Below are 230,686 nucleotides of genomic sequence, written 5' to 3'. Positions count from 1 at the left end.
ACTTTTCCTTCTGGACACGCATGAGGCCATTTTTTATGTGTCCACGTACACGCAGTAATATTGTAATCATTGTTACGTGACACAACAAAACCAGTGCCATTTATGTCATTCTTAATCGCATGTTCCGGAAATGCTAGTGCTACATTTGCTACAGACGTTGACGGTACTTTGCGAAATGGTTCAAAAACAGAAACATTTTTAAACATCTCAGGAACTAAACGATGCGGAACAGCTGCAATAATTGAATCTGCCTCTATTGTTGTATTATTAGTTAATGTAATCTCATACTTATCGTTCAGTTTATCAATATTAACAACTTGTACACCCTTTAATACTTCTTCTGAATCTAATTCTTCTTCTATTCGATCAACGATTGTTTGTAAACCTGAACTAACAGTTTGGAAAATCCCTTTTCTAGGACCTTTTGATTTTTTAACTGGCATTTCTTTCTTCATGCCTAAAACAATACTTTGATGTTTTTGTTCAATTTGGTAAAACTGTGGAAAAGTGGCCATTAAACTCATTTTATCAATATCACCTGAATAAATACCCGATAATAATGGTTCTATTAAGTTTTCTACTACTTCATTTCCTAACCGTCTTCTAAAAAATGCACCTAAAGACATATCACCTTCAACGTTTGTTTTCGGTAAGACAAAGTCTAGACCAGCTCGAAGTTTTCCAATTGGAGAAAAAAGCCCTGAAAAAATAAAAGGTTTTATTTGGGTAGGTATCCCCATATTTGAGCCTTCTGGCATTCCATGTAATTTATTATTCGCTAATACATAGGCCTTACCGGCTGTATTATATACTATTTCTTCTTGTATCCCTAAATTTTCAATCAATCGATATGCGCTTGTTTTCCTTGCTAAAAACGAATCCGGTCCACGTTCAATGACAAAACCATTTTTTCGAACCGTTTGGATTTTCCCCCCAAGCTTTGATGATGCTTCAATTAATTGAATATCAATCGGAAGGTTTTTATTATTTCGTTCTTGTTTTAAATAGTAGGCGGCTGTCAATCCAGTAATTCCGCCACCAATAATGACAACCTTCTTTTTCATCTTTAAACCTCCTATTTATAAAACAGATTTATTGCTCATTCAACCTTCTTAATACAACAGTACTTAGACCACTAATGAATAGCGGATCTGTATTAGGCATTGCTGGACGAACATATTTTTTTTGAATTTCATCAGTTACTATTTTACACTCAATATCATTATCATAAAGAACTTCTAAATGCTCACTAACAAATCCTAATGGTAAATACACATACGTATCGAAGTCAAACTTATCATTTAGTTCACGAGTTAAATCTTGAACATCAGGTCCAAGCCAAGGTTCAGGAGTATTTCCTGCACTTTGCCAACCTAATGAATAATGACGAATATCTGATTGTTCAACTACTAATTCAGCTGTTTGCTTAAGTTGTTCGGGATACGGATCGCCATAAGTGAGAATTTTTTCAGGCAAACTATGTGCTGAAAATATAAAGACAGTTTTTTCACGTTGCTTTTCATTCATGGGCTCAAGAATTTGTTCAACCTCGCGAACCCAATATTGAATAAATCTTTCTTCTTTATACCAATCATCTACATGAATAATCGCTGGACCATCAATTTTTGATGAATGGTTCGTAGCTCTTTCGTTATAAGATTTCACGCTAAAAGTAGAATAATGCGGAGCAAGTACGATACTAACTGCCTTTGTTATTCCATCCTTTTTCATTTGATCAACAGCATCTTCAATAAATGGCTCAATATGTTTAAGACCAAGATACATTTTAAATTCTACTTTATCTTGAATCTCATTTAAGTCATTTTCTAATGCCATTCCTTGTTCTAATGTAATTTTAGCTAATGGAGAAATTCCTCCGATCGCGCGATAACGTTCAGTAAGCTCCTCCAACATTTCAGACGAAGGTTTTCTACCTCTACGAATATCTGTATAATAACGTTCAATATCTGATTCTTTGTATGGCGTGCCGTATGCCATAACTAATAGACCAATTTTTTCTTTCATGTCATCACCATAGTCCTTCTAAATTAAACTTTCACCCTTGATGAGTACTCATGTACAAAGCTTGTTAAACGCTTTAGAGTATCAGGATTTACTTCTGGGAATACTCCATGACCTAAGTTGAAAATGTGACCTGGATTTGCCATACCTTCATCTAAAATTTCTTTTGCACGAGCTTCAATTACTTCCCACGGAGCTAATAAAAACGCAGGATCTAAATTACCTTGTAATGTTTTTGTAATCCCTAAAGAACGTGCTTCAGTTATCGTTGTTCTCCAGTCTAAACCAATTACATTCAATGGAAGGTCTTTCCATTCATGAATTAAATGACTTGCTCCAACACCATACATAGTTGTCGGGATATTGAAAGTTTTTAGTGCACTAAAAATTTTCTCCATACATGGTTTGATATATATTCTATAATCAGTTGCATTTAATGCTCCTACCCATGAATCAAACAATTGAATTGCACTTGCCCCTGCATCAACTTGAGCTTTAACATATTTAATTGTCATTTCTGCTAAATGATCCATTAATGCAAACCATGCTTCAGGCTGTGCATACATAAATGATTTTGTTTTATTATAGTTTTTCGATGGTCTTCCTTCGATCATATAGCTTGCAACTGTAAATGGTGCGCCTGCAAATCCAATTAATGGTACAGACAGTATTTCAGTTGTTAACAATTTAATCGTTTCAAAAATATATGGTAGTTGCTCTTCAGGATGAATATCAGTTAACTTTTTAACATCTTCTAAAGAACGAATTGGATTACTAATAACCGGTCCTATCCCTGACTGAATCTCTACATCTACTCCAATTGCTGGTAATGGAGACATAATATCTTTATATAAAATTGCTGCATCAACATTGTATTGATCAACTGGAAGCGCTGTTACATATGCGCATAATTCAGGTTGATGAGTAATTTCAAATAATGAATATTTCTCTTTAATTTTGCGATATTCTGGTTGAGAACGACCTGCTTGTCTCATATACCAAACTGGTGTATGTGTAACTGATTCTCCTTTTGCCGCTCGTAAAAATGTATCGTTAAAATCTTTTTTCATCCTCAAAAGTCTCCCTTTCGCTTTCCAAACTCTACTATTAAATATACTGATTGATTCATAAATTGTATAGAAAACTCGATTAATGACACATAATGTTCACTTAATTTACATTTTTTATCAATTAATAGTTCTATTTTACTACTATACTTTTCCCATAAAAAATTATATCAAAATATAACTAAAATATCGAATGAATAATATTAATAATTTTTATTAGTTGATAATTATTATAAAGGATGTTGTTTCCGTAAAGTTTGTTGCTATTTAAGAGTGACCTTAGTTGATTTCCACTTCAGGTTGCTTGCTTTCCGTGGGGCGGGCGCTGAGCCTCCTCGGCTAAACCGCCTGTGGGGTCTCTGCTGTCCCGCTACTCCCACAGGAGTCAAGCACCTTCCTTTCCATTCAACTTATTGTTCAATTGTTTCGGTAAAAAACAATCTTATATTACGTAGTCTTGATTTAAGATGTATCCTTAAACTTTGTTACTTTTAAGAATGCCCTAGTTGATTTCCACTCCAGGTTACTTGCTTTCCAAGCAACATTTTTAAAGAGAATCTAGCTATAACACACTATAAACTAATAGAAAACTATATAAACGAAAAAAGCTCTCCTTCAAATCAATTGATAAGAAGGAGAGCCTTAAAATGTCTATTCTTTATTTCTTATGTTCGGTTTGACAAGTTTAGACCTCTCACCCTCTTCATTTGTTTGAGGATTGTAAGGAACTACATAATAAGAAGGAACATTAAATACATTTACGAATGAATCTCGATATTCATTTTGTCCAGTAACTGTATCAACTAATTTTTCTTTACCATCTTTTACACGATAAATACGATATTGTTGTCGCTTATCGGTCGGTTTGTCCCAATTAATTACAACTGAAAATAAACCAAACGGTGAGAATTTCACTTTCGAACGAACATTTGAAACTGGTTTGATTTGAATTGGAGAATCTAAATCATCTATATTTTTTGGTTTCTCAAAATGAGACGAAGGTTCCCGCCCAGCTTCACTTAGAATCTTTTTAAATAAGATTGTTGGATATGTACTACCATTTCGTAAAAAATGCTTTGAATCAGTTTTATCATACCCCATCCAAATCGTACCTACTACCTCTGGGGTATAGCCAACGAACCAGGCATCTTTATTTCCATTTGTTTGACCCGGAATATTTGTTGAACCCGTTTTCCCCGCCAAATCACCATTAAATTTACCTCTATTTGCTGTACCTTCTTTTACAACACCACTTAACATTTTCGTCATATACCATGATGTTTGAGATGAAAATACCTTATATTGTTTAATTTTCACTTCCGCGACTAACTCATTATTTCGATCATAAATTGCATTAATGACAAAAGGCTCTAATGCATCTCCATTATGATCAAATGAACTATATGCTTTTACTAGTTGCAATGGCGTAAGTCCTTCTTTAAGACCTCCTAAAGCCATACTCAATCCTTTATCTGGAATCTTTAAGTCCATCTTTTCTAAATAGCTTTTAGCTACGTCCATTCCAATATCATTTAATAACCAAACTGCAGGAACATTTGCGGATTCTATTATTGCATTAAACATTGAAATATTCTTAGAATACTGTTCATTGTAATTTTTTGGTTTGTAATCTCCTAATGCACTTTGTTCATTTGGAATTAAAGAATATGGATTGTAATTTCCTGTTTCAAGTGCAGGTGAATACACAAGTAATGGTTTTATTGTTGAACCTGGTTGTCTTTTAACATTAATACGGTTTAATCCTTGGAAGTAATAATTTCTACCACCAATTGCTGCTTCAACTCCACCTGTTTCAGCATTTATTAAAATAAAAGCTCCTTCAGCGTTCGAATCAGTTCCAGGAAAATAGTTTCCATTTTTAAAATATTTATAGGCTGTTAATTGTGTTTTTTTGTGTATAGGCACGACAACTTTATATCCGCCATTTAACAATTCATCATACGAAATATCGTATTTCTCTTTTGCTTCTTTAATGACCATATCGATATATGTAGCGTATCCATTTTCGAATTTCTGTTCAGTAATATGTAAATTGGTTGGTTTTTGTTTGTATTTCCGATATTCAACATCAGTTAAATAATGATTATCCAACATTTTAAATAATACTAAATTTCTTCTTTCCAAACTTCTTGCTGGTTGATTAACTGGATCATAATGTGACGGGGCCTTTAAAAGAGCTGCAAGAGAAGCACTTTCATCTACTGTTAAATTTTGAATATCTTTTCCAAAATAATATTTGGCTGCGCCACCGATTCCGTACACCCCATGTCCAAAATAAACTTGATTCAAATACATTTCCAATATTTGATCTTTTGTATACTTTCTTTCAAGATTTATTGCAATTATTACCTCTTTTGTTTTTCTCATAAATGTCTTATCATTCGTCAAAAAAACATTCTTTGCAAGTTGCTGAGTAAGAGTACTTGCTCCTTGAACTTTGCTAAACGCCTTTAAATCATGGACAATCGCACGAAATATTGATTGCATATCTATTCCGTGATGTTTATAAAATCGTTCGTCCTCTATTGAAACAATCGCATGTTTTGTAAAATCAGGAACATCATTTATTGAAATAATTTGATGATTTTCATTATAGAGTTTTGAAATATAATTCCCTTCCAAATCTACCATTTCTGAAGAAGAATGAACGACAAGTTTCTCCTCATCTATTACATAATTTCCTAGAAAGACGATTAATAGGAATCCAAAGAAACTAACTAATAGGACACTTAAAAGTCCCATCGCTACATATCCCCATTTTTTCAAACCATTCACCTTCATTTCTCTAACCATTTCCGTCTTAGTATATCCATTTATTCCCATGAATAAGTCATTATAATATTATTTTCGCTACTTATTTCCTTGGAAATACAAATTTCAACAAGATTTTATCTAACTTTTTTTGAAGGATATCCGCTATATTTCTTGAATAGGATATACAGATATATAGTTGGAGGAGTGAAAACATGTCTGATTTATTTTCAATGTTAGATTCGTATTATCCAGAAATGGTTACTACTCGTAGGTACTTACACGAAAACCCCGAACTTTCTTTTAAAGAATATGAAACTGCAAAATTCATTCAAAACTTTTATAAACAATTAGGGGTTCCTTATCAGGCAAATGTTGGAGGAAATGGAATCGTAGCAACTATAACTGGTAGAAACCCTGGCAAAACAATCGCAATTCGAGCTGATTTTGATGCTTTACCAATTCAGGATGAAAAAAATGTATCATATTCATCTAAAGTACCTGGTGTAATGCACGCCTGTGGTCATGACGGGCACACTGCAACATTACTTTATTTAGCGAAGGCTTTCTTTGATTTAAAAGATACATGGGATGGAAAGGTTGTCTTTCTTCATCAACATGCTGAAGAATATGCGCCAGGTGGTGCAATTTCAATGATTGCAGATGGTTGTCTAAATGGTGTAGATGAAGTTTATGGTACACACCTTTGGGCTGTAGAAGATTTAGGTACAATCGGTTATCGAAGTGGTCCAATTATGGCTGCGGCTGATCGTTTTACAATTACAATTCAAGGACAAGGCGGACACGGTGCAGAACCTCATCGTACGAAAGATAGCATTGTAGTTGCCAGTCAATTAGTTATTGCATTACAGCAAATTGTAAGTCGTGAAACAAATCCAATTGATACAGTTGTAATTTCTATTGGGAGCTTTGAAGCTAAGAACGCTTTTAATGTCATCGCAGACAAAGCGACTCTCATAGGAACAGTAAGAACATTTAAAAAAGAAATTCAAGCACAAGTTAAAGAGCAAATGGAACGAGTCATTAAAGGAATTTGTCTTGCGAATGATGTTACATATGAGTTTAAATATGATGATGGTTATCCTCCAGTTGTTAATCATGAAAAAGAAACAGATTTACTAGTCCAAGTTGCTGCTTCGATTGATGAAGTTTCACACTTAAAAGAAATGGACCCAAAAATGGGTGGAGAAGATTTCGCATACTATTTGCAAAAAGTGCCTGGTACATTCTTTTTTACAGGAGCAAAATCTCCTGCAATCTCTGAACCTTACCCTCATCATCATCCTAAATTCGATTTTGACGAGAAAGCTATGTTAATAGCTGCCAAAACATTAGGTTCTGTTACATTAGCTTCATTAAAACATTCGAATAAATTAGTTGGGCAAAAATAAAAGAAAAAGGAGAACTTTATTTCACAAGTTCTCCTTTTTCTTTTAAATATCTTAATCGATATGAATTTTTTGCTGTTTCACCTAGCTGTTCTAGTAACTGATAATTAACATACGCTCCAACAGGGGCACCGATTAATGGGACCAATTGTAGCAATTTTGCTAAATCAATATGATCTCGATATTCTTGTTGAAGTTTATCCCAATTAACTTGAGGATTTCCATCCAATTTCTCTTCCCAGTTTTCAATAATTTGCAAGGTCTTCTTCCTATGCTCATCACTTGAAAAAGCAAGTTGAAATATATATAACATAAATTGCCGCTCTATTTCTACTTTAGGAGAATAACCATATATCCTTGCAGCTTCCACCAAAAACCTAATTTTAATTCCCATTAATAATGGAAAATCTGCTAGTCCTAGTAGAATACCACCAGCACCTGTCCCAGCACCTTCAACTGCAGATATCTTTTTATATTCGTTCAATTTCTTATCAAGAATTGCATCTCTTTCTCTTAGCGACAATGCTTCATACTCTTCACTTCCGCCACTAAATACAGTTGAACCTCCCATAAATAAAGTCATCATATTTTTAACTGTTTGGGTAAGTAATTCCTGAATTTGTTCAGGCAATAAAGATTGTATCTTTAATTGGACTTTCTTTGCTGAAGATTGAAAAAAGTTTGAATCAGCCATTATTTTTTGCTTCCATCTAGAAATTTCATATTGAATACGAAGTTCGTAAGAGTCCATTTAGATCACCCTTTACAATTGTTGTGGTTGGTTCAACCTTTTTCGGACATAAAATTTGATAAACCACACTGAGAATAAAGTGTACACGATAACAATCAATGCAAAACTTACTATAGATTTCAACATTATTAAAGCAATAATACTAAAAACTAGAGTACATATTATCAGTAGTATATACAAAAGTGTTGAAATGGATTTTCGATTCCCCACATTTGTATAAGGATATATTTTCCATAACAAGTGATAATTATATTGTTTCAAAATTGTCATATTTTGAATCCCTATCAAGTAAAGGAAAATGAAACCTATAATTAGCTTCCCTACAAAAGTTGGCACTAAATAAATAACAAATGCTCCGACCAGCAATTGCCTAATAAACATACTTAAATAATTACCATTTCGAATAAAAGTTCTAATTAACAAATAATTTGCTGCATTGTTTGTTTTAATTTTATTAATTAATGGATCTGCCCATCTACGGCGCTTTACTTGTTGTTGAATAGAAGGTACATCCGTAAACATGTTAGCAAAACGATAAAAATTTGATAATCTCGTTGTATCAAGTTTGACATTTCTTTCCCATTGAACACGCTTATTAAGACTGATTGTTTGGATTAGGATTGCATACGTCGCTAAAAGTAGTATTGGAAGTAAAATAATCAGACTATACCACTTATTTAATAAGCTAAATAGAAAGAAAAAAGTACTTAAAAATCGTACACAATAATCAAAACCCCAATTAAGAATCCCCTTATTTGATGTATGAACAAAAGAAATAAATAGATGATATCCTTTCAACAAGAATATAATGAGAATAAATATGATGAAACTTGTTGTTTCTCCTAATAAAAATTTCTTGTAAATCGGATAGGCGATTCCTAAAAATATCAACAATAAATAAATTTGAGCCATGTAAGAAGTAATGTATGACCGAATAAAATATACCTTCATTCTTTTTTCTAGAGGTAATAAGTACAACAAGTCTGGACCTTTGAAAAATGTCATGACTTGACCTGTAGATACAAGCAAACTAAATAGAATAGAAATAACTAATTCAGCTGGAAAATTTGGCGACATCGTTTTAAGAAATTGTTGGTAGTAATATGCCCCTCCACCAAAAGCAAATACAAGAACAAATTTGATATGATCATTTAGAATATATCGACTATACTTTGATAACTCCTTTATGTAATCACGAAAACGTTTAAGCCATAACTCGTTAACATTCTTCATATTTTTTTATCCTTAGTAGCATAAATATAAATTTCGTCTAATGAAGCATTTGGCATATCATATTGTTTTTGAAGTTCTTTTAAGGAGCCTTTTGCAATAATAATTCCTTCATGAATAATAATGAAAGAATCACAATAAATTTGTGCAGTTGATAAAATGTGTGTAGACATTAAAATACCTGCTCCATTTTCTTTTTCTTTCTTTAAAATCTCAAGTAAATCATTTATTGCAATTGGATCTAGCCCCAAGAAAGGTTCGTCAATTATGTATAGCTGTGGTTGAACGATTAAAGAACAAATGATCATTACCTTTTGTTTCATACCTTTTGAAAACGTAGAAGGAAAATACTTTCTTTTTTCATAAAGTCGAAATGTTTTCAGTAATTCTTCACTGCGTTTTTTAAACTCTGATTCAGGTATGTTGTATGCTAGGGCAGTAAGTTCCAAGTGCTCTTGTAGTGTTAGTTCATCATAAATCATTGGAGTCTCTGGTACATAAGATAAACTTGCACGGTACTCTGTAGGGTCCTTATCAAAATTTTTACCATTAACTAATATTTCACCTTTTAATGGTTTCAAAAGCCCCAAAATATGTTTGATTGTTGTACTCTTCCCTGCGCCATTTAATCCAATTAGACCAACCAATTCATGTTTATTAATTGTGAATGAAACATCTTTAATAACAGGTTGTCTAGTATAGCCACCTGATACATCTTGTACTTCTAATAAAGTCATTTTCTACAAATCCTTTCATAGTACTTTACTTTATTTATTGTAACAAATATTAACTGTAACTTCCTTAATATCATATTTATGTGAACCTAAAAAAAAATCCTTCTTTTTTTTGAATACTATTTTGTCTAAAGGGTATTCTATTCTTGAAGGGAAAGAAACACACTCTTTCCAGTTCAACCATTTGAAATGAGGTGTGTGTTAAAGGTATATTATTTGCGTTCAAACCTAAGTCAGATAAATGTTTTAAGTGAAATGAGGTATCTCCTAAGATAAAGCATCGTTGTCATAAACAGCAGTGATAATATCAAGGGAGATGGTGCGCTTGAACAATATCTATAGTTACAAAGGTCTTTAGTATACCAACTTTGTAAATGAGGTGTCTCGAGCAGAGCATATAATTTATTTATAGGTGTACCAATTAATTGAACTAAAAAAGCAAATGAGGTGTCTGTTAAAGACAATTAACTTAAAAACCAATATCTTTCTCCTTCGGCAAGAAGCAACTACTAGTTGCTTCTTGTTTCATTTTAAGGATCTAATCCCTTCATTAAAAGCGCTAAAAAATTTAAATCTTATAAAGCAGATCCTAAAAAAATAAAAACTTTGCTCTTAATACGAATACTGTTTTGCATTTAGGGTATTCTATTCTTGAAGGGAAAGTGCACACTCTTTCTTTTCAAACAATTGAAATGAGTTGTGTGTTAAATAAGTTATTATTTGCGTTCAAACCTAAATCAGATCATTGTTTTTAGTGAACAAGTATCTCCTCGATAAACCATCGTTGTCAAACTTCAACGAAAATATCTAAGGAGATGGTACGCTTGAACAATATCTATTATTACAAAGGTCTTTAGTATACCAAAATCGTAAATGAGGTGTCTCGACCAGAGCATATAATTTATTATAAAAGGTGTACAAATTAATTGAACATTAAAGCAAATGAGGTGTCTATCAAAGACCATTCAAAAAACTAACAACTTTCCCCTTCAGCAAGAAGCAACTATTAGAAGTTGCTTCTTGTTTTTGTTTTCAATTATTAAATCGGACAGTAGGAAACTGTTAATTTTTATTGTTGATATTAAACAAAACTCATTGCTCTGAAAGATTTAATAGGAAGAGTATATAAAGATGTTTGATTTGGGTTGAAGATGCGAGACTCCTGTGGGAGTAGCGAGTAAGGGTGAGACCCCTCAGTCCTAACCGAGGAGGCTCAGTTCACACCCCACGGAAAGGGAGCATCCTGCATCGTAATTCAACTTTATTTTTTTATCCGAGACTAAAAAAAGTCTTTCAGAAATCAAAAATACTGCTTTTTTATTCACAACAAATTTATGGTAAAATAGGGAAAAAATAGAAAAGAGTGTTGATTAAAATGGTACATGATGCGAATTGTATTTTTTGTAAAATTGTAGAAGGTCAAATCCCAGCATCTAAAGTGTATGAAGATGACAATGTATTAGCTTTTTTAGATTTAAGTCAAGTTACAGAGGGACACACATTAGTTATTCCAAAGAATCATGTTGAAAATATATTTTCTATGACTGAAGAAACAGCAAGTGTCTATTTCAAAAAGATGCCAATAATTGCAAATGCAATCAAAAAAGCATTTAATGTTGAAGGTGTAAATATTATTAATAATAGTGGTGCAGTTTCAGGGCAAACTGTATTTCATTATCATATGCATATTTTACCACGATATGGAAAAAATGATGGCTTTGATGTCAAATGGGAGACAAATACCGAAAATTACACAAATGAACATCTACAAAAAATTGCAAAATGTATCGAAAATAACATTATTAAACAATAATAATTGAATACTTCATATAAATAAAAACAGGAGATCAATGATCTCCTGTTTTTTATTTAGTTTCCAAATTTAAACTATTATTTATACTGTATTTTTAATGATTTATATTATATATTTACTATATACCTAATAATATTATTTAAGCCAAAATTCTATTTTCTCACAAATAATTATTATATAAGCATACTGTTTTTTATCCTTAACCCATAATTATAATATAAAATTGTAGAATTTTATCAACTACTTTGTGAAAATTTTTAAAAATTCTAACTAAAAGTTCTTTATTTATTCACATATTATTGGCATAATAATAAATAGATAGTTAAATAGTTAAATAGAAAAGAAGGTGAATTGATGAAAACTGAACAAAAAATGTACACAATGAAAGAAGCTTTGATTTTTAGTCAAAGAATTGCACAAATTTCAAAAGCATTATGGAAATCAGTTGAAAAAGACTGGCAACAATGGATTAAACCCTATGATTTAAATATCAATGAACATCATATTTTAATGATCGCCTTCCACTTAAAGGGTGCTTCAATTTCTGAAATTGCTAAATTTGGTGTAATGCATGTATCTACTGCTTTTAATTTCTCTAAAAAATTAGAGGAACGTGGTTTATTAGTATTTTCTAAAAAAGTAGAAGACAAGCGAAATACTTATATTGAGTTAACTGAAAAAGGTAAAAATATTTTATTAGATATATTAGAAGAATTTGATCCTGAGACTAATTCGGTTTTCCAAGGTACTTTACCTTTAAAAGAATTTTATGGTAAATTCCCAGAAAACATGGAAATCATGGCTATTTTACGCAATATTTACGGTAAAGATTTTATCGATATATTTGAAACTACTTTAGATAATATAGATAAAGAATTTATTGAAGAAGATAACCGTTTAATTAAAAAGCCTTAATATTATTTTGGATTTATTTTCTTAAATATAAATTTCATTATGAACAATTCGCATACATACAAGCTTATTTGATTTACATGCTTGTACCATTCTTAATTGTTGCCTAATGGAATCATTAGAAGCGGGCCAAAATTTAAAATTCAATCCGCTTTTTGTTTTGAACCTAATTGTTCAACGATTCACATAAATTAATATTCTTTGTAACCCCTTAAATTCCATTTCCTTTTTAAACACTGATATCCCCTCCCTTCCCAATTTTTTTAATTCTTCTCAACGAAACCAAATCTGCTTATTTCTTTAATATGTATACTACTTTTATAATTTTCATTTAAAATATGTTCCAATTAAACACTCAACCGGAGGCAATATGCCTCCGGTCGAATAATTGTCTTATTTACGAATTAAATACAAGCTGCTCCAACGATTATTAATAAGATGAACAGAACGACGATTAAAGCAAATCCACCATGATGAAATCCTGCGCTCATCATATACACCTCCTTTAGCTACATATCTTATCTTATGCGTATAGTAAAAAAATGGTCTGGGCAATTGTCTAAATATCTTTCTATTTTAAAGGCCTCTATTATGTTTAAAGAAATGAACACCCAATAATTATTAATAAGATAAATAGGATTACGATTAAAACAAACTCATTTGATGTACCTGATCCCATTTTTCCAACCTCCTAAGTGTAATTCTTTATAATATATAAACTAATGTCACATGTGACTGTGCTAATGTCACGATTGACAAGCTAAACATTGTTAAATCGCCTATTTTTAATAAAAAAAATTTTTTTACCAATCAGACCATAAATTATATTTTCATTAAAATGCATGCCAAAATCTTCTTTTTTTGGATAAACTTTGTCAGATTGAAGAAAAATATGATATATTAAGTGAAGTTATTTCCAGTAATTAGAAAGATTCAAAAAGCTGGATATTGTTATGTTTAAGATACATACTTAACAACGTAAATTTTTCTTTTATAAAGGAAATATATTTCAAATTTTTATTAGGAGATGTTTAAATGAAAAAGTTAATCGTATCTGCAGTTTTAGCAACATCGGTATTCGGATTAGCAGCATGTGGATCGGCTGGTATTAAAAATGATGTAGTTGCAAAAACAAGTGCCGGAGATATTACTTCCGAAGACCTGTATAATAAAATGAAAGATACAGCTGGATTAGCAATGCTTAAACAAATGGCAATTGAAGACTACTTAACTAAAAATTACAAAGTTAGTGATAAAGATGTTGATAAGAAATTCAATGATTATAAAACACAAAATGGTGATCAGTTTAAAGCATTTTTAACTCAATATGGCTTTAAAGATGAAGCTGCATTTAAAGAACGAGTTAAAATTGACTTATTAACTGAAAAGGCTGCTGAAGCAAGCGTTACGAAAGCAGAAATAGCTAAATATAAACCCGAAATTAAGGCAAGCCATATTTTAGTAAAAGATGAAGCTACAGCTATAAAAGTAAAAAAAGAACTAGATGCTGGTGGGGATTTTGCGGCATTAGCTAAAAAATATTCAACTGATCCAGGTTCAAAAGAAAAAGGCGGAGATTTAGGTTATTTTGGTGAAGGTGCTATGGTTCCAGAGTTTGAAGCAGCTGCCTATAAACTAAAAGTTGGTGAAATTAGTGAGCCAGTTAAATCACAATTTGGCTATCACATAATTAAAGTAGTTGATAAAAAAGCAGTAAATGAGAAAGATGCTCGTGCAAAAATCGCTGCTTCAAAGCTAAGTCAAGAAAATTTCTCTGCATTCTCTGATGAGTTACTTAAAAAAGCAAAATTCAAAGTTGAAGATAAAGATTTAGCAAAACAAGCAAAATAATAACTAAAAAACACCTGCCTTTCAAAAGGCAGGTGTTTTTTAGTTTGAAGAAACTTCAGAGTTAAGTAATAACTGTTCTCTTCTTTCTCTTTCTTCTTTAATTCTTTGTAAGTAGATTTCTCCTTCTTTTTCAATGAAGGCTTCATCAGCATCTTTTTCTTGCTTAGAAGTATACAAAACCATAAATCCACTAACAAAAATACCTAAAATAACAATATACATCCAAAATGGTAACAATAACATATTTCTTCCTCCTTAGTAGACAAGCATTTGCTTCATTATATGGCTACTCTGAAGAAAGTATGATTATTTTAAAATTTTGGTTTATAGAAACTTCGATTTTCAAGTGGGAAAATGCGTTCTGTATACTCCCCAGGCTCTACACGTTCTAATGCTCGATCTAACATATTCATTTTCGCATCAATATTATCAATATAGTGCAAGATTTCCGCCTCTTTAATTAGTGGAAGTTTTGGACTACCCCACTCATATTTCCCATGGTGACTTAATATAAGATGCTGAAGTACTGTAATCTCTTCCCCTTCGATGCCGAGTTCAATTGAAGCATTACCAACTTCGATTGCCATTAAAGAGATATGCCCTAGTAAATTACCTTCAACAGTATATTTTGTAGATACTGGACCAGACAACTCTTTCACTTTTCCTAAATCATGTAAGATTATACCTGCATATAGTAAATCCTTATTAATTGAAGGATACAAGTTTGAAATTGATTCTCCTAATTTCAACATGCAATAAACATGGTACGCTAATCCAGAAACGAATTCATGATGATTTTTTGTTGCAGCAGGAAAATCTAAAAAGTCGTCCTGATTTTTTAAAACAAGATGTTCAGTAATTTTCTTAAGTTTTTCATTTGTCATATTATTTATAAAAGACATAATTTTTTCATATAGCTCATCTTTAGCAATCGGTGCTCTTGCAAAAAAGTCTTCAGCATTCACTTCGTCAGATTCTTTTGTAGGTCGAATTTGTCTTAGTTTTAATTGTAGTTTCCCTCGATAATCATGAAGCTCACCTTCAACTTTAACAATCGTACCTTCTACATACGATTCTGCTTGTTCTGAAGTAATATCCCATAGTTTTGCTTCAATATCACCACTTTGATCTTGTAACGTTAAAGATAAAAATGATTTTTGATTACTAGCTACTCCTTTTGTAACTGCTTTTAAAAATAAGTACGTTACAAAACGTTCACCAACTTCATATTCATATACTTTTTTATCCATATTGTACCTCCAATAAGTCTATGTTTCCTCCGCATTTACAGGCTAAATACCCTACCTTTGACATTCAAAAGTCTAGGTTTGCGATCAGTCCTTTTAGATAACAAACTAAATTTATCAACTAATAGAAAAGGGAAAGTTTAATTATGTAATTGTTGTTTTACTTAACCTATTATACGTTAAATCGCGAACTTATCCCAACTAAGATAGTACAAAAAATAAGACATAATATAACAATTCTTCTTTTTCTACACAAATAAATTCATTTCGATAAACCTGAATTTTTATATAATTCAAATTATTACTTTACACTTCTTTTTATTTTATGACAAAATAAGATTAATCGGATTATATAGGGAGGATACTAATTTGGCAACTTATCGAATCACTGCATTTGAGAAAACTGGAGAATCTATTGTAGATGAACAATTCGAGGCTACTACAGATCAAGAAGCAAAGAAAATCGGTGAAGAAAAACTGACAATACTTGATGCTCTTCATAAAACTCATCGCTGTATTAATCCAACTGGTAAATTATTATTATTTCATCCATAAAAAAAGCTGCGAAATTACTTCGCAGCTTTTTTTATACTTTTATCTTGCACTAGTCTTACGCTTGTCGCAGCTGAGCGAACGCCTTCCACTTTTCTTATTGTCCAGTTACAGGCGTTAGCTGCTCGAGGTCATAAGCCAATTTCCATCAAAGGTTAAAAACCAACCTTTGTTGGAAATTGTCTTATGCTTGTCGCAGCTGAGCGAACGCCTTCCACTTTTCTAATTGTCTAGTTCCAAAAGCTAGCTCTTTGGTAATATTCCATAAACCATTGAAGTGGAAAGTTCGTCACTTCTTCTGGTTCATGGAGATATTCCCTTCAGAGCTGAACAAGCTTTTTCCACTTTTCTTATTGTCTAGTTCCAAAAGCTAGCTCTTTGGTAATATTCCATAAACCATTGAAGTGGTAAGTTCGCCACTTCTTCTGTTTCATGGAGATATTCCCTTCAGAGCTGAACAAGCTTTTTCCACTTTTCTTATTGTCTAGTTCCAAAAGCTAGCTCTTTGGTAATATTCCATAAACCATTGAAGTGGTAAGTTCGCCACTTCTTCTGTTTCATGGAGATATTCCCTTCAGAGCTGAACAAGCTTTTTCCACTTTTCTATTTCCCAGTAAATTCTGGTTGTCTTTTTTGTAGGAATGCTTGTATGCCTTCATTGTGGTCTTTTGTTTTTCTCATTAAGCCTTGGCCATTTTTTTCACTTGCTAAAGTATTTTTTAAGTTTTCTAGATTGTTTTCACAGTAAATTTGTTTTGTTTGAATCATTGCTTGAACTGGTTTTTGGAGAATAGTTTTTACTCGTTCTTTTATTTCAGATTCGAAGTCTCCGCTAATTACTTCATCTATTAAACCTAATTCTAACGCTTGATTTGCGTTTAGTTTCTTACCTTCCCAAATAAGTTGTTTTGCTTTTGACTCTCCAATCCTTTTTTCAAGGAAGTAATGAGCACCACCATCTGGTATTAAACCGATTCCAATAAAATTCATTGCTAGTACACCTGATTCGTGTGCTAGTACATAATCACTTGCTAGTGCAAGACTTAATCCAATGCCAGCAGCTGGTCCATGAATTGCGCTAATGACAATTTTAGGTAATGTATACAATTTAATTACTAATTCTGAGATTAAATCCATTACTGGACCAAATGCACTTTCATCTGTATTACTTAACATAGATTTTAAATCTCCACCAGAAGAAAAACCTTTTCCATTTCCACATAATATAACTACATCAACATCAGATGTTGTAATTTCATCTAAAGCATCTCTAAATTGTCTGAATGTATCTTCATTCATTGCATTTAAAACTTCAGGTCGGTTAAATACAATCGTTGCAACGCGTCCTTCTTTACTTACTAAAATATGGTTAGCCGTGTTAGAAATTGTCATAAAAAATTCCCCCTTAAGTTCATGTCTATTTCTAACATTAAACATAGTAGGGGGAATTTCCTTTTTTTTTATTTAAATTGACTAATTTCTTTTTGAAAACAATTCATCTAATATTTTAATCTTAGCGTTAGTGTAATGCTCGTATCCATCATTATATGACTTTGGATCTTTTGCATTCGCAAAACGCGTAATTTGACGAGTGCCAGGATGAACAAATTTACTTGAAGCTCCACAACCAAGACCAATTATCGTTTGTTCTTCTTCCATAATTAATATATTGTATAAACTTTCTTGTCCATCAACTGCATAGCCAATATTCTCAAGATTACCTAATATATTCTTTTGACGATATAAATAATATGGATGATAGTTATGATTTTCTGTCCACACAGTTGCTTCATTCATCATTTGTTGAACTTCTTCGCGAGCAGCTACTTTATACTTTTGTTTATTTTGCGTCATTTCTGAAGCTCTCTTAAATGATAGGGTATGGACTGTTAAAGATTCAGGCATAAGCTTTTCAGTTTCATTTAACGTATGCTGAAATTCGGATAGCCCTTCGCCAGGTAATCCAATAATTAAATCCATATTTATATTATTCATTCCCATTTCACGAGCTAAATGGAATTTAGTGATTGTTTCATCAACAGTGTGATGTCTTCCAATAGCTTTTAATGTTTCTTGAATATACGACTGTGGATTTATACTAATTCGGTCAATATTCCATTTATTTAAGACATCTAATTTTTCAGGTGTGATTGTATCCGGTCTACCTGCTTCAACAGTTATTTCACGTACTTGCTTCATATTTGGAAATGATTCATGCATTTTAGCATAAAGTAAATCCATTTCTTCAGCTGTGATACTAGTTGGCGTTCCTCCACCATAATAGATGGTCGTAATATTGATTCCACGTTCTTTTAGGAATTCGCCAACCTTTTCCATTTCGTAATGTAATCCATATAAAAATGAATCGACTGCACCCTGCTTACCTTGAATTGCATAAGCTGGGAATGTACAATAAGCGCACTTCGTTGGACAATATGGGATACCAATATAAATACTTACTTCATTTTCCAGGTTGTATAAATCCGGAATCACTTTTAACTGTCGATCAACAATCGATTGCATTAATTGTATTTTCTCTTCGTGAATTAAATAATCATTACGTAGTTCTTCATGAGCCAATTCCTTTGACATACCGTTTTTCAACTTCGTATGAAGAAGCTTTGTCGGTCTAATTCCTGTTAGAATTCCCCATTTTTGTTGAATTCCTGTATATTCTTGCAGTAGTGACAAAAAGACAAAATTAACAGCCTTCTTAATAAATTTAAACGATTCTTTTTCATCTTTTCCGTCTACATAGCTAGTCGTTTTTTGAAACTCAGCACCTAACTTACCTAAAACTCTCTTATTCTGTTCATCTAATTCAAACAATACTTCTATATCTGCTTCTATTTTATTTAACGAAACATCACAGTCCTCGAAGAACAATTGAGATAAAAGCTCTAATGGTCTTTGAAAACGGCTATCGTCTAAACCTTTAATATATATTTTCATGATTTATCACCTTCATAATTTATCACTTAAGTATAAAATTAATGACTACTGAGGTCAATTAATAAAAATCACAGATAAAAACCTGGTTTTCAAAGACATATTCTCTGAAAACCAGGCTAATATTATTTTTCTATTTTTAAATGCGATTTTAAAAAAGGAAGTGGAAATTGTTTCCGGAAATGCTCTTTGATCATATATGGAACACCATTTTGATCATTTGAACGAGTAATCCAATCAGCTACCTTTTTTATTTCGACTGGCGCATTTGACATTGCTACCCCTAATCCGGCATGTTCGATCAGAGGTAAGTCACTATAATTATCACCTATCACAACCATCTCATGATATGAGACACCTAAATGTTCACCTAATCGTTTTAATCCTGAGTATTTTGAAATCCCTTTTCGTACAATTTCTATCTTTTTCTCTTCCTCACATAAACAATCTAAATGAGAATATTTTTGGTTAAGTTCTTTTCTTACTTTATTTTTTTCTACTTCATCAGAAAAATAACATTCTATTTTTAATGGTGAGATTGAATTTTCAAGAATACTATCAGATAGCGATTCAACAAATTGAATAGGATAAAATACAGGGTCGGCATTCGATAATACTGCCTTAGCCACTAAATTAGACTGCAATTTTTTACGATTACCGATTGAGAAATGTTCATGCGAAAGACGAATATTACAATCATATTTTTCTAATTTTTTTACGATGTCATATGCTTCTTCTTCTTCAATTCGCTTTTCAAAAAATGGCTCGTCAAGTTTCGATGATATAAAAGCACCAGAGTGAGAGACTAGTAAGGAAGGGATTTTTAATGCTTTTGCAATTTTTTTAGTAGCTTGGAAATTTCTACTTGTAAATAAAGTTACATAAATACCTTTATCTTGCACGTACTCTATAGCATCTTTTGTTTCCTTTGAGAGTTTCCCGTTTGATTGTAACAATGTACCATCTATATTAATTGCAAGTAACTTATAAATCACTTAATCTCCCCCATTTCACGAAGAATACCTTACTCAAACATATGACATGCTTACATTAAATAGAACAGGATAGGTTGTTATTATAACCATTTATATGTAAAAAAAGACTTAAACAGTGTTTTAGTGTGAAACATTGATAATTTTAAAAAAATGGCAACTAATTACCATGTTAATTAGTTGCCATTTCGTATGATATTAAACTGTTTTCTCCCCGCGAAAAGAACCCGTAAATATAATAGAAGTCTTCTTAAGTTTACTGATTAAGTGCGGTATATAGTTCCTCTAATGGTTTCATGATAATTTTATTTAAATCTTGAATGACTAGGTTCATTCTTTGCTCTGCCTGCATTAGATTTGCAATTAAAGGATTTTGTGACACTTTCGCTACAATTGCCTGCGCTTGTGCACTTTCTTCAGGAGTAATTTGCGCCCCTTGCATCATTTTTTGCTGCATCACCATTTGGAAGTTTTGGAATTCCATAAATAATGGTTTTGCACTTTGGTCAGCAAGGACTTGTGAATAAAGAGCTTGTAAATGTTTAAAATCTGGTTGCTCCTTTAAGGCATTTTGTAAAGAATAAGCGAAGTCATAAATGTTCACTGTCATGTTTCTACCTCCTAATAACATTTGTATCTTTCACTATAGCAAACATTCTATTATATGTCAGTTATCCTAAAACAAAAACAATTTATTACTTTTAACATTCAGTTCTTTTCGTAAATTTTGTTGCTATTAAAAGTAAGTCGTCAATTTCCACTCCAGGATGCTCGCTTTCCGTTCCAATCATTTTCTTTATTTACAGTTCGTTTTAAAAACCTTTTTAAAAACAACAATCTTTTAGAAAAGATCCTAAAATTTTTAAGATTCATTCACCATCTAGGCGAATATCACATATGATACAACGATAATAATTTGGAAAGGAGGAGAATCATTGCAATCTATTCCTAAACACTCCGACCCACAATCTTTTGTCATTGTAACAGATACAATTAACGAACACTCTTTAAATCCACTAGGTTCAATAACAACGCTATGCGAGGAATTAGCAGAAGTGTGCCAAGATAACCAAATAGACTTCTATGTGACTACGTTTCAAAAACTATTTTCAAATGATTCAAGTGGTTATAAACGAACCGATAACGGTTGGATTTTAATGAATGTCCCTCCACCAACTGTTATTCATAATCGTATTCATTCTAGAAAACTTGAACGTTCAAATGATTTTAAACGATTAAGCACAACATTCTTTGATCAACATATTCCTTTTTTTAATGCTCGTTTTTTAAATAAGCTTGAAGTTTTTAAGGCATTTATTGAATCTAATTATTTAAAACCTTATGTCCCTTACACTGAGGAATTCCTTGCTCAAGAACAATTAGAGAACTTTTTACAAAATTATTCTACTGTTTTTATTAAACCAATTCACGGGAGTCAAGGTCGAAACATAATAAAAATTACAAAAGAACAAGATTATTTCCTTTTACAAAACAGTCAAAATACAGAAACAGTGTTACAATTCCCAACTGTTCATCAATTATTTAAAACAATAAAGCCACACTTAAAAACAAGAACCTTTATTATTCAGGAGGGCTTATCACTCATTTTAAAGGAGAACCGTTTGGTTGATTTTAGATTCTTGTGTCATAAAAATAAATCAAGTAAATGGGAAGTTACTTCAACTATTGCAAGACTAGGTCATCCAACACAGTTTGTGAGTAACTTAGCACGTGGTGGCGATATGCAAAAACTTGACGACTTTCTAAGTCATTACTTACCGAAGAAGGAGCGAATTCATTTTAAGAAATTACTTAATGAATTGGCCTTAGAATGTTGTAGGTGCATTGATACCTCCTTTGAAGGTTTATTTGCAGAGTTTGGTGTAGACCTTGCTATTGATGAACACTTTAATCCATGGGTTATTGAATTAAATTCGAAACCATCAAAGGATTTACAGTTTACAGATCCACTTCAAAAAATTAGACCTTCAACAAAGGCTATTTTTTCTCTTGTTCAATCATATTTATAAGTACAAGGAGTGAAGAAGATGAGAATAGGATATTTATCTCTTAAAGAAAGACAGGAAGGTGAATACGTACAACATATGGCTAAAGAAGCTAGTAAACTTGGTTATGAGTTTGTTCAATTTACACCTTTTAGTATTCAACCTTCGACTGAGGAAATTATTGGATGGAAATATATTCCTGATACAGAGCAATGGGAGAAAACATCTTTTGAAATTCCAAATTATATTTATGATCGCTGTTTTTACTCTCCAAGTATTAAAAGTAAGCAAGCAAAACCAATTGTAGATTGGTTAAAAAAACGAAAAGATATTACTTTTTTAGGTTATGGACTACCTGGAAAATGGGAAACTTATCAAGCTATTTCGACTGAAGAAAGTCTGAATCCATATATTCCTAAAACTAAAAAATTATTGCATTTGGCTGTATTTTTTGAAGAACTGAGAAAAACTAGAAAATTAGTGATCAAACCAATTCACGGTTCGCGAGGTATTAATATTTACTTTATTACACTAAATGCGTACTCGATTAGCGTTTCAACTCAAAAAAATAAAGAAGTAGTTGAAACAATTTTTGAAACAAGAGACGAATTTTTTGAATGGCTTCAACCAATTGTTGAATCGAAAGGTTACCTTTATCAAAGTTATTTAGACCTTAAGACAAAATCACATGAAGCTTTTGACTTAAGGGTGCTATTACAAAAAAATGAAAAAGGTGAATGGTACACAGTTGGTAAGGGTATTCGAATTGGGCAACCAAATTCGATTATTTCTAATCTAAGTGCAGGAAGTAATGTTCAGTTATTCGATGAATGGATTACTCAATTTAGTCAAAGAACTGCCTTAATTATTCAAGATGAAATTGATACGATTTGCAAAAAGTTACCTTTAGTTTTAGAGAAAAGTTTCTTGCCTCTTTTTGAAATTGGTCTAGATATCGGAATTGATTCAAATCAAGCTGTTTGGATTTTAGATATTAATTCTAAGCCTGGTAGAAAAGTTCTTTTACAGACTAACCCATCTATCCAAAATAAACTTTATTCCGCTCCAATTCAATATTGTCTTCACCTACAATCTAAATCTAAAAGCGAAAGAAGTGAAATCAAATAATGAGGGAAGCTGTTAAAATCGTTACACATCGACAGAGTAAAGATTTAGTCTGTATACCAGAAGAATTAGCTTCAACGAGACTGATTGAGTATATTGCTTTTGGCCAAAAAAAATACCCATGTCAATTCGTTACGATGAATACACTTCATAACGTCATCTCCATTTCAGAAAAGCTAAGTGAAATGTTAAATATTCCTTTCGAAGGAAATATAGAACCACTCATTATTGGCGATACCCTTCACTTAGGACCTTTAGTTGGAATTTTTACTGCAGGTTTTACCGAATCACTATTAAGACCTATTGGGGATCGTAGCTTTATGTTTGCTAACTTAATGGCTGAAAACAGTCATCAAAATAGTTTTATTTATTTGTTTGGCGTACATGGTATTGATTGGGAAAATGAAACAATTCAAGGTTACTTCTTCACAAATAAAAGGTGGATTAAAGAAGTTGTTCCCTTTCCTTCAGTTATATATAATCGATTACCAAACCGAAAAATTGAACAACATAAATCGATAAAACGTGTTCGTGATCGTTTAGAAGAAGAATATAAAATCCCTTGGTTTAACCCTGGATTTTTCAATAAATGGGATTTGTATCTCAAACTAAAAAACGAAAAAACAATTGCACATTATCTTCCTAAAACGAAGAAGTTTATCAATTTTGATACAATTGAAGAATTGCTTTCAGCCTATCAATTTGTTTATGTTAAGCCTGAAAACGGCAGTCTTGGTTCAAAAGTAATTTTGATTCGTTATCATCGCGAAGAAGAAATGTACTATTGTAGATATCGTGAAGATGATATAAATAAGCTACAAAAATTTTCTTCAATCCACACGTTAATAAATCATGTTTTTCGCAGAATGAAATTGCAAGATTTTATTGTCCAACAAGGAATTCCTTTAATCCGCTTTGAACATCAGCCTGTAGACTTCCGGGTGCATACAAATAAAGATTCTTCAGGGAAGTGGCAGGTTACAGTTATTGCCGCTAAAGTTGCTGGAAAAGGAAGTACAACTACTCATATTAACAATGGTGGTCGTGTTAAAACAATTGAAGAAGTATTTGATCAAGATAAGGCGAAACGAATTAATGATAAGTTATCTGTAGCCGCATTAAAAATCAGTGATGTCTTAGATAAGCAGTTAGATGGATATATAGGTGAGATTGGATTTGATTTTGGCGTTGATAAAAATGAAGACGTCTGGTTATTCGAAGCGAATTCCAAACCAGGTCGTTCTATCTTTTCAAATCCTAACTTCCGAGAAAACGATAAGCATATAAAAAAACTTTTTCTTGAATACGCTACTCACCTAACTAAAGAAACAACAAAAGCTGAGGTTTCAATGAAATGACCTCAGTTTTTTACCATCTAGATTCAAATTCATGGTCACATGACAATCATTCTATAATTGCCACACTTGGCCATAATCGCCTATCAATTCATCCAATATCGAAAGAGCAAGAAATGAACTTTATTTCATTCAATGTCAAAAATAATCATACTCATTTAGGTCCAATTGTTGGTCTATTAACTAATGAAGATCGCTCACCATTTAGTGGAAATATTAAAACATTTAAACGAATATGTAAAAAAGTATTACAAAATGGTGGAATTCCAGTCATTCTAACACCGTCAAGATTCTCAGGCAACTCGATTAAATGCTATACATTCTGTTTTAAGGCAAAGAAATGGATCGAACTATATTCTCCATTACCTGATGTCATTTATAACAGGATCCCTACAGTTGAATTTGAATCAAATGAGATCTATAAAAATTTTCGAAAAATGATTTCACAGCTGAAAATTCCATTTTTTAATGAATCCTATCTTTCAAAAATTCAAACCACATCCATACTTTCATCAAACGAATTTCTTTTGAAATATATCCCAGAAACTATCACTTTAACGTCTGCTGAAGACCTAGCTCATTATTTAAGAAAATGGAAAAGTCTATATATAAAGAAGCATAATTCATCAAGAGGCTTTGGTGTTTTCAGACTTAAATTATTAAAACAGAATCTGGTGTTAATTCGAAATGCATTTCATGTTGAAGTGACAAAAGAGATTAATGATTGCTGGAAATTTATAAATTCATTAAATGAGGCGTATATTTGTCAGAGGGCTATTCGTAGTGAATTACCTGATGGAAGAAAATTTGATTTACGTATTCTCGCTCATAAAAGTGAGAATCAATATATTTTATCTGGTGTAGGTGTTAGAGTTGGATCATTAAATGGGATCACAACACATGTCCCTCGAGGTGGAAGTATTATTCCATTAGAAGAACTTCCTGTAGAGTTAGATTATCAATTATTAAAAGAAATCGTACAAAATACTGGAGAAGCTTTAAATAAAAACGAAGCTAATTTTTATGAGTTCTCGATGGATATTGGTCTTCAAAATAATCACTATTATATTTTTGAAATCAACTCTAAACCGATGGTATTTGATGAAACTGCTATAAAGGAACAAGGACTAGAAAATTTAATTCGACTTTTTTATGAACTTTCAAATTTTAAACCGTAGTTGGAACTACGGTTTCTTTTTAATTATGAATAAAAATGATAAAATAAATGTAAGAATGTCGTGAAAGGTTTAAGGATATGATCGATAAAATTGCAATTTTATTTGGTAAAGATTCTATTTCAATCTCCCCTCAAAAAAATACATATATGGATTACACTTGGTTTCTTAGTGAATCTCAAGAGGTTTTTGGGATTAAAAACAGCAGAATGTCAAATGAACAAAAGAGCTTATTATCAGGTATTTTCACGAAACTAGAATTAGATACTTTACTCTTTCCAACCGCCCATAATAACTGGAATGAATACTTATTTAATCAAAATGGAAAAAATCCGTTCGATCTTGAAGATGAAAGTAAACTTCCAGTATCTGTGCGTTTTATTCATTTTTATAGTAATCAACTTTTTACGAATAAGGCTGAATATGAAGAAGCCTTACATGCGTTTTTCCATAAAGAAGTGCTGATTATTTGGTCCTCATCTAAAGAAGGTGTCATTATTGAAAAAATAGATGATCAGCCGCTACATCATTCTTTCTTGGAACATATGCAAGAAATTATTGCAGCAGATTTGTACCATGATGTTAGTTTTTTTGTTGGTAAGCATTATAACCCATTGTCCGATTTGCATTTGTACTATGACATTGAACATCAATGTTTTCTAAAAGCGATTAAATTAAAAAAACAAAATAAAGTTCTATGGTTTTCAAAAGAAATGATTAATTACATACTTTCTTTTTTACCTATTGAATTACAGAATGAATTACCTAAGTTATTTTTAAATAATATGAAATTAGAAGATACCATCCTTTCTACTGTTAAAATTTACTTACAAAATAATATGAATGTGACTGCTACCTCGAAACAAGCTTTTTTACACCGAAATACAGTTCAATATAGACTAGATAAATTTACTGAACAAACTGGTATCGATTTAAAGCATTTTGAAGATGGTCTTGTTGTATATTTAGCCGTTCGCCTATTAGAAATTATAGAATAATAATCAATTTAAGCTCCCTTTGTGCAAATTGTACAAGAGGGGTGCTTTTTTTTGTAAACGTTTACTATTGTTCGGCTTCATCATTATGGGTACAATCTATGTAATGAAACCGATTTCACTATTTAGGAGGAATTTAAAATGGCAGAATTAAAATTAGACCATATTTTTAAAATTTATGATAATAATGTTACAGCAGTTGAAGATTTCAATCTTCATATTCAAGATAAAGAATTTATCGTTTTCGTAGGTCCATCAGGATGTGGTAAATCAACTACACTTCGTATGATTGCTGGATTAGAAGATATTTCAAAAGGTGATTTCTATATTGATGGCAAACGTGTCAATGATGTTCAACCAAAAGATCGTGATATCGCAATGGTATTCCAAAACTATGCATTATATCCTCATATGACAGTTTATGATAATATGGCATTCGGCTTAAAATTACGTAAATTTGAAAAAGCTGAAATCGATCGTCGTGTAAAAGATGCTGCTCGTATTTTAGGTCTTGAACAATATTTAGATCGTAAGCCAAAAGCTTTATCAGGTGGTCAGCGCCAACGTGTTGCATTAGGACGTGCTATTGTGCGTGATGCAAAAGTATTCTTAATGGATGAGCCATTATCTAACTTAGATGCAAAATTACGTGTAGCAATGAGATCTGAGATTTCAAAATTACACCAACGTCTTCAAACGACAACAATCTATGTTACACATGATCAAACAGAAGCAATGACAATGGCAACACGATTAGTTGTAATGAGGGATGGAATCATCCAACAAGTAGGAACGCCTAAAGAAGTTTATGACAGACCAGAAAATGTATTCGTAGGTGGATTTATCGGATCTCCTGCAATGAACTTTGTGACTGGTAAACTTGAAGATGGATTCTTTAGCTTAGGAAACAAAAAAATTGTAGTTCCAGAAGGAAAAATGAAAACATTAAGAGATAACGGATATGTAGGAAAAGAAGTTATTATCGGAATTCGTCCTGAGGACTTACATGACGAGCCTGTATTCTTAGAAGCTTCTCAAGGTACAATTCTTGATTTAGAGATTGAAGTTGCTGAGCTTTTAGGTGCAGAATCAATGTTATATACTAACTTTGATGGACATCAATTAGTTGCTCGTTTAGATGCACGTTCAACATTCACTCATGGCCAAATTATAAAGTTAGCATTAGATATGAACAAAGTACATTTCTTCGATAAAGAAACTGAGTCACGTATTCGATAATTAAATTTTTTATAAAATTGGCTCTGTTAGTGGAAATCAACAATCTTTTTTAACAGAACCATAAAATTAAACGCAGTACCATTCAATTGGTACTGCGTTTAATTTATTTTATTTATTATTTTTAATAGTCCTTCATTACAATCTGGACAATTAAACATATGTGTACAGTATTGATTTGAGTTTTCAGTTGTTAATCCATCCGACTTTGCAGAAATATCGTAGTCTAAATAAGGGCTATATTTATCCTCATAGTCGATTGCTCTTCCTTTATCCTCACATACATTTTCGCAAACAGGACAAATTACTTTATATTGTTCAATGCCATTACAAAGCGGACAAATACCTTCCATTTCACTTACTCACTTTCACTATGTACTATTTATTTCATTAAGAAGGGATGGAGAAAGATCTCCATCCCAATATCCATATTATTATTTTGAATATCCACCTAAACTTTGTTCAGCCATTTGAACTAAGCGTTTAGTGATTTCTCCACCTACAGAACCATTAGCGCGAGCTGTAGAATCTGGACCTAATGTTACTCCAAACTCAGAAGCAATTTCATACTTCATTGAATCTAAAGCTTGTTGTGCACCTGCTACTACTAAGCTGTTGTTAGTGTTGTTTGCCATGTGTCTCACCTCCTTAAGTAGTGTAATGATAGTATGACTCCAAACCATTAACATATGTATGTTAAGACAATGTAAATTTTGGAAATAAAAATTTAATCACTTTATGGACAATAAAAAAAGTACTAGATGGTTATCTAGTACTTAAACTTACTGTATTAACTGTAAAAACTGTTTTGTACGGGCTTGTTTTGGATTTACTAACACTTCACTTGGATGACCTTGTTCAACAATATAACCGCCATCCATGAATATCACTTCATCTGCTACATCACGTGCAAATTTCATCTCGTGGGTAACTACAATCATTGTCATTCCTTCTTCAGCTAATTCCTTCATAACTTTTAATACTTCCTGAACAAGCTCAGGATCTAAAGCAGAAGTTGGCTCATCGAATAATATGACTGTTGGTTCTAAAGCTAATGCTCTAGCAATACCTACACGTTGTTGTTGACCACCAGATAACTGATGAGGTAATAAATTTATTTTATCTTCTAGCCCTACTTTAATTAGTAATTCAGTTGCTTTCTTTTTAGCTACGTCTTTTTTAATCTTTTGGACAGTCACTAATCCTTCCATTACATTCTCAAGTGCTGTTAAATGTGGAAATAAGTGATGCTGTTGAAATACCATACCTGTTTTACTTCTTAATGAAATAATTTCTTTTTTAGACACTTTATTAGCAAAATCAATTGTTTGATCGTTTATCGTAATTTTCCCATCAGATGGTTGCTCTAAAACATTAATGCATCTTAAAAATGTAGTTTTCCCTGATCCCGAAGGTCCAATTATTGCAGTTACAGTACCTTTGTTCACATTTAAACTAACATCTTTTAGTACTTCTAATTCTCCAAAGCTTTTCTTAATATTTTCTAATTTAATCATTTATTTCTTCCCCCACTATTTTGCAACATATCGTTCTACTCGAGCTTCTAGTCGCCCTTGAATTACTGATAGGAAGAAGCAGATTATCCAGTAGATTAACGCGGCTTCTGAATACACAACTAAAAATTTATAATTCATTGCAGCAATTTCTTGAGCAGTTCTAAACATTTCAGTTACTAAAATTAATGAGGCTAATGAAGTATCTTTTACTAAACTAATAAATGTATTAGATAATGGTGGTAAAGAAACTCTAGCAGCTTGAGGAATTATGATTCGTTTTAATGTTTGATTATATGACATGCCAATTGAATAAGCAGCTTCCCACTGCCCTTTATCAATTGATTGAATTGACCCTCTAATGATTTCTGAAGCATACGCTCCTACACTTAATGAAAAACCAATAATTGCAGAAATATATGGTGAAATTGTTAATCCAATTGTAGGTAATCCGTAGAAAATGATAAATAACTGAACTAATAATGGCGTACCTCGTACGATTGAAACATAAACTCTAGCTAATCCATTTAAGAATTTATTACCTGACAGACGGAATAATGCGGTAATAAAAGCCAACACAAGTCCAAGAATGAACGTAATGATGGTTAAAGGAATAGTTCCTGTTAAAGCAGTTTTAACCATTGGAAGGAATGAATCCTTCACAATGGTTAATGTGTTACTCCAATCTGCATTTAAAATATTACTTAAGACCATCTTTACCAAACCATTTTTCAACTATTTGATCATAAGTTCCGTCTTTTTTCATTTCATCTAAAGCTTTATCCACCGCTTTTACTAATGAATCATCGTCTTTACGGAACATTAAACCACTATCAGATGCATCGTTTTCTAAAGCAGCTATTTTAACTTTTGTATCGCCTGTTTCATTTAAATAGTTTTGAATTGATAATTTATCATTGACCGTTACATCTGCACGCCCTGTTTCAATTAATTGAATTGCTTGACTGAATCCTTCAACACCAAGTAATTTGGCACCATATTTTTTAGCTATGTCACCATAATTACTTGTTAAAGATTGTGCCGCTGTTAATCCTTTAATATCTTCAAAGCCTTTTACTTTTTTATCATCGCTTTTAATGACTAAAGCAGCTGAAGATGTGATATATGGTTGTGAGAAATAGTATTTCTTTTCTCTATCCGGTTTAATGCCTACCTCATTTGCGATCATATCAAAACGTTTTGAATCTAATCCAGCAAAAATTGCATCCCATTGCGTTTCAAAGTATTTCGGTTTTACACCTAAACGTTTTGCAACTTCATTTGCTATATCAACATCAAATCCTGTTAATTTCCCACTCTTATCATGAAATGTGAATGGTGCATAAGTACCTTCAGTACCGATTTTTAATTCACCACTATCTTTAACCTGAGTTAATAAATTTTTCCCTTTTGTATTATCTTCTTTTTTATTTGCATTGCAGCCTGCCATAAAACCTGCTGCAAGTACTAGTGATCCTAAAGCTAAACCAATTTTCTTAATTTTCATTTTTTAATCTCCCTTAACCTTATCGGAATTGTTTGTATTAAATATATTTCATGTGTTACAAAATTACAATAAAAAAATCTTATATTTTATTATTTTTATTTTTGAGTGTTTTAATTCTTAGTTTACAAAATGAATAAACCCGATTCCTAAGAACCGAGTTTACTTTGGAAATTCCGGTTATTTATTTTTACGATTACACTCTGTATTCTTCTATTTTGTACTTCATTAATTATGAAAGTTAAATTGTTATATTGAACTGATTCCCCAGTGTTTGGGACATGTTTAAAACATTCAAATAACCATCCGCCTAATGTTAAATATCGGCTGTTAGGATTTTTCATTTTAAACTTATGAAAAAAACTCGATAAAGAAATTGCAGCTTGAAAATGGAACTCATTCTCGTTGATTTGAATAAAATCTTTTTCTAAATCATCAAACTCATCCCGGATGTCACCAACGAGTTCTTCTAAAATATCTTCAAGTGTAACAATCCCTGAAGTCCCGCCAAACTCATCTACTACAACTGCTAAATGTGCATTTTCTTTTTGAAGTATTGCTAAAACTGTTGATATTTTCATCGTCTCAATCACAAAAATCGGTTTTCGTAAGATTTCTTTAATATTAACTGTTTGATAATGCAGTAAATGATTTAAAAACTCTTTCTCTGAAATGACACCTACAATATGATCGATATCTTGTTCATATACGGGAATTCTGGAATAACGCTCTTCTAAAAAAATTTTACGGATTTGATCGACTTTTTCATTTAATTCGATTGCGATAACTTTTGTACGGGGTGTAAGAATATCATTAATGATTTTTTCTTTAAACGAGATTGATCTTAAAAAAAACTCATCCTCACATTTTTCTGTATCAGCTTGAACAATGTAGTTTTGAATTGTTTGATTAATTTCATTTTCTTGTCTATTAAATAGTCGTTTAAAAAAATGAAAAAAATATAATAAAACATTACCCGAGGGATCTTCTGACAAGCAATTCACACCCCTATTTTTAATTTTTGAAGCTCAAAATGTCGACAATCCTTTACAAATATTTAATTAATATGTATTCATTACAGGAAAATTTATGCAAAAAAAATCCTCTTACTTTTGATTATAGAAGAGGAAAAATTGAGGTATACCACGAAACAATTAAAATAAAAAAGATTGAATTAGTCGCATGCTAATTAGGAATTTGAAAGCTATCTTCTAAATTCACACTAGAATTAGACAAAAAAGTTAGTCTGCTTAAATCAATCTTATAATTCTATAATATACCAATTTTAATGTAACTAATTAATTGAATGTTAACGTTTTGTGAAATAGTTCACGAATGGTAATTTCAAAATTCATATCAATTTTCTTGGTAATTAATAGACATGCTTTCTATTTTATTCGACTCTATAATTTGTGTACCATGCAAGTCACTAGTCGCACAAATTATCATTGTCTTAGCAACATTTATCGCATTAATTGGTCGATACTTTATAAATGGTCCTGAGAATAAGAATGGCATTACACTTGATAGTTTTTCAGCAAATTTTTCACCGAATCTAAATTGCTGACGATCTCCAAGCAATAAAGAAGGTCGGAAAATGAATAAACCTTTAAACTTTATTTTCAAAACATCTCTTTCAACTTCGCCTTTTACTTTATTGTAAAAAATATTTGACTGACTATTGGCCCCCAATGAACTTATCATTAAGAAATTCTGTACAGATACTTCACTAGCAATTTGTGCCGCTTTTAACGTGTAGTCATAATCAACTTCTCTGAATTTTTCTTTTGTTTTTGCTATTTTTATTGTTGTACCTAAGCAACTAAAAACATCATTTACATAAAAAAAACTCTTATATTCCTCTAAATTTTGAAAATTTATTACAACTTCTTCCAGCTTTTCATGATAAATACCGATGCTTTTTCGGACAAGGATCGTAACTTTTTCATACTCATTATTTTGCAGTAGAAGTTTTACAACATACCTCCCGATTAGACCTGTTGCTCCAATCACTAATGCTTTTCTCTTCATCCTTCTCACCTTCACTATTCAGTTTATTTGTTAGACCTATACCTTACTATTAGCTCATTATTTCCTGCTTCATTTCAAATCCTGTGAAAGTAGCGGGAAGATAGAGACCCCGCAGGCATCAAAAAGGTAGGCATGCTAATACCACGACGTCCTGTCATAACGCATGCATGACCCACGTCGTGTGGGCCGAGGAGGCTCAAGCTAACGCACCACATAAAAGGAGCATCCCGAAGTGGAAATCAACTAACATACTCTCAAATAGCAATAATGAGTAAGAAAAGAGCCTTTAAAAAATGGTCCAATTAAAAATTTATAAAATATGTAAGAACTAACTAAAAAAGGACTAAAGACTTATGCCTTTAATCCTCTTGATTGTTTTTATGAACTTACGCTCTGTACTAAATCATTAATTTTTTTGATTTCTACTAATTTTACTTGATGTGAATCTAATTCAACAACTTTAAACTCATAATCCTCAAATAAAATTGATTGACCTTGTTGTATATCATGATTTTGAGTTAACATCCATCCACCGATTGTATCAACATCATCTTCTTCAACATAAAGTCCAAATAAATCATTGATTTCAGTGATCAAGACTTTACCGTCAACGATTTTATGTGATTCGGTAATATGTTGAACTGCTGGCTTCTCATCATCATCATATTCATCACGTATTTCACCAACGATTTCTTCAAGAATATCTTCCATCGTTAATAAGCCCGCTGTTCCACCATACTCATCATAAAGAATAGCAAGTGGAATACGTTTCTTTTGCATTAAAAGCAATAAATCATGGATAGCAATCGTTTCAATTACTTGAATAACCGGTCTTGTATAACTTGTTAATTCGTATGAGCTATCAACTTTTCCATCTAAGTAACGAATAAAAAAGTCTTTAACATTTACCATACCAATAATTTCATCTTTATCTTCACCAAATACTGGATAACGTGTATATTTCTCACTTTTTATTGTTTCAATTTGATCCTCGATTGGATCTTCGGCATATAATCCAATAATTTCAGTACGTGGGACCATAATTTCTTTAGCAAGTCGGTTATCGAACTCAAAAATATTATTTAAATATTTATATTCAGCCTGATTAATTTCTCCACTTTCAAAGCTTTCTGATAAAATAATTCGCAATTCTTCTTCAGTATGAACTTCATCCGACTCAGATGCCGGCTTAATTCCAAATAATCCTGTAAAAAATCTTGCAGAACTATTTAAAGCCCAAATAAATGGGTATGCTATTTTATAGAAAACGATTAACGGAGCAGAAAGCATTAATGTTATTGTTTCAGCTTTTTGAATGGCAACCGTTTTTGGGGCTAACTCACCTATAACAACGTGAATAAATGTTACTAGAGCAAATGACAGAATAAACGAAATTGATGTTCCAACTGTCCCGCTCAATCCTAGATAATCCACAACTGGATGGATAATATGCTCAAAAGTAGGTTCCCCTAAAACCCCTAAACCTAATGCAGTAACAGTAATACCTAATTGACAAGCTGATAGATATTCATCCAAACTCGCCGTAACCTTTTTAGCAGCAATCGCACCTCTTTTTTTCTCTGATACTAGTTGATCAATTCTACTTGATCGAATCTTCACTATTGCAAACTCTGCTGCAACGAAAAATGCTGTAAGTGCGATTAAAACTGCAATCAAAAACAAGTTAACTATGTCCAATGACGAACCCGAGTATATTACTCGAGTATTCACCTCCTGAGAATTTCAATCTTCAAAAATAGAAAATTATTATTTACTTAAAACTATTAATAGATTACCATATTTTAGTAAAAAATTCATTTTTCCAAACTTACAAAATTAAAGAATGGATCGACGAAGTATTCTAAGTTTAGCATTTTAGAGTACTTATTTTACAAAATATTTTAGTGTCTGATAAAGCGGAGAAGTATGATGTGATAAAGTATGAACTAACGCATCTTTTTCACATTCACTCATATCTGCAATGACAGGAACTAATTGAGCTAATTTAGCTTCTAACTCAACAATTTGATTCGAAATAACTTGTATCTGTTCAAAAACACAACTTTTTTGATTATAATTATTTTGTAATAAATTTTTTATCTCATCTAAGGATATTCTCATTTTCTTACATTGTTCAATGAACCGTAGGGTTGCAATTGCCTCTGAGGAATAATATCGATAGTTTGACTCCGAACGTTTCGCTTCCAATAACCCTAATTTTGTATAATAATCAATTGTTCTTTTTGAAACTTGTGCTATTTCAGCTAACTCGCCAATTCGATACTCGATCCCAAGTGACAACCCCCTCTCAAAATATAATACTACTATTATATAATTTAGAAACTATACAGTCAAACGTTCCACTTTTGTCACAAAATGGGCATTTTCCCTATTTCATTTTCGTTATGAATTTTTGTATTACTTAAAAAGTATGTATCATCAGATGACTATATTCCAAACAGGAGGACTCCAGATGAGATTAAATGAACAAGTGATTCAAAAAATCCCTTTACTTAATTCAGCTAATTCTTTCACACAAATCAAAAAAGGATTTTCGTTTGAAGAAAAATGGAAAGTTAAAATTAATACTGATGAGGAATTTTTTCTGAAAATTTATGATTCTAATCGTATTGATCATGCCAAATTAGTTTTTACATATCTTGAACATTTTTATCAAATAGGCTCTATTGTCCCTAAACCAATCCAACTAATTGAGTTACCCGAAGAAAAAATTGCAATACAAATTGTTGAATCTGTTAATGGCGTAGATGGTGAGGAATACTTACATACTATTCCTAAAGAACAACAGTACACATTAGGCTACCAAGCAGGAAAAGAATTATGGAAGCTACATACTTTATCTAATCCAAATGAGGAACAAACATGGGAAGAATATCGACTTACAAAATACAATAAATACTTAGATTTATTAAATGAATCTTCTATTTCATTTAAAGAAATTGACTATATTACCCAATTTGTAGATGAGTATAAATATCTTTTAAAAGGACGACCAATCAGACTCCTCCATGATGATTTTCATCCTTCAAATTTAATGTTTAACGAATGTAAACTAACTGCTGTTATCGATTTTGACCGGTTTGAATGGGGAGATCCTTATCATGATTTTCACAAAACGGCTCTATTTACTAAGGAAATTAGTATTCCCTTTGCGATCGGACAAATAGATGGTTATTTCAAAAATGAACCACCTGAGGAATTTTGGATCTATTATGCATTATATGCTGCGATGATCATACCATCTGATATTATTTGGTCATATAAAACGACACCACATTTAATTGATTCAATGTGGCATCGAGTAAAAAGCATTTTAGTAGACCATGATAATTTTAAGCAAATCAAACCAAAGTGGTATAAAAAAGAAGAGTAGCTTGTAAAAATACAAGCTACTCTCTCAATTTTTTACTGAATAAATAATTTTCTTTGTTTTTTCATCTTTCACAATCCGTTTGCTATTTAATTTTGCAAATTTAATTGCTTCTTTAGTAGAAGTGAAAATATCTAATTTATCTTTTCCAAAATAAACACTGTATCTGAAGGAAGTATTTGTTTTAAAATAGACATTCTTATTTGTTTTCAAGTCGATTACCCTTCTACCAGCCTGACCATTTGCATAAGCATCAGAACTCTTTCGGTCAAAGAATGAATAGAGAAATTTTTGATGAAAATAAACCGCATATTTACTTTCCCAAATAACTTTAGCTTGCTTACTATTATCTTTTATGGCTGTTTTAACGTTCTTACTTGCCAATTCTTTAGCGCTATTAAAATTGTAAAACGAATTTAGTAGTTTATTATTTTGGTAAACTGAATAAGTTTTTTTAATGAATGAATAAAATCGAATAAGCCTATGTTTTTCAGTACTATCATAATTCCCATTAATACTAAGAGGTGAGGAACCTAAATTTGTAATAGAATAAATCTTATCATATTGATCAACTATTTCCCCATCGATAAAGAAGTTTTCATTGCCACTTATAAAAGATTCGTAGTTTGATTTTTTTGCATTCGTTACGACTCCTAACGAATTAAAGGTTACAACCTCCTTACTTTGTAAATTAAGGGCAATTTTTACATGTTGAGCTAAATGTCCACCTAGTGAATGTCCTGTTAAAACGACATTACTATTATCTTTGTTTTTATCTAAATAACTTTTTGTAAATGTTACTGCTTCTTCATCTTGTGGATGATACACTAATCCTGTTAATTGAGTTTGGTCAGTACCAATTTTACTTAAAGCTTCTTGATTGTCTACCCAATCTTTATCTGTCATAGAACCGCCTGAACCTTTATAAGCAATGATTACTTCGTTTTTCAATTGACTCGTATTTTTTAGAATAATTGCTTCGAAGCCTACATTTACAGAGCCACCATTTTTAGAAACTTCTACAATGGCCCAATCGCCTATTGCATCTTTTATTTGTGTGCTCACTCCTGATATGTCTTTAACTTTTTTACCTTTACTTTTATAAACATTATCTACATAAGCTAAATCAGATGCATATAATTCTTTATATTTCTCATTTAACAATTGATCATTTGTAATCTCACTTGCTTCTGCAAGTGGAATTACTTGAAACACTAATATAAAACTAAATACGATACCAATTATTTTTTTCAAAACTTCCTCCTGTATATCTCATTTTATTTGATCTTAACTTAATCATATTTCTGCATTTCCTAAATGTTTCCTGCTTTCATTATTTAAAAAAATTTCACTTTACGCCTCTGTTAAATATCAACATTAAAATTTAGCAGTACGAATTTTATATCAATTTTAGGTTTTTTACTAAAAAAATTGTTGTTTTTAAAGCGAGCAACCTGGAGTGGAAATTCACGAATTACTTTTTTAATAGGAACAAAGATTACGAAAACAACTTAATTTTATTTGAATTTAACTCTTCTTTTATTGACCAAAGATTAGTCGTAGTTTAAAGTAAGAATATTAAAAAAATTATAGAAAAGGATGATAAGTATGGAGCGAGTATTTAATTTCTCTGCTGGCCCTTCTGTCTTACCAGTTCCAGTATTAGAGAAGGTTCAAAAGGAACTGATTTCTTATGGAAATGCAGGAATGTCAGTAATGGAAATGAGTCATCGTTCAAAAGAATTTGAAACAATTATTGGCAAATGTGAGGGTTTACTTCGCGAACTTTTAGAAATCCCTTCAAACTATAAGGTTTTGTTTTTACAAGGTGGAGCCTCTACTCAATTTTCAATGGTACCTTTAAATTTATTAAATCGTTTTAAAAAAGCCGCATTTATTAATACTGGAAGTTGGTCTAAGAAAGCTATTTCAGAGGCTAAAAAATATGGTGAAGTGCAAATAATCGCTTCCTCCGAAGATAAAAATTTCTCCTATATTCCTAATTTCGAAGAGTTAGAGATTGATCAACAAATTGATTTTCTACATATCACAACAAATAACACAATCGAAGGTACAAAATTTTCTTCGTTCCCAACAACAAATGCTCCATTAGTCGCTGATTTTTCTTCAAATATTCTTTCCGAACCAATTGATATCTCACAATTTGGCGTCATTTATGCGGGTGCCCAAAAAAATATTGGTCCAGCTGGTTTAACCATTGTTATTATACGAGAAGACCTAGTTGGTTTAGCTAATTCCAGTTGTCCGACGATGCTAGATTATAAAACACATACAGATTCTTCTTCACTGTATAATACACCTCCTACATTCAGTATTTATGTTTCAATGCTAGTACTAGAATGGATTAAAGAACAAGGTGGATTATCGAATATCTACAAAAATAACCTTTTAAAAGCACAATTATTATATGACTTTATCGACCGCTCAGAAATGTTTTCTTCTCCAGTCGAAAAAGATAGTAGATCTATCATGAATATTCCATTTACTGCGACTTCTGATGCCCTAAATAAACTGTTTCTGGCAGAAGCAAATGAGAATGGTTTTGTAAACTTGGAAGGACATCGATCTGTCGGTGGAATGAGAGCAAGCATTTATAATGCCATGCCGATTGAGGGCGTGAGGAAACTAGTTCAATTTATGAATCAATTTGAGACGAAAAATTTAAAGGAGTTCGTAAAATGATTAAAATTCAAACTTTAAATAATATCGCTAAAAATGGAATTAATGAGTTTTCTGATAAAAAATATTCAATTCAAACTAACATTAATGACCCGGATGGAATTTTATTAAGAAGTTATAGTATGCATAAAATGGTCATCCCAGCTAGTGTAAAAGCAATTGCAAGAGCAGGTTCTGGCGTAAATAACATACCAATTGATGAATGCACTTCAAGAGGAATTGTTGTCTTTAATACGCCGGGTGCTAATGCGAATGCTGTTAAAGAGCTGGTTTTAACTAGTTTACTATTATCTTCACGTCGTATTATTGAGGGAGTAGAATGGACCCGCTCTTTATTTGGAGAAAAAAACATTTCAAATATTGTGGAATCAGGTAAAAAAGAATTTGCAGGTGTAGAGATCGCTGGAAAAAAATTAGGTATTATTGGTTTGGGCGCTATAGGTGCACTTGTAGCAAATGATGCTTTGGCACTTGATATGGAAGTATATGGTTATGACCCTTATATTTCAGTTGATACAGCTTGGCGTTTATCTAGGAATGTACAGCGAATTGATAATTTAGAACAAATATTTTCTACATGCGATTATATTACGATTCATGTACCACTAACGAAAGACACAAATAAGTTTGTAAACGAAAAGTTATTATCTTTAATGAAAAAAGGCTCAAGATTATTTAACTTCTCTCGTGGAGAATTAGTTGATGAATTTGCGCTTGAACACGCACTTAATAATGGTACAGTTGGAGTATATGTGACTGATTTTCCAAACGAAAATGTAATTGGTCTGAAAAATGTCATCCCTATTCCTCACTTAGGGGCTTCTACTATTGAATCAGAAGAAAACTGTGCAAGAATGGCCGCAAAGCAATTAAAAAATTACTTAGAAACAGGTAACATAAAAAACTCTGTTAACTTCCCTAATGTAGAATTACCATTTACGGGTAAAAAGCGTATTACGATTTCACATAAAAATATCCCAAACATGGTTGGACAGATTACAGGCTTACTAGCAAAATACGCAGTCAATATTGCTGACATGTTAAACCGTAGTAAAGGTTCTTATGCATATACGATGATCGACTTGGATGAAACGATTAATGAACAAGTAGAACAGTTACTTACCGAAATTGATGGGGTCATCTCTGTAAGAGTAATTTAATAAATATAAATCAACAATCTTTTTTATCAGAGCCTAAATAAAAAAAGCGGTAGTTCCTTTTAAATGAACTACCGCTTTTAATTATTTATATAATAATGTTCCGTTCGTTGTGAACTTTGTATTATATGATATTTTGCTTAGTTTTTTGATTATTGTTTGATTGTAATTAGCATTAACTGTACGTGGAATGCCGTTATTAATTTTTAAAGGTATAATAGAACTTTTTACTTTATTGTTTTGTAGAGTCAATCTAACAATCATACTTTCCTGTCCTTTTGGATCATTTGAGCCATCAAATATAAAGTTACCTAAACTATAATAGATCGGTGCTCCTTTATAAATTTCTGTTCCCATTAAAGTATGACTATGTCCCCCTACTACTGCATCAACACCTGCATCAATAAACTGTTTCCCTAGTTTTCTAGCATAATCCTCTGGATAATCTTTTCTTTCTTTATTCCAATGTATCATAATAATCGTGTAATCCGATTTTTTAACAGCATATTTCACATATTGCATCATCGGATTAGTCGTATATGCTGATGCAATCCCTGCTTTATTCGAACCTGCAAACCATGATGATTCTGGTAAAACATGGCTCAAACCAAGTATAGCAATCTTCTTTCCATTTATCGTACGATATTGCGCTGTAAAAGCTTCTTTACTGTTTTTACCAGCACCTACTGTACCTATTTGTTCTTTTTTCGCATAATTCAACGTATCCATAAGAGCATCTTTTCCATAATCAAGAGAATGATTGTTTGCTAAAGAGACAATATCAATACCTGAATTCTTGATCCCCTTGACGACTGATGGATTTGCTCTAAATCTAAATTGCTTATCTTCAGCTTTTCCTCGATTTGAAATACTTGTTTCCAAATTAACAACGGTTAAATCTGATTTTTTAAAGTATGGACTAACATATTTGAATGGATAATCAACACCATATTTTTTTATTTGATAGTTAATTTTCCCTTCAAACATCATATCACCCGCGAGCGTTACCGTGATTGGCTTATTAGTGTTTTGCGCAGCATTTACTTTATTATTAATCTTTAAATTTCCTAAACTTATATTATTTAACATCATCATAGAAGATGTTAATAGTATAGTAGTTAAACTACTAATCAAAAGTTTTGTTATTTTTTTATTCCCCAATGAGATTCTCCTCTCTCCTCTAGAATAACTTGTACACTAATCATATCATTATAAAAAAAAATTACCGCAATTTTCACAGTAATTTTTCATTTTTTTACTTTATTCTTTTTCTTCTGATTATCTTTTGGGTCTAGTAACGTAATTATGCTTGGAACGAAAATACTCATAAGTAAATACGATAGAAACATTTCACTCATTACGATCCATTTTAAATCCGCCCCAACAATATTTACCTCATCTATACCAATCCTAAATATAACGACACTACTAAAATAAAGAAAATTCGTTATTCCAAATACTCTTTCCGAATTTTTAAAGATTCCGTGTTCATGGTGAAGATCTTTCACCAAATAAAAATTATTATAATCTTGATATATATTTCCATAAATTAAAATAGATGTGACTACGATAATAGAAATAAAAAATAGTCCTAAAATAATGGACTTTATGTAAGTTGTATAATTGGGAAGTTTATTAATAATATAAAGATTTGTGATCGTCCAAATCGAATTTAAAATGATTACCATAAACATCATAATACTAGCAAGCAACTTAAATTGGATGCCTGTGTGATTTAAAATTGGAAATACTGAGCTTGCAGCTTTTTGGGAACATAAACATGTTAAGGATAAAATTAATAAATAACAGATTGTAATTTTCATTACATGTTTTAATTTGGTTTTGCTAGCTTGGAAAAAATATATTAGTTGTTTGTATAAGAACATAAAAGTGAATATACCAACAATCGAATACATAAAAATAAAAATTACATTTGAATACACAATTGCACAACCTTTACTTCCTTTTAATATTAGTATGCTCAAAAGATTTGAAAGTAATGAAAAAAGAGCCCAAATAGGCTCTTTCATTGTGTAGACAACGTCCCAAAATAGGCACTTTTATTATTGTTATTCAAAACAATTTTCAATAATTGTAGCAACTCCTTGACCACCACCGATACAAAGTGTTGCAAGTCCATATTGAGTTTCTCGTTTCTTCATTTCATGAATTAGTGAAACCAAAATTCTCGTTCCGCTCGCACCGATCGGGTGACCTAGTGCAATTGCTCCACCATTTACATTCACGATATTTTCATCAAAACCACATTCCTTCATAACAGAAAGCGATTGAGCAGAAAATGCTTCATTTGCTTCAATTAATCCAATATCATTTAGTTCAATATTTGATTTTTCAATTGCTTTTTTAGCCGCAAATGCTGCTCCAATCCCCATAATACTTGGATCCACTCCTGCACTACTATTTGCATTAATTTTAACTAATGGTACAATTCCTAATTCCCTAGCCTTTCTTTCGCTCATTATCACTACCGCTGCGGCACCATCATTTATTCCAGATGCATTAGCTGCTGTAACGGATCCATTTTTATCAAATGCAGGTCTAAGCGTTGAAATCTTCTCAATTGATGCCCCAAATTTTGGATACTCATCATCTTTAAAAATAATTGGATCTTTTTTACGTTGAGGAATTTCGATCGATACTATTTCATCCTCAAATTTTCCATTTTTTATCGCTACCTCAGCCTTATGTTGACTTTGAACTGCAAATAAATCTTGCATTTCTCTCGTAATTTCATATTTTTCAGCTAGGTTTTCTGCAGTTATTCCCATATGATAATCATTAAAAGCACACCATAGACCGTCAGCAATCATGCTATCGACTACTTTTTTATCTCCCATTCTAAATCCATCTCTAGCTTCTTTTAACAAATACGGAGCTTGACTCATATTTTCCATTCCGCCTGCTACAATAATTTCAGCATCTCCAGCTAAAATTGCTTGCGTTGCTAAATGCACAGTCTTTAATCCTGATCCACATACTTTATTAATTGTCATAGCAGAAACCGAATGCGGTATACCTGCCTTTACAGCAGCCTGTCTTGCAGGATTTTGCCCCAATCCAGCTTGCAATACATTGCCCATTATTACTTCATCAACTTGATTGCCTTCAATCCCAGCTCTACTTAATGCCTCTTGTATTACTTTAGCTCCTAATTCAACTGCTGATATATCTTTTAAAGCTCCATTAAAATTACCGATTGCTGTTCTGACAGCGCTTACAATTACAACTTTCTCTCCCATATCTTTTACCCCCTAGTTTATATTTAATTTACATCCTATTCCAATTTACGAATATTATATAGTTTGCATTTTTCATAGAATGTTGATTTGCTAATGTTTAACAATTTTGATGCTGCTATTTTATCTCCATTAGATTCGATTAGTGCTTTAATTATTGCATTTCTCTCAGCATCTTCAATTACTTCTTTTAACGGTTTAATTGGTTTTACTCCATTTAGCAAACTCATTGAAAGATCAAATTGAGGTGTACTTCTTTGATTCATTGGTGTTTCATATAAATATAAAGGCAGTTGCTCTGGTGTAATGACATTACCAATTAATACATTTACACAGCGCTCAAGAACATTTTCAAGCTCTCGAACATTTCCCGGCCAATGATGAGCTTTTAAAATTTGAATGACTTCATTGGAAATCGTAATACCATGTCGATGGAATTTTCTCTCTAGTTTTTCTAATAAAGAATTTGCGATCAAAGGAATATCTTTAACTCGTTCTCGTAATGGAGGAATATCAATTTTAATAACATTTAATCGGTAATATAAATCCTGTCGGAATTCTCTTAGAACAACCATATTTTCCAAGTTGCGATGTGTTGCCGCGATTACACGTACATCAATCGAAATCGGTGAACTGCCTCCAACACGTTCAATCTCTTTTTCTTGAAGTACTCTAAGTAGCTTACTTTGCATATGAAGAGACATGTCTCCTATTTCATCAAGAAAGATTGTTCCTCTATTTGCCAACTCAAACTTTCCCTTTTTCCCACCTCGTTTTGCCCCTGTAAACGCTCCTTCTTCATAACCGAATAGCTCTGATTCTAGTAAATGTTCCGGAATTGAAGCACAATTTACACGAACAAATGGAAAATTTCTTCTTGGACTAGCGTCATGAATAGCATGGGCAAACAATTCCTTCCCTGTTCCTGATTCTCCAAAAAGCAAAATAGCAGATGTACTTACTGAAACTTTTTCAGCTAAGTGCTTTGCAGCATTAAATGAGGACGTATTTCCAATTAATTGTTTAAAGCTATATTTACTACTTAATTCATTTTCAAATTTCTTTTTATAGTAGTTTAATTCCTCAATTAACGGTTCTACTTTCTTTGAATACACAATCCATTCTTGTGGATTACGGAACATAACAGTTCCAACTGCACCAACTAATTCATTTTCGATATATAAAGGATATCGATTAGCTACCATTTCAGTATTTTTTATTGGATGGATTTCAGCAACTTCAGCTTGACCTGTTTTGGCTACTATATGCATTCTTGAATTTTCAATAACGTCTTGTACATCCATCCCAATCACTTCATCTGACGTTCGACCTACAAACTCACAGTATGATTCATTCATATATAAAACTTTTCCTTCTCTATTAACGACAACTATCCATTCCGTAGCTAGATTAATAATTTCTTGAATCCAATTAAATGGTAGGTTTTGGAGCATCTTATTCATCATTTCCCCCACTCTTCAATCAAAAAGACAAAGTTTACTCATATTATAACTTAAATATTAATAATTATCAGATTATTTTATCATAATAAATCTATTGGATAGGAGCAGATAGGGGGATTTTAAGGTTATAAAGAAAGGTTGTTTTCGTATCTTTTGTTGCTATTCAAGAATGTGCAAGTTGATTTTAACTTTAGGTTACTCCCTTTCTGTAAGGCGTGAACTGAGCCTTCTGGACGTTGTTAGTCATGCATGCCATACGACAGGAAGTACTGATATTAGCATGCCTACCTTTTTGACCACTAAGGGGTCTCTGCCTTCCACATCTTTCACATGATTCTCGCATATCCGTTCCAATCAACAACTGTCTATATGACCAAACCTAAAGACAACAATCTTTTGGAAAAGAACCTAAAGAAAAAACAGGATCAAGGATGAAGAACATAAATCTATCGATCATGTTCCTCATCCTTATCCTACCTTTAATAATTTACTGTACTGTATAACCCGCATCAATTACATTTGCCTGGCCAGTAATTCCACTAGTATATTCACTAGCAAGAAACACTGCATAATTTGCAATTTCTTTCACTGATAGCAATCGTTTTTGAGGCACTAGTGGATAAATTACTTCTTCTAAAACATTTTCTAACGGTACATTTCTTGTCTTAGCTAAGTCAGCTAATTGATTTTGAACTAACGGTGTATCCACATAACCTGGACAAATTGCATTCACAGTAATCCCATATTGTGATCCTTCTAATGCAGCAACCTTCGTTAAACCGATGACACCATGCTTTGCAGAATTATAAGCTGCTTTTCCGGCAAAACCAATTAATCCATTTATTGAAGCCATATTAATAATTCGGCCATAATTTTGTTTTTTCATAAATGGAAATACATGTTTAATACTAATAAATGGAGCAGTTAACATGACCTTTATTAAAAGTTCAAACTTTTCAGTTGGAAAATCTTCAATTGGTGAAACATATTGTAAACCTGCATTATTGATTACAATATGCAGTTCTCCAAATTGATCAATGACTTGTTGAAAAACTTCCTTTACTTGAATTTCATTCGTCACATCACACGCGTAACCAATTGCTTCAAATCCTTGTTCCCTTAATAGAGCAGCTGACTGTTGAACATTCTCTTCATTTAAATCAGTTAAAACAACCGATGCACCTTGCTCAGCGAAAGTTTTAGCGATTTCATAGCCTATTCCACTACCAGCTCCAGTAATTAATGCTACTTTGTGTGAAAGCATTTGTTGCATTTTTTATTTCTCCTTCCACTTTTAGTTCACATTATTTAACAATCCAGGACTAATAATGAATGCAGCTTCTGTTTTCTCTTGTATTTCTTGAATCGTAGCATCTCCTACGCATTCTACTAATACCATTCCTTTGTCTGTAAAATTGAAAACTGCTAATTCCGTAATCAATCGATGAACGACACTTTTACCTGTTAATGGTAAAGTACATGATTTTTTAACTTTGCTTTCACCGTATTTATTAACATGTTCCATTACGACAACTATTTTCTTAGCACCATTTACTAAGTCCATAGCTCCGCCCATCCCCTTAACCATTTTGCCAGGAATCATCCAGTTTGCTAAATCACCAGTTTCAGAGACTTCCATACCGCCCAAAATTGCCAGATCAATATGGCCACCTCTTATCATTGCAAATGATTCAGCACTATCAAAATAAGATGCACCTTTTGTAGCAGTGACTGTTTCTTTACCTGCATTGATTAAATCAGCATCAATCTCAGACTCGGTAGGATAAGGTCCAATTCCTAATAATCCATTTTCAGATTGAAGCATTACATCAATTCCAGCTGGAATATAATTTGCTAATAAAGTAGGAAGTCCAATCCCAAGGTTCACATACATGCCATCTTGAATTTCTTTAACAGCAGTTTGAATAATTAATTGACGAATATCTCTCATTTTTACTAGCCCCCTATACTCCCGTTGTCATTCTGCGTTCAATTCGTTTTTCGTAATTTTGTCCCTGGAAAACATGTTGCACATAAATACTTGGCGTATGAATCTCATCAGAATCAAGTTCTCCAACTTCAACTAATTCTTCAACTTCAGCAATTGTTACTTTACCAGCCATCGCTGCAAGTGGATTAAAATTACGAGCAGTTTTTCTGAAAACAAGGTTACCTTGTTTATCACCTTTCCATGCTTTAACAAATGCAAAATCACCTGTTATGCCTTCCTCTAATAAATATGTTTTGCCATTAAACTGTTTGTGTTCCTTACCTTCTGCAATAGGTGTACCCACACCGGTTGCCGTATAAAAACCTGGGATCCCAGCTCCACCTGCACGAATTCTTTCAGCAAGTGTCCCCTGTGGAACAAGTTCAACTTCAAGTTCACCACTTAAAAACTGTTTTTCAAAAATTTTATTTTCACCAACATATGAAGAAACCATTTTTTTAATCTGTTTGTTAGCAAGTAATAGACCAAGACCCCAATCATCAACACCGCAATTATTACTTACAATTGTTAAGTCTTTCGTTCCTTTATCTCTTAACGCTAAAATCATTTTTTCAGGAATTCCACAAAGCCCAAATCCCCCAACAATAATTGTAGCTCCATCTTGAATAGTTGCTACAACCTCTTCTACCGATGTAATAACCTTGTTCTTGCTCATATTACTGCTCCCTTCAAAAGTAAGATTAGTAGATTAACATGTTTAAACTAGTCCTGTTAGTTTGAATACTGCGATGACAAAGAAAACTGCAACTGTTTTTATTAATGTAATAGCAAAAATATCTTTATATGACTGGCGATGTGTTAAACCAGTTACAGCTAATAATGTTATAACTGCACCGTTATGAGGTAATGTATCCATACCTCCAGATGCCATTGAAATAACTCGATGCATTACTTCTGGTGGAATATCGTATTTATTAATCGCTTCAATGTATTTATCTGACATTGCACTTAATGCGATTCCCATACCACCTGAAGCAGATCCTGTAATACCTGCTAAAGTTGTTGTTGTCACTGCACCATTTACTAATGGATCCGAAAATGTTGTGGAAATCCCTTTAGAAACTAACCCAAAACCTGGTAAAGCAGAAATTACGCCACCAAATCCATATTCAGCTCCTGTGTTCATAGCAGCCAATAATGCACCGCCTATACTTACATTAATACCAGATTGAAGATTATGTCTCATTTGTTTGAAGCCATAAATCATTGCAGACAGTATCCCTATTATTAATGCACACTCTACTGACCAAATCCCAACAACTGCAGGTAATTGAATTACTCCGAATGCTTCTAATCCAATTGATTTAAAATCAAATCCATTTGGATACCACTCTGGAAAGTAGCTAACAAAAAACTTATTAGAAACGCCAACTAAAACTAAAGGCACAAATGCTAATACTTGTCTTAAAACTGTATTTGTATTCGTAGTTAAAGAAGTGACTTCAGTAGTTGTAACTGTTGTTTCTTCTGAAGCAGCAATTTCTCCATTAAACCCTAAATATCCTTCTCCGGCTTTTTCAGCTTTTTTACGTCTTGATTCTAAATACCAAAGCCCTATTAAGAAAACGAAAATCGCTGCTAGAATTCCTAAAAACGGCGCAGCATAAATGTCTGTTTTAAAGAATGTAGTAGGTATTACGTTTTGAATCTGTGGTGTACCTGGTAAAGCATCCATTGTAAAAGTGAATGCACCTAAAGCAATCGTTCCAGGAATTAATCGTTTTGGTATATTACCTTCACGGAATAAGTTAGCAGCAAATGGATAAATGGCAAAAACAACTACAAATAAACTAACTCCGCTATATGTTAAAATTGCACCCATTAATACGATGGCTAAAATCGCACGTTTTGCTCCAACTAATTGAATAATTGTTTTTGCGATTGATTCAGCAATCCCTGACATTTCAACAATTTTACCGAAAATAGCACCAAGTAAAAATACTGGAAAATACAGTTTAATAAAGCCGACCATCTTTTCCATAAATATATTACTAAAAAACGGAAATACCCAACTAGGCTCGGTCAAAAGTACAGCAAATAACGCACAAATTGGAGCGAATAAAATAACTGAAAAACCACGATAAGCAACAAACATTAAAAGTCCTAATGATAATAAAATGATTAATATCTCCATAATAACCTCCTTGTTAAATTTACATTTTGGCACTCGTCTGATAACGCTTTCATTTTTGGTGTAAAAACAAACTATTATTCTATTTCTAGTATTTATTTACTCCCCTCTACGAATTGAGATCCTTCTTAAATACATACTAGCAAATAGTGTGCCAAGTTATTAATAGGTGATTATCTATTGATAAACCAACGAATATTTAATTTATTTATAATTTTCAAACTTTTAACTTTAAATTTATTCCGTATTTCTGGAAAAACTTCTATTATTATTTCCGAGATTTCGGAATTTCCAGAATCTCGGAATTCTATTGAACAGGAACTATTGAATTTTTTGTGAATTTTTTTACTGTCTCTGGTCTAAACTAAAATGAAAAATTAGCTCTTTCATCCAATCATGTGCATCTGAAAATTGGAAGCCCTCTTTTTTAGCTTTTTCATTACTCAACGTTCGATCGCTATATGCATCAAAAGGTGAATGACTAGCCTTCGGACCTTCTATACTAATTTTTGCTTTTTCTCCAGTTGCCTCTTCACAAAGTTCTACTATTTCATTAAACGTAATGACTCCATTTGAACAAGCATTAATAGGACCTACGCTATCTATTTTACTCACACCTAACCAATATAGGAATTCAGCTGTTTCATCTGAATCGATGAATGTCATCTCTCTACCCATGTCTGAAATAACAATTTCTTCTTTATTAGCAACTTTTTCAACATGAAAAAGAAGTCTCTTCGTGTAATCGTCATCCCCCAATACAACCGGGAATCTTGGAGCAATTACCGGGAAACTAGCCGTTTGAAATAGGACAGCCTCTGAAAGACGTTTTCCTTCCCCATAAGTATATTCATTTAATTCATCATACTTAATTGGATATGCATAAGGATTGAAATCCTCTTCAATATGGTTTAATCCTTCATCGTAAACCGCTAACGTTGAAGTAAAAATAAATTTCTCTACATGATGAGTCAAAACTTCGATGATTTCTCTCGCTTCATTTGGCGTATAGCAAATATTATCATAAACAATATCCCAATGCTGATTACTTAATTGTTTTAAGGATTCAGGATTTTTTCGATCGATAATTAAACGATTTAACTTATCTCCAAAACTATCCTGCGTAATACCTCTAGTTGCAATTGAAACATCAAACCCTCGATCGATTAATTTCTGAACGAGTCTTTTTCCAAAAAATCTTGTGCCACCAAGTACTAGAACTTTTTTCATATTAACTCCTCCATCGAAAATCACACGTAATTTATAATTCTCCATAAAACTACAAATTACCTCTTTTTTGTTGAAGGTTTAACTTATGTAATAAAAGTTTCCAAAATAATTAAGTCGACTGTATAATTCTTTCGAACATAACGACAATTGTAAGAAATGTTGATAAACGAACTATTATTGTTAAAGTCAGGATACTTCTTACTTTTCCTTTCCATGTAGGAGCACCTGCTAAACCTAATAAACCTGGTATAAGCGCTAAAATACAAATAGCTAAAATGATGGTTAAAGGGTGGAAACCGAATATTTCCCTTAAGAAATTCAAGCTATATCCGGCTGACATATAAATAGAAAATAATATTAAGCTCACCATTGAAAGGATAAAAGATGCTATATTCATTATTTTAGCCATACTAAATCCACCTCTTATTTTTTGTAAAATATTCCATATAAATATCACTAATTCCTTCCATCTCAATACTTTCTAATCTCAAAAACACAAAAAGAACTGCTGAAGCAGTCCTTCTTATTTATCACTAATTTTCTTTATTACCTTTTCAACTCGTTTTCTTTTCGACTCTTTCTCAATCTCATCAAGTCGCGAAGTAAGAATCTCAACGAAAAGTTGTTTATTTTCTTCTTTAATTATAGGCATTGCCCTCTCGGCGTACATTGGCAATTGATTTGTTGGACTTTTAATTAGTTGTTCGATTAACAAGTTATACGCATTTTCTTCATATTCCTCAATTGAACAAAGCTTAATTAGTATATTAACCACCTGATCTTTTGTTATGACAGAGCCTTTATCACCTGCTGATATAATTTTGGGCAAAGCAGAATTAATTAATGCTGGAATCGAAAGAGTTACGCTGTTAAGTGCTGTCATCACTCCCCATTGAAGTCTATTGTTTTTACTATCTAGTAGTGTAAGAAATTCATCCAAATAATCTATAAGTAATGAAGAATCACGATCTCCAATTTCATAAAGAACTTTTATACAGTCATTTTGAATCCCTTTGTTCTTGTTAAATAAATTGTCTACTAGTACTTTAACAGAATCTTTATTGTGTTCATTTACAATTTGTATGGCAAGCTTAACATTAGGCTCCTCATCATTACGATTTAGTGCACTTGCTATTTTATTTATGACTGACATTTATTTGTTCCACCTTCCGATGCATTCAAATGATATATACTAAACTCACTTTCACATTTAATCGAGTTTTTCTCTAGACTCTTTATCAATGAAGTATGTACATATTTTTTTATTAATACACTTATCGGCTTTTATCCACTATTAATTAGTCCACTTTATATAACAATCGATAAATGAAGAAAGAAAATTTTAAAAATTATATAATCAAAGTATTGAATTTCAATTCTAATTAGATTACTATCTAATTAGATAAACATAAAAGTAGGTGGTTTTAAAATGCAACTAAATAAGATTGTTGATTTTCATAAAGCATTAGGTGATCTTACACGAGTTCGTATTATCGCTTTGCTTCAACAAGGACAACTGAGTGGATTAGAGCTTGCTGAAAAATTAGGACTTAAGCCACCAACAGTCACACATCACATTGGAAAACTTCGAGAAGTAGGTCTTATAAAAGAACGTCGAGATAAAAATACGATCTTTTTTTCGCTCAACACAAAAATTCTAGAAATGAATGCAAAAGCCATTTTTACAGTAGGAACAGGAGGTGGTTCGAACGTGGAAATGTCGGTTACAGATGAGGAACGTACTGCAATTATTAATAACTTTTTTACGAAAGATGGAAAACTGAAAATTTATCCTGCACAGCGAAAGAAAAAGCTTGTTGTACTTGCGCATATGATTAAAGGTTTAGAGTTTGGGAGAGTTTATCCTGAGAAAGAAATCAATGAATATTTAAAGCAATTCCATGAAGATTATGCAACATTAAGACGTGAACTGATTATGTGCCAGTATATGTACCGTGAAAATAATCAATATGAATTAAATCCGGTAGAATTATGGTGGTTAAGTTAAGGGTGTTCATACGACACCCATATTTTTTTATAAAACTAATTAGATAGTTATAAAATTAGATAGTTATAAAACTAGAGAAATCGGGGTAACTACGGTGTCTATTTCTTTTATAAAGTCTGAAAAACAATATCGTAAGTTATTTCTTGCTGGAATAGTGAATGGAATTGGAGATCGTTTTAGTTCTGTAGCTGTATTAGCGATGCTACTTCAATTAACTGGATCAGGCTTGGCCATAGGTATCACTTTAGCAATTCGTGTTATTCCTTCCTTATTCTTTGGACCTATTGGCGGATGGTTAGCAGATCGATTTCCAAGAAAAATAATCTTAATCTCTACTGATCTTATAAGGATTGCATTTGCTTTGTCTTTTCTATTTGTAAAAAGTGAGCAGGACATTTGGATTATTTATTTAAGTTCATTTATGTTAGCAGCTGGTGAAGCTATTTATGCTCCAACGAGAAAATCGGCAATACCAAGACTAGTTGACAGAGATTATTTAGTAAAAGTGAATAGCTTTGAACAAGTTATGCTTGGCATTGTTTTAATTATTGGAGCACTATCAGGAGGAGTCGTTTCATTTATTTTTGGACCATATGTAACATATTGGTTAAATGCAGCTTCATTCTTAGGATCCGCTGCCATCATTTTTACAATTGTTTTTCCTGAGAACATAGAAGTTAAAGTAAACAATGCTACTAAAAAGAAAAATCTATTTTCCGTCTTTAAAAAAGTAATTTTGATATCTGTTCCGGTACAAATTCTTCTATTCTGTGAAATATTAATTGCTTCGATTAATGGATTAGATAATGTTCTTATAAGTATTTATGCCATTCGAGTGTACCATCTTGGAGATGTAGGAGTAGGGCTTTTTTATGGGGCGTTAGGGATTGGTTTGATGTTAAGCTTTTCTGTCGCAAATCAACTACGAAGAAATCTTCTTATTTCAGGTTTAATTTGTCTATTACTCGAAGGGATATTTCATGTAATTTTAAGTAGAACCCATTTAGTAATCTTCGCTTTTCTAATGTTCTGTGGAGCTGCATTTATGTCAGGAATTTGTAACGCTTGCTTTGATACGATCCTTATGAAGGAAATCGATCAACAACATCAAGGAACTATGTTTGGACTACTGGCTACTATATCAAATACGATTCTAGGTATATCAATGTTCATTGCAGGATTTGCTCTAAAATACTTAGATCCACGTACTTTAGGGTTAATTGGTGGTATCGCTTATATGATAATTGCCATATTAATACTTTCAACTATTTCTATGAAATTTTACCGAAAAAGAGGTACCATCTAATGGTACCTTCCTTACATTAAGTATTATCCATCCCAAAATATTGACTCGCTAACTCTTTAAATCTCACATTATCAATTTCTTCTTTTGTAACGATTCCATCAACCCATTTTGTAAATGAGGAATTTGTTAACGTTAAATTTCCCCGATCTGTTAAACGAGTAATTAATGGGTTTTTATTAAATGGAGATTCTTCATGTTCAGCGATGATTGTTTGGATGTTATTTAGTTTTGATACATCGGATGTTGTGTCTTTCGTATCAAATGCATATCCTACTTTCCAATCTGTATCCTTATGCTTTAATTTCATTTCAAGAACATAATCTCCAAAACTAGTATCCTCTTTTTTGATTCGATATTCGCCATTTGTAGAGATAACTGTCCCACCTGTTAACGGAACTGGTTTCAATGGAATGTTAGCCCCAAAGCCAGTATCGACTAAATAAATTTGTTCCTCATGGGTTAAAAGAATAGTCGCATGCGTTCTGCCAATTGCTTGATACCCCTTTTTAGCATGATCATAAACAACTCCACTTGCAAGTGTTGCGTTAAATCCATTTTCAATTAGAAAGAAATATAAAATAGAATTTAACTCATAACAAAGTCCACCTTCTTGGTTTACTAACATTTTAGTCACTAAATTCTCTTTTGTAATACTCCTTGTCTTATTACTGATTATGCATAAATTTTCAAACGGGAAGGTCATAGCTGTATTTACAAGAATGTTACTTAATAAGTCAAATGTAATTTTTTCATTTTCTGGAATGCCAATACGTTTACGAAATAATAAATTTAGATCACTCATTCATTAGCCTCCGATTCCAATAGGTTTTAGTTCGTAGAAAAGAGTTGCTATAGCAACCCTATTCATTAGATTAAGTTAGTTAAATGAATCTAAACTTATTTAATCTCTTTAATAATCCTGGCTGGATTCCCTCCGACCACTACATTATCAGGTACATCTTTCGTAACAACTGCTCCCGACGCAACGACTACATTATGTCCGATTTTGACTCCTGGATTAATGATTGCACGACCACCTATCCAAACATTATCTCCAATTGTTACAGGCTTTCCGAATTCAATACCACTTGCTCGCTCGATTGGGTCTAACGGATGTGTTGCGGTGTAAATATGCACACCTGGTGCCATAAAACAGTTTTCACCGATGTGTACAGTACAAACATCAAGAATAACACAATCAAAATTCGCATAAAAATTTTGACCAACATGGATATTGTATCCATAATCACAACGAAATGTAGGTTCAATATAAAGACTTTCTCCAGTCGTACCAAACAATTGCTTTAACAAATTTTCTCTATTACTAAATTCAATTTCAGTAGTTAGATTAAATTCACGAGTTAAGCGTCTAGCATTTTCGCGATCTTTAACAAGTACACTATCACTAGCAAGATATAAATCACCATTAATCATTTTTTCTTTTTCAGTCATCTCTTTCTCATCCCCCGCTACAAATTTATTTCATATGTAATTCGACTTTATTTTATAACTTTTCAAACTTGTATAACAACTAAGAGCATTGAAAAGAATTTACTTTTCTATTTTCTTCATCTCCGCCTTTTCACTTTCAACTACGATTTATATTGAATGAACTTATATGTTAAAGTAGAATAAAAAAAATCTATCTACATTTTAGAGGAGGTCTTTATTTGGATTTAACAACTTATCTCTCATTTATTGGCGTTTCATTATTACTGATCGTTGCTCCTGGACCAGATAACATATTTGTAATGGCTCAAAGTATTTCATATGGTAAAAAGGAAGGTATTGCAACAGCTTTTGGACTTTGTTCTGGTGTTACAATTCATACTCTAGCTGCTTCAATCGGATTATCGGCAGTGTTATATCAATCTAATATTGCTTTCTCTATTTTAAAATACTTAGGGGCCTTTTATTTACTTTACTTAGCATTTCAAGCTTTTCGTTCAAGTAATGAAGTTGGTTCGTTTACAAAACCCAAAAAGCAAACATTACCAGCACTTTATCGTCGGGGATTTTTAATGAATGTTCTTAATCCAAAAGTTTCATTATTCTTCTTAGCTTTCTTACCTCAATTCATTACTAAAAATCACGGGATGGCAGTCCCCTTTCAAATGATTATTTTAGGCTTAACATTTATGGTACTTACATTAGTTGTCTTCTCAATTGTTGCAGTTTTTGCAGGGAGTTTAGGAGAAAAACTTTTACAAAATGAAAAATCATCTCGATTTATTAATCTAGCTCAAGGTACTATTTTCACAGGAATTGGACTAAAATTATTCTTCATGGATAAATGACTTGATATAAAATAACAAAAGAGTATCTCATCGAACTAATCCCAATAAGTTAGAATCACCTAACAATTGTGCAGTCCAATAAGATACTTTTTTTTTGCTAATAGACTATATTTTTAGTTCTCCAGCTGAGATCAAACCAATTTTTTTCAGTAAGATATATACTATATATGAAACAATTCCTGGTACTAAAATATATGTCACAATCATCGGAATGACAATTGAACTTCCATATGTAGATAATAAATTCATTGGTGCAACAAGTGCACATAATCCTAATCCGGCAATTTCTTTTGGCGCCTCAATATGAAATAAGAATGCAGAAACTGGTCCACTGACGGCGCTTGCTATAGTAGTTGGAATTAAAATAGTTAGATTCTTAGTTACATTCGGGAGCTGTAATTTTGGTGTTGTTATTAATAAAGCTAAAATACTTCCAGGTTCATTTTCTCTTGCTGAAATGACTGCTAATCCTACAAATTGCGCTGCACACCCTGCTAATGCCGCACCTCCAGCAATTCCATCTAAATTTAAAGCAATTGCTAATGCTGCAGAAGATGCAGGTGAAACAATTAATATCCCCCAAACAACCGCTAATACAATTGAAGAAATGATTGGAGAACCTTCTGTTGATCCTTTAATGAAATTTCCTACTGATATTAAAATAGGAGAAATCCATTTCGATAAAGACAATCCAACTAAACCTGCAATTAACACTGATAATAGTGGGACAATCATTAAATCTAATTTCGTTTTACCTTGTACACTTTTCCCAATAAAAATTGCAATTAATGCTGCCATCAAGGCACCTACTGGTTCACCCATTTTAATCGTCATTGTCGTATCAACCATTTGCAACGCGCCTGAACCAATAATGGATGCTGCCATCGCCGAGAAAATAATTAATGTGTTTGCTCCTAAAAGAACTGCTATTCCTACTCCAATGGCTGGTGCCATCAAAAGTTTCGCTGATAATCCTATCGTTAGTAGAGAATCAAAATGAAAAATCCTTCCAATACTCTCTATTAAAGATCCTATACCGATCATGACAAAAACTGCATGAGCAATACCTTCTGATGCTTTAAAAACACTACCTTTTACTTGGCCATTCATATTATACCTACCTTTTATTAGAAACTTTTTTATAGTATTTACTTACACTAACTGAATTTATGAATTTTAAATCAAAATTCAGTCTTTTAACTATAAAAATTCAAAAATAAAAACGTCCCTTATTAAATTGGACGTTTTTAGTAGGAAATTATTATATCATAAAATTAATTCATGCTTACACATTCTTCCGCTTTATAAATTTGGTTCCATACTGCATTCGAAGAAGTTCCACCTTCACTAACCCTTGCTTCCATGACTGTTTTAGGATGTATCGTAAAATATATTTCCTCATCAAAAACATTGCTAATCTGCTTATATTCTTGTAGCGTTATTTCTCCAAGAAATTTATTTTGCTCGATTGCATAAAGCACTGTTTTCCCAACAATTTCATGCGCTTGTCTAAATGGAATATTTTTTCGCACTAAATAATCCGCAAGATCTGTAGCGTTGGAATAATCTTTTTGAACTGCTTCATACATTTGTTTGTCATTTACTTTCATCGTTTGAATAATACCAGAGAGCAATTGAAGTGAACTTTGTACTGTATATACTGTATCAAACATTCCCTCTTTATCCTCCTGCATATCTTTGTTGTACGCTAAAGGTAATCCCTTCAATACCGTTAACAAACCAAACAAACTTCCATATACTCTACCTGTTTTACCACGAAGTAATTCAGGGACATCTGGATTTTTCTTTTGTGGCATAATACTAGATCCCGTGCAAAAAGCATCATCTAGCTCGATAAATTGAAACTCTTGACTAGACCAAATAACAAGTTCTTCAGATAATCTAGATATGTGAGTCATTAACAATGATGAATGAGAAAGAAACTCTACAATAAAATCTCGATCACTAACAGCATCTAAGCTATTTTGATAGATATCGTCAAAACCCAATAATTCAGCAGAAAATTTGCGATTAATAGGAAATGTTGTACCAGCCAAAGCTCCTGCACCTAATGGTGATATATTTACTCGCTTCAAACTATCTTTGAAACGACCTTTGTCACGTTCTAACATCCAAAAGTACGCTAATAAATGATGGGCAAATGAGACTGGTTGAGCGCGTTGCAAATGAGTGTATCCAGGCATGATCGTAAATACATGATTCTTTGCTCGCTGAATAATTACGTTTTGCACCTCTTCAATTAAAGAAATAATTGAAGAGGTTTTATTTTTTAAATAAAGATGCATATCTGTAGCTACTTGGTCATTTCGACTTCGTCCAGTATGTAATTTCCCTCCAATTGGTCCAATTTCTTCAATTAACATACTCTCAATATTCATATGAATATCTTCATTTTCAATATTAAATTGGACTTCATTATTTTCTATTTTCTCCAAGATTTGATTTAAGCCTTTTATGATCAATTCGATTTCATTTTTTTCAATGATTCCGCACTCACCAAGCATCGTTGCATGTGCTATACTGCCAGCAATATCTTCTTTTGCCATTAATTGATCAAATTGAATTGAAGCTGTGAATTCTTCAACCAATTTGTTCGTCTCCTTCGTAAAACGTCCACCCCATAGCTTTGACATAAGCTCCTCCTTTTCTACTAATTAGTTCCTTTATTTACTAAATACCGTCTTTTTATTTGTCACTTCACTATAAACTTTTGTTGGTAAACCCCATAGCTTGATGAAGCCAACTGCTGCATTATGGTCAAATAAGTCTCCTTTTGAATACGTAGCAAGCTCCTCGTTATATAAACTGTAATTTGATTTTCGTCCAACTACTGTTTGGCTGCCTTTAAATAATTTCACACGAATAATTCCTGATACAGTTTCTTGAGTTGTGTTAATAAAGGCATCTAATGCTTTCATTAATGGTGAATACCATAAGCCATCATAAAGTGATTTTGAAAATTGCTGTTCAATTGTAACCTTGAAGTTTGTTACTTCACGGGGTAAAGTAAGAAACTCTAATTCTTTATGTGCATTAATTAATATTAGTGCTGCAGGATTCTCATATACTTCACGTGATTTAATTCCTACTAATCTATTTTCAATATGATCAATTCTTCCAATACCGTGTTTTCCACCTAAAGTATTTAGTTCTTCTATTAACTGAACTAGGTTTATTGAATGACCATTTAGAGCTACTGGAACTCCTTCACTAAATTCAATTTCGATATATTCTGGTTTGTCAGGAGTTTGCTCGATCGAATTCGTCCATGCAAATGCCTCTTCAGGTGCTTCGTTCCAAGGATTTTCAAGGACACCTGCTTCACACGCTCTTCCCCAAATATTTGCATCAATAGAGAACGGATTATCTAAGTCAACTGGAATTGGTACACCGTTTTCATTTGCATAGTTTATTTCCTCATCACGAGTCATTCCCCATTCACGAACCGGAGCAACTACTTTAAGTGTAGGATTTAGGGCCATAACTGAGACTTCAAAACGAACTTGGTCATTCCCTTTACCTGTACAACCATGAGCAACAGCTATAGCTCCCTCTTGCTCAGCAACATCGACTAATAACTTCGCAATTAAAGGTCTTGATAACGCTGAGGACAGTGGATACTTTCCTTCATATAATGCATTTGCTTTTAAAGCAGGAATAATATAATCCGCTGCAAAAAGTTCCTTCGCATCGATCATATATGACTTTATTGCACCCAAATCTAATGCTTTTTGGCGAACTGTTTCAACATCTTTCCCTTCACCTAAGTCAAGACAGAGCGCGATAACATCATAATCATACTTTTCTTGTAACCATTTAATACAAACCGAAGTATCTAAACCACCTGAATATGCTAAAACAATTTTTTCTTTTGTCATTTTTTTTCCCCCTAAATTTAAATTATGAATTTATAAGTCTCCCATTAAGGCTACTAAAATCGCTTTCTGAGCATGTAATCGATTCTCTGCTTCATCAAAAACAACTGAGTGTTTTCCATCAATTACTGAAGCAGTTACTTCCTCTCCACGATGGGCAGGTAAACAATGTAAAAACAAATAATCTTCTTTTGCATTTTCCAATAGGTGATCATTTACTTGAAATGAGCTAAAGTGTTTGAATCGAATTTCTGTTTCTTTTTCTTGGCCCATACTGGTCCAAACATCTGTTACAACAACATCGGCATCGCTTACTCCAGCTTTGGGATCATTCACAACTTCAATGATACTTCCAGTTGTTTTTGCCACATGTTTCATAGATTGCAGGACAACTTTATTCGGCTCATATCCAATTGGACAAGAAATGGTTAAGTGAATTCCTAACTTAGCCGATCCTTCGATAAACGAATGGCATACATTATTATTCCCATCACCAATATAGTTAATCTTCAAACCTTTTAATCTACCTTTGTGTTCTAGAATTGTTAGAAAATCTGCCATAATTTGAGCCGGATGATGTAAATCTGTTAATCCATTAATAATTGGAACTGTTGAATGTTCTGCGAACTCTGTAACCATGTCATGCGAATTTGCACGGATCATCACTCCATCTACATAGCGAGAAAAAACTTTTGAAGTGTCATGAACACTTTCTCCTCTACCAATCTGTAAATCTTTACTATTCATAAATATTGCATGACCACCTAACTGCATCATGCCTATTTCAAACGACAATCTAGTTCTAGTTGAATTTTTTTCAAAAATCATTCCCAATACCTTATCTTTTAAGTAAGGGTGTGACTGTCCGGCTTTTTGCATGTTTTTAAACTCAAGCGCTTTTTCAAGTAAAAACAATAATTCACTCGAAGAAAAATGACTAATTGATAAAAAATTCTTCCCCTTAAAATCCGACCATTTTACAGGATTAAAATTGTTTTTTGCAACACTCCATTTTGTTTTTTGTGTATAGCCATTCTTTTTAAGACTGCTTTCTGAAAGAACCTTGTTCATTTACCCATCCCCTTTTTCAAAATCCAATACTTTATATAATGAATAATTATACTTAATTGTAAATAATTATACAATTTATTTTATATAAATTTATATTTTTTTCTGGAATTCTCTAACAATTATTTCAACGCTTATGAAAAACCTGTGAATTTAAAGGGAAAACTATTATGTTTCTCGTTTCCCAAAATAAAAAAATGGATTAGCTGATCACAACATGTGAATCAACTAACCCATTAAAATTAATAATTATTCATTTACCAAGAAAAGATTTCAACATCCAAAGCATCTTTTCTATTTCTGCTATTTTCCCTAAAAATAAATCCGCAGTTTCTTGATCATTACTTTCTTCTGCTACTGAAATAACATCTCTTGATTCTTGTACGATTTTTTCATAATCCTTAATTAAATCAGATACCATTTCTTCTGCGCTAAACGTATGGTTTCCTTCTTTAATTGTAGCTGTTTCTAAATATTCACGAAGGGTAGCGATTGGTTTAGCCCCAATTGTTAAAATACGTTCACCCAACTCATCTACCATTACTTTTGCGTCGTCATAATAAACTTCAAATTTTTCATGAAGTGTAAAAAAATTCTGTCCTTTTACATACCAATGATAATTATGTAATTTCACATAAAGTACATTCCAATTAGCCAGCTGTTGATTTAATAAACTTTCTAAATTCGCCACGTTCGTTCACACTCCAATGCAATTTGGGAAACATTTTGTAGAAATACAAATGAAATTTTTCCCAAAAACCGCTTGGAATATTCCTTGTTACTCCCAAGTTTCGTTTATTGTCTTTCTAAATAAAGCGTTTAATGCCTCAATGTCCATCTCATTTGATTCATTGATGTTCTTTACATATTCTTCAAAAAATTGTATTTTTTCTTCTATAAAATCATTTAGAATTTTTTTCCTTGGCTCTAAATCAAACTCATCACCTTGTTTTTTTCGTATGAGCAAACTATTTACTTCAGCTAAAAACTGTTCATCTAGTCCATCCATTTCAAGAAGTGCATCAAACAATACGGGTGGGATTTCTTGAAATTTTTCAATCCACATACAAGCTAAAATAGGTCGTAACACATAGAAATATTTCTTTATCTTTACCTCTTGGCTCTGCAGATAATCCTTATAATTCCCTTTAGCCATATGTAAATAATGATAAATACATGCTTTTTTGGAGAGTATTTCATTACCTGTTTTCCTAAGTTCTTCTGAAACAGTTAATTCATCTGCATAAACGATCGGTGACCTTAGCCATTCTAATAAAGCTGGATTTGATTTAGCAAAAAGATTTAATGCCTTTTTTACATCCCACCCACTAAAATCAAGCATATCGTTGATAGGATACTCAATCACATCACGTTTTTGATCAATACTTAAATACCAGTCAATACGATTTACATAAACAAACCGTACATCATAGTCACTATCCTTAGAAGGGAATCCCCAAGCTCTACTTCCAGATTCGACTGCAAATAAAATTTTCACATCGTGCTCTTCTTCAAGCTGTTTAAGTTTCGCTACTATTAATTCTTTAATGGATTCCGCCTCCGAAACATCACATATTCTATACTTGACGTGCTATATTATTATTAACATTATACGATTGGATGAGTGATACATGGAAAACTTTATTTATGTAATAAAACCCGTTCGTTCAACTTTTTTAAACGATTCAACTGAAGAAGAAAGAGCTATTGTTTCAGAGCACTTTCACTATCTTCAAAACTTAAATAATGAAAAAACAGTATTTTTAGCTGGGAGAACTGAAGCTGCTGAATTTGGCATCGTCATTCTAAATACAGAAACGCGTCAAAAAGCTGAAGAAATAATGAATAATGATCCTGCCGTGATGAAAAATGTTATGACCGCTGAGTTATATCCTTTTTTAATAGCTCTTTCATAAAGGCTCTGTTAAAAGATAATGTTGATTTACGTTACAGGTTGCACCCTTTTTCGTGTGGCGTGAGCTGAGCCCCCTATGCAAGCATGAGGGGGCTCATCCTTCTCGCTACTCCCACAGGAGTCTCGCATATCTGCTCTAATCAAATCTTTTTTAGCATTCTTTATTTCTAACCCTAAATCTTTTTCGAACAATTCGTTTTGTTTAATATCAACAATAAACATTAACAGAGCGTTCATAAAAAAGTACGTAGAAATGACAAGTTATTTTGCCATTTTCTACGTACTTTTTATTTTTTTACCTATTTAACATTAAAGAATATATCTTCGAGCTCCTTAAAGCTTTTTGCTTCCTTCGCCGCTTCCAATTTCTCTTGATAATAGCTTATATTACTGAAACGATGGAGTAATAAATAGGTCATTAATTCTTTTTGAAATAATTCATTTAAATCTTCCTTCTTAAAGCCATAACTTTCTAAAAATATTCGATTTAAATCTTTAGTTGGAAAGAACATAAAAGCTATTGGACCTAGTAAGTCATATTTTGGGTTTCCTACAAAACAATCTGCAAAATCAATTAAACCAGAAATTTTCCATAACCCATTCTCTTTATTCATAATTAAATTAAATGGGGTATATTCACCTGTTAATAATACAAGTTTATCAGTCTGTTGAATCGATTTTGCATCTACATAATCAGTTAATTGTTCATACAGTTCATCTCTAATACCAGCATTTTTATGATGTTCTTTCAATTTCTCAAATTGTTCAGCTAAGAAATGATTCCATGACTTTAGGTCTTCTTTATTTATCGATTCTGTTGATCTGTGAACTTCTTTAATTAAATTACCGAGGTCAGCTGCAATTTGTTCTTTTTCAATTTTAGTTAATGAATCGAATAGATCAATTAAAAGATTACCTTTAAGTTCACTCATAATTATGTAATTCCATCCCTCAAATTGACCCGTCGCTATAAGCTTTGGAATATCAACTGATAATTTTCGTCCGTTTAAATGCTCCAGTACCTTTTTCTCTTGAATAAATTCATCATTAACGTAAGATGGAAATAGTTTAACGACAAGCTTCCCATCAATGCTATAAACGATATTTCCTCCAAAAGCAAATCGAGTTAGCTTTTCGAACTTTATGTTTTCTAAAGTTGCTATTTTACTAATTTTCCCTTCCCAGAAACAATTTTTTTGACGCATAACTCGATATTTTTCTTTCGTTATTTTATATAAGTACGTCATGATTTTACCTCGAAAATGATTTAATTTTTAAGCAGAAAGATTTTGATCTAATACTGTTCTTCTTTTAATATTAAGGACAAATAATGTCGCTACTAAACAGAAAATTCCTGCAGCGATGAAAATTGATTGATACGCATTTAACCATGAATAAATTAATCCACCGCCATATGCAGCAGCTCCGGCTCCAAGTTGGTGTGCTGAGTAAATCCATCCATATATTACGCCAACTTTTTCTTTTCCGAAATGATCAGTCGCTAATTTTATTGTAGGTGGAACTGTTGCGATCCAATCCATACCATAAAAAATGGCAAACGCTGCCAAATAAACTAAAGAATTAGTTGATAACGCAAATGGTAAAATTAACAGAGATAACCCTCTTAAACCGTAGTACCAAAATAAAAGCCAACGATTATCATAACGATCTGAAATATATCCGGATAAAGTTGTTCCAATAATATTAAAGATTCCCATAAATGCTAATATGCTTGCTGCTGTTACTTCCCTATATCCATAATCTATACAAAGTGAAATAAAATGAGTTCCTATTAATCCACTAGTTGAAAAGCCACAAATGAAAAAACTACCTGCTAAAAGCCAAAATACTTTTGATTTTACTCCAAGCTTTAATCCTTCAAAAGCTGCGTTCACAGGATTAACATTGTTCGTTTGTTTTTGGTTACTTTTATCTGCCCCAAGTGGATAAACTCCCACATCTGATGGATCATTCTTCATAAAAATCCAAATTAATAAATAGATGAGCATACCAAAACTGAAAATAATCAAAACTGCATTTCTCCATGAATACTGTTCAACTACATATGCCAATAAAGGTAAGAAAATAAGCTGCCCTGCAGCTGAACTTGAAGTTAAAAGACCGAGCGCTAATCCACGCTTTTTCTCAAACCATGTAGTAGCAATATAAGCATTTAATACTGTTAAAAATGCACCGGCACTTAATCCAATAATAACTCCCCAAATGATATAAAGCTGCCATAATTGTGTCATTATTGTTGTCAATAGTATTGCTGTTAATAAAGTCCCCATTCCTACCAATAAAACTTTTCTGACGTTAAACTTTTGGTAAAGTCCTGCTATAAACGGTCCTGAAAATCCCACAAGTGTAATACAAACAGCAAACGCACCAGAAATTGATGCCCTACTCCATCCGAATTCATCTTCAAACGGTATCATCATCACACCTGACATTGTATTTGTTACTGCTGCAATAATTACGGATAAGAAAGTTACAATCAGAATGATCCATGCATAATGTACTTTACTAGTCTTCATAGTTCCTCCCAATCACTCTATCTATTAACCTTATTATCTTGTAAAAGCATGTTTAAATGACTCACACTTTTTGCAATATAATCGGCCCCTGCATTTACTAATTCTTCTTTACTACCGTATCCATACTCCACTCCAATAGAATGCACATTCATCTTTTTTGCACCTATTATATCGTGAGAGCGATCTCCTATCATAACTGCATTCTGTTTAGGGAAAAACGCATATTTTTGAAAGATGTACTCAATGATATCCTTCTTGTCAATTCTCGTACCATCTAATTCACTCCCAACAACTTCAATAAAATAATTTTCTAGTTGAAAATAGTTTACAATCTGAACTGCAAATACTGTTGGTTTAGAAGTTGCAACGAGTAATTTCTTACCCTCTTTATGTAATGCATTTAAAAGTTCTCTTATGCCATCATATAACTTATTTTCCATCATACCATTTTTTGAAAAGTACTCACGATAATAATGAACTGCTTGTTGTACCTCTTCTTCATTCATGTGACATATATTCGCAAATGAATGTTGTATTGGTGGACCTATGAATTTTAAAAGATCTAATTCTATTAATCCAGGCTTTTTCATTTTATGAAGAGCATATTTAATTGAGTTGACAATTCCCACTTTAGGATCAGTTAATGTACCATCTAGATCGAAAAGAATAATCTCATAGTTTTTCATAAATCCCTCCTAATTACCTAGCATTCATCTATAAAAACCATAAAGAAACGTTAGCAAGATAAGCTAACGTACTTCTCTACTCTTTATTTATTTCTCTGTTTCCAGTCTTGTTTCAGCATGCTATAGATTGCTAAATCGACTGAACTACCTCTTATTTGTTGCGCTGCTCTAAGTATACCTTCTTCTTTAAATTCAAGTCGTTCTGGAATCGCTCTGCTCTTTCTATTTTCAACTGCAGCTCTTATTACAACTCGATTAAGCTCAAGTTCCTTAAAGCAATATGTAGTCAACCCTTCAACAACACGTGTCATAATTCCTTTTCCTTGCCAACGATTGCTTAACCAATAGCCTATTTCTGTCGCTTGATTGGTCCAATCGATATAATGTAACCCTGCCATTCCAATAAGTTCATCTTTATAAAAAATGGCTGTTTCAAAACCATTATTATCAGCAAACTTTTGAAGCCACATTGGAATAATTGTTTTTTTATACTCTTCAACACTAGGTATAGTTTCAGCCCAGATTAACCATTCTTTCAAGCATTCTTGATTTTCAATTAGTGCTTCAACAAGGATACCAGCATATTTTGGGGTTAATAAGTTAATAGAAAGCTCAGAATCTAATTGAATTTTAAACATAAGTTTCCCTCCTATAATTCCAAAACAGTTTATCTAATTGCTCGGTACATTCCGACAGATTTGGGTGCAGTATAATCAAATCCAAATTTTTCATATAATCCATCTGCAGGTAAATCAGCTATTAAACTAATATAGGCCCCTTTTGGTAACTTGTTCTCGATAAAATTCGTTAATTCACTCATGATATGATTTCCAATCCCTTTACCTTGATATTCAGGATCAACAGCTATATCAACGATTTGAAAAAAACAACCACCGTCACCAATAATTCTACCCATTCCAATCAGCTTAGACTGATCTCTAAATGTTACAACATGAACTGAATTGCTTAATCCGATTGAAGAAGCTTCAATTTCTTTAGGACTTAAACCTGCTGCAACTCTTAAATCAACATACTCTTTTGCACTTGGCGCTTCAAAGATTGCTTCAAAATTTGATGACATATTAATCCCTACCTTATCTTTTCACTAGTTCAACTTTATTTCTTTATTAATTGTAATAAATCCTTTGGTTTTTCAAAAATATATTCTGCATCGATAAAATTTTCTGCAGATTTAGCTCCCCATAAGGCTAGACCAAAATGAACCCCAGCTGCTTTTGCACACTGCATATCATAAATAGAATCACCAATGTAAATTGCTTCACTCGGTTGAACCGACGCTTTTTCCAAAAAAGTTTGCAGAGGTTGTGGATGTGGCTTATGGTGCACTGTATCATCCGCACAAATTTCAAGTGGAAGATGAGTATTTAACTCAAAGGAATCATATTCATTTCTCATTTCTTGTCTGGTTTTAGAAGTAACAACGCCTGTCATTTTATTTAAGGCAATTGTTTCGATGATTTTTTTCAGTCCATTAAATACACTTACTTCATGTGAAAACAGTAAGACATTCTTACACCATTCTTTATGAACTTCATCTACATTTTCAATATTAAGTCTTTTTAATGATTCTTTCCCTGGAATCCCTAAGCAAAATATTAAATTCGAAAGTTTATGTTCTACACCTGTATGGTCTAATAATGTTTTTTGAAATGATTTTAAAATTGCAGACTCAGTATCTAAAATCGTACCATCTACATCGAATATAATTGCTTTATACAATTTAGATCACCCCTAGTTTAAATTGAGCTGGTTAATAACTACCATTATACTAACTAGCATACTAACTACTAATATTAATTTCTTCATCATAAAACCACATAAAACTTGCATTCATGTCTATTTGCATAGTATATTTTGCACAATGTTGAATATGTAGTTTCATTTAACTCTTATATACTAAATAACTTAAAATAGAGGTACGGTCATGCAAAATTGGATAATTGAAACAATGAATTCATTCGGTTATTTTGGGATTTTTTTATTAATAGCACTCGAAAATATTTTCCCTCCAATCCCATCTGAGGTGATTTTAACTTTCGGAGGGTTCATGACAACCCAATCTTCCCTAACAAAAATCGGCGTGATATTCTACTCAACTTTAGGATCAATTGTTGGTGCAATCATCTTGTATGGAATCGGTACATTACTTGATGTGAAAAAGCTTGAAAGAATTGTAGCAAAATGGGGACATTTCCTTCGTCTTACAAAAAAAGATATACATAAAGCAAATGACTGGTTTTCCAAATATGGTGTTTGGACAGTGTTTTTCTGCCGATTAATACCTTTAATACGAAGTTTAATCTCAATCCCTGCTGGAATGTCTCGAATGAACTTTTGGACTTTTTTATTATTTACTCTCCTTGGTTCACTAATTTGGAATACAATTCTTGTTTATGTGGGTGCATCAGTTGGAGCATCATGGAAAAAAATTGTTGAGTATATGGATATTTATTCGTCGATTATCTATGGTGTGCTAGCCATAATTCTAGGTGTCTTCCTTTTCTATTTTATCAAAAAAAGACGCCATTCAAGTTAAAAAACCTAACAAAATTGTTAGGTTTTTTATCGTTTCATTCTTAAAATCCTCATCGAATTCAATACTGCTAACACGGTTACACCTACATCTGAAATGACAGCTTCCCACATAGTTGCAATTCCGATAACTCCGAGTAATAAGAAAAAGGTTTTTACTGCTAATGCGAAGAAGATGTTTTGCCAAACAATTTGTCTAGTCCGTTTTGCAATTCGTATTGCATCAACAATTTTCGAAGGTTCATCAGACATTAGTACAACGTCCGCTGCTTCAATTGCTGCATCGGATCCAATTCCACCCATTGCAATTCCTACATCTGCACGTGCTAATACCGGCGCATCATTAATGCCGTCTCCAACAAATGCAATTTTTTCTTTTTTAAGCTTCATCTTTTCGATAAGTTCTAGTTTTTCAACCTTTTGATGTGGAAGTAGCTCTGAATAAATCTCATCTATTCCTATCTTGCTACCAATCTCTTGGGCAACTATATTTAAATCCCCTGTTAGCATAATTGTTTTTTTGATTCCAACCCGTTTAAGATTTGAAATTGCTTTGGTTGCATCTTCTTTTAACTGATCTGAAATGAGAATCGATCCAACATACTCATTATTCTTTGCCAGATACACAATTGTACCAGTTTCATGTAATTCATCAAATAGAATATGATGAGTATTCATTAGTCGCGCGTTTCCCGCTAAAACCTCATCTTTTTCAACTAACACACTAATTCCATGTCCAGCAATTTCTTTATAATTTGAAAGTTTGTCTCCTATTATTTCTTTTCCAAATTTATGACGTATCGAAAGAGCTATAGGATGTGTTGAGAAATATTCCGCATAAGCAGCTAATTCCAATAGTTCTTCTTCTGAAAAACCATTTCTTGGATTAATTGAACTTACTTCAAATTGACCTTTTGTTAACGTACCCGTTTTATCAAAAACAATATATTTCACATCATTTAAAGCTTCTAAATAATTACTACCCTTAACTAAAACGCCAGATTTTGATGCAGCACCAATTCCTCCAAAGAACCCCAGTGGAATTGAAACTACTAGTGCACACGGACATGATATAACTAAAAAGATTAATGCTCGATACACCCAATCATATAAAGTTTCACCAGACATAACAATTGGAGGAATGACAGCTATGATTGCTGCTGTAATAACTACAATAGGCGTATAAACTTTTGCGAATTTAGTTATAAAATTCTCCGTAGGCGCTTTTTTATTTGTTGCATTTTGAACCAATTCTAAAATCTTTGAAACTGTCGATTCATTAAATTCCTTTGTTACTTTAATTTCAAGTACACCTTGTAAATTAATGAAACCACTTAACACTTCCTCACCCTCAAATACTTCACGCGGCAATGATTCCCCTGTTAAAGCTGAAGTATCAACGCTTGTTGAACCATAAGTAATTAGTCCGTCTAGAGGGATTCTTTCACCAGGTTTAACAACAATAATGTCACCTATTTTTATTTCCTCTGCATGCATTCTCTTCGTTTTGTTCTCAGTCTTTACATTCGCAAAATCAGGTCTAATATCCATTAATTTTGAAATTGAATGACGAGAACGATTAACAGCTATGCTTTGGAACAACTCACCTAATTGATAAAACAACATTACAGCAACTGCTTCAGGATATTCACCAATAATAAATGCTCCAATCGTGGCAACACCCATTAAAAAGTTTTCATCAAATATTTGCCCATTAAATATATTTTTAATCGCCTTCATGACTACATCTGCTCCAGCAATTAAATAAGCAGTTAGATATAAAATCAATAAAAAGACATTTGGTACTTTTAAAAAAATGGCTAATAGAAGAATTACACCACCAAGACTAAGCTTAATTAGTAGTTTTTTCGTATCATTATTTAGTCCGGGCTTTTCTTGCTTTGATTCAACTTCTTCTTTTAATAAAGGGTTAATATGTGGCTCAAGATTTTTAATTTTATCTTTCGCCTCTTTTATTACCTTCTCTTGTTTCTCTTCGCTAGTTGTTATGGTCATCGTCACTGTTGCAAAATTGACTGAACATGAATCAACATCTTTAATTGAAGAAACACCTTTTTCTATTTTCATTGCACAATTCGCACAATCTAATCCTTCTAATTTTAATTCCTTACGAACTTGCCTTTGTCCCGCACCCAAAACACTCAACTCCTCCCCAAAACACCAATACTTTAGTCCTCTAAAATATGCTCGAGTGCCTGATTGAAAATTTGTGTTACATGATCATCCGCCAAAGAATAATAAACTACTTTACCTTCTTTACGATTTTTTACTAAATGAGCTTGTTTTAATACACGTAGCTGATGTGAAATTGAAGATTGTGTCATTTCTAATAAATGTGCTAGATCACAAACACACATTTCAGATTGGCTAAGCGCATGTAATATTCTTGTTCTCGTTTTATCACCTAACACCTTGAATAAATCAGCTACACCTGTAAGTGTTTCAATATTCAACATACTTTCTTTAACTGTACGTATTGTATCCTCATGCATAATGGTTTGCTGACAAGACTCTTCACAAACATCATCAACCTTCTTCTTTTCCTCAATCATATTAAGTCCTCCTATGAATACATGAGCAATCATTCATATGTTTTATTAATACTATTATATGAGCGTTCGTTCATATGTGTCAAAAATTATTTGTAAATTTTAAAGGAATATTTCATAAGATAAAGAAAAGAGTAGTAATACTCGTGCAAGGAGAAGCTTAAATGACCATAATCGGATATCTATTCTGGGGAATTTGTTTCGTAGCCGTAATATTTGCCTTTTTTATGGAAAAGAAATTCGGAACCACTGCTCCTCACAAAACTGAACATCAAGTGTTGCATGAAGAATTAACGAGAATTTCGCACAATAACGATCGACCAAGATTATAAATAAAAAAGTGATTCTTATGCATTTTTGCGTAAGAATCACTTTTTATTGTGCGCTACAGACTTTTGAATGTAGGATCTGAACAAGGCGCCTCCACTTTTTAGGTTGTCTAGTTCCTGCGCCTAGACCCTCGAGGTCATAAGCCAAAGCCCATTGAAAGTATAAACCAACTTTCATTGTTCTTCGTCTTATGCTTGTCGGGTCTGAACAAGGCGCCTCCACTTTTCATGCTGTCTAGTTCCAAAAGCTAGCTCTTCGGTAAAATTCCAACAACTTTTGAAATGGAAATGTCACCACTTCTTCAAGTAGTCGGAGATTTTCCTCTCAGAGCTGAAAAAGCTTTTTCCACTTTTCAGGTTGTCTAGTTCCAAAAGCTAGCTCTTCGGTAAAATTCCAACAACTTTTGAAATGGAAATGTCACCACTTCTTCAAGTAGTCGGAGATTTTCCTCTCAGAGCTGAACAAGCTTTTTCCACTTTTCAGGTTGTCTAGTTCCAAAAGCTAGCTCTTCGGTAAAATTCCAACAACTTTTGAAGTGGAAATGTCACCACTTCTTCAAGTAGTCGGAGATTTTCCTCTCAGAGCTGAAAAAGCTTTTTCCACTTTTCAGGTTGGCATTGGTGTGTTTGTTGGTTTTGCATATCCATCTTTATATTTGTTATCTATATAATTTCTAATTTCTAAATTTGTTTTTCCCTTTTGTTTTAAAGTAGCTGATTCTAGAGCGATTTCCATGCAATTTACACATGTTGTGGCATGACTATCCCATACGATTGATCCATCTTGTTTTTGTTCATTAATAAAACAATCTAAATTACTTTTATGTCCAACGCTTTCACCACATCCACAGTAGCATGGTATATTTTTCAATAGTTCCGCATTTTGTGCAGCAACTAAATATATTTGTTGGATTTGTGGTTCTTTTACAGCCAAGAACGTTGGTAAAGTTTCTTTGTTTTTTGTTTGTTCACGAATATCACTCGTATTGTTATGTTCATCATGATTTTCATGATTTTTATGCCCACTAGTAAGATTCACTTCTTTTTTATCACTACTGCAACCTGCTAATAAAATCGAAATGGATAATGCAGATAAAACGTTAATGATTAATTTACTGTTCATTTCTTTCCTCCATTAACTTTAACCTAATCTGATTGTATTCATTATTTGGATGAAAGACAAATTATTGACAATAGTTATTTATTTGATTAATAATTACGATTTTCTACTTGGTGATCGTCTTCTTCAATAACATTGTCAAAGAGATCATCTTCAAAGGTATAACCAATCCCATTAATAGAATTTTCGGGAAAGATCTCTTTTCCTACTTTGTCGTATGTTGTCATTGATAGACTTATTGAAGTTGGGTAAGCATCGTCATCTAATATTGATTTATTACTTGATTCTATCTTCTGTTCCAACTTTTGAATTTCAACCCAATTTTGAGGATATTTAAAATAACCGTATGTTTTATTTTTGAGACTAACTCTTTTTTCCATTTGAATTTTAGGTGTGTAATAATTAATGTTATCTGAAACTTGAAATCCTCGAGAGCGTAAAAATCTAATCTTTATCTCATACACATGATCGTCCGGACTATAATTCCAAAACATAGCATATGAGGCAGGATCATGAGGGTTTATTTTCCAAAGAGTTGGCATTCCACCTTTATTAGATATACTTACGACTTTCCATTTATGGTGTTCCCATTTCCAAAAGCTAACACCATATTCATTTCGTTTTGATATTATTGGTACGTAAACATGCTTTTGATCAATATAGATGATATCTTGAATTTCCTTTGCAAAAGCCATCTCAGTGGATTCATTAATGATATGTTTTAAAGTTCTTTCCGAATAAAACGGTTTTGGCTTTGCAAGATAAAACCAATAGATTAAACTAAGCGCTAATAATATTGTAAATAGTAAACTAATGATTATTTTTTTATTAGTTAACATGACTATTTCCTCCTTTAACCGGTGAAATAATCTTTGCTTCACTTCTGAAGTAGTAATGCCTTCCGTTAGTTGTAATAAAAATCCCTTTTCCATCTTTTTCTATATAAATCATAGAATCTAAACCACTACCAAACTTTGGTTTCGTACCTAGTAATAAATATGGAAAACGTTCAGGCGGTGTAGGTTTTTTCTCCTCATAATGTGATGATTCGTAATACCATGCTTCACTGTTTATATTATTAGCTTTAAATAAGTTCTTTGATGTGAGCATTTTATTACTTATTAATGACACATCGCTAAATTTTATATTTGTCGTAAGAACGCTTGGCTCATGAATGTCAGCGATAAATGTTTGGATCTCATCTTTCGGATACATTAATGAATTGATCGGTTGAATTAGGAAGTTAGTAATTATAAAAACAAATCTAAGTAAAAACCCTTTCCACGCAAAACCACGGTAGATCGTCCATCTTTCAGATTTCCTCCTTCTACTAAACCAATAAATGATCCAAACACCTATCGGTAAAATCGGAAATTGAATAATATTTTGATAGAAATTGAAATTAAATGTAAAGGCAAAGGCACCAATATACATAACACCTAATGCCTTCCAAAGTTTTGGTTTAATTTCCTTTTCTTTATACACCCGATAAAAAACGAAGCCTATGAGCATAAAGTTTAAGATTGAGACAATTATAGAAGGTATGTGTTTTAGTGAATCTAAACCATGAATTGTCATTATTTTCTCCTTTTATATACGCTCTGTTAATGTTTTTGTTGATATTAAACAAAACGCATTGTTCTGAAAGATTTAATATGATTTGAAGCAAAGAATGTATATAGAGATTTGATTGGAGTGTATGGTGCGAGACTCCTGTGGGAGTAGCGAGAAGGGTGAGACCCCGCAGGCTTGCCGAGGAGACTCAGCTCACGCCCCACGGAAAGGGAGCATCCTGTAACGGAATTCAACATTATTTTTTAAGAGAGCTTTTATATAAGATACTAAACATCATAATGTCTTTGATTATCTAATCGATAATATCTTTCTGATGCGATGGTTCCTTCATCTTCTAATTCATTAATACATTGAAAACCGAATTGCTCCAAAATTTTAATTGAGTTAACATTGCCTGATTCTACACAAGCAACTAAATAGTCTAAATTTCGTTCATCAAAACAATATGAAATGATTAATTTAATCAATTCTGAACCGTAACCCTTCCCCCAATGTTCTTCTATTAATCTATAACCGATCTCGTATTCTTTCTTTTCATTTTTAATGACTGCACATGTTCCGATAAATTCATCATTTTCAATTTTACATACTGCCAATACTAAAAAGTTTATATTTTTCACTTCATAATTATGAAGTATATTTTCTAATTCTTTTTTCGTTTCATCACTTGTTTTTGGTCGTCCTGTAATATACTTCATAACATTCGGATTAGATTGCAGCTTATGTAAACCACTTAAATCATTTATAGTAAGTTCTCTAATAAAAAGTCTATCTGATTCTAAAACCATCTCCACTATATCTCCTTCTAATAAAAAACCACCTACTTAACATAGGTGATTTCTTCATGCTAACAAATACAAGTTTTCTTCTTTACTCCAATTTTCCCTTTTGATTCAACTTTTTCAATATAATCAGTTGCTAAAGGTACTTTACAGGCTGTATTTCCAACATCTACACTTACTTTACCTATCTTTTTGGCAACGATCATTGCATCAACAGTAAGACTAGGCACAAAACTACCGACGGCTATCACAAAACTATTCATCACATAACGAACTCTATTTTTAGACGTATGAATATTCTTTTCTACATAGTTTAGGAGTTCAATCACTTCATTCTTATCAATTACTTCATCGGCAGTGATTGATAAATAATGTGTGTAAACACTCCAACCACATACTTCAATTAACTCCTCATCCGACTTTAACCATTCTCGAGCTAATTCTATAGCAAAAGGACTTTCTGCAGCCACTGCTCCAACAATACTTTCTGAAATCATATACCAGTGTACTTTACTTACCCAGTTTTGAAGTTTCTCTTTTGTCATTAACTTCGGGTTAATTGATAAACCTGCCAAATACATTGCGTCTGAATTTCCTGAATCAAATAGAGCCAATGCTAAGTCTTGATCTTTTTTCACATATTTTACAAGCTTTTTCATATCACCAATTTTAACACCAAAAAATGGCTCTTTTGCACCGTGACGTAGAAATGTTTTTTTTGTTTGCTCTGTTCCCATTTCTTCTAAAGCTTTCATAGTTTCTTCAAAATTCATAATTAACCCTCCTTTAAACTGAGTGCTTTTATAGGTTTGTACCGTAACATCGTTGTCTAAAATGTATCGTATCATACCTATATTAAAAGAGGTGTACTTAATTGAAAAAATTTTTTAGTCTTGTAAGCGTATTGCTCTTTCTATTAACAGGGTGTTCAAACATCCGAAATGAGCACGTTATTCAATTAACGGAACCGTCGGTTAAATCTAACAATGAAGTTGATTGGTCTTATACTGGTAAAACCGGTCCTAATTATTGGAGTTCAATCAAAAATGAATACGCGCTTTGCTCAAAAGGTAGTTACCAATCGCCAATAAATATTGAACAAACAAACAAATCCTCTCTCCCGTTAGGTATAAATTATCATAGTGGTGAGTTTAAGATTGAAAAAGAACAATTTACAACTAAATTGATTCCACTTAAACATTCAAACTCAATAAATTTAAGGGGTAAAAATTATGAGTTAATACAATTTCATTTTCATACTCCGAGTGAACATTTACTATACGGGAAACAATCAGCATTAGAAATCCATTTCGTACATAAAGATGCAAATGGTTCAATTGCAGTAATTGGTATTCTTGTTAATATCGGTGAGTTTAATAAAGAGTTTCAAAAAGTAATCACTTCAAACATATTATCTGGAGAAAGACAAAACGGAAATATTGTCACACTAAATTTACATTCTTTTATTCCAAATACTAGTAAAAAAATAGTATATAAAGGTTCAATAACAACGCCACCATGTACTGAGGGAGTGACCTGGATTGTTTATAAAAAACCAATTCAGTTTTCAGATAAACAAATCATGTTTTATCAAAATCTTTATTATCCTACTAACCGATCGACTCAACCAATAAACGATCGTGTTTTATTGGAATCATGGTAAGAGAAATAACAAAAGAAAAAGAGTTACTTTCTAGAATTGTTATCTAGAACAGTAACTCTTTTTGATTAAGAATTATTCCGTTGTTTTCTCATCTCTATGAACTACTTCTAATTTACCTGTATGTGGGTCAATTACTAATCCATGCACTTCAATGTCCTTTGGTATTAAAGGATGGTTTTTAATAATTGATACACTGTGTTCTACACTTTCATATACATCTGTAAATCCAGATAACCACTTATCCAAATTAATACCTGAAGAACCTAGGATTTCTAAACTATCTTCTTTAATCCCAGCTTCAATCATTCTCTTCTTGATTCGTGTTGGATCAGTATTCCCCATCCCACACTCATGGTGCCCAATAACTAACACTTCTTTTGCACCCAGTTCATAAATCGATACTAATATACTTCTCATAACTGATCCAAAAGGATGAGAAATTACAGCTCCAGCCGTTTTAATCATTTTCACATCACCATTACGTAAATCGAGTGCTTTTGGTAATAACTCAACTAAACGAGTATCCATACATGTTACAACTACTACTTCTTTATCGGGAAACTTAGAAGCTAAGTATGGCTCATATCCTTTACTTTCAACAAAATGTTTATTGAATTCTAGAATTTTATTTAACATTCATTTCCCTCCAAGCAAAAATTAAGTAAATTTTTCCTATACCTATATTGAAGGAAAAATGAAAAATTTACAACTTATCCGCTCTTTTTTATTATATTATTTAATTTCTTCAATAAAAAACTGTATTATACACATCTTATTTTTTTAAATTTTTAGAAATATATTGTACACTAGATTTAGTCTTTTATAAGGAGGGAATTAAATTGAAATTTGAACATTCGATAGAGCTACATAATGGTGTAAAAATGCCTCAATTAGGTTTAGGTGTTTGGCGTGTATCACCTGAAGATGGTGTAGATGCAGTTCGCACAGCCATTGAGGTTGGTTACCGTCATATTGACACAGCTGCAGTTTATAAAAATGAAGAACAGGTTGGTGAAGCGATTCGTCAATCAGGCGTTGCACGTAATGAACTTTTTGTTACGACAAAAGTATGGAATGCTGATCAAGGGTATGATACAACTTTAAGAGCACATGAGGAAAGCCTTAAAAAATTAGGTTTAGACTATGTTGATCTTTACTTAGTTCACTGGCCAGTTAAAGAAAAATACTTAGATACATATAAAGCACTCGAAACACTTTATGATGAAAAACAAGTACCGGCTATTGGTGTTTCGAATTTTCATATCCATCATTTAGAAGACATTGCAGCACATCGTAATATTAAACCAATGGTTGATCAAGTGGAATTACATCCAATGTTCCCACAAAACCAATTGCATGAATATTGTCAAAAGAATGGTATTGCACTAGAAGCTTGGAGTCCATTAATGCAAGGTGGCGAAGCGTTAACAAATTCGATTATTACAGATCTTGCACAAAAATATGGAAAAACATCTGCTCAAATCATTCTTCGTTGGCACTTACAACGAAATGTTATAGCAATTCCTAAATCCATTACTCCATCACGTATTAAAGAAAACTTTGAAGTATTTGACTTCAAACTTTCGGCGGATGATATGAACGAAATTGCAACACTTGATTCAAACAAACGAGTTGGTCCAGACCCTGACAATTTTGATTTTTAATGTAAAAGTAAAAGCTACCTATCTCCGTAAACAGGTAGCTTTTTTTGGTTAATTTAGTTGAAATCCTTTGTAATTCCCTCTTTTAATGGATTCTTTTTAAAAATTCCAAGTATCAAAATGATAAGACCTATAAGGAACGTGAGAGGAAGTAAAATCATCATTAGAGCAACCCCTGCAAAACCATCCTTTGCATTAAGCCCATATATTATAGAGACAAACATTGAGATAATTGGAGAAATAATAAGCATTATTGTTATTCCCCAAGTTATATATTTTCTCTTAGCAGATTTACCTCTACTAGTTTGAAAAGCTATGTATAAACCTACGACTAATAGAATAATGGCAATTTCCAATTAATCTCCTCCCATCCTTCTTGATACCATTAATATAGTTACACTCATCCTTCTTGATACCATTAATATAGTTACACTCATCCATTTTATGCTAAATAAATTTCAATCCGCTCTTTCCCTCCACCAATATTAACGCGTTTAAGTTTAATATTACCTATTTCACCTGTTGTTTTAATATGTGTTCCTCCACAAGGTACTTTTGCAAATCCATGAATCTCCCAACATCTTCGTTGTGTTTCTTCATCACTAAAATGACTGTGAATGCTCAGATTTGCTTCAATTAACTCTTTAGCTTTTAATTCTATCACTGGAAAAGTTTCAGTGATATTTCCATTCCAATAAAAATCAATTCTTGCTTTTTCACTTGTAATATTTGCTCCTATTTTTTCAGGTCGATTAAAGTTTTGGTACATTAATTCAAGTATTATTTCTGCTGCAAAATGTAGCTTCATAATTCGATATCTTTTCTCCCAATCGATTAAAACGCCAACTTCTTGTCCTTTTTGAAGAGTATGATTTTCTGGGAGTGTATAAATGATCTCTAAATTTTCTTTTTTAGCCTCTATTATTTCAAAATCTCCAATGCTACCAGAATCAGATTGTTGGCCACCTGAAAAGGCATATATGATAGTTTGATTTAATGTTATATTTTGCCCTGTCACATTTGTGATCGTTGCACTAATACTCTTTAAATATGGGTCCTCCCAAAAAAGTTTTTTTACGGCCATTTTGATTCTCCTTTTTAATCATCACTTATTTCTTACATTTTGAATTCCACTTATCAATCTTTTTTCCCTTTATCGAAATTAGAAAAACATCATATACTCAAAACGTTAATTATATAATTTAATTTTTAAAATGGTTTTAAAAGCGAACGCTCAATAATGAAAAAAATTGGAACGGAAGGTGCGTGACTCCTGCGGGAGATGCGGGACAGGTGAGACCCCGAAATGATCAAAAAGGTAGGCATGCTAATACCACGACGTCCTGTCGTAACGCATGCATGACCCACATCGTGTGGGCCCATGTGGCTTTGCTCCCGCCCCACGGAAAGCGAGCAACCTGGAGTAGAAATGTACGAAACTCCATATTTAAAAGCAACGAACTTTACGAAAACATCCTATAAAAAAAACTCCTCACCAAGTCATAACTTGATAAAGAGTTTTCTTTTTATAAAGTCGCAAATTCTGTACCTTTTACTAGTTCAATACGAATTTTTGATAAATTGTCTTTTTCGTCAACATATGTACTAAGTTTCCAGTTTATCGCAAGAGTATCCTTTAAATTGTTTGCAGCTTCTTCAGATAAAAGGATTCCCTCAATTGCTGTACCTTTATCCTCATAATCCTTTTCCACTTCAATTCCAAATTTAAATCGTAATAAGGTCATTAAAGATCCTTTTGTCAAAAATGTAATTTGGTAGCCTTCATAAATAATTTTATTAAACTCTTCTTCATTTCGTTTATATAGTTTTAGTAAAGTCTCCCAATCTGGGAATCCCTTGCCAAATTGATTGAGAAATTCGTAATCTTCTTGTTTGAGAACTTCGACTAATTGACCATTTTCCACACCAGCACTACGTAATTCTTCAATCATAATTGCATAGTTAATCGAAATACTTACTCGGCTCATATTGTTCCCCCTACTAATTAAAAGAATTTTCATTTTATTCAACTTTACCACAAACATACTTATCGAACTAATAATATCGTATTCGATTCGATCAATTTTATTTCTGATGATAAGTTAAGTTTCCGAAAAAAAGTAGACTTGTTCAGAAAACAAGTCTACTCCACAAATTACTCAGCTATTTTTAAAATAATAATGGCAGTTGTACCTTCCCCATACTCACTTGTAATCTGCAAGTCTCCACCATAGTTTTCTATTAAATTTTTTGCAATGGATAATCCTAAGCCATTCCCACCATTTGCTCTGCTTCTTGCCTTATCCGCTCGATAAAAACGATCAAAAATATGGTTTATATCCTCAGCTTTAATTCCCATTCCATTATCTTTAACTTTTATATATAGGCTATCATGAGATTGAGTAACGTTAATATTTATTTTCGTTTCACTTTTATTACTATATTTAACAGCATTATCAAATAAGATAATGAGAATTTGCATCAGATGTTCACGTGCTATATTTGCTTCATTGATCACTTCAGCATTTACATTAAATTGAATGATTAAATCCTCATGTAATAACTGATAATTATTTATAATCTCATTTATTACTTCAATAATATTCGAAGGCGCATATTGACCAATCTGTTCATTCGATTTTTCTAATTTAGATAACTGTAAAAGTTCGTTAGTTAAGATGATCATACGATTTGTTTCATTAATACACGTATTCAATGAGTTCTCCAAAACCTTCTCATCTTTTTTTCCCCACCTATTAACTAACGATAAGTGACCATGAATAATAGCTAAAGGAGTTCTTAATTCATGTGATGCATCTTCCACAAAACGTTTTTGTCTTGTAATGGATGTTTCTAATTCATCCATCATCCTATTAAAAATCAAACCTAAATCAGATAGTTCATCATTTGTTTCTCCGACAACTACACGTTCTTTTAGTTGATTATTTTTGATTTTCGTCATTGTTTGACTCAGATCTTTAATTGGTTTTAAGAGATTTTTCGAAAAAAAGTAACCACTAAAAATACTAAATAAAAGTGAAATACTTGTACCAAAAAGTAATATAAAAAACGCTTCTTTAACAAACTTAGAGAAAATTTCTATATTCATTGCCACTTCTAGTACACCATGAAATTTTCCGTAGCGAAGAGCTTTACTTTTAATGAGAATTTCTTGATTATGCTTTCGATATTCTTGAAATTCTCCAACACTATTTTTATTAAAGTGGATTTCAGGCATCTTCCTGGAAACAGTAAAAATTACATTTCCGTTGTCATCTAATAAACGAATCATTTCATTATTTTGAATGATTTTTTCGAAATAAGATTTATTTTCTATTAAAGAAGTTTTGTCCGGTTCCTTATGCTTATATTCTTCATCTAAATAGGCCACCGTTTCATTTAATCTCTTTTCAATTCTGTGTTGCTGTTGATTAATAATAGAAATTTGAATTAAAGAAAGCTGAATAATATTACATAAAGTAAAGATGAAAAACATAAGACCTACAATCATGATTGTTATTTTCCATCTTATCGATAGTTTATTAATTACTTTCAAAATCCACCTACATTCTCATTACATACCCTGTACCTCGAACAGTGTGTATATAAGTATTATTTTTATCATCTAGCTTTGTTCTCAAATAACTAATGTAAACATCTACTACATTCGTTTCAATTGTTGAGCCATAGCCCCATACAGTTTCTAATAAGATTTCTCTTGTTAAAACACGATTGATATTGCTCATTAATAAATATAATAAATCGAATTCTTTTTTAGTTAAATCAATAACCGTTTCTTCTTTTTTAACAACCCTCGCAGCAGAATCAAGTGATAAATCCTTAAATTTTAAGCAGTGAATTTTTGTTGATCGATCGATACGTCTAAAAATTGCTCGCATATGTGCTAATAACTCTTCGATTACAAATGGCTTAGAAATATAGTCATCTGCACCACTATCTAGACCTGAAATACGATCAAAGACACTATCTCTGGCAGTTATCATAATAATTGGTGTATCTTTATGTGCTCTAATTCTTCTACACACTTCAATGCCACTTAAGTTCGGTAGCATAAGATCAAGTAAAATTAAATCATAGTCATTATCAATCGCTTGGTTCAGTCCATCTCGTCCATCATTTGAAATATGAACTTCATTTCCTTCATATTCAAGTTCTAACCTAATAAAATTTGCTAATTCTTTTTCGTCTTCTATAATTAATATTTTTTTCATTTATTTTATCCCTCATTTTCCTTATAATAACACTTATGAAATATTTAATTGTATTAGATAAGCATATATGTAAAAAATGAAAACGAACTTATATATTTTTTAAAATTTAATTAATAAAACATTAGAAATTTTTAATAATCTACGCAAATACTGCAATAGATACTATTTATTTTGCTCAATTATTAATTTTCATTAATATAAACATTAAATTAATTTAAGAAATTCTACAAATTAATAATAAAAAAGACTTTAGAGTTTTCTAAAGTCTTTTTTATTATTAATAATTTGGAAATTGTACTGGTATATTCAACTCATGTTCAGGAGACCCGTCTTTGGCGCTAGCAACGTATATAGTTAAAACGCCATTTGGGCTGGATGCTTGCTTATGGTTAATCTTGAATTTAAAGTTTCCCCACTCTGGTGCGCCTTGATCCGCCATGACACTTCCTTCAGCTAATACGTTATGCCCATCTTCTAAACGGTATAAAAACATTGCTTCAAATACACTCGCTTTTCCTTCTACTTGAAAAACATTATTAACTGTCTCTTCTCGAACGACTGAAATATCTTTAAAAACATCATTTCCATAAAGAGTAAGTTCATTTTTAGGTTCATTATCTTTATTTTCAACTGGTGTTTTATCCTTATCCTCAATCGTCGTCTTTCCATCCTTATTCCCATAGTCTTTCGTTTGGCAACTTGCTAAACACAATACACTTATGATAGCCAAACTAATAAACATTATCTTTTTCATTCAAAAATCCCCCCTAAATAGTCTATTACTAAAATTAGATATTGTTCTATGTATTATTATCTATTTTTAATAACTTTCAACTACAAGTTTTACTTTTGTCCACCTTTTATTCCAATTCTTTTTCGAAACTCTCTCATCAAAAATTGGAATCAGTTCTTTAGTTTGAAGAAAAGTAGGGGTTGGCTTTATGACACAATTTAATATATCCTCAACACCACATGGTGCTGCTAAAACTACTTCGCTCATTTCATTTATGCTCAAGCCAAGTGCAGTAGCTGTTTCAGGAAACTTCGACATCGCATCAATAGAAGAGTGATAAGGTGGTAAATTATTAATTAAATGCATTCTCGCTTCATTCTTTACTGACCAAGGAAGATTTGGAAGTTTACTTTTTAACATCTCTTCATATTCCTTTTCTACCATCTCATCTACATTGAATGGATCAAAGTAAATGACATCAATATCGTCTATGATGGTCCTTTCATCAAATCCATGTAATGTATCCCAAATTTTCGAGCGAACAAATCCAGCGCAAACCCACCAATCAGGTAATTGTAATTCTTTTGCCGTGTTTAATATATCCATCATCCATTTGTCATTTTTTACAAGGTTTATAATATCTTTTTCTGAATTTAGCATGCGTATTTTCTCCCTTACAATCGTCCGATTTGACTATATAAAAAAATAAAATATACTGTATTATGTTTAATAGAATAGAAAAACAGCCTTTAAGGAGTAGATGTCATTGAATTTATTTTCACATAGGGTTAACACAATACTCAACCTGTAATCGTCTAGTACTACCCTAGGGACTTTTACAGGTTGAGCCATTTTCTAGGGAGTGTTAACCAATGAATCATCATCTTCAAAAAAGAAACCGTAGTTATTTTAGGTATCAAAGACAAAGAGTTATTTCGCGAAAACTTAAACTCGTAAATTTTTTGGGCTATTCAGCAAAGTATCCTGGCTATTTTGCGAAGGGAAAAGTCCATTGTTCATGTTGGATGTGTAGTGTAAAAACTAGAAAAAATGGGTTTCCAATTTCTCAAAAGTCGCAGATTGAAAGCCTGAAATATAAACTGGAATTATATTATAAAGAAAACAATAAATAAAAAAATTGAAGTGATTGTCATAATGACAATCACTTTTTTCTTTAAAAAAGTACACTTGCCAATTGGATGACAATTGGTAACGTCATACTACTTACTATTGTTGAGGTAATCACTGTTTGTGCTGCAAAGCTCGCATGGGGGCCATTGAATGATAGAAGTGCGCTATTTCTAGAACTAGGAAACGCACTACCAATAAACAATGCTTTTGCTGTTACACCTTCAAAACCAAATAGTTGAATAAGCCCGAATGCTATTATTGGTCCACCTATTAGACGAAGCAAATTACTGATTGCTAGATTATTCCAACTTATGTCTTTGCCAGATTCAGCTAATTGTGCACCTAGTGTAACAAGAGCAAATGGTGCAAATGCATCCGTAACAGGATCAAAAACTGTTAGAATAGTTGAGTGCAATTTCACATGTGATAGTTGAAGAATAAATCCAAGTGCAACACTATATAGAATAGGCAGTTTAAGCATTTTAACAATGGCTTCTTTCATTTTAACTGCAGCCTCCGCGTTGTATACCCCCACTGTAAAAGTCATAACATTTTGAAAGAGTACAATTAAAACTCCAATACTTAAAGCAAATGGATCATTTTTAAATACTAATGCATTAACCGGTAATCCTAAATTCCCCGAATTATTTAAAGCGATACTATTTGCAAATGTTCCACGCATTGATGGCTCTACTCGTCTCCATCTACACACTACGTACGAAACTAGGGACATGACTGCAAACTGTACGATTAAATAAATTAATACTCCACCTGCGACAGATCCAGATAATGGACTATTATATATTTTCATAAATACAGCTACAGGAAGAGATAAATAGACTAAAAGATTGGTCAAAGTTGCTAAATGAAGATTAAAAATCCGCTTAAAAAAATAGCCAAGTATGACATAAAAAAATAATGGCAACATAACTTCCAATAATAACTTAATAAACATTTCCTTTCCTTCTTCCTAGTAAAAAAGATTAAGAATTTAAATTAAATATCTTGTTCAAGAATTTTTTCCTTTTGAATGATAAATTCACTTTCCGAAATAATTCCATCATCCTTTAATTTATTTAACTTCCGTAGTTTCACTTCAAAATCTTCTTCCTTTTTCAACCGATTATCATCAACATTTATTTCATAGTTAGCTATTCCTCGCGCATTAAATGCGTTATACCCGTTTATAATCGTAAGCATTAAAGCAATTGAGGTCCATAGTAATCCAAACCAACCAGCATTTGGTATAACCATTGTAAAACCAATGATGACAAAAATAATTCCGATGATCATTCCGATAATGGACTGACCTTTACTTTGTTTTACTCTTATTTTCCGCATAATTCCACCTCATTCTTAGCCTGATAAATGCTCTCTTATTAGAAATGTAAGCTAAGAACATGTTAAAAAGACCGATGAAATTACATACAGCTTATTTAAGTTTCACATTTAATATTCGACAAAAATCTAGTAAAAACCTACTTTAAATGCAAAAAGTCACCATAAAAAAGGTGACTTAAATTCCAATGCATATTTTTATGTTCACTTATTTTTCTTCAAATATAATAATGGATTTAAATTAACCATATCTGAATAGTTTTGAGTAAGTATTAAAACGTCAGCCTCTGCAATGCCCATCTTGTTTAATTCGTTTTTGAATTTCTTAATCGCTGATTTTTTAATAAAATTACTCTTAACATATAGTACACTTAGTTTCCCTACACTTGAAAATGATCTTATGATGATAGATAAGATATTCATTTGATAATCCTATATCTCATTCTTTGGTTCATTGTTATAGCTATTCTGATTGCTAACAACACGTGTTACGTCCTTTAGTGATAGCATATAATCAGTCGTCATTTTCAAGGCAACATCTTGTGGGATGCCAGCTTCTTTTAACTCTTTATATAGACTTCCTACTGCTTTACCCATTTCACGCGCAGATTCTTCTGAATATAAAATCTTAAATAATTTACTAAACAAATCGGGTACTTTTTCTGAAACAACTCCTAATAAATTCCCTACTTCTTTTGCATCCCAATTCACTTGGTTATGGTTATGGTTATTTTCGTAAAATTCTTTTGACATTCTATCCAACTCCTCTATTCTAATTAATGTTCTAGTTCTTTATAAATCTGTTTCGCTTCCCATTTTACGGTTCCAAACATTTTATGAAATGTAAGTTTTAGAATTTTAAAGGGGGAAAGCGCCAAGTTAAATGCATTTCGTATATCAGAAAACGAACTATTTCTATTCGTTCTTATTTCCGGCTCAGCCAGAAGAATATTTTCCCATAGCTCATTCGTAAAACTAACAGAAGGTATCAGCTCTTGCTTCTCTTTAATCTGATTTTGAATAGTGACTAAAAAAACTAATTCCTTTTTACAATTCTTACATTGTTTGACATGTTCTAATGCAATAATCGTTTCTTCACTACGTAAAGTTCCATTCATTAACCACGGTAAAAGTTCCTTTACTTGATCACACTGAGCGCTCATCATCTTCCCCCTTCCATTTGTAATTGTTTCTTTAAGTGGATTTTTGCTTGATACATCCTGCTTTTAACCGTTCCAATTGGAATTTTTAGTAGATAACTAATCTCTTTGTAACTCATAGACTCTTTTAATACTAAATAGAGTAATTCCGCATATGAAGGAGGCAGGGCATCAAGTGCATTTGAAATAGTAATTTCAGTTATTAAGTCTTCGGTAAAATCCTGTTCTAATGCTTCTGATTCTATCTCCATCGATTCGATATCAGAAATATCCCAGGTCTTCACTTTGTACTGTTGTCTTAAATAATCTAACAGCTTGTGTCTAGCAATACCGAAAATCCATGAGGAAAGACTAGATTCAGCATGATAACTTTTTGCACTTCGCCAAATCGTCAAAAATACGAGTTGCATTAAATCCTGAATATCACTTTCATTTTTTAATTGAATGCGAAAGTAACCGTAGATTCTTGGTGCAAACTCTTTATAAATTTCTGAGAAAGCTTGTTGATTACCAGATTTAATTTCATTCATCCATCTATTAAAATATGCTTCTTTTTTTTCAGACTCTCTATTAATCATCAAATGCTCTTGTCACCTCCCCCTTTCATAAAGTAAGTCGTTTCGAATGACAAAAAGGTTCGCGAAATTTTTATTTTTTTTAGCTCTATCAAAAAGATAGTACAAATTCGCTAAAAGCCGCTCCACTTTCGAGGTAGAGCCAGCAGGATTTCTCGCAGGTACAATATAAATAGTTTAAGATGATTTTATTTCATTTCAATTCAATAATACTAACCTCACCAATATCCGTAACCTTGATTTCTAATTTGTTATCAACTGTAATTGATACAGGAAAAACTTCAGCAATTTTTTCAGAAAATAGCCATCTTCTCTTAGGAGGACCTAGAAGTAAAAAACAACCTTTTGATCCCATGAAGTTTAAACTTTCATTTATTTCCCTATCCTCACGAACTTGAATGCCATTTAAAATTAGTCGGTTACCAATTAGATGAACATCTTTTGTTGTAACATTTATTTCACTAATACCAATAATTGACTTTGGTGAAAAATCTTTTGAGGTATTTGGCGAAATAGAATGTCTGGAAATAAATTCAACTATATTTCCAGATGGGTCTTCAAAGTAAAATGAATGTGCATTTAGAAATTCAAAAAAAATCTCATCTTTTCCATCTTCAATTGTTAGATTCACTTTTGTTTGAGCCCATTCCTTCGCTTCCCTAAATTTATTTGCTGGTATATTAAAGGCAAAATGATAAAATGGATCCTTTTCTGATTGTGTTTCTATAAACTTGAGTAAACTATTTCCAACTTTAACTGTGAAGCTATCACTCATTATCTCTGTACTTTCAAATTGAAGCTTATTAATATAGAAATCTCTCGTTTCCACTAAATTAGTCGTAAGTAAAACCACTTTATTGATTAGCATTCAAACATCTCCTCACTATTTGCACATTGACTTATCTTTCATTTTATTCCTCGAACTCCTTTTACAATTATTCAATTTAAAATGAAACTAAAAAAAAAGAATATCCTTCTAGACATTCTCTTCTTGTTTTAACTCAAATAATAAATTATATAGTTGGGTACGCTGCTCTTGAGGTAAATATGCTAACGTTTTTTCTGCCGCCAAACTCATAGAAGCTCTCGCTTTTTTGATATCCTTCAACGCCTGAGGAGCTACTTTTAAAAGTGTCGCTCGTCGATCTTCAGGATCGGAACACCGAATAAGATAGTCTTCTTTTTCTAAAGCATCAACAAATTGTGTTACTGTTCGTGGTTGAATTCCAAGTTTAGCAGCGATATCACTCATTCTTATTTGACCGGCTTCCTCTACTGTAATTAAGAATCTAAGCCTTGGCCCTGTTAAAGCAGAAGGTGTATCAAACGTATTTAAGGTATTTTCAAATTGCCTATGAAGATGATGTGTAGTTTTAAATAGCATTTCTAAAAGAGCACCTGCTGTTGGGTTTTGTTTAAAGTTAGATTTATTATTCATCATTTTACTCCTTGACGATTTTCATTTTACTGAGTATACTCAACATTAATTACTGAGTATATTCAACAATTTAACTTACACCTATTTACTGAGTTTACACAATTTGTTTATACACTGTAAAGTTCTTAAATAAAGTTCAAAGGGGGAAATATGTTACCTTCAATGATTAATACAATTAGAGTACATGAATATGGAAATACCGATGTTTTAAAATATGAGCAGATAGAATGCCCTCAGCCTTCAAACAATGAAGTACTTGTGCGTGTTCATGTCGCAGCTGTGCTTCCAATTGATTGGAAAATTAGACAAGGATATCTCCAAAAATTTAATCCAATGAATTTCCCATATACTCCAGGTACATCTTTTTCTGGAGTTGTTGTAGCAATCGGGAAATCTGTTAAAGAGATAAAGGTTGGACAAATGGTATTTGGGAGAAGTCCAAACGGGGCATATACAGAATATTTAGCAATAAAAGAATGTGATATTGTATTAATGCCTACAGGATTAACATTTGAAGAAGCTGTAACGATATCTGGAGGTGCAGCTACAGCTTGGCATGCGTTGATTACTGAGAGTGGTTTAAAAAAAGGGAACAAGGTTCTTATACACGGTGCGGCGGGTGGAGTCGGTCAATTTGCAGTTCAACTTGCCAAATTAGTTGGTGCCGAAGTAATCGGAACTGCTTCAACGAAAAACTTGGAATTTGTTAAAGCATTGGGAGCAAATTCTGTGATTGACTACACTCAAACTCAATTTGAAAAAGTTGTAGACAAGGTAGATATTGTTCTTGATACAATTGGCGGCGATACGTTAGATCGTTCTTGGTCTATTGTGAAAGCAGGAGGGACAATTGTTTCGATTGTTGCTTTTCCTAATGTTGAAATCGCGAAACAATTAAATATTACTGCCATTAAACCAACCCAGATACCAACTAACGAAGTATTTTCTAAAATAGCGAAATTAATCGCCCAAAAAGAATTAACTGCTAATATATCAAAAAGTTTTCGGTTGAATGAAGTAGCAGAGGCACATAAATTAAGTCAAACCGGTCATGGGAATGGGCGAATCATTTTAAAAATTCACGAATAATTACATTAGCAAAAGAAGAGGTACTCACCAAACAATGAGATCCTCTTCTGCTTTAATCTATGATTCGTAAAATTTGCTTTTTATGATGTAAATCGTGTTCAACTGTTCCTTCTAAGTACTCTAAAATGGAATAGTTTCTATAAAATGGAATGATTAAATCATCTTCCTCAAATCCTTTAAGTAATTCATTTAATTTGTTTCGTTTGTTTATAAATGTGTTTATTACTCTTCCTTTTGTTTCATTTCTTCCGTATTCTGCCGCAAATGAATTATACTCATCAACATCAGGAGGAGATGGAAATTCCCCATTATGAATCGAGAGTCTCGAATCAATCATATAATAATCCCATGCATGTAAATGTGAAATAATTTCTGCAATCGTCCACTTTCCTTCAGCAATTTCGGTTCTCCATTTACAATCTGATAATTTCTTTAATGAAAGAACCCATTTTATCATATCATTGCTATGTTTCAATAAGACTTCACGTGATAAAGGCATATAAATATTTCTCCCTTATTAATAAGAATATTTCCATTCACACATGCAACTAATCTCTTTGTTGTATGTCAAAAAATAAATCTGAATTTTTCAATCAAAATAAAATTAAAGTGTATAAATTCTTCAGATTTAAACGATTTCCTTCTACTTATTAATTTCTGAGAAGGGTTTCTTTTTATTAAACGGAATTAATACACATATGTTTTTGTTTAAAAGTAGGAGGAAAATAATGATTTTTGAAAAAGATAATTTAACGATTCGTCAATTAAATGAGTCAGATACTCCCTTTTTAAGTAAGTGGCTATCAGACCCCAATGTTCTACAGTATTACGAAGGACGAGATAACTCATTTGATGAAGAAAAAGTACGAAGTGTTTTTTTGAATAAAGATGAAGCAGTACAAATGTGTATCGTAAGTTTTAAGGAACAAGAAATTGGTTATATTCAATTTTACAAGCTAGATGATTATTCAAAAAATGAATATGGATATGAAAATTCTACCGATATTTTATTTGGTATGGATCAATTTATAGGAGAAGTAGATTTTTGGAACCGAGGAATTGGTAGGCAATTAGTATCTTCAACAGTTGAATACTTAGTAAATCATCTTAAAGCTGATAAGGTAGTAATGGATCCTCAAACATGGAATAGTAGAGCCATTTCTTGTTATGAAAAATGCGGCTTTAAGCGCGTTAAACTACTCCCTAAGCATGAGTGGCATGAAGGAGAGTATAGAGATTGCTATGTAATGGAATATGATGCAATTCATTCTAAATAAAAAACTGTGTAAAGATTCACGCTTTACACAGTTTTTTTATTTAAATGTTTTATTTAATATCATGCAGCTTTTTTAGCGCATAAATCCACCTTCAGAATGTAGAATTTGGCCGGTAATCCAGTCACCATCTTCACTTACTAGAAACTTAATTAGTTTAGCCACGTCACGAGGTTCGCCTATTCGACCAAATGGAAATGCAGGTAATAACTGTTTTTCAATCTGATCCGTCATCCATCCAGTATTTGTAGGACCAGGATTTACTGCATTTACTGTGATTCCTAACTTTGCAACCTCTGCAGCTAATGTAATCGTTAATGCATCAATCGCGCCTTTGGTTGTCGCATATGCAAGTTCACCTGGCATCGGCCCTTTAAATTGACCTGATGTTATATTAACAATTCTACCACCGTACGTAGATTTAAAATTTTGAGCAAAAAGGATACTTAATAAAGTTGTAGCTTGAATGTTTACAGCATAATGTTTATAAAGCTCTTGATGCGTTAAATTTGTAAAATCATTATTTGTAGAATAAGCAGCATTATTAACTAATACACTCGGGTTTCCAAGTTCACTTATGACTCTTTGAAAGAGTTCATATGGTGCATCCTCTTTTGTTAAATCAATTTCGAGAGATGCAACTTTTACCCCTTTGCTTTTTAATTCGTCTTTCAATTTGATTGGCTCGTTAGCTTCAACACCCCATGGCATTTCTAAGTCATAATTAGTCCAATATGTAAAAAATATATCAAAACCATCGTCAGCTAATGCGTGACAAATTGAAGCTCCAATCCCATTTAAGCGACTTGCTCCAGTAATGACTGCTATTTTATTTTTGTTCATCTTTTTCTCCTCTAATTTAATTCTCTCTATCTTAAAATTGTTGAAATGTTAATTATTGAAAAATACTTGTTTTAAAGGTGAATCTGCTGGTCCTTCTAATACTTCTCCATAAATGGAAAATCTAGAACCATGACATGGACAGTCCCATGATTTTTCACCGTTATTCCACTCAACTTCACAACCTAGATGAGTACAAGTAGTGTCCACACAATGTACTTTTCCATTTACATCCTTATAAGCTCCAACTCTCTTACCCTCTATGCTAACGACAGATCCTTCATCAGTATATAAATCTTCTACTTTACGAGAAACTGGCTCTAGCTTCCCTTCAATCAAGTGTTTTGCAACATCAATATTTTGCATTAAGAAATGTTTGATACTTGGATCTGCTTGAAATCTAGAAGGTGAAAATAATTCTGCATCTATTGCTTCTTTTTCTAAAATTAAATTACTAATTAACTTCGCAGATACGGTGCCATTTGTCATACCCCACTTACGAAATCCTGTAGCTACATAAATATTACTATTCTTCTTAGATAGACGTCCTATATAGGGCATTTTATCGAGCGTAATTAAATCTTGAGTAGACCATCTAAATTTTACCTCTTCAATCCCAAACGTTTCTTCGCCGAATTGTTGTAAATTTTCATAAAAACTCATTGTACGAGTTTCTTGGCCAGTTTTATGACTTTCCCCTCCAATAAGGACTAATTCTTCATCATTGAATTTAATGGTTCTTAATGATCTTTTTGGATCCTCTGCACTTAAATACATCCCTCCTGGAAATTGTGTTTTAAGCTTCGCTGCCAAAACATATGAACGATCAGCGTACATTTTAGAGAAGAACATTTGGTTCCCATCATAGAAAGGAAAATGAGATGCACTTACTACATGTTTACATTTAATTCTTCTACCACTTTGAGTGATTACGGTTAGAATCTTCCCAGTTTCAACATCAATTGCTACCGTTTCCTCATGTACACTTAATCCATTTTCAATTGATTCTTTTAATAAATTGATTAAATATTTTAAAGGATGGAATTGCGCTTGCTTGTTCATTGAAATAGAAAATTTAGTTTGTAACGGCAATCGAATTGTTTCTGAGTGTGAGGAATCTATTCCTAGTAATTCATATGCCCTTAGTTCTTGTTTTAATTTAGTTATGTATGCATCTGAATTTGTATAAATAGTCGCATCTTGAATCTCATAATTGCAATCTAGCTGATTATCAGTGCAGTATTTTTTAATAAAACTCATCGCATGTTTAGTTGATTCATAATATATTTTCGTCTTTTCGAATCCAAAATGTTCAATCATCTCATGATAGATTAAATCATGTTGAGCTGTTACTTTTGCGGTTGTATGACCTGTCGCTCCATTTAGTATTTTATTTGCTTCAAGCAGTGCTACTTTCATTCCAGCTTGTGTAAGAAAATATGCTGCTGTGATTCCAGTAATTCCTCCACCGACAATTACAACATCAAATTCCTGATCATCATTATAAGTTGGGAACGTAGGTACGTTTAAACCACTTCTCCATAAAGGCTTTGAATGTTTTGGTAAGCCATTATAGTCAATTTTTTCGTTCATAAAAAAACCTCCAAATTTGGTATATGGCTATTATTACCAAACTGAAGGTACTTCATTAAAATTCATTCACCACTATAAACTTAGCTTAATTTATCTTGATTCCTATTTCATATCAGAATTCGGTTTTATTGCATCTACAATTAAAGATACAAATCCTAGTTCTCCATTTTGATTACGATGATCATAAGGTTTTGAACGATAAATCACACCATCCCCTGGATTCCATTCTATAAAGTGAAATTCACCATTTTCGTCACAATACTCGAGTAATTGAACAGTAAAACCAGCTTTTTCAAACATTGATGTAATCGTGTGGTAATTAAAAACAATTTTATGACTAGCAGCTGGATGGTCGAGTGGTCCAGGTCCACCAATTTTTACAGTTCGTTGATATTCTTCATTTGGAAAATATCCATCAGGTACAGCACAACGGACATGTCCTCCAGCTTTTAAAAACTTGTAGCAAACTCTTGCAGCTAGAACACCTTCTTCAAATGTTAAGTGCTCCCATACATGTTCAGCTAGTATCTTATTAATTGCTCCAGGTTGAAATTTGTTTTCCCAGTCTGACTCTATCATTAAATTTAATTCTTCTTCTTGAGTATGGAGCCAACCAGGATTATTATTATTCTCACCTGCACCAATAACGATATTTAATTCTTGATTTTCCTTAACCATTACATTTCACCTCAAAAATATTAATTTCTATTATAAGTTTAGTAAAAATTGTAAAACTGGATATACTTATGTATGTTTTAATAATATATGAGAATGATTTAAACGCACTAATTATCTTAGTAAAAGAGGGTTAATTACATGCCATACAGAATTAAAGATACGTTAATCTCAGAAGCTGAAATTAAAAATAGGGTAAATCAAATCGGTGAAGAAATTGAGAAGGACTTTAACAATGAACCAATTGTATTAATTATCGTTTTAAAAGGTTCATTTGTATTTGCCGCTGATCTAATACGTGCAATGAAAGGTGATATTAAAGTCGATTTTATTTCAGTTTCAAGTTATAGTAACCAAACCGAATCGACTGGCAAAGTAAAATTGCTTAAAGATCTAGATGCAAATATTACAAATAAAAATGTAGTTGTAGTTGAAGATATCATCGATAGTGGTTTGACTTTACATTTTTTAAGAGACCACCTACAAATGCATAAGCCAAAAGACATTAAAATTTGCACACTCTTAGATAAACCAGAAAGAAGAAAAGTTAATTTACCTGTAGACTATGTAGGATTTGTAATTCCAGATGAATTCATTGTGGGTTACGGAATTGATTATGCACAAAACTATCGAAATCTACCTTATATTGCAACTGTCGAAGAATATTAGATTATAGAAATAAGCCGTTCGGAAGCTAACCGTGCGGCTTTTTAAATGATTGCATACCTATTTTTTCAATATGTTGTTTTTCTCACTTTTCTCTTTTAGTAAGCCTATTAATAATTCACGGTCCTCTAAAAAGGCAAGCTTCAGGTTCATTATATTATCAGAAGTTTTCCAAGCAATTTCATATATTAAATGATCAGGGTCTTGAATTTGTGCTTTACCACCAATAACTTCTACTTCAAAATAATGTACTTCTACTGTTATTCCGTATGAAATACCTTCCTTAATAAATAATGGTTTTACAATACGCGTTTCATATCCAGTTTCTTCTCTTATCTCTCTTATGCAACAATTTTCTATCGTTTCATTAAGCTCTAGAGCACCTGAAGGAACAGTCCAAACTTTCTTTTCTTCCGGTTTCCCTTGAAGTACCATTAATAGTTGATTTTCGTTATTTATGCAAACTCCGGCTGCCCCAATCCATTTATTCATTTTAGATATCCCCTTAAATTAAATCTATTAAGATTAAAACAATCTATTCCCATGCTTTCTTGCATTTATAAACCCCTGATATACACAGACACCATTTTCGGATAAATCCTTTATCTCAAATCCACAGCTCCTATAAAAATCAAAGTTCTTTGCGGAAGTATTAGCAAACCATGAGGTAAATAATTAAACCATGATGATAAATATAAATCGCATTTTCATCCTTTTTATTTCTATTTAGATTTGTACATGGTTGGGGCTCACCTTTTTTATAAATTCTAGAAGTACATTACTTTTAATAAATTCTTTTTATACCTTTTAATTCTCTTATCTCATCTTCTAATAAACTAATTCTCTTATTTAATTTATAAAACATTGGTAAATAAAATAAACCCAATATAAGGATCCACCACCACATTCGATAACCTCCTAATTTGAATCAAATCAATTATCAAGTAACATGTTTAGCTTCCATTTTCTTTTAAATGGCTTTCTAATGTTTTAGGAATTTCATCTAGAGTTAGAAAAGTGTTTGAGGGTCGTTTTCAATTGAAATCTTTTAAGCCATTTCATTTTTTTTCCATTTAATAATACTATTCGTTTACTTTTTTATTTATCCTGTTGAAAAATACAATGCTTATTTCTATAAAGCAATTGTTACTCTTTTGCGAGAATAACTATATTGATATTTATTGATTTCCTTGAGAATAATAAACCTAATTTGGATCTCGAGGTGATTGATTGAAACGAAAAATTCTTATCTTTATGTTAATAGTCTTTAATTTAACTGCCACTAATTTTGCAAAGGCAGAAACTACTGATAAACCATTAAAAATTGCATTTGTTCGAGATGGTTTTGTTTGGGTAAAAATCAGTAACAAAGAAGAAAAAATTACAAAAGTACCGGGGGTCTATCAATATACTCCAGAGTGGTCTTATGATGGAAATTATCTTCTGTATCAAAAAGAAATACCAACTGGTCCTTCTGCCTCGTATCCGTCTCGTTCTGAGATATGGGTATATAATATGAAAACTAAGAATGAAGAAAAAATATTCAGTGATGGGCAGAACCCTAAATGGTCTCCTACAAAGAATATTGTTGCTTTTCAGGATTACGGTGTACTAAATATTTCTGATTTCACGAACTTTTATAATATTGCTTTAGGTGTTGATGATTATAATTGGCTTCCAAACGGAAAAGGTTTTATTGCTTCTTCAGCCGCTTCCTTAACTCCAAATGGCTGGACAAACCCTATCCTATATAAAATTTCGTTGCCCAAAGATTTTAAAAATCTTGCTAGTTTAACTAACCATGTTAAACAATTCTTTGTCATTCCTAAGAGTTTAACGAAGGGAAATACAACGATTCCAGCAATTAATGCACGTTCCTTTCAATTCTCTCCAAGTCAAAAATGGATTTCATTCATTGTTAATCCTACAGCTTCTTGGTCGATGGACAGTGATATGTTATGTATCATATCTTCTAATGGAAAAGTTTTTGAAGTTCAAGATGAAATTATTCTACATTTAGATGATCCCAAATGGGCTCAAACTAAAAATATATTAGGATATATCGCTGGTGGTGGCAGATTAGTATTCGGTTATAAAAATAAAAAAATGAAAATTACAGAAATGCCAGCCTTTACTTCGGCAAATCTAACTCCGCCTAGCTTTGCAGAATTAGCATTTTCCTGGTGTAATGATTCATCGATTGTTGTATCAAGAGTGAAAGAAAGTGAGTGGTCGAATGATGAAAAGAAACGACCTAAGCCTGCTTTATATGTGATCGACCTTCATAATCATAAACAAAAAAAAATTACAAACCCTCCTAGCGGGGCAGGTGATTATGACCCAATTTATGCTTCTTCTTCGAATAAAATAACATGGTTACGAAAAAGTGAATTTGGTATTGTTGGGAATCTATGGGTAGCTAACTTAGATGGAAGTAAGCCCAAAATCTTACTAAAAAATGTTGGTTTATACTCGATATACAACCATTAAAAAGGATGAACTTATACTTCATCCTTTTTAATGGTTTAGCGCATCAATAAAACAATTATTTTCCAATTTAGGGACTACATTGTAGCTATTTAATCGACTACAATGTAGTACATCTTGTTCAAAGCCCTTTATTCTTAATTCTTTTCCACTTCCACATTCCCATATTAATTCATTAATTCTTTCTTTAGAGTGCAGATACGCACCTATACAAACTTCCGCTTCTGGCGATTTTGTCCCTTCCAATTCGGCTAATATTGCTCCAGCACCTAAATAATCTTCAATTGATGGACGTAACGCATCTTCATTTTCTTGCACTTCATTCCAAACTTCACCACAAGGTATTATCGTTACGTTTGCTTTTATTTGTTTTTTTAACTGATTTGCAAATGCTGCAACAGATGATGCATTTAATATAGAACCAATTAATAATGCAGGCACTTTTGCAGCAATCCAACAGCAAAATGCGCCATTAAGTGAACATAAAACATATTTGTTATTCGCGTGATCTTTATTAAATGAGACTGGTGAAAGAGTTGCTTTTCCAAGAATTGCCGCTTCATTTCTTCCTAATATATACTCTCCACCAATCTTCTCAGCATAACTTTTCCCATCTAAATTTGGAGGATAAGGATAAATAATTGCACCTTGATTTACGGCCGATACGACTGTGGAAGAAAAACTAAGAACATCTACGATAATCGTTATATCTCCTCGGTCAGCTGCTTCCCTTGCTCCACGTTTTCCCCATTCAACACGACATTCATAATTAGATTGATCAAACATTTCGTTTACTCCTATCACTCAAATTTTCAAAAAAATAGCAATACCATATTTAGCATTGCTGTAAGTTCAGTAGTTAATGATATTGGATTTCTGTAAATCCTAAATTATTTTTTGATGTTTCTATCGGCTTCTCTGGGTAATAGAATACTAAATTTTTATAATTCATCTTGTATTTACTTTTTGAGAAATACTGATTTAATTCTACTGTTTTCATTTTTTTATTGTCTATAAAAATCTCTTTTCTAACTGGTCTATCTTTGTCAAAACCATAAATCAATTTTTCATTTAAATAATGCATTGTCTTCCCATCGCCTGCGTACAAGTGTTCAGCTCCTGACATCGACGCAAAATTCACATTAAAAATTGATGCAGTTTTATAAATATAAATACTATGAGGAATATCTGTAATACAAAGAACGTATCGACTTCCAGGTATATTCACTAATTGATAGTTATCTTTTTTTAGATCCGGTAAATCCTTATGAATCATAAATTGTACTGCTTCTTCTTTTGTATTAAAGTTTTTAATAATATACCCAGACGATATTACAATGGCTGTTATGCCAATTATTATTGCAGTAAGAATTTTTTTATTCATATCCGAACCTTCTTTCTAGTACTTTATAATAAAACTCATTTTGGGGTGAACATACCCCTAAACGATTACTATCTAAATCTTCAAATTCAAACCATTTTAATGTTCCATACTATTTAATGCAGTGTATCCATTTGTTGAATCATTCCATTTAACAGAAACAAAAATACCGTGCAATACCATTTTACTGCTTTCTCAAAATCAGATGCGTATAGAAATACAGTATCGATTCTCTTAAAATAAAATAGTCCTGAAATATTTAATCCTCTTTTTACCACTTTTACTTATTCACCATTTACATATTTTTCCCTTTTGTATTTCCTAAAAAAAATTAATAAGAAGGATTTTTCTATTATATAAATAAGTATTACTTAACAAAGCTAAATTGAGGTGGTGTTTATATTGATTAGTCTTATACGTGTAAAAAAAGATGAAGAAGCAGTTTTACACAATTTAATGCAATTTTATATTTATGAATTTAATAAATACATTCCACTTAAGTTAGAAATGAACGGATCCTATAAAAATTTTAATTTGGAAAGGTATTGGGATGATCCAAACTATCACGCTTATTTTGTTAAACTTCATGAAGAATATATAGGATTTGCTCTAGTAGCAAGTTCAGCAGAAAATTCACCGAATGTAATTGAAGAATTTTTCATTATCCAAAAATATAAAGGACATGGTTATGGAAAAGAAGTAGCACAAAATCTATTCAACATGTTTCCAGGCAAATGGCGAATTTCACAAATAGAAAAAAACTTACCTGCCAAAGCATTCTGGAGAAGCGTCATTTCAAACTATACAAATGGTAAATTTGAAGAAAGCATTGATGAAAATCAACGTACAATTCAAGTGTTTGATACTATGGAAATCAATCAAACTTCCTAATAAAAAAGCCACCTATTCCTAGGTGGCTTCAGTGTGAAACGAACTAAGTAATTGTTCTACGTCTGGTATTAGATTAGGATTGTTCCTTCATTAAATAAAGACCAATTAATAGAAGCCCTTCCACAAAAAGGTCTATTTTTTATTTTCTAAACTTAGTGAATATGTATAGAATGTCGTCTCAACTTTATAACTATTTTTTTCATATAATCGTTGAGCCTGCTTATTATCAAAGGCTGTTTGTAGTTCTATGGATTTTGCATTAGTTTCGATTGCGAAATTTTTCGCAGCATCTAATAACATCTGCGCGACACCTTTTTTTCTCGCTGATTCGACTACAAATAAATCATTTAATATCCAGAGCCTTTTCATTGATACGGAAGAAAATGAAGGATACAGTTGTGTGAATCCTAAATATTCGCCATCTTCTACAACTGTAAAAATAACCGAATCACTTTGTTGAAATCTTTCATAAATAAAATCGCGAGCTCCCTCTAAATTTTCCTCTTGTTTATAAAACATTCGATACTCATTAAATAAACTTGTAATTCCATTAAGATCGCTATTTGTTGCTTGATAAATCTTCATTCTTTCACCTCAAATACTAATTATTTACAAAATAAATACTAGTTAATTATTTTAATGATTTCGTCATATGATCAATGAATCCTTTTAAAACTCATTATTTTGTTGAGATTGATAATGAAAATTAGATTATTACTTAAAATAAATTTCCATATTTAGGTTTTCATATGGTTTGACTTATAATAAGATTGAAGTGAAAATTGAAATTATTGTTCTCCTTTTAATTTATAGTAATTAGTCTATACCGTCTTGTGAAACTTTCTACAAATCATTTAATAATCTTACAATTCAAAAATAATGAAGAGATTATTAAATGGATAAAAAAGCCATAATTAATTTAAATGATGTATGTACATGTTTACATGTTACTATTCTTATTCGATGCTCATACTAAAAGTATTGTATTAGTTATAAATCCAATTTAAAAATAGGAAATTGACTGATATTTACTCATTTCAAAAATCTATTAAGGGCGGAAATGCGAATGAATTTTAATTATCATGATGATAGCTATGCACTTCACACTGATTTATATCAAATCAATATGGCAGAGACTTATTGGGGAGACAATATACATAATAAAATGGCTGTATTTGAACTATATTTCAGAAAGCTACCTTTTGGAAATGGATACGCGATATTCGCAGGCTTAGAAAAATTAATCAGTTATCTGCAAAATTTCAAGTTTAGCAACACTGATTTAGAATATCTTCAAAATGAACTTGGGTATAACAAAGAATATATTCAATATTTAGCTACAGTCCGATTTACAGGTTCAGTCAGAGCGCTTCAAGAAGGTGAATTAGTTTTCGGAAATGAACCGATTTTAAGAATTGAAGCACCATTACTGGAGGCTCAACTAATTGAAACTGCTTTATTAAACATAATAAATTACCAAACACTGATTGCTACAAAAGCTTCACGAATTAAACATATAGTTGGTAATGACACACTTATGGAATTTGGTACTCGACGTGCTCAAGAGTTTGATGCTGCTATTTGGGGAGCTAGGGCTGCTTTTATTGGCGGGTTTCATGCGACGAGTAATGTGCGCGCAGGCAAGTTGTTTAATATTCCTGTTTCAGGTACACATGCACATGCTCTTGTACAAACTTATCGAGATGAATACATCGCATTTAAAAAATACGCAGATCGTCATACCAATTGTACATTTTTAGTTGATACATACGATACGCTTAAAAGCGGCGTTCCAAATGCTATTAAGGTAGCTAAGGAATTAGGAGATAAAATCAACTTTGCCGCGATAAGATTAGATAGTGGAGATTTAGCTTATTTGTCTAAAGCAGCTAGGAAAATGTTAGATGATGCTGGTTTTGTAAATACAAAAATTGTTGCTTCTAACGACTTAGACGAATATACGATTTTAAATTTAAAATCACAAGGAGCAAAGATTGATTCTTGGGGTATTGGTACTAAACTGATTACAGCCTATGATCAACCTGCTTTAGGAGCTGTTTATAAATTAGTTAGTATTGAAGATGAAAATGGTCAAATGGTTGATACGATTAAAATTTCACAAAATCCAGAAAAAGTAACAACTCCTGGTCTAAAAAGAATTTATCGTATCATTAATACTGTTAATCATCATGCAGAAGCTGACTATATTGCATTGGAAGAGGAAGATCCTGAATCTGAAGAAAAAATTAAACTATTCCATCCAATTCATCCTTATATTAGTAAATTTGTTACAAATTTTGAAGCAAGAGAACTACACCATCAAATCTTCCTAAATGGCGAGCTTGTTTATAAATTACCAGGAATTAATGACATTCAAGCTTTTGCTGAAGAAAATTTAAATTTATTATGGGAAGAATACAAGCGTGCGTTAAACCCTGAAGAATATCCAGTGGATTTAAGTCAAAAGTGTTGGGATAACAAAATGGAAAAAATAGCGGAAGCTAGGAAGAAAACAGAGGAAATGAATAATGGCTAAAATCGGAATTTACGGCAGTTCTTTTGATCCAATCACAAATGTTCATCTATGGACTGCTAGTACTATTGCACATCGATGTCAATTAGATAAGGTTATTTTCTTACCATGTTCGTCAAAAAGAAGAGACAAACAATTACATAATACGGATGATCATCGCTGGAATATGTTGAATCTAGCTATAAAAAATAATTCAAAATTTATAGCAGATGATTATGAAATGAGTAAAGAAGCTTGGGAAGTTTTTACTTATTATACGATGAATCATTTTAAAGCGAAGTATAGTGAAGATGAAGTTTACTTCATAATGGGTGCTGACCTTTTAGAAGATATTGCTGAAGGAAAGTGGAAATATGGGGATCAGCTAGTTTCAGAAAATAAATTTATTGTTATGGCTCGTGACGGAATTGATATGTTAAAAACAATTTCTCGTTCCCCTCTTCTTCGAAATAATGATAATGGCTCTAGATTTCATCTAATTGATAAAGGATTAGCAATGGAGATTAGCTCTACTTATATACGAGAAGAATTTGCTAAAGGTGGAGAGCCAAGATATTTATTACCTGAAGAATGTTATGCATATATAAAGAAATATAATTTGTATCAAAAGGAGAATGAAGATTGAACAAATTACAAAAAGAAATTATTGAAGAAATGAAAGTAAATCCTGTCATTAATCCAAAAGAAGAAATAAGAAGAAGTATCGATTTTCTAAAAAACTATCTTTTAAAACATCCTTTTTTAAATGGCTTTGTATTAGGGATTTCTGGTGGCCAAGATTCTACATTAACAGGTAAGCTTGCTCAATTAGCAGTAAACGAATTAAATGAAGAACAATCTGAAAAAAAATATATATTTATTGCTATTAGACTTCCATATGGCGTTCAAATGGATGAAGAAGATTGCCAACTTGCGCTTGAGTTTATTCAACCAACAAAATTATATACAGTTAATATTAAAGCAGCAGTTGATGCTAGTGTAGAAACATTAAAAAATATTGGTATTCAGTTAACTGACTTTGCAAAAGGAAATGAAAAAGCTCGTGAAAGAATGAAAGCTCAATATAGCATCGCAGCAATGAATGGTTGTGTAGTTTTAGGGACTGATCATTCTGCAGAAGCGATAACCGGATTTTATACAAAATATGGAGACGGTGGAGCTGACCTTTGTCCCATTTTCCGCCTAAACAAACGACAAGGAAAAATGCTTTTACAAGATTTGAACTGTCCACCAAAATTATATGAAAAAGTACCTACAGCCGATCTTGAAGAGGATCGACCTCAATTAGCAGATGAAGTAGCATTAGGTGTTACATATGATGATATTGATGACTACTTAGAAGGCAAAGAAATAAGTGCTGATTCACAAGCAAAAATAGAATCTTGGTTTAATAAATCTAGACATAAAAGACAGATGCCTTATACTGTTTTTGATGAATTTTAAAAAAATAAAAAAACGAAGCTTTGATGTGTGAAAGCTTCTTTTTTTTTGCTTTTTATAACTTTGGATATGAAAAGAAAAATTGGACATCGTAATAATACAGTAAAAAAAGAAAGGAATGAAAACCTATGTGGATTTTATTTTTTATTCTGTTAATATTGTGGGTTTTAGGCTATTTTACTTTCCACATTGCAGGCGGTTTAATACATATTTTATTAATCGTCGCAATCATTGTCTTCATTGTTGGTTTATTTAGACGCAAAAGATAGATACCCAAATTTTTATCCACTGAGCTTGATTTTTCAAGCTCTTTTTATTTTCTTTTCACAAGTAAATTTTCACTTTATCTTTAAAAACAACCTTCTATATGCCCCTACTTTTGAATAAGATTCTATAAATCTAATCTTATTAAATAAATGGTAGGGGAGCGAACATATGCCATCAGTTAGTATGGAGAGTCCTTTAACAGAGGAACAAATGCTTCAAACGATTCGTACAGGACTACCAAAAACCTTAGAACCTAAAAATATTCTCATTGTGGGAGCTGGTATATCTGGCTTAGTAGCGGCTTCTCTATTAAAAGAAGCGGGGCATCAAGTCACAATAATCGAAGGAAATAATCGAGTTGGCGGACGAATCTTTACGAATAGAACTTCATTTTTTGCAGGGCAATATATGGAAAATGGTGCGATGCGAATCCCTTCTATTCATTTACTCGTATTAGAATATATACGTAAATTTAACCTTCCCATTGAAGAGTTTATTAATAGCACGCCAAATGATATTATTTACGTCAATGCTGTTCGGACAATCCAATCGATTTATGAAAAGAATCCAGATATTCTTAACTTTCCTACAGCACCATCTGAAAAAGGAAAGACTGCAGAAGAATTAGTAGAATACGCAATTCAGCCAGTTTCCGATTTTATTAAACAAAATCCTAAAAAAAATTGGGAAATCGTTATTAAATTGCTCGATCGATACTCAATGGAATATTACTTAAAGTACAATCCATATGGTAGAAGATTATCAATAGGCGCAATTGATATGATTAAAGTAATTCTTGGACTCGAGGGATTTCCTGAGCTTTCTTTCACAGCCTTACTTAGAGAAGTAATGATCTTATTTACTCCTGGTCTAAAGTTTTATGAAATAAAAGGAGGCAATGACCAACTACCTTACTCTTTTCTTCCACAATTGCATGAAAATATCTACTTTAATCAAAAGATGAGACAGATTGAACAAAATGATTCACAAGTAACAATTCATACAATTGATACGAAAACCTCACAACCATACGCTTTTACTGGAGATTTAGCAATCATCACCGTACCATTCTCACTATTGAATTTTATAAAAGTAACCCCTCATGATTTATTTTCTTATGAAAAATATAAAGCAATTAGACAATTACATTATGTTGCCTCAACTAAAATTGGATTACAATTTAAAACTAGATTTTGGGAAAAAGAAGGCTTTGTTGGAGGTAAAATGATTTCCGATTTACCAGTAAGATATTCTTATTTCCCTAGCCAGTCGGTTGGTACTAGTGGTCCTGGCGTGATTTTAGCAAGTTATACGTGGGAAGATAATGCAACACTTTGGGATAGTTTAACTGAAAAAGAACAAATAGAAAACGCATTGGAAGATTTAGCTTATATTTATGGGAAAGAAATATATGATGAGTTTTTAACCGGAACCACATTTAGCTGGGCTAAAAATCCCTTTTCTGGCGGTGCATTCGCTATCTTCAAACCTGACCAACAAACTGAAATCTCTCCTCATATAGCTACACCTGAAGGACATGTTCATTTTGCAGGAGATCATACTTCCACAGCCCCAGGTTGGATTCAAGGGGCGATTGAGTCTGGTATTAGAGTAGCGTACGAGGTTAATGATTTACCAATAACAAGCAATGAAAATATAAGCGAATAACATTAAATTGGACATAAACGAAAAAGCCTGTTTAGCATAGCAGGCTTTTATTTTTCACTATGAGATTTTACCCAATTTTTAAATAACCCACTGTAGGGACAAATGAATAACCTTGATTAATGACCAAATCAGTTATTACCGTTGAATCGGAATCTTTAACTTCGTGAAATAATTTATAATGAATTGGCTTTTTTTTCTTCCCTCTTAACACACTATTTAAATAAACCAACTCGATTTCTAGAAATGGAATTTTATATGTTAAATTATTAATTAATCTGTTTGTAATTAGTTTATTAAATTCCACATCTCCATCATTTTTACTGATTCTTCCATTTTCCCCCTCGTTTAAACATTTCAACTGTCTCTTTGTTAGCTCATTAATAATGAATTCGATTTCTTGTTTAGAAAGAGCACGAGGTTCTTTGACTGGTAATGAAGGTTGATTTGTCGTTTCCTTACTAAATAATCGTCTAATATATGTAATCATAAACTCTTCCTCTTTTTACTTTTTCTATTTATTTTCAGGCTCAGTTAAACAATATTGATGACATCCACTAAAATCTGCTACCTTTCCACTGTAAACGAAAAAGTCCTATCTTAGCAATTATATTATTCTATTAATAAATCAAAACTCCTTTATCTGAACATTACTAGTTTCATATTATTTAATCAAAATATTGTATTCCATTACTCCACTACACGATCACCTTTACTATTTGGCTGTGAGATAACTAAAAATTCAATATTTCCGCTTGATTTATTATACATTTGATGAGGAGTGTTAGCAGGAATTTCAATCCCTTCATTTTCTATTAATTCGACGATTTCTCCATTCACCACAATTGTAGCATTTCCTTTTAATACAAAGAAAAATTGTTGTGCTTTACAATGATAATGCCTAACTTCAGCTGTATTTGGAGGCATTTGCTCATGAATAACACTTAATTCATTATTTTTGACCAAATGCCACCCATCACACATTTCTCCCCAAATATAATGCTCAGCATTCTGTTTACTAACTTTCATCAGAATCCCCCTATTATTTCTCTGTTAATTTAATCTTGTTTTTCCCAAATCTCAATCCATCTGCCATCAGGATCGGCTATCCATACAAAAGTACCGTACTCGCTTATTTCTGGCTCTTTCAGAAGGGATACACCAATTTTTTTGAAATGTTCTATCCATTCTTTTGCATTATCTACTTGGAAATTTAGCATGACAGACTGTTCTTTAGGAAAATAATCACTTTCCTCTTTAAATAATGAAAAGATGGTTTCATTATCGGGTTCGGGTTTTATGATTGTGCCATTCCACTCTTCCATTGAAATATGTAATGTTTCTTTATACCATTTTTTTAAATCATTAATATTTTTAGTTCTCCAAAAGATTCCACCAAATCCTGTTATTTTCATCATTCATCTCTCCAATCATTATTCCCATTACCATTATTTTATCTATTTTATCAGACTAATAAACAACTATATTTGAATTTACCAACTTATAAATTGAAACTTTTAAATTAAGACTGTTTTTCGAAGAACTTTCACATTATTATTTTCAGGGATTCGAAGAGGAAATTAATTATTAAAAAAAGGTCTTTTCTAAAAGATTGTTGTTTTTAATAGGATTTTTTAAAAAAACTATAATTAAAGAAATGATTGGTACGGAAGGTGCGAGACTCCTGTGGGAGTAGCGGGACAGGTGATACCACACAAGGATTAAAAAGGTAGGCATGCAAATATCAAGACTTCCTGTCGTAACGCATGCATGACCCACATCGCGTTGGCCCAGTTGGCTATTGCACGCCGCACGGAAAGCGAGCATCCTGGAGTAGAAATCAAGAAAATGCTTTTTAATAGTAACAATGTTTACGAAAACAGCAAAAAAAAACACCTTCATTAGGTGTTTTTAACGTTCACATGCATAGTTGTCCTTATCACGATCCATTTTTGCTTGGTAAGCTTTATGACCTTTCGGAACTCCGTTAGGATAAACTTTTCTTAATTCCGTACAGTTTGCGAAATTCTGTGTTTTATTATTTGTATTAGGTTTAGTTGCCACTGGTTTACTCTTACTCCACAAACCTACCTTTTGTTTTTGAGCTGTTGCTTGTAGGTTTCTTAATTCTGTTTCATATGAATATGTGCCGTAATCATAAAATTTTTCAACATAACCTTTTTTTATAATATCTTTTTGAATTAATCTACCATCAATCCAAATCCATGCAAGAGTTCGATTATATTTGTCTTTCTTTGGACCATCGTATTGGAGTTGTATTGTCTTTGCTTTATTTAATAAGTTACATGTATAAGCAGAAGCTTCTTTACCATATGGTTCAACCGTAATCGTACTTTCAGGAGTATCAATATATAGAAATCTTGTTGTACCAACTTTCGTAAATTTTGCTGTGTCCCCATCAATACATTTTGCTAGTTTTACAGTAAATTTTGTGCCAGCTTTTGCTTGCACCGGTTTTGTGAATTGGAAATAACCAGTTATACCAATTAAAGCCATTAAAGTTACGAGAATTAACTTCTTCATGATGTTCCCCCATCTATACTTAATACATATATTTTAACAGCAAAACTCAATTATGTATTTAAATATGAGAAGAATTTACAATTTTAATGGCCATTTTTTCAATAATTAAAGATTACAAAAATAACTTTTAGAGAATTAATATTTTAATTTACATATAGAGTGATCTCCATAAATAGAACGTAACGTAACCTTCCCAACCTTTCCAGTTCTTCGCTAATTGTTTAATTTCATCAATCGAAGGTTTTTTCTCTAATTTGAGCTGAGTTTTTAATGCATTATGTAATCCAACATCTGCAATAGGAAAAGCTGATGGTTCCATTAAGCATTTCATCAAAGCATAGTCAGCTGTCCAATTACCTACACCACGAATATTAACTAAAGTTTTCAATTTCTCTTCATAGCTCGGAAGGTCTAAGAGTTGTTCTCTTGATAATATTCCATCTGACATTAATTTTGCGATTCCAATTACGTATTCAGCTTTCCTTTTTGTAAATTGAAGACTCATTAATTCAGAAACCTCTAGTTTCGCGATTACTTCAGGAACAGGAAATAACCAATATACTTCGTTATCCCAACTAAAACTTTCTCCATACTTTTCAACAAACTTTCTTTTTAATGTAAAGGCAAAAGTCAGGTTGATTTGCTGTCCCATAATTGCCCAGGATAATGCTTCAAACAAATCTGGAATACCAATGATTCGAAGACCAAAATGATTAGTGATTACTTGATTTAAAACTTTATCCTTTAATCCAATCTTATAAAAATCTTTCAAATCTCTTCCTAAATCAAATAAATCCCATACATAATACGAGGCTGCTAACTTTGTACTTCTATCAAGAGATTGATTTGAAAACTCAATAACAATCACTTCATTCTCCTGAAATACTTTTATTACAATTAACTTTTCATCTATTTTAATTAACTTATACAGTGAACCATCTCGAACTGTATGCAATATTTCATTAGGAGATCTCGCTAAAAATACTAAACACTCATTAAAACTAAAATCATCTGGTGGCATAATTGAAACTCTGTTTGCCACGTCGAGCATTATCACTTTGTTACTAATTTCTTCATATTTAAACTCCAATATTTCACCTTCAATCTGATTCATATAGTTTATAGATATCTCAGCAGTCTGAAAAATCATATTTTGGAGACTTGGTCAGAAGTATTATCCTTAATTTAATTTCTTAAGTTACTGTGTCAGCTAAGAAAACTAATTTCATAAACTTAAAGTCTTTTTATTTTGTTGTGACATTTTATCTCTTTGAGAAATAATGCTGTGTAATATCATTCCTAGCATTATTATGAACATGCCCATCCAAGAGATAAATGAAGGAATAGGTGAAGAAAGTAATACACATTCACCAGCTACTGTAAATAATACTTCCATCGATTGTGTCGCTTCAACCGCCCCAAGTTTTTGCATATCACCTCTAACTAGATCTGTTGCCTGGAAAAATAAAACGGTCGCAATTACACCAGATGAAATTGCTACAATTAACGATTGAAAAGTTTGCTCTTTACTAGGTAGTCCATCTGTAAAAACACCGTAAATTGCCAAAATAAGCCAAAATGGTAAACTTGCAATTGTCATTCCTAAAACTCGTTGATATACATCTAGTTTACCTGCACAAATTTCCATCATTTTACGATTTCCTAATGGATAGGCAAAAGAAGCAATGAATACTGGAATGATACCAAGTAAAACATTCGAAATTGATAATTTACTCGCTATTTCAATTTGCATTAATATGATTCCAACTAAAATGAATAAAGACATTTTCAAACCATTAAAAGGAATTTCCCCTCTTACCTTTTCAGGTCCTTTTGAACTTTCTCTGGTCACAAAAAATAACGGAGCTAGTAGTGAGCCTGAGATGATTGTTACTTGCCATGAACTAGCTATAAGCCAACCAGGAGAGTATGCTGCTGCAATACAAATTGGTGCATAAAAAAGACCAAACCCTATTGAGGACCATAGTAACCAACTACCTAATTGTTTTTTCATTATCTTAAATAAGTCGTCTAAGTTTTTTCGTAGCAATACAATAATAAATAAAAACGGTAACATAAAAAAATAACGTAATGAAGCACTCCAAATCCAACTACCACCGGATAACTCCATTGATCGGTTTAAAATAAACGTAATCGAAAAAAATAATGCTGCAAAAATCCCTAATAATATTGGACGCAAATATCCCACCTCATTCATAACGCAGGTCCAAAGGTCTTACTTATTGTTTCACAACTATATGTTCTATTTGATCTGAAATATCATTTATTTTTGCACGTAAAAATACAGGGTACAATTCTACCTCTTTCAAACTCTTAATTGGTACCCATTGATAAATCAACCTTTCTCCTTCTAGTCCATGAAATGGTTTATTCATACTTACTGATGGCCTTTTATTCGAAGTTACGAGATAATAAAAGCCAACTTCATGTATAAAAGAGTCATTAAATTCAAAGAAATTTTCGACAGACCATAACATTCTATCAATCTTAATTTCAATTCCTAACTCTTCTATAAATTCTCTTTTTAAGCTCTCATGAGATTCTTCTGTCAACTCAACTCTTCCACCAGGTAATGACCAAACTTTATCATTTATCGCTCGATGGATTAGTACATAGCCGTCTTCAATCCAAATTCCTGCAACTCTTAAATTAAATATTGCTTCTTCAGTTTTAAACATTACATCCATTTTTTCACGTTCCTTTTCTTTATGTAAACAAAAATAGTACCATCTGAATTCAGATGGTTTATTTTTTCATTTTGTATGTAATTGTATTTTGACTATTAATTAATAACTTCTTTTTTTAGATGAATCCCACCAAGCCACCAATCAATTCCAAGTAAGTCTATTCGATTCAATCTACCTTTTAACACTTCTTTGCCACTTTTCGTTAATTCTAATTTTGCTTTTGGCATAGGATTAAGATAATTTGGTAATGGACTATCAACTTTCAATAACGGGTTTGTTCCCACAGTTAATTCACTCAAAATTGCTGAAAAATATAAATCACTTAATCCATCATTTACTCTAAGTTTAGTGACTTTATTAAAAAGCTCTGCAAACGAATTTATCCCCTCATCAACAAATGTTAATGATAACTTTTCTACTTCATTTAATCCATTTTCTATTGTAGGTATGTATTGCTTGTGCGTAATAAATGACTGTCTTAAAAAGGGTAAATATTGTTTTGTATTTACTATAAAATGATTAATTTCATCTAGTTCATTTGATTGATAAGCTTTCCAGGCCGATTTAGCTTCTTGAATCTGTTCATTTGTAATTTCTTTCTTATACTTTAGAAGCTCAATCAATTGATCAGAAGACAGTTGCCCTAATCCATGAAACGGTTCAATTCCTGGATACTTATTTATCGATACCATCGAGATTTTTTTGAATCCTAAAGTAGATAGTTCAGTTAATAAATAAATTAACATCATTTGATCATAACGATCATGTTCAAACCACAATACAATTTCTTCTAATCTAGATAACTCATTTAATAAATTATACTGATCATGGCAATTTTTTATAAAAAATTCAGATGGTATTTCTAACTTTTCTTCAAAAAATATGGCTCTATTTTTGTAGGTCTCTTCCAATGACCAAACTAGATTAAACGGTCCAAAATCATACATTTCTCTCCAAACAATAATATCGCCATCTAAATCTTTAATTTTTTGACCAACCACATCACCATTAACTATATGATTCATTTTTCTCAACTACTTTCTATTATGGTTTAGATAGATTTTTATGTTGTACTTTCAAAACAGTCATTATCATATTGAATTCTAAATGACTTTATTCTATATATGTGGTTACGAATCCTTTACATGTCTTCATAAAATTATTAAACCACCTATTTCTAGGTGGTCAATTTCTTTACTACTTGGCTCTTCTAAAATGATTGTTGTTGATTTTTTTTACGTCAAACTGACTATAAAAACATTAGGATGCTTTATTTAAATATCAACAATAATCTACATTAATAGAGTCTACTATTTAAAACTTAAAAATTTTTGCTAATCTCTTTTTTGTTTTTTTCTAGAAGATGGCATTTCAATACCTGATTCGTTAGTAGTCGTGCCTTGCCCTTGAACATGTGAAGATCCCAAACCAACTCTAGATGGATCTTTTTTTGTTTTTCCCATTTCAAACACCTCCAATATTAATTTTTCAGATCTTAATCTTCTTTATACAAAGAATATTTTTCCTTAAAATAGCAAATCTTATATTTCTGAGGAGGTGTTATTTATGGCGAAAATTGGAGTAGAACAATCATTAACAAATGTTCAACAAGTTTTACGTGAAAAAGGGCATGATGTGATTGAATTAAAGCAGGAATCTGATGCAAATGGCTGTGATTGCTGCGTTGTGACAGGACTTGATTCAGACGTAATGGGAATACAAAATGTAGCAACACAAGGATCTGTAATTGAAGCGAGTGGATTATCTGCTGAAGAAGTATGTCAACAAGTTGAAAGTAGATTTCAATAATATGATTGTACTTACCAGCCAATATTATTATTCATAATTTTTATCATTCCAATAAAAGGGTAAGCAAACTTTCAAGAAAATTTGCTTACCCTTTTTTCGACTTACTAATTGAAAAGTCATTAAATGATTGATTAGAACCCCATTACGAAGGGGTCTATATATTAAAAATAAAAAAATCCCACTATTTCTTTGACTTATTTTTTTCACAAAAAAGATATTTTACAATTATTATTTATCCACTAACCTTTTTAAATAGTAACTAACTCCGAATAAACATAATATTATATTAACAATATGATTATTTCTGCATTGTAATTTTTTCAATAAATTAAGGATATTAAATGAAAACGCAAACAATCTTACCAATACACGTTTCCCACTTTTCTAAAATGAATAATTACACACTAGTCCAAAACTGTAATGTACTATATTGAAGATAATATTTTCAAATTTTGCAGTATTGCACTTAAAATTCCAGTGAGTAATAGATATTATTCGTATATTTTTCTCTAGAATTCACAGAAAAATTTTAATTATAGAACTTTTATTTTTTTAAAGATTTTTTCCAATTTAGTGTGTATTATATGAAATTGTGTTATTAAATAGCGATGGAGGAACGGAAAAAAATATGACGGTAAATAAAAATTATGTAAATTTACTTCACAGTATGAATTATTCTTCTCTAGAAAAAGAAAAAGAAAGCATTATTAAAATACTTTCAAACTTAGACACTTTAGATACTGATTTCTACAGTTTAATAAAAAAATTAGAGCTAATTTATCAAATTACATTAACGAAATTTGAAAATAGTGTTCAAAAGAAATACTCCTAATAAGACATCATACATCCAAAAGAACAATATCTTGTACAGTTCTTCTCCTTCAATTACACCTGAAAACATACTTATCCCTGATATACTTTAAATTTACATATTATAGAGAATTGTACCTTGAAATAAAATGTCTAGACATCTATATAAAAAGAAATTGTTCTTTTAAATAAATCAATTTCAGAATAAATAAGTTTATCTTAACCAATAGAAATAACAAAATTACATACTAAAGATGCTGACTTCCTTTGATTGTTATTTTTAGGAAATAACTGTAAGTCTATATAAAATATAACAATTAATCCGAAATAAATTACACAGCAATATATTTTACTTCGGAGAAAAGGAACGAAAATTATGATGAATATCAAGATCCGTACAAAGTTATTAGTATTTTTAGCTGTTCTAATTGTATTACCTAGCTCAGTAATCGGCATTTCTTCTTTTATTAGTGCTAAAAACAAAGTTAAACAGAATATTGTTAGCAGTGCAACAGAAAATGTTTCATTAATAAACGACAATATTAATAGCACAATTTCAAGTCAATACAAACTAATAGAACTTTTATCTAAGTCCATTAACAAAACTAGTTATGAGGAAAAGAATCTTCCAACTTTATTAAATCAATTTCAAAACGTCGTTGAAACTCATAATGAAGTAGGTACTTCCTATGTTGGAACTGAGGACGGAAAGATCTATATTTATCCAAAGGTTGAACTACCAGCAGGATATGATCCACGAACAAGAGATTGGTACAAAGAGGCTAAAGAAAGTAATGGGAACATAATCATTACTAGTCCCTATGTAGATGCGGCGTCTAATTCATTAATTGTAAGTATTGCAAAGTCATTACCAGATGGTAGTGGAGTCGTTGCTTTTGATATAACTTTAGACGAATTAAAAAAATTAGTGCTTAATGTAAAAATAGGCAAAACTGGATACCCTGCTATGCTTGATACTAATAACAAAGCAGTTATTCACCCAACTATTAAACCAGGTGATTCTTTACCTAAGGATATCACTGCTAAAATTGCAAAAAATCCTAAAGGTGAGTTTAGCTATACATATAAAGGCGACTCTAAACAAATGGTATACCTTACAAACAATCTAACTGGTTGGAAAATATTAGGTACGATTGATCAAAAAGAATTTATGGATGAGGCAATGCCAATACTGATTACGACAGGAATTATAGTTCTTGTTTTCTTATTAATTGGAGCAATCATTTCATTCTATATTATTCGTATGATTATGAAACCAATTAATGAATTAATTAATGTTACAGAGAAAGTAAGTAACGGGGATTTAACAGTAAAAGTTCCAGTAAGATCAAACGATGAATTTGGCATATTAGGTAAAGCATTTAATCTAATGATTGATTCGTTAATTCAATTAATTTCTAAATTAAATCTTACATCAAATAAACTTGCAGATGCTTCAGAAAAATTAGCAATAACAATTACTCAAGTAAGTGATATAACATCAAATGTGAATCAATCAATGGAAGAAATGGCAGCTGGTGCTGAAATTCAAATGACAAGTACAAATGAATCTTCAATCGCTACTGAGGAAATTGCTTCTGGTGTTCAATATGTTGCTGAAAAGCTTTCAGAAGCTAGTGAGTCATCATTAGTGGCAACTACGAATGTAGATGAAGGGAACATATATATTCAGCAAGGTATTAGTGAGATGAAAAATATTCACGATACTGTTAAAAATAATTCGATATTAGTGCATCAACTTGGAAAAAAATCTTCTGAAATCAATGTTATTATTGAAGTAATTAAAGGCATTTCTGAACAGACCAACTTATTAGCTTTAAATGCATCAATCGAAGCTGCAAGAGCTGGAGAATATGGTAAAGGCTTCTCAGTCGTGGCACAAGAAATAAGAAAATTAGCTGAAGCTTCTAAAAAATCAACAAGCGAAATTTCTGAAATCTTATCTACTATCCAAGGTGAGACTTCCACTCTAATTCAAGCGATGGATTTAGAAGAGAAACAAACTGTAAAAGGACTTGAAGCAATTACTCAAACTGGTGAGAGCTTTACGAAAATTTTAGATTCTATTACTGAAGTAAATAAACAAATTCAGGAAGTATCAGCAACTTCAGAGGAAATCTCTGCTTCAACTGAAGAAATTTCTGCTTCATTCAATGAAATCTCAAATATTGCAACTAGCTCATACAATTCAACAAAGTCAACAGTAACTGATACAAAAGAGCAACTATTAATGACCGAACAAACGAGTATTGCTGTATGTGAACTAGCACAATTAGCAATGGAACTTAAAGAAGAAATCGAAGCATTTAAAACTGAAGAATAATTCTAAAAACCATATCGAATCATTTTTCGATATGGTTTTTATTTTCTTATTAATTAAATAAAATTTCCAAACTTAATCAAAATACTCTACTTGCATCTATTACTTCTTAAGGTTAAAAAATATACTCAAACAACTCAAAAAATAATAAGTATCAATCCTTTATTTAATGTTAATGATAACAATAAAGGAGGTGTCTTATTATGGCAAAAGATGTACTTTGTGAAGTAAATAATTGTAAATTTTGGGCTTCTGGAAACAAATGCAGTGCAGATTCTATTTATGTTGTGAGTCATAAAGGGAAACAAGCATCGCAAACTGAGGAAACAGATTGTAAAACATTTGATCCAGGAATGTAATTTTAATTTAATTTAATTTCGTAAAGGGGTAACCGGGCCGATGGTTACCCTTTCCTATTTATAGTATTGATAATAACTATCATTTTCATTCAAATTTATTCCATTAATTTTAATTTTTCACATTAACTATTGATCAAAAAATGGCTGATTTATATGAATTTGTTGTTTTTGGGTTTTTATAGAAGGGAATGTACGAGCTAACTGTTGGTTTAGAGGTTGATTGGAGTAGAAGGCCGCGACTCCTTATAAGCTATAGTAGAAATCATTTTAGCGTGGAAATCTACAAATGAATCCCCAAATAAAATTTACAAAAACAGAAAAAAAAGACCAACATTTAGTTGGTATTTTACTTTGATTACTATTATTGATTAATGGCTTTCATACCTTCTAAAATTACTTTAGCATCTGAGTTTAAAAAATCTAATACATCTTTTCTTACTAATAACATAGAGTTATCTTTAATCAGTTTTTTTATTTCCCTTAAATCAAATTGAGTAGCATTTGTATTGATTGCTTGAATGATAATCATTTCTCTTCTCGTTAACTTTTCAATTCCTTCCTTATTTCGATCGGAAATAAAAGTTAATAATTCTCTTGCATTACTGTTAAGTAGAGTTTTGTTTTCCTTTAAAATTTCCATGTTCTCTTCGATATATTTTCTTGCGACAGAAAACTCTAAACTATCTACACTTTTATTAATATTGGTAATTAATTCTTGTAGGATCAAAATTCTTTCTCTCCTTTAAGTTAAACTTACCTAATATATCGGTTTAAGAAATTACATTATTTAATTTACCTAACAATAATCCTACTTTCATTATAAAAAATATATTAGAAATTTAATTTTCTAAAACTATTTACACTCTTTTACACGTGCACATTATTTTTTCATAATTCTAATGGATTAGTTTATATATTTTTCTCCATTAGCTTCTGCTATAAAACTTGTATTTTTAAAGTGATCAAAAAATAACTTAGGCAACATATCAATCATTTGCCTACCACCCCACCATTCATTGATTAAAGGTGAGATGTTGTAAAAATCTGCCCCATTTATTAATCGTATCTTCATATGAGCCCCCAAACTATGTAAAAATTTAAGCAATACTACATTTCAAAAAATGAATCTCTTTCGACTTTGCAAACCCTTAAAGCAAAGGACTCATACCATTCACTCTTTCCACGTTCTTGTGCAATTTTATGGGTTGCATGTTCTTTCCAAGTTTTTATCGCCTCTAGAGAATCCCAATAGGAAACAGTGATTCCTATTCCAGTATCTCTGGCACTTTCCACACCTAAAAATCCTTTTTGATTCGATGCTAATTCAACCATTTTTTCAGACATTTTACTGTATCCGTTATCTCCATTCGTTCTTTTCGAAACGAAGATTACAGCATAATATGGTGGCTTTGGTGTAATTGCAATTTCACTCATTTTATCTCCCCCTCTTTTAATACTAATCATATTTCAAAATGTGAATTTTAACATTAATTATTTTATAACTCAAAATTGATTCACTATGAATAAAAAAAACGATTCTCAAATTGAGAACCGCTAACACTCCATGCATCTTTAATCAAAAATATAAGGATTACCACTAATATTTTTTCTCGCTTCATCTGAAATCTCAAAACTGTCTGCAACAACAAGATCTTTGTTATTCTCATCGTTAACGAAACTACCATCAAAATGAATAGGTTTGTTTTCCATGACACACACCCCCTATGTCGTTAGTTAGAAAGTATTGCATAAATCATCCTTTTTAGAATGTCCAATATTATACAAATAATCTATTTTTTTTCGTTTGCAAAATAAAAAAGGATTCTCAAGAACCTGATTAGGCTTTGAGAAGTCCCTTTAGTGTTTAGATTTTAAATCCTTTTATTGAATCTTGTAATTCTTCGGCCATTTTACTTAGAATGTCTGCCGAAGCAGCCATCTCTTCCATTGAAGAACTTTGTTGCTCTGCAGCAACTGCAACACTTTGAGATTGTCCTGATGCTTCTGCTGAAATAGTTGATGTCATTTCCACAATTTCAATTATGCTATGTGAGCTCGCGTTTATTTCTTCAAAAATAGCTGAAACTTCTTGTGTCTGAGATGATACTTCCTCAATCATTTTAACTATTTCTTTAAAATTATCACCTGATTTAGATACTAACTTTATGCCATCTTTAATTTCAGTTGAACCTTCTTCCATCGATAGAATGACATTTTTCACTTCACCTTGAATAAAATCGACTAATTGAGCAATTTGTTGTGCTGCTCTTCTAGATTGCGCTGCCAGTTTTTTTACTTCATCAGCTACTACCGCAAATCCCTTACCTTGTTCTCCTGCTCTAGCTGCCTCAATTGCTGCATTTAAAGCTAGTAAATTTGTTTGCTCCGAGATCTCAGTAATAATTGAAACGATTTTTCCAATTTCATCTGATTTCTCACCAAGTGAATTGACAATTTCAGATGTCTGATGGACAGTATGATGAATTAAATTCATTTGATCAACTGTTTGATCTAAAACTTTATTACCTAAGATAGCTTTTTCAGTAGTTGATAACGAATTTTCTGCTACTGTTTGGATTGAAGAAGCAGCTTGTTCCATTCCAGTTGAAATTTCTTTTATAACTGCATATGCTTCTTGACTATTTTTCTCTTGCTTCTCTGCACCTTCAGCAATGTTAACAATCGAACTAGTAATTTGTTCAGAAGCACGACTAGTTTCCTCAGCACTAGCAGATAACTCTTCAGAAGTTGCTGCCACTAATTGTGAATTATATATAACGTTTTCAATTAAGTTTTTTAAATTAGTAGTCATCAAATTAATGTTATCTGCTAACTCACCAATCTCGTCTTTGTTTTTGATTTTTATTTCTTCCACAGCAAGATTACCCGCTGCTACTTCTTTAACTTGGTGATTTAGTAAAGTTAATGGTTTTTTGATGCCCCGAATTAATAAACTTACAATCACTAACGTTAAAATCGTAGAAACAATCACTATGATTAGTGTAATATTTTGGACTGCTTTTGAGTCTGTATCATTTTTATTTGTAATTGCTTTTGATTCGTTGTTATTTATTTTAGTTAATGTATCTAGATCACTTTGCATTTTATCAAAGAGAATAATTCCATCATAAAAAGTTTGAGTCGCTGACTCTATATTATTACTATTACTTTCACTTAGAATTGTATCCTTTTTATGAAGAAAAATGGTCCATCGGTCTTTTAACTCGTTAAAGTATTTTTTTTCATCTTCATTTTTTATTAATTGACCATACTGTTTAAAAGTATTGTCTAATTGTCCCGTTGTATCATTTAATTTTTTTTCATACTCAGCTTTATATAACTTGTCTGTTGAGAGTAAATGATTTTGTGTCAATGTCATAACATGCTCAGTTAAATAATTAATATCACCGATAAGTGATGCCTTTGGTAGCACATTCTCACTTAATTTTTTAGTATTACTATTTAATGTATTGGTATTTTTGATTGAAAAAGCACTCAATGTTAAAATGATTAACATGATTAATGCAGATGTACTAATTAATTTCTTACCAATTGTCCATTTCATTGAATAATTCCCCTCTTTAACGCAAGTTATTTTATAGTTTCATATCGGCATTTTCCACTAAATAATTTAGTTAATTTTTACTACTTAAATTATATATTTACATAAAAAAAAGGCGATGCAATATTGCACCGCTTTATACGCTGGTATATCATTTATTAATTTGTTTTTACTGAAACTTTGTTATTTAAAACAAATGAATACATTGCAGAAAATAGTGCAAGTATTACGATAATCGCACCAACTAATGCATTCATACTTACCGAATATTGACTGATTAAAATTCCACCTAGACTTGAACCTAATGCGATTCCAGTATGGGAGAACGAGTTGTTTAATCCTACTTGAATATCTGCGGACTCTTTTGAAACTTTAGCAAGACTGTCTTGTACAGCCGGACTAATCGACCATGAAAGTCCACCCCAAAGAATAACAATAATAAATAAACTAATCATTGATTTTGGAGCAAATGTTAACAATAAAATCGAAAATGCTAGTAATCCCAAGTTGAAAACGATCGTCTTATTTCCGCCGAATTTATCTGTAGACCACCCACCAAACCATCCACCAAAAATCCCAGCCACACCAAAGACTAATAGAACAATACTAATCATTTTAGTAGATAATCCCATAGTGCTATGAAGATATGGAGTGAAATAAGTGTAGATTGTAAAATGTCCAGTTAACTGTAAAAATGAAATCAGTTGGATTGATAAAATATTCTTATTTTTTAAAGTAGCTATTTGCTTAATTAAAGGTATTGTAGGTTGTGGCATAACTTTTGGTAGAAATTTATAAATTCCTATCATTGAAATTAAGCTTAGTAAACCTACTAATGCAAATGTCATTCTCCATCCGAACTTTTCACCTACAATTGTTCCAAGTGGAACACCAAAAACAAGTGAAGAACTAATCCCCATAAAGATGACGCCAATTGCTCTACCTCTTATTTCACTTGAAACAATATTAGCAGCAGTAGTAATTGAAACCACTATGACAATTGAACAACTTGCTGCTAGAATGATTCTAGCTATTAATAATACAATGAAGTTTGGACTGATTATAGAAAGTAAATTTCCGAAAAAGAATATTGTCAAGGCTACTAACAATAATTTCTTGCGTTCCATTTTTGAAGTAATTGCAATAAAAACTGGTGCCCCAAAAGCAAATACGACAGAAAAAATGGATACTAGTTGACCAACCGCACCAACAGAAACATGTAAATCTCCTGCAATCATTGAAAGTAATCCCGTAATAATAAATTCAACTGTACCTGCAACAAAAGTTGCAATTGCTAAAATATAAATTCCTTTATGCATTTCTAAACCCCTCTAAGATGAAACATCTATTTATCATTAAAAGATAGTATTTTCCACATTAGTTTATTATATAGATATAATTCGAATTGTCTATTAGAAATGAAAAAAGATGGCTTCATTCGTAAAATTTGTTGCTATTAAACATGCAGAATTGTATATTTCCACTTCAAGATGCTCGCGTGTGATGAGCCTCCTTGGCCCACACGATGTGGATCTTGCATGCGTTACGACAGGACGTCGTGGTATTAGCATGCCTACACCTTTTTCACCACTGCTAAGGTCTCAACTGTCTGGCTACTCCCACAAGAGTCTCTCATATCCGCGCCAATCATCCACTTTATTTTCAGTTTGCTTTAAAAACAGCAATCTTTTAGAAAAAACAAAAAAATAAACGAACCTAATACTCGGTTCGTTTGGTGATGATACAATTAGTTTTCTTCTTTATCTTCTTTTAGATTTACAATCGCAATACCATTATCCTCATTATTTTCAACAAGATGTTGAAGTATCGATAATTTATTTGTCCAAAATTGTTCATAATATGCTAACCAATGTTTAAATTCTAAAAAAGCTTCAGGTTTAAGCCTGTATCGTTTCTCTCTTCCTACTTTCCTTCCACTTACTAGTTCAGCTTCTGAAAGAATATGGAGATGCTTTGCAATTGCAGTACGACTCATTGGAAAATTACTTGTTATTTCTGAAATTGGCAATTCCTTCTCGGCAAGTAGCTTAAGCACTTCCCTCCGTGTGGGATCTGCTATAGCTTGGAAAACATCATATTTTTGGGCAACACTAGACACTAGTTTTCAACAACCTGTTTAAGTTTTCCGACAATACCAACCCAGCCTCCGTTCATTTTCTCACGGACAACACCACTTGGTTGGTGTGCTTTCGGAAGAATTTCTTCAGCTGATTTCCACCCGCCATGAATTAACGTAAATTCAGTTTTATCACCTAACTCTTTTAAATTAAAAGATACAACCCATCCATCAAGGTCCCAAGTGAAAGAAATACGATTCGGTTCATCAACTTCTAATACTTTACATGGAGATGGTCCAAATGGTGTTTGCAAATGAAATTCATGACCAACTACTGGCTGAAAATCATTTGGCATGAACCATGAACCTATTCCTTCAGATGTTGATACTACTTCCCATACTTTTTTGATTGGTGCATTGTAAACAACAGTTTGTTTAATATCTTCAACTTGATTTTGAACTCCCATTATTAAATCCTACTTTCATTTAAAATATAAAACCTTTTGGTTATATATAAAAGTATATAAAACCTTTTGGTTTCATGTCAACGGATATTTCCCTCTCCTATTTTTACCAATTTATTAAAATATATAAAAAAACGATACGCCAGGTCCGTATCGTCATTTGTATTTTTTAATATTGAGTAAAATTACTAATTTCTTTAGTCTCTTTTTCTTCATGACCGATTTTAAATAAATGTCCATTTTGATCACTAAATGTAAATTCGCGCATACCCCATGGTTTGGACTCAATTTCCGAAATGATTTTCACGTCTTGATTTAAATAAAAATTATAAACTTCATCTGCATTTTTCACATAAAAATAAATCAATTGAGGCGTAATTGTTTCTGACTTTTCAAAATGTAATTCGATATCAGCATTATAAACTGAAGCGTAGCTATCTTCCCATGACCATGCAATAACAAACCCAAGCTTTTCTTTAAAAAAATCCAGCGTTTCTATTACATCCTTAACTGGTAAAATCGGTACTTGATGTTGAATATAACCTTTCATATTTTCACCTTCCTTTATTGAGTCATCAATCTTATTATCAATATTTCTATTTTCAGGCATTTTCTCCTGCATATAGATTAGTTAGTAATATGATAAATTGCATTATTCAAGATGTTTTCCAAATACGTTCTACTGACGTTTGAGGTCCTTTCATCCTAATCAGATAAACATCAGGGTTACTAAGATTTTTCCAATTTTTGAAACCGAATTGATGATCAAAGTGCTTTAACAGTAATGACATTAGGTTCCCATGAGTTACAATAATTGTATTTAGATACTCACTACTTACTACCTCTTCAATAAGTTGAACAATTCGGTTCATAGCTTCAATACTTGACTCTCCGCCTTCATATTTCACATCTAAGTCGTCAAAGGTTTTTTCAAGTTTTTCAAGCCAATCTGGATAATCCTGCATACTTAAAATTCTTTCAGATAATCGATTATCGATTTCTATGCTTAAATTTTTTCTTTGGCTGATTGGTTCAATTGTCTTAATCGCCCTTAAAAAAGGACTAGAGATAATACGATTAATCGATTTATCATCAAAAAACTCACTAAGTTTTATAGATTGCTTTATTCCTAAACTAGTAAGTCTAGCTTCAGATGGTTGTCCTTCTGCTGCACAATGACGTACTATATATATTTTCTTTTCCATTTACTCACCTTTTCCTAAGAGATACTACATTACTTGTACTTCTTTAATGTAATTTCCGCTCTACGAATGCTCTCCTTTAAATAAATTGGCGATTTTAAATGACTCATAATCTCATTTGAATTCATCCAGTAAACATTTTCAACTTCGTCTGGACTTTTGGTATATGCCTCTCCTGAATCGTATTCACAAAGAAAAACAATATCTACCACATGCTCATTTAGGTCAGTAACAAAGGTAGTACTATGTATGTATTCTAGCTTGTCTTTTATGTTTATTCCAACTTCTTCATAAATCTCTCGTTTTACTGTCCGCTCTAATATATCTGCTGAATTACCTTCTATTTCGACTTTTCCTCCAACTAAGGAAAGCAGTCCGCCTGCATGCTCCTCTTTTATACTTCTTTCAATAATTAACCATCTATCTTCTTTAAAAATTGCTGCCTCCACATTTACAATAAACATATAACTTCCCCCATTTATAGAGCTTTCTTTTCTTAAATTGTTTTAGTAAAATTTATTGATATTTAACGAATATCTTTGTTGATTTCCACTCCATGATTTAGCTTTTTCGTTTAGCAAAAATAAAAGGCATTACTCCTTGAAACTGGAGTAATGCTTTTTATTTCAATAGAAGTACAACTCCACCTAATAGTATACAACTGAACTTACTAGAATCCGATAATTCATTTATGGAACAATTTAATTAATTTAACATGCTATTTTTTTTCGCTTAATGACCTGTTTATAAATCTAATGAAACGCAGCTTATTTAAGCTGTTCGATACCTTAACACTAGCATAACTAAAATATTAACTAAAAAAATACAACAGAAAGCTACTATTAAAAAATGAACACCAGAAAATAAACTAAAACCATCACCCGCATAAAATAGCCACCATACGCTTGCACTTCCCAAGACTAGAAGATTGATATTAAATGCGATTGACATCGTTGCCAAAATATTTTTCGTATTTTTTTGCATTTTAATTTCTAACCAAACTGATAAAATCAACGATACGAAAATAAAACTAAGGAAAGCAATAAATTTCAAGTCCATTCTTATTCCTCCTATATTTTATTTGGTCATTATCTTACTTTATGGTTATTCCAATAATTCTCTAATAAAGAGGAAATTCCTTCCTAAAATAAAAGCATTACTTCAAATGAGAAGTAATACCTATTTTAAAATTTATTACCAAGTTTCATTTGTAAATACAAACTCTCCAGTATTATTTATTTGAAATACATCCTCTTTCTTAACTTGATTACCATGAATATCGTATATATTTTTATAAATACTTAAATGATTAAGCATATTTTCTGTTTGATTTTTTAATTTTTCGGCAACTTCATTTTCAGTTAACGTTAGACTGTAATGTTGACTTAAAAATCCTGGGTGAATAGACAAGTATAATGTAGGATGATTTTCTTCTAAATAAGACTGTATAAAGGGGATTAAGGAGTATTCTCCACCTTCAATATCCATTTTTATAAAATTGATATCCTCAATATTATGCTGTTTTATTAAGTCATTAATCGTTACCGCTCTAATCTTACAATAATTCTCTGAGGAGATTGTTGGAATCATACTAGAGGTTGAATCTCCGAAATGGTGACGCATATATAATTTTTTATCCTCAGTTTTTTCCGCTACAGCTGCATTAATACAAATAACCTTTGAAGCAATTTCTGGATTCATGATCACATTTGTTAGTAGCTCATGATATGCAATTGGGTCAGGTTCAACCCCATAAACTCGCTTTGCTCGATTCGCACCATATAAAACAGTTGGTCCAATCCAAGCACCTATATCAAAATATGATTTTTCTGGTTTTAAAAATCGATCAAATATTTTAAAGGTTTGTTCTTCCCATCTATTTTGAAGGATTTCATTCCAGATCCATTGTGTACTCGGATTTGAGATGACATCAAATTTCGTGTCATTTTTAGTCACTTTTATTTTATTAATTGACATTCATACATCCCCTTAAACCAAATATAAAAAGACCTATATAAGTATTTTCCCTTTTCAATATATTCGATTAGTGGACAGATGGTGTACAAACAAAAAAGAACTCCTTCAAAAAAGAGTTCTTCTATGTTTATTATTTTTCGTATTTAGTCCAATTAGAGCCGGTGATTTTATTTGATACCTCAACAACTTTTTTCTTTACTCTAATAGCTTCAGAACCTTTTAGGAATAAAGGCTGATAGTTATTACGATATGAAACGGAAGAAATTGAAAATGGTACTACTTTGATGTCTTTTTGATTTGTTAGTATTCCATTTTTCAGATGAAATGTTTGTTGAAAAACAAATGTATCCTTATCACTCGGATTTTTATTTCCACCAAACATAAAATTACCTAAGCTATATACAATAAATTTCCCTTTATATTCTTCAATACCTTGTACTACATGTGGATGATGACCAATAATTAAATCCGCGCCATGATCAATTGAATAGTGGGCCAAATTTTTCTGCGTAGAATTAGGTACATAATCCCGCTCGATTCCCCAATGAAAATTAATCATGATAATTTTGACACCAGCTTTTCTTAGTTGTTGAATATCACTATTAATTTTTAATCTAAGCTCTGGAGAATCATTCCACCCTTCATAACCTAGAGCACCTATTTTAATCCCTTTTACAGTTGTAATATATTTATCGTTATACCCAAAATGTCCTATTTTTTGTTTATTCAACGAATTAATCGTATCATTAAAGCCTTTTTGATAATAATCATGACTATGGTTGTTCGCAAGGTTAACAGCTTCTATCCCACCATACGTTAAGATTTTGGCATAGGAAGGATCACCTTTAAAACGAAATTTTTTCAAAGCTTTTTTCGTTGCGTTAGTTAATGTCGTTTCTAAGTTTACTGTCGATAAATCATCTTTCTTAAAAATATTATTTAAGCCCTTCACGAAATATCCTAGTCCATTTTTATCAGCTGCCTCTGTAAATGATCCCTTGTAATAAAAGCTTTCATCACTGCCTAGTGTGAAATCCCCAGCAGCGCTAATTTTAATCGTCTTAAGTAACTCTTGTTTTACTGGTGGTTTAATACCATTTGGATTTTTAATAGGAGGTTTTTGAATTGGCTTTTCAACCGGATTTTTTTCTGGTTTTCCGATTGGTTTTTGCACAATTTGATTTTTATTTTGTTCTTTGTTTTTTGTAAAATGTCCTTCTTGATTGATTGTTGAATAAACAAAATAACTAACCATCGATATACAACCGAAAAGTGCAATTATTAGCACTCCAATCAGGAACTTTTTATATCTATTAATTTTCCGATAATTATTTTCTCGACTCTTCATGAGTAGTTTCTCCTTATAATCTAAATTAATAGAGATATATTTTTATAATAACATAGTCAGGACTTAATGTTTTAAAGTTAAAACATATGTTACAAATTCATTTTTATTGTTTTTAACAATCACTGTAGAAACTAATAATTTATTGCCAGATGGATTCCATGTAATTGGTCCAGATATTTCATCTAAATCAGTAGATAATTGGGTAATCTTTCTAGTATTTACATCAACTACAAATAACCCTCGTTCTCCTTTATCTTCTGAAATAACAGAAAATGCAACAGTCTTCGAATCAGGAGACCAGCTCGAACCAAAAATTTGCGTTCCATTAGCCAATGTGACCGTTTTTTTTCCAGTAGGACCTGTAATAAATAATTCTCTCTTTGTTTGAGAAATCTTCCTTACTATAGCAAATTTTCTTTGATTAGGAGATGGAATAACCCATTCTACTTTGTTGTTACCTAATTTCTTTTTGAGTGTATAAACAATATCCGAATTTGGATCGATTTTGGTTATCTTTCCATTTAAGTTGGCAGTGTACATTTGTTGATCTAATGTTGGATAGATAACCTCTTGATTATTAACCCATCTACCCTCTGTTGAGAAAGCAAAAATATTCTCTACGTCTGAAACTTTTACTTTGTTCTTTCCATTTCGATCAATAATATATCCTGTACCTGTATTTCCATCAACCGATTGTTTATAAAATATATGCTTCTTATCTGGTGAGACAATTGCACCAATTTGTCCAATCTCCTCTCCAGATAAGACTTTCGAAGTTTGAGTTGATAAATCAAAATTGAATAAATTAATATGATAAACGAATTTACCATCATCTGTCATAGCTGTTTTAGGTTCATTTGTATTTTTTTGTTCAATTAAAATTGTCTTATCGTCTAACCAATCTGTACCTCTAATATCTTCATAACGATTAATTTTCTCTAAAGCTAGATCGTTTGTAACAACTTCTTCATTTTTAGTTAGTACAGTAATCTTTTTATGTTTTTTTTCGATAACCACATTCTCATTTAAGTAATACAAATCACATCCAGTTAATACAAAAACAACAGCAGTACTTAGCAAAATACAGCTAATTAGTTTCTTCGTAATCACCATATCACTCTCCTATTTCCTACTATTTACATGATATGTTTAGTTTGTTTCAATTTTAGTCATTAGTTGTTTCTAAGATGTAAACTTTTACCTCATTATCGGAAATGTAATGATAAATTCTGTACCAATTCCTTCTTTAGATTCAACAATTATTGTTCCATTCTGCTTTTCAATTAAGTCCTTTGTCAGGGCAAGTCCTAATCCTGATCCACCTGATTGACGAGAGCGATCTTTATTTACAGTGAAAAATGGTTCGAAGATTTTATCAAAAACATCTGCTGGAATTCCAATCCCCGAATCTTTAATGCTAATACTCACTCGAGAATCGATTATTTTGTTTGATACGTTTATATTCCCATTTGATTTATTATATTTAATTGCGTTATCTAATAAGTTCATAAAGATTAAAGTGAGACTTTCTTTATCAATTAAAATATTGGCATGTTCAAGTTCAGTATGCAGAGTTAAACCAAATTTAGTTGCTTTCCCATTCATTCGAGAACATAAATCGTCCAATTGTTCTTTTACATCAACTTTTTCTTTATAAAGTTCAAAGTCATACTTTTCTAGTTCAGCTAATTTTAATATTTTTTCAACCATTTCATACAAGCGCATAGATTCCTTACTGATATTTCCCATCGCCTCTTCTAATAACTTAGGATCATCTGAATACATTTCTATTAAATCAATATAAGCCCGTATAACAGTTAAAGGTGTTTTAAATTCATGCGTAATTGATCCTATAAATTGCTTTTGCTGTTTTTCAAGTATCTTTAACTTTTCAACTGCTAATTGAAGATTATCTTGTTCTTGCTGCATACCTTTAATATTCTTCTGAATTTCATTACTCATATAAAAAATGGCCTGGCTTAAATAACCTAACTCATCTTTTCGATTAATAACCGACTGTGTAGGATAGTTACCTAATTTTATTTCTTCAGTCACCCTTCTCAGCTTTAATATACTTGATACAAGTGAATTGAAGAAAAAGTACCCTATAATAAAACTGATCGCAATAATACTACAACCAATTTTTATAAAAAGTTTAATTGTCGCATCGTAAAATTTTTTATTCTCATATAAAGAGTAGTCAAACTGAACAACACCGATTTGATTATTTGTACTGTAGATTGGTGCAAAATAAGAAAGTGTATCATCTTGTTCCTGATAGGCAACTTTCCCTTTTAAAGCATATTTTAATGTATCTTGATTATCACTAGATGTCTCTAATGGTAAGGAGTCTCCAACTACTTTTCCCGACATATTAAAGATTGTAACGTGCAAGCTACTTATAATTCCGATTTGTCTTGCTATCTCTTTTCCATATTGTTTAAAAAACAAACTTTGGTCTTCATCTGTTTGACTTAAATAAACTTGCTTTACATATACATTCGCTAACTTACTTTGTTGTGAAAGTAGATTTTCCGTTTGTTTTTGTTGATTTTGTTTAATCCCCTGAAGGACTAATAAACTTAATACAAATACGGTACCGATTAATAATACCGCCAAAAACAAGCTAGATTTCACTTTAATACTTAGTTTCATTTAACGTCACCTGACATTTTATATCCGATTCCAAAAACTGTCTGAATGATATGCTGATGAGGTGATCCTAATTTTTTACGTAAGCGTTGGATATGAATATCAACAGTTCGCGTTCCTCCAATGTATTCGATCCCCCATACCAAATCTAGAAGTTCATCGCGACGAAAAATTCTTTCTTTATTTGAAATTAGAAGTACTAATAAATCATATTCTTTAGGTGTTAAATCAATTGTCTTTCCACTTTTCATTACTTTCCTTTGGTGAAGAATGACCTCTAAATCATTAAATGAAATCACTTTCTTTTCTTCAGCAATGGAAGGTTTTTTCAGCCTCCGTAATAGTGACCTTGTTCTAGCTAACAATTCTCTAATATCAAATGGTTTTGTTAGATAGTCATCTGCTCCAAACTCTAGTCCTAATACACGATCTATAATATCGTCCTTAGCAGTAAGTAAAATGATTCCCATTCCGTCTTTATCATCTATTTGTCTACATAAGTCCAGTCCATTCATAACAGGCATCATAATATCCGATATCATAATATCCGGTTTAAAGACGGATATTTTTTCTAATGCCTCTTTTCCATTAAAGGCATTTTCTACTTGAAATCCCTCTCTACGAAATGCATAGGTCAATGGATCAACAATACTCTTTTCATCGTCTACTATTAGTATTTTTTCTTGCATTCATTTCACCTGAATTCTTTAAATAATTTTATCGAATAGCTTCATTGATTTTTATATTTCGTGTTATGGTTTTTATTACTTAGTTTACCCTTATAAAAATTATAGATTGCTTTCTACTCATTTTTGAAATTTTTTTCTGTTTTATGAAAAAATTTACAACTTAGAAACATCTCATTCGTTTTTTTGACTGTCTGTTCGTATAATCAACTTTTTTACTCCAATAAGCTATTATCTGAGACCATTTTCATATCATTAGTAAAGAAAAAAAGTAAAATTTGACTCTATTTAAAATGGAATTTTCTCGATTTCCACTCCAGGATTCTCGCTTTCCGTGGGGCGAGCGATAAGCCTTGAGCCCACACGATGTGGGTCATGCATGCGTTCCGACAGGACGTCGTAGTATTAGCATGCCTACCTTTTGACGCCTTGCGGGGTCTCATCCGCTACTCCCACAGGAGTCTCGCATATCCGTTCCAATAGCACTCTTTATTATTAGTGTGCTTAGTAAGAAACTTTTAAAACCAAAAATCATATAAAGTATAGCGACTAGGAATGTTAAATTAATGAACATATTTTCAATAACAGTACAAATGTAACTAAAATATTAGATCCACCCCTACTAAAATCACTACATCAACTTATTCAATAATTTTTAATACTTTGAAATTGCATACTAGCAGCAACAACAATGAATATTGCACTTTGATAAAATTCTGTTAATTATACCGCTGTTTACGCGATATATTAAAAAATCAATATAAAATGGCAACAAATTAACATGTTAATTCGTTGCCATTTTAATGTTTTTTTATTGTTTTCTCCCAGCAAAGAAAATCCGTTACTATTTTATAATTACTTTTTAGTTGCTTAAATTTTATTCATCTTTATATAAACAAATCATTCTCCAACAAATGCAAAGACAGACAAAGGCTTAATTTCATTCAATTTAATAAACTCTTCTAGCATCTTAATTTCTGAATGTATTAGTCCATTTAATTTAGCTGGAATTTGATTAATCTCTTGTAGTTCAATTTCAAAATCGTCTAATGTTTTATTTACTTCCCAATTACCATCCTGTAATTCAGGGGAAAAGATTACTGTTTCACGACTAATCATCCATCCAGATTTATCAGTAATTGACACAATATCATTAGGTGTTAATAAGGTACGTATATTTGATTCACTTTCTTGTTTAAGTGACTCGTATTGTGCTTGTATTAGAATAGACAATAAATGGGGATATTGCTCAAGCTTCGTAATTCTAGTGTCCCATTCTGCGAAGCATAGTTTTTTTCCCCATTTCTTTACCTTACGCAACACCGCAGTGAATTCTTCAATTGATTTTAAGTACCATGAACAATGGGACAATACAATGTAGTCAAATTCATGTTCAGCAAAGTCCACCTCATGAGAGAGTATATCAATCTCAAAATCTATTTTTATTTGCTTCCCTATACTTGAATTCATTAAATACTTCGCTGAATCTCCAATAGAAATCGGGCTGCCATATGTAGGTGAACCAATATCAATTCCTTGAACAAACCCATTTTGTCCTACTAAATAGGCTAAAACTGCAGTAGTATCTCCTTGACCACAACCAATTTCTAAAACCTTGCTACCTTCTTTAATATTCCAAAACTCAGCTAATTTAAATCGATGTTCTGTTTGAATTCTTTGGATTTCATACATATCCATATTTGATGCCATACATTCAACTACTGAACTGATCGCTTCCTTCAACATGATATCCCTCCTAAAAAAGATCTATTATGAAATAGTGGACTGTCCATCTGAAACAGTCCACTGCTAAACATTAAATCATTCTAAATTAAATGTAACTTCGCCTATCCCCATATCCATATTAACTGTCATAATTACTGTAGCATCCTTATATGCTTCGTTTACAAATACGCCATTTCCCTTTGAGATCAAGTCGATCACATTAGACTTTCCAATTCCTTTACTTGAAACAATTTTGACGCCTATATCGGATGGGACTGTAATAGTAGTTTTCCCTACCCCAGTTTCAATATTAGCTTCTAAATTATGTTTCCAATCTCCGCCTAAATTTACATTAAGTTCTCCTACACCTGTTTCAATATCTATTTTTTTTAGATTTAAACCTTGTAAATCCAGATTCGTTTTAGAAGCACCTGTATTTACATCGAGATTGATTGGAACTTTGTTTGATAGCTCTAAATCCCATTTATTTATTTTTTTACCTATTTTTACATTTGAAAAATGCTTTTTAGTCTGATTGATTTGTACTTTCCCAGTTGTACCCTTTAAATCATATGAAACTTTTGGCTTTAAGTTTTTATTATTATAGCTAATATTACCTTTTACCCACTCATTTGTCCCTTGCTTAACTGTCATTTCTCCAACACCTAAGTTCAGATCCACATCAAGCTCTTTTGCTTTATCTTTTTTAACAGAAATTGATTCTTCTTTCACATTACCATTATCAATTATATTACAACCAGTTGTAAGGAATAATGACGTACAGATTATTAAAGCGATAAAAAATGGCTTTTTCATTTATATAGCCTCCAAAATAAGATTCTAACAATCTCATTTTATGGCTAATACAAAAAATGGATAACATCCCTCAGTATCATTTCACATCAGACCTAAGTATGAAAAAAGATCAAGATGTTTTTTTGATTCCAGAAAGTACAATTTGGATTTATCCTTTTCGAAACTTTATTATTACTTTCCAGGTTTTTGTTTGATTTCCCTTTATTTCCGCATCAAAGTCATGATTCTGTCTAATAAAAAAAGGTACTTTTGATTCTTAAACCAGGTTTCCTAGTGAAACTTATTCGAATTTTTTTATTTTCATTAAGATGAAGATGATATATAAGATTAATAAGAGGATTAGTAATTTATTTGATATATTTATAATTAATCCAAATAAAATTACGATTATCAAGTAACGGTCAAAGTGCTCTGAAATTTTTTTACTTACAAAATAAAAGATTATTAATAATAATGAACAGATAAATAGGTACCAAAAAAGAATCACACATAGTGGCCCCTTTCTAAAAAATGCTCCTGGAACGGAACTCTCTGAAGTGCTTCCCTCTGATTCTATGATTGAAAAATCTTCAAAATACTTTATTTAAGTTCATCATTACACTCCAATCAGATTTTTAATTTTACTTTCATTCAAAAAACTAAATTATAAATATTGCAACCACAAATGTTTAGGTTGATGGTGTGAAATTGCCTCTCGAAGCCATAATTTCTTTGAATCATCCAGATATTTTCTTACATTCATAAAATCTTGGTGATCTTTGTCCCTCGTATTACTAACTTTATATAAGAGAACTATTTCTGGATTTAGAAAAGGAATTCCTTGTTTAGAGTAACTCCAGAGTGATTCTAGTTCACAAAAAATTGATTTATCTCTCCTAAACTTCCATTTATTATCTTCAATTTCATTTAATAAGACTTCAAGGCTTACATTTAATGCAATATTACTTCCATGAATTTCATGAATTGGCAACTCCAAATATTCATCTTCCCATAAAGAAACTACACCTTTAGTAACCTTATTAAATTCCCAATCAATTAGATAATTCTTCAAATCTATTTGATCCTTACGTGCAATTGCAATTTCTATATCTTTATGTTGCCTTGATTGACTTCCTATAAATAAATCAATTGCCCATCCACCTGCGATAAACCATTGCTTATTGAACCCCGTCATCAATTCGTTTACCTTCATACATTGTTCAAATGTCATATAAACCTCCAAATAAAAAAGTATCACACAGTGTACGATACTTTTTATCGATATCTTAGTTAGATGAAAAATTTTGGTCTTTTAATTACTTTCGGATTAATTGGTTCGTCGGTTGCTACTTTGTTATCTTGTTTATTAATAGGATGATATTCAGCATTAATAGTCACAAATAAAATTAAACTAGCTATAAATATTAATTTTTTTAAATGCTTCATTGCCTATCTCCTACTTTCTATCACATTTAATAAGATCAAATTATATTCCTTTAACAAGTTATTTTGTTCTTCCATAGATTTGTTTTTTTCATAATAATCGCTAATCATTCCATAATATCGTAATAATTTATCACTATCATTAAGCTTAATCCAAATTGGTAATGCCACTTCTCTTAAATATTCGACTAACTGTGCTTCTTCCTTATTCGCTTCATAAAATAATACTTTCATCCTAATATATATTGAACTATTCTGGTTTTTCATTTTCTCTAAATTTTGCCCAAGTAGTTCAATAGCAGATTCGTTTTCATTTAAAATCATCATGTTATTGGCTATATTTGAGATGACAGTATAGTACTCTTCTGTATTCTCTTGGATGTTTGAAAGATAGCTTTTATAAAACTCAATTGCTTTTTTATTTTGGTTCGAATGATAGTATAGAAATCCTAAATTGTGTAATGCATTAATATGAATGGTCCGATCACTTAAAATTAATGATGAATCAATTACTTCTTCCAATAAAGCCTCGGCTTTTTGTAATAAACTACTTTTTATTAATTGTAGAGATAGCAACATTTTCGAATCTAGTATCCGTTTAATGTTATTATTTTGTACAAAAATGGGGATCGCTTTGTTACAGAAATACATTGATAACGAAGTTTGGTTCAAAATGTGATAAACCAGTGCCCTATAAAAACAATATTCCTGAAGCTCTATTTCAATATTAGGTGCTAGTTCTTGTGCCTCATCCATTACCAATAATGAGTCTGAGTATTTCTTTTCTTTTAAGTAGTATAAAGAGAGTGTAAACAAAAACTTTGTTAATTCATATTGGGAAAATTTCTTCCTGTTTTGATCAAGTTGTTTCCATTTTTTCTTTGCCATTTTAATATCTTCAATAAAAATATAATAACGCCAAATGGTTATTAGAAATTCATTTGATATATTAGTATAACGAACACTTTCTTCTTTCGTTACCAGATTCTCAAAGATTAATTGACTTAATTCATGATCTGTCCGTTCGATTGCGTTCCATAGTTTTTTAAGTTGATTCATTACATCTTCTAGTTTTATTTCATTATCTTCAATTTCTACTTTCATTTTTTTCAAAAGTAACTCAATCGTTTCTATACCAGCTTCTTTTGTACCGTTTTCTATTTTACTAAGATGGGAAACTGAACAAATTCCTTCGCATAATGTTTCTTGTGTCCATCCTAATTTTTTTCGATGATGATAGATCATTTTTCCATAATTCATAATTAAATCTCCTGTTCAAATCGCAAATTCATATATATTAAATACATCTTTTTTTTTTAGAATACGACTTCATTTTCCTATATTAATATTTTACTAAACACTGTTATAACTAAATTTTATAAGATTTTTAATCATATTAATATACTTTTTTAATATTTCTAAAAACTAATTATATTCAAATATTTTCCCAATACACAAACTTAATGGTGAGTGATATGATTAGGTACACGCAAATAAAAATACTAACGACTCGTTCTTAGTTAGTATTCTTTAAATGCACCCCCATTTAATAACATATTTAACGCAAGATGTATTGAACTGCATCTTGCAATTTTTTTATGGACAGTTTATCTTCTATTGATCTATTCTTTCAAGTCATCTCCCAAAATAAGATTTACCTTTTTTACTTTTAATTTTAGTAATGTTTCGAATAAAAACTTGAAGGAGATTCCTATGGTTAAAAAATCTCACAAACTATTTGTTGCAATTTTCGGAATAATAATCATTTTTATTTTATCATTTAAATTGTATATTGAAAAAGAAAAACAAAAGGCAGTGGACAACGAACTAGCAATTGAGCTACATGAAGAACAAAATGTCCAAAACACTGTTAGAGGCTATATTATTGCTTTAAAGAGGCATGATATTGAAAAATACAATTCAGTTGTTACTCAAAATTTAAAAATGAATATCCGATCCTTATATTTTACCAAAATAATGTCCATCATAATTGACGCGAAATTTGCAGGTGACAATTTATCGGCCATTCATTTAAAAAAAGATGATTTCACTACGACTATACAAGTAAAGTATGATATTACATTTCCTGAGTCGTTTAATCCGGAAGGGATATATAACAATGGATTAAACAAATGTAAAGTGCTTATTGATTTAGTTAAGGAAGATCATTCGTGGTTAATTAAGAAGATTTATAATTTAAAAGTAGATACATATAGTTAAATAATAGTATTAAAAAAAGTATTACTTAGTAAAGTAATACTTTTACTATTTTTATAATGGATTAATTGAGTTCAAATCTTTTATTAGCCAACCTTTACTTTCTTCGTCTATAACTTGTGAAGCATATTCTAATGACTTACTCTTTGCTTCAAAGCTTTCATTATGTTGATTTAATACGAGATATTCCCTTGCTGCAGCTTCATAAGCATATGCTACGTAAAATGGTTCAATCTCGGATGCGTGACTGATTTCCATACATTTCTTAGCATATAATAATGCTGAATCGCCTTGATTAATTACTGCATAAACTCGAGATAATTGCCAATATCCAATTGATAGATTTTTAGGCGTATGATCCTCTACTTTTGTCCAATGCCAAAATGAACTATGACATAAGTGGACCATTTCCTCTGACTCACTTTCAGTTCTATTTTCAGAATCTAGTAAATCCCATACTTTATTAAAGCATGATACAGCAAATTGTTTATGTGTGAAGACAGGTTTTTCAATTAACTCTTCCATTACTTTCTCCTCCTTCATGAGATGAATCGGATGTAAATAGTAATTACCAAGTTAATTATAAGAAAATTTAGATAAATTTGGAATAGCCATTTTTTAAATTTTTGATTACTTATACTTCTTTATGTAAAACCAATTCCTCTCCATACTCGCCTGCATATCTTATTTCTTTATCAACAAAACCACATTTTTTATATAAACTTATCGCAGGAATATTCGTATGATGTACAGTTAATAATATTTCATTTTTAGTTGGTAAAAGTTTTTTCGTCAAACTAGTGAGTAGCCTTAATGACGATTTAGCATACTTTAATCTCTGATGGCGTTGATCAATCGAAAAGGATTTAAAAATCACAGCATCTTTATTATTTGTGTACAAATTAGCGGATTGATTATGATCAAGTACAAAAAAACCAACTAATTCATCCTCATTAACAATAATGATTGGTATTGCTCCTTTAACTAATTCACATTGCTTCATTGCATTTATTGGTAAGGTTGTATAGATAGCTTGTTCAATTGGTAAAACATACTGTTCAAGTGCAGTAAGATAGCTATTATCAAATACTCTTAACTTAATTGATGAAGAAGGATTAAGTTGTTGCATACATACTCCTTTCAATTTTTAATAGATAAATGAAAAAAGCTCATTGTTATAAAACAAGGAGCTTCTTTCTATTTATTCACCTAAGTCTACATTATGGTAAACGCGTTGAACGTCTTCTAAATCCTCTAGAACATCTAACATTTTCTCGAATTTTTCTTGAGCATCTTCTGGCAATTCAACATCATTTTGAGCAAGCATTGTTAACTCTGCTACTGTAAATTCTGTAATTCCTACATTTTTAAATGCCTCTTGCAATGCGTAGAATTGGTCTTGTTCAGCGTAAACAATAACTGCATCTTCTTCCTCTAAAATATCACGAACATCAACGTCTGCCTCCATTAGAATTTCAAGTACTTCATCTGCAGTTTTACCTTCAAGTCCGATTACGGCAGTTGCATCAAACATATATGATACAGATCCAGTTACTCCTAAATTCCCACCATTCTTACTAAAAGCTGCGCGTACTTCAGCTGCTGTACGGTTAACGTTATTAGTAAGTGCATCAACAATTACCATAGAACCATTTGGTCCAAAACCTTCATAACGTAATTCATCGAAACTTTCTTCAGAACCACCTTTTGCTTTTTCAATCGCACGATCAACAATGTGTTTTGGTACACTATATGTTTTTGCACGTTCAAGTACGACTTTTAATGCTTGGTTTGATTCCGGATCCGGCTCACCTTGTTTTGCTGCTACATATATTTCGCGTCCAAACTTTGCATAAACACGACTAGTATTAGCATCCTTTGAAGCTTTCTTTTCTTTAATATTATTCCATTTACGACCCATCTTGTTCCACTCTCTTTCAACATTGAATCTAAAATAAATTTAATTTGTATTAGTTTGTTCTTCAACGTTTGTTAAATAGCACTTCATACTATTCAATTTAACTTGATTATGAATTAAAAAGGTTGAAGTTTTACCATACATTCTCTACCTATCATTATACCTCATTTACTATATTTTTCACGAAATTATAACTAAAAACATCAATTAAAACAACTTATAAAATATAAAAACATTACTTCAATATGAAGTAATGCTTCTATAATGTATCATCTAACTTACATATCTAGTAGTTGCCAGAATTTACCAAAGACTTCTTTTTCCATTTTAAAATAAACTCCTGAACTACCATAACTAATATATCCATCTTTTATTACGCTCATGGTAACGATTGACCCATCAGTCAGATGAAAGAATAGTTCTTTAAATTGTGCTTCATTACTAAAATCCCCAATTTCATTTTCAATACTTTCTTGAGTATATGGTTTCGATTTATTCATTGAATTGACAACTGCATTAATGATTTTCATGTCATTTATAGGGTGATAATTTTCAACACTATTATTCCAGTCATTATAATTTCTATATTCAACATTCACTATATTCCCAGTAAGATGTAGCTTTCCAAAAACATCTTCACCATTTTGAACTGTTATGCCATTTAAGCAATCAAAGAACTCAGCAATTATCGCTCCTTCACTTTCAATGTAGGTCATAATTCTAAAATTTTGATCGTAGCCATTAACTGAATAAACATTCGCTTCTCCTATAGTTGAAGCAAATTCATCAGTGTAATCGTCCTGACTACTCCATTCATCAATTCCAAATTTTGTACTTCCAAGCTTTTCCCCTACCAATTTCTTTGCATGTATGCTATCAACTTTTGTAGCTGATTGTGTATAAATCTTACCTTTATATACAATCAAGCCAATCATCTTTTTTTGACCATTATCATTTTTACTTAAAGCTGGTGGAATTTTTAGAGCTTTATTGATTAGTGGAGTATTCAACACTAACGAACTATGCTGGTTATTAGATTGATTACTTATATAACTGTATCCACCAAATGTTACGATCATCATGCTGATAGCAATCGGAACGATTGTAAACAGCCTTTCTTTTCGTCTGCTGCTCATATCTAATTTTGCTTTCTTAACACCTTTTAATGCTCTTTCATGAATGTCACTCGGAATTTGAATCCGATTTATTTCTTCTTTTATTTTATCGCTCATATAGTTCATCTCCAATTAAGTTTTTTCGAAGTTTACTTAATCCTCTATATAAAATTGTTTTAGCTGTCCCTAATGGTATTTTCAATGTTTCGGCAACTTCTTTAATTGTAAAATCAAAATAGTACCTTAAAATGATTACCTTCTTTTCATTCTCATTTAATAAATCAATTAAATCCTCCAGTGTGATAGAGAGTGGTATATCCCTTTCTACATCATTGGATACAAATTTTTCAATTTCTGGTTTTAATTCAATTACATTTTTCTTTTTACGTAGTAGATCAATTGAACAACTAATAGCAATCTTTATAATCCATGTTTTCAAATATTTAGGTTCTTTGAGGTTTTTAATTGATTTAAATGAACGATATGCTGTCTCCTGAACTATATCTAATGCATCTTCTTGATTTTTCACATAAATAAAAGCTGTTCGATATATATCTTCTTCGAATTCTTGAAATAACTTTAAAAATGCCGTGTCATTTCCTTTTTGTGCTTCTTTCACTAAGTGAATAATGCTCTTCACCTCCAAGCCTCTTACTAATTAGACGTATTCAATTGAAATTTGGCTTTACTTTATTAAATAAAATAAAAAAAATATGCTCTTATCCTAAGAGCATTTCAGAGTGTAGACATAGTCCCAAAAATATGAGATTCAGACTGATTGAGAATAAATGATTGATTGGATGAACTGAACTTTTCATATGGATTTTAACATGTTGTTATACCACTTGGAGATTTGTAGATTTTCTACTCAAGGATGCTCGCTTTCCTTGGCACTGTTAATGGGCCACCTCATATTTATGTAATTTTGTAGCTAAATATATACTGTTCACCAAGTTTACCGATTTTTCTGTTGCCAGTATCTTTAAAACCAACTTTTTTATATAGTTTTTGAGCACTAATGTTTTTATAATTTACTGCCAAAATAATTTCATTAGACCATGGAAAAAGCTTTTTCACAAAAGAGTCGATTTGATTTAAACCATTTTTCGCATATCCTTTCCCTTGATGTTTAAAGTTTATTGAAAAAGCTGTTAACAACATCGCTTTTGGATTGTCAGTATATTCTTTAACTCTTTCACTAGAATGAAGGACAAAAAATCCTACTGGCTCTAATTTATTTAAAATGACGATCGGATGTCTTTTATTTGATACTTCTAACATTTCTGATGGCATTGCCGTAAACTTTTCTTGTTCATGCGGTAAATGAAACTGACTTAGAGATTCTAAATATTCCGACTTGAAAATTTGTAAATGTACCTCATTCATCACGTTTTCCTCCATATAAATATGGTCTTAATTTTTACCACTTATGTTGTAAATTATGTTGTAGCCCCAGCACTTGCACCATTGCTTCTTCGGCGCTTCTGGATTGCATTAACTCCCATTACAATCGCAATTAACTCTTGAGATGACATTTGATCAGTGTAGCTAGTTAATTTAAAGGCAGGAGATGAAAAGAAACCACTAACTCTTTCAAATTTACCAACCAAATTTGTTTCCTCTTTATAGATTTCGTATAGTTTAGAAAAGGCTTCTGACTTAATGAAAAAGATATCCCTTCCATAGGCTTCATACTCATACTTTTCAGCGAAGAATGCAAATTTGCTTTTTAATGAACCTATTTCTTGTGCCTGGTGATCATAAATTTTCCATTTCGAACTTAAAAAAGGAAATCTTCCACTAATTCTGATGTTACCTTCTTGATCTAATACATCTACCCCAGATGAAAACATACTAATTAAATCTAATTCTCCAATTTTCTCCTTTTGCTCATTATATATGTCTGTTTTACCGGTTGAAAAAAAGTTATCAGTAAAATATAACGGTTCCTGGTTCAATTGAATTCCCCCTTTATAAAATCTTTAATTTAAATAGATAAGTAAAATAATTATTACCTTTCCAAATGCCTTTAACTTCAAATATTTTTTCACCTTTTTGTGAGCCAATTTTAAAAATATATCCGTCATTTCTCTTCGTGTAGTGGTCATAAATATAATTCTTCTTATTTTTTGTATGTTCAAGTATCTCTACATTTTCTGGTTTTTTAGAGAAATGGATTTGTACATATTCTCCCTTTGTAGCAAGAATCCCCGTCTCTTTCTTAACAGTCGCATAGGTTTTTTCGTTTGTTAATCTATCTTTTTCAAATCCTTTTCCCCATGAAAAGTTTACTATTTTATAAGGGATCTTCTTATCAACTAATTCAAATCTAACTTTTGGTTTCTCTTCTTTTGACAAAATGGTTACATTAATGATTAGGTAAATTGTAGCAATAGTTAGTAGAAATAATACTGTATTTTTAAACATCAAACTTTACACTCCATCGTTTTATATTCGATACTTTAAATTTAATCTATTAACTATCAATTGTATATTGGGAAAATTTTTTAAACTTTTCTTCCTATATTTTTTGAAATCATAATTTAATATATGATGACAAAACTAGTTATTAAATAATAGTTTAAAGTATTATTATGAAGGAAGTCCGCTAAATATTTATGATGAAAGGAAATTAATTACATGAAAAACAATAATCCGGAATATTGGATATCAAAACTTGAACTAGAAGCTCATCCAGAAGGTGGATATTTTAAAGCTACATATCAATCAAATGAAAAAATCACAGATAACGAATTATCAGTTCAATTTAATGGCCAACGTTTACTTTATACAAGTATTTATTTTCTTTTAGAATCTCATGATGTTTCACATTTTCATCGATTAAAATCAGATGAATTATGGTATTTCCATGCTGGAAGCTCATTAACGATTCATGTAATTGATGAAGAAGGGTTCTATAATGAAGTGAAGCTAGGATTAGATTTAGAAAATGGAGAAGTCCCTCAGTTTTTAGTTCCAAAAAATTCAATTTTTGGTTCATCTGTTATGGAAAAAGACACATTTTCATTAGTAGGATGCATGGTTTCACCAGGTTTTGAATTTGAAGACTTTGAATTATTTACACAGGACGAACTCTTATCCACATATCCCGATCATGAAGAAATTATTAAAAAGCTTACTTATCAAAAACTTCCTGAACAAATTTAGACACCAAAAAGAAAGTGAGAACAATCTCACTTTCTTCTTCTTTTACTTCATATTTAAATAAGTAGTACTAGCGTAACCCTTTATACCTTTGTAAGAAATTATCGCCCATTTAAAGTCCATTTGAGTGCTACCTTTATGATAACCTAGAAAACTTACTTTAGCTCCTTTTGGAATAACTGTTAGTACTTTGTATTTTGTACTGGCACCACTACGTAAATTCAAATTTGCTTTTGTTGTAATTGTGGAGGGCAGTTTTGTTAAATAATTTGTATTTACATAGGCGATTCCACTTTTTGTAGTAGTTGTTTTAATAACTCCCCAGTTTGCATTATAAAATTTAATTATTTCAATCTGATCTTTCTTTCTTAATCTATCTACAACTTTTGAATTTGTGTTTGGGGCAGAACGTACATTTAAAGAGTTCGCTGTTACTTCATAAACAGTTAATGGTGCATTGATGACTGCAGCTTGAACTTTTTGGGGATTCACTGCCCCATTCGAAAACATTAAAGTCCCTGATAAAGCGACTGTAGATAATAATATTTTTAAAAATTTATTTTTCATTTCATTTAGCTCCTTTCTTTTGATAGCTCAATAATAAGGTAATAATGTTTCGAAATAGCTCATTAAATGTTTCAAAGTTGTAAACTTTCGTATTAATTTTTCAAAACAGTTTTCGTAATCTTTTTTGCTATTGAATATGAAATATTGTAGATTTTCACTCCAGCAGTCTCGCTTTCCGTGGTGCGGTCAGCGTAAATGCACCTGCGGGGTCCCACCCGAGTCTCGCACCTCCGCTCAAATCCCCTTCTAGATCAACAGTTTGATTTAACAAACCTATATAGAATCAAAGAGCTTTTTAAATTGGACTTATACAACAAAAAACAGACACTTTTTATGTCTGCTTAATCTTTTTCTATATGTCTACTGCCTCCATTTTTAAGATATTTTTTATATTCTCCCACCCATAACCAATTAACTTTAAATACTCCTTGCCTATTTTAATGCTTTCATTGTTTACAACTAACTTTGCACCCATTTTTTCATAGAATACACGAGATTGATTATTTTCTAAGACCCAAACAATAACAGAGTTAATATTTACAGAGTCGAATTTAATGAACAATTCTTTTAACAACTTTCTGCCTAAACCATTTGCTTGATATTTTTCATCTAGATAGATCGAAGTTACGTCCCCTTCGTAACCTGGATATTTTCCCGATTGCTCTTTTTGGCCACAAATAAACCCAACTATTTCTTCTTGCTCATTAACTGCTACAAAAATATAATTTTTAGAATTAGAGAATTGATTAGACCATAGCTTTCTCCTATTTTCATATGAAAGATTATTTAAAAAATCATCAGCAACTATGTTTTTATATGTCGTTCGCCAACTATCCACATGAACTTTTGCAATTCCGTCAATATCATTACTATTCGCTTCCCTAATGATCATTTGAAATACCTCCCAAAAAGCTAAATATTTAATAGTTATATTAATGTACCTATCTTCTTATGATAAAAACTCAGCTATTTATCAGTTAATATGCAAGTTTCCTATTGGGAAAATTTGTATAAAGATTGAATTGGATGGACAATCTAACTTTTGAATTTGTTTTATTGGGGGTACATAATGGATAATCAGCCAAGCAATGAAGAAATATTAACCAACCGTCAAGGGCATCCTGTTACTGACAATCAAAATGTACGAACTGTCGGAAATAGAGGACCTACAACTTTAGAAAACTATGATTTCTTAGAAAAAATTTCTCATTTTGATCGTGAGCGTATTCCCGAAAGAGTTGTACATGCTCGTGGAGCTGGGGCACATGGGTATTTTGAGGCCTATGGGAAGGTCGGAGAAGAACAAATTTCCAAGTATACTCGAGCGAAGTTATTTCAAGAAGCAGGAAAAAGCACACCCGTTTTCGTTCGATTCTCCACTGTAGTAGGCGGTGGGCATTCACCTGAAACTTTACGTGACCCCCGTGGTTTTGCAGTTAAATTTTACACTGAAGACGGAAATTGGGATTTAGTTGGAAACAATTTAAAAATCTTCTTTATTCGTGATCCGTTGAAGTTTCCGGATATGGTGCACTCATTTAAACCCGATCCTGTTACAAATCTACCTGACCCTGAGAGAATGTTTGACTTTCTACACTTAACACCAGAATCCACTCACATGGTAACTTTTTTATTTTCGCCTTGGGGCATCCCAGCAAATTACAGACAAATGCAAGGTTCTGGTGTAAATACTTATAAATGGGTCAATAAAGATGGTGAAGCAGTACTCGTTAAATACCATTGGGAGCCTCTGAATCAAGGAATAAAAAATCTATTACAGCATGAAGCAAATGAAATTCAATCGACTAATCATAATCATGCTACACAAGATTTATACGAAGCAATTGAACAAGGAAAGTATCCAGAATGGGAACTCTGCGTTCAAATTATGAGCGATGAAGAGCATCCCGAGCTCGACTTTGATCCACTTGACCCAACAAAACTTTGGGATCCGGAAAAGTTTCCATTTTTAAAAGTAGGAAAAATGGTTTTAAATAAAAATCCAGAAAATTATTTTGCCGAAGTCGAACAAGTAGCTTTTGGAACTGGAGTACTTGTTGATGGTCTTGATTTTTCTGATGACAAGTTACTTCAAGGACGAACTTTCTCTTATTCTGATACACAACGTTACCGAGTAGGGACCAATTATTTACAACTTCCAGTAAATTCACCTAAAACTCATGTAGCAACTAACCAACGAGATGGACAAATGGAATATAAAGTTGATATGGCTCCTGGACAAAATCCGCATGTTAATTATGAGCCGTCCTCTTTAGGTGGATTAAAAGAAGCACCAAACAATGGAAAAGAACACGAACCAAATTATAATGCAAAACTTGTACGTCAAAAGATTGATCGTCCAAATGACTTTTCTCAAGTTGGAAATACTTATAGAGCTTTTGATGAAATCGAAAAAAATGAACTAGTTTCAAACTTAGTTGACGCTTTAAAAATCTGTAAACCGCATATTCAAGAAACAATGATAGGCTACTTTACAGAAGCAGACTCTGATTATGGTAAAAGAGTACGAGAAGGCTTAGAGGTTGCAAAAAGAGAAAGAACTGAACATACCAGTAATGAAACAGCTGATGTTGCTGTTGATAAATCAAAAGAGATGGGACATTCTTCCGATCGTTACTAAAACATGTAAGATGTTGGTATAGTTGAACCAACATCTTTTTTTATTGCTTTTTCTAAAAGATTGTTGTGTTTTTACTGGTTTACATAAAGAAGAAGGTTAATAAACATTTTGATTGGAGCGGAAAGGTGCGAGACTCCTGCGGGAGTAGCGAGACAGATGAGACCCCGCAGGAGCACAGCGACGAGGAGGCTCATCGCCCGCCCCGCGGAAAGCGAGCATCCTGGATCGGAAATCAAACAATACCTTTACGAAAACAGGCTTCTTTATTTAGTCTAAATAATTACCTGAAAATTCCGATACATAATACACATTCAGTAATAAAAAGTATAAAATAAACTTATTCGGACAATATTGAATTTATTCACTACATAGGAAGCGAGTTGTTTTATCAATGAATAACCAGACGAAATTTAAAATACTTAAGCCAGCAAAAGAGATATTTGAAGCATTTGTTGATCCTTCTAAAATACGAAACTTTTGGTTTTCATCTAGCTCTGAAAGATGGGTTGAAGGAAAAGTTATCACTTTAAAGTATGATTTATACAACGCTGAAGGCGCTATTAAAATAATCGAAATCCAAGAAAACGAGAAAATAGTGTTCTCTTGGGGAGATTCTGAGGATGCTCATATCGTTACAATCACGCTAAATGAATTAGATCATTCAACTACTATAATTGAAGTGGTTGAAGAAGGTTTTAATGAAAATGATTCTAATTACGTACATCATATAATCGATAATAAAGAAGGCTGGGTATTTATGCTAAGCTGCTTAAAATGTTATTTGGAGTTTGGAGTAACTCAATTGCGCGGTGCATTAGTTAAATAATTTTCCTGGGATTAAAAAGGACTTGTTTTTAGACAAGCAGAATTAAAAAGGAAATGATCTCATATACTTTGAGTTTCACTTCCTTTTTCTTATTTTTTTAACTAATTAACAAACTCTTTGTGCGTTACTTAAATATACTCTTGTTTCATGCTGACCGGCTACAATGTAATTTTCATTCTCATTACAGATTCTCCAGCCATGTCCTTTAACATAATCACAAGGTACTAAAAGCTGTTTTTCAAGATACACACGCGAGACGGTACTATATCCAGATTCATTTTGAGTAGACGATGTAAACAAGATTCCATTATGAGCGCAAATATCTAAGTAACTTCCTTGCCCATCGGCGCTATAGCATGCGTTCCACTTATGTTCGCTTTTATTTCTAATGGAGGGTAATGGAATGAATTCCAAGACTCCATTCTTCCCACGACACGAGCCACTGACAGCTACAAGTAGTTCATCATGCACTAACATTGACGATATCATTTTTTCAGTCTCAACTTTAACTCTTACTGACTCAAACGTATTTAGATCGAGCATCCAGATTCCTCCATTTTCAGGATGAATCTTTGTACCGATAAATAACTTATCTTCAAATAAACATAAAGAACGAATTGAAGGAGAATTATTAACTGTAAATGGAGAAATTACTTTCCAGGTTTCTCCAAAGTTAGTCGATATGTAAATCACTTTCTCACCATGAGCTATTACAAGACCTTTTGAATTACAACATAAACTCCAAACACTTGCTTTCGTAGGGAAATGCTTTATTGACCAATCTTTCCCCTCATTCTCACTTTTAATAAATACCCCATTTTCACCAACACCATAAATCATTTTACCGACACATTTAAGATCTCGGATATGATAGTTTAATTGAGATAATGAATGAATCCAATGTCCGTCCTTTTCAATTAAAAGTCCGTTATTTGAGGTAGCTAATACGACACTACCGCTTTCAGTTCTTGAGACAGCAGTAGAACTGAACATGTTATTCATAGAGTTTCCTCAAGTTTATTTGAAAAGTTGAATGCAAAAGTAACACATCGTTCAATGTCTTCTTCTGTTTCAGGAGCCAATTCAACCTTAAGTCCTTCCTCGACTAGGTTCGCTCCACAAGCTATTAATCTTTCTTCTAATATATCAACCGCAGCGCAAAATTTAGGATACGCATGATCACCTGAACCAAATACAGCAACTTTCTTACCAGCTAAATCTAAGCCTTCGATGTCATCATAGAAATCTTCCACTTCGTAAGGTAGTTCTCCATCTCCCCATGTATATGCACCTAAAATAATGCCATCATAGTCTAATAGTTTTTGAGAACTAATGTTTTCAATTTCCTTCATTTCGATTTCATGACTTGGGGATTCAATTGTTGTTTTAATCAGTTCAGCGATATCTTCTGTATTTCCCGACATACTTGCAAATGCGATTAATATTTTTGCCATTTGTTCTCTCTCCTTAAAGGTTCTATTTATTTAGATTGTGTGTCCGTTGACATCATTCATTTTATTTTTTACATTCTTAATTCATTTGCAATAGAAAGAAATGACTCTCGATTATTCTCTTCTAGTGCCTCGTTTATCTTAAAATTTAAATGGTTTATTTTTAGTTCGATATCCCATGTAGAACTAAGTTTTCCATTTTCATATAGTTCTTCAATATCCTCAACATGTACATAAAACTCAAAGTCATTATTATTATCAATTAAATAATGCCACCCTAAGCAATCTACATATTTCCGCTCATTTGTCATTGTCCAAATATCACCTTCAAAGAATTCAATCAGATGTTGATGTTTTTGTCCTGGACAACAACAAGTTACCTGCTGATGAAACGCCTCAAGTATAATAAAATGTTTATCCATCGGTGTCCCTCCTTTTTCTTTTCGCTAATTTATTCTCATTAACAAAACAGAAGTAATAATCGAAATCCAATAATTGATACTGATAATCATTTTCATTAGTAATTTTATATGATAATGATTATCAATGTCAATTGTTTATTTAACTTTTTATAACACAAAAAAATACACCAACTTTTCATTTGGTGTATTTTCCTTCAAATTTAAAAAGATTTAGAAAGTCTCCATTTCTACGAGGAAATAATGACCTCATACTAAATCCCTTCCGCTTACTACTTTATTAGCAATTAATTCTTCATTGATTGTCTACCTAATAAACCGTATTTTTTTCCAAACCGTTTTAAGATCTTTATCCAAGAACCACCAAATACTGCGAGAAAAAATACATTACATACTGCATGTGCTAAATCAAAATAAAAACTTTTTATATAGGCTAATGCAATTAAAGACCAGCTTAACGCATCTGGCAAACTAATTAGAAACCAAATATTCATAATCCAGCCAAATAAAAATCCCCATATAAATCCAAAACTTAAAAGCCCAAGTCTTTTTTTCATCCACCATGTGTTTCTTAACCATCCTGCCGTTGCACCAATCATTCCCCAACAAAACATTTGCCATGGAGTCCAAGGTCCTTGGCCCAAAAATATATTTGATACAAGCGCTGCAATTGCACCAATTAAAAAACCAGTTTCTGAACCAAAAACAACAGCTGAAACAATAATAACAAATGAAGTAGGCTGGACACTAGGCAGTGGTGCAAAAGGAACTCTTCCAATTGCAGCAACTGCGGCAAGAACAGCAATTAAAACTAACTCCCGTGTCTCTATATTTCTTATTTCTAATCGTAGGAAAAATGGAACCATAGCAATTACAAGGAATGTTAAGCTTAATAATATATAATGGTCATCTAAAATAGCAGTTGAAAATGCTAGGACTCCTACTAACAAAATGACAATAACTAGAAGGAATAATCGCGCACGACCCATTTCCTTATCACATCCTCTTCAGTTAAGGCATTTGGTAGTCTATCTCGTACTAGCCTGTTAATCGATGTCGTATAAAAATAATTCTCGCTGAAAAAGTTAGATGGAACATCGTTAGTTGTAATATACCCATCAAATAACAAAGCACATCTTGATGTATGTCGTGCAGCAAACTCGACATCATGAGTTACCATCACGATTGTAGTACCTGTGTTACGAATATCCTGAAGCAGTTCAGCTAGACGTAGTTTCGCAATAGGATCAAGCCCTTTTGTAGGTTCATCGATTAACAAAATATCTGGCCTAGAAATAAGTACCATTGCTAATGCAACCTTCTGTTGTTGCCCCCCACTTAGATCATGGGGATGCATTTTTATAATATCTTCAATTTCTAGTAAGATAAGTAGATTTTTAATCTCTTTTTCTGGCTCTATTAATCCAGCTTGATTAGCCATAAGTAAAATTTCCTCTTCAACCGTATCATAGCTAAAATATATTAACGGATTTTGTGCCAAGTAACCAATTTTCTTCGATTTTGAAGTTTTTACTTTTCCTCGTTGTGGTGATAATAATCCAGCTAACACTTGTAGTAACGTTGTTTTACCTGCCCCATTACCACCTACTATCGCAAGAAATTCATTTTTATAAATTGATAGTGTGAGTTTTTTCAATACATCCTCTTCATTCTTTCCATACGAAAAAGTAACTTCTTTGCACTCCAAAATCATTTCACTATCTAAATTAGACTTTGAATCTACTACTTTATGATTCTGATATTCTTCATCATTTAATTCAAAAGATTTCGTAAACCAACTCTTACCTTCGCGCACAGTAAGTGGTAATTTTATCTCTCCCTCTTTAGGTTTCACACACTCTCCGTTTAAATAAAGTCTAGTGACAGCAGGTAGATAAGAAAGATCTGACTTATTTAATCCATTTCCAATTTCATTACAGAAATATTGAGGAGACCCAACGTATTTAATTTTGCCTTTTTCTAGCATAAACACTCGATCAGCCATTGGAATGACATCCTCTAACCTATGTTCACTTAAGATAACCGTTGTTGAAAAGTCTTGATTGATTTGGCGTAGTATTTGAAGAAACTCCTTTGCAGCAATTGGGTCTAACTGAGACGTTGGCTCGTCTAGTAATAACAACTTTGGCTGTAATAGTAAGACAGATGCTAAATTTAAAAGTTGTTTTTGACCACCTGATAATTCATGAACTGATTTATAAAGTAATGACTCTAATCCAAAATAATTGGCCATTTCTGCAAGTCTCTTACGCATAACAGTTAGAGAATATCCCATATTTTCCATAGAGAAAACAAGTTCATGCCATACCGTATCCATCACAATTTGGTTTTCTGGATTTTGAAAGACCATACCAATTTGCTCCGCAGCCCGCTTATTTGATATTGTTTCAATTCCCTCACCAAATACGAATATATTTCCAATTGTTTTTCCAATTGGCTTAATTTCTTGCTTCAGATGCTTGAGCAGTGTTGTTTTTCCACAACCTGAAGCTCCACATAACACGACGAACTCTCCTTCGTTAATTGTGAACGAAATATCTGATAATGAAGCATGATGCTCATCTGGGTACCAAAATGAAAGTCCTTCTACTTTAATCATTTCCACTTCAACCTTTCATTTATTTCTATAAACATGGGAAGGAATAAATACAAACAAAATATAAAATATAGAATCCATTCAATAGTAGAATAACGAATGGTCTCCAACATTGGATAAATTTCAAGTGTTCCATAACCACTAATCCGTCCTAAAATACAAGAAAGACCTAGAAGGCATAGAATAATTAAAAGGGTCCAATCTCTACGTTCCATACGATAAACAACATAAACTGATCTACGAGTAGTTCCATAGCCACGAGCTTTCATAGAATCAGAGGTTTGTAATGCTTCTTCCAGTGACCAAGTTAATAACACTCGCAAAAGTAACATTCCATCTCTCATTCTTTTTGTGAGACTTCCGTGCCTTATTGATATTCCTTTTGTTTGTTGGACTAAAGTAATTTGATGTAACCTTCTTCTAAATAAAGGAACAAATCGGATCGACATGAACGCAATAAGAGCTGTTTTTGGAGCAATTCCAGAAAATAAATACATAAATTTATCAGTAGTAATAATTTGCTGAAAAGATAAAAACGTCAAAAGTATTAAAAGTAACGAAAGCATCAATGTAACTCCGTAAAATACTGCTTCTAATGTTATTGGCTGATCCATGAAATACGTTAAAATGACTCGTCCTCTATGAGAAAATAATGGATTACATATCGCTATAGATCCACCCATTACTAAGTAATAAGGTAGTAACCCTCTTAACTTTATACCACCGTCATGCGTAAAATTTAAACCTATCATAAATAAAATAGCTGTTAAGAGAAAAAGTGGATGAAAAAAAATCATTGCAAATAGGAATACACCAACATAGTAAAAAAAACATACTAACGGATGTAAAGATATAAACCCACTTTTCATTTATAAGTTGCTCCTAAGTCTTTACCAAGATCCAATGTATAGAGCCACTCCACTTTATCACCTTTTTTCAAATGATAAGCTCCTGCACTTACATTCGGAAATACTGCGTTTACCCGATACATCCACCCACTCTTTCCACCGCGATCAAATTCATATAAATTATCAATTCCTTGCACGTAAGCTGTAGCTTTAAAGCCGGTATATTCCATTTGTATTTTATGACCACGCGTCACACGCTTCAAAACATCTAACACTGAATCTCCTTCTTTATATTCGACTTGTGATTTAGAAAAAATTGTTCCTACCTCTTTATCTCCAATAATTGAGAAGATAATAATATTTTTCTCTTCCTCTTTTTCAACTGGTTTTTTAGATATAATTTGTTTTTGCTGCTTATTCGTACTTGATGTACTATTTGTATTCTTTTTTTCGTTTGAAGCTTGATTTACCTGCTTAGTTTGTTTTTGTTTCTTTTCATTTACGTTATTTTCGGTAGAAGCTTTTTGCTCAGATTCTATTTTTGAGTTTGTCTCTTTCGTAGCTTCTTTCTTTTTTTGTTCAATTACTTCATTTTCTTTATCCTGTACATGTGTCGAGGCAACAGCTTGTTTCTCATTCGCTTCTTGTGTCGATAGAGTTTCCTTTTTCGACGTAGCATTACATCCAGTGACTGCTGTTACCATTACAACTGTTAATAATAGTAGTAAACTGTTTCTAATCAGCTTTAGCATCAGTTATACACTCCTTGTTTCAAAATTATAAGGAGTGAAGAGTTAATTAAACTCCTCACTCCAGCGTAAACGTTTCATTTTGTTACAAGAAATGGCTATTTAATTTTGTAGGAAATTACTTTCGTTTTATTTTTGGAACGATCCTGTGCGTAAATCTTCAAAGTGGACCCTTTCTTTTGTTTTGGGATGATAACTTTGAATGTTTTCTTACTTGTAACAGATGTTTTTGCGATTAATTTATTTCCATTAAAAATATAAATAGTTGAATAGACTTCACCTTTACCTGTCACTAATGTCGATTTACTTGTAGCTGAGCTAACAGTTGGTATAACAGGTGGCGTTTTATCCAAAACATTTACAATTCTTGTTTGACTTTTATTTCCACTAGCATCTGTAGCGTATAATTTTATTGTTACTCTCGCTTTTTGGGCACTGACTGAAATAGTGTAATGACCTAATGAATTTGCTTTAGAGAACCCTATTTCCTTTGAACCAACATATGCATAAATAGTTGAATACTTTTCAGCAGTTCCTTTGATTATGCGATCATTATTATCAACTTGACTAACATTGGGTGTTACTGGTGAAACACGATCTAAAACTTTATAAGTGTATACTTCATTCCCTACTAATGAGCTTTCTATTGTGAAGTACAGTATATTTCCAGCAGATTGTACAGGTATCTTCGTATTAAATACCCCTTTACTATTTCCTTTAGTTGTAGCTAATACTTTTCCTGATTTATTTTTTATAGTGATATTCGCATCTGGATATGTTTGTCCTGATACACTGTTTGAATTATTTGAGACTTCTGCAATTATAAATTTCGAATTTGAAACAAGTTGGTAGATTTTTTCTTTTCCATTATTATTACGATCAATAGAAACTAGTGCCATTAATGCTTGTTCAGTCGCCATTTCATTTGTTGACTGTCCATGTGTATGTGAAAAACCGCCATCCTTATTTTTAAAGCTAAACAAATTTGTTAGTAAGTCACCATTAACTTTTTTAAATGCGATTGAATTTGATTTAATACCAAGTGATGAAAGAGCAATAATGACTTGTGAAACACTTTCGCTGCTTTCTTCCCCATATTGCATATATCCACCGTTTTGGAGTTGCTCTTTAGATAGCCATTCAAGTGCCTGATCTACAGCATTTTTTACTTTTACTTGATCCTTATAAGAAGAAAGTGACGTAAGAACCATCGCTGTTATATCAACACTACTCTTATCACCTTTTGATAAAGGGAAACCTCCATCAACATTTTGTTGCTGTAATAACCAGTCAACTAGTGTTTCTCTTGTCCATTTTGCATTTGCAGGTATTTGATAATTGCCACTATCTAATGCAAGTAAAGCAAAAGTCGGGCCATTTATTCCCTGGATTATCATTCTCTCATTATTGTAAATTTTTTCAATTAAATTATAGCCTCCAATGTTCATCGGATTACCACCTGCTGCTTTAATAGCGATAGCAATTCTTTCATAGTCTGTTACTTTTCGGAACTCTCCATTTTCATCCTTCAAACTTTTCTCCACTTGTAATAAGTAGGAGTTTGGTAATATATACCCTGAACGAGCTAAGCCAAATGCTTCCCAGTCAGATAATGTTCCACTATTAACAATTTGATTAACAGCTTCTTTCACTTCATTGGTTACTGACACTATTTGCGAGTCCAGATCGTTTAATTTACTTCGATCAATGACAGCATATTTCGTAAAATGATTTACTTTACCAGTAATCACCCCTGTACTTGCATTTAATAATGCAGGAATAGGAATCCACTTATTACTTTTCTCATCAAGCCATGCGATTACTATATTGTTAAGGTCTATTTCCCCAATTGGAACTTTAATAGAAATATAGACTGGTTTATTAAAGATCGTTCCGTTAGGTGTAAATTCATATACGCTTGAAAGTTGTTCTGAACTCTTTAATTGCAATTCCTGAATATTTATTATTGTATCCTTTGAAATTGAGTTTGCAGGAACTATTATACTTACCTCTTCTGCGTTATCTTTAACTGTAGTATCAGAAGAATTAGAGATTGATTTACTTAATGAAATAATATTTTCTTGTAGCTTTTTCTTTAGTTCATTCGATTGTTGAACGCTCATTTTTGCTGAACTATTTTGTACAGCAGTTGTTTTCCCAACTTTATCAATTGGTTGTTTATTATCGTACGGTAATCCAATATTATTAATTTCTTGATCAATTTGTGGCGAGATAGGTGAAGGACTTCCTCCAGATCCACTACCACCGCCGTTCCCCCCACCTTGAGAAGGTTCTTTCGTATAGTCGTCAGTATATCGAATAACAATATTGTCTCCATTATTTAATACGTACTGCCCAACGCCTATATTAGGATCGATTCCATTAACGGAATATAACCATCCGCTATTTGGTCCGCCATCAAATTCGGACAATCCATTAATAGTAGAAATATAGTTACCACCATTATTTGTAAATGGAATACCTTTCTCAGTAAGTACTTTTTCAAATACATCCGAAACTGTTTTCCCTGCTTCGATCGTTGCATTTGTATTTGGTATACTTACGTCCTTCTTTGCAGCTGTGCTTAGTCCATTTACAGTTAAAGAGACAGAAATCGTCTGTGGTGCAACTGGTTTTGTTTGTAACGCTTGTTTTGATGTAGTTAAAATTGATAAAACTGAATCTACTTCATTTTGTGTGGCTTTCGTATTAGCTAATACTAATTTTGCATTGTTTAAACTTATCTGTAATGTTTGCCAGCTTGAATCCGTATAATTCCCTTGGGTTAATGCCTCTATTTCAGTAATTATTAATTGCAAATTTGTTTTATCAACAATAGGTGTTGGGTCAATTACTGGGCTGTTGACAAAGTCATATATTGAACCTTTTCCATTTAAGTAAAATATGTACTGATCCAGTGCATAAAGAGCTTGCTCTAAGGCTAACGAATTATTTTTTGTATCTGAAGTCATCCATTTAAATCCGCCATCTGGTAACTGATAGCTAAGTAAAGTTGTGACGACATTATTTCCGTTTTTTGTATATGAGGCACTAGTTGGGTCAATATTGTTTGAAGTTAACCCCATCAATACTTGAGAGGCACTGTTTGAATTCTCTGTTCCATAGGAAGCGAATCCTCCGGTTGGCAACTGTTTTACACTGAAAAAATCAGCAGCCTTATCGATAGCTGTTTTTACTAGTGGCTGACTATTGTACTTAGAAAGTGCTGTCATTGCCATCCCTGTAATATCCGGGTCACTGGCACTATTAAGATTTGAAGAAAGAGACCATCCACCATCAATATGTTGTAAGCTAAGTATTCCAGTAATTAGTGCATCCCGTTGTGTCTTCGCATTTAATGGAATTTCATAATTATTTGTATCTAAAGCAATTAATGAAAATATTTTCGCGTTCATCGCTACAGAATCGCTTTGATACAACTTTTCAACTAGGTTAATGTTGCCAATATTTGTAGGATCTCCGCCAAGTGATACTATACCAATGATTGTTCTAGCAATGTCCGTAACACTCAGATTACCTTTTACATAGTTTTCAATGGTTGCTAAACGTTGAGTTTTTATATCTGTTGAAACGGTAATACCTGATCTTGCTGCAGCCAATGCTACCCAATCACCAGAAATTGTTCCTGAACTCATCATTTTGGCAAATGATTTTCCAATTGCTGCTTCGATGTCCCCTTGATTGATTACATTTGTGTTTGTAGATACTTGATTTACTTCACCAAATACATGGTTACTACTAGTCGGTACTAACAAGGTGAAAATTAGAATAAGTGATAAAAACCGTGTAAATAAACTTTTCATGTTACTCCTCCTAAAAAAATAATAGCCTTCGACCTGGAAGATAGGTCAAAGGCTATTAGAAGTCATAAATACCGAAAAGACAACACGAATAACCCGCTCCCTATCGTCCGTAGAGATCGTGGCATACAATAAAGGCAGATATCCTGGCTTATGCGTCATCGTTCCTCTTAACCTTCCCATCTATTAAGACAGTGGCATTTAAAGATTTACTCAGCAAATACAGTGGCGGGACCGCGCCGGAATTGAACCGGCTTCCCTTTTAAGCAAGCTTTCTTACAAACTCGCACCTCTATTTTTATTATATTTAATTTTTAAAATTTTCTATCTAATCATATATACTAATTCACTTTTTGTCCACCAATTACTTTATCTTTAAACCCACCATTTTTCCTGAGGAATGATCACTGTCTTTAGATTAAAATGATGTTTAAACCAATCATTCATTAACGTTTTATGAGTGATAAATTCAGAAGCCGCGTGGGAAACTCCTATGAGAGACATGGATGTTTCTTTCACAAACTCCTTCATTTCGGCATATCTTTGTTTCCCATATTCGTTATTTATATGACAATGGATTTCACCTGTTAAATAAGCTTGTGCACCTTGTTTTTGAGCTTGCTTCATCCATTCAACTTTATCACCGCAGCCTGCAACTATTGCAATTTTTTCGATATCATTTCTTTTCTGACCTTCAAAATCGACATATGGAATATCAAATATTTCTTTGACTTGAGAAACAAAACGATTCGTATCCGTTTTGTTCACACGACAAATTAATATATATTCTTCAATTTTATCTTCTATTTCGGCGTTTAATTCATTTGCCATAGCGATATGAGGTCCTAATTTCATATGCAAATCCATAGGGATATGACATGTATAAACTGATAATTTCTTTTCCTTTATTCGACGGATATACCTCTCTTTAATTGGGATAAATCCCCTGCCCCAGTTTCCATTTGGGTCTCCACACTCCATCACGATTGGATGATGCATGAACAATAGATCTCCTTCATTGCCCTCGCTAATAAATCGTTCTAAAATCTCGTCTGTTGGGAATACCGCTAAAAAAACTTTATGTACAAAAGGCGACCCCTTAATCATTAGTCCATTAAAAAATGTCGTAAACTCTTTTTCGAAATTATGTTTCCAATCAAATTCAATTGAATTAAATGCATTTGGAACAAAACGACTAAACGACGAATCACTTCCATATGATTTTATATTAAACTCTTTATCTAATTTATTACTAATTGCTGACAGTTCAACCATCTTACCCACTCCAATTGTAAATAGAGATTAACTCTTTTATATAGTCATTTCAATTTCCTATTAAATCTGTTTTTAATAAAATATAATTCATTTAATAATTCTTTAAAATCCACAAAACCCCTCTAAAAAAACCACCAAATTGTTGGTGGATTAGTCTTGTTCGTATTATCTTCTTTGATTTAAACCCCTTAAATATAGAAATACAATGGCTAAACTTACTATTCCTATAATAATAAATGGCATAATTCCAGAACTAAACACCATGTAGATTGTAATGTGACGAATGGCAGTGACAATTAGAAAAATAAGTAAAAAGCAAATTAATAATGTGATTAGAGCCATATTTTTATTTCTTTTCATACTTCAGCCCCTTTCAAAGAAAAACAACATTCGATTGTATATTCTTTAAATCAAACTGAAACCAACTCTTTTATTCTTAATATATATCTTACTTATAAAATCAATGATTTATTTTGATAATTTATAACCTACATTTAATTTTTAATTCGTTATTTAAAATGGCTGTTTTCGTAAACTTTGTTGCCAGTAAACATGGAGAAATGTAGAATTCCTCTCCAGGTTGCTCGTTTTTTAGTTCTGTCCTGCTATTCCTACAGGATCTCGTATATCTGATACAATCATCTTTTTTATTTACAGTTTGTTTTACAATTTATCTAAAATAGTCAGGTTACATTATTTACTAAGAATGGTTAAACCCTGATTTATAATTGTCCCAATGTGCTCTCCTAAACAGATTCTTTCCATTACTCCAGATTCATCAAAATTAAAAATGTGAACTGGCATTTTATAATCTCTAGCAAGTAATAGCGCAGATTGATCCATCACCTTAATATTATTTTTAACTACGTCATTGTAATTTAGATTACTATACATTTTCGCATCAATATTTTGTTTTGGATCACTTGTAAAAACTCCGTCCACTCCCTGCTTTGCCACTAATATTGCATCGCTATTTGTTTCGATTGCTCGTTGAACACTAGGATAATCTGTCGTAACAAAAGGCTGACCATTTCCCCCACCAAAAATCACAATGTATCCTTTATTTAGATGTTGAACAGCTCGTAATCTTATATAAGGTTCAGCAACAGCATTTACTGGAATAGAAGTCATCACCCGTACCTCTTTATCTATCTTACTTTTTAATACTCCCCTTAACATTAAACTATTAATAATAGTACCTAACGTTCCAATATTATCAGCTTCTACTCTATCAATTCCCCAACTTTCAGCTAAACTCCCTCTAAATATGTTTCCTCCACCTACAACCAAAGATACTTCTACACCCAAATTTACTAAGGATAAAATTTCATTAGAAATATGTTCTAATCGATCTGAACCAAAACTATTTCCATCTTGATCCGCTAAAGCTCCACCACTAAGTTTAATTAGTACACGTTTATATTTTGTCACTAAATTTTCCCCTCTCATTCGTAATTAAATTCATAAAAAAAGAACTAAAGACTGATAGTCATTAGTTCTAAAAAAAATACGATAGAGAGAAAGATAAATGAAAATACCAACCACTTTCAAAAGAAAATCTGACATTTTTCATTTTACTTTCCCTCCTTCATTTGTTTTTTAACTAGTCTAAATATTCCTTAAGTAAGTTTATTAAATAGTTTATTTTTGGTCAAGGAATTTTATTAACATTTAGTAATGTGAAACTATAAAAAATTATGTTCTTTAAAAAATTTAATCATCCAATCTTCCATTTCAACTGGAGTTCTTTTATCAACATTTACAAATGTCGTATTAAATTGACTAAACCATTCTCTTTCAAATTGATACAATTTCATGTTTTGCTCAAACGAGTTTCGAGAACGATTTTTATCGTTTAACATTCTTTTTCTCAGTGTTTCCTCACTTGCATCTAAATAGATAATCAAATCTGAACGACATTTACGGAGCTTTATTAGTTCTTGTTCCAAGTCAGATTCAATATGCCAATTAACTCCATTTGCAATCGGAAAATGTATTGTGTAAAATTCTATATCCTCAGGTCCTCTATCAAATATAACTTTACAATCTGGTAGTTGATTAAATCGATCAATTTCATTTTCGATAAATAATCGCTGATTGGCCAGAAACCCTTCCTCTGTGTGAATATCTATATTCAACTTCTTACGTTTCTCTACAACAGGAAAAGGATTTTCATATGTAAAAATAATGTCTTTATCTCTTAACCTATTTTCAATACGTTTTATCAAAGTTGTCTTGCCACTAGCCATTCCACCTTGAAACGATATTTTTTTCAACGCCTTACTTCCTCTCCTAGAAATAGTAGGAACACTCTAGTAGATTATTCTTTTACCAAGTTTAAAGTCTTTTCTCCAAAAAATAATGATTATGTCCTTTTGGATGGTCTTCACTTACACCAATCACTTTAAATCCATGTTTCTTATAAAATTCTGGAGCCTGAAAACTAAATGTATCTACATTAATCAGTCTACAGCCCTTTTCAATTGCTAACTCTTCTACTTTATTTATCAGTTTACTGCCATAACCTTCATGTCGATAATCCTCTGATACCCATAAATAATCAATGTGCATGTGCTGCCAGAAAGTAGTTACTGTTATTCCCCCAACTATTTCTTCCTCTTCATTTTTTACGATAAAACTAATATTTTCCTTAGGAATTTTTAATTCATCTGGAAGACACTTCATATTATGCTCTATTACTTTTTGTCTAATAAAATCACTTTCATCTTGTTTCCATTGTTTAATAATTTCCACCAAAAATCCTCCCCATTCCCTTTATAATTGTATACCCTCGCTAAAAAAAATCGTATTTTATAAATTACTTGGCATACTTGCTTCTTTCAAACTATTTACTTTCCAGGAAATGATTGTTGTGCTATCTCTTACATTTTCTTCTTGGATTTTCAATAACAGTGATTGCACATTTCTCTCATCTGACTTATCCAAAAAAGCTTTAAATATATCTTTTGGATTCGAAAAAGGGTCATTTGGACACTCAATTAGTCCATCAGTTGTTAGTAAGATATGGTTTATCCCTTTTCTTAATTCTTTTATTCCACTACTAAAGCATGGCACTGATTGTTCAAACGTATTGACTTGTCCAACCCACTCAAAAAATTGTCTTTGATTTAATTGATATTGCCCTAGTGCAGAAAGTTCTGGATGGTATAAATATAAAATGCAATCTCCAATTGAAAACCACCAAATGTATTTATCTTTTCTAACTATTATTAAGCATGCAGTCTCTCCCTGAGTATTTCTACACTCTTCTATAAATGCTTTCTCTTGAAAGATATTTAACACCTTTTCTTCAAGATTTTTATAAGAATAAAAGTTAGTTAGCGTTGATAGTAAACTCTTTATTTCCAATTTATATTTATCGAATTGCTTTAATACGATTTCAGCACTTTTCGCTGTATTATGAGCATCCAATAACATAATAAACTCCCAATCTTCACTCTCGTTTGACCAAACTAAACATCCATCTTCATTCTTATATTGACCTGCTTTCGAATTACCACCATACCTACCAAGCACGACATTGTTTAAAGTAATGACGTCAGGTTTATCTACAAAGCTTCCTTGGCTACCGACCCAGCTAAAATCTCTTACTTTTTTATTCATGACTGTTATTGTCTAAATAAGTTTTTAGTCTGTTACAAAGATTAATTACACCGCTATTATCCCCATTAGAGCCTCTTGCTAATTTGGGATCATCAGTTTCATCATAAAATTTAAGTGAAATAGCATCGTTTGTTATTGTGAAATTGGCCATAATTATTACCTCCCAGTAAAATACTATTTTTTACTATTCGCTCTAATATCTGATTAACCTTCTAAACTAATAATAGAAAATATTAGTTATCAGAAATTTATAAAATTATATATAATAGTTTTACATACTTCTAGTAACTATTTTGAAAGGGGCGATTAGTGTGTTTACTCATCAGATTGATAAAAATACCGTTTTAAAAATGTTATTACAATGAAGAACATGGATCATTTAAAACAATGGTTACCATTAATTGCAAATAACAAATTTTTAGAGGATACGGAAAACTTTATAAAATCAACACAGAAGCAATATGCAGAAAATAATGGCATACAAGCAGGGATATGGCATAATGGTGAAATCGCTGGCGTAATAGGGTTCCATAAAATTGATTGGCATAACAAATCAACAAGCATTGGATATTGGTTAGGGAAAGGTTTTGAAGGCTGCGGAATAATGACAAATGCATGTCGTGCTTTTGTCAATTATGCAATAAATGACTTAAAATTAAATCGAGTTGAAATTAGAGCAGCTGTGGAAAATACTAAGAGTAGAGCAATTCCAGAAAGACTCCGCTTCATCCATGAGGGCCAAATTAGAAATGCTGAATGGCTTTACGATCATTATGTTGATCATATTGTATATGGTATGCTAGCTGTCGACTGGAATGGTTAGTGGTTTAATAGATTTCTGACAAGGAGACGCCCCCTTTTAGTTCAAAAAGGGGGTTTATTCATATAAACTCTCGGATATTCCTTATGAAAATATGCTAAAAAGGCTTTGGTACTTCAATAACAGTAAATTATTGAACAGTTTAACCATGTATTTTTACTCTAGCTTTCTTTGGCACTTCTAATTCTTTCACCTCTTCATATGTGCTAATAGGTTTAGTTCCATCTTTATACTTACCTTTAGCTACATAAACACGCAGAAATGAATCTAACTTTAAATTTTTGGCAGCACTGAAAGTAACAATTTCTTGTTTTCCATTTTCATCGTATGCTTTTATTTGATAATAGTAGCGGTTAAACGAATCCCCTTTCTCATCTTTTATTGTCTTTTTTTGTCCATGTTCAGTTATATGAACGTACATCTCTTTTGTTCCGATCGTTTGCTTTGTATGAGGATCTAGACAACCAAATAATAAAAGTGAAACGATTACTATAAAGGTAATAACTGTTAAATGCCTTTTCAAATTGTACACCCCTAATTAGTTTACTTTGTGCCTATTTATTTTAAACAATCTACAGGCTTTTCATTATGATTGATTTCGTTCATGGCATCAAGCGTTCAAAATCCGTTTATTTAATAGAAAAAGGAATTGAACATACAAAAAAGTTGATGAAAAAGTATAATATAAAACAAATGTAAGAGATTCCTTCAGAAAAGAAAAAAGATCATGAAGGACTGTTTAACCATTCCTTCGTGATCTTGAGCTAACACATGCAATCATTCTTAATGTCTATAAATTTCTTTTAAACTCTCTTCTCGAAGTAATGAATAGGGCGGATCTCAATTCTCCAATCGAACTGCTCTCCGGCTTCCACTTGAGTGGTCGGATGTAAGGATGCCAACTTAGTTGCTTCCTCGATGTCATGTGCTTCTATGATGAACGCACTCCCTATCATTTCTGTGGTTTTGATCAAAGGGCTGTCCAAAACCTCAACCTTCCCATTCTTGCGCTGTAAATATTTCACTTTCGAGTCAAGTCCAGCATCGATAAGTACTTGTCCACTATTGTAAAGGTTCTCGAGGTGGGGGTGACATTCACTCATGATCGTTTCAATCTCCTTCTCGGAACGAGCATCCATTTTTTTTGGATTGAAGTAACCTAAACATAAGTATTTCATTTCAAAGTCCCCTTTTTTAAGATAATCAGATTTTTGTTTTTCATTAATTCCTTTTCAATTAAAGTTCGACTATTCCTTTTAAAATCCTTGTCTACGCTATCTTTCATATAGTGAAACTAAAAGAATCCCCAGAATCAGTCTATTGCTGGTTAAATAATGCAATCGTTAAATTATAAGGTAATCCAACCATACACTTAATAAAATTACCAGATTAAATCTACTGAATTTAAAAATAAAGTTGTTTTGCACATAAACTCATACAAAATAATAGTCTTTTTTTTAATCTAAAATTCTTTATAGTTAAGGTTAATTAATCTATTAATTAGATGACGAAAGATCAAATATATAGACAGTGAGGAATTATTATGAAAATTGATTCACCAAATATCCCAAAAGAATTACTATCGAAAAACTTTTACGATATTTTTTATGAAGAAGATCCGGAATTAGAAATGTGTAGTATCTCTGACTCTGTTTTTGAAAATGAAGTTGTTGAGAGAGCACGATTATCTAAAATGGTAATTAAAAATTGTAGATTCAACAATACAGATTTTAGCAAAATCGATATTACTGATGTATATTTTGAAGACTGTGATTTATCAAATTGTAATTTGAGCAAGTCTTCCATTCACAAAGTCATATTCAAAAATTGTAAGTTATTAGGTGTGAATTTTACGGAATCTAGCTTCGGAAACGTACAGTTTGATAATTCTATATTAAATTTGGCATTATTTGGAAATTCAAAGTTAGAAAAGGTAATATTTCAAGATGCGGCATTAAAAAATACTGATTTTTATGATTGTAAATTTAAAAAAGTTGATTTTCAAATATGCAATCTCGAGGGCGCAAACTTTGAACAAACATCACTTAAGGGCATAGATATTAGTTCTTCTAACTTTAATACATTAATTGTTTCAATAGACAGTTTGAAAGGTTGCAAAGTTTCATCGTATCAAGCTGTTCAGTTTGCGACACTAATGGGATTAATCATTAACGATTAAAATTTTATGAGGTCCAAGCGTGATAAAATCAAACTATATAGCTATAAAATTTCATATATAAAATATCAAATTAGCTTATAAATGGGTCTCTTGATAGAAGTCAATGAAGGGAGAAAATATGTATGGCAGTATTTGATTGGAAAAATGGTGCTCGCGGGCATAAATTTATAACTTCTTTTAGCGGTGGCAAGGATAGTGTTCTAGCATTATATAAAGCAATGAATGTTGGTGAAGCGGTTGGACTCATCGTCATGCTGGAAGAAGAAGGGAAACGTTCCAGATCCCATGGGATGCCTCCGGAGCTTATACGTGCCCAAGCTAAATCAATAGGTTTGCCCGTATATACCGGTGATGCAAGTTGGGCAGATTATGAAAAAGTATTTACACGCCTTTTAGAAAATGCTAAAAATCTAGGTGCTGAAGTGTTAGTAACCGGAGACTTGGATATGCCTGCTCATGGCTGTTGGCATGAAAAGGTTACGAAGCAGGCTGGATTAAAGCTCGGGATGCCATTATGGGAAATAAATCATCGTGAAGCAGTCGAAGAATTCATAAATCTGGGATTTGAAACGATCATTGTAACGGTTAATTTATCATTAGGAATGCGCGAAGACGATTTAGGTCGAACGTTAACCCATGAATACATAAAAGAACTTGAAGCTCGTGCTATTGACCCGTGCGGAGAAGGTGGAGAGTTCCATACCACAGTAATAGATGGGCCTATTTTTAAACATCCTATTCCAGTTCGTAAATGTAAGGTTATTAAGGACGGAGAATATGCTTTTTTACCTTTGGAGCTTGATAATTTAAACAAACTTTCTTGCTGAACTAAACTGTCAGTTAGCAAAATAGAGGATTATCAAATAATGATGATCCTCTATTTGTTGTTTCACTAAAGCATGCGTTAGCCCACCATGAATCCTCAGATTCACCACAGTGAATAGAAGTATTTAATGTACTTCCATGGTAGTTGAACAAGAAGTGTCATAAATTGTTCATTGGTTCTACGTTTTATTTAACGATATAATTGTTTTAGTTTGTGCTAATTGTCAAAAATCCAAAAAGTACTGGGGTATTGGGGGAATACAAATACATATGTTAATACCAGTTAGTCTTACATTAATTGCACTTTTATCAAGTTATGTAATCTATTTTACCTTCCGAAATAAACAAAAAATCACCTGCATGACTGGCATGATGATCAGTATGACCAATTCAATGATGACGAGCATTGCTTTAGGAACACTTTTAGGTGTCTTTGCAGAGTCAAAGGATCTAACAATCCCTACAATTGCAGCGATTACAATTGGGGTCATTATTGGTTATTTAAACGGAAGACCTGTTTCACTCATGGCTTCATTAGACGGCGTAACAGCAGCAATTATGGGTGGAATGATGGGATCGATGTTAGGTGTTATGTTGCAGCCAAAATCAATTGATATTATGGTCTACTTTATTGATATCTTATTTGTCTTTGTATTTGTCATCCTGATTCGCTTAATTGGTGAAGAAACACGCGAAAAGAAACAAGAATCACTAGTAAAAAAGCCGTTAATCGCAAATCCAATCGTTTTAGTTGTTTTATTAGTATTCATGGGTGTGTTTGTATTTGGTAAAACAACGCTATTCGCCAATGGTACTGATGAGCCTGAAGTAGAAGATATTAAATTCACAGCAACAAGCAGTGACATTCAAACGATTCATGTAAAAGTTGATGGTTATACGCCAAATAATCTCGTAATAAAAGCTGGAAAACCGGCCATTATTAATTTTAAAACACCAAAAGACGATGTTTGTGCAAGTATCATTTTATCAAAAGAACTGAAGTTGAACCTATCTTTAAACAAAAATGCTGACAACTACGTCCATATTAAACCATTGAAAACTGGCGTTTATCATTATGAATGCGGAATGGGGATGTTTAAAGGAACAATTACTGTTAAATAAATAACTGAAGTTAATAAAAAATTGCCTAGTTTTTTCGCTAGGCAATTTTTAAATTTATTCACCTGTTTCTGCAAACTGTTTAATACGTTCACCAATTTGATCGCGTACTTTTTGGAACACTGTCCATTCTTGACCTGCAGGATCATCAAATCCCCAGTGAACTCGTTTTACATGAGATGGTGTCACAGGGCAAACATCATTTGCATGACCACATAATGTTACTACTAAATCTGCACTATTTAAAATCTCATTATCGATTACATCTGATGTTTGGTTACGGATATCCATACCAACTTCGTCCATTGCTTTAATTGCATTTGGATTCACACCATGCGCTTCGATTCCAGCTGAAAGAACATTCCATTCGCTTCCTAAATATTTTTTCCCCCACGCTTCAGCCATTTGGCTACGGCAAGAGTTTCCTGTGCATAAAAAATAAATTGTTTTATTAGCCATAGTGTATCCTCCTTTAATTCTCGTGAAGTATTCGATAAAGTAATGCTGCACAACTTGCTCCTAAAATGGTTGCAACAATATAAATCCATAAAGAGTGTGTTGTACCTGATATGATTGCTGGACCAATTGATCGTGCAGGATTCATCGATGCCCCGCAAATCGGTCCTGCAAACATGGCTTCAAGGCCAACAGTTGCCCCAATTGCAATACCTGCAAAGGATTTAACGGCTTTTCCATGGATCGCTGAACCCAAAATCACCATCATTAAGAAAAACGTCAGAATAAATTCCAAAATAAACGATTGTTCCCACGAACCTCTTGGTAAGGTGGAACCTAATGAAGCGATGTTACCGAATAAGCCATATAACGTCGCGCTCGCAGCCACAGCCCCAATTAATTGAATCAAAATGTAACTAGCTGCTTCTCGTTTCGTTAAATCACCATGAATGAAAAAACCAATCGTCACAGCAGGGTTAAAATGGGCACCAGATACGTGCCCGAAAGTATAAATTGATGCCATGACGACCAGACCGAACGTGAAGGCAATCCCTACATGCGTTAAACTATTAGTTAATGCATTAATGACAATAGCACCTGTTCCAGCAAATACTAAAAAATATGTTCCTAAAAATTCTGCGATTAATTTCTTTCTCAAGCCTATACCCCTATTAAAATTGACTTTTTTAACAGCACTGATTCGTTGAAGAATCTGTTGTTACACAACAACTTTCATCTTTGATGCTATGGACTTCACTATCTGCTTTCGTGAAGAAAAATTCCCATTCGTTTCCGTCTGGATCCATTATCCAAAACTTATCTTGTACGGCATAGCAACATGTAGTATTCATTTGTTCCCGTGCAAAGAATCCTTCTTTTTCTAGTCTTTCCTTGTGATAAACGATTTCTTCAGCTGTTTCGACCTGGAAACCAAAATGATTTACTTGATTCCCCTCAACTTGATCACGAACATTCAGTGTGAAATTCAGTCCTGGATTTTCTAATAGAAACTTCGCATAGCCTTCTTTTACTTTCACAGGTGATACACCAAATACCTTTTGATAAAATACCATTGATGCCTCTAAGTTTGTAACGTTGACCCCTACATGAACATATTTCATACAGAATTCCTCCCTTAACTTATTTAATCAAAAAAAATTGATTTAATGATTAAAAAAAATTAACAACAATTACTACTACTGTTACTGTTACCGTTACCGTTACCTGATTTTCGGAAAATACAGCATAGCTCTTCTGAAAGTAAGTTGTTGACTTCTGTGTCGTTTAAATCGTAATAGCTCCATGTACCTTTCGTCTCTTTTACAATGAGCCCTGCATCCAGTAAGATTTTCAAATGATATGAAAGCTTTGATTGGGTCATATCGAATGCTTCTGTTAAATCGCATACGCACGTACTTCCTCTTTGGCAAAGCTTATACATGATCTCTAGACGCTTCTGATCAGCTAATGCTTTAAACTTCTGCTCAAATTTCTGGAACTGTTGTATCATCTCTGTCATATGCCGATCTCCTTCATCAATTTTTTTTGATTAATTAATTATATGTTGATTTACTGAATAAATACAACATATTAATCAAGAAAAATTGATTTATTTAGAACGCTCCTTATTCTACTAATCTGCCAGTTTGTTGAATAACAAACTAAACATTAACCATTAACAACGACTTTAATTCTCATGAAAATCATTCTGATCCAACCATCTAAACCATCTACCATGACCTTCAGTTTCAGCGATTGTTTCCAAATGCTCTACACCAACTAAATAATAGTCTAAGTGTAAGTATCTATCTTGAATGTTGTTATAAATATGAAAAACATCTCTGTTATTGCCAATAAGTTTTATAGTTTCTAAGAGTAATTTCTTTGTTTCTTCTGGCATTTGATTTGCTACGTGAGTATGAAAAATGCAGACAGTATATTCATTTGAAATTTGTTCAACTATTTCCTTTAGTAAAGAAACACCATCTCCCTCAATGAAGCGAACTGGGCATTCTTTTATATAGCTAATCGCAGTTTCAAACATCAATAATCGTTCCTTATGTTCGGGCCAAATTAGCGATTTTAGCCACAATTGTTCTTCTTCATTCGTAACATCAATTAGATTTAGATCAATCCCAATTCTTGATGAAACTGGTGGTGGTGTTGAATATAAAACCGGCTTAAAATCCCCTTTTAGCTCGGCAGTAATATTTAATCGCGAATCTTTATTCCCAAAAACTTCATTTGTATTATATGAATAGGAGTACATGTCCCAAATCAGCTGTAAACCAGCACTTGAGCCGATTTCTATAAGTGCTAATGGCTTTTTTGTTTTCTCATAAATTGAACAAAAGACTGGATAAAGATAGGAACATCTTCTCACCTCATTCGTTTGAACAAGTTTTGTTTGCAAAAGATGAATAAGCTCATTTTCGTGTAATCTACAAAAATCTTTAAAGTCTGTAAACGCATTGATAAAAGTCTTAGGTTTATCTACTAAACTTGGATAAAATTCTCTTAAACTATGGTTACTCCCTTTAAGTAGTAGGTAATGTACTGCACCAAAAAGTAAATTAGGAACAGGTTGTCCATTACCCGCATTCAAACATAATGTTAAAAGTACGTCGTCTTTTGCAATTTCGATTGCCAAGAATTCGTAAAGATTACTAGAATCTTTACACTCGCGTTCTGCAAATGTCAAAAATCTTTGAGATAATTCTTTCTTAGTTAACATATATTCCCTCCGCTTTTTACATAACACTCAAGTGATTAATAGATAAAAACTATAAACTTTCTAAATAGGTTTCCACTTCTTTTGAAGATTTTAACTGAACTATTTCTTTTTCCATTGATAAAAGCTCTAATTTTTCTAAAATATGCGGTCTCTTTGATACAGGATATTGCCAAACCCATTTTAAAAATTCGATATCGAGTTTTTCTTCATTACCTACACCCATATCAGGTCGTGTTTTTTTATTGTATTTAATTCTTCTTTTGATTAATCTGTAAATACATATTAATCTTGGTATATCTAAAAATATGATTGTATCCGCTGCATTTAAACGAATATCCAGCGTGCCTCCGTAATTCCCGTCAATTATCCACTCATCTTGTTGGACTAATTGTTTTTGAATGTTTATTTGCTCAGCTTTTGGCGTTCCTTCCCAATTAGCTTTCCAAAACAGCGCATCGAGATGGTAAACATTTATATGGAGTCTTTCTCCTAATTTTTTTGAAAAGGTAGACTTCCCTGAGCCTCCTGATCCAATTATTACAATCTTCTTCATTCAAGCTCTCCTTGATTAATAATTCCTACCTATACAACTAAAAATTATTACTTAATAATCGGCATTTCCACCCCATTAACCCAATCCAAAATAAATGAAGCCTGATGACTATTTAAATTATCAGGTATCTCACTTTTATCCAGAAAGCGTAGCTCCTTACTTTCGTTATTCTGTTGTAAAGCACCTGCGAAATCAGTTACATGAAAAATTATCTGTACACTAAATACTTTATCTCCATTGGCATACTGTGCAAAACCATTTTCTCCAGAGTACATACCAAATAATCTAACTTTATTTATCGTTAGATTCGTCTCTTCAAATACTTCTCTTTTAACAGCATCTTCGAATGTCTCACCCAATTCTAATAATCCACCAGGTATTCCCCAAACACTAAAGTCAGTTCTTTTTTGAAGTAGGATACGTCCAAATTTATCCTCAATAATCGCTCCACATCCAACCGTTAATATCGTTTCATTCCCAACCATTGATCTCATAACTTTAATATAATCATTCATGCTTTATACCCTCATTTATATTATTAATAGATTTAAAGATAATTTTTCTAATTGGTCAAAAGGCGAACTTAATTCTCTACTTTATTTTCTAAAATTGTTTTTCTATATTAGTTTTATTTTCGTTTCTATCGCCTTTTTAATTATTCTATTATTGAAGGTAATTGTCCTTTTTCTTCCAAGAATCAAACAAACCACCTATGTTAAGGTGGTTTGTAGCAACGAATATGTAGTTACTTAAATTTTAGGTCAGGAGTTCAGAGTGGTATTTCTGAAAATAGGCTAATAATTCTTTTTTTATTCCCAGTAATGGTAAACAAACTTGTTGGCTAATAGATGATTTAAAAACTAGTTTATTACAAAATTGGCATCTTTCTTTCTCATTAAATACATGGATTATAGACAATGGGAATAGTATTTTAGTTTTCCCTACTAAAAGTAAATACCGTTGATTATTTAGTAAAAAACTAATTTTATAGCCTTTATAATCAACATGTTCGGTAATGACAATATTTTGAAAATCCAATTCCTGAATGAACATATAAACAAGCACCTCCATTATCAAGTAAATATATGAAGAATTGTTCTTTTTATGTCTATCATATCTTAATCTTCTAGTAAAAAAACCACCTGATAAAAAAGGTGGTTTTCAGTTTCTAGTTATTCTAATAGATGTGTTTGTTTTATTGATGATTACTAATAATTTCTTTTAATTCAGACCAACAAGTGATTCTAGGAATGTCAAGATTTCTGTTATATGAAGTATCCTTTACATATGTCTTCAAAGATAATTCGGACAATGTATTAATTATTTCTGGCTTATCATCAAAATAAAAATCTAAACCTAGCTCTTTAATAATATGAACTTTCTCAGAATCTTTCATTCCACAATAAAATCGATCTTCATGAACAGGAAACCCATTTTTAATTAACCATTCTTTTGTTCGCTCACCATATTCTTTATTTCTTGCTGTTACATAATATACTTCATGTCCCTGACTTACTAACTCCTTTAATGTCTCTACTGCATAAGGAAATGGCGGACATGTTGTAAAATACGTTTCTTCTAAATTACTTTTCCACATTTGACTTCCTTCTTCTGCTGTTAATTCAAATGCTTCATGTATTTCTACTGTTTTTAATTCATTGAAAACTTCGAGTGGTACATTTTTGTTTAATTTTTTATTATAAATATGAAAAGCGTGTTGCCTTAAATCAATTAACGTATCGTCAATATCAAAACCAAATTTCATTTTTTTTGTCCTTCCTCTTGATGATTTAGCTTTGGGAATATTTAGGATATCCTATAAATTTATAATCTGGTCCAATTTTTGAAAATTCAATAGATGAAAATTCAATCGCTTGTCCCATTTTATCAATACCTGCACCCTCTAAAAATGTAGGTGCATGTTTTCCACCAATTAATTTTGGAGCTAAATACAAAATCAACTTATCGACTAATTTTTGATTCATAAAAGATCCATTCACTTCTCCTCCACCTTCAATTAACAATGAAGAAATAGAATGTTCTCCAAGAATTTTTAATGTCTCCACTAAATCAACTCTATTTGAATCATTTGTAACAAATACTTTTACACCTAAGTCTTCTAATTCTGTCTTTTTCTGATCCGAATGTTGCTGACTTGTAAACACCCATGTCTCAGCTTGATGATCCATAACGACTTTTGACTCTAAAGGAATTTTTAAAGTCGAGTCCAATATTACTCGTACTGGATTTCTTCCATTTAATATTCTAGTCGTTAATTCAGGATTGTCTTTTACAACTGTATTCACTCCAACTAAAATAGCACCAACTTCATTTCTCAATTGATGAACATCATTTCTGGCTTCTTCAGATGTAATCCATTTACTATCTGATGAATGAGTTGCAATCTTTCCATCGAGAGTAGCTGCAGATTTCATAATGACAAAGGGGATATTTTTTACGATATATTTATTAAACACTTCGTTCATTTTAATAGATTGTTCTTCACAAACTCCGACAATTACTTCAATCCCTGCATCCTCAAGAATTTTGATTCCTCTTCCAGCTACAAGAGGATTCGGATCAAGTGTAGCAACAACAACTTTTTTTAAACCTGCTCGAACAATAGCTTCTGCACACGGACCAGTTCTTCCATGATGAGAACAAGGTTCAAGTGTCACATAAATCGTTCCACCTTTTGCTTTGTCTCCCGCCATTCTAAGTGCATGGATTTCAGCGTGCGGCTCCCCTGCTTTTAAATGTGCACCCATTCCGACAATTCTATTATCATTTACAATAACTGATCCTACTAATGGGTTCGGGTCAGTTTGCCCTTTCATCGATGAGGCATTTTGTAACGCTAAGTTCATATAAAACTCGTGGTTACTCATTCGCAGGTCCTCCTTTGAAATGACCTGAACGAACAACTTTCGTTTCTAAATACTTTTCATTATATTTTGATTTATCTCCCCATAATTGCACCCTACTAGACACGTTTGCACCTGAAGTCTGAAGAGCATCCAATTTTCTTGGGTTGTTAGTAATTAGCGTAACTGGTTTTGAGCGAAGCGTTTTAAGTACACGAATAGCGTCCTCATAATTTCTAGCATCATCTACAAATCCAAGTTCCACATTAGCTTCTACCGTATCAAAACCTTCTTCTTGAAGAACGTAAGCCATTGCTTTACTAAATAATCCAATTCCTCTTCCTTCATGATTGGCTAAATAAAATAAAGCACCTGATCCATTTGAAGAAATCATTTTCATTGCTTCTTTCAATTGGAATCCACAATCGCAACGTTTACTACCAAAGATGTCACCAGTATGACAAATACTATGCATACGAATGAGTGCTTCAACTGAATTTTCAAAATCTCCGTATACTAATACACTTGATTGTTGCATTTCAGCTAAATTTGAAGAAGCTAATTTAGAGATTATTTTTTCAGTGTTATACGATCCATCAGTACAAAAATCACCTTCTATATCTTCACAGCGCAACCAACAATACCATTGAAATATTGTTGTTTCTCCATCTAAATTAACAGGTAATTTAATTGGTCCAACTAAATAAATAGATTTATCATTATTTTTTATTACATTTATTTTCTCTTTTAAGATAGATACAACTTTTTCATTAATCATGTGAAACTTCCTCCTGAATATTCAATACTTTGATTATAGTAAATGTTATAAACAACATATTTTTCTCTTAATGACTCTGTTAAACAATAGCTATTTCTTCAAGAAGCCGTTCCATTTCCGAGGCTGAGTTCTCAAGCCTTCTCGGTCGGTATTCACTGTACTCTACTCGAATTTCAGCAGGAATCTCGCCCCTTCCGCTCCAATTATTTTCTTATCAACAATTTGTTTTAACAAGATCTTTGCAAAAAATAACAATCTTTAGCCTATAGTTAAGAAGCATCAAAATTATTTTTGAAAGTAATCTCTTGGAAAAGCTGTTTTTCCTGTAAAATTTCAATTTCTTTTCTTCTATTATATTCAAATTTACTCAACATTTTTGCACTAGTATCCTGTTTATTAAGAGATTCTCGAATGATATCTACTAATAAATCTGCATCCTTCAATGCACAATTGACACCAAGAGCTGCTGTTGGACTCATTGTATGTGCTGCATCACCCATAATAACTAAACCATCCTTCACCCATGTGGTACTACGACTACTCTGAACATTTAAGAGTACAAAATCATTCCATGATTGAATGGATTGATGAACTGCTTCAGTCAATTCAGGAAAAGCTTTAATTAAATCGTTAACAAAAGGTTCAAATGATTGATTTTTTAATTTCGAAAAAGAACCTTCATCTATATTCCATCCAATCTGAATGTATCCTCCTGCCTGCGTAAATAATGCAAGTTGATGCTTGTTTATCATGGTAAGTCTAATCGTTGGATCCCAACTAATAGGTCTCGGTATTTTAGCCCAAAGTAAATCATATCCATGTTTTATTATTGTAGTAGGTATATTAGCAAGTTTTCGAATTGTAGAGTAACGCCCATCAGCTCCTACAATAATAGAACTTTGAATTGTTATGTCTGATTCATTCCTTGTCGCTTTTACACCAACGTATCTACCTTCTTGATCTTGAATCAATTCAGTTACTCTTGTATTCATTAAAAGTTGAAAGCTATCAAACTTTTTAGCCTCATTTAGAAACACATTAAGCAAATGATTTTGAGGAACATGAATTCCAACGTGCTCTTCTTCATCCTGTGGAAAAATAGTCTTAATCACTTTACTTTGATCCCAATATTCAACACGGTCCATCATTAGCAACCCATATTCTTTCACTTTCTCAAAAAGGTTATGCCTCTTTAATATTAGCTCTCCTTCTGAATTTAAATGCTCACCTCTAAATTCTTTATCGATGCCACCATGTCGCTCTACAAGAATAGTCGAAATGCCATTCTTTGCAAATAAATAAGCTAAAAAGGCACCTCCAGGTCCAGCACCAACTATACAAACTTCTGTCTTAATATCCATGCTCTGCCACCTATTTATTATACAGATTCTGTTACTTGTATTATAATCAATTTAGTTACTTAATGTAAGTAAGTGTAATTTAGTAATTAAATTACGTCAAGTAATAAAATTATATAAAGTAAACTTGTTATTACTATTTTTTTCGATATAATATGGATATAGGTGAGGTGGATGTTCATGAATTTTTCTTTATTGTGCCCCCGGTTTGAAAAAAGCGTTGAGTTAATTAGTAAACGTTGGGCAGTTCTCATTATTTTTCAACTTCTTTCAGGTTCTCAACGCTTTTGTACGATTGAATCAACTTTACCAATAAGTGGGCGCGTACTTTCAGAAAGATTAAAGGATTTAGAGCAAGCTGGGATTGTTAAGCGAGACGTTTATCCAGAAACTCCAGTACGTATCGAATACTCGTTGACAGAAAAAGGAGTCGCACTAGAACCTGTTATTAAAGAATTAATGAAATGGTCTCAAGATTGGGTGGTAATTGAATAATAAAAAAGTAGTCATTATTTGATTACCTTCCATTTTAATAAAAAAGTTTCCAGATACTTTAAGATTTTTATTTATGATTATAATTAAATTAGAATTTATAAAATAAGGTTGTTTTCGTAAACTTTGTTGCTATTAAACATGGAATAATGTAGATTTCCATTCCAGGATGCTCGCTTTCCGTGGGGCGGGCGATGAGCCTCCTCGGCTTGCCTGCGGGGTCTCATCTGTCCCGCTACTCCCACAGGAGTCTCGCACCTTCCATTCCAATCATCTTCTTTATTTACAGTTTGCTTTAAAAACCCTTTTAAATATAACAATCTTTTAGAAAAGATCTTAAAATAAAAACCCACCTTACATGGTGGGTTTTTATTTTGATCCAATTTCTATTCTCCATCATACCTAAAGTACAATGTTTTCCCTTCAATTGCTGTCTCCAAATGCAAACCTCTTAACCAAAAGAATAAATGCAATACTATATAATAATAAAAAAGCTGAAGACTAATCTTCAGCTTCTCCTTTGACAATTCAGATTTAATTTCCTAAAACGCTAAAACTATTATTTCCTAGTAATTGTATAAGTATATGTCTTTGTAGCTTTTTTAATAGCGTCTCCATCATTCTTGAACACATTATTTTTAGCTTGTTCTGATGGCTCAATTGATACAGTAATCGTGTTTAGACCAACAATTAATGGAACGTTCTTTGAAAAGGTTTGATCTGCATTTATCGTTACGACCTGATTATTAATTTTTAAAATACCATCTTTAATTGCAATGCCTTTGAAATCGATTGATGAATTTGTGGTTTCACTTGTAAGTGATAATGGTGAAGTGATAACAACCGGCCGATCAATCCAACGGAAGAGGTTATCGTTAATAATCATTTTATTTCCGCCATCATTATGAACTGTGATTTTCATGTCAGTACCAATTGCACCATAACCATATAAACTAATATCATCATCAGTGGTAATATTTGGTGTGTGATCTGGTAATCCTTCCTGATCCCATGTACCACCCCTGACATATTTATAAGTAATATCTGTCCCTTCTTGAACTTCAACAGTGTATTCCCAATCGGCAGTTACCGCACCATTATGGGACATTTCCCAAGCATTTGTGTCCCACCCATTCATACTATTTGGAATTGTGATCTTATCATTTAAATTTGTGCCTTCCGGACCATGTACTTTAAATGTCACTTGAACCATCACTATTTCTGGTTTACCAATGACAGCATTAGAGGTTACATATTTTCCTTTTTGGTTATACACATATAGTTTATAGGTATACGATTTTCCATTTTCAACATCAAAATCTTTATATGTGGACGTTGAAGCACTGACAGTATCAACAATGACACCATTTTTCTCTAGTGCGATTAAATATGGTGCATCAACTGTACTAGGATTAGCTATTACCCATTTCAAATTAACTTGCCCTGATTCTTGAATAGGCTGTTCTAATTTAACTGAATCCGCAGGTAACGCGGATATGCCCTCAGTTAAGGTAATATTTTGATTTTCTGCATTTATCCAGCTTCTTCCACCATCTGAACTAAATTGCATATAATACGAATAACTACCTGCCCTCAATGATTTAAAGACTGATGTAAAAGTATTTACGCCATCCTTCGCTTCTACAAATTGAGCTGGATAATATTGGGTCACTCCATCTAATTTCACTGCTAATCGAGCAGAAACTCCTTCAGCTTGATTGATTGTGATACCTGGAATTAATATTGCTGCTGACACATTGTGATTACTTGCTAGATCTAATTCTCCTTGTTTAACAACTTCCTTATACGTTAAAACCGCTTGGTCTAGTGAATAATGTGGAACTGTTGTAACATTCGTGCTAACACTTCCTAGTTCATTTCCTAAATCATCTACTGCGACTACTTTAAAGTAATAATTTTGACCATTTGTTAAGTTAGTGGCAGTAAAGCTATTCGTTTTAGCTTCTCCAACCTTGTGGAATAAAGCTCCATTTAACTTAGATTGATAAACAATATATTTTTTCGCATTCCCTTTCCAATTTAGAACTGCAGATTGGGAGCCTTCTTGAACCTTCAAATTACTTAAAGAAACCCACTGCTTCTCTAATTTATTTGAAATTGCCATTCTGCCTGATAATGGTGGTATTGAAACAGTTATTTTTCCATTAGATACTTTCGCAGAGTATTTAGAATCCAACTGATCAACAAGAGTAGCTCCATTTGGAATTAATCCATTTATATCAATCTCAACCGTTTTTTCTTCGTTTGAACGATTAATGATAATTAAAGCCGCTCTATCTTCATTCGTACGAACGAAACCGTACACATCATCTTTTCCATATACGTTATCTAGCGTACCTTTTGAGAATAAATTTTGATAATCTTGACGAATTTTACCTATTTTTTGATAGTGCTTCACTAAATCTTTATCTTCTTTTCCCCATGGATATGTGCGGCGATCATCAGGATCTTTTGAACCTGATAGCCCTGCCTCATCACCATAATAAATAGTAGGAGCCCCTGCATACCCCATTTGAATGATTGAAGCTAATTTTAATCTTGCTTTACCAATCGAATAACTATAATTTGGATCATCCTCTGCTCGTTCAAATGAGTCACTACCATTCCCTAATACAAAAATTGATCTGGCTGTATCATGTGAGCCAAGTAAATTCATTAATGCATATTGTGCTTCTTTCGGATAATCTTCTTGGATTGCGGTTAATGATTGAACAGTTTGATCGGCTTTTCCATTTTTCAAGAAATCTATAATTGAACGTTGGAATCGATAGTTCATTACCGAATCAAATTGATCTCCTAATAGATATTTTGAAGCATCATCCCAAATTTCACCTAAAATTAAAGGCTCGTCATCCTTTTCTAAAGTTTTAGGATGTTCTTCCCGATCTTCATCCTCTTTTTTACCTTTATCCCTATCATCCATTTTTTTCTCTTTATTATGATCATCATCGGACAATGAAGAATCATTTCCTTTAAATGATTTCAATTCTTTTCTAAATTCACGCCAAAATTCTGGATCGACTTCATTCGCTACATCTAAACGCCAACCAGTTGACCCGTTATTCAGCCAAGTTTTTGCAACAGAGTTCTTATCATAGAAAATATAATTAGCGAATGCTTCATTATTTAATTCTGATGAATGATTAACTTTAGTTCCATTAATCGATTTAAATACTGGTAAACTTTCATATCCCCACCAGCCCTCGTATGCATAATGCTCTTGTTTATTTTCTGGATCTACAACTTTTTTATTTTCAATTGTGAACCAATTTTGGAATCCATATGGACTGAATTCTTGCCCCTCTTTTTTAAACTTAGCTATTGCCTGCTTTTCAGCTTCAGATTGTGTGATACCTTTTGCATTCATTAAATCATATATTGTTGCCCAATATTCGTAGGCACCAACTGTTTTATATTTACTATATCGATCAAAGTAGATGGAGTCATCTGAAGAATGGTTAAAAACCCCGTCTAAAATTAAATGCATTTTTCGTTTTTCTAAAGATTTTACAAATGATTTAAACTCATTAGGTGATCCAAACATTGGATCTATTTGTTTGTAGTCTGTTGCATCATACTTATGGTTTGAAGGTGCCATCGCAATTGGGTTTAAATAAAGTGTATTTACGCCTAATGATTGTAAGTAATCTAACTTCTGTTCAATACCTACGATGTCTCCACCAAAAAAGTCATTACTGTATTGTCCGTCTCCTGTATATCCTGTTGGATTTTTGTCTTTTATTCTAGGATTGTCTGGTAATGTATTCCAATCAGTCTGGTGTTCAATCAATTGTGGACCTCTTGCATTTTTCTTGGCATAATCATTCTTCTTATTTCCATTATTAAAACGATCTGGGAAAATTTGATACACCACTGCTTTTTTCATCCAATCAGGTGTTTTGTACGCTGGATCATAAACGGATAACTGAAATAACTCCGCATTCTTATCTACAGCAATCCCATCTTTTCCTTCTGAGCCACTTTCTCCGTATTCTGCCGAACTACTTCCATCAGCAACTAAAAACTTATAACCATATACTCCTACACTATCTGGTATAAATGTTACTTCCCAATATTCTACTTGCTTTCCAGCCAATTCATCTGTTCCAACTTTATTCATTTTATAGATTGTTGTTTTACTAGTTAAATTGTTTTTTACAAATGCACTAGCACGAGTTAAGTCACCCATTTTTGCCGATAAACGCAGTGTAACTGGGGTTCCAGCACTTACCGCCCCAAACGGTTGTCGATATTCAGCTTTCCACGTGTCATGATATATCATCTCTTTATTAATCAACCCGTCATGCCCATTTGGATTATAATCTGAATAAACTGATTTAGTTAAACTGTTATAAAAGAATGTAATTTTCGAGTCATCTATTACATTTAGAGATGTATTTGAACTTGGATAAGCTTCATCCCAATTACTACCAAGAGCAATTTTGAATTCATACTTCCCTTTTGGAACATTTGTAGTGAACTCATAAATGCCATCAAAGTTATTATCTGATAAATATAATTTTGAATTACTTGGTGACCAATTTTCAGTCTCACCAATTGGAATTTGCAGATCTCCCACTAATCTTGGTGTTTTTTCTATTGGTAGTGCATTATATTTTGTTGAATCTGTTAATTTATGAGTGCCATCATGATAGAAAAAAGTTACATCAGTATCATGCTCTAGATGTAAAGATATGTTATTACCATCTGTACCATAGCTTTCATCCCAAGTCTGATTAATTGTTACTTTATATTCATAATCTCCTGCTAATAGTTTACCTGTAAAAGCATATAACCCATCAGCTATCTGATTCATAGTTGTAACACCTGCAGGATCCCAGTCACTTGAATTTCCTAACTGTTTTTGAAAATTACCCACAAGTGTAATAATTCTTGAGCTTGTTGGAGGAGCTGTTGTCACTATTGCATTTACTTCATTTGTACTAGCATTATATGAAAATAAATAATATTGTTTAGAAACTACATTTAGGGTAGCGTTAGAACCTGGGAATGCTTCTGCACTACTCCAATTATCTCCTAATATTATTTTATATTCATAATTTCCTGCCGGGACTTGTGTAATGTATGTATACACATTGTCAAAATCATCATCCATTAAAAATGCTTTGGACTCTGATGGTGACCATTCTCCCCCTTGATTAATGCTCGGTTGAATATTCCCTACTATTCTAGGGATTTTTTCTGAAGCAATTGGTGTGTAATTTGTAGAGTCAGCAATTTTGTGAGTATTAGCATTGAAATAAAATGACACATTGGTTTCTTTACTAAGCTCCAAAACTATATTCTCCCCTCCCCTACTACCATTTTTTCCATAGCTTTCATCCCAGGTACCATCTATGGCTATTTTATATTCATAAGTTCCCGCTGGTATCAAACCATTAAAAGTGTACAAACCATTCCCTTGATTAGTCATTACTGTTTTAGAATCTGATGGATCCCAATCACTGCTTGAACCCAATTCACTTTGTAAACTCCCTACTAATGTTACAGTTTTTATTTCAGCTTTTACACCATGTGTTGGTACTACGAAATAAGAAACGAGCTGTGCAATTAACATAAAAACTAAACCAATAGAAATATGCCTTCTCCTCAAATTCTTCCCTCCAAATTAGTAATCTGATAAATAAAGAGTATGCTTGATACACACTAAACAATGCAACCGCTTTCATTTCAATGGATGCAAACGTCACATTAAAGAGTGATTACTTTAATTATCAATTGAATAAGTAGATTGTTCAACAAGTACTGTTAGTCAAGTTTCTACATATTTCATCTCCTACATCTCTGATTAATCTTTGCAATCGAGTGCATTAATTTATAACGGTTATTTTAAAAAGGATTAGTACAAAACTTGGTGCAAAGAGTCTTTAACACTTTTAGTTAGGTCTAATTTTAGAGAGATTAGGTAAAACTAATAAATAATAATTCAGCTTTCAAAAGAAATTTGGAAGATTGCTGGAGAAGTAGTCATGAATATTTGGTTATTAATCAAGGAATGTGATTTCGAGAATCGAGAGAAAACCACTGAATTTGATAAAAAGTAAATTACTAAAACAAACTACTTTAATTTGTTCGGGAAATTCCATTTATCAATTGAAAGAAGGAGGTATAAGTCATGAGTGAAAACTTTTTTGCTAACTATAAAAAATTTGTTGTTCCACCATCAAAACAACAAAGAGTTGGTGATGAAGAATTTAACCCGAAAGATTATGCCACTTACTACATTCTAACAGTCTCTTTATATGATTCACTATTAAGAAACTGGATTGATGCATTCGAATATGAAATAGATATTCGAAAAAGTATTGAAAAAGTAATAAGTGACTTCAATGAAAAACAGAACGGAAAATATCACCTTCAGCTACTTGAGTTTGATGAAGAAAAATCATATTTTGTCATCGCCTGGTCTTGTAAAAATAAAGTTGAAAATCAGGAAGCAAATGAGATGATTACAACTTATATAGAAGAGTCGATTTCAAATCCTTTTTATATTGGGGAAAACTGGTACAAGTTAATCGGCCAAAAAGGAAGAGTTGAGCGCAAACTTTTCAATATATCGTTAAAGGAATACACTTTATGAAAGCTTTATTCTACTAAAAACCACCTTTTTAAAAAAGGTGGTTTTTATGTATGGAATTCCTTTAATTATTCGTCTCTAAATTCTAGATGCCCTTCATCTTTCACTAAACAATATCTACCATTTTCCAAATTCTCAATAATTATCTTGAAGCAATCTTTAAAACTTCCCCTTAATCGCAGCATTTTCAATATTAATGTAAAAGATGATTCCTATTTCCAAAATAAGCTTACAAAAAAGTGGCTGGTGCTAAAGACCAACCACTTCTTTTACTACTTAATAATCAATTTGTATGGCAATGGACTTGCATCACCATTAGAATCCTCCACTTTAATATAGTAGATTCCTTTTTTTACATTGACATTAAAGATCTCATCGTCACCATTGTTGTAATGGTCAGACATGGCGATTTGTTTTCCATTTGAATTATAAACTGTTACTTTTCCGTCAATATCAAATGGAACTTCTAACTTGATTGTTCGTTTGCCATCTCTTGATTGAACTAGTTTGTAATAGTCAGTATCCCCGTTGTTGTTTGTCATGTTAATATAGCCATTATTTGAAGACTTTCCGGATTTGAATCTTACTGAACGAGGTTTAGTTGGCACATTATTTTTCACTATAGAACCAGCATCCTCATCCTTTGTTACTAATTCTTTAACTGTAAATGTATAGGGAATAAGACTTGTTGCCCTATTATCCCAGTTTATTAATTTAAAGAAGTAACCCATTCCTTTTTTCGTTCGGAATGAGGCAATTTCAGGTTGATCTTCAAATGAAAAATCTATGATATTATTGTTATCTTCCTCTTTCTCTTCAAGTTTTCCATTACCATTTGTATCCTCGTATATAATAAACACAGTATCAAGTGGCTTCTTCAAATCTTCCTGAGCATGACCGTATTTTATAGGAAGTGCTTCTGGTTGTACAATTGCACTGTATAGACTTGTTTTTTCTGGCTTGAAATAGTACATATCAACATCACCAACAGTTGAGAAGTTTCCTGTTATTGGTTTAGTAGATATCGTCTTCGCTGAATTCTTAATTCAACTTCGTCCTTTTAACACAAAAAAACCTGCATCCACTTAAGGTCGCAGGGCTTTATTGACTTTATTTATTCAAATTGACTTTTACATCGTGTTCTCCATCTCGAACAACGATTTAAATGAAAACGCTATATACCTGGCTATGATCAACCTCCAACTACTTCACGTTGTGTCATCTTCTCATCTTCTCGTTTTTGAATAATCCCCATCGGAATATAAGTTATGATAAGTAAAATAATCGCTCCAATTTCAATATTAATATAATAAGTGATTCCACTTCCGAAATAGGCTAATAAGGTTTTACTTTCTAACGCTGGACTCATTAAGAAAAAATAGTTTGTTCCAAGTATTAGGTTTAATATATACATTGGTACGGCAATTATATTTAAAAAGATATAGGTAGAGAGAATCGCTTTTCTAGTAACTCTATAGCCTTCAAATAAGATGAAATATAAAACTGAGAGTGTAATCGCCGTGTGTTGAGCATAGTATCTGATAAAACGAAAATGAGGAAATTTGTATACTAAATCAGGTGTTAGCATACTTAGGATAGGAGGTAGTATACCTATAAAAAATAATATATTAAATACATTTTTATTACTTTTCAAGAATAAGAACAACGCAAAATACGCACTAAATGAACAAAGCTGTAATGGGATATACTTTGGTTCCCAATCATCAATTAGGACAAGGTATATTTGAAAGGATATGAGACTTAAAAGCAAAGTACTAAAGAGAACCCACTTAATGATATTCTTGTATGGTTCTATTTTATTTCGATACATAACTCCTGCTAAACACATTAAAAAAAATAGAATTAACGTAATGATATGAGGAATAGAGAAAAGCTCATAAAACTCTAGGTCTGTAGCAGCTAGGATCATGTCATCCTCCTTATTATTCATTAGATGTTCGATTCTATTTAAATGAATTTCTCATAAAAATTAGTTCACTCTAATACAATGTGCTTCGTGATGTTAAGAAAGGATGTATTGAATTAATCTGTGTATTTTTTTGATAAATGTTTAACGCTTCTTTATTTCCACATAAGTTTCTTATTAATATTGCTAGAGAAAAACCACCTCTTACAAGGTGGTCTAAATATATTTCCGATGAATGTTCTTTCCATCATAACTAAAAAGCACTGACTTCCCTTCAATATTCGTCTCCAAATGAACGCCTCTACCCCAAAGCTGATGAATATACGGCATTACCTTTTCAACATACTTCACATCGAGTTCCATCGTTTCATAGGAATGTTTTAAATATAGTTCCCCATTCTTTAAATAGTCCCCATCTTGAACGACAATATATGGAAAACCACCATTGACCCTACTTACAACAAGCTGATCTCGAACGGCTTCCCATGCTTTATCAGTGACTTTGTATTCTTTACCTTGGCGTTGGAATAAGTACATATCCTCTCTCATAACTAGGTCTTTCGTTAAGTAGTTTCGTAGGAATGAACTATCAGATTCTAATTCTCTCACTTCAAACATTTTTTCTCTTCCGCTGCCAGGTTTAATGCCTAGTTCTCTCATTTCCTTTGTTGGATTGTCGTATCGTTCTTCAATGTCTTCAAACATTCTAAGTCCTAAATAATATGGATTAATACTTGTTTTTGATGGTTGAACAACGCCTGCGTTTAACTTTGCATATTCAATTGCTTCATTGGAATCTAAATTAAGTTCGCGCATAATGCGGATGTGCCAGAAACTTGCCCAGCCTTCATTCATGATTTTCGTTTCAAGCTGAGGCCAGAAGTAAAGCATTTCTTCACGTAGCATTGTCATAATATCTCGTTGCCATTCTTCTAATTCTCTTGAGTATTCTTCAATAAACAATAGAATATCTTTTTCTGGTTGCGGTGGAAATTGCTTTCTTTTAATCGATATTAGATTAGATTCATTTTTCTTTTCTTTGCTGGAATCCATATTCCATAAGTCATCATAAGGAGTAACTCTCTTTTTATCTTTCGTTGGAAAATCATTTTCTAAATCATATGCTAATTTCGGTCGAATAAGTGATGGATCAATATGTTCTTGTATTGAAAGAACTGCATCTAAAAAGGTTTCAACTTCTTGTTTTCCATATTGATGTTCATATTGTTTTATCCGCTCAGCAGTTGCTGCCATACTTTCAACCATGTCTCTTTTTGTATTTGAGAATCGTATATTATTTTTAAAGAAATCGCAATGTGCTAAAACATGCGCTACAATTAGTTTATTTTGAACAAGTGAGTTCGTATCTAATAGGAACGCATAGCAAGGATCTGAGTTTATAACTAACTCATAAATTTTACTTAACCCTAGATCATAGTGAAGCTTCATCTTATAAAATTGTTTACCAAAGCTCCAGTGAGAGAATCGTGTTGGCATGCCATAAGCGCCAAAAGTATAAATGATATCTGCAGGACAGATTTCATATCGCATAGGGTAATAATCAAGCCCAAATCCTTTCGCAATTTCAGTAATCTCATCAATCGCATATTCCAAGGCTCTATATTCGCTTGCTCTCATCACTCTCTCCTCCTGTCTCTTCTTATATTATTCTATGAACTGACAATTGATTTAATGTAATGAATAGTCACTTCATTACTTTATTCATATGTCTCAATTGAAAAATGGTTGAAATTATTCTTTAAAAAGTGACAGTGTTTAACTACATTTTAAAAATAAAGGAATTATCTTAGTTAATATCCACTCCAGGATGCTCGCTTTCCGTGGGGCGTGCGGTGAGCCTCCTCAGCGCATTCGCACCTTTGGGGTCTCAACTGTCCGTTACTCCCACATGAGTTGAGCACCTTCCACTCCTATTAACTTCTTTTCAAAGGTTTGGTTAAAAAAACAATCTTTTAGAAAATACAAAAAAATAAAACGCATGAAGCTTCTTGCCTCATGCGCTTATCAATAGGATGGATTATTTTCGTGCTATTTCAAAAGAAATTACTTCTTCTATAAATTGATTGAAATCACCAACAAACTTATTAATACCTTGGATATGATAAAATGTTGTGGTTTTTTCAAGCAAAAATGGAGTTTCTGATTCAGAGTAGATGTAAATCCGCTTTTCACTTGCTATCGCCATTCCAAGTTCAGTATGGCTTCCAAAACCACCAGGTAGTAATAAAATAAAAAAGTCAGCATCAATAACTGCCTTCTTTTCAAATTCACCAATTTGAGCAAGTTTATCAATCGTATCGACATTGCTATTTAATGTCCAATCATATGTATGGATAAACCCGTTCTCTTTTAAATGATTAGCTAAATATGTTACTTTTTCTTTATTAGTTAAACTTGAAGCAATGTAGAAATTCATTTAACGTCACACCCACTTTTAAATTTTACGATACTTATACCATATACTTGATGATAATAAGTTGTAAAGAATATGGGTGCCCAGAATTTTTTTATCTTTCTTGTCCCTACTTATTATTCCTATTTCCTTATTTCATATTCCTTTAAAAAAGCTTTGTTAATGTTTAGTATTGAAATTAAACAAAACGCATTGTTCTGAAAGATTTAACAGGATTTGAAACTAAAAGCGTATAAAGAGATTTGATTGGAGTGGAAGGTGCGAGACTCCTGTGGGAGTAGCGAGAAGGGTGAGACCCCGCAGGCTAGCCGAGGAGGCTCAGCTCATGCCCCACGGAAAGGGAGCATCCTGTAACGGAAATCAACATTATTTTTTAACAGAGCCTAAAAAAAGTGAGCATCGTACTTTTTATTCCTAACAATTTTTATATAATGGTTCAAATCAAAGGATTTAGACATTGTTAAATTCTCTCAAGGCTAAGAACGTAAAATCATCATAAACTAAGTGTACCCTCTAAAAGGAGGTACACAATGCAAGCACAATCCGATTATGATTTAGCATTGTATTACACTTATTGCTGTCAATGGGATAAGCTACTCGTATTAATGGTAAATACAAAAGATGAATTATTTTCAAAACGCATCGAACATTTCATGCACGCCTTTAAATACGAGCGAGATCTTACCGTGATTGACGAAAAATTAAAGGGTATGTTCCAACATATCGAACATGCAACTAGAGAAGACAGTCATCATGAAGAATCTTTTGTTTCTTCATTAGAACTGTAGATATTTTATATAAAATAAAGAGCGACAATTTGTCGCTCTTTTTTATACTAATAATTGAATTTTTTCCATAAAGGCATTTTGTAAACTGTTTAATTTTTGGAAACTATCTTCTCGATTTTCGCCTACAATTCCAAAATAGAACTTAATTTTAGGCTCTGTTCCTGACGGACGTAGACAAACCCACGAACCATCTTCAAGATGATATTTTAAAACATTTGATTTTGGTAATTGAATTGTTTCTTTTTCACCTGTTTGTAATAACGTCTTTTCTTGAAGTTTGTAATCTTCAACTGTTACAACATTTAAATCATTAATAGAAGAAGGCGGATTTTGACGGTATTTTGATAAAATTTCTTGGATTTTTTCTGTTCCTTCTATACCTTTTAAAGTTAATGATTTTAATCCTTCTAAATAAAATCCATACTGTTCGTACAAACTATTTAGCCCTTCATACAATGTCATACCCTTTGATTTGTAATATGCAGCAATTTCAGCAGCAAGAACTGTTGCTTGAATAGCATCTTTGTCACGGACGAAAGGTTTAATTAAATATCCATAGCTTTCTTCATATCCAAATAAGAAAGAATATTCATTTGTTTGTTCAAACTCTTTGATTTTTTCACCAATAAATTTGAAGCCAGTTAGTGTATCTATCGTCTTAACTCCAAATGATGAGGCAATTACTTGTCCAAACTCAGAAGTAACGATTGTTTTAAGTAGTAATGCATTTGTTGGAACATCATTACGCTGGCTTAATATATAATGAAGCATTAAAGCTCCTGTTTGATTTCCAGTTAAGATTACATATTCACCATTTTCGTCCTTTGTAGCTATACCTAATCGGTCTGCATCAGGATCCGTCGCGATTAAAACATCTGCGTCAATATTCTTTCCATAACGGATTGCATACTCAAATGCAGCATGTTCTTCGGGATTTGGTGATTTAACTGTTGTGAAGTTTGGATCAGCTACTGCTTGTTCTTCAACAATTGTTACATTTTCAAAGCCTACCTCTTTTAATGCCATTGTTGCAGGAATTAGAGCTGTTCCATGTAAAGGAGTAAAAACGATTTTTAGTTCTTTCCCCATATTTTGTACTAGCTCATTATTTACAATGACAGTTTTTAACTGCTCAGTATATAATTTATCCATTTCTTCATTCAATGAATGGATTAATCCTTTATCTTTTAACTCATTTTCATTCATTACTTCAATTTCTAATTCATTCTCAAATGAATTAACATAGTCAATTACACGGTCTGCTTCATCTGGTGGAAGTTGTCCGCCATCATCTCCATATACTTTGAATCCGTTGTATTCTGGTGGATTATGACTCGCAGTTATAACAATACCTCCGAAGCAATTTAAATGGCGAACTGCAAATGATAATTCAGGTGTAGGTCTTAGTTCCTTAAATACATAAGCCGTTATACCGTATGTAGCAAGTGTTTTTGCTGCTTCCATCGCAAATTCAGGACTTTTATGACGTGAATCAAATGCAATTGCAACTCCTCGTTTTTTTGCTTCCTCTCCAAAGCTTTCAATGTACTTTGCGAATCCAGCAGAAGCTTTACGAATTGTATAAATGTTCATTCGATTCGTACCTGGTCCGATTTCTCCTCGCATACCACCAGTTCCGAATTCTAAATTTCGGTAAAAACTTTCCTTAAGTATAAGTTGATCACTCTTTAAGTTATGTAATTGTTCTCTTAACTCTTTTTCAAGAGTATCTGATTGTATCCACTTCTCGTATGTTGTTTCCCAGTTCATTATGCTCTCCTCCTATACTTAATCAGAGTTTCTTTCGTTAAAAGTAGTCATATCTCCTTCTACATTACAAAACTTTACTAAAGTTTACAATATCTATTCCTTATTCTCCCCTTATTACAGAATATTCGACATTTAATCGTTGTATTTTCTTCTGAATGAGAATGCGAAGTATGTAGAAAATAAAGTTTAAGGAAGGGGTGTTATCATGCCAGAAATTAGATGTAGTGTTGCAAACTGTAATTATTGGGGTCAAGGTAACTTCTGCCAAGCTAGCTCAATTATTGTACAAACCGAAGCATATGAATACTCAAATGATTATGATCAAACAATTGAAAACGCTGTTCTAGATGGTGAATTAACAAGTTCTGCTGCCCATAGTGGAGAAACTTGTTGCCACACGTTTTTACCAAAGTATTAAAAGAAGGTGCCAAGTCTGAAAATATTTTAGTACTTGGCACCTTCTTTTTTTTTAACCGTTCACTATTACTCCACCATTAACATGAATGATTTGACCAGTCACATACGAAGCCTCATTACTCGCCAAATATAAATAAGCAGGTGCAACCTCCACCGGTTGTCCAGCTCTTTTCATTGGTGTATTATTTCCAAATTTCCCAACCTTTTGTTCATCAAAGCTTGCTGGTATTAAAGGTGTCCAAATCGGCCCTGGTGCAACTCCATTTACACGTATTCCCTTCGTTGCTAGATTAGCTGACAGTGAGCGAGTAAATGTTACAATTGCACCTTTAGTTGCTGAGTAATCCAATAACTGATCATGACCTTCGTAGGCAGTAACCGATGCAGTATTAATGATTGCGTCACCTTGTTTCATATGTGGTAAGCATGCTTTTGATATAAAAAACATCGGATATATATTCGTTTCAAATGTTTTCTTTAATTGTTCCTCTGTTATATCTTCTAAGTTTTTTTGAGGATATTGGACTGCTGCATTATTGACTAAAATATTAATTTTTCCAAAAGTATTGATTGCATTTTGAACAATTTGTTTGCAAACAGTTTCTGTTCGAATATCACATTTCATTATTTCACATTTTCCGCCTAAACCTTCAATTATAGATTTTGTATCCTGAGCATCAATATCTTCATCATAATATGGAATAAAAATTGATGCTCCTTCTTTCGCGAAAAGGATGGCTACTGCTTTTCCAATACCGCTATCTCCCCCAGTAATAATGGCCACTTTTTCCTTTAATTTTCCACTTGGTTTGTAATTCGGATCATCTGAAATTGGAATTGGAGTCATTTCTTTTTCAATACCAGGCTGTTTATTTTGATGTTGCGGGATAAATTTCGTTGGAAATTGTTTCTCTGACATGTCTTTCCTCCTAATAAATAATTCTCGTTTAGCATACCCAAATGGTACTTTTGGGAATACTCAAATTAAATCAAGTAAATATTAGGAAAAAAATAAAAAAACTATTGCACTATCTTAATAAAACGAATATTATTAATAACTGTTGAGTAAATCATTCGTTTTTTCACAAGGAGAACATTTATGTTTAAATTAAAAGAAGCTAAATCATCAGTAAAAACAGAAATTATCGCTGGCTTTACTACATTTTTAACAATGGCATATATTATCATTGTTAATCCAATCATTCTATCCGATGCTGGTGTACCTTTTCAGCAAGCGTTCACAGCGACGATCATCGCTACTTTAGTAGGTACAATTTTCATGGCATTGTTCGGAAATTATCCGATTGCTATAGCACCTGGTATGGGGATGAATGCATATTTCGCTTATTCCGTTGTATCTAAAGCAAGTGGAATTACATATCAATTAGCCTTTTCAGCTGTTTTCATTACAGGTATTCTATTCATTATTTTATCACTAACTAAATTTAGAACTCATTTAATAGAAGCAATTCCAAATACTTTAAAACATGCAATTAGTGCTGGAATTGGATTATTTATCGCTTTTATAGGATTACGTCTTTCTCATATAATTGTTGCTCATCCAAGCAATTTAGTTGGATTAGGAGATCTTCATTCACCTGGGGTTATCCTTACTTTAACTGGACTTGCTATCACAGTGGTATTATTTGCACTGAATGTAAATGGAGCTTTATTCTTTGGAATGGCTTCTACAGCAATCATCGCTGGATTAACTGGTCAACTTCATTTAAAAGGAAGTATTTTCTCATTACCACATTTACCAGAGAAAATTATCATTGCTAATCCAATAACAGCAGCTTCAGATGTAATTCATTATGGATTATATTCGGTTGTATTCTCATTTTTACTTGTAACAATATTTGATACTACAGGTACTTTCCTTGGAGTAGCCTCTCAAGCAGGGTTATTAAAAAACAAAGATGATAAACGTACAGGTCGAGCAATGTTATCTGATTCAATTGGTACGACTATTGGAGCAATGTTCGGTACTTCACCAACAACTGCCTATATCGAGTCTTCTGCTGGTGTTGCAGCAGGTGGACGAACAGGATTGACTGCATTAGTAGTTGCTATTCTCTTTATCTTTGCAGCATTTTTTAGCCCTTTAGTTAATTCACTTTCTGATGTTGCTGCAATTACAGCTCCATCTTTAATTATTGTAGGTTGCTTAATGATTGGTAGTGTTCGTCATATTGAATGGGATAATTTTGAAGAAGCGTTCCCGGCTTTTCTAGTAGTCATTACAATGCCACTTACTTCAAGCATTGCTACTGGAATAGCATTAGGCTTTATCACGTATCCCCTTTTAAAAGTCATAAAAGGAAAAGTAAAAGAGGTTAAACCAGTAATCTTTTTATTTGCAGTATTATTCTTAATTCAATTAATTTTCTTCCCTCATTAAGACAAATAATTAATGAACATAATTTTATTGGATAACTAGACTACTCTTTAGTCTAGTTATCTTTTTTTATTTAGGCTCTGTAAAAAAGATTGTTGATTTCCACTTCAGGATGCTCGCTTTCCGTGGGGCGTGCGATGAGCCTCCTTGGCTCGCCTGCGGGGTCTCATCTGTCCCGCTACTCCCACAGGAGTCGAGCACCTTACGCTCCAATCAAACTTCTTATTGAATCTATTGTCTTCTTTACGTCCCCCTGACTATAAAACAACCTTTTAAAGGAAGCCTTTAGTTAAAGCTTCTAGTTTCGATTCTCTAGAAAATAATCCGATATAGATGTTTTTTCATTTAATCCAATATGGTATAAAATTGTTTTATATCTTTTGCTCTATTAATCAGGATTTTTGATATACGCATGATCAAGCATTCTATGAGCAAAACAATTAAAAGGAGAATGTGTTGATGACACGATCTATATTACATACAGCAATAGTAGTTAAAGACTACGATGAGGCGATCGAATTTTATACGAAAAAACTCAACTTTATATTAGTGGAGGACACATATCAACCTGCGCAAGATAAGCGTTGGGTAGTAGTTTCTCCCTCTGGTACTGGTGCGTCTATACTTTTAGCAAGAGCTTCAACACCTGAGCAAGCGGCTTTCATTGGTAACCAATCCGGGGGACGTGTTTTCTTATTTCTAAGGACAGATGATTTTTGGACAGAATATAATGAAATGCTTTCGAAAGGTGTTGAATTCGTAAGAGAACCTAGTGAAGAGTCCTATGGGATCGTTTCTGTGTTTAAAGATTTATATGGGAACTTATGGGATTTAATAGAACTCAATGAAACTCATCCAATGTTTTAATAGCCCCCCTATCCGTAAGTTTCTTGGAATATATTCAATTATAAGTGTCGAACTCACATTATAGATTTATCTAAATGTTGAGTTCTTTTCTTTTTCATATGGTTATTTATATTAACCTTATATTGAAACAGATGTTTTTTGTGCCTTTTTGCTTTTATTTAGGTACTAGCCTTTCCTCTATTGGACATCTATGCATATTTTGTTATGTAGATAATACAAGGAGGTGTTCTACCATGTGGAACAACCAAGATAATAATAACAACAGGAATTCAAACCAATGTAACAGAAATCATTGTGATTGCGATGATTGCAGAAGAAGACGTTGTGATTGTGATGATTGTAGAAGAGATCATTGTGATTGCCGCAGCCATAATTGCCATTGTAATTGCGTTTGTTGCTTTAGGAGAAATAGATGTGGATGTATGAATCCGTTTTTAGGCGTCGATTGGGCAATGATGGAAATGATGATGAATAAGAATAATAATAATAAAGATAAAGACTAATTCCCTTACCCCAAAATGCAAAAACGACCTTACATTAACAGGTCGTTTTTTCATATGTTAAGAATTCTTTAATTTGTTGTTCAAGTTGTTTCGCATTTTCATAACCCTCTTTATATAGGTCAAGTAATCGGGCTTTATTTCTTTCAATACGCCCAACTTTCAATTTTTGTAGAGGACGAATGACTAGTATATTTCCTGCTTTTTCTTGTTCTTCAATATAATCTAGTTGTTTATTATAAACTTCATATCGTTTGAATACTGCTTCAACTAGACCTGGATAATCTTTATATTTTTTTTGAAGATACCAATTGCCCCGAGATGGTTTTTTTCGATAACCTGCATTTCTTGTTAAGATAACAATATTTTTACGATTACCGTCCGCTTCAGATTTTAGAAGAGGAATCGGGTCAGAAATACCACCATCCATTAATACATGTTCATTATATTCGACAACTGGAGCCATTAAAGGTAGAGAGCTTGAAGCTCTAATCACATTTAACATATCCACAGACTCTAAAATTTGATCTTTTTCAAAGTATTTTGGTTCGCCTGATATACAATCCGTCGTACCAATAATAAATTTTTGATCTGCTTTGTAAAAAGATTCAAAATCAAACGGGTCTAATTCATTTGGAATTGTATCAAATATTAAATCCATCCCAAATAGCTGCTTATTTCGTATTAAGTTTTTAAACGAAATATATTCTGGATGCTGTAAAAATTCTGTATTAACACGTTTATTTCTTCCTTGTTGTTTGGAAATATAAGAGGAACCCATACAAGCACCTGCAGAAACTCCAATTACATAAGGGATTTCAATATTTTGTTCTAAAAAATAATCTAAAACACCTGCAGTATATATCCCTCTCATGCCACCGCCTTCAAGAACTAAACCAATTCCTTCCATTTCACAGCCTCCTTTTAAACCGAAAAGTACAATCTATTTTCATATTTTAGTACAACCTCATTATATTTTCTAGTTTAACAACTTCATAATTAATGTAGGAATGGGTTGTTGAGATGAAAAGAAAAAGGACAAGAGCATGATTAGCTCTTGTCCCTTTACTATTTTTATTTTTTCGGCGGTGTAAGTATTTCTTTAATGCCTTTAACATTTTTACTAACTGTTGTATGGTATACACCATTCGCCCAATCATCCATTTGGTCACTATACCATTTGCTTCCGATATTACCAGATTGACCTGGTCCTACAATATTCTCTGATTTACTTAAATCCGAGAAGTCGACAACAGTTCTCCAAGCTGCTCCATGATCAACAATTCCATTTTCATCATATCCAGCAGCTTTTACAGTTGTGGAACTTCCTCCAACTGGAATTGGATCTTTTGCATTGAAGAAGTAGCTAAGTACTTTAATACTCGATAGCGGGTGCTCAAATGCAACCTGATGATGATCACCCCAACTCCATTTCGCTACATCTTTCCCATCTTCCTTACTAATATTTTTAATCGTTCGTTTATAAGTATCTAATAACAGTTGATCAATTCCGCCTTTTTCATCAATCCAAATAACTTTTTTTCCACTTAGACTGTTACGTAATAATTGATCCACCACTACTTTTCGATCACCAAATAAATCCATCATTTCTGTTGATATTTGGTTATTAAATAAAGAGTTATTTATTTCTGTCATCCACCTTTGGAAAATCAGTGGAGATGCCTCTGCTTTGTCATCTTTAAAATTCCATTTTTCAAGTTCATTTAACGCGTCTTTTTCAACGCTTGTTAATTTCCCTTCATTCTTTTTAATTGACTGTATAAATTTAGGGGTATGTTCCTTAGCTTGTAAGTTCATTTCATCCATTTGAAGGTTTTTCATATCCTTCGGCGTTAGTTTATCGCTTTGACTTAAAACTTCTCTAATACGCAATTGTCGATATGGTTGCGCCCAAGAATGAGATATATGATATGGATAAGAATCATCGATAACTTTATTATTAGCAGTTGATATGAACCCTTCCTTTGGATTGACTAAAGTAGGAAGATCTTCATATGATATATAACTTTTCCACCCATAGTCACTAGTCCACCCTGGTACAGGCATTAATCCATCGCCTTTTTTACGAATTGGTATTTTACCATTTGCTCGATAAGCAATAGTCCCATCATCGGCAGCAAATACAAAGTTTTGCGCAGGAGCTTCAAATAATGCTAATCCTTCTTTAAATGAATTCCAATCTTTAGCGACATCAAATTTAAGTACAGCTTCTAATTCTCTTGTAGGCTGTAGAGCGGTCCATTGTAACGAAAAGACTGTATCCTTTCCTGCTTCACTCGCAAACTCTGAAATTACTGGACCGTGTCGTGTAATCATAACTGGTAACACTTTACTTTTTTTGCCTTTTATTTTGATTGTTTCATTAACAACTTTAGCTTTTTCCCACTTTCCGTCATATAAAAACTCATCTGATTTATTTGGATTTCTTTTTTCGATATACAAATCTTGAACATCTGGGCCTACATTTGTTACACCCCATGCTACATGATCATTATGACCAACAATGATTCCCGGAACACCAGCGAAAATTACGCCTTTAACATTCATCTGTTTCGATTTCAAATGCGTTTCATACCAAATTGAAGGTGTTGCCAATCCTAAATGCGGATCATCAGCTAATAATGGTTTTCCAGACTTCGTTTTCTTACCACTAACTACCCAGTCATTACTTCCATTCCATACAGGTGGGATAATTGCACTTGCAAAGCTTTTTTCAACATCGACCTTAGAGGTAGTTTTCGGAATAATATAAGGATCTAGGTCATTATCTGCAGGGAATAATTCTAATGCTTTTTCTTTTGAAAATTTATTCATCGCATAATAACGAAATGCTTGTTCATTCCAATGCCCACCTAAGTCAAAAGCCATATATTTACCAATTGCTAATGAATCAATCGCAGTCCATTTAGTAGGCTTATATTGTAAGATTTTAAATTCTACAGGTAATTTATGATTTTCAGTTGCATATTTTATATATTCATTTACCCCTTCTGCATACCAATTTAATACATCTTTTGCATCTTTTGAATATGAGCTTAGTGAATCCTCTGCTGCTCTTCTTAATCCTAAAGTACGGAAATACGAGTCACGATCAACAGTTGCATCTCCTATTACTTCACTTAATTGTCCAGAAGCTTGTCTTCTACTTAAATCCATTTGAAACAATCGATCCTGAGCTGTTACAAAACCTTGGGAAACATATAAATCATGCAAATTCTTCGCATTAATATGGGGTACTCCTTTTTCGTCACGAATAACTGAAACTTTATTATTTAAATTTTCGATTACTAGATTACCTTTTATATTTGGTAAAGATTTTTTAGTTAAATATAAACCAGTTCCGGATAGCAATAAAACAATTGCGATTAAGATAGTTGAAGTAATTTTAACCCATTTTGGTAAACGCTTTCGTTTTTTCTCAACTTCAATAGTAGTGCTCATTTTTTCCCTCCTACTTAACTGCAATTAACATTTATACTGTTATATTAATTCTGCAAGACTTTATACATTCCTTCTTATTGTGAATGCGTTATAATACAATTAATTAACATAAAAAGGAGTGATTGGATATGTCATTAATTACTTGGTTCGAAAAAGGCATGACGTTTAAAGATTATGTTGAGGCAATGAAAGTTAATAAAGTTGAGCTTCAAACAATCTATAATGAAGTAACTATCCCAGAAGAAACACAACAAAAGCTTGTCCAGCTTCAAGATAAAAGCTGGAAAGTCGTTGTATTAACTGCAGATTGGTGTGGGGATGCACTTCTTAATGTTCCAGTTATCGAAAAAATGATGGAAATCGCACATATTGAAACACGTTTCTTAATTCGTGACGAAAACCTTGAATTAATGGATCAATATTTAACAAATGGTAAATCACGTTCAATTCCAATTTTTGTTTTTATGGATGAAGAAGGAAATGAAGTAAAAGTGTGGGGGCCACGAGCTGCAGAAATCGAATCCCTAGTAATGGAATTAAAAAAAGATTTCCCAGACAAGGAAGACCCTAATTTCCAAGAAAAACAAGCTGCGTTCTTTAAAAAGATGCGCGAAAACTTTGTAGGTAATAAAGACCTTTGGAACATTGTAATTCAAAGTGTGGAAGACAGACTTTTTAATTAGTCTCTTTTTTAAAAGATTGTTATTTTTATAATCGATTCATTAAAGCAAATTGTTGAGATAGAAAATGATTGGAACGCAAGGTGCGAGGCTCTTGTGGGAGATGCGTGACAGGTGATATATCAAGCAGGCGTGATTGCGCTAAATGAGGCTCAGCATCCGCCCCACAAAAAGCAATCATCCTGAAGATGACATCACAAGTCTCTATGTTACAAACTTTTATTAAAACTATAATCCCTAGAATAGAGACTTAAATCGATATTCTAGGGTTTTTACTATTCATAAAACGGCTCGGTATATATTCAATAGTTGCTGGTCGAAGAAATATGTTAAAAAGGTAGAAAATGCAATAAATGGTCCAAATGGAATTGGATCATTTTTTTTAATTTGGTTTGTCAATCTTAAAAACGCTCCAATAATGGTACCGGCTATACATGAAGTCATAAATAAGATGAAAATTGATGGATATGGAAAGACAAAAGCTAATAAACTCAATAGCTTTACATCGCCTCCTCCTATTCCTCCTTTAGTAACAATCGAAAATATGAATAATAGAAGAAACAGACAAAACATACAAATAACGGAGCTGATAATAGAAGCTTTAAAAAATAATAGTTTATTGAAACTTAAAAATATAAAAAATAGTAATAGAATCTTATTTGGAATTAGCATATAGGCGAGATCTGAAACGACAATAATCATTAAAAGTGATATTAATAGAAAAGCTTGGATTAAATCACTTATATGATTCAATCGATAGAAGGCAATTAGAAACAAACAACCGGTGAGGAACTCAATAATAGGGTAAATAATGCGGATCTTAAAGTGGCAATTCCTACATTTTCCTTTTTGGAATACAAATGAAAATATCGGAATCAATTCGATGAATGTTAATTCTTTGCAACACAAAGTACAATGTGATCTTGGCTTAATAATTGATTTTCCAATTGGAACCCTCAATCCTACAACGTTATAGAATGAACCAAAAATTGAACCAACAAGAAAAATTATAATGAACTGGAGCATCATCCTCATTCCTTTTATCATTCTATTAAACTAAAAAAGACAACCTTGTCCTGCCGATAAGCAAAATAAGTTGTCTTTATTTTAAATGAAAAAATTAATAAACGCTACCCGAACCAGCAAATTTATTTTTCCAATATGAATTTGATAGACTTACTACTGCTACACCTTTACTAGAAGTAGCTGAAATAAATTTATTTTCACCTACAAATATACCAACATGACTAATGCCTTTTTTATATGTATTTTTAAAGAATACTAGATCTCCAGGTACTGGCTTCTTAATAATTGTACTAACACTGTACATTGACGCTGCAGTTCGAGGTAATTTAGTACCTACTTTATTGTAGACATAACCAACATATCCTGAACAATCAAAACCTTTAGTAGTTGTACCTCCGAACCTATATGGAACACCAGTATATTGTTTTGCGATTGAAGTTACTTGTGTTTTTTTAGAAAATGGATCGTATTCTAATTGGGCACTATTAGACGTGCCGTATTGTTTATTTACTTTATCAAGTGTTGTTCCAAAAAGAGCTACTGAAGTCTGGTCATTTAAGATACCATTTACATTAAGCTTTTTCGCTTTTTGAAAATTAATAACTGCAGCCTCTACATCTTTTCCAAAATATTCAGTAGGGTTTCCATTATAGTAACCTTGTTGCTTTAGTTTAAGTTGTAATTGCATAACTACTTTCCCTGACATGCCTACCTTAATTTCGGTTGAAGATGCTGCAAGAGAATCTTTTGCAAAAAACATCATACTTATTAAACATACTAAAGCGATTACAAGTTGCCTATTCATTGGTGTCTCCCCCTTTATTATTAAATTTAGTCTATCAAACTATGATTTCAAAAACCATTACAGGAATGTTACAAATTGTCGAAAAACTTGTAACAGACTAATATAATGTAAATTTTTGGCAAAATATGCGTATAAAAAATAATCTGACTAAACTAGCCAGATTTTGCCACCCTGTTTTTACTAATGTTTAATTGAACAAACCGAATATATTAGAGGTGTTTTTCTTAAATCGTCGAATGATTCCACCTTAAAGAGAATTTTTGAGTCGTGGGGTTTTATAGGATAGGAGGAGAATAGATCCATTGAAAAAATCTGTGAACACTTTAATTGCACTCTTAATCTTAATTTTCTTACCTATATTCTTCTATCTCACTGTCTTATCCCAATCTAGTACTGTAGGATTACTAATTGTATTACTAGTTGACATCACTTTACTCCTACTAATCATTTTGAGTTTATTCGGTATGATAAAAGGAAAAATTCGTCTATTAAAAATAAGAACTCGTTTAAACTCTTTGTTGCTGTTTTTCATATCAATCGTTTTTCTTTTATATGTAAGTACACTCGGTATTCTGAGTATCCTATTCGAAATTCAGCCGAAAAAAGGGATTCCGAGTCTACAAGAAAGTATGTTTGCTATATCTAATCTTTTTATTCCACTACCTTACCGGGAAGGTCTTCTTACTGAAAAATTTAATGGGCTTACTTTTATTTACCCAAAAGGTGAAGAAAAGTCTGTTCTTATCATTAAAAATAATTATTTAAATACAAAAGAAAAACTAGACGAATTATATGGAAAAGATTTTTCTACTAGATTAACTATTATGATTTATGACCATGATAGCGAATTCAATTCATATGCGCCTATGAAACAGTTAAGAGGATTCTATTTATCTACTAACGAATCCATACATTTAGAAAGTAGTAAACTCCTTGGTTCATATGAATACCTTGATGTTTTTGTTCATGAATACACTCACTTCCGAACTGAACAGTTTATCAATCAGCATCACATTCCAAAAACTCACCTGCCAACATGGTTTAATGAGGGAATTTCTCAGGTTGAACAATATTCCAATACATATATAGATATTGAACTGCCAAAAGTAATTGATTTTACTAATATCGATCGAAATGATAAATTTCATATGGCAAGAACGAACGGGTATGATCCTTATCTCCAAAGTTACTTTGCCGTAAATGAACTCGTTACCCAGCACGGTATGAAGGTTATTCCAAATATCCTTCTTGTAGCAAAAAAAAGGGATTTCTACGACGCGTTTCAAAAGGTTACGGGGACTAGAATCGAAAAATTTCAAACTACATTTTTAAATCGAAAAGAGAAAATAAATACATTATTTGACCAAGCAGATGAAGCTAAAATCAAGAAACACTACACTAAAGCAGAATCATCCTATCTAGAAATTGCTAAGTTGAATTCTTCTTCTATCATCGGAAATAAAAGTTTATCTTCTCTCTATTTAAAAGAAGGTCAATTTGATAAAGCAATGGAAGAGTTGCAAAAAATGGAAGAAAAAGGATTCATCGATTATACGATGATGTCTGAATTGTACCTACTAACTAACCCCGTCAAAGCATTGAAGTATGCTGAGATGAACGAAGAAGCAATTCGTTTAAATACTGGAAATTATTTTCCTAAATCAAATTATATTATTGCACTTCAAAAAATTACTTCTACCACCAATCCTGTTAGTGGATATAAGCAGTTATATAATGAGCACTTAATTAGCTATAAAATAATTCAAACAGCTCTGTTAAAAAAAATTAAACAGCTTTATCCAAATGACGAAAGTATACAAAATTTAAGTATATAATTAAGGTTCAATTAATTTTCAACTAAAAAAACGACTGCCTACACTGTAGACAGTCGTCTTTATTTGTTCTGTTATATTAAACGATAAACTCTTGCTTCAAATGGACTGAATTCCATTTTATCAACTAGTTTTTCTACCGGTACATCGATGTTTGATAAACATAGTTCAGCATTCAATTTCGTCAATTCTTTCGGTAATTCGAAAAATTGACTTTCTGTAGATAAATTCGAAATTATTAAGAATGTTCCATTTTCATCTTTTCGAGTATAAGCATAAACTGGTTCACTCTTTACATCTACTAATTCATATGGCGCATACACCAACGATTTATTTGCTTTACGTAGGTTAATCATTTTTTTGTAATATGCAAGAATCGAATTTCCGTCAACTTCTTGATTCTCTACATTAATATCTTTAAAGTTCTCGTTTGTTTTAATCCATGGTGTACCACTTGTAAATCCAGCATTTTCTTGACTATTCCATTGCATAGGAGTACGTGCATTATCTCGACCATTTTTCCAAAGAATGTTTAAAATCTCTTGTTCAGATGCTCCATTCTCCTTCATAATATCGTACATATTCTTTGCGTTCACATCATTATAATCATCAATGGATTTGAAGTGGACATTTGTCATGCCGATTTCCTGCCCTTGATAAATAAATGGAGTGCCCTTCATGAAAAAGTACATCGTGGCAATCGATTTCGCTGATATCTCCCAAATGCTACTATCGTCATTTCCTAACGTGCTAACTGCCCTTGGAATATCATGATTTTCTATAAATAATGCATTCCATCCATGTCCCTCTAGACCATTTTGCCATTTGGTTAACACTTCTTTTAAATCTGCAATTGATGTAGCTGAATCATCTGTTTTTCTCCATAAATCCATGCTTTCAAATTGAAAAATCATATTAAATTTCCCATTTTCCTCACCGACCCATAGATCAGCATCGCCAACTTTTACGCCATTTGCTTCACCGACAGTCATAATGTCGTACTTAGCAAAAGTTTCACTTTTTAGTTCATCTAAGTATTCATGAATTCCTTCTTGGTTCATATGCATATCAAAACACGAAACATACTTTTCATCATTAGGATTCGGCATGTCTGGTAAACCAGGTCTTTTCTTAATATGACTAATGGCATCAACTCTAAATCCATCAATTCCTTTGTCTAACCACCAATTAATCATGTCATATACTTTTTGTCTAACTTCTTTATTTTCCCAATTTAAATCTGGTTGTCTTCTTGAAAATAAGTGTAAAAAATATTCATTCGTTGTCTCATCAAATTCCCAGGCTGAGCCTCCAAAAATACTCTCCCAATTATTAGGTTCTTTCCCTTCCTCTGTTCCTTCTCTCCAAATATAAAAATCCCTAAAAGGATTGTCTTTAGACTTTTTCGACTCAAGGAACCAAGGATGTTCATCACTTGTATGATTAACTACTAAGTCTAAAATCAACTTCATTCCGCGTACATGCACAGCTTCCAGTAACTCATCAAAATCCGCCATTGTTCCAAACTCTTCCATAATATCCTGATAATCACCATTTGAATCCATAAAACTTCGTGGATAGATTTGATAAGCAACTGCTTCCTTCCACCAATTCTCATTTGTCATGATATATCTCCTCCAAAAATACGCATTAAAACGGTTTCATTATTATAATTTACTTACCTTAATTATTAAAAATTATATAAAACTTGCTCAAAAAACTGCAATCGGTTGCACTATTCTATCTTAACATTCAAATCTCCTCCAAAAATACGCATTAAAACGGTTTCATTATTATAATTTACTTACCTTAATTATTAAAAATTATATGAAGGTTGTTTTTTAACCTTCGTTGAACTTTGGCTTATGACCTCGAGGGGCTAGTCGCTGGAACTAGACACTCAGAAAAGTGGAAGCGACTTGTTCAGCCCCGACAAGCATAAGACGAAGTTAAATGAAGGTTGTTTTTTAACCTTCGTTGAACTTTGGCTTATGACCTCGAGGGGCTAGTCGCTGGAACTAGACACTCAGAAAAGTGGAAGGCGTTCGCCCAGCTGCGACAAGCATAAGGCAGGGACTCTAAAAGGTTGTCTTTTTAACCTTTTATGGTCATTGACTTATGACCTCGAGCAGCTAACGCCTGGAGCTAGACAGTAGGAAAAGCGGAAGGCGTTTGTTCAGCTGCGACAAGCATAAGGCAGGGACTGTAAAAGGTTGTCTTTTTAACCTTTTATGGTCATTGACTTATGACCTCGAGCAGCTAACGCCTGGAGCTAGACAGTAAGAAAAGCGGAAGGCGTTTGTTCAGCTGCGACAAGCATAAGGCAGGGACTGTAAAAGGTTGTCTTTTTAACCTTTTATGGTCATTGACTTATGACCTCGAGCAGCTAACGTCTGGAGCTAGACAGTAAGAATGTTCATTCAAATGATGGCTCACGACTTCCTTCACAACGAACGCATGACCCACTACACTAGATCAATAAAAAAAGTGATTTATGAAAAGAATTAATCCTTTTTCACAAATCACTAGTTACTTTTTATTGTTCTATTTTCTTTACTTCTTTCACTTTTGCAGATGGGTGAATTTGAACATCTTCTGTATATTCAACTAGATCGATTTTACATTTTTGCCCGATTGTTACAGCATCACCTCTAACTATACTTGCTGTAGTATAATCTATTTTTATTGCACTAGCCTCAATTACGTCAGTTTTAAAATTTGTTCGTCCATTAAATATTTTTGTAAATAATTTTGAAAAAATATTACTTTCATCAAAGCGACTAATTTCTATTGTTTCCCCACCAATTTCAGGTATATAACTAAATCCGCTATGTGTAATTTTTACATTCTCCGCATTTAATAACCCATTCATTGACAGGTGACCCTTTGCATTAAATACCTCGCATTCAGAACCTTTTTCAGCCGAAAGTGATCCTCTGACAGAAATTACTTCGGCTTTAACTGAACCGGTGGTTTTCATTGATCCAGATATATTAATACTTTTAACAATTAGGTCATTTTTTGTTTTAAAACTACCGCTAATATTTACGTCTCCACCAGTAACTTTTCCGTCTACATATAAGGAACCACTAACACTCATTTTTTGAGTATCAATTTCACTTAAGCATTTTCCACTTCCGCTACAGTTAAAATATTCAGTTTCTACATTACCAGTAAATTTTGCAGAACCACTTACTTTAACTTCACGACAGATAATATCACCAAGGATTCGACCGCTGCCGCTTATTCTAACGTCATCATATTTACCAGCCGGGATCGTACCCGAACCACTTATGATCGCATCCTGTCTTGCTTGCACGTTTACCATAACTTCTCCTCCACTTAAATTATTTTATCGACTTATTTAAATAACTAGAAAGAGCAACATTAATTAAAATAGCGTCTTTTTGATCAACAAATGTTTCATGCTGTTTACCAATAACCCAAGAACCAACACCAAATTTACGAATATAAATGACAACCGCTTCATCTAAGTTAATTTGTTGTTTATGAGTTTCAACTAATATTAAAAACTGCTTAACTTCTTCAATCGTTACACTACCTTTTAAAAGCCAGTCGTTTACAAAAAGTAATGAACATAATTGGACAATACCCAATTGCTCTAATTTAGCGCTTGGAAAAAGTGATTGATATATTTGTAAAACTTGCTTAGGAATTTGCTCCAAAGATAAGGTAACATGCCCACCATCAGAAACTGTCTCTTCATTAATTGAAAACACTCTCGCAATATCATCTAATGATTGATCATCCTTTAATTCTTTTATTCTTTCGATCCGCTCTAATATTCGCTGTTTAGGAAAAAAAGTCTCCTGACCAGTAAAACTTGATTTTTTCATAAACCAATCTTCAGGAATGATGTTTTTTCTTTTCCATCGATAAAGTTGTCCGTACGATATGCCTGTAAGTTGTAGTAAATCTTTTTTCGAAATTAAATCTTCACTCATATGACATTCCTCCTACGAAGAGTATAACAAAACAATGTTTTGTTGTAAAGTATTCATCTAAGACATCTTTTGACACTAAAGTTAGATTATATTTTAGGACAAACGAAACAACGTAACAATGTTTTAAACAAAGGAAAAAAACTCAAATTCCATAATTAATAGAAATTTGAGTCCAAATTTGTTTGATTAAATTAAATCTACATCTTCTTTTTCAACAATTAGGCTAACCTGATGTTTTTTAAGATCTACTTTTCTCTCTTCGATAAACGTAACACCTTCATCAAGTAAAAGCTGTTTTTGACGCAAAAAACCGTCATCATCTTGAAAGCCAATTTCACCTTTTGAGTTGATAACTCTAAACCAAGGTAAATGATATTTTTCGGTCATGGAATGTAATATTCTAACTACTTGTCTTGCACCCCTAGGACTTCCAGCTAATCTAGCAATTTGGCCGTATGTCATTACTTTACCTGGAGGTATATTTTTAATTATTTCGATCGCTCTACTTGTAAAAGATTCCATTTTATTCCTCTTCTATCTATGTGACTTTATTAAATTGATTTAAGGATATTTTACCATAATGTCAACAATCTATATTTTCTTAAAACAGTGTCAGAATCTATTATTTTGAATAAACTATTTAATAGATTACAAATTTTAATTTAAGGAGGTAGATAAATTATTGAATGCGAATTTTTTAATCGCTTTACGTGAAGGTCTTGAAGTATCTTTAGTTATTGGATTTTTACTCATTTCTTTAGTTCAAAACAAGAAACAGCATTTAATTAAGACCGTTTTATTTGGAACTTTATTCGGTATAATATTTAGTATTTTAGCTGGAATCATTCTATTCATTACATTTGGTGGATTAGAGAATACAGTTAAAGAATATATAGAAGGCGGAATTCAATTAGTAGCTGCGATATTAATATTCTATTTTATAGTTTGGTTAAGCAGTCAAAGCAATCATGATATTTCAGAGCAACTGAAATCAGAAATTCGATTTAAAGATAATTCTATTTCATTATTTTTAATGGCTAGTATATTTGTAATTCGCGAAGGATTAGAGCTTGTCTTATTTGTTTTATCAAACTCCGATACTCATTCGACTAGAAGTATACTTTCAATATTCCTTGGTATCATTGCTGCGATTGCGATCACATATGCTCTTATTAAAACTACTACTAATTTAAATATAAAATTCATTTTCACTTTGTTAGGAATCCTCTTAATCTTTTTTGGTGGTAAAGTATTTACTGAAGGTCTTTTCCAATTGATTGATGCTCCATCAATATTCGAAAACATTGCATTTTATGGATATGTAATCTTTTCACTTCTTGTACTATTTAAAAAAAATTTAATTTCATTTTCCCATAGAAACAATTAACCTTTTTCCTAATTCGAAGGCTGTTCTTAATTGAACAGCTTTTTTATTTAATCACATTTCTGTATAGTTTTTCACATTCATACTATAATATTTTTATAAGGTAAAGAAAGGTCGGTTGCAATGAAGATTACGATTACAGATGATGCAATAAACTGGTTTGAAAATGAAATGAATGTAAAGGCTGGCGATACTGTCCGTTTTTTTGCTCGTTATGGAGGAAACAGTACTATTCATACCGGTTACTCTCTAGGTGTTACTAAAGAAAAACCTATTGATATTGGTGAATCTACAACGATAAATAATGTTGTATATTTTATTAATGAAACGGATTTATGGTATTTTAAAGATTATAATTTAAATGTTACATTAAATGAAATGAACGAATTACAGTTCGGTTATGATCCTAAATAAAAAATTAGTGAGTTTGAGTATCTCAAGCTCACTAATTTTTTTATTTTATTTTAATACTTACACGACCTTTTGCTCTACTAGCATTAACATAATGGAGTGCTTTTTTTCGTTTCTTTGAGATTAAATCTTTTTTCCCCAATCAATAGATGATTTATATAATTAGTAACCATATTGAAAGGCTAAGAAGTGTAAAAAACAATACAGGAATTGTAAGTATTATTCCGTGCTTAAAATACATACCCCAACTAACATTAACTCCTTTTTTCTTTAATATGTGCATCCAAATTAAGGTGGCTAATGAACCGATTGGGGTAATTTTCGGACCTAAATCAGATCCAATAACATTTGAAAAAATTAATCCTTCTTTTACTATATTTCCAACATTTGCGTGTTCAATTGAAAGTGCTCCAATCATTACTGCAGGTAGATTGTTTAATAGGGAAGAAAGAAATGCAGAATAATAACCCATACCTATTATACTTACGATAAAACCAAATTTTGAAGTCCACTCAATAAGTGATGCAAATAAATTTGTAAGACCTGCATTTTGTAAACCATAAACAACTACGTACAAACCAATTGAAAAAAAGACAATTGCCCAAGGTGATTCTTTTATTACTATAGCCAGTTTGACATGTTCACTTCTTTTCGCAAGAATAACAAAGACTATTGCAGTGATTCCAGCAACTATTGATACTGGTAAATCCAAAAGTTCACAACTAAAATATCCTAAAAATAAGATAAATAAGATAAACCAAGAAATTTTAAACAACTTCTTATCCTTTATTACTTCAGCTGCGCTAGGTAATTCATCAACATCATACTTTTTAATAATCTGTTTGCGATAAAAAATAAAAAGAATCAAGCAACTAGCAAAAAAACTGGCAATAGTAGGTATGATCATAGCTACTGTATATTGAGTAAATGATATGGAAAAATAATCAGCCGATATAATATTTACCAGATTACTGACAACAAACGGTAGAGACGTAGAGTCAGCAATAAAACCACAAGCCATAATAAATGGCAAAATATAGGACTCTTCTAATTTTAATTGACGAAGGATTGATAGTACAATCGGTGTCAAAATAAGTACAGTACCATCATTTGTAAAAGTTGCCGATACGAATGCACCAAGGCATAAAAGATAGAAGAATAGTCTTTTCCCACTACCCTTTGCAAGTTTTGTAATTTTCAAGGCACACCATTCAAAATATCCAATTTGATCTAATATTAATGAAATAATAATAATAGCAATTAGTGTAAGTGTTGCATTCCATGTAATATTCACCACGGTCATAACATCACTTAAATTAACAATGTTTAATACAAGTGCGATAATTGCTCCTCCGCATGCAAACCACCCAATTGATATTCCCTTTGGTTGAATTACAATACAGGACAATGTAATTAAAAATAACGGTAATGCAAAAGCCATATCCTATTCTCCAATCAACATAAATCGTACATTCCAATATTATTTATACCATAACTTAAGTAAGAGAAATACAAAAAGAGTGCCTTACAATTAAGTAAGACACTCATTCATTTTACTCTTCTATTTTTTTCTTCTTACTTACTAGTTGATAAATAACTGGAATGATAATTAACGTTAAGAATGTTGAAGTTGTTAATCCACCGATTACAGTAACAGCTAGTCCTTTTGAAATTAATCCAGATGTTGAATTTGAAACCGCCATTGGTACTAATGCAAGTATCGTTGCTAAAGCTGTCATAAGAATTGGACGTAATCGAGTTTTAGATGCCTCTATTAATGCATCTGTCACTTCTAATCCATTTCGACGATTATGCTCAACTCGATCTAATAATACGACTGCATTTGTAACAACGATTCCAATTAACATTAGCAATCCAATCATTGCACTCATTGATAATGTTTGCTTTCCAATAAATAATGCTAGGAAAGCCCCAACTGGTACAAATATCAACGATGTTAAAATAACGAATGGTGTTCTTAAACCGCCAAATGTCATGCTCATGATAAGGAATACTAATCCGACAGCAACTACCATCGCTATTCCTAAACTACTGAATCCATCTGTAATCATATCTAATCCGCCACCGATTTTCATATCGACGCTGCTAGGTAATTTTAATTTATTTAGTTGATCTGTTACATCTTTTGTTACAGCTGCAGTGTCTTTGCCTTTTACAGTTCCACTAATAGATGCATACATTTTTCCATCCTCATGATTGATTGAAACTGGAGCATCTTTTTGTGAAATTGTCACATAGTCTTTTATTTCTTTAGGACCTGCTGCAGTCATGATTTTAATTTTTTCAATATCTTCTTTAGAACTTGCCTTTACTTCATATCCAACAGAAAGTTTTTGCGATTCGCCGTTTAAATCGTAATTTCCGATTTCAACATCATTAATTTTTTCATTAATCGCTCCCATTACTTGGAACATTGAAATATTCTCGTCTAAAGCTTTATCGTTTAAAGTAATTTCCCATTTTGGTTGGACATCTTTTAAGTTATTTGAAACATTTTTCAAACGATTATCATCATTTAATTCTTTTTCAATTTTTGATGCCGCTTCTTTTAATTCACTAAAGTTAGCTGAGTATAAGCTAACATCAATATTATTACCTGTTGGTGGCCCATTTTGTGAAAGCTCTTGAGCAGTAATTTTTGTTCCTTTTACTTTTGAATCAACAATTGATGGGACTTCTTTATTGATTTGTGAAAGTGCTTTATCCATTTTATTTCCATTTTTCAAGTTAAGTTGGAATACGGCTTTATTTTTACCGCCATCCATATTCATAACAAAATCACGTTTGCCACCCACTGTAGCTTGAACACTATCAATCAAGTCTGAATCTGCAAAATAATTTTCCATTTCTTTCGCAACTTCATTTGATTGAACAACTGTACTATTCGATGGAAGAGTAGCTGTAACTTGTATTGTCTTATTTACACTACCAGGTAAGAATGAAAAACCAAGTAAAGGAATCATTGATAATGATCCACCTAATAATACAATCGATAATACTAGTACAATCCATTTACGCTTTAATGCTGTACGTAATAATTTTTCATAGTTTCTCATAAAACGTGTATTAGTTTTATGCTCTTTTAATGGCTTCGTTAAGAATTTAGCTCCTAATGTCGGAATTAAAATAATCGCAACGATTAGTGAAGTTAAAATTGATACAACTACTGAAATTGCAAATGGTCTAAAGAATTCTCCAATAATTCCACTTACAAAAGCAAGAGGTAAAAATACTACAACTGTTGCAAATGTTGAAGATGCAACTGCTCCAATTACTTCTTTTGTTGCTTGTAGAGCCAATTCTTTTCTCGTATATTGATTCGATTTTTGCTGTTTCCATCTATAAATATTTTCAATTACAACGATACTATCATCTACAATACGTCCAATAGCTACTACTAGACCACCTAAAGTCATGATGTTTAATGTGTAGCCCATTGAATTTAAAACAGAAATTGTAGCGAAAATAGATATAGGTAAAGATAAAATTGAAATGAATGTTGCTCTAATGTTACGTAAGAATAGTAGAATAACAACAACAGTGAACAACGCACCAAGAAGTCCTTCTTTAATTAATGAACTTACGGATTTCTCAATTTCTTTACCGTTATCCATGATGATATGTGTTTCAATGTGATGATTCTTTTTAAAATCTTTAATTTCCTTTTTAACATCAGTTGCTACATCTGCAGTATTTGAATCTTGTGTTTGTGATACTGATAAAATGTAGCTTTCTTTCCCGTTAAAACGTGAAATTTGCTCTTGGACAGATACTACTTTTACGTCGGCAATATCGGCAACCGTAATATTCTTCGGTTTAACTGCTTGAACTTGTTGATCTGCGTTAGCTTGTTGACCTTGAGTCATACTGCCCATTTGTGCACTTTGAGATGCTGTACTTGAAAGAACTGTTTTTTCAATCTGTTTGACAGATTGTAGGCTTCCTTTCATACGAACGGATACTGTTTTCCCATTATTTTCTACAGTTCCTAATGGAATGGCGTAATCTTGGCCTTGTACTGCTGTCTTAATTGAATCTAATGTAATACCGTATTGTTCAGCTTTTTTATTATCTACAGTAATTTGAATTTCGTCTTCTTTTGTGCCTTGAAGACTTACTTCACTTACTCCATTTATTTTTTTTATTTGAGGAATTAGATCCTTTTCAATTGAATCTTGTAAATTTTCAACTTGTCCATTATTTACTATCGCCACTTGATAAATTGGTGCAGAGTCGATCGCAATTCGCTGAATTGTAGCATCAGCTTTTTCAGGTAAGTCAGTTTTATTAATCACACTATCAACATCTTTTTCAATTTTATCCATATCTGTTCCGAATGGATAAATTAAAAAGATTGAAGCCATGTTCTCACTAGAAGAACTTGTTAACTGATCATAATTCTCTAATTTCATTAAACCTGCTTCAATAGGTTTAGTGACCTTTTCTTCTATATCCTCAGATGATGCACCTGGATATACTACTTGAACTGCTACTGCAGGAAATGAAACATCAGGAAATGTTTCAATTTGGATTTTTTGTGCGGAGTATATTCCTCCTATTAAAACAAGAACACTTAATATAATTACTGATATCGTGTTCTTTAAACTTAATTTTGTTAAGCCCGAAAACATATTATTTCCCCTTTCAATACCTTCCAATTTCATGTGAATAGTTTATCAAACGTTTATGAACAGAATATGAACATAATAAGTACATTTTTTGAACATCTTATTCTGTTCAATTTCTCAAGCATGTTTACGATATAGTTTTTGGTAACTTTACAGTAAAACTAGTACCTTGTCCCACTTTACTTTCAACAACAACTTCACCATTATGCATTTCTACTATTTTTTGAACGATAGATAAACCTAATCCAGTTCCTTTTTTATTTCTAGATCGATCTGCTTGATAAAATCGCTCAAAGATTCGATCTATATTTTCTTCACTAATCCCCTCACCATTATCACTTACAATGACTTGTAACTCTTGAGATTGATCGATTATATCTACTTTAATGATGCCATTTAGATCAGAATACTTAATTGCGTTTTGTAGAAGATTAATCCAGACCTGCTCGAGTAATAAATGATCAGCAGTGATTTCGGTTTGAGGTAAATTTAACACTAATTGAATCTTCTTTTTTTCCCAATGGGGTTCTAACGCTAATATTATTTTTCTAATTTGTTCATCTAATTTATATAGTGATATTTGGAATGGATGTTGTTCAGAATCAAGTGATGCTAATTTAAGTAGTCTCTCACTCAATATAGATAGTCTTTCACTTTCTGCCTCAATAATTGTAAGATAGTGCTCTCTTTTTTCCTCATTTAATTCTTTGTTTCTTAAAACCTTTGTAAATCCTTTAATGGACGTTAACGGTGACTGTATCTCATGCGATACATTTGAAACGAATTCACTTCGCATTTCTTCTAATTTACTTAATTTATGAATCATTAAATTGAAGTGAGTTGCGAGGAATCCAATTTCATCCTTTCGTTTCGTTTTGACTTGGACATCGTAATTTCCAGTAGCTAATTCTTTTGTCGCTCTAGTTAATTCCTTTACTGGTTTTACGAGCAATTTTGCTACAAATAAAAATGTAATTGAACCAGTTATCAAAGTAATAAGTAAACTAAAAAATAAGATGCGAGGCATTTTAAAGAATCCTCTATCAAAATTTGGCTGAATAAATAAAGCGTATTTCTCCCCATTTTTTTCAAATGGTAAACCCACAACATAATGATGTTGTTGATCTGATTTTTTATCTTTAAGATCCGTAGGATATTTTTTCCCGCTTAATACAGTAGCCACATTTTTTTCTTTAATTTTATAATTTAACGGTGCGTTGTTATTAATGACAACTTTATTTGATTCATCATAAATTGTAATATTATAGTTTTTACTAAGAATGTTAAGTGTAGTTGCAGTTTGCTTCGAGTCACTATTTAAATAAAGCGAAATAAAGTTACTCCCTACTTCATTTAAATCATTCTCCACTTCTGTAATGACATTTTTAATAAAATATTTTGAAGCAATAAAAAAAGTAAAGACTAAACTTAATAAAATGACAGAAATAAAAATAAGTACTAATTTTGTATAAATGCTTTTCATATTCGGTTTTCCTCAAGCTTATAACCAAGCCCTCTGACTGTCACAATTTCAACAGTGGCTTTTAATTCTCTCAATCTTTCACGAACTCTTTTAATATGAACGTCAACAGTTCGCTCATCGCCTTCGTAATCAAGTCCCCAAATCTGTTCAATTAAATCGTTTCTTGTAAAAATCCTTCCAATTTGACTTGCTAGTTTAAATAGTAGTTCAAATTCTTTTAAAGGTAGCATGATCGATTGATTACTAACAGAAATTTCATATTTTATTTGGTTTATCGTTAAATTTCCAACTATAATATTTTTATCAGTTAATAATTGAAACCTTCTTAAAAGGGCTTTTACCCGAGCAACGATTTCTAATGGATCAAATGGCTTCACTACATAATCATCAACTCCGAGATCAAATCCCTTTAATTTATCTTGTGATTCACCTTTTGCAGTTACCATTAGAACTGGTATATCAAAATATTTTTTTAATTCTCTTGTAAATTCATAACCATCTATTCCTGGCATCATGACATCAACGACTGCTATTTGTATATTATTTGTTTCCAGCAATATCAATGCCTCTTCGCCGTTTTCAGCCTCTATTACTGTATAACCTTCAGCACTTAAAAAAATTGAGATTAGCTCTCTTATATGTGCATCATCATCGACAAGTAGTACTTTTACATGATTCAAACTTTCCACCTACTTATTTCCATTAACATATTTTAATAAACAAATTATATAAGTTCATTATGAACTAAATATGAATAAAGAAATCAAAATTGGATTCCATTCTCTTTTTTGAACTGCACACTATTCAATGAAATCTATCCTTATTTTTTCTTATTATAATGAAGGTTTCATTAAACCTACTTGTCATTGAAAATTGCTAAGTTATTACAAAAATAAGGATGGAAATAGCCTTAATGTATAAGATTTCATTAAATTAATTCATCCCAAAATACCACAATACTAAAATTCATAAGCTAAGTTTATATTCTTCTTGTTAAAGAGTGGAATAATATGGAATACTATTAATAGGTGCATTACTATGAAAATCTTTTTGATTATAAACTTCAGGAGTGACTCATGAATAAGATTCAGTTAAGTAAAGTAGGTTTGTTTAAGCTTTTTTTTATTTCGATATTACTTGTCGCATTTATATTTGTAGGTAAAAACGTACTTTTGAACTTCGATTTTAGAATGTTCTTTAATTATATGAAGTCACTGACTATGTTTGAGTATTTTACTATTTTCGCATTAGGAATTGTAGCAGTTTCACCAATGTTTCTTTATGACTTCGTTCTCACTAGACTTTTAAAATTAGATTTTAGTTTTAAAAAAATAATTGTTATAGCCTGGTTGGCAAATACTACCTCGAACTTAATCGGACTTGGTGGCGTCGCTGGCACGACAATTAGAACATTATTTTATCGTAAAGATCGTACCGCACCTGAAATTGTAAAAGCCGTTAGTAGTGTAACAATCTTCCTCCTTTCAGGATTATCAATTTTAAGTTTATTTTTGTTTACTGGAATATTTGATTTATCTTTCTTAAATGAATATAAATCTTTGTATATTGCAATCATTATTGCTATTTGTTATTTCCCAATCATGTTCGTTGTTGTTTATATGAAACGTAATTTCTTCTCTGAAGAATTTTCAGCAAAATTTATGATTTCATTAGTCATCATTTCATTATTTGAATGGACATTTATCTTATTGTTCATATACTTTATCTGTTTATTTTTACATGTTGATATTTCTCTGATTGAGGTTTTACCAGTATTTTTAGTAGCATCAGTTGCTGCAATCATTAGTATGATACCAGGAGGCCTTGGTTCTTTCGATTTCATATTTCTATTAGGGTTTACATACTTCGGAATCGATAAGGAAACAACGTTGCTAATTTTACTAATTTATCGTTTCAGTTATTTCTTTTTCCCATTTGCATGTGGAATAGTATTGGCGCTTAAATTACTTTGGAATCATTTAAATCAATCGTTTAATAACATACCAAATCAAATTTCTACTTACCTAAGCCATAAAGCACTTACAATTCTTGTCTTCCTTTCTGGAGTTATATTACTTGTTTCTGCAGCTGTTCCTAGTATGCTTTTAAGAATCAGTATTTTAAAAGTCATATTGTCATCAGCAATTATTAATATCTCTCACTTATTGTCAGTTACGGCAGGTTTTACTTTACTCGGCCTTTCTAGGGGAATTGACTATAAAGTAAAAAGAGCATGGTATATTACACTTTTCATGTTAATTGTCGGTGCGATTACAACGTATTCGAAGGGATTAGATTATGAAGAAGCGTTATTCGTTTTAGGAGTAGCTTTTGTATTATTTATTGCTAAAAAGCAATTCTATCGGGAAAGTTTTGTATTAACCTGGGGAAAACTTATTGTTGATAATTTTATTCTATTTTTCTTTTTAGGTAGTTATTTATTGATTGCATATGTCAATCTCCCTACAACAAATTTGCGATTCCCAGCTAAATATTTACCTTACATCTTAGCTAATTCAAGGGACATTGTCGTTAGCGCGGTTCTCGGATTTGCTGCAGCATTATTTTTCTTTTATATCGCATTTTTTAAAGTTAAAGTAAAACAATTTAATTTTATTAAAACAAAAAGTGAAGAAGAAAAAATTAGAGAACATCTTTTAAAATACGGTGGTACAGAGCTCTCTCACTTAATTTTTTTACATGATAAATATTTATTTTGGGCACAAGATGAAACAGTATTATTTATTTTCCAGCCGTATGCAGATAAGCTTGTTATTTTAGGTGACCCAGTTGGTGAAGCATCACGAATTCATCCTGCTATTGAAGAATTATTAATTTATGCAGACCGTTTTGGCTATACACTTGTTTTTTATCAGGTTCATTCAGACTCATTACCATACTTACACGAGAATGGATTTGATTTTTTCAAATTAGGCGAAGAAGGATTTGCAGATAGTTCATCATTTAGTTTATCTGGTAAACGTCAAAAATCACTACGGGCACTTTATAACAAATTTGTACGAGAAGAATTTAGATTTGAAATCATCGAACCTCCATTTTCTTCCGAATTTTTTAAGGACCTAAGAGACTTGTCTACTGAATGGCTAAATGGACGAAAAGAAAAAGGTTTCTCGCTTGGCTATTTTTATGAGGACTACATTCAATTAGCACCTGTAGCTATTATTAAAAATAATCAAAATGAAATGATTGCATTTGTATCGATCATGCCTAGTTATAATGAACATACTATTTCTATTGATTTGATGCGTCAAAAAAAGAGTGCACCAAAAGGAACAATGGATTTCATGTTTGTTAATCTAATTGAATGGTCGAAAATTAAAGGATACAAAAACTTTAATGTAGGAATGTCTCCGCTAGCAAATGTTGGACAATCAAAGTATTCTTTTACTAGCGAAAAAATTGCAGCCCAGATTTATGAATATGGCCAATTCTTATATCATTTCCAAGGATTAAGGAGCTTCAAAGAGAAATATGTTAATAAGTGGAGACCTAAATTCCTCGCATATCATAAGAAAACATCGTTACCAATAACGATGTTACAAATAACTACACTCATTTCAAAATCAAAAAAAGATTAATTTTAAGAGCCAATTTATGTGATTTGCACATTAGTTGGCTTTTTTTGTTAAAAATAAAAAAAACTTCATACTTGCAAAAAAATATATTTTAAATTATGATTGTGTCATATTAAATTGTGCACAATTAATATTAAAGGATGTTGGTAAAATTGAATACAGAAAATAAACTATTACTTGAAAATCAATTATGCTTTTCAATTTATGCATGTTCACGTGAAATCACTAAGCTATATCGCCCTATACTAGAGAAGTTTGGGCTAACATATCCACAATATCTTGTCTTACTTTCACTATGGGAGCAGGATAGTCAATCAGTTAAAGAGTTAGGTGATAAGCTATTTTTAGATTCCGGTACACTTACTCCTATGCTAAAACGTATGGAGTCTACTGGTTTAATTTTTCGAAAACGTGATTCGAATGATGAAAGAAAAGTTTTTATCTCACTAACTGAAGATGGTAAAAATTTAAAAGCAGAAGCTTATTGCATTCCAGAACAATTTTTTACCGAAAGTAATGCTACTTATGATGAGTTTTTGTCCTTATTAAATCAAACGAAATCACTATTGCAGAAAATTCATACTGCAAATGAAAATAAAAAATAAAAAAATAAAAGGGGAAATTTAAAATGAAAAAATTATATACAGCTACAGCAACTGCAACAGGTGGACGTGACGGAAGAGTCATCTCTTCGGATGATTTTATTAACTTAGCACTAAAACCACCAGTTGAATTAGGCGGACCAGGAGGAGCAACAAATCCAGAACAACTATTTGCAGCTGGTTATTCTGCTTGCTTTGACAGTGCATTAAATTTAGTTGCACGTCAGAAAAAAATTAAATTAGAGTCTACTAACGTAACGGCAAATGTTACAATCGGAAAAGATCCAGTAGATGGTGGATTTAAATTAGCTGCTCAGCTTGACGTTAAAGTGCAAGGTGTACCTACTGAAGTGGCTGTAGAACTAGTAAAAGCGGCACATGGTGTATGTCCATATTCTAAAGTAACAAGAGGAAATATGGATGTTCAATTAAGAGTAATTTCGTAATAAATAAAAGGCTCTTTTCTAAAAGATTGTTGTTTCTAAAAAGGTTTTTAATACAAACTGTAAATTTAGAAGATGATGAACGGATATGCGAGACTCCTGTGGGAGTAGCAGGACAGGTGAGACCCCGCAGGCTAGCCGAGGAGGCTCATCGCACGCCCCACTAAAAAGCGAGCATCCTGGTGTGGAAATCCACGAATTACTTTTTTCAATAGCAACAAAGTTTACAAAAATAGCAAAAAATTCAAGTACATCAAGCTTATGATGTACTTGGATTTTTATGAATAAAGTGATTCGTACTTTAAAGAATCATCTTTTGTAAAGAATTTTCGATAAGATAATAAAGTAGAGACAAATACACTAATTGCAATCGAACCAATTAAAATACATTCGATTAATAGTTGATATTTAATTGCAAATAATGGACTGATTCCAGCAAAGATCATTCCAGTCATAGAACCAGGTAGTGTAACAATTCCAACTGTTTTAGCGCGATCTATTGATGGAATAAGTGCTGCTTTTATCGAATTTTTTATGACATTGTTTGAAGCTTGTTTTGTTGTTGCCCCTAAACATAATGCCGCTTCTATTTGATTTTTGTTAGCTAATATTTCAGCTCTAAGTCTAGTTAAAGCTAGACTATTCGCATTCATTGCAGTGCTAATGATCATACTAGATATTGGTATAACGTATTGAGCTTTTAATGAAATACTATTTGCAACTAAAACAATTCCTAATGAGATTCCTACACCTAATAAAATACTAATAAATGAAATAAGAAATACTCCATCAATTTGTTGAGACCTTTTACTTGAGGTATACGCACCAAATAAGATCATACAAACAAGAATAACGACTACGATAAAAAAATGCTCTATTCGTAATACATAATCTAGCACATATCCCATTATCATTAATTGGATGACTGTACGAACTGATGATATTCCTATTTCTTTTTCAACACCCAGTTTTTGATAATATGATAGACCGATAGCAATTATAATTAATAAAAATGTTAAAGACACACCTTGGAAATGTAAATTCCCTTCCATCGTTTCACCTACTTTTATGCAATTGTTGAGAGAAAACTTTTACCACTTTCAGTATTTGGATTTTTGAAAAAGTCTTCAGTAGTATTTACTTCCACTAGTTGCCCATTAATTAATAACCCTACTCGATCAGCAATTTGTTGAACCAAATCCATGTTATGTGTAACTAAAATGATGGTCATTTTTTCTTCTTCTTTTAATGATAAAAGGAGTTCTTGAATATGTACTGTTGATTGTGGGTCTAATGCAGAAGTAATTTCATCACATAATAATATCCTTGGTTTCATAGCGATTGATCTAGCAATTGATACTCTTTGCTGCTGGCCAACTGACAGTGAAGCTGCATTTCTCTCGAGTAAGTCTGTTTCAAGACCTACTTTGTTTAGTAGTTTTATTGCTAAACGTTTTGCTTCCTCTTTCTCATAATTGCTATATAAATTGATGCCAAATAATATATTATCTTGCACGCTTCCTTCAAATAACGAAGGGGTTTGTAAAATCATTACAGCATTTTTACGTAGATTTTGAGGAGTCATGGAGTGGATCGACTGTCCATTTAAATTAATCTCACCATGGCTAATGGCTTGAAGTCGATTAAAGGTGCGGAGTAAAGTAGTTTTCCCAGCTCCAGATGTACCAATTAAACAAAATATTTCACTTTCATTTGTATTAAACGTTATTTCCTTCAGTATTTTCTCACCATGGATCTCTACACTTATATTTTGTATTGAAAGAGTCATAGTCAACCTCTCCTTACTAAATGAAAGGTGTCCTAAAGATAAGGACACCTTAACAATTATATTATTTTTCGGCCTCGCCCATGTGGGATACATAGTGGTGTACCAAACAATGGATCTTTTACAATATCACAATTCATGCAAAACACGTCGCATATAAGATCTTGATTAATGATTTCTTCCGGGTCACCTTCAGCATATACTTCACCATTCGAAATCGCTACTATATTATGTGCATAACGACACGCTAAATTAATATCATGAAGTACCATAACAATTGTACGTTGTTCTCTTTCATTTAATTCATAAAGTAAATCTAAAATTTCAATCTGATGAGTTAAATCAAGATAAGTTGTCGGCTCATCTAATAATATCGTATCTGTATCTTGTGCTAAAGTCATAGCAATCCAAGCACGTTGACGTTGACCTCCAGAAAGTGAGTCGACTAGTTGATCCTTTAACTCATACATATTTGTCATTTCCAATGCATGATTTACTTTCTCTTCATCTTCTTTCGACCATTGTTTTAACCAAGTTTGATACGGATATCTACCCTGTTTTACTAATTGAAAAACGGTTAATCCTTCAGGTGCAATTGGGCTTTGAGGTAAGATTGATAGATTACGTGCAATTTCTTTTGTAGGACGTTTACTAATTTCTTTACCATCTAATAAAATAGTACCACTTTTTGGTTGTAGTAATCGTGCAAGTGATCGAAGTAGTGTAGATTTACCACAACCATTTGCCCCAATCAATACTGTAATCTTTCCTTTAGGAACATTAAAGTCCAATTCATTGATAATCGTTTTATCATCATACGATAACGTTAATTTATCCGTTTTAATTGCATTTATTGACATCGAATCACCTTTTTCCCGTTTTAAATAATAAAAATATAAAATATGGTGCGCCAATTACTGCTGTAAATACTCCTGCAGGGATCTGGACTGGTAGAAACACTGTTCTTCCAATTGTATCTGCTACCAATACCATTATCGCTCCAATTGCACCTGATACAGGTATCAATGCGCCATATGAAGCACCTACTATTTTTCTAGCAATATGCGGTGCAATTAATCCAACAAAACCAAGAGCTCCTGCAAATGAAACGGCACCTGCAACTAATGCCGTACTAATAAATAACAAAATCATTCTATTTTTTTCAACCTTTACACCTAAACTTGTAGAGACATCATCTCCCAGCTGTTGCGTATTTAAATGTCTTATAAATAATAGAGCTAATCCTGTAAATAATATTGTCCAAAAAAGAATAATTTTTACTTGTTCCCAATTTGCTCCATATACACTACCTGTTAACCACATATTTGCTTCAGTTGCTCTAAATATAGGTCCAATTAACATAAAGAATGATGTTGTAGCTTGGGCAAGTGCAGAAAATCCAACACCAACTAAAACTAATCGTAATGGTTTCAATTCTCCGTCCTTATACGCAAATGCGTAAACAAATAGTAAACTAATGATTGCACCTAAAAATGCTGCTAAAGGTAACCATTTAATACTAACTGTTAAAGAATTCGTCCGATCATCACTAAAAATTGCTAAAAATAGGACAACAGCTGCTCCAGCACCTCCAGATAATCCTAAAATATCAGGTGAAGCAAGAGGGTTTCTTACTAATCCTTGAAGAATTGAACCAGCAATTGCTAGTGATAACCCTGCTATCATAGCAACAATTATCCTTGGCATCCTAAAAGCTTCAATAAATAATTTATCTATTTGTGATCCTTCTCCAATTATGACTGATAATACATGTGGAATAGAGATATATCGATCACCTAATGTTAAACTAACTAAAAATGAACCAAACATCAGCATCAAAGTGATTAATAAAACGAACATAGAACGTTTATGTAAAAGTAATGAGAAAAATTTGTTACGTATTTTGAACATGTTCATTTTACCGTACCGCCTTTTCTCGCTAAATAAATAAAGAATGGTGCGCCAATCACCGCTGTCATAATACCAACAGGCGTTTCTTCTGGCATGATTAAATAACGAGCACCAATATCAGCTAATAGAAGTAAAATTGCTCCGAATAATCCGCATAATGGAATCATCCATCGGTAATCGTTTTTTACAAAAACTCTAACAATTTGAGGTACGATAATACCAACTAACCCGATTGGACCAGCTACACTGACTGCACCTCCGGCCAATACGATAACTAGGAATACTAAGATTCCTTTTAGTAATGCTGTGTTTTGACCTAATGCTTTTGATAAATCCTCACCTAGCATAAATGTATTAATTTTACCTCCTAATGCAAGAGAAATCACCCAAGCAAAAACGATATAAGGTAAAACCATTACTAAAGAATCAAGAGATCGGCCTTGTACCGAGCCAGCTAACCAGAAAAGGACTTGTTCTAATGCAACTTCATTTGTTACAAGAAGACCTTGTGTAATAGAACTAAACATCGCTGCTATCGAGACACCTGCTAAAGTTATTTTTAAAGGAGTAGCTCCATCCTTACCTAAAGAGCTCAAACCAAAAACGAATAATGATGATAATGCTGCGCCTAAAAAAGCTAGCCAAATCGTGGCTGTTACCGAATGCAAATTAAAAAATGTAATACTTAATACGATTAACATGGATGCTCCAGCATTAATCCCTAGTACACTCGGTGACGCTAATGGATTTTTAGTTAAAACTTGCATAAATAAACCAGCAATCGCAAGACTCGCACCCACTACTGAAGCGATTATTGCCCTTGGAAAACGAACATTTTGAATAACTAATTGTTCATTTGACCCATTAAACTGCGTAAAGGAATGTATTAAATTTTTAAAACTAGTATCAGTATAACCTAGTAATATACTAGAAAAAAAACTGGCTATTAATATTAAAATACAGGCTACTAACAAGACAATCCTTGATCTACGATGAATAAGCATTTTCTATCTCCTATATATCTATTCTATTCATTAAGTCTAAATGATAAATATTATCAAGTCAATGAGAACCATTTTCAATATATTGTTGACATCTTGTAATCTACTACTCTATAATACGACTTATTGATTACAATGAAAATGATTATCAACTAGAAAAGGGGACAAACTTATGAAAAAATTAAAATTTTCTTCACTTATTACTCTTTTAATCGCAGTAGTAATGGTATTAGGTGCATGTGGATCAAAAAAGGAAACATCTGGCAAGGAAAGTAATAAATCGAATACAATTACAATCGAGCATGCAATGGGAACAACTAAAGTTCCTTCAAATCCAAAGAGAGTAGTAATCTTAACAAACGAAGGTACTGAAGCACTATTGGCTTTAGGTGTTAAACCGGTTGGTGCTGTTCAATCTTGGACTGGCAACCCTTGGTATGATCATATTTCTAAAGATATGAAAGGTGTTAAATCTGTTGGATTAGAAAGTGAAGTAAGTCTTGAAACAATCGCAGGATTAAAGCCCGACCTTATTATAGGTAATAAGATGCGACAAGAAAAAGTTTATGAGCAATTAAGTGCGATTGCCCCGACTGTATATGCAGAAACTCTACGTGGAGACTGGCAGGAGAACTTCAAATTTTATGCAAAGGTTTTAAATAAAGAAGAACAAGGAAATAAAGTTTTAGCTGACTATTCAAAACGAGTTGATGAAGTGAAGGCTTCATTAGGTGATAAAGTAAATCAAGAAGTTTCAATGGTACGTTTTATGGGAGCTGATGTTCGAATTTATCACTTAGATACTTTTTCAGGTGTTATTTTTAAACAATTAGGATTCAAGCGTCCAGAATCACAAAATGTTAACGACTTTGCAGAAAAAGGTTTAACAAAAGAAAGAATTCCAGCAATGGATGGTGATTACCTATTCTACTTTACATTCGATGACGGTAAAGAATCTGGTTCACAAAATGAAAAAGAATTTACAGAAGATCCATTATTTAAAAAATTAAATGCATCTAAAAACGGTCATGTATATAAAGTTAGTGATACTATATGGAACACAGCTGGTGGGATCAAAGCTGCTTACATAATGTTAGATGAGATTGAAGAGATTTTCTCAAAATAACATACAATAAAAATAGGTTTACCTTTATGTCAGTTTTGACAATCAAGGTAAACCTATTTTATTTATTTAAAAAAGAATGGGGGCGATAGTTAGTTTGAAAGCTTTGTTAAGTACTGTTGTTTTAATTCAATTGCTTGTTTTAAATTCTCTTGAATAGATTGTAATTCAGTAATAGCCACATCATAGTCTTTATTTTTCATTTGACCTCTGAATGTTTCCCATTTACTTTTACGATCCTCCCAAAGCTTTTTAACAGCAACTGAGTAAGCTTTGTGATCGTTCTTCACAGTTGTAAGTTTAGCTTTTAATTCAGTTAACGCGATCTTCTTTTCTTCCTTACTTTTTCCTTTTGTAGAATGAATTGTTTTTAATTCTTGTTGAAATGAATTTAATTTTTGCTTATAAGCCGAACTAATTTGAGTATTTAATTGGGCTTTTTGTGCTCTCAATGATTTAATTTGAGTCTGAAGATCCTTTAATTGTTGCGGTTTTTTAACCTTAGCTTGTGTTTCTACTTTTACTGAACTTGATGGTTTAATTTCATCTGCATGTACAGACGAAACACCTAATGACATAGCAAAAATAAAAGGAATGATTACTCTTTTTTTCATCTTAAAACCTCCAGATTGTTTAAAAACGTCTCTCTCAAATGGCAGTTCTCTTTTAAAACTTCAAGATGAAGTTCTTGTTGAAAAACAATACAGCACTTACTGTTGTTAATGCGATAAAAGTAAAAAAGATATACGTCGAACACGATCCATTTGAAAGGAAAATAAGAAAAGAAATAACAAATTCATCGTTAGTCTTTATTAGTTAGTTGATCAATTTGATGGTTAACTCTTTTCGTATGCTACTTTTTTCTTATTCTATAAACAATCTTACTGTACTTATGTCACATTTAAGTAACACCAATCTATATTTCTTGTTAACTATGGTTTATTTAGAAGATAATTTTTCCAAAAATGCTTTATTGTTTTCAATTGTTTCAATTAAATTTTGTCTTATGAGCTTTAATGTTTTATATGCACCATGTAGGTTGTCATTAGCTTTTTGCTTTTTATATTTTTCCCAAAGCTTTTTCCGAGCAGCTTTTAGATTATTATTTTTAGTAATAGCTTCTTTGTATATATCTATTTCTTTTTGGATCTTATTTAATTTGGATTGCTTATTCAGACTATCGCTCGTCTCTAAATCCTTCAGTTGAGTTACTAGTTTCTTCTTTTTCTTTGGATATAATATATCTATTTGATCGTTTAAGTTTTCTTTTTCTTTATTTAAGCTCTTCACTTCTGACTGTAAATTTTTCAGTTTTTTAGCGATATTTATATTGCTTTCACTACCAGTAACTGTCGCAGCTTCACCTGGTGATGAAATAAACAGTATGCACCACATAGATATAAATAGAATTAAACAATTCATTAACTTGCGCATATCATTTCACCTCGAACATTATTTTAGTTCACTTGGAAATCCATCATCATCGTTTTCAAAATCTAAATTATCAATCTCCTCAAGCATTTCACCTAGTTGCTCTTCAAATGTCGCTTGTTCTGAACCTTTCTTATCTACTGTTTGTTTATTCTCCTCTGTTGTTGAATGTTTTGAAGTACCTGGAGACTTTTGTTCAAAATTTTTATGAATTGAACATCCACTTAGTACAAAGAGCAAAATTAATGGAATAATAAACTTTTTCATTTCGTTCCTCCGTAGTTTCTTACCCATATTTTTACGGACTTCACTTATGTATTAATCATCCTGTAACTTCAAGTCAGTAATTACATCTTATTTTTATGTTTTGGTAATACAAGCCAAAACGTTACTCCATCATTCTCGTTCTGTACGCCAATTTTAGCATTTATCATGATAGATAATTCTTTGACAATACTTAAACCTAATCCTACATTTCCTTTTTCTCTATTTCTAGCTGTATCTGATCTATAAAAACTTTCCCAAATCACATCAATCTCGTTTTCTCGTATGCGTTTTCCACTATTATAGACAGATACTTTGTATTCAACTACATTCTCTGAAATTGTAATCTGAATTTGCCTCTCACCATTTACATGAGTTAAAGCATTATTAATGTAATTATTAATGATGTGTGTAACTTTTAACCGATCTGTATCGACCGTTGCTGCATCATTTGAGTTTTCTACAAATTGAAAATTGATTTGATTGTCATTAAATTGTGGAGTATATAGTCTTATTATTTCATTTACTAATTTATTTAAATTAACTTCCTCTAAATAAACTTCTACTTTACTATTTTGTAATTTTGAAAGATTAAGTAAATCGAAGACCATTTTTTCCATTTTATTTGCTTCATCCATAATAATATCTAAATACTCCTGCTTCTCTTCCTCTGTTTGATAAATTCCTACCTGTAATCCTTCTGTATAACTTTGAATGATTGTTATTGGTGTTTTTAACTCATGAGAAACATTGGATATAAATGTACGCCTCTTTTTTTCAAATTGCACTTTTTCCTCAAGCTCATTTGATAAATTTATATTTTTGATATTAAGCTTTTCAATAAAATTAGATAGTATTCTACTTAATTCATTCATTGAATAACCTAATTGACCTAGTTCGTCTCGTCTACTTTGTTTCCATTTTCTTGTAAAAGATAAACTTGTCATCTCTTTAGCCATCTTATTTATTTCTAATATTGGATTCGTAAATGATCTTGCAAAAATTAGTCCAATAACAGTACCGACACACAAAAGCGCTAAACCTATGTATATCAGAAAGTAATTATAAATCGCTACACTCTCATTGATCGCAGTAATCGGTGTTCTGATTATTAGAATTTTATTTCGATCTAGTTTACTGCCGACTAAGAGAAATTCTAAATCAATACTTTTTAAGTTCGTTTTTGTTACATAAAAACTTTGATTTTTTAAGGCATGTTTTAATCGGCTCATCCCATTTTCAGATACATTTGGTTTTGCATTTTTTATCTGCTCTTTATCTAGCAAACTTAGCTTTAGCTTACTATCTCCTTTTAATGTACTATATAGTGTTAATCCATTATTAGATACAATTTCAATAGAAAACCCATGAGATTTTTCTAAATTATCCACATATGAAATGAGATTGTCTTTATCATATTGTTGATATAACTCTTGTACTTTTTGACTACTATTCTTTATCGTAATCGTCTTTTGGTGAATATAAAAGGTTTCTAAAAAGAATAGATTAATAAGTAGACCGATACTAACTAAACTAATAATTAATAATATAAATGTAAGCAACAGCTTTGAGCGTATTGATTTCATTTATATTACCTCAAATCGATACCCGACTCCACGAACTGTATGGATATAAGAAGAGCATGTACCTAATTTAACTCGTAGTCTATTAATATGAGTATCTAAAGTTCGATCTTCTCCATAATATTCATAACCCCAAACAGCTGATAAAATTTGCTCCCTCTCTAATGCTAATTTCTGGTTTTTTATAAAATAAAATAATAAATCAAATTCCTTTTGAGTTAGCACAACTGGTTTACCTTCTATAAATAACTTTCTCGCACTAAAATCAATTTCAATATCTTTTGCTTTGTAAATCGTATGATTCGTTCTACTTACGTCTGATTCTACTCTTTTTAACAATGCTTTCATTCGTGCTATTAAGATAAGTGGCTTTACAGGCTTAGTAATGTACTCATCCGCTCCGACCTGAAAACCATATAACTCATCATATTCTTCGCTTTTTGCTGTTATCATGATAATTGGTATACTCGATTGTTTTCTAATTTCTTTACATACTTCCCAACCATCTATTTTAGGCATCATTACATCCAAAAGTATTAATTTAAATTCATCTTTATATGTATTAAATAAATTAAGTGCTTCTTCTCCATCTTCTGCTTCTAATACTTCAAATGACTCCCTCTTTAAAAAATCTACAAGTACTCTTCGAATACGCTGTTCATCATCACAGAGTAATATTTTAGCCACCGTGTATTTCCCCCAATAAAGCTTTATAATTATCTATTAATAATTATAGATTGACTGTTTACTAAATGAAAGAAAATTCAATAATTTACAATAATTTCCGCACTCATTCTTTCAAAACTAAAATAAAAAAGACAGATACCAATCTATCTGTCCCCGTTAATTTAGTTGTTCATTATATTTGTACAATTTCATTTGATAGAACTAACATCATATGTTCTTGATCCCAATATTTATCGTTGAATTTTAAACTATTAGGTGTTTTCGCAAATGTTTTAAATCCTATTTTTTCGTATAACTTTTTTGCGGAATTATTTCCCTCTACAACATTCAATATCATTTGTTCAAGGCCTAAGCTTTTTCCCAAATGAATGACTTCTTCAATTAGTTTATAACCTGCCCCAATTCTACGAGCAGTTGTAGAAACATATACAGACTCTATGATTCCTTTATGTTCTGATTTTACTTTTTCGAAAGTTTTCAACGTTGCAATTCCAATTAACTCACCTTGATCGGAAAATGCACCAAATGTGTAATTTTTATCTTTATCTAAAATTTCTGCTTTGTATTCAATAGGGTCATCTTGTTCAAGTATATCATCCATTGTGGTACTAAAAACTTCTGGATTTTCTTTTAAACCTTCTAGACGAAACTTAAGATAGATTTCTGCATCTTCCTTAGTTAATAAGCGTATTTTCATTTCTATCTCCTCCGTAATTGTTGCACTGTTCATTCTAACTAATCGGAGAAAGGATTTCAACGCTTTCAATGTTATCGAAATAGTGCGAAACCACTGTCATCTATTTGTAAAAATCGTACAAAAACGCTTATATATCAATACTTTCTATCCAATAAAAAAACAATTCCATACTCCGGCTGTTACAGAATTGTTAGGTTTGTCATACTCTTTTGTTATAGGAAATCCATAAAATCTCTGTTAAGATCCACTATTTATTAAATAAACTCTCTCAGGTCTACCAATGGTTCCATATGCTAAATCTGCTACTACTTTTCCTTCCGAAACTAAATACTCTAAATATCTTCTTGCAGTTGTTCGGCTGACACCAATTTCATGACTTACATGCTCAGCAGTCATTCCATTTTTTTCCTCTTTAATCGAAATTAAAACTTTTTCTAATGTCAATTTATCTATTCCTTTAGGGTACTGACTTGGCTCTTCCATCATAGTGATGTTTTTTCCGATTAAACCATCAATATCAGTTTGAGTTATGTATACACTTTTTGACTGTAGGCTTTTAATTTTCTTTGAATAGTTTGCATATCGAATTAATGACTTTTTAAATCTGTCAAAAATTACAGGTTTAATAATAAAATCAAATACCCCATAATTTATAGCTTGATTAACTGAATCAATTTCCTTTGACGCGGTAATCATAATGACATCTGCCATGATTGAATTTTCTTTTATCCACTTTAAAAAATCTAAGCCGTTCATATCTGGAAAATATACATCTAATATAACTAATTGTGGTTTAACTATTTCAAATAGATCTACAGCTTCTTGGTAATTGGTAGCTATTCCAATTACACTAAATCCATCTATTCTTTCGATAAAACGTTGATGGATCTCAGCAATTCTACTATCATCTTCAACTATTAATACTTCTACTAAATTCGTTTTCATAGCTTTTGTTACTCTCCTTTTGATGTTTTGGAATGGCAACTGTAAAGGTTGTTCCTCCATGTTCATTTGAATGAAAAGTAATTTGACCATCTAGTTTATTGAGTAAACGTTGAACGAGGTGTAGTCCAATACCTGAATTTTTATTTTGTTTTTTTGTAGTAACACCATATAGAAAAATGTTTTCTATCAATTCATCAGGAATACCATTCGCATTATCTTCAATCTCGATGATTAAATCTTTACCTAAATCTGTAAGAAATAGCGAAACTAACTTTTCAGGTTTATTCGTTTCAATTACTGCTTCAAATGCATTATTTAATAGATTCCCAATAATCGTAATTAAATCTTCTCGATTAATTTCTTTAGGTACGTTTGCAAAGCTACTATTAAAATCTACATTAAAATCTACTTTCAACTCATTTGCTAGACTAATCTTTCCAAGTAAAAGTCCTGCAACAATTGGATCAGAAATCTCTTCCATAATAAATTGAATAATATTTTGAGTTATATGTGACTCTTTTGAAATTAATTCAATTGCCTCTTGATAAGACTCAAGTTGAATTAACCCCGAAATCGTATGTAATTTATTGGAGTATTCATGTGACTGAGCTCGAAGCCCCTCTGAGTACGCTTTTATTTGTGACAATTCATTTAGTATTTTATTCAATTCCGATTTTTCCCTAAAAGATGTAACCGCTCCTACTATTGTGGAGTCTACTCCGGCAATTGGAATGCAATTTATAATCACTACTTTTTCATTTATTAGAAATTCTAAATCGTATATTGGTTCTCCTGTTTCAACCACTTTTTTCAAGTGAGAATTATGTAATATATCTTCAATTTTCAAACCTCTAAGCTTAATATTATTTGGAATCGAAAGTACTTTATGAGCATTTTCATTAACAACTGTAATTTCTCCATACTCATCGAATGCGATAATCCCTTCATGAATTGATTCTAAAATAGCATGCTTTTCTTGATACATTCTGCCTATTTCTTTAGGTTCCAACCCGAATATGGATTTTTTAATATTAAATGAGATTAGAAAAGCAGCAGCAATTCCTATTCCTAAAATGATCAAGCTATTAATCAATAATTTTTTATGAAACTTACTAGCTTCATCCTCAATATCTTTTAATAAATAGCCGACAGAAACAACGCCAATTACATCGCCATTCTTATCGATAATCGGAGATTTCCCTCTTAGCGAAGGTCCTAATGTACCAGTAGATTCAGAAATTATTTCTTTCCCCTTAAATACTTTTTCATTATCCCCCCCAACCATCTTCTCACCAATCATTTTTGGATTTG

The 230,686-nt window shown here is 32.1% G+C and carries 242 protein-coding genes, 6 pseudogenes and 1 riboswitch (2 of these 249 only partly in view); of the genes and pseudogenes, 59 read left to right on the top strand and 189 right to left on the bottom strand.

From position 1 onward, the window contains the following. The 4 genes from hemY to B7R65_RS09200 all read right to left on the bottom strand — a co-directional run. Positions 1-1,064: the 5' portion of a protoporphyrinogen oxidase gene (hemY, locus tag B7R65_RS09215; RefSeq protein WP_088042469.1), read on the bottom strand. It extends 355 nt beyond the left edge of the window; the window shows 1,064 of its 1,419 coding nt (coding positions 1-1,064); its start codon is at positions 1,062-1,064; the stop codon falls past the left edge of the window. A 28-nt stretch (positions 1,065-1,092) separates the two neighbouring features. Next, complete coding sequence (gene hemH / locus B7R65_RS09210; protein ID WP_088042468.1) at positions 1,093-2,025, bottom strand: ferrochelatase; 933 nt, start codon at positions 2,023-2,025, stop codon at positions 1,093-1,095. A gap of 23 nt (positions 2,026-2,048) precedes the next feature. Continuing rightward, positions 2,049-3,092: a uroporphyrinogen decarboxylase gene (gene hemE, locus B7R65_RS09205; RefSeq protein ID WP_088042467.1), complete on the bottom strand. Its 1,044-nt coding sequence runs from the start codon at positions 3,090-3,092 to the stop codon at positions 2,049-2,051. 648 nt (positions 3,093-3,740) lie between these two features. Further along, on the bottom strand, positions 3,741-5,891 hold the full coding sequence (locus tag B7R65_RS09200; RefSeq protein WP_256941251.1) for a transglycosylase domain-containing protein: 2,151 nt from the start codon (positions 5,889-5,891) through the stop codon (positions 3,741-3,743). A 185-nt stretch (positions 5,892-6,076) separates the two neighbouring features. On the opposite strand from B7R65_RS09200, the gene B7R65_RS09195 reads away from it, so the two are divergent. After that, a complete protein-coding gene (locus tag B7R65_RS09195; protein WP_088042466.1) occupies positions 6,077-7,273 on the top strand; it encodes a M20 metallopeptidase family protein in 1,197 nt (398 codons plus the stop codon). Positions 7,274-7,289: 16 nt separating this feature from the next. Here B7R65_RS09195 and B7R65_RS09190 read toward each other — a convergent pair whose 3' ends face one another. The 3 genes from B7R65_RS09190 to B7R65_RS09180 are packed head-to-tail and all read right to left on the bottom strand — an operon-like array spanning position 7,290 to position 9,988. Continuing rightward, positions 7,290-8,021 carry an EcsC family protein gene (locus B7R65_RS09190; RefSeq protein ID WP_088042465.1) on the bottom strand — a complete coding sequence of 244 codons (732 nt, stop codon included), beginning with the start codon at positions 8,019-8,021 and terminating at the stop codon, positions 7,290-7,292. A 12-nt stretch (positions 8,022-8,033) separates the two neighbouring features. Next, positions 8,034-9,254, bottom strand: coding sequence for an ABC transporter permease (locus tag B7R65_RS09185; protein WP_088042464.1), 1,221 nt, complete (start codon positions 9,252-9,254; stop codon positions 8,034-8,036). Then, positions 9,251-9,988: an ABC transporter ATP-binding protein gene (locus B7R65_RS09180; protein ID WP_088042463.1), complete on the bottom strand. Its 738-nt coding sequence runs from the start codon at positions 9,986-9,988 to the stop codon at positions 9,251-9,253. The genes B7R65_RS09185 and B7R65_RS09180 overlap by 4 nt, the downstream gene beginning before the upstream one ends. A gap of 1,372 nt (positions 9,989-11,360) precedes the next feature. On the opposite strand from B7R65_RS09180, the gene B7R65_RS09175 reads away from it, so the two are divergent. After that, positions 11,361-11,798, top strand: a complete 438-nt coding sequence (locus B7R65_RS09175) for an HIT family protein (protein WP_088042462.1) — start codon at positions 11,361-11,363, stop codon at positions 11,796-11,798. 354 nt (positions 11,799-12,152) lie between these two features. Further along, complete coding sequence (locus B7R65_RS09170) at positions 12,153-12,713, top strand: HTH-type transcriptional regulator Hpr (protein WP_088042461.1); 561 nt, start codon at positions 12,153-12,155, stop codon at positions 12,711-12,713. A 401-nt stretch (positions 12,714-13,114) separates the two neighbouring features. Here B7R65_RS09170 and B7R65_RS09165 read toward each other — a convergent pair whose 3' ends face one another. Together B7R65_RS09165 and B7R65_RS09160 are read right to left on the bottom strand one after the other, a co-directional pair. After that, entirely contained in the window at positions 13,115-13,204 is a 90-nt protein-coding gene (locus tag B7R65_RS09165; protein ID WP_088042460.1) for a YjcZ family sporulation protein, read from the bottom strand. A 101-nt stretch (positions 13,205-13,305) separates the two neighbouring features. Further along, positions 13,306-13,389: a YjcZ family sporulation protein gene (locus B7R65_RS09160; RefSeq protein ID WP_088042459.1), complete on the bottom strand. Its 84-nt coding sequence runs from the start codon at positions 13,387-13,389 to the stop codon at positions 13,306-13,308. A 356-nt stretch (positions 13,390-13,745) separates the two neighbouring features. On the opposite strand from B7R65_RS09160, the gene B7R65_RS09155 reads away from it, so the two are divergent. After that, positions 13,746-14,561 carry a peptidylprolyl isomerase gene (locus tag B7R65_RS09155; RefSeq protein WP_088042458.1) on the top strand — a complete coding sequence of 272 codons (816 nt, stop codon included), beginning with the start codon at positions 13,746-13,748 and terminating at the stop codon, positions 14,559-14,561. Between the two features lie 39 nt (positions 14,562-14,600). Here B7R65_RS09155 and B7R65_RS09150 read toward each other — a convergent pair whose 3' ends face one another. Together B7R65_RS09150 and yhaM are read right to left on the bottom strand one after the other, a co-directional pair. Continuing rightward, positions 14,601-14,804 carry a sporulation YhaL family protein gene (locus B7R65_RS09150; RefSeq protein ID WP_088042457.1) on the bottom strand — a complete coding sequence of 68 codons (204 nt, stop codon included), beginning with the start codon at positions 14,802-14,804 and terminating at the stop codon, positions 14,601-14,603. Positions 14,805-14,872: 68 nt separating this feature from the next. Continuing rightward, positions 14,873-15,811 carry a 3'-5' exoribonuclease YhaM gene (gene yhaM, locus B7R65_RS09145; RefSeq protein ID WP_088042456.1) on the bottom strand — a complete coding sequence of 313 codons (939 nt, stop codon included), beginning with the start codon at positions 15,809-15,811 and terminating at the stop codon, positions 14,873-14,875. A gap of 366 nt (positions 15,812-16,177) precedes the next feature. Between yhaM and B7R65_RS09140 the strand changes: the two genes are divergently transcribed. After that, positions 16,178-16,363 (top strand): YhzD family protein, encoded by a 186-nt coding sequence (locus B7R65_RS09140; protein WP_088042455.1) that lies wholly within the window; start codon positions 16,178-16,180, stop codon positions 16,361-16,363. A gap of 600 nt (positions 16,364-16,963) precedes the next feature. Here the strand turns inward: B7R65_RS09140 and B7R65_RS09135 are convergent. The 4 genes from B7R65_RS09135 to B7R65_RS09120 form a co-directional block, all read right to left on the bottom strand. Beyond that, positions 16,964-17,752, bottom strand: coding sequence for an enoyl-CoA hydratase (locus tag B7R65_RS09135; RefSeq protein ID WP_088042454.1), 789 nt, complete (start codon positions 17,750-17,752; stop codon positions 16,964-16,966). Positions 17,753-17,833: 81 nt separating this feature from the next. After that, a complete protein-coding gene (locus B7R65_RS09130; protein ID WP_088042453.1) occupies positions 17,834-19,312 on the bottom strand; it encodes a coproporphyrinogen III oxidase in 1,479 nt (492 codons plus the stop codon). Positions 19,313-19,434: 122 nt separating this feature from the next. Further along, on the bottom strand, positions 19,435-20,304 hold the full coding sequence (locus B7R65_RS09125) for a Cof-type HAD-IIB family hydrolase (protein WP_088042452.1): 870 nt from the start codon (positions 20,302-20,304) through the stop codon (positions 19,435-19,437). 253 nt (positions 20,305-20,557) lie between these two features. Then, positions 20,558-20,911 carry a YlbF/YmcA family competence regulator gene (locus B7R65_RS09120; RefSeq protein ID WP_088042451.1) on the bottom strand — a complete coding sequence of 118 codons (354 nt, stop codon included), beginning with the start codon at positions 20,909-20,911 and terminating at the stop codon, positions 20,558-20,560. Between the two features lie 325 nt (positions 20,912-21,236). Here B7R65_RS09120 and B7R65_RS09115 point away from each other — a divergent pair, with 325 nt between their 5' ends. The 6 genes from B7R65_RS09115 to B7R65_RS09090 all read left to right on the top strand — a co-directional run bounded on the left by B7R65_RS09115 (position 21,237) and on the right by B7R65_RS09090 (position 28,196). Further along, complete coding sequence (locus B7R65_RS09115; RefSeq protein WP_088042450.1) at positions 21,237-22,331, top strand: YheC/YheD family endospore coat-associated protein; 1,095 nt, start codon at positions 21,237-21,239, stop codon at positions 22,329-22,331. An 18-nt stretch (positions 22,332-22,349) separates the two neighbouring features. After that, on the top strand, positions 22,350-23,435 hold the full coding sequence (locus tag B7R65_RS09110) for a YheC/YheD family endospore coat-associated protein (RefSeq protein ID WP_088042449.1): 1,086 nt from the start codon (positions 22,350-22,352) through the stop codon (positions 23,433-23,435). Next, the gene (locus B7R65_RS09105; RefSeq protein WP_256941231.1) at positions 23,435-24,790 is read left to right on the top strand and encodes a YheC/YheD family endospore coat-associated protein; all 1,356 of its coding nucleotides are present in this window, start codon (positions 23,435-23,437) and stop codon (positions 24,788-24,790) included. The genes B7R65_RS09110 and B7R65_RS09105 overlap by 1 nt, the downstream gene beginning before the upstream one ends. Continuing rightward, positions 24,787-25,965 (top strand): YheC/YheD family endospore coat-associated protein, encoded by a 1,179-nt coding sequence (locus tag B7R65_RS09100; RefSeq protein WP_088042448.1) that lies wholly within the window; start codon positions 24,787-24,789, stop codon positions 25,963-25,965. The genes B7R65_RS09105 and B7R65_RS09100 overlap by 4 nt, the downstream gene beginning before the upstream one ends. Before the next feature lie 77 nt (positions 25,966-26,042). Then, positions 26,043-26,960 carry a PucR family transcriptional regulator gene (locus B7R65_RS09095; protein ID WP_088042447.1) on the top strand — a complete coding sequence of 306 codons (918 nt, stop codon included), beginning with the start codon at positions 26,043-26,045 and terminating at the stop codon, positions 26,958-26,960. Positions 26,961-27,098: 138 nt separating this feature from the next. Further along, positions 27,099-28,196, top strand: a complete 1,098-nt coding sequence (locus B7R65_RS09090) for an ABC transporter ATP-binding protein (RefSeq protein WP_088042446.1) — start codon at positions 27,099-27,101, stop codon at positions 28,194-28,196. A 98-nt stretch (positions 28,197-28,294) separates the two neighbouring features. Here B7R65_RS09090 and B7R65_RS09085 read toward each other — a convergent pair whose 3' ends face one another. From B7R65_RS09085 to B7R65_RS09045, 9 genes are all read right to left on the bottom strand, one after another. Next, positions 28,295-28,546, bottom strand: coding sequence for a hypothetical protein (locus tag B7R65_RS09085; RefSeq protein ID WP_088042445.1), 252 nt, complete (start codon positions 28,544-28,546; stop codon positions 28,295-28,297). Between the two features lie 81 nt (positions 28,547-28,627). After that, positions 28,628-28,828, bottom strand: coding sequence for an alpha/beta-type small acid-soluble spore protein (locus B7R65_RS09080; RefSeq protein WP_088042444.1), 201 nt, complete (start codon positions 28,826-28,828; stop codon positions 28,628-28,630). A 147-nt stretch (positions 28,829-28,975) separates the two neighbouring features. Beyond that, entirely contained in the window at positions 28,976-29,710 is a 735-nt protein-coding gene (locus B7R65_RS09075) for an amino acid ABC transporter ATP-binding protein (RefSeq protein WP_088042443.1), read from the bottom strand. A 15-nt stretch (positions 29,711-29,725) separates the two neighbouring features. Continuing rightward, entirely contained in the window at positions 29,726-30,421 is a 696-nt protein-coding gene (locus B7R65_RS09070; protein ID WP_088042442.1) for an amino acid ABC transporter permease, read from the bottom strand. After that, on the bottom strand, positions 30,408-31,208 hold the full coding sequence (locus B7R65_RS09065) for an amino acid ABC transporter substrate-binding protein (RefSeq protein WP_373419562.1): 801 nt from the start codon (positions 31,206-31,208) through the stop codon (positions 30,408-30,410). The genes B7R65_RS09070 and B7R65_RS09065 overlap by 14 nt, the downstream gene beginning before the upstream one ends. Before the next feature lie 152 nt (positions 31,209-31,360). Beyond that, positions 31,361-32,206 carry a hemolysin family protein gene (locus B7R65_RS09060; RefSeq protein WP_142288230.1) on the bottom strand — a complete coding sequence of 282 codons (846 nt, stop codon included), beginning with the start codon at positions 32,204-32,206 and terminating at the stop codon, positions 31,361-31,363. Positions 32,207-32,567: 361 nt separating this feature from the next. After that, complete coding sequence (locus tag B7R65_RS09055) at positions 32,568-33,242, bottom strand: oxidoreductase (protein ID WP_088042439.1); 675 nt, start codon at positions 33,240-33,242, stop codon at positions 32,568-32,570. Between the two features lie 378 nt (positions 33,243-33,620). Next, positions 33,621-34,940 (bottom strand): hemolysin family protein, encoded by a 1,320-nt coding sequence (locus B7R65_RS09050; RefSeq protein WP_088042438.1) that lies wholly within the window; start codon positions 34,938-34,940, stop codon positions 33,621-33,623. A 186-nt stretch (positions 34,941-35,126) separates the two neighbouring features. Beyond that, a complete protein-coding gene (locus B7R65_RS09045) occupies positions 35,127-35,543 on the bottom strand; it encodes a MerR family transcriptional regulator (protein ID WP_179194821.1) in 417 nt (138 codons plus the stop codon). A gap of 172 nt (positions 35,544-35,715) precedes the next feature. Between B7R65_RS09045 and B7R65_RS09040 the strand changes: the two genes are divergently transcribed. Further along, positions 35,716-36,636 carry an aminoglycoside phosphotransferase family protein gene (locus B7R65_RS09040; protein ID WP_179194820.1) on the top strand — a complete coding sequence of 307 codons (921 nt, stop codon included), beginning with the start codon at positions 35,716-35,718 and terminating at the stop codon, positions 36,634-36,636. Positions 36,637-36,660: 24 nt separating this feature from the next. Here the strand turns inward: B7R65_RS09040 and B7R65_RS09035 are convergent, their stop codons facing one another. Next, the gene (locus B7R65_RS09035; protein WP_088042435.1) at positions 36,661-37,887 is read right to left on the bottom strand and encodes a Tle-like phospholipase domain-containing protein; all 1,227 of its coding nucleotides are present in this window, start codon (positions 37,885-37,887) and stop codon (positions 36,661-36,663) included. 354 nt (positions 37,888-38,241) lie between these two features. Here B7R65_RS09035 and serC point away from each other — a divergent pair, with 354 nt between their 5' ends. Next, positions 38,242-39,336 carry a 3-phosphoserine/phosphohydroxythreonine transaminase gene (gene serC, locus B7R65_RS09030; protein ID WP_088042434.1) on the top strand — a complete coding sequence of 365 codons (1,095 nt, stop codon included), beginning with the start codon at positions 38,242-38,244 and terminating at the stop codon, positions 39,334-39,336. Continuing rightward, positions 39,333-40,493, top strand: a complete 1,161-nt coding sequence (locus B7R65_RS09025) for a phosphoglycerate dehydrogenase (protein ID WP_088042433.1) — start codon at positions 39,333-39,335, stop codon at positions 40,491-40,493. The genes serC and B7R65_RS09025 overlap by 4 nt, the downstream gene beginning before the upstream one ends. 81 nt (positions 40,494-40,574) lie before the next feature. On the opposite strand, the gene B7R65_RS09020 is transcribed toward B7R65_RS09025, so the two are convergent. From B7R65_RS09020 to B7R65_RS08970, 11 genes are all read right to left on the bottom strand, one after another. Next, complete coding sequence (locus B7R65_RS09020) at positions 40,575-41,651, bottom strand: CapA family protein (RefSeq protein ID WP_142288228.1); 1,077 nt, start codon at positions 41,649-41,651, stop codon at positions 40,575-40,577. Between the two features lie 86 nt (positions 41,652-41,737). After that, entirely contained in the window at positions 41,738-42,313 is a 576-nt protein-coding gene (locus B7R65_RS09015) for a hypothetical protein (RefSeq protein ID WP_218780412.1), read from the bottom strand. Positions 42,314-42,559: 246 nt separating this feature from the next. Next, the gene (locus B7R65_RS09010) at positions 42,560-43,750 is read right to left on the bottom strand and encodes an acetyl-CoA C-acetyltransferase (RefSeq protein ID WP_088042431.1); all 1,191 of its coding nucleotides are present in this window, start codon (positions 43,748-43,750) and stop codon (positions 42,560-42,562) included. Positions 43,751-43,785: 35 nt separating this feature from the next. Continuing rightward, complete coding sequence (locus tag B7R65_RS09005; protein WP_088042430.1) at positions 43,786-45,210, bottom strand: sigma-54 interaction domain-containing protein; 1,425 nt, start codon at positions 45,208-45,210, stop codon at positions 43,786-43,788. Positions 45,211-45,697: 487 nt separating this feature from the next. Then, a complete protein-coding gene (locus tag B7R65_RS09000; RefSeq protein WP_088042684.1) occupies positions 45,698-46,474 on the bottom strand; it encodes a 3-hydroxybutyrate dehydrogenase in 777 nt (258 codons plus the stop codon). 30 nt (positions 46,475-46,504) lie between these two features. Then, positions 46,505-47,161 carry a 3-oxoacid CoA-transferase subunit B gene (locus B7R65_RS08995; RefSeq protein ID WP_088042429.1) on the bottom strand — a complete coding sequence of 219 codons (657 nt, stop codon included), beginning with the start codon at positions 47,159-47,161 and terminating at the stop codon, positions 46,505-46,507. Positions 47,162-47,174: 13 nt separating this feature from the next. Further along, complete coding sequence (locus tag B7R65_RS08990; RefSeq protein ID WP_088042428.1) at positions 47,175-47,876, bottom strand: CoA transferase subunit A; 702 nt, start codon at positions 47,874-47,876, stop codon at positions 47,175-47,177. 42 nt (positions 47,877-47,918) lie between these two features. Continuing rightward, a complete protein-coding gene (locus tag B7R65_RS08985) occupies positions 47,919-49,355 on the bottom strand; it encodes a GntP family permease (protein ID WP_088042427.1) in 1,437 nt (478 codons plus the stop codon). 342 nt (positions 49,356-49,697) lie between these two features. Continuing rightward, the gene (locus B7R65_RS08980; RefSeq protein WP_088042426.1) at positions 49,698-50,582 is read right to left on the bottom strand and encodes an NAD-dependent epimerase/dehydratase family protein; all 885 of its coding nucleotides are present in this window, start codon (positions 50,580-50,582) and stop codon (positions 49,698-49,700) included. A 109-nt stretch (positions 50,583-50,691) separates the two neighbouring features. Then, positions 50,692-50,991, bottom strand: coding sequence for a hypothetical protein (locus B7R65_RS08975; RefSeq protein ID WP_088042425.1), 300 nt, complete (start codon positions 50,989-50,991; stop codon positions 50,692-50,694). 114 nt (positions 50,992-51,105) lie between these two features. Continuing rightward, entirely contained in the window at positions 51,106-51,735 is a 630-nt protein-coding gene (locus tag B7R65_RS08970; RefSeq protein WP_088042424.1) for a hypothetical protein, read from the bottom strand. Positions 51,736-52,011: 276 nt separating this feature from the next. Here B7R65_RS08970 and B7R65_RS08965 point away from each other — a divergent pair, with 276 nt between their 5' ends. Beyond that, a complete protein-coding gene (locus B7R65_RS08965; protein ID WP_088042423.1) occupies positions 52,012-52,590 on the top strand; it encodes a DUF2087 domain-containing protein in 579 nt (192 codons plus the stop codon). A gap of 94 nt (positions 52,591-52,684) precedes the next feature. Next, positions 52,685-53,896: an MFS transporter gene (locus B7R65_RS08960; protein WP_088042422.1), complete on the top strand. Its 1,212-nt coding sequence runs from the start codon at positions 52,685-52,687 to the stop codon at positions 53,894-53,896. Positions 53,897-53,912: 16 nt separating this feature from the next. Here the strand turns inward: B7R65_RS08960 and B7R65_RS08955 are convergent, their stop codons facing one another. Together B7R65_RS08955 and B7R65_RS08950 are read right to left on the bottom strand one after the other, a co-directional pair. Beyond that, complete coding sequence (locus B7R65_RS08955) at positions 53,913-54,698, bottom strand: arylamine N-acetyltransferase family protein (protein ID WP_088042421.1); 786 nt, start codon at positions 54,696-54,698, stop codon at positions 53,913-53,915. Positions 54,699-54,793: 95 nt separating this feature from the next. Beyond that, positions 54,794-55,348 (bottom strand): maltose acetyltransferase domain-containing protein, encoded by a 555-nt coding sequence (locus tag B7R65_RS08950; protein ID WP_088042420.1) that lies wholly within the window; start codon positions 55,346-55,348, stop codon positions 54,794-54,796. A 218-nt stretch (positions 55,349-55,566) separates the two neighbouring features. Between B7R65_RS08950 and B7R65_RS08945 the strand changes: the two genes are divergently transcribed. After that, complete coding sequence (locus B7R65_RS08945; RefSeq protein WP_088042419.1) at positions 55,567-56,193, top strand: LysE family translocator; 627 nt, start codon at positions 55,567-55,569, stop codon at positions 56,191-56,193. Positions 56,194-56,298: 105 nt separating this feature from the next. On the opposite strand, the gene B7R65_RS08940 is transcribed toward B7R65_RS08945, so the two are convergent. The 6 genes from B7R65_RS08940 to B7R65_RS08915 all read right to left on the bottom strand — a co-directional run bounded on the left by B7R65_RS08940 (position 56,299) and on the right by B7R65_RS08915 (position 62,706). Continuing rightward, positions 56,299-57,303 carry a PTS sugar transporter subunit IIC gene (locus tag B7R65_RS08940; protein ID WP_088042418.1) on the bottom strand — a complete coding sequence of 335 codons (1,005 nt, stop codon included), beginning with the start codon at positions 57,301-57,303 and terminating at the stop codon, positions 56,299-56,301. Between the two features lie 164 nt (positions 57,304-57,467). Then, positions 57,468-58,847: an argininosuccinate lyase gene (gene argH / locus B7R65_RS08935; protein WP_088042417.1), complete on the bottom strand. Its 1,380-nt coding sequence runs from the start codon at positions 58,845-58,847 to the stop codon at positions 57,468-57,470. Between the two features lie 30 nt (positions 58,848-58,877). After that, entirely contained in the window at positions 58,878-60,092 is a 1,215-nt protein-coding gene (locus B7R65_RS08930; protein WP_088042416.1) for an argininosuccinate synthase, read from the bottom strand. A 30-nt stretch (positions 60,093-60,122) separates the two neighbouring features. Next, entirely contained in the window at positions 60,123-61,160 is a 1,038-nt protein-coding gene (gene argF, locus B7R65_RS08925; RefSeq protein WP_088042415.1) for an ornithine carbamoyltransferase, read from the bottom strand. Positions 61,161-61,410: 250 nt separating this feature from the next. Beyond that, complete coding sequence (locus B7R65_RS08920; protein ID WP_088042414.1) at positions 61,411-61,848, bottom strand: Dps family protein; 438 nt, start codon at positions 61,846-61,848, stop codon at positions 61,411-61,413. A gap of 87 nt (positions 61,849-61,935) precedes the next feature. After that, complete coding sequence (locus B7R65_RS08915; RefSeq protein ID WP_088042413.1) at positions 61,936-62,706, bottom strand: nucleotidyltransferase domain-containing protein; 771 nt, start codon at positions 62,704-62,706, stop codon at positions 61,936-61,938. Positions 62,707-62,788: 82 nt separating this feature from the next. On the opposite strand from B7R65_RS08915, the gene B7R65_RS08910 reads away from it, so the two are divergent. Then, entirely contained in the window at positions 62,789-63,073 is a 285-nt protein-coding gene (locus B7R65_RS08910; RefSeq protein ID WP_088042412.1) for a YciI family protein, read from the top strand. Positions 63,074-63,371: 298 nt separating this feature from the next. Here the strand turns inward: B7R65_RS08910 and B7R65_RS08900 are convergent, their stop codons facing one another. The 6 genes from B7R65_RS08900 to B7R65_RS08875 all read right to left on the bottom strand — a co-directional run bounded on the left by B7R65_RS08900 (position 63,372) and on the right by B7R65_RS08875 (position 68,035). After that, entirely contained in the window at positions 63,372-64,319 is a 948-nt protein-coding gene (locus B7R65_RS08900) for an aminoglycoside phosphotransferase family protein (protein WP_088042410.1), read from the bottom strand. 27 nt (positions 64,320-64,346) lie between these two features. Then, positions 64,347-65,609 carry an MFS transporter gene (locus B7R65_RS08895; protein WP_088042409.1) on the bottom strand — a complete coding sequence of 421 codons (1,263 nt, stop codon included), beginning with the start codon at positions 65,607-65,609 and terminating at the stop codon, positions 64,347-64,349. Between the two features lie 17 nt (positions 65,610-65,626). Continuing rightward, positions 65,627-66,295 (bottom strand): HAD family hydrolase, encoded by a 669-nt coding sequence (locus B7R65_RS08890; protein WP_088042408.1) that lies wholly within the window; start codon positions 66,293-66,295, stop codon positions 65,627-65,629. Positions 66,296-66,378: 83 nt separating this feature from the next. Next, positions 66,379-66,933, bottom strand: coding sequence for a GNAT family N-acetyltransferase (locus B7R65_RS08885; protein WP_088042407.1), 555 nt, complete (start codon positions 66,931-66,933; stop codon positions 66,379-66,381). A 29-nt stretch (positions 66,934-66,962) separates the two neighbouring features. Beyond that, positions 66,963-67,376 (bottom strand): GNAT family N-acetyltransferase, encoded by a 414-nt coding sequence (locus B7R65_RS08880; protein WP_088042406.1) that lies wholly within the window; start codon positions 67,374-67,376, stop codon positions 66,963-66,965. 35 nt (positions 67,377-67,411) lie between these two features. Then, the gene (locus tag B7R65_RS08875; protein WP_088042405.1) at positions 67,412-68,035 is read right to left on the bottom strand and encodes an HAD family hydrolase; all 624 of its coding nucleotides are present in this window, start codon (positions 68,033-68,035) and stop codon (positions 67,412-67,414) included. Positions 68,036-68,240: 205 nt separating this feature from the next. Between B7R65_RS08875 and B7R65_RS08870 the strand changes: the two genes are divergently transcribed. After that, complete coding sequence (locus tag B7R65_RS08870; protein WP_088042404.1) at positions 68,241-68,852, top strand: DedA family protein; 612 nt, start codon at positions 68,241-68,243, stop codon at positions 68,850-68,852. A gap of 26 nt (positions 68,853-68,878) precedes the next feature. Here B7R65_RS08870 and B7R65_RS08865 read toward each other — a convergent pair whose 3' ends face one another. Both B7R65_RS08865 and B7R65_RS08860 read right to left on the bottom strand, forming a co-directional pair. Next, complete coding sequence (locus tag B7R65_RS08865; protein ID WP_088042403.1) at positions 68,879-71,005, bottom strand: heavy metal translocating P-type ATPase; 2,127 nt, start codon at positions 71,003-71,005, stop codon at positions 68,879-68,881. A 32-nt stretch (positions 71,006-71,037) separates the two neighbouring features. After that, positions 71,038-71,421: an ArsR/SmtB family transcription factor gene (locus B7R65_RS08860; RefSeq protein ID WP_088042402.1), complete on the bottom strand. Its 384-nt coding sequence runs from the start codon at positions 71,419-71,421 to the stop codon at positions 71,038-71,040. Between the two features lie 161 nt (positions 71,422-71,582). On the opposite strand from B7R65_RS08860, the gene B7R65_RS21290 reads away from it, so the two are divergent. After that, positions 71,583-71,750 (top strand): hypothetical protein, encoded by a 168-nt coding sequence (locus B7R65_RS21290; protein WP_179194819.1) that lies wholly within the window; start codon positions 71,583-71,585, stop codon positions 71,748-71,750. 604 nt (positions 71,751-72,354) lie between these two features. On the opposite strand, the gene B7R65_RS08855 is transcribed toward B7R65_RS21290, so the two are convergent. The 5 genes from B7R65_RS08855 to B7R65_RS08835 all read right to left on the bottom strand — a co-directional run bounded on the left by B7R65_RS08855 (position 72,355) and on the right by B7R65_RS08835 (position 75,997). Then, a complete protein-coding gene (locus B7R65_RS08855; protein ID WP_088042401.1) occupies positions 72,355-72,870 on the bottom strand; it encodes a PCYCGC motif-containing (lipo)protein in 516 nt (171 codons plus the stop codon). A gap of 86 nt (positions 72,871-72,956) precedes the next feature. Continuing rightward, positions 72,957-73,706, bottom strand: a complete 750-nt coding sequence (locus tag B7R65_RS08850) for a hypothetical protein (RefSeq protein ID WP_088042400.1) — start codon at positions 73,704-73,706, stop codon at positions 72,957-72,959. Further along, on the bottom strand, positions 73,696-74,445 hold the full coding sequence (locus tag B7R65_RS08845) for a hypothetical protein (protein ID WP_088042399.1): 750 nt from the start codon (positions 74,443-74,445) through the stop codon (positions 73,696-73,698). The genes B7R65_RS08850 and B7R65_RS08845 overlap by 11 nt, the downstream gene beginning before the upstream one ends. Positions 74,446-74,708: 263 nt before the next feature. Beyond that, on the bottom strand, positions 74,709-75,230 hold the full coding sequence (locus tag B7R65_RS08840) for a GNAT family N-acetyltransferase (protein ID WP_088042398.1): 522 nt from the start codon (positions 75,228-75,230) through the stop codon (positions 74,709-74,711). Between the two features lie 59 nt (positions 75,231-75,289). Next, positions 75,290-75,997 (bottom strand): DNA alkylation repair protein, encoded by a 708-nt coding sequence (locus tag B7R65_RS08835; RefSeq protein ID WP_088042397.1) that lies wholly within the window; start codon positions 75,995-75,997, stop codon positions 75,290-75,292. Positions 75,998-76,098: 101 nt separating this feature from the next. Here B7R65_RS08835 and B7R65_RS08830 point away from each other — a divergent pair, with 101 nt between their 5' ends. Continuing rightward, positions 76,099-76,887, top strand: coding sequence for a carbonic anhydrase (locus B7R65_RS08830; RefSeq protein ID WP_088042396.1), 789 nt, complete (start codon positions 76,099-76,101; stop codon positions 76,885-76,887). 72 nt (positions 76,888-76,959) lie between these two features. Here B7R65_RS08830 and B7R65_RS08825 read toward each other — a convergent pair whose 3' ends face one another. Next, entirely contained in the window at positions 76,960-77,523 is a 564-nt protein-coding gene (locus B7R65_RS08825) for a beta-class carbonic anhydrase (protein WP_088042395.1), read from the bottom strand. 245 nt (positions 77,524-77,768) lie between these two features. Here B7R65_RS08825 and B7R65_RS08820 point away from each other — a divergent pair, with 245 nt between their 5' ends. Then, the gene (locus B7R65_RS08820) at positions 77,769-78,551 is read left to right on the top strand and encodes an aldo/keto reductase (RefSeq protein ID WP_088042683.1); all 783 of its coding nucleotides are present in this window, start codon (positions 77,769-77,771) and stop codon (positions 78,549-78,551) included. Between the two features lie 53 nt (positions 78,552-78,604). On the opposite strand, the gene B7R65_RS08815 is transcribed toward B7R65_RS08820, so the two are convergent. The 15 genes from B7R65_RS08815 to B7R65_RS08740 all read right to left on the bottom strand — a co-directional run bounded on the left by B7R65_RS08815 (position 78,605) and on the right by B7R65_RS08740 (position 89,155). Then, the gene (locus B7R65_RS08815) at positions 78,605-78,904 is read right to left on the bottom strand and encodes a hypothetical protein (RefSeq protein ID WP_088042394.1); all 300 of its coding nucleotides are present in this window, start codon (positions 78,902-78,904) and stop codon (positions 78,605-78,607) included. 86 nt (positions 78,905-78,990) lie between these two features. Next, entirely contained in the window at positions 78,991-79,632 is a 642-nt protein-coding gene (locus tag B7R65_RS08810; RefSeq protein ID WP_088042393.1) for an alanyl-tRNA editing protein, read from the bottom strand. A gap of 442 nt (positions 79,633-80,074) precedes the next feature. After that, on the bottom strand, positions 80,075-80,536 hold the full coding sequence (locus tag B7R65_RS08805) for a hypothetical protein (RefSeq protein ID WP_088042392.1): 462 nt from the start codon (positions 80,534-80,536) through the stop codon (positions 80,075-80,077). A gap of 167 nt (positions 80,537-80,703) precedes the next feature. Continuing rightward, complete coding sequence (locus B7R65_RS08800; RefSeq protein ID WP_088042391.1) at positions 80,704-82,104, bottom strand: HAMP domain-containing sensor histidine kinase; 1,401 nt, start codon at positions 82,102-82,104, stop codon at positions 80,704-80,706. A 7-nt stretch (positions 82,105-82,111) separates the two neighbouring features. Next, on the bottom strand, positions 82,112-82,780 hold the full coding sequence (locus tag B7R65_RS08795; RefSeq protein ID WP_088042390.1) for a response regulator transcription factor: 669 nt from the start codon (positions 82,778-82,780) through the stop codon (positions 82,112-82,114). 277 nt (positions 82,781-83,057) lie between these two features. Then, on the bottom strand, positions 83,058-83,534 hold the full coding sequence (locus tag B7R65_RS08790; RefSeq protein WP_088042389.1) for a Gmad2 immunoglobulin-like domain-containing protein: 477 nt from the start codon (positions 83,532-83,534) through the stop codon (positions 83,058-83,060). A gap of 66 nt (positions 83,535-83,600) precedes the next feature. After that, the gene (locus B7R65_RS08785; RefSeq protein ID WP_088042388.1) at positions 83,601-84,173 is read right to left on the bottom strand and encodes a nucleotidyltransferase family protein; all 573 of its coding nucleotides are present in this window, start codon (positions 84,171-84,173) and stop codon (positions 83,601-83,603) included. A 514-nt stretch (positions 84,174-84,687) separates the two neighbouring features. Next, positions 84,688-85,599, bottom strand: a complete 912-nt coding sequence (locus B7R65_RS08775) for an AEC family transporter (protein WP_088042386.1) — start codon at positions 85,597-85,599, stop codon at positions 84,688-84,690. Positions 85,600-85,640: 41 nt separating this feature from the next. Then, positions 85,641-85,985, bottom strand: a complete 345-nt coding sequence (locus B7R65_RS08770) for an SHOCT domain-containing protein (protein ID WP_088042385.1) — start codon at positions 85,983-85,985, stop codon at positions 85,641-85,643. A 201-nt stretch (positions 85,986-86,186) separates the two neighbouring features. Continuing rightward, on the bottom strand, positions 86,187-86,405 hold the full coding sequence (locus B7R65_RS08765) for a hypothetical protein (RefSeq protein ID WP_088042384.1): 219 nt from the start codon (positions 86,403-86,405) through the stop codon (positions 86,187-86,189). A gap of 9 nt (positions 86,406-86,414) precedes the next feature. Continuing rightward, on the bottom strand, positions 86,415-86,735 hold the full coding sequence (locus B7R65_RS08760; RefSeq protein ID WP_088042383.1) for a hypothetical protein: 321 nt from the start codon (positions 86,733-86,735) through the stop codon (positions 86,415-86,417). Between the two features lie 23 nt (positions 86,736-86,758). After that, positions 86,759-87,145, bottom strand: coding sequence for a zf-HC2 domain-containing protein (locus B7R65_RS08755; protein ID WP_088042382.1), 387 nt, complete (start codon positions 87,143-87,145; stop codon positions 86,759-86,761). Beyond that, on the bottom strand, positions 87,145-87,720 hold the full coding sequence (locus B7R65_RS08750) for an RNA polymerase sigma factor (protein WP_088042381.1): 576 nt from the start codon (positions 87,718-87,720) through the stop codon (positions 87,145-87,147). Before B7R65_RS08750 ends, B7R65_RS08755 begins: the two co-directional genes overlap by 1 nt. Before the next feature lie 190 nt (positions 87,721-87,910). After that, entirely contained in the window at positions 87,911-88,585 is a 675-nt protein-coding gene (locus B7R65_RS08745) for a glyoxalase (RefSeq protein WP_088042380.1), read from the bottom strand. 108 nt (positions 88,586-88,693) lie between these two features. Continuing rightward, on the bottom strand, positions 88,694-89,155 hold the full coding sequence (locus B7R65_RS08740; RefSeq protein ID WP_088042379.1) for a MarR family winged helix-turn-helix transcriptional regulator: 462 nt from the start codon (positions 89,153-89,155) through the stop codon (positions 88,694-88,696). 150 nt (positions 89,156-89,305) lie between these two features. Here B7R65_RS08740 and B7R65_RS08735 point away from each other — a divergent pair, with 150 nt between their 5' ends. Beyond that, on the top strand, positions 89,306-90,244 hold the full coding sequence (locus B7R65_RS08735; RefSeq protein WP_088042378.1) for an NADP-dependent oxidoreductase: 939 nt from the start codon (positions 89,306-89,308) through the stop codon (positions 90,242-90,244). Between the two features lie 52 nt (positions 90,245-90,296). Here B7R65_RS08735 and B7R65_RS08730 read toward each other — a convergent pair whose 3' ends face one another. Beyond that, the gene (locus B7R65_RS08730) at positions 90,297-90,743 is read right to left on the bottom strand and encodes a DinB family protein (RefSeq protein ID WP_088042377.1); all 447 of its coding nucleotides are present in this window, start codon (positions 90,741-90,743) and stop codon (positions 90,297-90,299) included. Between the two features lie 229 nt (positions 90,744-90,972). Here B7R65_RS08730 and B7R65_RS08725 point away from each other — a divergent pair, with 229 nt between their 5' ends. Then, a complete protein-coding gene (locus B7R65_RS08725) occupies positions 90,973-91,521 on the top strand; it encodes a GNAT family N-acetyltransferase (protein WP_179194818.1) in 549 nt (182 codons plus the stop codon). Between the two features lie 72 nt (positions 91,522-91,593). On the opposite strand, the gene B7R65_RS08720 is transcribed toward B7R65_RS08725, so the two are convergent. From B7R65_RS08720 to B7R65_RS08710, 3 genes are all read right to left on the bottom strand, one after another. Continuing rightward, positions 91,594-92,361, bottom strand: coding sequence for an SDR family oxidoreductase (locus tag B7R65_RS08720; protein ID WP_088042376.1), 768 nt, complete (start codon positions 92,359-92,361; stop codon positions 91,594-91,596). A gap of 48 nt (positions 92,362-92,409) precedes the next feature. Beyond that, positions 92,410-93,939: an FAD-dependent oxidoreductase gene (locus B7R65_RS08715; RefSeq protein WP_373419561.1), complete on the bottom strand. Its 1,530-nt coding sequence runs from the start codon at positions 93,937-93,939 to the stop codon at positions 92,410-92,412. A gap of 114 nt (positions 93,940-94,053) precedes the next feature. Beyond that, complete coding sequence (locus B7R65_RS08710; protein WP_088042374.1) at positions 94,054-94,629, bottom strand: class I SAM-dependent methyltransferase; 576 nt, start codon at positions 94,627-94,629, stop codon at positions 94,054-94,056. 138 nt (positions 94,630-94,767) lie between these two features. Between B7R65_RS08710 and hpt the strand changes: the two genes are divergently transcribed. Beyond that, positions 94,768-95,295 carry a hypoxanthine phosphoribosyltransferase gene (hpt, locus tag B7R65_RS08705; protein WP_088042373.1) on the top strand — a complete coding sequence of 176 codons (528 nt, stop codon included), beginning with the start codon at positions 94,768-94,770 and terminating at the stop codon, positions 95,293-95,295. 57 nt (positions 95,296-95,352) lie between these two features. On the opposite strand, the gene B7R65_RS08700 is transcribed toward hpt, so the two are convergent. From B7R65_RS08700 to B7R65_RS21705, 3 genes and pseudogenes are all read right to left on the bottom strand, one after another. Next, entirely contained in the window at positions 95,353-95,784 is a 432-nt protein-coding gene (locus B7R65_RS08700; RefSeq protein WP_088042372.1) for an NUDIX hydrolase, read from the bottom strand. Between the two features lie 33 nt (positions 95,785-95,817). After that, positions 95,818-95,955 (bottom strand): annotated as a pseudogene (locus B7R65_RS21710) (GNAT family N-acetyltransferase); the annotation flags it as partial. A 121-nt stretch (positions 95,956-96,076) separates the two neighbouring features. Continuing rightward, positions 96,077-96,199: a hypothetical protein gene (locus tag B7R65_RS21705; protein WP_256941228.1), complete on the bottom strand. Its 123-nt coding sequence runs from the start codon at positions 96,197-96,199 to the stop codon at positions 96,077-96,079. Positions 96,200-96,522: 323 nt separating this feature from the next. On the opposite strand from B7R65_RS21705, the gene B7R65_RS08695 reads away from it, so the two are divergent. Continuing rightward, positions 96,523-97,782 carry a TolB-like translocation protein gene (locus B7R65_RS08695; protein ID WP_088042371.1) on the top strand — a complete coding sequence of 420 codons (1,260 nt, stop codon included), beginning with the start codon at positions 96,523-96,525 and terminating at the stop codon, positions 97,780-97,782. 27 nt (positions 97,783-97,809) lie between these two features. On the opposite strand, the gene B7R65_RS08690 is transcribed toward B7R65_RS08695, so the two are convergent. The 3 genes from B7R65_RS08690 to B7R65_RS21700 form a co-directional block, all read right to left on the bottom strand. Continuing rightward, entirely contained in the window at positions 97,810-98,565 is a 756-nt protein-coding gene (locus tag B7R65_RS08690) for a 2-phosphosulfolactate phosphatase (protein ID WP_088042370.1), read from the bottom strand. A 73-nt stretch (positions 98,566-98,638) separates the two neighbouring features. Continuing rightward, positions 98,639-99,163 (bottom strand): hypothetical protein, encoded by a 525-nt coding sequence (locus tag B7R65_RS08685; protein WP_088042369.1) that lies wholly within the window; start codon positions 99,161-99,163, stop codon positions 98,639-98,641. A gap of 113 nt (positions 99,164-99,276) precedes the next feature. Continuing rightward, complete coding sequence (locus B7R65_RS21700) at positions 99,277-99,438, bottom strand: VOC family protein (protein ID WP_256941227.1); 162 nt, start codon at positions 99,436-99,438, stop codon at positions 99,277-99,279. A gap of 124 nt (positions 99,439-99,562) precedes the next feature. Here B7R65_RS21700 and B7R65_RS08680 point away from each other — a divergent pair, with 124 nt between their 5' ends. Then, a complete protein-coding gene (locus tag B7R65_RS08680; protein ID WP_088042368.1) occupies positions 99,563-100,051 on the top strand; it encodes a GNAT family N-acetyltransferase in 489 nt (162 codons plus the stop codon). Positions 100,052-100,183: 132 nt separating this feature from the next. On the opposite strand, the gene B7R65_RS08675 is transcribed toward B7R65_RS08680, so the two are convergent. Further along, positions 100,184-100,636 carry a GNAT family N-acetyltransferase gene (locus B7R65_RS08675; RefSeq protein ID WP_088042367.1) on the bottom strand — a complete coding sequence of 151 codons (453 nt, stop codon included), beginning with the start codon at positions 100,634-100,636 and terminating at the stop codon, positions 100,184-100,186. Between the two features lie 481 nt (positions 100,637-101,117). On the opposite strand from B7R65_RS08675, the gene B7R65_RS08670 reads away from it, so the two are divergent. From B7R65_RS08670 to B7R65_RS08655, 5 genes are all read left to right on the top strand, one after another. Beyond that, positions 101,118-102,587, top strand: coding sequence for a nicotinate phosphoribosyltransferase (locus tag B7R65_RS08670; RefSeq protein WP_088042366.1), 1,470 nt, complete (start codon positions 101,118-101,120; stop codon positions 102,585-102,587). Next, on the top strand, positions 102,580-103,209 hold the full coding sequence (gene nadD / locus B7R65_RS08665; protein ID WP_088042365.1) for a nicotinate (nicotinamide) nucleotide adenylyltransferase: 630 nt from the start codon (positions 102,580-102,582) through the stop codon (positions 103,207-103,209). Before B7R65_RS08670 ends, nadD begins: the two co-directional genes overlap by 8 nt. Then, complete coding sequence (nadE, locus tag B7R65_RS08660) at positions 103,206-104,027, top strand: ammonia-dependent NAD(+) synthetase (RefSeq protein ID WP_088042364.1); 822 nt, start codon at positions 103,206-103,208, stop codon at positions 104,025-104,027. The genes nadD and nadE overlap by 4 nt, the downstream gene beginning before the upstream one ends. A 125-nt stretch (positions 104,028-104,152) precedes the next feature. Further along, entirely contained in the window at positions 104,153-104,293 is a 141-nt protein-coding gene (locus B7R65_RS21070) for a lmo0937 family membrane protein (RefSeq protein WP_142288226.1), read from the top strand. A 166-nt stretch (positions 104,294-104,459) separates the two neighbouring features. Beyond that, positions 104,460-105,959 carry a flavin monoamine oxidase family protein gene (locus B7R65_RS08655; protein ID WP_179194817.1) on the top strand — a complete coding sequence of 500 codons (1,500 nt, stop codon included), beginning with the start codon at positions 104,460-104,462 and terminating at the stop codon, positions 105,957-105,959. 67 nt (positions 105,960-106,026) lie between these two features. On the opposite strand, the gene B7R65_RS08650 is transcribed toward B7R65_RS08655, so the two are convergent. From B7R65_RS08650 to B7R65_RS08610, 10 genes and pseudogenes are all read right to left on the bottom strand, one after another. Next, the gene (locus B7R65_RS08650; protein WP_088042363.1) at positions 106,027-106,446 is read right to left on the bottom strand and encodes a hypothetical protein; all 420 of its coding nucleotides are present in this window, start codon (positions 106,444-106,446) and stop codon (positions 106,027-106,029) included. Between the two features lie 200 nt (positions 106,447-106,646). Further along, positions 106,647-106,985 carry a cupin domain-containing protein gene (locus B7R65_RS08645; RefSeq protein WP_088042362.1) on the bottom strand — a complete coding sequence of 113 codons (339 nt, stop codon included), beginning with the start codon at positions 106,983-106,985 and terminating at the stop codon, positions 106,647-106,649. Between the two features lie 29 nt (positions 106,986-107,014). Further along, entirely contained in the window at positions 107,015-107,371 is a 357-nt protein-coding gene (locus B7R65_RS08640; RefSeq protein WP_088042361.1) for a VOC family protein, read from the bottom strand. 496 nt (positions 107,372-107,867) lie between these two features. Continuing rightward, positions 107,868-107,984: pseudogene (locus tag B7R65_RS22055) on the bottom strand (excalibur calcium-binding domain-containing protein); the annotation flags it as partial. Between the two features lie 57 nt (positions 107,985-108,041). Then, positions 108,042-108,473 (bottom strand): annotated as a pseudogene (locus B7R65_RS08635) (thermonuclease family protein); the annotation flags it as partial. Between the two features lie 175 nt (positions 108,474-108,648). After that, positions 108,649-109,614 (bottom strand): DNA-3-methyladenine glycosylase family protein, encoded by a 966-nt coding sequence (locus B7R65_RS08630; RefSeq protein WP_256941224.1) that lies wholly within the window; start codon positions 109,612-109,614, stop codon positions 108,649-108,651. A gap of 111 nt (positions 109,615-109,725) precedes the next feature. Continuing rightward, positions 109,726-110,700 (bottom strand): DMT family transporter, encoded by a 975-nt coding sequence (locus B7R65_RS08625; protein ID WP_088042359.1) that lies wholly within the window; start codon positions 110,698-110,700, stop codon positions 109,726-109,728. Between the two features lie 40 nt (positions 110,701-110,740). Continuing rightward, positions 110,741-111,199, bottom strand: a complete 459-nt coding sequence (locus B7R65_RS08620) for an NUDIX hydrolase (RefSeq protein ID WP_256941223.1) — start codon at positions 111,197-111,199, stop codon at positions 110,741-110,743. A 104-nt stretch (positions 111,200-111,303) separates the two neighbouring features. Further along, positions 111,304-112,233: a DUF1835 domain-containing protein gene (locus B7R65_RS08615; RefSeq protein WP_088042357.1), complete on the bottom strand. Its 930-nt coding sequence runs from the start codon at positions 112,231-112,233 to the stop codon at positions 111,304-111,306. Between the two features lie 309 nt (positions 112,234-112,542). Further along, positions 112,543-112,671 carry a YuzL family protein gene (locus tag B7R65_RS08610; protein WP_088042356.1) on the bottom strand — a complete coding sequence of 43 codons (129 nt, stop codon included), beginning with the start codon at positions 112,669-112,671 and terminating at the stop codon, positions 112,543-112,545. 103 nt (positions 112,672-112,774) lie between these two features. Here B7R65_RS08610 and B7R65_RS08605 point away from each other — a divergent pair, with 103 nt between their 5' ends. From B7R65_RS08605 to B7R65_RS08590, 4 genes are all read left to right on the top strand, one after another. Further along, entirely contained in the window at positions 112,775-113,017 is a 243-nt protein-coding gene (locus tag B7R65_RS08605) for a YkuS family protein (protein ID WP_088042355.1), read from the top strand. A 628-nt stretch (positions 113,018-113,645) separates the two neighbouring features. Then, on the top strand, positions 113,646-113,849 hold the full coding sequence (locus tag B7R65_RS08600; RefSeq protein WP_088042354.1) for a hypothetical protein: 204 nt from the start codon (positions 113,646-113,648) through the stop codon (positions 113,847-113,849). Between the two features lie 357 nt (positions 113,850-114,206). After that, positions 114,207-116,171 carry a methyl-accepting chemotaxis protein gene (locus B7R65_RS08595; RefSeq protein WP_218780411.1) on the top strand — a complete coding sequence of 655 codons (1,965 nt, stop codon included), beginning with the start codon at positions 114,207-114,209 and terminating at the stop codon, positions 116,169-116,171. A gap of 200 nt (positions 116,172-116,371) precedes the next feature. After that, positions 116,372-116,527, top strand: coding sequence for a DUF1540 domain-containing protein (locus B7R65_RS08590; RefSeq protein ID WP_088042352.1), 156 nt, complete (start codon positions 116,372-116,374; stop codon positions 116,525-116,527). A 361-nt stretch (positions 116,528-116,888) separates the two neighbouring features. Here B7R65_RS08590 and B7R65_RS08585 read toward each other — a convergent pair whose 3' ends face one another. The 23 genes and pseudogenes from B7R65_RS08585 to B7R65_RS08490 all read right to left on the bottom strand — a co-directional run bounded on the left by B7R65_RS08585 (position 116,889) and on the right by B7R65_RS08490 (position 135,718). Further along, positions 116,889-117,254: a hypothetical protein gene (locus tag B7R65_RS08585; protein ID WP_088042351.1), complete on the bottom strand. Its 366-nt coding sequence runs from the start codon at positions 117,252-117,254 to the stop codon at positions 116,889-116,891. Positions 117,255-117,446: 192 nt separating this feature from the next. Then, positions 117,447-117,599 (bottom strand): annotated as a pseudogene (locus tag B7R65_RS08580) (GNAT family N-acetyltransferase); the annotation flags it as partial. 35 nt (positions 117,600-117,634) lie between these two features. Next, complete coding sequence (locus B7R65_RS08575) at positions 117,635-117,961, bottom strand: antibiotic biosynthesis monooxygenase family protein (protein WP_088042350.1); 327 nt, start codon at positions 117,959-117,961, stop codon at positions 117,635-117,637. 138 nt (positions 117,962-118,099) lie between these two features. After that, positions 118,100-118,237 (bottom strand): hypothetical protein, encoded by a 138-nt coding sequence (locus tag B7R65_RS21285; RefSeq protein WP_179194816.1) that lies wholly within the window; start codon positions 118,235-118,237, stop codon positions 118,100-118,102. Between the two features lie 154 nt (positions 118,238-118,391). After that, complete coding sequence (locus B7R65_RS22050; RefSeq protein WP_483861137.1) at positions 118,392-119,339, bottom strand: methyl-accepting chemotaxis protein; 948 nt, start codon at positions 119,337-119,339, stop codon at positions 118,392-118,394. Beyond that, positions 119,334-120,092 (bottom strand): annotated as a pseudogene (locus B7R65_RS22045) (MCP four helix bundle domain-containing protein); the annotation flags it as partial. The pseudogene B7R65_RS22045 and the gene B7R65_RS22050, both read right to left, overlap by 6 nt. Before the next feature lie 155 nt (positions 120,093-120,247). Beyond that, entirely contained in the window at positions 120,248-121,408 is a 1,161-nt protein-coding gene (locus B7R65_RS08565; protein WP_088042348.1) for an MFS transporter, read from the bottom strand. Positions 121,409-121,836: 428 nt separating this feature from the next. Beyond that, entirely contained in the window at positions 121,837-122,208 is a 372-nt protein-coding gene (locus tag B7R65_RS08560; RefSeq protein WP_088042347.1) for an ArsR/SmtB family transcription factor, read from the bottom strand. Beyond that, complete coding sequence (locus tag B7R65_RS08555) at positions 122,208-122,633, bottom strand: SRPBCC family protein (protein ID WP_088042346.1); 426 nt, start codon at positions 122,631-122,633, stop codon at positions 122,208-122,210. The genes B7R65_RS08560 and B7R65_RS08555 overlap by 1 nt, the downstream gene beginning before the upstream one ends. Positions 122,634-122,799: 166 nt before the next feature. Next, entirely contained in the window at positions 122,800-123,240 is a 441-nt protein-coding gene (locus B7R65_RS08550) for a VOC family protein (RefSeq protein WP_256941220.1), read from the bottom strand. Between the two features lie 46 nt (positions 123,241-123,286). After that, positions 123,287-123,835 carry a histidine phosphatase family protein gene (locus B7R65_RS08545; protein WP_088042345.1) on the bottom strand — a complete coding sequence of 183 codons (549 nt, stop codon included), beginning with the start codon at positions 123,833-123,835 and terminating at the stop codon, positions 123,287-123,289. A 29-nt stretch (positions 123,836-123,864) separates the two neighbouring features. Then, positions 123,865-124,296 (bottom strand): NUDIX hydrolase, encoded by a 432-nt coding sequence (locus tag B7R65_RS08540; protein ID WP_088042344.1) that lies wholly within the window; start codon positions 124,294-124,296, stop codon positions 123,865-123,867. Positions 124,297-124,603: 307 nt separating this feature from the next. Further along, positions 124,604-124,891: a hypothetical protein gene (locus B7R65_RS08535; RefSeq protein WP_088042343.1), complete on the bottom strand. Its 288-nt coding sequence runs from the start codon at positions 124,889-124,891 to the stop codon at positions 124,604-124,606. A 135-nt stretch (positions 124,892-125,026) separates the two neighbouring features. Continuing rightward, positions 125,027-125,809 (bottom strand): FkbM family methyltransferase, encoded by a 783-nt coding sequence (locus tag B7R65_RS08530; protein WP_088042342.1) that lies wholly within the window; start codon positions 125,807-125,809, stop codon positions 125,027-125,029. Between the two features lie 130 nt (positions 125,810-125,939). Next, positions 125,940-127,157, bottom strand: a complete 1,218-nt coding sequence (locus B7R65_RS08525) for a CapA family protein (protein ID WP_256941219.1) — start codon at positions 127,155-127,157, stop codon at positions 125,940-125,942. Between the two features lie 63 nt (positions 127,158-127,220). Further along, positions 127,221-128,267, bottom strand: a complete 1,047-nt coding sequence (locus B7R65_RS08520; RefSeq protein WP_142288225.1) for a TolB-like translocation protein — start codon at positions 128,265-128,267, stop codon at positions 127,221-127,223. Between the two features lie 87 nt (positions 128,268-128,354). Then, positions 128,355-129,812, bottom strand: coding sequence for a sensor histidine kinase (locus B7R65_RS08515; RefSeq protein ID WP_088042340.1), 1,458 nt, complete (start codon positions 129,810-129,812; stop codon positions 128,355-128,357). Further along, positions 129,809-130,498: a response regulator transcription factor gene (locus B7R65_RS08510; RefSeq protein ID WP_088042339.1), complete on the bottom strand. Its 690-nt coding sequence runs from the start codon at positions 130,496-130,498 to the stop codon at positions 129,809-129,811. The genes B7R65_RS08515 and B7R65_RS08510 overlap by 4 nt, the downstream gene beginning before the upstream one ends. A gap of 897 nt (positions 130,499-131,395) precedes the next feature. Next, complete coding sequence (locus B7R65_RS08505) at positions 131,396-132,241, bottom strand: class I SAM-dependent methyltransferase (RefSeq protein ID WP_088042338.1); 846 nt, start codon at positions 132,239-132,241, stop codon at positions 131,396-131,398. A gap of 75 nt (positions 132,242-132,316) precedes the next feature. Then, positions 132,317-133,036, bottom strand: coding sequence for a toast rack family protein (locus B7R65_RS08500; protein WP_088042337.1), 720 nt, complete (start codon positions 133,034-133,036; stop codon positions 132,317-132,319). 643 nt (positions 133,037-133,679) lie between these two features. Beyond that, the gene (locus B7R65_RS08495) at positions 133,680-134,246 is read right to left on the bottom strand and encodes a nucleotidyltransferase domain-containing protein (RefSeq protein ID WP_088042336.1); all 567 of its coding nucleotides are present in this window, start codon (positions 134,244-134,246) and stop codon (positions 133,680-133,682) included. A gap of 59 nt (positions 134,247-134,305) precedes the next feature. Continuing rightward, entirely contained in the window at positions 134,306-134,461 is a 156-nt protein-coding gene (locus B7R65_RS21280) for a hypothetical protein (RefSeq protein WP_179194815.1), read from the bottom strand. A gap of 3 nt (positions 134,462-134,464) precedes the next feature. Beyond that, positions 134,465-135,718, bottom strand: coding sequence for a helix-turn-helix domain-containing protein (locus tag B7R65_RS08490; protein WP_088042335.1), 1,254 nt, complete (start codon positions 135,716-135,718; stop codon positions 134,465-134,467). Between the two features lie 453 nt (positions 135,719-136,171). Between B7R65_RS08490 and B7R65_RS08485 the strand changes: the two genes are divergently transcribed. Beyond that, complete coding sequence (locus B7R65_RS08485) at positions 136,172-136,678, top strand: hypothetical protein (protein WP_088042334.1); 507 nt, start codon at positions 136,172-136,174, stop codon at positions 136,676-136,678. 51 nt (positions 136,679-136,729) lie between these two features. On the opposite strand, the gene B7R65_RS08480 is transcribed toward B7R65_RS08485, so the two are convergent. The 8 genes from B7R65_RS08480 to B7R65_RS08445 form a co-directional block, all read right to left on the bottom strand. Next, positions 136,730-137,200 carry a hypothetical protein gene (locus tag B7R65_RS08480; protein WP_088042333.1) on the bottom strand — a complete coding sequence of 157 codons (471 nt, stop codon included), beginning with the start codon at positions 137,198-137,200 and terminating at the stop codon, positions 136,730-136,732. Between the two features lie 109 nt (positions 137,201-137,309). After that, positions 137,310-137,804 carry a GNAT family N-acetyltransferase gene (locus B7R65_RS08475; protein ID WP_088042332.1) on the bottom strand — a complete coding sequence of 165 codons (495 nt, stop codon included), beginning with the start codon at positions 137,802-137,804 and terminating at the stop codon, positions 137,310-137,312. A gap of 72 nt (positions 137,805-137,876) precedes the next feature. Then, positions 137,877-138,596, bottom strand: coding sequence for a YebC/PmpR family DNA-binding transcriptional regulator (locus B7R65_RS08470; RefSeq protein WP_088042331.1), 720 nt, complete (start codon positions 138,594-138,596; stop codon positions 137,877-137,879). A gap of 275 nt (positions 138,597-138,871) precedes the next feature. Beyond that, entirely contained in the window at positions 138,872-139,825 is a 954-nt protein-coding gene (locus tag B7R65_RS08465; RefSeq protein WP_088042330.1) for a hypothetical protein, read from the bottom strand. Beyond that, entirely contained in the window at positions 139,815-140,348 is a 534-nt protein-coding gene (locus B7R65_RS08460) for a sigma-70 family RNA polymerase sigma factor (RefSeq protein ID WP_256941218.1), read from the bottom strand. The genes B7R65_RS08465 and B7R65_RS08460 overlap by 11 nt, the downstream gene beginning before the upstream one ends. A gap of 275 nt (positions 140,349-140,623) precedes the next feature. Further along, the gene (locus B7R65_RS08455) at positions 140,624-141,094 is read right to left on the bottom strand and encodes a GNAT family N-acetyltransferase (protein WP_088042329.1); all 471 of its coding nucleotides are present in this window, start codon (positions 141,092-141,094) and stop codon (positions 140,624-140,626) included. A gap of 53 nt (positions 141,095-141,147) precedes the next feature. Next, positions 141,148-141,666 (bottom strand): LURP-one-related family protein, encoded by a 519-nt coding sequence (locus tag B7R65_RS08450; protein ID WP_088042328.1) that lies wholly within the window; start codon positions 141,664-141,666, stop codon positions 141,148-141,150. A gap of 13 nt (positions 141,667-141,679) precedes the next feature. Beyond that, positions 141,680-142,135 carry a hypothetical protein gene (locus tag B7R65_RS08445; RefSeq protein ID WP_088042327.1) on the bottom strand — a complete coding sequence of 152 codons (456 nt, stop codon included), beginning with the start codon at positions 142,133-142,135 and terminating at the stop codon, positions 141,680-141,682. Between the two features lie 213 nt (positions 142,136-142,348). Here B7R65_RS08445 and B7R65_RS08440 point away from each other — a divergent pair, with 213 nt between their 5' ends. Further along, entirely contained in the window at positions 142,349-142,876 is a 528-nt protein-coding gene (locus B7R65_RS08440; protein ID WP_088042326.1) for a cupin domain-containing protein, read from the top strand. A 42-nt stretch (positions 142,877-142,918) separates the two neighbouring features. On the opposite strand, the gene B7R65_RS08435 is transcribed toward B7R65_RS08440, so the two are convergent. Next, the gene (locus B7R65_RS08435) at positions 142,919-143,440 is read right to left on the bottom strand and encodes an SH3 domain-containing protein (RefSeq protein ID WP_088042325.1); all 522 of its coding nucleotides are present in this window, start codon (positions 143,438-143,440) and stop codon (positions 142,919-142,921) included. A gap of 352 nt (positions 143,441-143,792) precedes the next feature. Further along, entirely contained in the window at positions 143,793-144,332 is a 540-nt protein-coding gene (locus B7R65_RS08430; RefSeq protein ID WP_088042324.1) for a GNAT family N-acetyltransferase, read from the bottom strand. A gap of 195 nt (positions 144,333-144,527) precedes the next feature. Between B7R65_RS08430 and B7R65_RS08425 the strand changes: the two are divergent. Further along, a pseudogene (locus tag B7R65_RS08425) lies at positions 144,528-146,081 on the top strand (catalase); the annotation flags it as partial. A gap of 391 nt (positions 146,082-146,472) precedes the next feature. After that, positions 146,473-146,907: an SRPBCC family protein gene (locus tag B7R65_RS08420; protein WP_088042322.1), complete on the top strand. Its 435-nt coding sequence runs from the start codon at positions 146,473-146,475 to the stop codon at positions 146,905-146,907. A gap of 105 nt (positions 146,908-147,012) precedes the next feature. On the opposite strand, the gene B7R65_RS08415 is transcribed toward B7R65_RS08420, so the two are convergent. From B7R65_RS08415 to B7R65_RS21275, 15 genes are all read right to left on the bottom strand, one after another. Then, positions 147,013-147,909, bottom strand: coding sequence for a WD40/YVTN/BNR-like repeat-containing protein (locus B7R65_RS08415; protein WP_088042321.1), 897 nt, complete (start codon positions 147,907-147,909; stop codon positions 147,013-147,015). Then, positions 147,906-148,361: a flavodoxin gene (locus tag B7R65_RS08410; protein ID WP_088042320.1), complete on the bottom strand. Its 456-nt coding sequence runs from the start codon at positions 148,359-148,361 to the stop codon at positions 147,906-147,908. The genes B7R65_RS08415 and B7R65_RS08410 overlap by 4 nt, the downstream gene beginning before the upstream one ends. Before the next feature lie 68 nt (positions 148,362-148,429). Continuing rightward, positions 148,430-148,780, bottom strand: a complete 351-nt coding sequence (locus B7R65_RS08405) for a hypothetical protein (RefSeq protein WP_088042319.1) — start codon at positions 148,778-148,780, stop codon at positions 148,430-148,432. A gap of 284 nt (positions 148,781-149,064) precedes the next feature. Further along, a complete protein-coding gene (locus tag B7R65_RS08400; RefSeq protein WP_088042318.1) occupies positions 149,065-149,766 on the bottom strand; it encodes an ECF transporter S component in 702 nt (233 codons plus the stop codon). Next, on the bottom strand, positions 149,739-151,397 hold the full coding sequence (locus B7R65_RS08395) for an ABC transporter ATP-binding protein (RefSeq protein ID WP_088042317.1): 1,659 nt from the start codon (positions 151,395-151,397) through the stop codon (positions 149,739-149,741). The genes B7R65_RS08400 and B7R65_RS08395 overlap by 28 nt, the downstream gene beginning before the upstream one ends. Next, positions 151,394-152,263 carry an energy-coupling factor transporter transmembrane component T gene (locus B7R65_RS08390; protein ID WP_088042316.1) on the bottom strand — a complete coding sequence of 290 codons (870 nt, stop codon included), beginning with the start codon at positions 152,261-152,263 and terminating at the stop codon, positions 151,394-151,396. The genes B7R65_RS08395 and B7R65_RS08390 overlap by 4 nt, the downstream gene beginning before the upstream one ends. Then, positions 152,260-152,994 carry a DUF4430 domain-containing protein gene (locus B7R65_RS08385; RefSeq protein ID WP_088042315.1) on the bottom strand — a complete coding sequence of 245 codons (735 nt, stop codon included), beginning with the start codon at positions 152,992-152,994 and terminating at the stop codon, positions 152,260-152,262. The genes B7R65_RS08390 and B7R65_RS08385 overlap by 4 nt, the downstream gene beginning before the upstream one ends. Before the next feature lie 95 nt (positions 152,995-153,089). Continuing rightward, positions 153,090-156,815, bottom strand: coding sequence for an Ig-like domain-containing protein (locus tag B7R65_RS08380; protein ID WP_088042314.1), 3,726 nt, complete (start codon positions 156,813-156,815; stop codon positions 153,090-153,092). Positions 156,816-156,931: 116 nt separating this feature from the next. Next, positions 156,932-157,121, bottom strand: a riboswitch (cobalamin riboswitch). A gap of 66 nt (positions 157,122-157,187) precedes the next feature. Then, positions 157,188-158,087 carry a Nif3-like dinuclear metal center hexameric protein gene (locus tag B7R65_RS08375; RefSeq protein WP_088042313.1) on the bottom strand — a complete coding sequence of 300 codons (900 nt, stop codon included), beginning with the start codon at positions 158,085-158,087 and terminating at the stop codon, positions 157,188-157,190. 165 nt (positions 158,088-158,252) lie between these two features. Then, entirely contained in the window at positions 158,253-158,447 is a 195-nt protein-coding gene (locus tag B7R65_RS08370) for a hypothetical protein (protein ID WP_088042312.1), read from the bottom strand. A 333-nt stretch (positions 158,448-158,780) separates the two neighbouring features. Next, the gene (pyrH, locus tag B7R65_RS08365) at positions 158,781-159,518 is read right to left on the bottom strand and encodes a UMP kinase (protein ID WP_088042311.1); all 738 of its coding nucleotides are present in this window, start codon (positions 159,516-159,518) and stop codon (positions 158,781-158,783) included. Between the two features lie 254 nt (positions 159,519-159,772). After that, the gene (locus B7R65_RS08360) at positions 159,773-160,363 is read right to left on the bottom strand and encodes an AAA family ATPase (protein ID WP_256941215.1); all 591 of its coding nucleotides are present in this window, start codon (positions 160,361-160,363) and stop codon (positions 159,773-159,775) included. A 61-nt stretch (positions 160,364-160,424) separates the two neighbouring features. Then, positions 160,425-160,841 (bottom strand): GNAT family N-acetyltransferase, encoded by a 417-nt coding sequence (locus tag B7R65_RS08355; RefSeq protein WP_088042310.1) that lies wholly within the window; start codon positions 160,839-160,841, stop codon positions 160,425-160,427. Positions 160,842-160,898: 57 nt separating this feature from the next. Beyond that, on the bottom strand, positions 160,899-161,711 hold the full coding sequence (locus B7R65_RS08350) for a protein phosphatase 2C domain-containing protein (RefSeq protein ID WP_088042309.1): 813 nt from the start codon (positions 161,709-161,711) through the stop codon (positions 160,899-160,901). Continuing rightward, on the bottom strand, positions 161,704-161,862 hold the full coding sequence (locus tag B7R65_RS21275) for a hypothetical protein (protein WP_179194814.1): 159 nt from the start codon (positions 161,860-161,862) through the stop codon (positions 161,704-161,706). Before B7R65_RS21275 ends, B7R65_RS08350 begins: the two co-directional genes overlap by 8 nt. A gap of 210 nt (positions 161,863-162,072) precedes the next feature. Here B7R65_RS21275 and B7R65_RS08345 point away from each other — a divergent pair, with 210 nt between their 5' ends. After that, positions 162,073-162,534, top strand: coding sequence for a GNAT family N-acetyltransferase (locus B7R65_RS08345; RefSeq protein ID WP_088042308.1), 462 nt, complete (start codon positions 162,073-162,075; stop codon positions 162,532-162,534). Between the two features lie 139 nt (positions 162,535-162,673). Here B7R65_RS08345 and B7R65_RS08340 read toward each other — a convergent pair whose 3' ends face one another. Beyond that, entirely contained in the window at positions 162,674-163,054 is a 381-nt protein-coding gene (locus B7R65_RS08340) for a YxeA family protein (RefSeq protein WP_179194813.1), read from the bottom strand. A gap of 280 nt (positions 163,055-163,334) precedes the next feature. Further along, positions 163,335-163,709 carry a YciI family protein gene (locus B7R65_RS08335; protein WP_088042306.1) on the bottom strand — a complete coding sequence of 125 codons (375 nt, stop codon included), beginning with the start codon at positions 163,707-163,709 and terminating at the stop codon, positions 163,335-163,337. 365 nt (positions 163,710-164,074) lie between these two features. Here B7R65_RS08335 and B7R65_RS08330 point away from each other — a divergent pair, with 365 nt between their 5' ends. The 3 genes from B7R65_RS08330 (at position 164,075) to B7R65_RS08320 (ending at position 166,657) form a co-directional block, all read left to right on the top strand. Beyond that, the gene (locus tag B7R65_RS08330; protein ID WP_088042305.1) at positions 164,075-164,710 is read left to right on the top strand and encodes a pentapeptide repeat-containing protein; all 636 of its coding nucleotides are present in this window, start codon (positions 164,075-164,077) and stop codon (positions 164,708-164,710) included. Positions 164,711-164,832: 122 nt separating this feature from the next. Further along, positions 164,833-165,537, top strand: a complete 705-nt coding sequence (locus B7R65_RS08325; protein WP_088042304.1) for a Dph6-related ATP pyrophosphatase — start codon at positions 164,833-164,835, stop codon at positions 165,535-165,537. Between the two features lie 268 nt (positions 165,538-165,805). Continuing rightward, positions 165,806-166,657 carry a cupredoxin domain-containing protein gene (locus tag B7R65_RS08320; protein ID WP_088042303.1) on the top strand — a complete coding sequence of 284 codons (852 nt, stop codon included), beginning with the start codon at positions 165,806-165,808 and terminating at the stop codon, positions 166,655-166,657. A gap of 54 nt (positions 166,658-166,711) precedes the next feature. Here the strand turns inward: B7R65_RS08320 and arsC are convergent, their stop codons facing one another. The 12 genes from arsC to B7R65_RS08260 form a co-directional block, all read right to left on the bottom strand. Next, the gene (arsC, locus tag B7R65_RS08315; RefSeq protein WP_088042302.1) at positions 166,712-167,113 is read right to left on the bottom strand and encodes an arsenate reductase (thioredoxin); all 402 of its coding nucleotides are present in this window, start codon (positions 167,111-167,113) and stop codon (positions 166,712-166,714) included. Positions 167,114-167,126: 13 nt separating this feature from the next. Then, positions 167,127-167,768, bottom strand: coding sequence for an MIP/aquaporin family protein (locus B7R65_RS08310; RefSeq protein ID WP_088042301.1), 642 nt, complete (start codon positions 167,766-167,768; stop codon positions 167,127-167,129). 28 nt (positions 167,769-167,796) lie between these two features. Then, positions 167,797-168,231 (bottom strand): ArsI/CadI family heavy metal resistance metalloenzyme, encoded by a 435-nt coding sequence (locus B7R65_RS08305; protein WP_088042300.1) that lies wholly within the window; start codon positions 168,229-168,231, stop codon positions 167,797-167,799. Between the two features lie 59 nt (positions 168,232-168,290). Next, positions 168,291-168,620: an arsenical resistance operon transcriptional regulator ArsR gene (gene arsR / locus B7R65_RS08300; RefSeq protein ID WP_088042675.1), complete on the bottom strand. Its 330-nt coding sequence runs from the start codon at positions 168,618-168,620 to the stop codon at positions 168,291-168,293. Positions 168,621-168,797: 177 nt separating this feature from the next. Next, the gene (locus tag B7R65_RS08295; protein WP_088042299.1) at positions 168,798-169,844 is read right to left on the bottom strand and encodes a DUF2332 domain-containing protein; all 1,047 of its coding nucleotides are present in this window, start codon (positions 169,842-169,844) and stop codon (positions 168,798-168,800) included. Positions 169,845-169,893: 49 nt separating this feature from the next. Continuing rightward, on the bottom strand, positions 169,894-170,397 hold the full coding sequence (locus tag B7R65_RS08290) for a DNA topology modulation protein (protein ID WP_088042298.1): 504 nt from the start codon (positions 170,395-170,397) through the stop codon (positions 169,894-169,896). Between the two features lie 47 nt (positions 170,398-170,444). Further along, the gene (locus tag B7R65_RS08285) at positions 170,445-170,912 is read right to left on the bottom strand and encodes an NUDIX hydrolase (protein WP_142288223.1); all 468 of its coding nucleotides are present in this window, start codon (positions 170,910-170,912) and stop codon (positions 170,445-170,447) included. A gap of 241 nt (positions 170,913-171,153) precedes the next feature. Next, complete coding sequence (locus tag B7R65_RS08280) at positions 171,154-171,450, bottom strand: hypothetical protein (protein WP_088042297.1); 297 nt, start codon at positions 171,448-171,450, stop codon at positions 171,154-171,156. Positions 171,451-171,592: 142 nt separating this feature from the next. Beyond that, complete coding sequence (locus B7R65_RS08275) at positions 171,593-172,162, bottom strand: 5' nucleotidase, NT5C type (protein ID WP_088042296.1); 570 nt, start codon at positions 172,160-172,162, stop codon at positions 171,593-171,595. A gap of 25 nt (positions 172,163-172,187) precedes the next feature. Then, entirely contained in the window at positions 172,188-173,285 is a 1,098-nt protein-coding gene (ribD, locus tag B7R65_RS08270) for a bifunctional diaminohydroxyphosphoribosylaminopyrimidine deaminase/5-amino-6-(5-phosphoribosylamino)uracil reductase RibD (protein ID WP_088042295.1), read from the bottom strand. Beyond that, entirely contained in the window at positions 173,278-174,039 is a 762-nt protein-coding gene (locus tag B7R65_RS08265) for a GTP cyclohydrolase II (RefSeq protein ID WP_088042294.1), read from the bottom strand. The genes ribD and B7R65_RS08265 overlap by 8 nt, the downstream gene beginning before the upstream one ends. A gap of 269 nt (positions 174,040-174,308) precedes the next feature. Further along, positions 174,309-175,400, bottom strand: coding sequence for an FAD-dependent monooxygenase (locus B7R65_RS08260; protein ID WP_088042293.1), 1,092 nt, complete (start codon positions 175,398-175,400; stop codon positions 174,309-174,311). A 177-nt stretch (positions 175,401-175,577) separates the two neighbouring features. Between B7R65_RS08260 and B7R65_RS08255 the strand changes: the two genes are divergently transcribed. Then, positions 175,578-175,892 (top strand): winged helix-turn-helix transcriptional regulator, encoded by a 315-nt coding sequence (locus tag B7R65_RS08255; protein ID WP_088042292.1) that lies wholly within the window; start codon positions 175,578-175,580, stop codon positions 175,890-175,892. A gap of 95 nt (positions 175,893-175,987) precedes the next feature. Here B7R65_RS08255 and B7R65_RS21270 read toward each other — a convergent pair whose 3' ends face one another. After that, complete coding sequence (locus B7R65_RS21270) at positions 175,988-176,272, bottom strand: hypothetical protein (RefSeq protein WP_088042291.1); 285 nt, start codon at positions 176,270-176,272, stop codon at positions 175,988-175,990. A 176-nt stretch (positions 176,273-176,448) separates the two neighbouring features. Then, positions 176,449-181,524, bottom strand: a complete 5,076-nt coding sequence (locus tag B7R65_RS08245) for a pullulanase X25 domain-containing protein (protein WP_142288222.1) — start codon at positions 181,522-181,524, stop codon at positions 176,449-176,451. Between the two features lie 522 nt (positions 181,525-182,046). On the opposite strand from B7R65_RS08245, the gene B7R65_RS08240 reads away from it, so the two are divergent. Next, complete coding sequence (locus B7R65_RS08240) at positions 182,047-182,511, top strand: hypothetical protein (RefSeq protein ID WP_088042290.1); 465 nt, start codon at positions 182,047-182,049, stop codon at positions 182,509-182,511. Between the two features lie 269 nt (positions 182,512-182,780). Here the strand turns inward: B7R65_RS08240 and B7R65_RS08235 are convergent, their stop codons facing one another. The 4 genes from B7R65_RS08235 to B7R65_RS08220 form a co-directional block, all read right to left on the bottom strand. After that, positions 182,781-183,482 (bottom strand): T9SS type A sorting domain-containing protein, encoded by a 702-nt coding sequence (locus B7R65_RS08235; protein WP_088042289.1) that lies wholly within the window; start codon positions 183,480-183,482, stop codon positions 182,781-182,783. A 218-nt stretch (positions 183,483-183,700) separates the two neighbouring features. After that, positions 183,701-184,459, bottom strand: a complete 759-nt coding sequence (locus B7R65_RS08230) for a YwaF family protein (RefSeq protein ID WP_256941214.1) — start codon at positions 184,457-184,459, stop codon at positions 183,701-183,703. A gap of 192 nt (positions 184,460-184,651) precedes the next feature. Further along, the gene (locus B7R65_RS08225) at positions 184,652-186,073 is read right to left on the bottom strand and encodes a SpoVR family protein (protein WP_088042288.1); all 1,422 of its coding nucleotides are present in this window, start codon (positions 186,071-186,073) and stop codon (positions 184,652-184,654) included. 400 nt (positions 186,074-186,473) lie between these two features. After that, positions 186,474-186,872 (bottom strand): group-specific protein, encoded by a 399-nt coding sequence (locus B7R65_RS08220; protein WP_088042287.1) that lies wholly within the window; start codon positions 186,870-186,872, stop codon positions 186,474-186,476. Between the two features lie 527 nt (positions 186,873-187,399). Between B7R65_RS08220 and B7R65_RS08215 the strand changes: the two genes are divergently transcribed. After that, positions 187,400-187,657: a YhdB family protein gene (locus B7R65_RS08215; protein WP_088042286.1), complete on the top strand. Its 258-nt coding sequence runs from the start codon at positions 187,400-187,402 to the stop codon at positions 187,655-187,657. Between the two features lie 42 nt (positions 187,658-187,699). Here the strand turns inward: B7R65_RS08215 and B7R65_RS08210 are convergent, their stop codons facing one another. Further along, the gene (locus B7R65_RS08210; RefSeq protein WP_088042285.1) at positions 187,700-189,427 is read right to left on the bottom strand and encodes a phospho-sugar mutase; all 1,728 of its coding nucleotides are present in this window, start codon (positions 189,425-189,427) and stop codon (positions 187,700-187,702) included. A gap of 205 nt (positions 189,428-189,632) precedes the next feature. Here B7R65_RS08210 and B7R65_RS08205 point away from each other — a divergent pair, with 205 nt between their 5' ends. Next, the gene (locus B7R65_RS08205; RefSeq protein ID WP_088042284.1) at positions 189,633-189,845 is read left to right on the top strand and encodes a DUF1540 domain-containing protein; all 213 of its coding nucleotides are present in this window, start codon (positions 189,633-189,635) and stop codon (positions 189,843-189,845) included. A gap of 51 nt (positions 189,846-189,896) precedes the next feature. Here B7R65_RS08205 and B7R65_RS08200 read toward each other — a convergent pair whose 3' ends face one another. Beyond that, positions 189,897-190,763 (bottom strand): SDR family oxidoreductase, encoded by an 867-nt coding sequence (locus tag B7R65_RS08200; RefSeq protein ID WP_088042283.1) that lies wholly within the window; start codon positions 190,761-190,763, stop codon positions 189,897-189,899. 180 nt (positions 190,764-190,943) lie between these two features. On the opposite strand from B7R65_RS08200, the gene B7R65_RS08195 reads away from it, so the two are divergent. The 3 genes from B7R65_RS08195 to B7R65_RS21695 all read left to right on the top strand — a co-directional run bounded on the left by B7R65_RS08195 (position 190,944) and on the right by B7R65_RS21695 (position 193,535). Further along, the gene (locus B7R65_RS08195; protein WP_088042282.1) at positions 190,944-192,245 is read left to right on the top strand and encodes an NCS2 family permease; all 1,302 of its coding nucleotides are present in this window, start codon (positions 190,944-190,946) and stop codon (positions 192,243-192,245) included. Positions 192,246-192,701: 456 nt separating this feature from the next. Next, positions 192,702-193,109: a VOC family protein gene (locus tag B7R65_RS08190; protein ID WP_088042281.1), complete on the top strand. Its 408-nt coding sequence runs from the start codon at positions 192,702-192,704 to the stop codon at positions 193,107-193,109. A 294-nt stretch (positions 193,110-193,403) separates the two neighbouring features. After that, a complete protein-coding gene (locus B7R65_RS21695) occupies positions 193,404-193,535 on the top strand; it encodes a hypothetical protein (protein ID WP_256941213.1) in 132 nt (43 codons plus the stop codon). A 111-nt stretch (positions 193,536-193,646) separates the two neighbouring features. Here the strand turns inward: B7R65_RS21695 and B7R65_RS08185 are convergent, their stop codons facing one another. Then, on the bottom strand, positions 193,647-194,519 hold the full coding sequence (locus B7R65_RS08185) for a patatin-like phospholipase family protein (protein WP_088042280.1): 873 nt from the start codon (positions 194,517-194,519) through the stop codon (positions 193,647-193,649). A 164-nt stretch (positions 194,520-194,683) separates the two neighbouring features. After that, a complete protein-coding gene (locus B7R65_RS08180) occupies positions 194,684-197,071 on the bottom strand; it encodes a penicillin acylase family protein (protein WP_088042279.1) in 2,388 nt (795 codons plus the stop codon). 128 nt (positions 197,072-197,199) lie between these two features. On the opposite strand from B7R65_RS08180, the gene B7R65_RS08175 reads away from it, so the two are divergent. Beyond that, a complete protein-coding gene (locus tag B7R65_RS08175) occupies positions 197,200-197,754 on the top strand; it encodes a thioredoxin family protein (protein WP_088042278.1) in 555 nt (184 codons plus the stop codon). Positions 197,755-198,030: 276 nt separating this feature from the next. Here the strand turns inward: B7R65_RS08175 and B7R65_RS08170 are convergent, their stop codons facing one another. Further along, positions 198,031-198,777, bottom strand: coding sequence for a prepilin peptidase (locus tag B7R65_RS08170; RefSeq protein ID WP_179194812.1), 747 nt, complete (start codon positions 198,775-198,777; stop codon positions 198,031-198,033). Between the two features lie 94 nt (positions 198,778-198,871). Beyond that, complete coding sequence (locus B7R65_RS08165; RefSeq protein WP_088042276.1) at positions 198,872-199,582, bottom strand: C40 family peptidase; 711 nt, start codon at positions 199,580-199,582, stop codon at positions 198,872-198,874. 302 nt (positions 199,583-199,884) lie between these two features. On the opposite strand from B7R65_RS08165, the gene B7R65_RS08160 reads away from it, so the two are divergent. Continuing rightward, entirely contained in the window at positions 199,885-201,417 is a 1,533-nt protein-coding gene (locus tag B7R65_RS08160; RefSeq protein ID WP_088042275.1) for a gluzincin family metallopeptidase, read from the top strand. A 71-nt stretch (positions 201,418-201,488) separates the two neighbouring features. On the opposite strand, the gene B7R65_RS08155 is transcribed toward B7R65_RS08160, so the two are convergent. The 4 genes from B7R65_RS08155 to B7R65_RS08140 form a co-directional block, all read right to left on the bottom strand. After that, positions 201,489-203,039, bottom strand: a complete 1,551-nt coding sequence (locus B7R65_RS08155; RefSeq protein ID WP_088042274.1) for a glycoside hydrolase family 13 protein — start codon at positions 203,037-203,039, stop codon at positions 201,489-201,491. Between the two features lie 911 nt (positions 203,040-203,950). Further along, positions 203,951-204,742: a polymer-forming cytoskeletal protein gene (locus B7R65_RS08150; RefSeq protein ID WP_088042273.1), complete on the bottom strand. Its 792-nt coding sequence runs from the start codon at positions 204,740-204,742 to the stop codon at positions 203,951-203,953. Positions 204,743-204,761: 19 nt separating this feature from the next. Beyond that, positions 204,762-205,379, bottom strand: coding sequence for a DUF4004 family protein (locus B7R65_RS08145; RefSeq protein ID WP_088042272.1), 618 nt, complete (start codon positions 205,377-205,379; stop codon positions 204,762-204,764). Between the two features lie 186 nt (positions 205,380-205,565). After that, complete coding sequence (locus B7R65_RS08140) at positions 205,566-205,901, bottom strand: MGMT family protein (protein WP_088042271.1); 336 nt, start codon at positions 205,899-205,901, stop codon at positions 205,566-205,568. A 160-nt stretch (positions 205,902-206,061) separates the two neighbouring features. Between B7R65_RS08140 and B7R65_RS08135 the strand changes: the two genes are divergently transcribed. Together B7R65_RS08135 and B7R65_RS08130 are read left to right on the top strand one after the other, a co-directional pair. Next, positions 206,062-206,766: an FTR1 family protein gene (locus B7R65_RS08135; RefSeq protein WP_088042270.1), complete on the top strand. Its 705-nt coding sequence runs from the start codon at positions 206,062-206,064 to the stop codon at positions 206,764-206,766. A 120-nt stretch (positions 206,767-206,886) separates the two neighbouring features. Further along, a complete protein-coding gene (locus B7R65_RS08130) occupies positions 206,887-207,177 on the top strand; it encodes a HesB/YadR/YfhF family protein (RefSeq protein WP_088042269.1) in 291 nt (96 codons plus the stop codon). A 151-nt stretch (positions 207,178-207,328) separates the two neighbouring features. On the opposite strand, the gene B7R65_RS08125 is transcribed toward B7R65_RS08130, so the two are convergent. From B7R65_RS08125 to B7R65_RS08110, 4 genes are all read right to left on the bottom strand, one after another. Continuing rightward, positions 207,329-208,615, bottom strand: coding sequence for an arsenic transporter (locus B7R65_RS08125; RefSeq protein WP_088042268.1), 1,287 nt, complete (start codon positions 208,613-208,615; stop codon positions 207,329-207,331). A 112-nt stretch (positions 208,616-208,727) separates the two neighbouring features. Then, the gene (locus B7R65_RS08120) at positions 208,728-211,826 is read right to left on the bottom strand and encodes an efflux RND transporter permease subunit (RefSeq protein ID WP_179194811.1); all 3,099 of its coding nucleotides are present in this window, start codon (positions 211,824-211,826) and stop codon (positions 208,728-208,730) included. Positions 211,827-211,950: 124 nt separating this feature from the next. Continuing rightward, on the bottom strand, positions 211,951-213,306 hold the full coding sequence (locus tag B7R65_RS08115; RefSeq protein ID WP_088042266.1) for a HAMP domain-containing sensor histidine kinase: 1,356 nt from the start codon (positions 213,304-213,306) through the stop codon (positions 211,951-211,953). Beyond that, positions 213,303-213,986 carry a response regulator transcription factor gene (locus B7R65_RS08110; protein ID WP_088042265.1) on the bottom strand — a complete coding sequence of 228 codons (684 nt, stop codon included), beginning with the start codon at positions 213,984-213,986 and terminating at the stop codon, positions 213,303-213,305. Before B7R65_RS08110 ends, B7R65_RS08115 begins: the two co-directional genes overlap by 4 nt. Positions 213,987-214,382: 396 nt before the next feature. Between B7R65_RS08110 and mprF the strand changes: the two genes are divergently transcribed. The 3 genes from mprF to B7R65_RS08095 all read left to right on the top strand — a co-directional run bounded on the left by mprF (position 214,383) and on the right by B7R65_RS08095 (position 217,950). Continuing rightward, positions 214,383-216,905: a bifunctional lysylphosphatidylglycerol flippase/synthetase MprF gene (gene mprF / locus B7R65_RS08105; protein ID WP_088042264.1), complete on the top strand. Its 2,523-nt coding sequence runs from the start codon at positions 214,383-214,385 to the stop codon at positions 216,903-216,905. A gap of 137 nt (positions 216,906-217,042) precedes the next feature. Continuing rightward, positions 217,043-217,507, top strand: a complete 465-nt coding sequence (locus B7R65_RS08100) for a MarR family transcriptional regulator (protein ID WP_142288220.1) — start codon at positions 217,043-217,045, stop codon at positions 217,505-217,507. A 23-nt stretch (positions 217,508-217,530) separates the two neighbouring features. Next, a complete protein-coding gene (locus B7R65_RS08095) occupies positions 217,531-217,950 on the top strand; it encodes an organic hydroperoxide resistance protein (protein WP_088042262.1) in 420 nt (139 codons plus the stop codon). Positions 217,951-218,225: 275 nt separating this feature from the next. Here B7R65_RS08095 and B7R65_RS08090 read toward each other — a convergent pair whose 3' ends face one another. From B7R65_RS08090 to B7R65_RS08070, 5 genes are read right to left on the bottom strand one after another with little or no spacing between them, the layout of a single operon-like run. Then, on the bottom strand, positions 218,226-218,999 hold the full coding sequence (locus B7R65_RS08090; protein ID WP_088042261.1) for an ABC transporter permease: 774 nt from the start codon (positions 218,997-218,999) through the stop codon (positions 218,226-218,228). Between the two features lie 14 nt (positions 219,000-219,013). After that, positions 219,014-219,736, bottom strand: a complete 723-nt coding sequence (locus B7R65_RS08085) for a phosphate ABC transporter ATP-binding protein (RefSeq protein ID WP_179194810.1) — start codon at positions 219,734-219,736, stop codon at positions 219,014-219,016. A 56-nt stretch (positions 219,737-219,792) separates the two neighbouring features. Further along, entirely contained in the window at positions 219,793-220,587 is a 795-nt protein-coding gene (locus tag B7R65_RS08080; protein WP_088042671.1) for an ABC transporter ATP-binding protein, read from the bottom strand. Between the two features lie 10 nt (positions 220,588-220,597). Further along, on the bottom strand, positions 220,598-221,650 hold the full coding sequence (locus B7R65_RS08075) for a FecCD family ABC transporter permease (RefSeq protein WP_142288219.1): 1,053 nt from the start codon (positions 221,648-221,650) through the stop codon (positions 220,598-220,600). After that, entirely contained in the window at positions 221,647-222,648 is a 1,002-nt protein-coding gene (locus tag B7R65_RS08070) for a FecCD family ABC transporter permease (RefSeq protein WP_088042259.1), read from the bottom strand. Before B7R65_RS08070 ends, B7R65_RS08075 begins: the two co-directional genes overlap by 4 nt. Positions 222,649-222,817: 169 nt before the next feature. On the opposite strand from B7R65_RS08070, the gene B7R65_RS08065 reads away from it, so the two are divergent. Continuing rightward, positions 222,818-223,771 (top strand): ABC transporter substrate-binding protein, encoded by a 954-nt coding sequence (locus B7R65_RS08065; protein WP_088042258.1) that lies wholly within the window; start codon positions 222,818-222,820, stop codon positions 223,769-223,771. 89 nt (positions 223,772-223,860) lie between these two features. Here the strand turns inward: B7R65_RS08065 and B7R65_RS08060 are convergent, their stop codons facing one another. The 8 genes from B7R65_RS08060 to B7R65_RS08025 all read right to left on the bottom strand — a co-directional run. After that, a complete protein-coding gene (locus tag B7R65_RS08060; RefSeq protein ID WP_088042257.1) occupies positions 223,861-224,382 on the bottom strand; it encodes a hypothetical protein in 522 nt (173 codons plus the stop codon). A 325-nt stretch (positions 224,383-224,707) separates the two neighbouring features. After that, positions 224,708-225,202, bottom strand: a complete 495-nt coding sequence (locus tag B7R65_RS08055; RefSeq protein ID WP_088042256.1) for a hypothetical protein — start codon at positions 225,200-225,202, stop codon at positions 224,708-224,710. Positions 225,203-225,220: 18 nt separating this feature from the next. Further along, a complete protein-coding gene (locus B7R65_RS08050; RefSeq protein WP_088042255.1) occupies positions 225,221-225,466 on the bottom strand; it encodes a membrane lipoprotein lipid attachment site-containing protein in 246 nt (81 codons plus the stop codon). Between the two features lie 80 nt (positions 225,467-225,546). Then, positions 225,547-227,049 carry a sensor histidine kinase gene (locus tag B7R65_RS08045; protein ID WP_088042254.1) on the bottom strand — a complete coding sequence of 501 codons (1,503 nt, stop codon included), beginning with the start codon at positions 227,047-227,049 and terminating at the stop codon, positions 225,547-225,549. Continuing rightward, positions 227,050-227,733: a response regulator transcription factor gene (locus B7R65_RS08040; RefSeq protein WP_088042253.1), complete on the bottom strand. Its 684-nt coding sequence runs from the start codon at positions 227,731-227,733 to the stop codon at positions 227,050-227,052. 172 nt (positions 227,734-227,905) lie between these two features. Beyond that, complete coding sequence (locus B7R65_RS08035; protein ID WP_088042252.1) at positions 227,906-228,430, bottom strand: GNAT family N-acetyltransferase; 525 nt, start codon at positions 228,428-228,430, stop codon at positions 227,906-227,908. A gap of 237 nt (positions 228,431-228,667) precedes the next feature. After that, a complete protein-coding gene (locus tag B7R65_RS08030; protein ID WP_088042251.1) occupies positions 228,668-229,375 on the bottom strand; it encodes a response regulator in 708 nt (235 codons plus the stop codon). Next, positions 229,341-230,686: the 3' portion of an ATP-binding protein gene (locus tag B7R65_RS08025; protein WP_088042250.1), read on the bottom strand. Its footprint extends 289 nt past the window's final position; the window shows 1,346 of its 1,635 coding nt (coding positions 290-1,635); its start codon lies beyond the right edge, outside the window; its stop codon occupies positions 229,341-229,343. The genes B7R65_RS08030 and B7R65_RS08025 overlap by 35 nt, the downstream gene beginning before the upstream one ends.

Origin of the sequence: Bacillus sp. EAC (assembly GCF_002156875.1) — a bacterium.
Lineage (GTDB): Bacteria > Bacillota > Bacilli > Bacillales > Bacillaceae_G > Gottfriedia.
Note: the sequence above shows the minus strand (reverse complement) of the source record. Positions and strands in the feature narration are given on the sequence as shown.

Coding starts and splice junctions, on each gene's coding strand:
- hemH (WP_088042468.1), bottom strand. CDS start 2,025: ATGAAAGAAAAAATTGGTCTATTAGTTATGGCATACGGCACGCCATAC.
- hemE (WP_088042467.1), bottom strand. CDS start 3,092: ATGAAAAAAGATTTTAACGATACATTTTTACGAGCGGCAAAAGGAGAA.
- B7R65_RS09200 (WP_256941251.1), bottom strand. CDS start 5,891: ATGAAGGTGAATGGTTTGAAAAAATGGGGATATGTAGCGATGGGACTT.
- B7R65_RS09195 (WP_088042466.1), top strand. CDS start 6,077: ATGTCTGATTTATTTTCAATGTTAGATTCGTATTATCCAGAAATGGTT.
- B7R65_RS09190 (WP_088042465.1), bottom strand. CDS start 8,021: ATGGACTCTTACGAACTTCGTATTCAATATGAAATTTCTAGATGGAAG.
- B7R65_RS09185 (WP_088042464.1), bottom strand. CDS start 9,254: ATGAAGAATGTTAACGAGTTATGGCTTAAACGTTTTCGTGATTACATA.
- B7R65_RS09180 (WP_088042463.1), bottom strand. CDS start 9,988: ATGACTTTATTAGAAGTACAAGATGTATCAGGTGGCTATACTAGACAA.
- B7R65_RS09175 (WP_088042462.1), top strand. CDS start 11,361: ATGGTACATGATGCGAATTGTATTTTTTGTAAAATTGTAGAAGGTCAA.
- B7R65_RS09170 (WP_088042461.1), top strand. CDS start 12,153: ATGAAAACTGAACAAAAAATGTACACAATGAAAGAAGCTTTGATTTTT.
- B7R65_RS09165 (WP_088042460.1), bottom strand. CDS start 13,204: ATGATGAGCGCAGGATTTCATCATGGTGGATTTGCTTTAATCGTCGTT.
- B7R65_RS09160 (WP_088042459.1), bottom strand. CDS start 13,389: ATGGGATCAGGTACATCAAATGAGTTTGTTTTAATCGTAATCCTATTT.
- B7R65_RS09155 (WP_088042458.1), top strand. CDS start 13,746: ATGAAAAAGTTAATCGTATCTGCAGTTTTAGCAACATCGGTATTCGGA.
- B7R65_RS09150 (WP_088042457.1), bottom strand. CDS start 14,804: ATGTTATTGTTACCATTTTGGATGTATATTGTTATTTTAGGTATTTTT.
- yhaM (WP_088042456.1), bottom strand. CDS start 15,811: ATGGATAAAAAAGTATATGAATATGAAGTTGGTGAACGTTTTGTAACG.
- B7R65_RS09135 (WP_088042454.1), bottom strand. CDS start 17,752: ATGACAATTTCTAACACGGCTAACCATATTTTAGTAAGTAAAGAAGGA.
- B7R65_RS09130 (WP_088042453.1), bottom strand. CDS start 19,312: ATGAAAATATATATTAAAGGTTTAGACGATAGCCGTTTTCAAAGACCA.
- B7R65_RS09120 (WP_088042451.1), bottom strand. CDS start 20,911: ATGACAGTGAACATTTATGACTTCGCTTATTCTTTACAAAATGCCTTA.
- B7R65_RS09110 (WP_088042449.1), top strand. CDS start 22,350: ATGAGAATAGGATATTTATCTCTTAAAGAAAGACAGGAAGGTGAATAC.
- B7R65_RS09105 (WP_256941231.1), top strand. CDS start 23,435: ATGAGGGAAGCTGTTAAAATCGTTACACATCGACAGAGTAAAGATTTA.
- B7R65_RS09100 (WP_088042448.1), top strand. CDS start 24,787: ATGACCTCAGTTTTTTACCATCTAGATTCAAATTCATGGTCACATGAC.
- B7R65_RS09095 (WP_088042447.1), top strand. CDS start 26,043: ATGATCGATAAAATTGCAATTTTATTTGGTAAAGATTCTATTTCAATC.
- B7R65_RS09090 (WP_088042446.1), top strand. CDS start 27,099: ATGGCAGAATTAAAATTAGACCATATTTTTAAAATTTATGATAATAAT.
- B7R65_RS09085 (WP_088042445.1), bottom strand. CDS start 28,546: ATGGAAGGTATTTGTCCGCTTTGTAATGGCATTGAACAATATAAAGTA.
- B7R65_RS09080 (WP_088042444.1), bottom strand. CDS start 28,828: ATGGCAAACAACACTAACAACAGCTTAGTAGTAGCAGGTGCACAACAA.
- B7R65_RS09075 (WP_088042443.1), bottom strand. CDS start 29,710: ATGATTAAATTAGAAAATATTAAGAAAAGCTTTGGAGAATTAGAAGTA.
- B7R65_RS09070 (WP_088042442.1), bottom strand. CDS start 30,421: ATGGTCTTAAGTAATATTTTAAATGCAGATTGGAGTAACACATTAACC.
- B7R65_RS09055 (WP_088042439.1), bottom strand. CDS start 33,242: ATGAAGAGAAAAGCATTAGTGATTGGAGCAACAGGTCTAATCGGGAGG.
- B7R65_RS09040 (WP_179194820.1), top strand. CDS start 35,716: ATGAGATTAAATGAACAAGTGATTCAAAAAATCCCTTTACTTAATTCA.
- serC (WP_088042434.1), top strand. CDS start 38,242: ATGGAGCGAGTATTTAATTTCTCTGCTGGCCCTTCTGTCTTACCAGTT.
- B7R65_RS09025 (WP_088042433.1), top strand. CDS start 39,333: ATGATTAAAATTCAAACTTTAAATAATATCGCTAAAAATGGAATTAAT.
- B7R65_RS09015 (WP_218780412.1), bottom strand. CDS start 42,313: ATGAAAATTACAATCTGTTATTTATTAATTTTATCCTTAACATGTTTA.
- B7R65_RS09010 (WP_088042431.1), bottom strand. CDS start 43,750: ATGGGAGAGAAAGTTGTAATTGTAAGCGCTGTCAGAACAGCAATCGGT.
- B7R65_RS09005 (WP_088042430.1), bottom strand. CDS start 45,210: ATGAATAAGATGCTCCAAAACCTACCATTTAATTGGATTCAAGAAATT.
- B7R65_RS09000 (WP_088042684.1), bottom strand. CDS start 46,474: ATGCTTTCACACAAAGTAGCATTAATTACTGGAGCTGGTAGTGGAATA.
- B7R65_RS08995 (WP_088042429.1), bottom strand. CDS start 47,161: ATGAGAGATATTCGTCAATTAATTATTCAAACTGCTGTTAAAGAAATT.
- B7R65_RS08990 (WP_088042428.1), bottom strand. CDS start 47,876: ATGAGCAAGAACAAGGTTATTACATCGGTAGAAGAGGTTGTAGCAACT.
- B7R65_RS08985 (WP_088042427.1), bottom strand. CDS start 49,355: ATGGAGATATTAATCATTTTATTATCATTAGGACTTTTAATGTTTGTT.
- B7R65_RS08980 (WP_088042426.1), bottom strand. CDS start 50,582: ATGAAAAAAGTTCTAGTACTTGGTGGCACAAGATTTTTTGGAAAAAGA.
- B7R65_RS08975 (WP_088042425.1), bottom strand. CDS start 50,991: ATGGCTAAAATAATGAATATAGCATCTTTTATCCTTTCAATGGTGAGC.
- B7R65_RS08970 (WP_088042424.1), bottom strand. CDS start 51,735: ATGTCAGTCATAAATAAAATAGCAAGTGCACTAAATCGTAATGATGAG.
- B7R65_RS08965 (WP_088042423.1), top strand. CDS start 52,012: ATGCAACTAAATAAGATTGTTGATTTTCATAAAGCATTAGGTGATCTT.
- B7R65_RS08955 (WP_088042421.1), bottom strand. CDS start 54,698: ATGAGTGATCTAAATTTATTATTTCGTAAACGTATTGGCATTCCAGAA.
- B7R65_RS08950 (WP_088042420.1), bottom strand. CDS start 55,348: ATGACTGAAAAAGAAAAAATGATTAATGGTGATTTATATCTTGCTAGT.
- B7R65_RS08940 (WP_088042418.1), bottom strand. CDS start 57,303: ATGAATGGCCAAGTAAAAGGTAGTGTTTTTAAAGCATCAGAAGGTATT.
- argH (WP_088042417.1), bottom strand. CDS start 58,847: ATGTCAAAGCTATGGGGTGGACGTTTTACGAAGGAGACGAACAAATTG.
- B7R65_RS08930 (WP_088042416.1), bottom strand. CDS start 60,092: ATGACAAAAGAAAAAATTGTTTTAGCATATTCAGGTGGTTTAGATACT.
- argF (WP_088042415.1), bottom strand. CDS start 61,160: ATGAACAAGGTTCTTTCAGAAAGCAGTCTTAAAAAGAATGGCTATACA.
- B7R65_RS08910 (WP_088042412.1), top strand. CDS start 62,789: ATGGAAAACTTTATTTATGTAATAAAACCCGTTCGTTCAACTTTTTTA.
- B7R65_RS08900 (WP_088042410.1), bottom strand. CDS start 64,319: ATGACGTACTTATATAAAATAACGAAAGAAAAATATCGAGTTATGCGT.
- B7R65_RS08895 (WP_088042409.1), bottom strand. CDS start 65,609: ATGAAGACTAGTAAAGTACATTATGCATGGATCATTCTGATTGTAACT.
- B7R65_RS08890 (WP_088042408.1), bottom strand. CDS start 66,295: ATGAAAAACTATGAGATTATTCTTTTCGATCTAGATGGTACATTAACT.
- B7R65_RS08885 (WP_088042407.1), bottom strand. CDS start 66,933: ATGTTTAAAATTCAATTAGATTCTGAGCTTTCTATTAACTTATTAACC.
- B7R65_RS08880 (WP_088042406.1), bottom strand. CDS start 67,376: ATGTCATCAAATTTTGAAGCAATCTTTGAAGCGCCAAGTGCAAAAGAG.
- B7R65_RS08870 (WP_088042404.1), top strand. CDS start 68,241: ATGCAAAATTGGATAATTGAAACAATGAATTCATTCGGTTATTTTGGG.
- B7R65_RS08860 (WP_088042402.1), bottom strand. CDS start 71,421: ATGATTGAGGAAAAGAAGAAGGTTGATGATGTTTGTGAAGAGTCTTGT.
- B7R65_RS21290 (WP_179194819.1), top strand. CDS start 71,583: ATGACCATAATCGGATATCTATTCTGGGGAATTTGTTTCGTAGCCGTA.
- B7R65_RS08855 (WP_088042401.1), bottom strand. CDS start 72,870: ATGAACAGTAAATTAATCATTAACGTTTTATCTGCATTATCCATTTCG.
- B7R65_RS08850 (WP_088042400.1), bottom strand. CDS start 73,706: ATGTTAACTAATAAAAAAATAATCATTAGTTTACTATTTACAATATTA.
- B7R65_RS08845 (WP_088042399.1), bottom strand. CDS start 74,445: ATGACAATTCATGGTTTAGATTCACTAAAACACATACCTTCTATAATT.
- B7R65_RS08840 (WP_088042398.1), bottom strand. CDS start 75,230: ATGGTTTTAGAATCAGATAGACTTTTTATTAGAGAACTTACTATAAAT.
- B7R65_RS08835 (WP_088042397.1), bottom strand. CDS start 75,997: ATGAATTTTGAAGAAACTATGAAAGCTTTAGAAGAAATGGGAACAGAG.
- B7R65_RS08825 (WP_088042395.1), bottom strand. CDS start 77,523: ATGTTAAATAAAATTCTAGAATTCAATAAACATTTTGTTGAAAGTAAA.
- B7R65_RS08820 (WP_088042683.1), top strand. CDS start 77,769: ATGCCTCAATTAGGTTTAGGTGTTTGGCGTGTATCACCTGAAGATGGT.
- B7R65_RS08810 (WP_088042393.1), bottom strand. CDS start 79,632: ATGGCCGTAAAAAAACTTTTTTGGGAGGACCCATATTTAAAGAGTATT.
- B7R65_RS08805 (WP_088042392.1), bottom strand. CDS start 80,536: ATGAGCCGAGTAAGTATTTCGATTAACTATGCAATTATGATTGAAGAA.
- B7R65_RS08795 (WP_088042390.1), bottom strand. CDS start 82,780: ATGAAAAAAATATTAATTATAGAAGACGAAAAAGAATTAGCAAATTTT.
- B7R65_RS08790 (WP_088042389.1), bottom strand. CDS start 83,534: ATGAAAAAGATAATGTTTATTAGTTTGGCTATCATAAGTGTATTGTGT.
- B7R65_RS08785 (WP_088042388.1), bottom strand. CDS start 84,173: ATGCTAAATTCAGAAAAAGATATTATAAACCTTGTAAAAAATGACAAA.
- B7R65_RS08775 (WP_088042386.1), bottom strand. CDS start 85,599: ATGTTTATTAAGTTATTATTGGAAGTTATGTTGCCATTATTTTTTTAT.
- B7R65_RS08770 (WP_088042385.1), bottom strand. CDS start 85,985: ATGCGGAAAATAAGAGTAAAACAAAGTAAAGGTCAGTCCATTATCGGA.
- B7R65_RS08765 (WP_088042384.1), bottom strand. CDS start 86,405: ATGAATATCTTATCTATCATCATAAGATCATTTTCAAGTGTAGGGAAA.
- B7R65_RS08760 (WP_088042383.1), bottom strand. CDS start 86,735: ATGTCAAAAGAATTTTACGAAAATAACCATAACCATAACCAAGTGAAT.
- B7R65_RS08755 (WP_088042382.1), bottom strand. CDS start 87,145: ATGAGCGCTCAGTGTGATCAAGTAAAGGAACTTTTACCGTGGTTAATG.
- B7R65_RS08750 (WP_088042381.1), bottom strand. CDS start 87,720: ATGATTAATAGAGAGTCTGAAAAAAAAGAAGCATATTTTAATAGATGG.
- B7R65_RS08745 (WP_088042380.1), bottom strand. CDS start 88,585: ATGCTAATCAATAAAGTGGTTTTACTTACGACTAATTTAGTGGAAACG.
- B7R65_RS08740 (WP_088042379.1), bottom strand. CDS start 89,155: ATGAATAATAAATCTAACTTTAAACAAAACCCAACAGCAGGTGCTCTT.
- B7R65_RS08735 (WP_088042378.1), top strand. CDS start 89,306: ATGTTACCTTCAATGATTAATACAATTAGAGTACATGAATATGGAAAT.
- B7R65_RS08730 (WP_088042377.1), bottom strand. CDS start 90,743: ATGCCTTTATCACGTGAAGTCTTATTGAAACATAGCAATGATATGATA.
- B7R65_RS08725 (WP_179194818.1), top strand. CDS start 90,973: ATGATTTTTGAAAAAGATAATTTAACGATTCGTCAATTAAATGAGTCA.
- B7R65_RS08720 (WP_088042376.1), bottom strand. CDS start 92,361: ATGAACAAAAATAAAATAGCAGTCATTACTGGAGCAAGTCGCTTAAAT.
- B7R65_RS08710 (WP_088042374.1), bottom strand. CDS start 94,629: ATGGTTAAGGAAAATCAAGAATTAAATATCGTTATTGGTGCAGGTGAG.
- hpt (WP_088042373.1), top strand. CDS start 94,768: ATGCCATACAGAATTAAAGATACGTTAATCTCAGAAGCTGAAATTAAA.
- B7R65_RS08700 (WP_088042372.1), bottom strand. CDS start 95,784: ATGAATAAATGGATTGGGGCAGCCGGAGTTTGCATAAATAACGAAAAT.
- B7R65_RS21705 (WP_256941228.1), bottom strand. CDS start 96,199: ATGTGGTGGTGGATCCTTATATTGGGTTTATTTTATTTACCAATGTTT.
- B7R65_RS08690 (WP_088042370.1), bottom strand. CDS start 98,565: ATGTTTGATCAATCTAATTATGAATGTCGTGTTGAATGGGGAAAACGT.
- B7R65_RS08685 (WP_088042369.1), bottom strand. CDS start 99,163: ATGAATAAAAAAATTCTTACTGCAATAATAATTGGCATAACAGCCATT.
- B7R65_RS08675 (WP_088042367.1), bottom strand. CDS start 100,636: ATGAAGATTTATCAAGCAACAAATAGCGATCTTAATGGAATTACAAGT.
- B7R65_RS08670 (WP_088042366.1), top strand. CDS start 101,118: ATGAATTTTAATTATCATGATGATAGCTATGCACTTCACACTGATTTA.
- nadD (WP_088042365.1), top strand. CDS start 102,580: ATGGCTAAAATCGGAATTTACGGCAGTTCTTTTGATCCAATCACAAAT.
- B7R65_RS21070 (WP_142288226.1), top strand. CDS start 104,153: ATGTGGATTTTATTTTTTATTCTGTTAATATTGTGGGTTTTAGGCTAT.
- B7R65_RS08655 (WP_179194817.1), top strand. CDS start 104,460: ATGCCATCAGTTAGTATGGAGAGTCCTTTAACAGAGGAACAAATGCTT.
- B7R65_RS08650 (WP_088042363.1), bottom strand. CDS start 106,446: ATGATTACATATATTAGACGATTATTTAGTAAGGAAACGACAAATCAA.
- B7R65_RS08645 (WP_088042362.1), bottom strand. CDS start 106,985: ATGAAAGTTAGTAAACAGAATGCTGAGCATTATATTTGGGGAGAAATG.
- B7R65_RS08640 (WP_088042361.1), bottom strand. CDS start 107,371: ATGAAAATAACAGGATTTGGTGGAATCTTTTGGAGAACTAAAAATATT.
- B7R65_RS08630 (WP_256941224.1), bottom strand. CDS start 109,614: ATGAATCAGATTGAAGGTGAAATATTGGAGTTTAAATATGAAGAAATT.
- B7R65_RS08620 (WP_256941223.1), bottom strand. CDS start 111,199: ATGTTTAAAACTGAAGAAGCAATATTTAATTTAAGAGTTGCAGGAATT.
- B7R65_RS08615 (WP_088042357.1), bottom strand. CDS start 112,233: ATGAATCATATAGTTAATGGTGATGTGGTTGGTCAAAAAATTAAAGAT.
- B7R65_RS08610 (WP_088042356.1), bottom strand. CDS start 112,671: ATGGGAAAAACAAAAAAAGATCCATCTAGAGTTGGTTTGGGATCTTCA.
- B7R65_RS08605 (WP_088042355.1), top strand. CDS start 112,775: ATGGCGAAAATTGGAGTAGAACAATCATTAACAAATGTTCAACAAGTT.
- B7R65_RS08600 (WP_088042354.1), top strand. CDS start 113,646: ATGACGGTAAATAAAAATTATGTAAATTTACTTCACAGTATGAATTAT.
- B7R65_RS08595 (WP_218780411.1), top strand. CDS start 114,207: ATGAATATCAAGATCCGTACAAAGTTATTAGTATTTTTAGCTGTTCTA.
- B7R65_RS08590 (WP_088042352.1), top strand. CDS start 116,372: ATGGCAAAAGATGTACTTTGTGAAGTAAATAATTGTAAATTTTGGGCT.
- B7R65_RS08575 (WP_088042350.1), bottom strand. CDS start 117,961: ATGAGTGAAATTGCAATTACACCAAAGCCACCATATTATGCTGTAATC.
- B7R65_RS21285 (WP_179194816.1), bottom strand. CDS start 118,237: ATGGAAAACAAACCTATTCATTTTGATGGTAGTTTCGTTAACGATGAG.
- B7R65_RS22050 (WP_483861137.1), bottom strand. CDS start 119,339: ATGACTACTAATTTAAAAAACTTAATTGAAAACGTTATATATAATTCA.
- B7R65_RS08565 (WP_088042348.1), bottom strand. CDS start 121,408: ATGCATAAAGGAATTTATATTTTAGCAATTGCAACTTTTGTTGCAGGT.
- B7R65_RS08555 (WP_088042346.1), bottom strand. CDS start 122,633: ATGGGAGTTCAAAATCAAGTTGAAGATATTAAACAAACTGTTGTTTAC.
- B7R65_RS08550 (WP_256941220.1), bottom strand. CDS start 123,240: ATGCCTGAAAATAGAAATATTGATAATAAGATTGATGACTCAATAAAG.
- B7R65_RS08545 (WP_088042345.1), bottom strand. CDS start 123,835: ATGGAAAAGAAAATATATATAGTACGTCATTGTGCAGCAGAAGGACAA.
- B7R65_RS08540 (WP_088042344.1), bottom strand. CDS start 124,296: ATGTTTATTGTAAATGTGGAGGCAGCAATTTTTAAAGAAGATAGATGG.
- B7R65_RS08535 (WP_088042343.1), bottom strand. CDS start 124,891: ATGGACTTGAAATTTATTGCTTTCCTTAGTTTTATTTTCGTATCGTTG.
- B7R65_RS08530 (WP_088042342.1), bottom strand. CDS start 125,809: ATGTCAATTAATAAAATAAAAGTGACTAAAAATGACACGAAATTTGAT.
- B7R65_RS08525 (WP_256941219.1), bottom strand. CDS start 127,157: ATGAAGAGTCGAGAAAATAATTATCGGAAAATTAATAGATATAAAAAG.
- B7R65_RS08515 (WP_088042340.1), bottom strand. CDS start 129,812: ATGAAACTAAGTATTAAAGTGAAATCTAGCTTGTTTTTGGCGGTATTA.
- B7R65_RS08510 (WP_088042339.1), bottom strand. CDS start 130,498: ATGCAAGAAAAAATACTAATAGTAGACGATGAAAAGAGTATTGTTGAT.
- B7R65_RS08505 (WP_088042338.1), bottom strand. CDS start 132,241: ATGTTGAAGGAAGCGATCAGTTCAGTAGTTGAATGTATGGCATCAAAT.
- B7R65_RS08500 (WP_088042337.1), bottom strand. CDS start 133,036: ATGAAAAAGCCATTTTTTATCGCTTTAATAATCTGTACGTCATTATTC.
- B7R65_RS08495 (WP_088042336.1), bottom strand. CDS start 134,246: ATGACATTTGAACAATGTATGAAGGTAAACGAATTGATGACGGGGTTC.
- B7R65_RS21280 (WP_179194815.1), bottom strand. CDS start 134,461: ATGAAGCATTTAAAAAAATTAATATTTATAGCTAGTTTAATTTTATTT.
- B7R65_RS08490 (WP_088042335.1), bottom strand. CDS start 135,718: ATGAATTATGGAAAAATGATCTATCATCATCGAAAAAAATTAGGATGG.
- B7R65_RS08485 (WP_088042334.1), top strand. CDS start 136,172: ATGGTTAAAAAATCTCACAAACTATTTGTTGCAATTTTCGGAATAATA.
- B7R65_RS08480 (WP_088042333.1), bottom strand. CDS start 137,200: ATGGAAGAGTTAATTGAAAAACCTGTCTTCACACATAAACAATTTGCT.
- B7R65_RS08475 (WP_088042332.1), bottom strand. CDS start 137,804: ATGCAACAACTTAATCCTTCTTCATCAATTAAGTTAAGAGTATTTGAT.
- B7R65_RS08470 (WP_088042331.1), bottom strand. CDS start 138,596: ATGGGTCGTAAATGGAATAATATTAAAGAAAAGAAAGCTTCAAAGGAT.
- B7R65_RS08465 (WP_088042330.1), bottom strand. CDS start 139,825: ATGAGCGATAAAATAAAAGAAGAAATAAATCGGATTCAAATTCCGAGT.
- B7R65_RS08455 (WP_088042329.1), bottom strand. CDS start 141,094: ATGAATGAGGTACATTTACAAATTTTCAAGTCGGAATATTTAGAATCT.
- B7R65_RS08445 (WP_088042327.1), bottom strand. CDS start 142,135: ATGTTTAAAAATACAGTATTATTTCTACTAACTATTGCTACAATTTAC.
- B7R65_RS08440 (WP_088042326.1), top strand. CDS start 142,349: ATGAAAAACAATAATCCGGAATATTGGATATCAAAACTTGAACTAGAA.
- B7R65_RS08435 (WP_088042325.1), bottom strand. CDS start 143,440: ATGAAAAATAAATTTTTAAAAATATTATTATCTACAGTCGCTTTATCA.
- B7R65_RS08430 (WP_088042324.1), bottom strand. CDS start 144,332: ATGATCATTAGGGAAGCGAATAGTAATGATATTGACGGAATTGCAAAA.
- B7R65_RS08420 (WP_088042322.1), top strand. CDS start 146,473: ATGAATAACCAGACGAAATTTAAAATACTTAAGCCAGCAAAAGAGATA.
- B7R65_RS08415 (WP_088042321.1), bottom strand. CDS start 147,909: ATGAATAACATGTTCAGTTCTACTGCTGTCTCAAGAACTGAAAGCGGT.
- B7R65_RS08410 (WP_088042320.1), bottom strand. CDS start 148,361: ATGGCAAAAATATTAATCGCATTTGCAAGTATGTCGGGAAATACAGAA.
- B7R65_RS08405 (WP_088042319.1), bottom strand. CDS start 148,780: ATGGATAAACATTTTATTATACTTGAGGCGTTTCATCAGCAGGTAACT.
- B7R65_RS08400 (WP_088042318.1), bottom strand. CDS start 149,766: ATGGGTCGTGCGCGATTATTCCTTCTAGTTATTGTCATTTTGTTAGTA.
- B7R65_RS08395 (WP_088042317.1), bottom strand. CDS start 151,397: ATGATTAAAGTAGAAGGACTTTCATTTTGGTACCCAGATGAGCATCAT.
- B7R65_RS08390 (WP_088042316.1), bottom strand. CDS start 152,263: ATGAAAAGTGGGTTTATATCTTTACATCCGTTAGTATGTTTTTTTTAC.
- B7R65_RS08385 (WP_088042315.1), bottom strand. CDS start 152,994: ATGCTAAAGCTGATTAGAAACAGTTTACTACTATTATTAACAGTTGTA.
- B7R65_RS08380 (WP_088042314.1), bottom strand. CDS start 156,815: ATGAAAAGTTTATTTACACGGTTTTTATCACTTATTCTAATTTTCACC.
- B7R65_RS08375 (WP_088042313.1), bottom strand. CDS start 158,087: ATGGTTGAACTGTCAGCAATTAGTAATAAATTAGATAAAGAGTTTAAT.
- B7R65_RS08370 (WP_088042312.1), bottom strand. CDS start 158,447: ATGAAAAGAAATAAAAATATGGCTCTAATCACATTATTAATTTGCTTT.
- B7R65_RS08350 (WP_088042309.1), bottom strand. CDS start 161,711: ATGAATAAAAAAGTAAGAGATTTTAGCTGGGTCGGTAGCCAAGGAAGC.
- B7R65_RS21275 (WP_179194814.1), bottom strand. CDS start 161,862: ATGGCCAATTTCACAATAACAAACGATGCTATTTCACTTAAATTTTAT.
- B7R65_RS08345 (WP_088042308.1), top strand. CDS start 162,073: ATGAAGAACATGGATCATTTAAAACAATGGTTACCATTAATTGCAAAT.
- B7R65_RS08335 (WP_088042306.1), bottom strand. CDS start 163,709: ATGAAATACTTATGTTTAGGTTACTTCAATCCAAAAAAAATGGATGCT.
- B7R65_RS08330 (WP_088042305.1), top strand. CDS start 164,075: ATGAAAATTGATTCACCAAATATCCCAAAAGAATTACTATCGAAAAAC.
- B7R65_RS08325 (WP_088042304.1), top strand. CDS start 164,833: ATGGCAGTATTTGATTGGAAAAATGGTGCTCGCGGGCATAAATTTATA.
- B7R65_RS08320 (WP_088042303.1), top strand. CDS start 165,806: ATGTTAATACCAGTTAGTCTTACATTAATTGCACTTTTATCAAGTTAT.
- arsC (WP_088042302.1), bottom strand. CDS start 167,113: ATGGCTAATAAAACAATTTATTTTTTATGCACAGGAAACTCTTGCCGT.
- B7R65_RS08305 (WP_088042300.1), bottom strand. CDS start 168,231: ATGAAATATGTTCATGTAGGGGTCAACGTTACAAACTTAGAGGCATCA.
- arsR (WP_088042675.1), bottom strand. CDS start 168,620: ATGATACAACAGTTCCAGAAATTTGAGCAGAAGTTTAAAGCATTAGCT.
- B7R65_RS08295 (WP_088042299.1), bottom strand. CDS start 169,844: ATGTTAACTAAGAAAGAATTATCTCAAAGATTTTTGACATTTGCAGAA.
- B7R65_RS08290 (WP_088042298.1), bottom strand. CDS start 170,397: ATGAAGAAGATTGTAATAATTGGATCAGGAGGCTCAGGGAAGTCTACC.
- B7R65_RS08285 (WP_142288223.1), bottom strand. CDS start 170,912: ATGAATGATTATATTAAAGTTATGAGATCAATGGTTGGGAATGAAACG.
- B7R65_RS08280 (WP_088042297.1), bottom strand. CDS start 171,450: ATGTTCATTCAGGAATTGGATTTTCAAAATATTGTCATTACCGAACAT.
- B7R65_RS08275 (WP_088042296.1), bottom strand. CDS start 172,162: ATGAAATTTGGTTTTGATATTGACGATACGTTAATTGATTTAAGGCAA.
- ribD (WP_088042295.1), bottom strand. CDS start 173,285: ATGAGTAACCACGAGTTTTATATGAACTTAGCGTTACAAAATGCCTCA.
- B7R65_RS08265 (WP_088042294.1), bottom strand. CDS start 174,039: ATGATTAATGAAAAAGTTGTATCTATCTTAAAAGAGAAAATAAATGTA.
- B7R65_RS08260 (WP_088042293.1), bottom strand. CDS start 175,400: ATGGATATTAAGACAGAAGTTTGTATAGTTGGTGCTGGACCTGGAGGT.
- B7R65_RS08255 (WP_088042292.1), top strand. CDS start 175,578: ATGAATTTTTCTTTATTGTGCCCCCGGTTTGAAAAAAGCGTTGAGTTA.
- B7R65_RS08240 (WP_088042290.1), top strand. CDS start 182,047: ATGAGTGAAAACTTTTTTGCTAACTATAAAAAATTTGTTGTTCCACCA.
- B7R65_RS08235 (WP_088042289.1), bottom strand. CDS start 183,482: ATGTACTATTTCAAGCCAGAAAAAACAAGTCTATACAGTGCAATTGTA.
- B7R65_RS08230 (WP_256941214.1), bottom strand. CDS start 184,459: ATGAATAATAAGGAGGATGACATGATCCTAGCTGCTACAGACCTAGAG.
- B7R65_RS08225 (WP_088042288.1), bottom strand. CDS start 186,073: ATGAGAGCAAGCGAATATAGAGCCTTGGAATATGCGATTGATGAGATT.
- B7R65_RS08220 (WP_088042287.1), bottom strand. CDS start 186,872: ATGAATTTCTACATTGCTTCAAGTTTAACTAATAAAGAAAAAGTAACA.
- B7R65_RS08215 (WP_088042286.1), top strand. CDS start 187,400: ATGCAAGCACAATCCGATTATGATTTAGCATTGTATTACACTTATTGC.
- B7R65_RS08210 (WP_088042285.1), bottom strand. CDS start 189,427: ATGAACTGGGAAACAACATACGAGAAGTGGATACAATCAGATACTCTT.
- B7R65_RS08205 (WP_088042284.1), top strand. CDS start 189,633: ATGCCAGAAATTAGATGTAGTGTTGCAAACTGTAATTATTGGGGTCAA.
- B7R65_RS08200 (WP_088042283.1), bottom strand. CDS start 190,763: ATGTCAGAGAAACAATTTCCAACGAAATTTATCCCGCAACATCAAAAT.
- B7R65_RS08195 (WP_088042282.1), top strand. CDS start 190,944: ATGTTTAAATTAAAAGAAGCTAAATCATCAGTAAAAACAGAAATTATC.
- B7R65_RS08190 (WP_088042281.1), top strand. CDS start 192,702: ATGACACGATCTATATTACATACAGCAATAGTAGTTAAAGACTACGAT.
- B7R65_RS08185 (WP_088042280.1), bottom strand. CDS start 194,519: ATGGAAGGAATTGGTTTAGTTCTTGAAGGCGGTGGCATGAGAGGGATA.
- B7R65_RS08180 (WP_088042279.1), bottom strand. CDS start 197,071: ATGAGCACTACTATTGAAGTTGAGAAAAAACGAAAGCGTTTACCAAAA.
- B7R65_RS08175 (WP_088042278.1), top strand. CDS start 197,200: ATGTCATTAATTACTTGGTTCGAAAAAGGCATGACGTTTAAAGATTAT.
- B7R65_RS08170 (WP_179194812.1), bottom strand. CDS start 198,777: ATGCTCCAGTTCATTATAATTTTTCTTGTTGGTTCAATTTTTGGTTCA.
- B7R65_RS08165 (WP_088042276.1), bottom strand. CDS start 199,582: ATGAATAGGCAACTTGTAATCGCTTTAGTATGTTTAATAAGTATGATG.
- B7R65_RS08155 (WP_088042274.1), bottom strand. CDS start 203,039: ATGACAAATGAGAATTGGTGGAAGGAAGCAGTTGCTTATCAAATCTAT.
- B7R65_RS08150 (WP_088042273.1), bottom strand. CDS start 204,742: ATGGTAAACGTGCAAGCAAGACAGGATGCGATCATAAGTGGTTCGGGT.
- B7R65_RS08145 (WP_088042272.1), bottom strand. CDS start 205,379: ATGAGTGAAGATTTAATTTCGAAAAAAGATTTACTACAACTTACAGGC.
- B7R65_RS08140 (WP_088042271.1), bottom strand. CDS start 205,901: ATGGAATCTTTTACAAGTAGAGCGATCGAAATAATTAAAAATATACCT.
- B7R65_RS08130 (WP_088042269.1), top strand. CDS start 206,887: ATGAAGATTACGATTACAGATGATGCAATAAACTGGTTTGAAAATGAA.
- B7R65_RS08125 (WP_088042268.1), bottom strand. CDS start 208,615: ATGGCTTTTGCATTACCGTTATTTTTAATTACATTGTCCTGTATTGTA.
- B7R65_RS08120 (WP_179194811.1), bottom strand. CDS start 211,826: ATGTTTTCGGGCTTAACAAAATTAAGTTTAAAGAACACGATATCAGTA.
- B7R65_RS08115 (WP_088042266.1), bottom strand. CDS start 213,306: ATGAAAAGCATTTATACAAAATTAGTACTTATTTTTATTTCTGTCATT.
- mprF (WP_088042264.1), top strand. CDS start 214,383: ATGAATAAGATTCAGTTAAGTAAAGTAGGTTTGTTTAAGCTTTTTTTT.
- B7R65_RS08100 (WP_142288220.1), top strand. CDS start 217,043: ATGTTGGTAAAATTGAATACAGAAAATAAACTATTACTTGAAAATCAA.
- B7R65_RS08095 (WP_088042262.1), top strand. CDS start 217,531: ATGAAAAAATTATATACAGCTACAGCAACTGCAACAGGTGGACGTGAC.
- B7R65_RS08090 (WP_088042261.1), bottom strand. CDS start 218,999: ATGGAAGGGAATTTACATTTCCAAGGTGTGTCTTTAACATTTTTATTA.
- B7R65_RS08085 (WP_179194810.1), bottom strand. CDS start 219,736: ATGACTCTTTCAATACAAAATATAAGTGTAGAGATCCATGGTGAGAAA.
- B7R65_RS08075 (WP_142288219.1), bottom strand. CDS start 221,650: ATGAACATGTTCAAAATACGTAACAAATTTTTCTCATTACTTTTACAT.
- B7R65_RS08070 (WP_088042259.1), bottom strand. CDS start 222,648: ATGCTTATTCATCGTAGATCAAGGATTGTCTTGTTAGTAGCCTGTATT.
- B7R65_RS08065 (WP_088042258.1), top strand. CDS start 222,818: ATGAAAAAATTAAAATTTTCTTCACTTATTACTCTTTTAATCGCAGTA.
- B7R65_RS08060 (WP_088042257.1), bottom strand. CDS start 224,382: ATGAAAAAAAGAGTAATCATTCCTTTTATTTTTGCTATGTCATTAGGT.
- B7R65_RS08055 (WP_088042256.1), bottom strand. CDS start 225,202: ATGCGCAAGTTAATGAATTGTTTAATTCTATTTATATCTATGTGGTGC.
- B7R65_RS08050 (WP_088042255.1), bottom strand. CDS start 225,466: ATGAAAAAGTTTATTATTCCATTAATTTTGCTCTTTGTACTAAGTGGA.
- B7R65_RS08045 (WP_088042254.1), bottom strand. CDS start 227,049: ATGAAATCAATACGCTCAAAGCTGTTGCTTACATTTATATTATTAATT.
- B7R65_RS08035 (WP_088042252.1), bottom strand. CDS start 228,430: ATGAAAATACGCTTATTAACTAAGGAAGATGCAGAAATCTATCTTAAG.
- B7R65_RS08030 (WP_088042251.1), bottom strand. CDS start 229,375: ATGAAAACGAATTTAGTAGAAGTATTAATAGTTGAAGATGATAGTAGA.